This window comes from Halomicrococcus pelagicus (assembly GCF_050954125.1).
The window spans coordinates 652526-838807 of the sequence record NZ_JBPBWC010000001.1 but is presented as its reverse complement, the minus strand read 5'-3'; the positions used below and the strand labels follow the sequence as shown (position 1 = coordinate 838807).

The following is a 186282-nucleotide window of genomic DNA, read 5'->3' as shown; positions in this document are numbered from 1 at the left end:
CGCCATGGAAATCGGAATGCCGTTGAACGTGTTTTTAGAGAGATAAAACGGCGCACTTCATCGTTTAGCAATAGCTTTAGCCACGTCGATCCAGCGACCGCCGAAACGTGGCTGCAAGCGTTTGCCGTCTGGTGGAACTCGCTAAACTAAACACGATGGGTCGAGATGTCACAGAACTTTTATCCGACAGACTGCCGCACGTCATGGCGGAAGATGTCGCCGCTCTCGTCGGTTACCACGTTCGAATCCACTCGTCTCTGGGGTCGGCCGGACGACAGGCGTCGCCACTGGCGTCGCTTCGTCGGCGGATTCGCCGCGCTCGTCCTCGCGTTGCTGCTCGTCGTCCTGGTCGGCAAGCGTTTCCCCGGTGCAAGAGGGCTCGTCAGCCTCGTCTACGACGCCGTCCTGCCCGCAGTACTGTTCTGCGCGCCGCCGGTCGTCTCGGCGGTGAGCGCGTACAGCGACGGCGGCGTGTTCGCCTCGCTCACCGTGGGCGTCGTCCCCGGAGCACTGTTCAGCGTCGTCCTGGGGCTGATGCGGATAGCGACCGGCCAGTCGACCGGGGAGGCACCGCTCTGGGCGCTCGCGCTCGCGTTCGTCGGAATCGGCGTCGCGGGCGCGGTCGCGGGGTACGGCGTCGGTCGTGGACTGTGCCGTCTCGCGGAACGGCGTTCGGCGTAGGGACCGCCGACCCGGGCCCGGAGTCCCGAAGTGACGGCAATTATTTCTTTCCGGGGCTGTGAGTGTGGCGCATGCGAGACGCGTACCTCGTCGGCGCGGCCCAGACGGACTTCGGGTCGTTCCCCGACGAAAGCTACCGGTCGCTGTTCCGCACGGCGTTCGAGGACGCGTGCGACAGCGTGCCGGCGGGTATTACCCCTGACGACGTGGACGAGGCGTTCGTCGGCACGCTGGGCGTCGGCGGTCGTCAGCTCGGGCTGGCCGGCCCGGCCGCCACGGAGCACGTCGGCCTCGACGGCGTCCCGACGACGCGCGTCGAGAACGCCTGCGCCGCGTCGGGCTACGCCGTCCGGCAGGCGGTCCAGGCAGTCAAGAGCGAGATGGCCGACGTAGTGCTCGCGGGCGGCGTCGAAGTGATGACCGACACGTCGAGCGACGCGACGAAGTACTGGCTCGGCGTCTCCGGCGAGACGGAGTGGGAGCGTCTCTCCGGGACGACGTTCGCGGGCGTCTACGCCCAGATGGCGGACGCACACATGGCCGAGCACGGCACGCCGCGGGACGCGCTGTCGCGCGTCGCGGTGAAGAACCACGCGAACGGCGCGAAGAATCCCCACGCCCACCTCGGCTTCGAGTGCTCGCTGGAGGACGCCCGGGACGCGGCCGTGGTCGCCGACCCCCTCACGCTCTATCACTGCTGCCCGACGACCGACGGGGCGGCCGCCGCGCTGATCGTCGGCGAGGACGTCGTGGAACGGTACACCGACGCCCCCATCAGGATAGCGGGCGTCGGCGCGGCCAGCGACCGCGTGGGACTGTTCCAGCGCGACACGTACACCTCGATTCCGGCGTCCCGGGAGGCGGCGAACCGGGCCTACGAGATGGCCGGCGTCGGTCCGGACGACCTGGACTTCGCGGAGGTCCACGACTGCTTCTCCATCGCGGAACTGCTCGCCTACGAGGACCTCGGCTTCTGCGAACCGGGCGAGAGCGGCGACCTCGTCGCCTCGGGCGCGACGGAACTCGGCGGCGACCTCCCCGTCAACACCTCGGGCGGCCTCAAGTCGAAGGGCCACCCCATCGGCGCGACGGGGGCGGGCCAGGTCGTCGAGGCGTTCGAGCAGCTCTCCGGTCGCGCGGACGACCGGCAGGTCGAGGGCGCGACGCGGGGGCTCACGCACAACGTCGGCGGGAGCGGCGGCGCGGCGGTAGTGCACGTCTTCGAGCGCGAGCCGCCACGCGACTCGGACGGCGCGAGCGGGCGGCGTCCGCGAGGAAAGGAGGCGGAACCATGAGCGGCGAGACCCCGAACATCGCGGCGGTCGGCGCGTACGCGCCCAGGTTCCGCGTCGACGCGGCGGCGTTCGAGGAGGCGTGGGGGAAGTTCCACGCGGCGGGCGTCCGGTCGAAGGCGGTTCCGGCCGCCGACGAGGACGCGCTCACGATGGCCCACGAGGCGGCGACCCGTGCGCTCGACGCCGCGGACCGCGCCGGCGAGGACGTCGCCTTCCTCGCCGTCGCCTCGACGACGCCGCCGCTGGCGGAGGAGGACCCGACCGCCCGCCTCGGCGGCACGCTCGGCCTCACCGAGAGCGCGACACGACACGTCTTCACCGGGAGCACGCGAGCGGGGACGCGAGCGCTCGACGCCGCCCTCGCCGCCGGGCCGTGGGACGGCGTCGGCCTGGTGGTCGCCGCCGACTGTCCGCGCGGCGAACCGGACAGCGAGGAGGAACACGCCGCCGGCGCGGGCGCGGCGGCGTTCGTCCTCGCCGACGACGGCCCGGCGGAGGTCGTCCAGCGGGCCGAGTTCGCCGCCGAGTACCCCGGCACGCGCTTCCGGCGGCGGGGCGCGGACGCCACGGAGGGCCTGGGCGTCACGAGTTACGACCGACAGGCGTTCACCGAGACGCTGTCGAGCGCGGTCGACCGACTCGACTTCGAGACCGTCGAGGCCGCCGCAGTGCAGGCCCCGGACGGCAAACTTCCCTACCGCGCCGCGGGCGCGCTCGGGGTCGGGACCGACGAGATACGGGCGGCCGCGACGGTCCACGAACTCGGCGACACCGGCGCGGCTAGCGTCCCCCTGGGGCTCGTGACGGCGCTCGCGGACGGCCACGACCGCGTGCTCGCCGCCGCGTTCGGCAGCGGCGCGGGCGCGGACGCGCTGCTCGTGGGGGCCGACGAGGTTCCGGCGTCGCTCTCGCTCTCCGGGAGCGAGTCGCTCTCCTACGCCGAGTATCTCCGTCAGCGCGGCGAACTCACGTCGGGACCGCCGAGCGGCGGCGGCGCGTACGTCAGCGTCCCCTCCTGGCGGCGGACGCTCGACCAGCGCCACCGCCTCGTCGCCGGCCGCTGTCCGGACTGCCGTGCGCTGGACTTCCCGCCAGAGGGCGCGTGCACCGACTGCAACTCGTTGGTGGAGTACGACGACGCGGCGCTCCCGGGAACGGGGACCGTCGAGGCGACGACGACCATCTCGCAGGGCGGCGCACCCCCGGAGTTCGCCGAACAGCAGGCCCAGTCCGGCGACTTCGACGTGGTCGTCGTCGCGTTCGACGGTCCGCGCGAGGGGGAACGCGCAACCGGCGGGACGTCGCGCGAGGACGGCGACGAGACGGCGAGCGCGCCGGCGCAGGTGACGGGAGCGGACCCCGGCACCCTCGATATCGGCGACCGCGTCGAGGCGACGATACGTCGCATCTACACGCAGGAGGGCGTGACGCGGTACGGGTTCAAGGTCCGTCCGGTGCGGGGCGACGATTCCGGATAGATTTGCTGCCGGCGAAAAGCCGGACCGACGACGCGTATCGCCGTCTCCCCTTCGCGTGCCCCGCTCGGCGTCGTCTTCTCCGGTCGACGGCGACGCGTCACGTAGATAAACGCTTTTCCTGTCCCCCCTCGCGTTTCGACGCATGAAGGTAGGCGTACTCGGCGCCGGGACCATGGGCCACGGTATCGCCCAGGTCGCGGCCACGGGCGGACACGAGGTGACGCTCCGGGACATCGAGGAGAACCTCGTCGCGGACGGCATCGACAGCATCGAGGAGAACCTGCGGGGCGGCGTCGAGCGCGACAAGGTGACCGAGGCGGAGATGGAGGCGGCGCTGGACCGCATCACGGGGACGACCGACCTCGAAACCGCGGTCGGCGACGCGGACCTGGTCGTCGAGGCGGTGCCCGAGGAGATGGACGTCAAGCGACAGACGTTCTCGGACGTGGAGGCGCTGGTCGATCCGGAGACGGTCGTCGCCTCGAACACCTCCTCGCTCTCGCTGACAGAGATCGCCAGTGCGCTCGACGACCCCTCGCGGGCCGTCGGACTCCACTTCTTCAACCCGGTCCACATCATGGAACTCGTCGAGGTGGTCGTCCCGGAGCAGGCCAGCGACGAGACGGTGGCGTTCGCCACCGAGTTCGTCGACGGCATCGACAAGACCGCCGTGGAGGTGAACGACTCGCCCGGATTCGCGTCCTCGCGGCTCGGCGTTGCGCTCGGCGTCGAGGCCATGCGGATGCTCCAGGAGGGCGTCGCCGGTCCGGAGGACATCGACGCCGCGATGGAACTCGGCTACAACCACCCGATGGGACCCATCGAACTCGGCGACGTCGTGGGCCTGGACGTGCGCCTGGACATCCTCGAACACCTCCGCGAGGAACTTGGCGAGCGCTTCCGCCCGCCCCAGATCCTCCGCCAGAAGGTGCGCGCCGGGAAACTCGGCAAGAAGACCGGCGAGGGGTTCTACGTCTGGGAAGACGGCGAGATAGTGGGCACCACCGTCGAGCAGGGCGCGCCGACCGACCGGGACGCGACGCGGTCCGACGACGGCGACGGGGGTGACGACGAATGAGCGACGACGCCGGAGACGTCCCCGGAGGTCCCGAAGCGGTCGCCGGCGAGTGCGAGACGGTGGACGTGTCGGTCGGCGAGCGCGCGGACCAGGTCGCCACGGTCACCCTCTCCCGTCCGGACGCCCGGAACGCGCTGAACGCCCAGTTGCGCGCCGAACTGAAGGCGGTGCTCGACGCGGTCGAGGCGGCCGAGACGGTGCGCGTCGTCGTCCTTACGGGGTCGGACGAGTCCGGCGCGTTCGTCGCCGGGGCGGACGTGACGGAACTGCGCGAACGCGGCCCCATCGAGCAGCGAGAGGCGAGCAAGCGCCCCCGCGTCTACGAGTACGTCGACGACCTCGAGAAGCCGGTCGTCGCGGCCGTCAACGGTCACGCTCTCGGAGGCGGGTGCGAACTCGCGCAGGCCTGCGACGTGCGCATCGCCCGCGAGGACGCCAAACTCGGCCAGCCGGAGATAAATCTCGGTATCATGCCCGGCGGGGGCGGCACCCAGCGTCTCGCCCGCCTCGTCGGCGAGGGACAGGCGATGCGGCTGATTCTCTCCGGCGAGATAATCGACGCAGAGGAAGCCAACGACATCGGCCTCGTCGACGAGGTCCACCCGGAGGGGGAGTTCGACGACCGCGTGTCCGAACTCGCCGGACGGATGGCGTCGAAGAGCCCGCTCGCGCTGGAACTCGCGAAGAAAGCCGTGAAGGCGAGTAGCCGGATGGACCTCGACGCGGGCATCGAGTACGAGGCGGAACTGTTCGCGCAACTGTTCGCCTCCGGGGACAAGAACGAGGGCATCGACGCGTTTCTCGAGGACCGCGAACCGGAGTGGGAGGGCGAGTAACGTTCGGTTCCGAAACGCATCCGGGTGAGTTCCCGGACGCGACGCGGCGCGGGACGCCACAGTTGTCAGAGACACGTCGATCCAGTCGCCTGCAGTCGGCGACGCGACCGTCTGCAGGCGTTCGAACGAAGTTACTGTCTGAATATATGTATTCGTTTTTACCATTATTATCTGTGGATTCATCCTGGCTGGCGGGAGGGGCGTCTCGAATCCGTCGTCTGGTTACCCCTTTCGCAACACTTAGGCGGGTTCTCACAGCAGTGTGGGACATGACGATACACAGCGACTGGGGCGACTGGCTTCCGCGCGCCGTCGAGGACGCCGACCCCGACGGCGTCGCCGTCTGGTATCTCGGCTGCAACGGCTTCGTGCTGAAGGGCCGCGACGGGACGACGCTGTTCGTCGACCCCTACCTCGGGACGGGCGACCCGCCGCGGACGGTCCGGATGGTCCCCGTGCCCTTCGACCCGGCGGACGTTTCGGCGGCGGACGCCGTCCTCGCGACCCACGAACACACCGACCACGTCCACGGGCCGAGCCAGGCACCCATCCTCGAACGCACGGATGCGACGTTCTACGCGCCCGACGCCGGCCTCGAAGTGGCCCGCGAGGACGAGCGCTGGACCGACGAGTGGGACGTGGACGACGACCAACTCGCCGAGGTCGCGGAGGGCGATTCCTTCGACGTCGGCGAGTTCACGGTGCACGTCGAACCGGCCCACGACGCCGACGCCGCCCACCCCGTCTCGTACGTGTTCGAACACGACGCCGGGACCGTCTTCCACGGCGGCGACACCAAACCCGGCGACGACCTCGCGGACGTCGGCGAGCGGTACGACCTGGACCTCGGCGTGCTGGCGTTCGGTTCCGTCGGCCACGTTCCGGACAAGGAGTCGGGCGAGCCGAAGCGCACGAAGTGGTACAGCGACGAGAACGAGATAGCCGAGGCGGCGAACGCGCTCCAGCTCGACCGTCTGCTCCCGAGCCACTGGGACATGTGGAAGGGGCTCACCGCGGACCCGACCGCCCTCTACGATCACGTCCGCAGCTTCGACCGTCCGCGGTCGCTGGAGATCGTCGAGATAGGCGACCGCGTGGACCTCTGAGACGGCGCCTGAACCCCGACGAACGGGCCGCAAGTCGCCACCGAACCCTCCACTCTGATGCGGTAACACTTAACATACTACTGCGCGAACTCGACGGTGAGGAGTGGACAGCCGTGACCTTAGCAACCGTTCCGCGATACGACAGCGACAGGATTTCCGAACCCGGAGGGCACGCGGTGGTGGTCGGGGCCGGCATGGCCGGTCTGCTGTCGGCTCGCACGCTCGCCGACGGGTTCGACGAGGTCACGGTCGTCGACCGCGACCCCCTGCCCGACGAACCGGTCAGCCGCCGGGGTGTCCCCCAGTCCCACCACCTCCACGTGCTGCTGGAGGCCGGACACGCGACGCTGGAGGACCTCTTCCCGGGGTACGGCGAGGAACTGCTCGCCGACGGGGGGTTGGTAATCGACGGCGCCAGCGACGTCAACTTCTACGACGGGGGAGGCTTCCTCGCCGACGGCCCGCGACGCATACCGCTGTACTGCGCCACTCGCCCGCTGTACGAGCAACTGGTCCGCCGTCGCGTCGCCGGGCACGACGGCGTGCACCTGCGACCGAGTTGCCGTTCGATCGACTACCTCACCGACGACGCGGCGACGATGGTGGAGGGCGTCGTGGTCGAACGGGAGGGGTCGACGCCGGAGGAGCTCGCCGCGGACCTAGTCGTCGACGCCACCGGTCGGACGAGCAGAACGCCGGTCTGGCTGGACGAGCACGGCTACACGTCGCCGCCCGTCGACGAGGTGCACATCGACCTCGCCTACAGCACCGCCTTCTTCCGGCGTCCCGCCGACGACCGCCGTGCGTTCGTCGTACAGCCCTCCCCGCCGCACACTCGTGGAGGCGCGATTCTTCCCGTCGAGGGCGGTCGATGGCTGGTGACGCTGTTCGGGTTCCACGGCGACCACCCGCCGGCGGACGCGGAGGGGTTCGCGGAGTTCGCCGCGAGCCTGCCCGTCCCCCACCCGAAACGGCTGCTGGACGAGCACTCGCAGGTCTCCGAGGACATCGTGCATTATCCCTTCCCGTCCAACGTCAGGCACCGCTACGAGGACCTCGAACGGTTCCCCGACGGTCTGGTCGTCGGCGGCGACGCCGTCGCCAGCTTCAACCCCATCTACGCCCAGGGCATGTCGGTCGCCGCGCTGGAGGCGCTGATCCTCCACTCCGTCCTCGCGACGGACGGCCGCGACGACCTCGCGGTCCGGTTCTTCGAACGGGCCGCGGAGACCGTCGACGTCGCGTGGAACATGGCGGTCGGCGCCGACTTCCAGTTCCGGCGTACCGACGGTCCCAAGCCGCGCGGAACCGAGGTCTCCAGCCGATATCTGTCTCGATTGGTCCGCAGGGCCCACACCGACGGCGTTCTATCCGACGCCTTCTTCCGAGTGATGATGATGGAACGGCCTCCCAGTTCGCTGCTACGCCCGGGTGTCGCGTGGCGCGTACTCAGGCCGGCCGGCTGACCCGTGGAATCACCGTTGGGGGAACGCGACACGGAGACGTCCACGCTGTCGAAACGACGCTCGCACGATTCGGTCCGTACGGACGGTATGCACCGGTGACGCGCCTCGCTTTTCCCGGATACAACTAAGAGAGCGGGCGTACACTGTGAGTTCATGCCCGGGACGGTCTTTCTCGGCGGCGACGGGGTGACCCTCAACACGATTCGTCCGGACGACTACGCGTTCGTCGAAGAGCAGCACAACGACCCGTCTAACCGACGGCAAGCGGGAATCTCCCTTCCGTGGCACGAGACCGACGTCGCAGAACTCGTCGAGGAGCGAGACGACGTGGTCTTGTTCCTCGTCTGTCGCGACGAGGACGCCGTCGGAACCGTCCTGCTGTCGGGACTCGACCCGCAGGCCAGCAGGGCCGAAATTGGGTACATAATCCATCCGGAGTTCCACGGCGAGGGCTACGCAACCGAGGCGGCGGACCTGTGTCTGGAGCACGCGTTCGACGATAGGGGTCTCCACAAGGTCTGGGCGCAGGTCGTCGAGGGGAACGAGGCCTCGAAGCGAGTCCTGGAGAAGTTGGGGTTCCAGCAGGAAGGGACGCTTCGAGAACACGAGTACGCGAACGGCGAACGCGTGGACGTCGGTTACTACGGGCTACTCTCGTCCGAACGCTAGACGCTCTCGTCCCGAAAAAAACGACTGTACGGAGCCTTCCCCGACCCTTCACGTTCGCCGAAACTATCGCCTCGAAGGGCTCGATAGAACCGGCGACGCCGAACCAGCCGTCCTCCGTTCCGTCTTGGCGTTCTCGCGGCCGAGAGCGGCAGACATTTACCCGCGGCACGCGGCCAGTCGCACATGAGCGAGGACGCGGACGAGGAACTCACCTACGCGGAGACGGGGGTCGACATCGACGCGAGCGAGGCGGCGACCGCCGCGCTCGTCGGTGCCGTCGGCGACATCGAGAACACGACCGACTACGCCGGACTGCTGGACGTCGGCGACCGCTATCTCGCGCTGGCGACGGACGGCGTCGGCACCAAACTCCTCGTCGCCGAGGCGCTCGGCGACTACTCCACCGTGGGCGTCGACTGCATCGCCATGAACGTCAACGACCTCGTGGCGGCGGGCGTCGAACCGGTCGCGTTCGTCGACTACCTCGCCGTCGAGGAGCCGAGCGAGGAGTTCTCCGAGCAGGTCGGCGAGGGCCTCTCGGCGGGCGCGGAGGCGGCCGGCGTCGCGCTCGTCGGCGGCGAGACGGCGGTGATGCCCGAGGTCATCCGGGGGCTGGACCTCGCCGGGGCCTGCGTCGGCCTCGCGCCGAAGGACGCGGTCTTCCCCGGCGAGGCGACGGTCGGGGACGCGCTCGTCGGCTTCCCCTCAAGCGGTATTCACTCGAACGGCCTGACGCTGGCCCGCGAGGCGGTCACCCGGAACCACGACTACGACGACCCGTTCCCGGGGAGCGACCAGACCATCGGGGAGGAACTGCTGGAACCGACGCGCATCTACGCCGACCTCCTGCCGGCGCTGCGCGAGCGCGACGTCCACGCCGCCGCGCACGTGACCGGCGGCGGCTGGACGAACCTCTCTCGAATGGGCGCGTTCCGCTACGAGATATCGGACCCCCTCCCGGCTCAGGACGTGTTCGCGTTCGTCCAGGAGGAGGGCAACGTGAGCGACGAGGAGATGCACCGCACGTTCAATATGGGGACCGGATTCGTCGTCGCGCTCCCGGAGGACGACGCGGAGTCGCTGGCGGCGACGACGGACGGCGAGGTCGTCGGCGAGGTTCGCGAGGGCGAGGGCGTGGCAATCCGCGGATTGACGCTGACGTGACCCCTCACGACGGTACCTGACGGAAGTATTTTGTTTTCCTGCGACAACTCGACGGTGTGACCTCCGAGATTACCGTCGAAACGAGGGACTTGACGGCGGCCGACGAGCGTCTCGTCGAACGAGCGCGGGCGGCGACCGAGTCGGCGTTCGACCCCGAGCGGTGGGGCGGTGCACACCTCGTCGGTGCTGCACTCCGCACCACGGACGACGACGTGTACGCCGGCGTCAGCCTCCCGGCCAGCGTCGGTCGAGCGTCGATGTGCGCCGAACCGGTCGCGTTCGGCGCGGCGGTCGCGGACGGCGCGACCCGGTTCGACGCGGTGGCCGCAGTCCGCCATCCGCTTCCGGACGAGGACCGCGGCTTCGAGGTGGTCCCGCCGTGTGGCGCGTGCCGGGAGCTGATCGTGGACTACGGCGAGGACGTCGACGTCGTCGTTCCACACGACGGCGACCGACGAAAAGCGACGGCGTCGGCGCTGCTCCCGACGCGCAACTGGTAAACCGAGCGGGGGACGCGTCTACGACAGTCGCGCCGCGACGTCGGCCTCGGTGACGATGCCGACCGTCTCGCCGTCGGCGGTGACCATCACGGCCTTGTAGTGGTCGAGCAGGTTCGATATCTCGTTCAGCGTGGCGGACCGCGACACCGTCGGGAAGCTCTCGCCCATGAACTCCCGGACGGGCTGGTCGCGGGCGTCCTCGTCGACGTGGACGAGGTCGCTCTCGCTGATGGAGCCGACGGGCACGCCCTCGTTGATGACCGCCAGTTGCGAGTAGCCGGCGTCCTGCATCCGGCCGACCGCCTCGCTCACGGTGTCGTCGGGCGCGACGCTGACGACCTCCTCGTGCATCAGGTCCTCCGCGCGGACGATGTCACCCTCGGACTCCTCCAGGGCGTTGATGATGCGGCGGAACGTCGAGAGACGCGGATCTACGTCGTTGCCCTCGATGCGGGCGATGAGCGGCTGGGAGACGCCCGCCCGCTCGGCCAGTTCGCTCTGCGTGAGTCCCAGGTCCTTTCGGCGTTCGCGGATGTCCTGGGTCGTCGGGATCTCCATACCCGTAATAACTACGGGTTATCAAATAAATCGTTCGACTCGTCAGAGTTCGCTAGTTTCCTGGTCGCCGCTGCCGAACTCGATGTCCTCGTCCTCGCCGAACTCGACCGTCTGGACGACTGAGAGCGGAACGTCGCGGAGCGCGCCGCCGACTTCGCTCTTGGCGATGCGCTTTGCGTGCTCCTCGCTGTCGGCGTTGAACACCTTCATCTCCAGCACGAGACCGACGAGGGCGGTGTTCGCTGCGATGAACGCGGAGTCGAACGGCTCTCCGCAGGCCGGACAGCCAGTCGCGCCGACCTCGACCTCGACGTAGTCCATGTCCTTCTCGTTCAGACGCTTACCGGCCTCGCTGACCGCGACGCCGATGGCGTCGTCGATGTCCTCTACGTCGCGCACCAACCAGGCCGCCTCCATCGCAACGAGATAGTTGCTCATACCCGAAGCCTTGCTCCCGAGGGTTTCGTGTCTTTTGGTTTAGCCGCCGAAATTCGCGCGTGTCAGGAACGAGGACGGACTGTCGGACGTACGCCGTTCGAGAACGACGGGTCGGCTGCCGGACCGCCCGTCACGTGACCACGGAGTAGGTGAACAGGAAGCCGAAGTACAGGAGGACGAGGAGGGCGACCGCCTTCAGCCGGAACAGGCGAAGCTCCTCGTTCTCCGCGTCGTAGGCTTCCCGGAATGCCTCGACCTCCGACTCGTCGAGCGCGTCGGGGTGGTCGAGCCCCCGGTGGAGCACGAGATGCTCCTCGCGAGGGAACGGCCGGCCGCAGTAGGCGCACTCGACCGGCGACTCGTCGGCCGGAACTCGGGTTTCGAGCGGCCAGTCGTCGGCCGACCGGTCGTCAAACTGCGGGTCGTCTGTCCGCTGGTCGTCGGGCGTCCGGTCGTGGGATGGCTGGTCGGTGGTCATACGTACGGGGGGTCGACGGACGGTTGCGAGACGATCCACATGCTCGACATCGTGTACAGTATCATCACGACGACGAGGGCGTACTGGCTGCGGACGGCCTGCAGACGCATCGGGAACAGCCTGTAGGCCGTCGCGTGGGCCACCCAGACCGCGAGCAGGTGACCCAGCAGGACGAACGACATCTGGAGGCCGCCGAACCACGCCGGCAGGACGACGACGACGGCCTGGGGCGGCGAGAGCGGACTGGCCAGCGCCCCGAACAACGTCGGCGACAGTGCGAGGAAGTACCCCAGGTAGTGTGCGAGATGGTAGCCCGCCGCGATGGGCAGCAGCGAGGGAGCGAACCGCCGGGCGATGGTGGCCGGCGTGAGGTAGGTGTCGGCCGACCGTTGCGCGAGCCGCGCGGCCAGCCAGTAGACGCCGAGGAAGAATGCGTACCCGGCCAGCAGCGCGGCGAGGTAGACGACGCGCGGCGGGACGCCGACGCCGACGACGGCCCGGGCCGCGTCCGCCCAGAGGTCGGTGGTGACGAGGCCGTCGTACGTCGTCACCCACAGCAGCGCGACGACGAACGCGACCTCGTCGAACCCCGTGACGAGTTTCGTCTCGGCGAGGCGCGCGCCCGGCAGGCGCAGTTCAAAGCCGTCGTCGGTGCGCCGGACCGGAGCGACCCGGCCGTAGTAGCGGAACACGCGCGCGACCGGGTCGACGGTGCCGAACCAGCGGTCGGTGCCGTAGACGGCCGCCCCGGCGAGCGTCACCGCCGAGTAGACGAGCACGACGCCGGCGAGCAGGTCGGGGTCGCTCGCGAGCGGGCTGACGACCTCCAGCCAGACGAGCGCCAGCAGTCCGGCGACGCTCGGCCACGCGCCGAGCCGTTCCGGGTAGTCGGTCGTCCCCGCCGGGAGCAGGTCGGCTATCGTGCGCCAGGGGTTGATGGCCGGCCACGCGTTGCCGACGAGGTAGGTCGTCGCCGTGAACCCGGCCCACCAGCCGACCCAGACGACGAGGATAGCAATGTTCCGGCGCGGAGCCGACGGGCCGACGAAGCCGGCGACGACGACGGCCGCGAGCGCGAACACGCCGACGACCCGCGTCGCGGTGACCAGGTGGTCGTTCAGCGTCGCCAGTCGTCGTCGCCAGTCGTGGAGCGAGCGGATGAACGCCCGGTCGGTGACGAAGCTGGCGAGCAGGAACGAGGCGCTGACGACGCCGCCGCCGGTGAGCAGGAACAACCACGTCGGCACCGACAGCGAGTCGCCCGACGCTCCCCGGAGGCTACCGCCGTGCGCCAGCGCTCGACCGGTGAGCGCGGTCAGAACGACCGTCGTGGCCAGGGCGGCGTCGAGGGAGCGAGTGCGTGTTCGACCGCTCATCAGCGGGGGTAGGGGCGTCGAGCGATAATACCTTCCGGAACAGTTCGATGCCGACTCCCGGAACCCCGGTCGCGCTCCCCCGTCGAGACGAGCCTACTGTCGCGAGCTAACGGGGAGCACGGTCGGGGCGGACGGCGGTCGGCGAGAAGAGACGAAGAAGGTGCGAAACGAGGTTCGGCTACCGACAGCGGGCGGCGGTCGTCAGTGCTCGGGCTGTTCGGCGGGCGCTTCCATCTCCGATATCTTCAGGATGAGGATGTGGTTGGTGTCGTCCTTGCCGTCGACGACGCCCTCGACGACGAGCTTCGACAGCGGCGTCGGTCCGACGGTCACTTCGTCGCCCTCGTGGAACTCGCGTACGGAACCGCGGAGGTGTATCTCGGCGCGACAGAGCTCCGGGTGGTGGACGCTGGTGAGACTTATCTCCTCGACGTTGGCCTCCTCGACTTCCTCGCCGTCGTGGAGCAGTCCGACCTCGGCGACGGTGTCCATCTCCTGGACGTCGAGCGCCTCGTAGGCGTTGGCGGTCGGCTTGTACCCGCCCTTCGGGCCGGGAACGCCCTCGACCAGCTGGAGGGCCTTGAGACTCTGCATCTGGTTGCGGATGGTCCCGGGGTTGCGGTCGACTTCGGCGGCGATGTCCTCGCCCTTGATGGCGTCTTCCGCCTCGCGGTGGAGGTTCAACAGCGCCGTCAGTATCGTCTTCTGGCTCGGTGTCAACTCGATGCTAGACATTACCCCGAAACTTAGTAATTGATTTCCTTAAATGGCACGGAGTGGATGAAGTTTGGCGGATAATCGACGTTTTCGCCCTGCCACTGATAACCCTCTCGACTGCAGCGTCGCAGATGGCGGCTCCGTCCGCGATTTTTCCGTGGGAACCGTCCTCGCGCTCGAACCGGGGCTTCTTTTTCTCCCCGTCCCGTTCGTCGAAGCATGTCAAGAACGGTCCACATCATCGGTGCGCCGGTCGACTACGGAGCGAACCGCCGCGGCGTCGACATGGGGCCGTCGGCAATCCGGTACTCGGGGCTCGCCGACGAACTCGCCGCCGCCGGCGTGACCGCTATCGACACCGGCGACCTGCTCGTCCCCCGCGCCGAGGAGCGCGACCCCGAACGCGAAGAACCGCCAGAGGGGAAGGCGAAGTTCCTCCGGGAGACCGCGGACGTCTGCTCGCGGCTCGCCGACGAAGTGGCGGCGTCGATAGAGAACGACGCCTTCCCGCTCGTGCTCGGCGGCGACCACTCCATCGCCATGGGGACGCTCGGCGGGGCCGCGCGCGACGCGGACGTCGGCGCCGTCTGGTTCGACGCACACGGCGACTTCAACACGCCGGGAACGTCGCCGAGCGGGAACGTCCACGGCATGCCCCTCGCGGGCGCGCTGGGTATCGACGACTTCGCCGACACCGAGTGGGCCAACGTTCCGCGACTCCGGGAAGAGAACGTCGTCATCGTCGGCCTCCGGAGCATCGACGACCAGGAGCGGGAGGCCATCCGCGACAGCGAGGTGACGGTGTACACGATGTCGGACATCGACGAACGCGGCATCACGCCGGTCGTCGAAGACGCCCTCGACGTGGCCACCCACGGCGTCGACGGCATCCACGTCAGCCTCGACCTCGACTGGCTGGACCCGAACGAGGCACCCGGCGTCGGGACGCCCGTCCGCGGTGGGGTCACCTACCGCGAGGCACACTCCGCGCTCGAAACCGTCGCCGAGCGCGACGAACGCGAGGACGTCCTGCGCTCGCTGGAGGTCGTCGAGGTCAACCCCATCCTCGACGAGCACAACGAGACGGCCGAACTCGCCACCGAACTCGCCGCGAGCGCGCTCGGGAAGCGAATCCTCTGAGGCGACTCGCTTCGCTTCCGTCGGAGCAGACGCGTCGCCACCTCCGATTCGACAGTTAACGCGTTTACCCGGGGGTAGAGGACGGAACGGGACCAGCGAGGGGACCGATACTGTCATGAGGGTCGCCGAACGACTCGCGAGAGTGATAGATTACGACGCGATTCTGTTCGACAACGACGGCGTTCTGGTCGAACCGCCGACCGACGAAAACCTAGTCGACGCCGCCGAGTCGGCGTTCCGGGCGGTCGGCGTCGAGAACCCCGACGCGACCCACGTCGACGAGGTCGTACGAGGCGTGACCTCCGACAGTCTCCGGGACGTCTGTTCCGTCTACGACGTGGACCCGGCGGAGTTCTGGCACGCCCGCGACCGCCACGCCTCCGACGCGCAACTCGCCGAGTTCCGGGAGGGCGGCCGGGCGCGGTACGACGACGTGGCGGCCATCGAGGACCTCGCTCACGACCTCGGCATCGTGAGTTCGAACCAGCACAGGACCGTCGAGTTCGTCATCAAGTTCTGCGAGTTCGAAGACCTGTTCGACACCTACTACGGCCGTGGCATGGGCGTCGAGGACCTGCACCGGAAGAAACCCGACCCGTACTTCCTCGAACGCGCGCTCGACGACCTCGCCGCCGAGTCGGCGCTGTTCGTCGGCGACAGCGAGAGCGACGTGGTGGCCGCCCACCGCGCGGGCCTCGACTCGGCGTTCGTCAGGCGACCTCACTGCGTGGACACGTCGCTCTCGACCGAACCGGACTACGAGGTCGACGACCTCTACGACGTCGCGAAGATAGCGAACTGAAAAGGAAACTGCTGGCCGCCTACTCTTCGCCGTCGGTGACTGTTTCGCTCTCGTCGTCCGGCGTCGGCAGCACGTCCACGCTCGCGACGGCGTCCTCGACGTCTATCTCCATTACCGTCACGCCCATCGTGTTGCGGCCGACTCGAGAGATGTCGGCTGCGCGGATGCGCATTATCTGGCCGTTCTCGCTCATCACGACGAGATGATCGTCGGGGGCGACCGACTTCACCGACGTGACCGGGCCGTTCCGGTCGCCGGTCTTGATGTCGACGAGGCCCATGCCGTTGCGCGACTGCGGGCGGTACTCGTCGAGCGGCGTCCGCTTGCCGTACCCCTGCCGGGTGACGGTGAGCAGTTCGCGACCCTCGCTGTCGGCGGCGACCATCCCGACGACCTCGTCGCCGTCCTGGAGGTCGATGCCGTGGACGCCGCGGGCGTTGCGACCCATCTCGCGGGCGTCGGACTCGTCGAACCGGATGGTCATCCCGTCGCGGGTCGCCAGCACGAGGTCTTTCGTGCCGTCGGTGACCTCCACGTCGACGAGTTCGTCCCCGTCTTCGAGTTTCGCGGCGATGATGCCGGTCGAGAGGATGTTGTCGAACTCCGCAGCGCTGGTTCGCTTGACGTAGCCCTGGCGCGTGACCATGCTCAGGGACTCGTCGTCCTCGAACTCGTCGGTGGTGACGACGGCCGTGATGTCCTCGCCGTCGTCCAGGTCGAGCAGATTGATGGCGGACTTGCCGCGGGCGGTCCGGGACATCTCCGGTATCTGGTAGGTCTTCAGGCGGTACACCTGACCGTAGTTGGTGAAACAGAGCAGGTAGTCGTGGGTGTTCGCCCGGAACACCTTCGAGACGCGGTCGTCGTCTTTCACGTCCGCGCCGATGATGCCCTTGCCGCCCCGACCCTGCGCGTCGAACCGCTCGACGGGCATGCGCTTGACGTAGTCCTGCTCGGTGACGACGACGAAGACGTCCTCCTCGGCGATGAGGTCCTCGCGGGTGACCTCGTCGGTCCCCTCCACGATGCTGGTCCGGCGGTCGTCGTCGTACTCCGCCTTCACTTCGCGGAGTTCGTCTTTGATGACGGCCAGCAGTTCGGACTCGTTCTCGAGGATGGTCTGGAGGCGCTCGATGCGCGCCTGGACGTCCTCGTACTCCTCCTCTATCTCCGCGGCTTCGAGCGAGGTGAGGCTCCCGAGCTGCATGCGGACGATGTGCTCGGACTGGGTCTCCGAGAAGCCGAACTCGCCTTCGAGCGCGGCGCGGGCGGCGTCACGGTCCTCGGCGTCCTGTATCAGGTCGACCACGTCGTCGATGTCGTCGAGCGCGCGCAGTCGGCCTTCAAGGATGTGTGCGCGGTGTTCGGCCTCGTCGAGTTCGTGCTTCGAGCGCCGCCGGACGACGCTCTTGCGGTGGTCGACGTAGTGTTCGAGCGTCTCCTTGAGGCTCAACACCTTCGGTTCGCCGTCGACCAGCGCTAGGTTGATGACGCCGAACGTTTTCTCGAGGTAGTGGTCGAGCAACTGGTTCTCGACGACCTCGGCGATGGCGTTCTGCTTGAGTTCGACGACGACGCGGATGCCGTCGCGGTCGGACTCGTCGCGCAGGTCGCGGATGCCCTCGATGGTGCCGTCGTTGACGCTGTCGGCTATCTTCTCGATGAGCCGCGCCTTGTTCGTCTGGTAGGGAAGCTCCGAGATGACGATGCGGTCGTCCTGGACCTCGTACTCCGCGCGCACCCTGAGTCGCCCGCGACCCGTCTTGTACGCGCTGTGAATCGCGTTCTTCCCGACGATGTTCGCACCGGTCGGGAAGTCCGGCCCCTTGACGTGCTCCATCAGGTCCTCGACGGTCGCGTCGGGGTTGTCGATGAGTTCGACGGTCGCATCGACGATCTCGCCGAGGTTGTGCGGCGGGATGTTGGTGCTCATGCCGACCGCGATGCCCGAGGAACCGTTGACGAGCAGGTTCGGGACGGCCGCCGGCAGCACTTCCGGCTCCTGGAGGCGGTCGTCGTAGTTGGACTGCCAGTCGACGGTGTCCTTGTCGATGTCCGCCAGCAGTTCCTCCGCGATGGGAGCCATCCGGGCCTCCGTGTACCGCATCGCCGCCGGCGGGTCGCCGTCGACGCTCCCGAAGTTACCCTGGCCGTCGATGAGGGGGTAACGCATCGAGAACTCCTGGGCCATCCGCGCGAGCGCGTCGTAGATGGACTGGTCACCGTGGGGGTGGAAGTCGCCCATCGTGTCCCCGACGATGTTCGAGGACTTGCGGTGGCTCGCGCCGCTGGTGACGCCGGAGCGGTGCATCGCGTAGAGGATGCGCCGATGGACGGGTTTCAGCCCGTCGCGCACGTCCGGCAGCGCGCGTCCCGCGATGACGGACATCGCGTAGTCGATGTAACTCTGCTCCATCTCGTCCTCGACGCGGACGCTGTCGATTCGCTCCGCGACCTCGTCGGGGACGTCAGAGGGTTCCGAACTCATATGTCTACCCACTCCGCTTCCGTCGCGTGTTCCTGGATGAACTGCTTGCGCGGTTCGACGGCGTCACCCATCAGCACCGAGAACATCTTGTCCGCCGCGGCGGCGTCCTCGATGGTTATCTGCTTGAGGATGCGGTTCTCGGGGTCCATCGTCGTGTCCCACAGCTGTTCGGGGTTCATCTCGCCCAGTCCCTTGAACCGCTGGACCTGCGAGGGGTTGCCGTCGCACTCCTCTTCGATGATGCGGTCGCGCTCCTCCTCCGTCATGACGTCGTACGTCTCCCCGCGGTGGCGGATGCGGTACAGCGGCGGCTGGGCCGCGTACACGTACCCGGCCTCCAGCAGGGGCCGCATGTAGCGGTACAGCAGCGTCAGGTAGAGGGTCCGGATGTGCGCGCCGTCGACGTCAGCGTCCGTCATGATGATTATCTTGTGGTAGCGCGCCTCGTCGAGGTCGAACTCCTCGCCGATGCCCGTGCCGATGGCGGTGATGAAGTGGCGTATCTTGTCGTTCTCCAGCACGCGGTCGAGGCGGTGTTTCTCGACGTTCAGCACCTTGCCGAACAGCGGGAGGATGGCCTGGAACCTGCGGTCCCGGGCCTGCTTGGCCGACCCACCTGCGGAGTCGCCCTCCACGACGAACAGTTCGGACTCCCCGGGGTCACGCGACTGGCAGTCGGCGAGTTTGCCGGGCAGGGCCGTCGAGTCGAGGGCGTTCTTCCGTCGGGTCAGTTCCTCGGCCTTCTTCGCCGCCTTGCGGGCCTTCGCGGCCTCGACCGCCTTGGCGACGATGGCCTCGGCGGTGTCGGGGTTCTCCTCGAAGAACGTACCGAGGCCGTCGTGCATCACGCTCTCGACGATGCCCCGTACCTCGCTGTTGCCGAGTTTCGTCTTCGTCTGGCCCTCGAACTGCGGGTCGGGATGTTTCACCGAGATGACCGCCGTGAGGCCCTCCCGAATGTCCTCGCCCTTGAGGTTCTCGTCGATGTCTCCGAGAAGGTCGTTCCCGTTGGCGTAGTCGTTGACGACGCGCGTCAGCGCCGTCTTGAACCCTGTGAGATGGGTGCCGCCCTCGCGCGTGTTGATGTTGTTCGCGAACGCGTGAATCGACCCCTGGAGTTCGTCGGTGGCCTGCATCGCCACCTCGACCTGGATGTTCTGTTCCTCGTCCTCGAAGTAGATGACGTCGCGGTGCAGCGCGGACTTCGTCTCGTTCAGGTACTCGACGAACTCCCGGATGCCACCGTCGTAGTGGAAGGTGTCGCCCGACTCCTCGTCGCGCTCGTCGTCGAGCGATATCCGCACGCCCGAGTTGAGGAAGGCGAGTTCTCGAAGCCGGGTCTCCAGCGTCGAGTAGGTGAACTCCGTCGTCTCGAATATCTCCTCGTCGGGCCAGAACCGTATCTCCGTGCCCGTCTCTTCGTCGTCGTCGAGGTCCCGGACCTGCTCCAGTTCGCCCTGGGGCTCGCCGCGCTCGAACGTCTGTCGCCAGAGCACGCCCTCCCGCCTGACCTCGACTTCGAGGCGCTGGGAGAGGGCGTTCACCACGGAGACGCCGACCCCGTGGAGCCCGCCGGAGACCTGGTAGGACTTGTTGTCGAACTTCCCTCCCGCGTGGAGGACCGTCAGTATGACTTCGACCGCGGGTTTGTCGTACTCCTCGTGCGTGTCGACGGGGATGCCGCGACCGTCGTCGACGATGCTGACGGAGTGGTCCTCGTGGACCGTGACGTCGATGGCGTTGCAGTGGCCCGCCAGCGCTTCGTCGATGGAGTTGTCGACGACCTCGAACACGAGGTGATGTAGCCCGCGAGAGTCTGTAGAACCGATGTACATCGCCGGGCGCTTTCGAACGGCCTGCAGCCCTTCGAGCACCTGTATCTGCCCGGCTCCGTACTCATTTGCGTCACTCATAAATCCTGATTTATCGTAGAGCCTGGCCCCTGATAAAGCTCACGCACGCGCGCGCGTGATTTGTAAAATTATCACAATGAATGGGTGGACGAAGCGCAGAATGCCGGGATTTGTCCGACACCGTCTCCGGCGGAGATAACCCGGCCGGGGGCATCGTCGTTGAACGCGGATAGCTTCCGCCGACGAAGTACCCGCGGCCGTCGGGAAAGGTCGAAAACTTCCTCTCGACGGCGTCTCGAGCCCACTTTCACTTTCACCGCGCCCCATCCGGGCAGTTTTAAGCTCCCCGCCGATAAGTACAGGCGAAGAATGCCTTCCATGCAGTCGACGCTCGGCGACGAGGGGATCGCCGAGGAACTGGCCGAAAGCCAGCGCCAGATCTCCATCGCCGAGTTCTTCGAGAAGAACAAGCACATGCTCGGGTTCGACAGCGGAGCCCGGGGGCTGGTCACCGCCGTCAAGGAGGCCGTCGACAACGCGCTCGACGCCACCGAGGAGGCGCGTCTCGACCCGCCGGACATCTACGTCAAGATCGAGGAGGCGGGCGACTACTACCGCCTCGTCGTGGAGGACAACGGTCCCGGAATCACCCGCGAGCAGATCCCGAACGTCTTCGGGAAACTGCTGTACGGCTCGCGGTTCCACAAGCGCGAACAGTCGCGGGGCCAGCAGGGTATCGGCATCTCGGCGGCGGTCCTGTACGCCCAGTTGACCAGCGGGAAGCCCGCGAAGGTCACCAGCCGGACGGAGAACAGTTCGTCGGCCGAGTACTTCGAACTCATCATCGACACCGACAAGAACGAACCGGAGATCAAGACGGAGCGGGACCTCTCGCCGGGCGAGAGCGACCTCAATCCGACCCACGGCACTCGCATCGAGCTGGAGATGGAGGCGAACATGCGGGCGCGACAGCAGCTTCTCCGGTACATCAAACACACCGCGGTCGTCAACCCGCACGCTCGCATCCGGTTCAAGGAGCCGAGCATGGACGACGAACAGGTGTTCGAGCGCGCCGAGGGGTACGAGATGCCGGCCGAGACCGAAGAAATCCGGCCACACCCCCACGGCGTCGAACTCGGCACCGTGCTGAAGATGCTGGCCGAGACGAGTTCCCACAGCGTCTCCGGGTTCGTCCAGGAGGAGTTCACCCGCGTCGGCCGGAAGACCGCCGACAACATCGTCGACAACTTCCGCGACCGCTACTTCGGCCGAGAGATGGCGTGGTCCGGTCCGCAGGCTCACGACGACGCCGACGTGGAAGCCGCCGTCGAGGTTGCGGTGGCGAACAAGGGTGCGGACGCGACGGCCGCGTTCGCCGAGCGCGTCGCCGCCGAAGTGAGCGAACGCGAACTGATCGCACACAGCCAGCTCCGGGACGCCGTGGCCGAGGCCGCCGAGGCGGTCGCCGACGACCACGGCGCGACGTTCGGCGACACGGTCCAGGCGAACGCCGTCGACGCGGCGTGGGACGCCGTCACCGACGACCGGGTCTCGGACCTCTACCGGCACGTCGACGCGGCGACGACGACTCAGAAGGACGACGAGACCGTCCGGGCGCTCGCGGAGCGCCTCGCCTCGCAGTTCGACCGCGACGACGGGACCGACCGCCTCACGCGGCCGGAACTCGCCGAGTTCGTCGACCGCGCCGCGGACAACACCGAGGAGTACGCGGACGCGACTGTCGGCGAGACGGCTCGCGAGAATGTCGTCGAGGCGGTCTGGGAGTCGACGGTGACTGTCCCGGACGACGTGCCGCTCGTGCGCGAACTGGCGGACGACCGCGACGCGACGAGCGAACTGCTGGCGGCGATGCGAGAGACGAACATCATCTCGCCGCCGACCGACTGCCTCTCGCCCATCACCGCGGAGCTGGTCGAGGCCGGCCTCCGAAAGGAGTTCGACGCAGACTTCTACGCCGCCTCGACCCGCGAGGCCGACGTACACGGCGGCGACCCGTTCATCGTCGAGGCCGGCATCGCCTACGGCGGCGACCTCGAGAGCGAGGGGAAGGCCGACGTGCTGCGGTTCGCCAACCGCGTCCCGCTGGTGTACCAGCGCGGTGCGTGCGCGACGACCGACGTGGTGAAGTCCATCGGCTGGCGCAACTACAACCTGGACCAGCCGGGCGGTAGCGGCATTCCGAACGGACCGGTCGTCATCATGGTCCACGTCGCGTCGACGAACGTGCCGTTCACCAGCGAGAGCAAGGACGCCGTCGCGAACGTCCCCGAAATCGAAGACGAGATAGAGCTCGCCATCCGGGAGGCGGCCCGCGACCTGAAGTCGTACCTCAAGAAGCGCCGGTCGCTTCAGCAGCGCAAGCGCAAGCAGAACGTCATCGCCTCCATCCTCCCGAAGATGGCGACGAAGCTGGCCGAGGTGACGGACCAGGAGGAGCCGGAGTACGGGGACGCGCTGGCACGGATAATGAACAACGTCCTCGTCGAGCGTGAGGTAGAGGACGGCGTCGTCACCCTCTCGGTCGAGAATCACACCGACCGCAACGAGGAGGTCGACGTGACCGACATCGTCTCCGCCGAGCCGCGGAACCTCTCCGACGGCGCGACGGCGGTCGACATGGACGAGGAGTGGTTCGTCCAGTGGTCGCCGACCGTCGAGAGCGGGGAGACGGTCGAACTGCAGTACGAAACGGATGAGGAGGCGTCGTTCGACGTGAACGTCGACGGCGTCGAGAGCGAGAAACTCACCATCACCGACGAATCATGAGCGCAGACACAGACGCGCGCGAGAAACTCATCGAACTCGCGGCGGAGTTCTACGACCAGTTCGAACAGGGCGAAGTGCCGCGGATGAGCCTGCCGACGCGGACGAAAAGCAACATCGAGTACGACGAGGACGAGGACGTCTGGGTGTACGGCGACCGCCAGAGCACCCGCAGCGCGAAGAGCGTTCGCGGTGCCCAGAAGCTGATGAAGGCGGTCTACACCATCGAGTTCCTCGCCACGCAACTGGAGGAGGACCGCTCGTCGACCCTGCGTGAGCTCTACTACCTCTCGGAGTCCTGGGACGCCGACGAAGCGCAGTTCTCCGACCAGGACGAGTCGAACCAGCTGGTCGAGGACCTGGAGATCGTCTCGGAGGTCACCCGCGAGGACTTCCACATGCGCCCCGAGGAGTCCGGCGCGACCATCATGGGACCGCTGCACCTCCGCGAGCAGACTCGACGCGGCGAGCGCGAGATTCACTGCCAGGAGGATGTTGGCGAGGGCGGCTACCAGATTCCGAACAACCCCGACACCATCGAGTTCCTCGACAACGACGCCGACTTCATCCTCGCCGTTGAGACCGGTGGGATGCGCGACCGTCTCGTCGAGAACGGGTTCGACGACGAGTACAACGCCCTCATCGTCCATCTGAAGGGGCAGCCGGCGCGGGCGACCCGCCGCATCACCAGGCGTCTGCACGACGAACTCGACCTCCCCGTCACCGTGTTCACTGACGGCGACCCGTGGTCGTACCGCATCTTCGGCTCCGTGGCGTACGGCTCCATCAAGTCCGCACACCTGAGCGACTACCTCGCCACTCCCGAGGCGCGGTTCATCGGCATCCAGCCTGAGGACATCGTGGAGTACGACCTGCCGACCGACCCCCTCAGCGACTCCGACGTAAACGCCCTCGAATCGGAACTCGAGGACCCGCGCTTCCAGACCGACTACTGGGAGGAGCAGATAGAGCTCCAGCTCGACATAAACAAGAAGTCCGAACAGCAGGCGCTCGCCTCCCACGGCCTCGACTTCGTCACCGAAACCTACCTGCCCGAGCGACTCGACGCGATGGGTGTGCTGTAACGGTCGTCACCGCGCTTCGAGCGCGAAGTTCACCGCCCACTCGACTTCCGTCGACGGCTCTTGCATCTCCGAACTGTAGCTCAGCGTCCCGTCGACGACGTAGCTGCCGGATTCCATCCCCGGGGTTCCCGGCCGGAGTTCGTACCGCTTCGTCACCGTCTCGCCCGGTTCGACGGGCGTGAGCTTCCCGATGTCACAGACGGCCCGGACGCGCCCGTTCTCCACCTGCGCGCAGCCCTCTTCCTCGTAGTCGCGCCAAAGGAGGAACTGCCGGTCGGCGTCGCGTGCCTCGGCCCGGAGGACGCCGAACGGCGGGACGGTACCGCTGAAAATCTCCTGGGTCGTCTCGCCCTCGTTCGTCACGGCGAACGCTATCTCGCCCGGGTCGTCCGGCGCGACGCCCCGGTCTACGGGACGTGCGTCGAACCGCAGTTGCGGCGACGACGACGGCGAGAGGCGGTACAGTTTCAGCCCGTAGTGAGTGTGAGTGCTGCCGTCCGCGTTCACGCCCGTGAAGAAGGCGTAGCGCTCCAGCGCGTCGTCGAGCCCCGCCGGCACGTCGTCGGTCCGCAGTTTTCCGTCCCGGATTGCTGCCGCGATGGCCTCGCGCATGTCGGGGTCCGGAAGTTCCGACACGTCGACGATATCGCTCGCGTCCACCTCCGCCAGCGCGGCCTCGCGGGAGTACACCTTCGTCGTCTCCAGCGCGTACTTCGCCGTCGGCGCGACCTTCTCCGTCTCGACCGAGAAATTCGTGACGGCGTACCGCGCGTCCGGCGGGACGGCGGTCGTGGTCCCGTCGTTCGTCGTGGTACTGGTCGTGGTTCCGCCGGTCGTCGAGCCGGCCGGTTCCGGTCCGGAACCGGTTCCGGGCGAGCCGACGCACCCCGACAGCAGACCGGCCGCGACGCCGGCGAGGAGGGTTCTGCGGCGCATACGAGAAGAGACGACTGATATTGGTAAGTATCTTGTCGAGAGTGAAACGGTCGTTGTACCTTCCCGCCCGACCAGGGCAGGAGCCCCGCGGCGGCGCGGCGTCGACCGCGCGACGACTCGTGTCATCGAGTGCCCACAGTACCCTTGACGCTCACCCACGTCGGCCCGGTATGGAACCGACGCTGACCGAGAGCGAGGAGGGAAAGGACGTCGCCACGCGGGACGGCGAGACGCTCGGAACCGTCGAAAAGGTCGACCAGGGCGTCGCCTACGTCGCGGTCGCCGACGACGCGTCCGACGAGGCCCTGTCCGTTCTGAACGTCGAGGGGGAGAAGTACACCTTCCAGGAGTCCCAGCTGGAGAACGTGACGGACGAGCAGGTCGTGCTCGACGCCGACGTCACATAATCAGCAGCGCGAACAGGCCGACGCCGACGGTCGGAACGAGCGCGGCCACGAAGGCGACGGTGCTCCACTTGCGAACCGTGTTCCCGTCGAGCGGCCCCCACGGCAACATGTTGAAGCCAGCGAGCAGGAAGTTGATCTGCGCGCCGCGGTAGCCGACCTCGGAGACGAAACCCGGTCCGAGGAAGATGAAGGGGAAAAAGAGAACGCCGAGTACGACGTTCGTCGCCGGGCCGGCGAGCGCGATGAGGCCGTTCTCCCGGAGCGTGGCTCGACCGCGGTGGTAGACGGCACCGGGCGCGGCGAAGAGGAAGCCGGCGAGGCCGCCCGCGACGGCGAGAAACAGCATGCCGTAGTCGGCGCGGAACTCGGCGGCCTGCCCGAACCTGATGGCGGTGACCTTGTGCGCGAGTTCATGCAGGAGGAAGCCGACGCCGGCCGTGACCAGCGAGAGCACGAGCGCCGACAGGAACTGCGACGGTGGCGCGCCTCCCTGCATCAGCGCCCGGACGAGGTCGCGTTCGAGGAAGAACGCGAACGCGACGCCGAGCGCGAGCCACGCGACCAGCAGGTCCCGGAGTTCGCGGCCACTGAATTTCACGTGAGCGCCTCCACGATGAGGTCGGCGCTGTTCTGTGCGCCTCGTATCATCAGATCCGTGATGCGGTCGACGCCGCCGACCTCCGGGGCGACGACGGGGAGCACGACGAAGGGAAACATGAACGTCGCTATCATGCTCCCGAGGTTCGTCATGGCGACGATGGCGATGAGTCGGAACAGCGGCACGTCCATCATCCGCGTGACGAGGTCGGAGATGGGACTCTCCTCGTCGCTCATTATCTCGTTCAGCGTCGCAATGTCGGCGACGTTGACCCGGGTGTACTTCAGTTCCACGTAGCCCGCGAACCAGCCGGGTGCGAGCAGCGGGTTGACGCTGGTCAGCCACGCGATAGCGCCGCCGACGAGCGCGCTCCCCCAGTGTGCGCCCGCCAGCTTCGCAAGCGAGAACGCGAAGATGCCGTTGAAGAGGAACCAGGCGGCGAACACCTTGATGAGGAAGGTGTTTCGTACGCCGGCCATGAACAGCAGGACGAAGAACGCGACGAATCCGGCGGAGACGAGGTAGCCGAACAGCTTGAAGAGCGAGAAGCGCCGGCCCCGTTCCGTGCCGGTCAGCGACTCCATCGGCGGCAGCGTCTCGGGGCGTTCGAGGTACTCCTCGATGCCGGCGCGGTGACCGGCACCGACGACTGCGACGACGTCCTTTCCCGCGTTCCGCAGGTCGACGAGGTTGTGTGCGATGTACGCGTCGCGTTCGTCGATGAGCGCCTCCGCGCCACCCGGCGAGAAGCGCCGGAACTCCTCCATCATGGCGGTGATGACGTCGCTGTCGGTCAGGTCCTCGATGTCGAACTCCTCGTCCAGTTCCGCCTCGCTCTCGATGCCCGTGCCCATGACGAAGCCAGCGACGAGCCCGACGACGAGACCGACGCCGACGCCGGCCGCGATGGCGACGAGTGAGCGCAACGCGACCGCACCGATGGATTCGAGCGTCGGAGTGCCGACCAGCACGGGGGAGATGGCACCGACGCCGACCGCCGCACCGACGCCGAGGCCGACGAGTGCGCCGCCGGCGAGTACGACGTCGTAGCGCCGAGTGAGACCCATCGAAAGCGCGAACGCACCGAGCGCGAGGCCGGCGACGCCACCGCCGACGACGGCCCCGAACAGTTCGAGCGTGTCGGCGCTCGCGCCGAGCGTGAGCAACTCACCGACGCCGAGCAGGGGGGCGAAGAAGATTCCGAACAGGAGCGCGAAGAACGTGCCGAGGATCGCACCGCCGAGCAGTCCCAGCGTCAGCGGGTCGGTGACGCCCAACGCGAGGCTGCCGACCATCCGTGCTTTCTCCCGACCGGTCATCCGTGCCCAGAACCGCTGGATGGTCGTCTGGATGTCTCGGTCGACCAGGGCGACGTCGCTACCCTCGCGTTCGGCCACCTCGATGGCCGCCTTCATGTCCGCGCCGGGTTCGATGTCGAACTGTTCGCCCATCCGCGTCTGGACGTACGACAGCATCCAGTAGGCGAGAAACTGGAAGACGGTGTTGCCGTGCAGCAGGTCGGTCGGTTCGAGGTCGTCGGACATCTCGCCCCGCATCTGCTTGTACCGCCCCTCGTCGAGTTCGACCGCGACGGTGTCCGGGCGGTCGTCTTCGACCGCCTCCTCGACGCGTTCGACGCTCTCGGCGGAGACGTGGGCCGTCCCCACGACGCGTACGCTCCCGTCGCCGTTCTCGGACGACGGCGGGTCCTGGTCGGTCATCAGTCCACATTCTCACCCTCCGTTTTTACCGTTGTCGGTGAGAAGACAGTTTTTCACGTCACGGCCACGCAGGAATAGAATCGCGCCCTGCGATGCCGTCTCCGGTCGAGTACCGCGGTCGGCTACCTCGCTCGCGTCACTCGTCGGACCTGACCAGGACGCGGCCGTCGCTCTCGACGACGACCTCGTGTTCGGCGACCGTGAAGGATATCTGGCCGGCGACAGATCGCCCTACTCCGTTCGGTCGGGGGCCGAAAACGGTTTCGAGAGCGTCCACGTAATGGTGGAGCGGCGCGAGGGACTCCGAGGGCTGCCCGGTCGCCGCCTCTAGCGTCTCGACGACGGTCTGGACGAGCGACTTGTCGTCGCCCCAGGAATGCCGGGACGAGGCGATCGGTTCGGGGTTCTCGGAGAGTGTCATTCCTGACATACCAAACACGAAGGGACCGAGCCCCATCCCCGTGTCCGTTCAATGCTTCACTTTTTAAGTGAGGCCGTTGTGCGGAGCGACCTTCACGGCGTCGGGTCGTCCGGAAGCGCGACGAACTAAGTGGGCGTCACGCGAACGTCCGGCCATGAGCGACAGCGCGACGCTGATGGACTCGTACACGGAGATGACGGAGCTACTCTTGCCGAACGACACGAACAACCTCGGGCGTGCGCTCGGGGGCGTGGTGCTTCACTGGATGGACATCTGCGGAGCTATCGCAGCGATGCGGTTCTCGAACCAGCAGTGCGTGACCGCCTCGATGGACCACGTCGATTTCATCAGCCCCATCGACCTCGGCGAAGTCGCGGTCGTCGAGGCGTTCGTCTTCTCGACCGGTCGGACCAGCGTCGACGTGAAGGTGAACGTCCGCGCCGAAGACCCCCGGACTGGCGAGGAGCGCGAGACGACGACCTCCTTCTTCACGTTCGTCGCGCTGGACGAGTCCGGCACGCCGACGCCCGTCCCCGACCTCGAGTGCCCCACGGAGAACCAGCAGTCGCTCTGCGACGCCGCGAGGCAGCAACGTATGGAGGAACTCCAGTCCATCGCCGAGCGCATCGAGGGCTGACCCGGCGACTCACGCCCTGGCGCGCACGACGGCCACGCGGTGGTCCACGTCGGAAGCCGTTCGACCCGTTCGGCGTTCCCGACGCCATCGCGTCCGAGCAACTCGTCGACGCTCTCTACCGCGTACTCTACGTCGGCGAATCGAACCGTCGGAAGAAAAATGTCGGCGTTCAGTAGCCGTCGTCTTTCGTCGTAGTAGTCTTCTTCCACGGCTTTTCGCCGTCTTCCTTCGGCGTCTTCGGCTTCTCGGGTTTCTCCGGCGTCTCAGGTTTCTCCAGCGTCTCGGTCATTTTCGGCATCTCCGGTGTCTCCGGCGTTTTCGGCGTCTTTGGCGTTTTCGGCGTCTCAGGTTTCTTCAGCGTGGTCTTCGTCGTAGTCTCCGTCGTCGTCGTCTCTTTCGGAGTGGTTTCCTTCGGTGTCGTCTTCTTCGGCGTCGTCTTCTCTGGGGTTTCCTTCGGCGTCTCCTTCGGAGTCGTTTTGCGTGGCGTCTCCTTCGGCGTAGTCTTCTTTGGCGTCTCTTTCGGAGTAGTCTTCTCCGGGGTTTCCTTCGGCGTGGTCTTCTTCGGAGTGGTCTTACGTGGTGTCTCCTTCGGAGTGGTCTTCTTCGGAGTCGTTTTCTCCGGCGTCTCTTTCGGCGTAGTCTTACGTGGCGTCTCTTTCGGCGTGGTCTTCTTCGGCGTCGTCTTCGCTGGCGCCGCCGTCGTCGTCTTCTTCTCCGCCGTGGCGTCGATGGCCAAGAACAGCTGGAACGGCACGTCGGCCGGCGCGTCCTCGGGGTTCAGGTACCCCGCGGCGAACGCGGTGTACACCGTGCTCTCGTTGAGCGTGACGTCGAACGTCGCCACGACCTCGCCGGAGTCGTTCGCGGTCGCGGGCCGGACCTCCAGCGTGTAGTCGCCCGCCGGGACCTCGACGTAGTCGGTGGCGTTCTGGAAGGAGACGTTGTCGAACAGCGTCGTGTTCGTCTCCTCGACGGTCACGTCGACGGGCGGGGCGTCCGGCGATGCGTGGAAGAGTCGGACCGAGGCGTTCTGCTCGGGAACGATGAAGTTATCTTCGAGCACCACCGGTGCGAACTCGGTCGTCGCGTTCTCGGAGATCTCGCCCGTCGCGGCGACTGTGTAGTTGGTGTCGGCCTCGAAGGTGACGTTCCCGGAGAAGACGACGGTGCTCGGGTCGCCCGCCGCCTGAATCGTCACGTTCCGCTCGCCCGCGGGAACGGCCGTGTACTCCGTGACGTTGCCGAACGAGAGGTTTTCGACGGCCGTCTCGCCGTCGACGAGGACGTCGACGGGCGGGGCGTCGGGCGACATGTGTGCCACGCGGACCATCGCATCGCCGTCTGCGCTATCCGAATGGTCCGTCGACAGTCCGACGCTCGCTCCGGCGTAACCGACGAGTAGCAATGTTACGAGCGCAATACTCAGCGTTCGTTTCGATGTATTCCCCCTCATCGAGTCGCGGTTCGACGGGTCCGTCATTAAAACGGTGAGACCGTCCACAGCAGAAAGAGCCCGGTACTCCGCGGAACGGCCCGCTGAACGTACTCGTAACGAGAATTACGGCCGTCTGTTCGTACGGCGGAAATCCCGGTTCACCGGGCGAAGTTCGGTGCCGAAGGTCAGTAACCGCCGTCGGTCGTCGTCGTGCCGCCGACGGTTGTCGTGCCGGTCATCGTCCCCACGACGGTCGTCGTTCCGGCCCCCGCAGTCGTGCCGGTCGCTTCCGTGGTCTCGGTTCCCGTCGCTTCAGTCGTCGTGCCGAATTCGGTCGTTTGCCCGGGCGTCGTCCCCGTCTCGGTCGTCGCGTTCGCGGCCTCGGTCGTCGTCTCCGCTGCAGTCGTTTCGTTCGCCGCACCGTCGGCGTCGACGACGATTATCGGCTGGAACGGCACGTCGGCTGGCGCGTCGTCGGGGTTCAGGTATCCCGCCGCGAACGCGGTGTAGACGGTACCGCCTTCTACGGACAGGTCGAACGTCCGGACGACCTCGCCGGAGTCGTTCGCGGTCGCGGGCCGGACCTGAACCGTGTAGTTACCGGGGGCGACCTCCGTGTACTCCGTGGCGGTCCGGAAGGAGACGTTGTCGAACAGCGTCGTGTTCGTCTCCTGGACCGTGATGTCGACGGGCGGCGCGTCCGGCGAAACGTGAACGAGCCTGACCGAGGCGTTCTCCTCGGGGACGGTGAAGTCGTCTTCGAGCACCACCGGCTCGAAGTCGGTCGTCCCCTCGTCGGTGACCTCGCCAGCGGCGACGATGGTGCGGCGCGATCCGGCGTCGAACGTCAGTTCTCCGGAGAAGACGACGGTGCTCGGGTCGCCCGCCGCCCGAATCGTCACGTTGTGCGCCCCGGCGGAGACGGCGAGGTAGTCGGTCACGTTACCGAACGAGAGATTCTCGACGACCGTCTCGTTGTCGACCAGCACGTCGACGGGCGGGGCGTCCGGCGACATGTGCGCCACCCTGACGTTCGCGTCACCGTCGCCGCCCTCCTGCGTTCCCGCTGCTGCCGTCTCGGTCGTCGTCTCCTGCGCCGCGAGGACGCCACCCGCTCCGGCGTAGCCGACGAGCAGCAGCGTTAGTCCGACTGCGACCGTTCGTGCCAGTGTTGTTCTCCTCATTCGCACTACCGTCCGGCGGTTCCCGGCATAAAACGCCATGACCGTCCAGCGACGAACGCCGCGTATCGGCCTTCTTTCAGTGCTCATAACGAGGATTACGCCCAGTTAGGTGCAGATTCACCGGCGCTGCAACTCGACGGTGGCGGAGAGCCGATTTGCGCCGACCGTCGGGTGAGTTCGTGCCGGTAGTGGGAGCGGCGTACCTGGCGCTGTGGCGAACGGTTCTCGCCGAAGGAACGCTTATCCGGGGGCCTGTCCTATCGTGGCACATGGGACTCGACGTTGCGGTGCCGGACCCGCCGGAGCTACGGGCCGAGGCGGACATCCAACAGTACGAGGACGTGTCAGTCGACGGTGAGACGGACTACCGACGCGACGAACTGGAGACGTTCCTGCGCGAGGGCGCCTGGACCGAGGCGTTCAACCAGTGGTCCGAGCATACCGACCTCGACGAGCGGGAGTTCGAGACGGCTCGCGACCTCAACCTGTTCTACGAGTTCGACTTCTTCTGGGACGACTTCGCCGACCGCGTCGGCTACCACGCCCCGGGCATCCCGGAGGACTGGCAGGAGCGGGACGTCCACCCCGACCTCGACTCCTGGAACGCCGTCTCCTCCATCAACGCCGCCCTGACCGAACTGGGTCAGACCGTCTGCGACGTACTCGAACGGGACTACGTCGACTGGGAGGCGGAGTTCGACGCGCCGGACGACCTGCCGGAGTTCGACCAGTAGACTCCGGCGGGCGTCGGTCACCGGAATATCACGCCCTCGGTTCGGCCCTCGAGAACCACCTCGTCGTCCCCGCTCCGGCAGACGAACGTCGCCGCTATCTCGTACCGGTCGTCGTGCTCGTCGACGCGTTCGACGCGCGACTCACAGGAAACCTCCTCGTCGACGTAGACGGGCCGCCGGAACTCGAACTCCATCGACCGCGCCACGTAGTCCATGTCGCCGCCGATCTTCGTCGGGAGCGTCGCCGTCAGTAGCCCGTGGACCATCGGACGGTCGCCCTCGTGGTGGGTTCCCTGGTCACCGGAGAGGTCGGCGAACTGCTCGACCTCTCGTTCGGTGAACGTCCGCGAGTACGTCGCCACGTCGCCCTCGTCTGGTACGTCGACCATGAGTCCGGGTTCGCGACCTCCGGAATTACTCCTTTCGAAGTCGCCACCCTGTCGGGAGCCGCCCCGTCGGCACGGTCGGCGCTCTCCTCCAATCCGGTCAGTCGACCGATACGTGTTCATTTATATCCCCGTGGTCACACAGTCCGCGTATGGCTTCTCCGTTCGACGGATGGCCGATACGGGTCGCCATCCCGGTCGGCCTGGTCGTCTCGCTGCTCGTCGTCTGGGCGCTGGACCGTCCGAACGGTCGCTGGAGTGCGAGGCTGCGGAAGCGGTTCCTGCTCGGCGTCCCCTGGGGAACGCTGGTCTCGGTCACCTTCGTCGTCGGCGTGTACCTGTTCGTCCAGCACGGCTGGGAGCACTGGCGCAACCCCGTCACGGTCGCGTTCGCGTCCTGGTCGTACCTCTACCCGCTCGGCGTCGTGCTCGGGCCGTTCTCCCACGCCGGGCCGGGACACCTGCTGGGGAACGTGACGAGCACGCTCGCCGTCGCGCCGCTGGCGGAGTACTACGTCGGACACTACCCGACCCGGCGCGGCGAGCAGTCGTTCGGCTCGTGGCGGACGAACCCCTGGCTTCGCGCGTTCGTTCTCTTCCCACTCGGCGTCGGCGTCGTCGGGATCTGCACCAGCCTGTTCGCCTGGGGTCCCATCATCGGGTTCTCCGGCGTTCTGTTCGCGTTCATCGGGTTCGCGCTCGTCCGGTATCCGCTGGGGACGGTCGTCGCGCTGTCGGCCCAGGGCGTCGTCCAGACGGTCTACCAGGCGCTCCAGAGCCCGCTGATAGTTCAGGGTGCCAGCGCCAGCTACTCGAAACCCTGGTGGTTCGGCATCGCCGTCCAGGGCCACGCGCTCGGCTTCTTCCTCGGGGTCGTCGCCGGCCTGCTCGTCCTCCGGTTCCGCGACCGGGCCGCGCCGCCGGCGCTCCGGACGTGGACAGGGACGCTGCTGGTGGCGACGTCGCTGTCGCTCTGGGCGCTGTGGTGGTACCGGGGCGTCGAGACGTACGTCCTGTTCCGCGGGCTGGGCATCGTATTCGTGCTGGCGCTGGCCACGCTCGTCACGTTCGCGGTACGGACCCACGACGCTACCTCGTTCGGACCGGGCGCGCGGCAGGCGGGGACCGTCCTGGTGTTCGTTCCGCTCATCGTCATGGCCGGCGTCGCGGCGCCGGTGAACCTCACGACCGTCCAGGGCGACGGCAACGTCGAAGGTGTGACCGGCGTGCAGGTGCGCGACTACACCGTACTGTACGCCGAGGACGTACCGAACCAGAAGGTGAGCGTGGTCGACGTCTCAGTCGGCGGGGAGACGACCAGCGTCGACACCAGCGGCGTCATCGTCGTCAACGAGGAGCGGGAGGTGTGGACCCGCGAGGTGACCAAAGGACAGCTGGCGTTCGCCGGAAGGAGGGCCGTCCGCGTCGGCGGGGTCGGCTGGGCCGAGACGGTGTTCGCGCGACGCATCGGCTGGTCGGCGGTCGGCGGCGGCGCCGCGTACCAGGTCTGGTTGCGTCCGGCCGACGACGGGTGGCGTCACGCGTACGCCTCCGAACCGGCGACGGCCGACCCCGTGGTGGCGGGCATGAACGTCTCCATCGTTCCGGCGGACGACCCCCGGAAGAACCCGTTCCGCCTGCGGCTCACCAACGGTAGCACGACGGTCGCCTCCCGGCCGCTGCCGACGGCCAACGTCACCGTGTCGGTCGAGGGGGTCCAGTTCACCCGTGAGAACGGCGTCATCTACGCCCGGGTCGACGACACCCGGGTTCGCGTGGCGAAGAAGGAGAGCTACAACTGACTAGCCCACGTTGCGCGACTCGGACGGCTCTCACCGCTTACCCCGACTCCCCCCGTCGCTCGTCGACGACGGCGGCCACTCGACCCTGAACACTTCGGCGTCGAGCACTCGCCGCTGCTCCTGCTGGAACGCGAACTGCCGTTCGAGCGGCAGTTCCGCGCGAAACGCGTGGGTCACCTCCCCGCCCGCGTCCCCTGCGAACGCCTCGACGAACTCGCGGCTCCCCTCGTTGTGTATCGAGTAGGAGACGTCGGAGAGCGACGCCGCGGCGTCGAGGAACGCGCGGTCGGCGTGCTCGTTGCCCCGCTGTGCGCCGAACGGCGGGTTCATCAGCACCGTCACCCCGGCGTCCGCGCCTCGTCCGGCGGAACACAGTGGCGGGCGAGTCGCGTCGCCCCGGACCCAGTCGACGCCGACCGCGGGCGCGACCCTGCGCTCGTTCTCGCGGGCGCGGTTGAGGGCGACCTCGTCGACGTCGACGGCCACGACGCGAGCGGGGTCGCGGGTCGCGGCCCCGAGCGCGAGCACGCCGGTTCCCGCGCCGAGGTCGACCACCGTCCTCCCGGCGACGTCACCGTGCACGTCCGCGAGGTGGACGAGGTGCGCCGCCAGGTCGGCCGGGGTGGGGTACTGCTCCAGTTCTACCCGGGGGTCCTCGAAGCCCCGGACCTCGGCGAGGCGGCGTTCGAGCGCGCGCTTCGACATACCGACGTCGAGGGCGGCGGCGCAGGTCAGTGTTCGGATTCCCGCGAGCGAACGACGGTCTCACGGTAGACGACCGCGAAGGGCCGACGTTAATTATCCCGAACGACAACGGGAGAGCGATGGACGAACGCGACATCACGCTCCTGAAGGCTATCTCGGACCTCGAAACCGGGAGTCCCGAGGTGCTTCACGAGGCGACGGACATCCCGGTCTCGACCATCCACTACCGGCTGAACAATCTCCGGGACGAGGGCATCATCGAGAACGACCTCTACGACATCGACCTCGAGAAGTTCGGCCTCGGCGTCACGGTCGTCGTGGAGGTCCTGGCCGACTACAGCGGCACGTACGAGGACGTGGGAGAGGAGCTGCTGGAGGTCGAGGGCGTCACGCAGGCGTACTTCACGATGGGCGAGACCGACTTCATCCTCGTCGCCCATCTCTCCGACAGAGAGATGGTCGAGCGACTCATCAGCGACTTCGAGACCATCGACGAGGTCGAACGCACCTACTCGACGTTCGTCATCTCGACGCTCCGGGACTCCCACCGCGTGCTCCAGAGCTACAGCCTCGACACGCTCGTCGACGAACTCGCGGAGGATTAGACCGGGGACCCGTCGTTGTCGCCCGTCGAACACCGGACCTGCAGCGACTCGCGGTCCTTCGCGACGCAGGAGACGGAACTCAGCGTCGACGTGCTGGTCGGGTCCGGCTGGAACGTGATGCTCTCGCCGACCTGAATGCGGTTGAACAGCGACCGGTAGGTGGTGTAACGCTTGTGCTCGCCGACCTTCGCCTCGTTGGGCCAGGCCGTCTTGTAGTGCACGATGGAGACCACGAACGCGAGCGACCCGAATTCCTTCCGGAGATGGTTCGCGAACTCCTCGCCGACCGTGAGGTTGCCGGCGCTGAGCGTCGTCCCGCCCTCGCCGCCGCCCTCGTTCCCGTCGCTGGCGTTCCAGCTCGTGGTTCCATCCTCGGAGGTCGTACCGGACGGTTCGCCGTCCGTGGTCCTACTGTCCGTGGTCGTGCTACTTATCGTGTTCACCTCGCTCTCGGTGGAGTTGGACGCTCCGGCGTACCCCTCGCGAACCGAGAACTTGCCCGGACGGTCCTCCGCTATCGGCAGACCTCCGGCGAGGACCGTCTTCGACACCACGCGCCCCTGATTGGTCCCCACCGCGGCGCTGGTGCAGCCGGCGGTCGCGCTCAGGACGCCCACCACTCCGGCCCGAAGGAAACTACGACGCTTCACGCCCACCCATTCGAGCGAGTGGTTAAAAACTCTGGCTACCCGGAGTCGCGGGCGGGGCCGCCCGAACGACGGAACGAAAACGGGAAACGACGCCGCGCCCAACTCCGCGACATGATTCGCAACGTCGCGGCGGGCGTCCAGTCGTTCACGAGCAACGCCTTCCTCGTGGACGGCGAGCGCACCGTGCTCGTGGACACCGGTGCGAACTTCGATGTGGTCGAACGCATCGAGGAGCGCGTCGAGGATTTGGACGCCGTCGTCCTCACCCACACGCATCCCGACCACGTCGGCAACGTCGTCGACGTGAAGGCCGCCTACGACGCCGAAGCATGGGGGTTCGACGTCGACCAACCCGGCGTCGACCACCGCATCGAGGACGGCGAGGACGTCCCCATCGGCGACCATGACTACCGCGCGCTCCACACGCCGGGGCACAAGGACGACCACCTCTGCTTTTACTCGTCCGAGGCGGGGGTGCTGTTCGCGGGGGACCTCGTATTCCAGAACGGGAGCTTCGGCCGCACGGACCTCGAAGAGGGCGACCGTGACGCGCTGGTCGAGAGCATCGACCGCGTGCTCGGAGCGATAGACGAGGACCTCCGTGGGATGCACACCGGCCACGGCCCGAGCGTGACGACGAACCCCTACCACGACGTGGAACTCGCGTCGAAGGCCGCCCGGATGCGCTGACCTCTCCTCAAACCGACAGCAGCGCCTCGTAGGCGTTCTCGTAGGCCGACGCGACCGCCGCTGGGTCCGAGCGTTCGACGCCGGACAGCGGTGCGAGCGATTCGACGGCGGCGGGGTCGAGCAGGTCGACGACGTCCTCGACGCGTTCCTCCAGCGCACCGTCGCGGGGGCTACCGTCGGCCACGTCGCAGGCCTTGTCGAACCGTTCGCCGTCGTACGCCCTGACGCGGCGCGGTTCGACCACGGCGACCGCGTCGAATTCGACGTTCCGGATAGGCCGGGCGATGTCACTGTACGACTCGACGATCGCCCGGTCCGCCTCGCGGACGCGCTCCGCGAGCGCCCGGAAGTGGGGCAGGTGGCGCTTCTCGGTCCGGTCGTTCAACTCCGCGAGCGACCCGACCGACGCGGCGTCACCCAGCGGGAGGTGCCGGCGGACGAACTCGGGCACTGCGGCGGTCTCGTTCGCGAGGAAGCCGTCGCCGACGCGGTCGACGAGGAACTCCCGGCGCGACTGCCCGAGCAACCCCGAATCGGGGCCGGGCGAGGGCTGCCAGAGCCGGTGGACCGGGTTGACGTCCTCCGGTGCGAGGTCGCCCCTGCTGGCGGCCGCGATTCGCCTGGCGTCCTTGCCGTAGAGTCGCCCCTCGCCGACGGCCTCGCGAACGTCGTCGTGGTCGAACCAGTAGTCGTTGCCGGCGCGTGGTTTGAACCCGACGCCGTCCACGTGCTCCAGCAGGCCGACGGTGAACGTCGTCTTGCCGGCGTCGACGCGGTCGCTCCCGACGACTAGCAGCCTCATGTCTTCAGGCCATAGTACCCCGGCTCCTCGTCGGACGGCGGTTCGGCGACGACCAGTTGCTCCGAGTTGCGCATTATCCACGGTATCGCCCAGTCGAGCAGTATCTCCTCGTCCGCGACGTCGAGTTCCGCGTCGGCATCGAGGCCCTGGAGAAGGCGCGCTATCTCGTAGACGGTGTACATCAGGTCCGGGTCGAGCAGTTCGTCCGGCTCGTAGAAGTCGCAGGGGTGGAGCCGGTCGAAGTCGTCTTTCGGCTTGGGCATGCGCGAGGGTACGAGCGTCCGCCGCTAAAACGTCCCGAATCGCGCGCAGCGGCTCGCGGCTAGACGGCGCGCCCCGCTTCGGTGGGGTGCGACGTTCTGACCCCTCGCCGCCATGCGATATTTGTACAGGGATGACCTGTATCCGGTGGGGGAGAAACATGGATTACAGTGAGTTCATCGGCCAGACGCAACACCGACTCGAACTGGGAACGCAGGGAAAGACCGTGCGGGCGATTCGCGCGGTACTGACGACGCTTGGCGAGCGCCTGCAGGAGGGGGAAGCGCAGGACCTCGCCGGCCCGCTCCCGATGGAGATAGACTGGTACCTGGAGAACGCCGACTCCGGGCAGCGGTTCGACTACGACGAGTTCGTCTCCCGCGTGGCCGAGCGCGCGAACGTGAACCGGGAGGACGCGAACTACTACGCGGAGGCCGTCGTGAGCCTCGTCGCAGAGGTCGTCCCGGAGGGGGAACTCCAGCAGGTTCGCGACCAGCTACCTGACGACTTCGACCAGCTCTGGGAACTCGTCGACGCGGGGGACGCGGTCGAGTAACGCCGCGGTTTCCGGGCGAGTCCCTATCGTCGCTCTGGGACGTGGGTCAGCAGTTGCGCGACGTCGGAGACGTCGTGCGTGTCGATTACGAGTTCCGCGACCTCTCGCACCGTGAACTCCGCCTCGATGGTCTCGCCGTAACAGCGGGCGTACAGTTCGAACCAGTTGTTCAGTGCCCGCTCCAGCATCGACATCTCCACCTCGTCGAAGGCGGCGAACTCGCCGGTGCGCCCGTCGACGTACACCGAGACGACGTCACCGACGCCGTCACGGAGATACGACAGGGCTCGCTCCTCGTCGGGCGGGTTCTCGGGCGCTTCGAACGCCTCGCGGTCGGCCCGAGAGCGCTCGGCGAGGACGGCGATGCGGTCGCGGTATTCGCTCATCCTTCCCGGAACTCGACCCCCTTGCCGCCCCGGGGGTGCTCCCAGTCGGTGTCGGCGACGATGGCGCAGGTGCCGCATTCGACGCACGGTTGGGTGTCGAGGCTGACGACCGTCTCCTCGTCGCCGTTCGTCCCGACCGTCTCGGCGCGGTAGCAGCCGCCGCCGAAGTCCTCGGCGCTGACCGGACAGGCGGTCACGGCCGCGCCGCTGGCCTCGAACGACCTGTCGCGCAGTTCAATGTGGGGGTTGCCCACATCCGTGTCGTAGGTCAGGTCGCCGATGCGGTCGGCGAGGCTCTTGGGCTCGACGTCGCTCTCGTCGCTGACCCGGGTGCCGAGTTCCTCGGCGATGACGGTCGGCAGCGTGACGTACGGCGTCGTCGTGTCCGGAATCATCATCGAGAGGAACGGCGAACTGTAGAGGTTCTCCAGCCGGTCGGCGACGGGGCCGGCCCGCAGGACGGCCCGGCCGAGTCCGGACGTGAGGACGCTCTCCGCGAGGTCCGTGACGGTGTCGTTCTCGCCGAGCGTCCGCGCCAGCCGGTACTGGGGCGGCCGGAGCTTCTTCATCACGCCCTCTTCGCCCAGCTTCTTCGAGTAGAGCTGGCCGGCAGCGTCTGGGTCGCCGCGCATGCTGGCCTCGGCGAACGCCTCGCCGGCCAGCGCGCCCGCCGTCACGGCGTGGTTCATGCCCTTGATGATGGGGCCCTGGGCCTGCATCTGGCCGGCGGCGTCGCCGACGACGGCGAGGCGGCCGCGATGCGGTTCGGGGTGGGCCGCCTTCTTCGAGTCGGGGACGAGCTTCGCCGAGTACTCCACCTCGTCGTAGTGACCGTCGAGCCACTGGGCGAGGAGGGGGTGGGTGAGCAGGTTGTCGAGCAGTTCGTGCGGTTCCGCGCGCTCGTCGACGAGGCTGTCGAGGTGGAAGACGGTCCCGATGGACAGCGAGTCGTCGTTCGTGTAGAGGAAGCCGCCACCGCGGACGCCCTCGAACAGGTCGCCCGAGAAGAGGTGGGCCTCGCCCTCGTCGCCGTCGACGTCGAACCGCTCCGCGATGACCTCCTCCGGGACGTCGATGACGGCCTTGACGCCCTGGAACCACTCTTCGGGCTCCTCCCAGTCCATCAGGCCGGCGTCGCGCGCGAGTTCGCTGTTGACGCCGTCCGCGGCGACGACGAAGTCCGCACGGATGGGGTCGAGTTCGTCGCAGGTGACGCCGACTATCTTGCCGTTCTCGCGGAGCAGGCCGTTCACCCTGACGTCGGTCAGCAGGCCGCCGCCCGTCTCCTTCGTCTTCTTGTGGATCCGGTCTTCGAGCCACGAGTCCATGTGCCGCCGGAGGACGGCGTCGGACCACTCCGTGTCGTGTTCGTGGAGGTCGGTGATGTCGAACGTCTTCACCTTCTCCCCGGCGACGTTGTGGAGGCGGTAGTTCGTGATGGGTCGCTCGGTCGCCTCCTCGCGGAAGCCGGGGAACAGGGAGTCGATGGTGTAGGGGGCGGACTCCTCGGCGTAGATGAGGCCCCCGGAGACGTTCTTCGCCCCGGCCTCGACGCCGCGTTCGAGGACGAGCGTCTCGATACCGTTCTGTGCCAGTGTCGCGGCCGCCGCCGCTCCGCCCGGTCCGGCTCCGACCACGACAGCCTCGTAGTGTTCGTGTTCCTCGGTCATCGTCGTGTTCCTCGCTTGCAGTTCTCGGTCGTCGCGTTCGCAGTCGTCGTGCGTTCGTCAGTCATCGTCCTCGGCAGTGACCGCGTCCAGTTCGCCCGCCTCGACGGCCTCGGTGAGGCGGGGGAGCACGTCGAAGAGGTCGCCTTTGACGAAGTAGTCGGAGAAGTCCTGGATGTCGGCCTCGGGGTCGGTGTTGATCGAAACGATAGTTTCGGACTCGTCCATCCCGACCTTGTGCTGGATGGCACCGCTGATGCCCGCAGCGACGTACAGGTCGGGTTCGATGACCTGGCCCGTCTCGCCGATCTGGCGCTCCTCCGTGACATACTGTTCGACGTGTCCGTCGACGTCGTAGGAGGCGGTGACGACCCCCCGGGAGAGTCCGAGGTCGGCGTCGTCGAATGCGTCCACGAGGTCGAGCGCCAGTTCGAGCCCCCGAGTGGGGTCGTCGCCGATGCCGCGACCCACCGCGACGACCACCTCGTTGCCGGTGAGGTCGATGCCCGCGTCGAGGGTGTCCCACTCCGGAACCTCGACGCGGAACCAGTCGTCGGCCAGTTCGAGGTCGTGTTCGACGACGAGCCCCTCGCGGTCGAAGTCGGGGTCCATCGCCTCGAAGCTCCCCGGGATGACCGAACAGCCCTGCGGGTGGAACTCGCGGTCGGGGTTGTCGAGACACAGGATGGTGGAGTACTCGAAGCCGGAGAAGTCGGGGCGCTTCATGTGGAGGACGCGCTCGAACTCCACCTTCTCGCCGGGTTCGCCCGTCTTCACGGGGTTCGTGATGAGTTCGTTCTCGATGAACAGCCCCGAGCAGTCGCTGGCCAGCCCGGAGTCGAGTTCGCCCTGCACCTGCGCGGAGAGGTCGCGACCGTTGTTCGTCGCCGGGAAGAGGAAGTACCGGGGCTTGTCGTAGTCGCGCCAGTCGGGCTGGTCGTCGCCCGCCGGTTCGCCCGGCGGCGACCCGCCACGCGCCACGTCGGCGACTATCTCTGTGTAGGGCTTGTGCCGGAACCGCTCCAGCCGGTCGTCCTCGTGGTACACCGCTACGTCCGCGCCGTAGGCGACCGCCTCCTCGGCGAGGGCTTCCATCTCGTCGCCGACCAGGACGGCGACGACGCGCTCCTCGTCGCTCGGTCCGCCGTCGTCCGGCGGGCCGTAGTCCTCGGCGTACCCGTCCATCAGCTCGCGGGCCTTGCCGAGCATCTCCTTCGACACGTCGAGCAGTTCGCCGGCCTGCGTCTCGCAGTAGACGTACATGTCCCGGTAGACGCCGTCTTCCAGCGCCCGGACGTGTTTCTTGTCCGCCGTCGGGCGGTCGAGGCCGTCCTCTTCCTCCTCGTCGTCGCTTCCGGCTTCGTCTTCTCCCCCGGCCTCTTCCTCCTCGCCTCCGCTCTCGGCGTCCTCCTCGTCGCTCCCCGCTTCCGCCGCTTCCTCGCTCTCGTCGTCGCCGCGCTCGCCGGCGTCCGCGTACTCCTCCTCGTGGTCTGTGTCGCCCGCGGCGTCGCCGCCCTCGGTTTCCTCCTGCAACTCGTCGATGCGGGCCTGGATGGCCTCCTTCGCTGTCTCGCGGTTCTTCCCTTCTTCCTCGTCGGTCAGCAAGTCGTCGAGCGCGCCGGGGTCGTCGACGGACTGGACCTCCGATTCGAGTTCGTCGACGGTGTGCTCGTCGGGGTCGAGGTCCGCCACGGTCAGTCACCCCCCGCGAACGTCTGCATCGTCTCGACGACGTCGCCCATGGCCGCCTCGTCGTCCGGGTCGACCACGGTCGCGTCGCGCTCTGCCGGAGCCTTTGGGATGGGGTCCACCCCGGAGACGATGGTGGGCGACCCGTCCAGCCCGATGTAGTCCGGGTCCAGGTTCAGGGCCGCGTGGTCCCACGTCGTCATGTGTTCCTCGTGGTTCTCGGCGCGTTCTTCGGTTTCGGCTTTCAGTTGCTTGCGCCGGAGCCGATGTTCGGCCTTCCGGTAGGACGCCTCGAACTCGGGGTCGGGAACGATGAACGCCGGGAGCGGCGCCTCCACCGTCTCTATCTCGTCGACGTCGCCCTCGACGAGGCGCTTCGCGCGAACGCGGCGCTCGTCCTCGTCGACCTCCATGGCGACGACGTGCGTGACGATGGGGCGGTCAAGACACCACGCCGTCTGCGGACCGGTCTGGCCCGTCTCCCCGTCGGCGGTCTTGAACCCGGCGAAGATGACGTCCGGATTCCCGATTTTCTCGATTCCCGCGCTGAGCGTGATGGCGGTCGCCCAGGTGTCGGCGGCCGCCATCTCGCGGTCCGAGAGCAGGTAGCAGTCGTCGGCGTAGACCGTCATCGCCTCCCGGAGCACGTCGCCGTACCCCGGCGGTCCCATGCTCATCGCACTGACCGTCCCCCCGTGTTTCACCTTCGTCTGGAGGGCGGCCTGCAGTGCGTACTCGTCGTTCGGGTTCATCACCGTGGGCGTCTTTCCGCGTTCGAGGTGGCCGTCCTCGTCGAACGACACCTGTCCCTCGCGGAAGTCCGGCACGCCTTTGGTCAACACGACCGAGTGCATCGATACCACGTCCCTTGTGTATGTCTGTCTTTCATGCGGCACTCGGTACCAACTCGCGCATTCTTTATTATATTGTCGCCAAATCAACAGAGAACCGACACGCAGACCCACCGTCGACTCTGGCCGGTGCTGTCGCTCGAGCGGTAAGTAGCTCGAAACCGGTCGGAGCCTACGCCCCGGAGGTGGTTCCGGGTCCGTCCGGCCGCTTGGGCTCCGGCACGACGGACTCCTCGTGAGCGTCGCTCTCGGAGTCGTCGGCTCTGTCGTCCGCGGAATCGTCAGCTTCGTCGCTCCCGTCGGAGCCGTCCACCCCGCCGGTCGCGTCGTCGCTGGCGTCACCAGTCGCGTCGTCTCCGGTCGCGTCGGTCTCGCCGGCGGACGACCGGGACTCCTCGGTCTCGCCGTCGTCGCGTACGGACCCGTCGTCGCCGGCGGTTTCGCCCGCCCCCGTCGCGTCCGGGGTGGCCGTCTCGTCCTCGCCCGACTCCCCTTCGCTACCGTCGGTCGACGCGGAGTGGTCCGAATCGGCCTCGCCCGGTTCCGACGCTCCGTCGGCGTCGATATCGTCGGGCGAGGCCGCGCCCTCCGCCTGCTCCGCGCCGGTCTCGTCCGTCTCTTCGGCGTGGGTCGGCTGACGCCCCCGCTCCCGTATCATCGTCATCTCCCCGCTGGCGCGCATCGTCCCGTCGGCGGTCGCGTTCTCGTGGAACCGCAGGTCGTTGCAGGAGACGTCCCCGAGCACCTCGGCGTCGGCTTCGAGGACGACCGTCCCGTTCCGGGTCGTCACGTCGCCGTGGATGCGGGTGCCCTCGCCGACGACGATGTCGCCGCGGGCGCGGAGACTGCCGAACACCTCGTTGTCCGCCCCGACCGCTATCTCCTCGGCGCGGACGTTGCCGTGGAGGCGGCAGTCGTCGCCGATGGTCGCCGGCGTCGAGACGCGCCAGGCGTCGTCGTTGACGCTCGCGTTCCGCGGGACGACCAGCGGGTCCGCCTCGGCTCCCTCCAGCATCTCGTCGACGAGGCTCTCGGCGGCTTCCTCCTCGCCGATGCGGAGCAGCTGGGACAGGTAGACGAAGAGGAAGACGATGGTCGGCATCGGATTCCGGATGACTATCCAGCCGTTCGCCTCGAACCCGTCGTCTATCTGGACGTCGTCGCCGATGTCCAGGTCGCCGCTGACCATCAACTGCCCGGAGACGTGGACGCGCTCGCCGAGGTAGGCGTCCTGGCCGACGAGCACGTCGCCGTCCACGTCGCACCAGAGGTCGAGGCGACAGTCCTCTTCCGCCTCGATGTGACCGCCGAACGTCACTCGCTCGCCCGCGAGGACGTTGTTTCCGCGCACGCCGAACTCGACGGTGCTCTGCGCGCCGACGATGACGTCGCTGTCGGTCACGAGGTCGTGTTCTTCGACGGTGGTCTCGTCGGGAATCGACAGTTCGTCGAGTGGGTCGGAGCGGAGCGACACAACAGTATCTCTTCGAGCCACTCGTAATAAACTTCCCGAGAGCGTCAGACGCGCGTCTGTCGTGACGGTCCCGCCGCGGCGGTCGCCGTCGCTCGTCTCCGGCGAGTCGCACAGGGCTTTTGACCCTGACACGCCTCGCTCCGACCATGTACGAGGTCGAAGTGAAGGTGCGCGCCGACCACGACGACGTCCGGGAGCGCCTGGACGAACTCGGCGCGACGCCCGTCGGACGGGTCGTCCAGGAGGACGTCTACTACGACGCCCCGCACCGCGAGTTCGCGGAGACGGACGAGGCGCTGCGCGTGCGCCGGCAGCGCCGGAGAGCGCGGGGCGAGGGCGACGCGGCGGGCGACGAGCGCGCCGGCGCGGACGACCGGCACGACGAGGAGGTGGTCACGTACAAGGGACCGCTGGTCGAGGAGGAGTCGAAGACGCGCCGCGAGGTCGAGACCGGCGTCGTTGACGCCGAGTCGGCCCACGACGTGTTCGACGCGCTGGGATTCGACCCGGCGGCGACCGTGCGCAAGGAGCGCGAGTACTACGAACTCGACGGGTACACCGTCACGCTCGACGCGGTCGACGACCTCGGCGAGTTCGTGGAGGTCGAGGTCGAAGCCGACGAGTCCGACATCGAAGCGGCCCGCGAGGGTGCGTACGCGGTCCTCGACGACCTGGGTCTCGACCCGGACGAACAGATTCGAACCTCGTACCTCGGCCTGCTCCTCGCGGACGAAGATGCGAGCGAGTAATACGAGCGCGGCGAACCGTTTCCGCAAGTTATAGATTCTACGGCTGTGAACCTGCGATAATGACCGAGCGGAACATTCAGGTCGAACCCATCGACCGGCGGGCAGTCGAAGATCAGGAGATCGAGATCGTCGAGCGAAAGGGTATCGGCCACCCCGACTCCATCTGCGACGGTATCGCCGAGAGCGTCTCCCGCGCGCTCGCACAGGCGTACCTCGACCGGGTCGGGAAAGTGTTGCACTACAACACCGACGAGACGCAGCTCGTCGCGGGGAACGCGAACCCGCAGTTCGGCGGCGGCGAGATGATAGAACCCATCTACGTGCTCATCGTCGGTCGTGCGACCAAGGAGTACGAGGGGACCAAGATTCCGGCCGAGACCATCGCGCTCGACGCCGCCCGCGAGTACCTGCGCGAACAGATTCCGGAACTCGACGTGGGTACCGACGTCATCCTCGACGTGAAACTCGGCGAGGGGAGCGGTGACCTCCAGGAGGTGTTCGGCGAAGACGGCGCGACCGTTCCGATGGCCAACGACACGAGTTTCGGCGTCGGACACGCACCGCTCACCGAGACCGAACAGATCGTCCTGAACGCGGAACGACGCCTCAACACCGAGTTCGCCGCCGAGAACCCCGTACTCGGCCCGGACGTGAAGATAATGGGCAAACGCCAGCGCGACCACATCGACGTGACCGTCGCCGCCGCGATGATCGACCAGCACGTCTCCGACCGTGCAGAGTACGACGCCGTCGTCGAGGCCGTTCGGGACTACGTCCGCTCGGTCGCCGACGAGTACACCGACCGCGAGGTCACCGTCCACGTCAACACCGCCGACACCGAGGGTGCGGACGAGGAGAACATCTACCTGACGACGACCGGCACGAGCGCGGAGATGGGCGACGACGGCTCGGTCGGCCGCGGCAACCGCGCGAACGGACTCATCACCCCCAATCGGTCGATGTCGATGGAGGCCACTTCGGGGAAGAACCCGGTCAACCACATCGGGAAGATATACAACCTGCTGGGCACGGAAATCGCCAAGTCCGTCGTCGACGAGGTAGCGGGCATCCGCGACCTTCGGATTCGACTCCTCTCCCAGATCGGTCGTCCCATCGACCAGCCCCACATCGCGGACGCCGAGGTCGTCCCGGAGGAGGGCGTCGGCTTCTCGGACATCGAGGATGACGTCGTCGACATCGTCGACCGCGAACTCGCCGACGTGACCTCGATAACGGAGTCGGTCATCGACGGCGAACTGCGGACGTTCTGACCGCGCGGCTCGTCGAACGATGGCCTCCCAGAACGCCACGCGGTCGAGTAGATACCTGAGGAAGATGTGACGTCGCGGTTCGAGGGGGTGGACGAGCAACACGATGCAGTCGAGTTCCGTCGCCGGTTCGTCGGGGAGCGTCCCGAACTCACGCCGGACGGGAGGCGGTGAGCGGACGTACCGAGGACGGCGAGGTCCAGCCCGTCGAGTCGTCGCCGGAACCGAAGGCCGTTTATTCGCCACCTGACTATCTCCGCACGTGTATCCGCCAGGAGCCGACACGGTCCTCGTCCGGCACGCCGACGTGGGCGTGAAGAGCGGCAAGGTCCAAACGGAGATGGAGCGGCGGCTCCGGGACAATCTCGCGGCGCTGCTCGACTCGCGGGGCGTCGACGCCGACGTGGAACGGCGGTGGTCGCGCCTGCTCGTCCACGCGGACGAGAAGAACGTCGACGCGGCGACCGACGCCGCGGCCGACACGTTCGGCGTGCGGTCGGCCAGCGCCGCAGTGGTCGTCGACCCTGACCTCGACGCCATCAGGAGCGCGCTCGCCGACGCCGCCCGAACGCTGTACGACGGCGACACGTTCGCCGTGCGCGCCCGTCGGGCGGACAAGAGCCTGCCGTTCACCAGCGAGGACGTGGAACGGCAGGGCGGCGAGGCGGTCTGGAACGCCGTCGACGACCCCGCGGTGGACCTCGAAGACCCCGACACGACGTTCCGGGTGGAGGTGCGCGAGTCCGAGGCGTTCGTCTTCGTCGAGAAGCAGGCGGGGCCGGGCGGACTCCCGCTCGGCAGCCAGGCACCCGTCGTCGGCCTCGTCAGCGGCGGCATCGACTCGCCCGTCGCCCTCTGGGAGGTGATGAAACGCGGGTCGCCGGTCGTCCCGGTCTACCTCGACCTCGGCGACTACGGCGGCCCGGACCACGAGGCCCGCGCGATGGAGACGGTCCGGCGACTCTCTGCGTACGCGCCGAACTTCGACGTGACCGTCCGGAAGGTGCCCGCCGGCGACGTGATGGACCTGCTGGTCGAGGAGGTCGGACCGGCCAGGATGCTCGTCTACCGCCGGTTCATGTACCGCGTCGCGGAACACGTCGCCCGCGACGTCGACGCCTGCGGCATCGTCACGGGCGAGGCCATCGGCCAGAAGTCCAGCCAGACCGCGCGCAACCTCGGCGTCACGAGCGCGGCGACCGACCTCCCCGTCCATCGGCCGCTGCTCACGATGGACAAGACGGAGATAACGGACCGCGCGCGCGATATCGGCACGTTCCGGGACTCGACGATTCCCGCCGGCTGCAACCGCGTCGCGCCCGACTTCCCGGAGACGAACGCGACGCTGGGGATAGTCGAGAACGCCGAACCGGACGACCTCTTCAAGCGCGCCCGGGAGGCCGCCGCGAACGTCGAACTGGTCGACGTCTAAGTCGAAATCGCTTTGGTCCGCCGTCCGAACCCATCGACAGTGACTCGCGTCTGTCTCGTCGGCTCCGACGACGTGGACCTGCGTGCTGAACTCCTCTCCCGGGAGACGGCGCGCGACGCCCTCGCGACCTACGACCTCCGGGAGCCGTACCGCAACTGCCTCGAACTGGAGACCATCAGCCTCGGCGCGGCCGTCTCGCTGCTGAACGACCTGAACTGGTATCTCGTCCGGTTCGCCGACGACGCCATCGTCCGAGAACCGAGCGTCAGCGACGAGGAGTGGCTCTCCAGGGACCTCGCCGCGTCCATCCGGGACGGCGAGGTCCGGCCCGCCGAGACCGACGCCCTGCTCGAAGTGTACGGCGTCACCGACGAGGGGGAACTCGTCGAACCGATGTACGTCGCCCGGGCCGACGGCGAGGTCCCGGAGTACGACCTCCAGGACGTCCCCGAGACGCTCGTCGTCCGGGTCACCGAATCGGAGTTCAGGAACTGAGCGTCTCCCGCCGGGCGCACGCGACGCCGAGCGATGCGGATACGTCGTCGACCGCGGTTGCGTCGGAGACGGTGTCAGTCGAACATGCCGGTCGAGAGGTAGCGCTCGCCGCTGTCGGGGAAGACGGTGACGACGAGCGGGCAGTCGTCGTACCCCTGCTCGGCGCCGCCGTCGGACGACACCGTGGCGTCGTTCTCGCCGTCCGCGTCGCTCGCCACCTCGCTCCAGTCGTCGGGCACCTCGGGGCAGTCGAGTTCGGGTTCCGCGATGCGCTCGGCGACCCGGGTCGCGGCGACGCTCGCCGCGCCGGAGGACTGACCGACGAGGATACCCTCCTCTCGGGCGAGTCTGCGGCACTCGTCCTCGGCGTCCTCCAGCGCGACCGTCTCCACGGCGTCCACGAGGTCGGTTTCGAGCAGGTCGGAGACGAAGCCCGGTCCCATCCCCTGGTAGTCGTCGTCGCCGGACTCGCCGGACGAGAGCACGGCGTTGCGCTCCGGTTCGACCGCGACGACCTCCATGTCCGGGAACTCCTCCAGCAGCCGGGAGGCGGTGCCGGTGATGGTGCCGCCGGTGCCGACGCTCACGACGAGGGCGTCGACTTCGCGGCCGTCCACCTGGTCCAGTATCTCCTCGGCGGTAGTCCGGTAGTGCGCCTCGGCGTTCGCCGGATTCTCGAACTGGCCGAGCTGTATCGCGCCCGTCTCCTCGGTGAGTCGGTCGGCGCGGTCGCGAGCCGCCTCCATGTCGCCGGAGACGAGTTCGATGTCCGCACCGTAGGCGGCCATCACCTGCCGTCGCTCCGGTGACTTCGACTCGGGCATGACGATGGTGAGGTCGTACCCCCGCGCGGCGGCGACGATAGCGAGGCCGATACCGGTGTTCCCGCTCGTCGGTTCGACGATGCGGTCGCCCGGCGAGAGTTCGCCCGCCCGTTCGGCGGCCGTGACCATCGCCTGGGCCGGGCGGTCCTTCGCCGACCCGCCCGGGTTGAACGCCTCGACCTTCGCCGCGACGGTCGCTCCTTCGGGAGAGCTGACGTGGACGAGCGGCGACCCCACGGCGTCCAGGATGCTCTCTTTCATTGGTCCACGGTAGGACGTGCGAACGTAAACCCCTAGCGGACAGCGGCAGTCGGTGCCGGAAGTACGTACACTAACGTCCGTGACAGTCCGTGCCGCGCTCGATACCGTGCCGCAAGGCGCGCACTTAACTACGTCGGGTCCAAATCCGGGGACATGGAAATGACCGAACCGAATCCCACGTGGGACGCGGCGGAACACAGCGAGACGGTCGACGCGTTCGAGGCCGCCATCGGCGAGGTGTCCTACCACGTCTGGGGCGCGGACTGGTGTGGAGACTGTCACTCGGAGCTCCCCGACTTCTTCGCGGCGCTGAACGCCGCCGGCGTCTCGGAGGACAGGGTGCAAGTCCACGAGGTCGACGAGAACAAGGACGGCGAACTGGTCGAGGAGTACGACGTCGAACTCATTCCGACCATCGTCGTCGAGCGTCAGGGTGAGGACGGCGAGGAAAGCGAGGAAGTCGCGCGCTTCGAGGAGGAAGAGGAGCGCCCGGCCGCGGACTACCTCGCCCGGCAGATGATAGACGCGAACGTGCTGGCCTGACGGCGCGACTGCTTTTCCGCTACTCCGGTGCGAGGTCGGCCGCCCACTCCAGCGCGGCGTCGACGTCCGTCACGGGCGGCGAACAGGTGAACGAGCGACAGACGTACAGCGTCGGCTCGTCGTTCTCCTGCTCCCGGTTCGCCCAGACGGGTGGCGCTTCGTCGAGGTCGAGAGCGTCCAGCCACGCGGCCAGTCCCTCCTCCGTCGGCGGGCGGCGCGAGAGGAGGCGGGTCGGAAGGTACGCCTCGGCGATGCGCCCGCGCCACCGCTCCGGCAGTTCGTCGGCGACGACGGTCATCTCGAGCGACCCCCCGGCGTAACGGTCCGCAGCCAGCGAGAGCGTCGCGTGCTGGAGGGGGTTGGATTCGACCGTCCTGGCGTGGGTTTCGAGGGCGCGTTCGGCCACGTCGGCGAACCGCTCGTGCGGGACGAAATGCGATAGCGAGAGCAGGGTGTCGACGGCGACGCCGAGGCTGGACGGCGTGGACTGGTCCGAGAGCTCCTGGGGCCGGGCGACCAGGCGCTCGCCGCTCTCGGGCGTGAAGTACAGCGTCCCGGCGTCGTCGTCCCAGAACTCCGACTCGATGGCGCGCGCCAGATCGACAGCGAACCCAAGGTGGTCGACGTCGCCAGTCGCCTGGTAGCAGTCCAGCGCCCCCCGGGCGAGGAACGCGTAGTCCTCGAGGTAGCCGTCGATGCCCACGTTACCCTCCTTGAACCGCCGGTGGAGTTTCCCGGCCTCGTCGTCCCAGAGGCGTTCACGAGCGAACTCCAGGGCGTCGACCGCGAGGTCCGCGTACGCCTCGTCCAGCACGAGGCCGCCCTCGGCGAGCGCGGATATCATCAGCCCGTTCCAGCCGGCGAGAATCTTCTCGTCGCGGGCGGGCCGGGGGCGCTCGCTGCGCGCCTCGAACGCCTGGCGGCGTGCCTCGTCCAGCAGTTCAACCGTCTCGCTCCCGTGGAGGTCGTACTCCTCGGCGAGCGCGTCGATGGACTCGCTGACCGTCAACACCGTCGACCCCTCGAAGTTGCCGGACTCCGTGACGCCGTAGCGGTCGCAGAAGAGGTCGGCCATGAGGTCGGTCTCCACCGCTTCGCGCACCCGTTCGGGAGTCCAGACGTAGAACTTCCCCTCCTCGCCCTCGCTTCTGGCGTCGAGCGTGCTGTAGAACCCGCCGTCGGGGTGGCGCATCTCGCGCTCGACGAACCCGAACGTGTCGTGTGCGACGCTGGCGTACCGCTCGCCGCCGGTCACCTGGTAGCCCGCGAGGTAACACCGCGAGAGTTCGGCGTTGTCGTAGAGCATCTTCTCGAAGTGCGGAACGATCCACTCGCGGTCGGTGGCGTAGCGGTGGAAGCCGCCGCCGACGTGGTCGTAGAGACCACCGTCGGCCATCGCGGTCAGCGCTTCGAGGGCCACGTCGCGGTACTGGGCCGTCCCCGTCCGGTCGGCGGCGCGCAGCAGGAGGTGGATTCGCCCGGTCTGGGGGAACTTCGGCCCGTTCGTTCCGAAGCCGCCGTACTCGCGGTCGGCGCTCCGGACCGCCTGCCCGGCGGCGGTGTCGAGCAGGTCGCTTCCCGGCGCGTCGCCGGCCGCCGGCGTCGACTCCAGTTCGCCCTCGATGGCGTTCGCCCACTGCTCGGCCCGGTTCTCGACCTCCTCCCTGTCCTGCTGCCACGACCGTCGGACGTTCTCCAGCACGTCGACGAATCCCGGCTGGCCACGCTTGGCCTCCTTCGGAAAGTACGTGCCGACGTAGAACGGCTTGCCGTCCGGCGTGAGCCACGCGGAGAGCGGCCAGCCGCCGTGGCCGGTCACCTGCTGGCAGATGGTCATGTACAGCGAGTCGAGGTCGGGTCGCTCCTCGCGGTCGACCTTGATCGGCACGAACCCGTCGTTCAACACTTCCGCGACTTCCTCGTCCTCGAAGCTCTCCTCCGCCATCACGTGACACCAGTGGCAGGCCGAGTAGCCGATAGAGAGGAAGATGGGGACGTCGCGCTCCCGCGCCGCTTCGAGTGCCGCGTCGTCCCATGGCTGCCAGTGAACCGGGTTGTCGGCGTGCTGGCGGAGATAGGGACTCTCCTCCTCGTCCAGTCGGTTTCGGCTCGTCGGGTCGGTCATGGGCGGACCTTGGGCGTCGCGCCACGTAAAACCGTTACTTCGCCGAAGGCGGCCCGTCCGCCGGTGGCGACCCCGACGCAGTTCGCCACACTCCTCATATCGGTGGAGAGTGTACTCGAAGGGGTATGTCACAGACAGGCATCTCCGACGAGTTCGCGGACCAGCTAGTGAGCACCTGCCGTCCCGCGGTGGGGGACGCGCTCCGGAGCGTCGTCTACTTCACGCCCGACGCCTTCGACGTGCTGTACGTCCGCAGCGACCTGTACGACGGCGACACCGAGAAGGCCCGCAGCGCGAAGGCGGTCTTCATCGAGAACGAGCGCCTCGGCTTCTCCTCCAGCGAGACGTACAACGAACTGTCACCGGAGGAGGGGATGGAGCCCGACATCGGCGAGTACGAGTTCACCGTCCGGGTGTTCTCCGACGGGTTCGTCAACCGCGTCGTCGTCGGCGACCACGGTGTCCTGCTGACGACGAACCAGCTCTACCTCAACGACTTCGAGGAGCTGGCGGTGTCGCTGCGCAACCAGCTCGCCGAGCGGCCGGGAGACTGAACGGCGAACGCCGAGACCGCGAGCGCGACGAGCGAGGCCGGAGCGGGTTTCGTCGCCGACGAGACGGCCGTGGGTTGACACGTTCGTGCACACTCACCACCGAAACGATAGCAACCTTTACACTCCCGTGCCTATTCCCCCCTGACATGAGCGAAACGGTACTGCTGGTCGGCGGCGGCGGCCGCGAACACGCTATCGCCCGAGCGCTGGCCGACGGCGACGCCGAGGTGCACGCCTGCGCCGGCAATCGGAACCCCGGCATCGCCGCGGTGGCGGAGTCGTTCGAGACGCTGGAGACGACCAACTCTACGGCCGTCGCCGCCTTCGCCGAGGAGGTCGGCGCGACCCTGGCCGTGGTCGGTCCGGAGGGGCCGCTCGAAGCGGGCGTCGCCGACGCGCTCGACGACGCCGGGATTTACGCCTTCGGCCCCCGCGAGGCGGAGGCGCGCATCGAGACGGACAAGGCGTTCCAGCGGCGGTTCATGCGCCAGAACGACATCCCCGGCTGTCCGGAGTTCGAGACGTTCGACGACACGACGGCCGCCTGCGAGTACATCGACGAGTACGACGGCGATCTGGCCGTCAAGCCCGCCGGACTGACGGGCGGGAAGGGCGTCCGCGTCGTCGGCGACCAGGTGACCGCCGAGGAGGCCAAAGAGTACCTCCGGGACAGCGACTACGACCGCGTCGTCCTCGAGGAGCGCCTCGTCGGCGAGGAGTTCACGGTGCAGGCGTTCGTCGCCGACGGCCAGTTGCGCGTCACGCCGGCGGTCCAGGACCACAAACGCGCCTACGAGGGCGACGAGGGGCCGAACACCGGCGGGATGGGGAGCTACAGTGACGCCGGCCTCGAACTCCCGTTCCTGACGGAGGACGACTACCGCGAGGCCGTCTCCGTTCTCGAAGCGACCGTCGAGGCCCTCGACGGCTACAAGGGCGTCCTCTACGGCCAGTTCATGCTCACCGCCGAGGGCGTGAAGGTCGTCGAGTTCAACGCCCGGTTCGGCGACCCCGAGGCGATGAACACGCTGCCGGTGCTCAACACCGACCTGCTGGACGTGCTCGTCGCTGCCCGCGACGGCGAGGACCTGCCGCAGCTATCGTTCGCGCCGAAAGCGACCGTCTGCAAGTACGCCGTCCCGGAGGGGTACCCGACCGACCCCGAGGCCGGCGCGAAGGTGCGAATCGACGAGGAGAGCGCGGCCCGGGTCGCGGAGGGGAGCGACGGCGAGGCCATCCTCTACTACGCCAGCGTCGACGAGCGCGAGGACGGCGTCTACACGACCACCTCGCGGTCGTTCGCCGTCGTGGGGGTGAGCGACACCATCACGGACGCCGAACGCGTGGCGGAGGACGCGCTCGCGGTCGCCGGCGAGGAGGGCCTGCGCGTCCGCCACGACGTCGGGACCGAGGACCTGGTCCAGCGCCGCGTCGACCACGTCGCGGAACTGCGCGGCGAGTAACTCGCTCGAAACCGGCGTCAACCGCGGTAGGCTCGCCCTGTCGACGGTCAGCCGTTCCATAACAAAACCGAAGCCTGTCGATTCCCGACCATGGTAGCCGACCCCACCCAGTACGACGACGCGCTGTCGACCGACGACGTCTTCGACCTGCTCGCCGACCAGCGTCGCCGAAACGCCCTCGCCGTCCTCCGGGACCGGGACCGCGCGATGGCGCTTCCCGAACTCGCGGCCGAGACGAAGGCCCGATGCGACGCCGACCCAGACCGCCAGGCCGTCGAGGTGAGTCTCCACCACGCGCACGTTCCGCGTCTCGCGGCGGCCGGCGTCGTCCGGTACGACGGGAGTCACGTCGAGTTGACCGACGCGGCGACGCAACTGGACCCCTTCTTCGAACTGGCCGAGGAGTAGTTTCAAGCCCTCGCGGCGTCTACCCCGGTGCGTGACCGACGACGACACGACGCGCCGCCACGACCGCATCTCGCACCACGCGACGCCGGGCGGTCGAAACTCCCTGCAGTACTGGACCGAGGCCCGCAATCCGCTCCGGGTCGCGCTTCACTACGCCGTCATCTGGCTCGTGCGCGTCAACCCGAGTCTGCGACTCAAAAACTGGTTGCTCCGCCGCATCGGCGTCACCGTCGGCCGGGGCGTCTCGTGGGGCTTAGAGTCGACACCGGACGTGTTCTGGCCAGATCTCATCACCGTCGAGGACCACGCCATCGTCGGCTACGACGCGACGATCCTCTGTCACGAGTTCCTCCAGAACGAGTACCGGACGGGCGAGGTGGTCATCGGCGAGCGCGCGATGGTCGGGGCGGGCGCGATAATCCTTCCCGGCGTCGAGATCGGAGCGGGTGCGAGCGTCGCCGCCAACTCGCTCGTGACGCGGGACGTGCCGCCCGGCGCGACGGTGGCCGGCGTCCCGGCGCGAGAGATGTCGACCGAGAGCCTCGCGGACGACTGATCAGTTCCGGAACCGAACCGCGCCGTTTCGCATGACGACGTGGTTCGGCACGATGAACTCCTCGTCGTCGTTCTCGATGCGCGTGACGAACATGTCGACCTCCTGTACGATGCCCCGGTTGTCGGCGACGCGAATCTCGTCGCCGATACCGTACGGCTGGTTGAGCAGGAGGTAGATGCCCGCGGCGCCCGACCGCAGCAGGTCCCAGAACGCGACGACGCCGAAGGCGATGACCGCGAGCACGTACGCGGCGAACAGGACGATGAGGGTCAGCGTGGCGACGCCCACCTGGCTCAGGGCGATGAGCGAGGCGACGTAGACGATGCTGTACTTGACCAGTCGCGGAATGACGCTTATCTCGGGCAGTTTGACGCTCCGCAGGCGCTCGCTGACCAGCAGCTCCGCCTTGTCGGCGACGACGAAGCCGAGGATGAAGACGAGCGCGGCGACGAACAGGTGCGGGACGAAGAGGGTTATCTGCCAGAACAGCTGGGTCGACAGCGGGAGCTCCGCCGTGTTGAGCGCCAGCAGGATGGTGACTCCGTAGATGAACCAGGACGTGATGCGGGCGATGAGCGCGACGGTCGTCGTCCCAAGGCTCCGGGCGGTTCGCTCGAAGGGCGTCCCTTCGACGACCTCGGGGACGCCCGCGGCACGGAGGACGCGCTTGTTGAGGCGACCGAGCAGGTAGCCCGCGATGCCGCCTCCGATGAGGATGAGGGCGGCCAGGACGATGCGGTACTCCTCCTGGAGGATGACCTGCCAGTCTACTGCCATCAGTACTCCTCCGGATCCAGTTCCAGAATCAGTTCACCGCCCTTGAACGCCCGGACGAGGCCGTCGCTCTCGGAGAGGACGATGGCCGTCGCGTTCGTGTCGCGGGTGATGGCTCCGGCGGCCATGTGGCGCGCACCGAGACCCTTCGGGATGTCGACGCCCTCAGCGGAGGGTTCGAGATAGCGGTACGCCGAGACTATCTTCCCGGAGTCGCTGATGACGAACGCACCGTCGAGACGAGAGAACTCCTTCAGCATCACGTTCACGATGGGGTCGCCGACGTGGACGTGACTCTTCTCGAACGGGTTGTACGAGAGCGGGCGGGACTTGTTCATCACCTTGCCGGCGTCGCCCACGACGAACAGCGCGCCGACGGGTTTGCCCTTCTGGCCCTTCTTCCCGAGTTCGATGGCGACCTCGAACACGTCGCGGATGACGCCGGGGTCGGCCCGCGAGTTGGCGAATAGGTCGTAGATGCCCGAGTGGTCCTCCTCGTCCGCGCGGACGCGGGAAATCGTGTCGATACTGTCGTTGAACACGTCAGTCGCGCAGACGACCAGGTCGCCGTCCTCGATAACTCCCTGTTCCAGCCCGCCCTCGAGGCCGAACCGGACGCGGTCCCTGACGTTCTCGAACTCCACCGGTAGCTCCACGAACTCGTTCGCGCCGACCTGGTTGTCCGTTCCGACGACGATGAGGTCCGGGTCGGTGAGGTCGGTGAACCGCTCGTAGTACGACCCGCTGGGGGAGAAGAGAAACACGGCGTCCGCGTCGTCGACGATGTCTCCAAGAAGGTCCGTGAGGTCAGCCATTAGGCGGTTTCACTCAATCATTCGAGAAAAAGGTTGTGGGCTGCGTGTCGTCGGCCCGCTCCGACCGTCGAGAACGTCCTTCTCGGCGTTCGAACCGGGCGTCCGGCGGACGTCGAGTCAGCGGCGCTCCTCGATGCGGTGCATCTGCTCGCGGTGGAGCGTCACGATGAGGTCCGAGAGCACGCCGAAGATGAGCAACTGGACGCCGAAGAGGATGGAGACGCCGGCCACTATGGCCAGCACCTCGTGGGAGACGCTCCGGGTGACCCACTCGACGCCGACGTAGACCCCAAGCAGGACGCCGAAGAGGCCGCTCGACAGGCCCATGACGCCGAAGTACACCAGCGGGTTGTTCGTCTTCGCGAGCTGGTACAGCGTCAGGACGATGTTGCCGCCGTCCCGCAGCGGATGGAGGTTCGTTTCGGAGTCCTCGGGGCGCTCCTCGTACTGTACGGGTACGACGGTCGTGGGAAGGTCGTGACGCACGCACTCGACCGCCATCTCGGTCTCGACGCCGAACCCGTCGGCGTCGAGGCGGAACCGCTCGGCCGACTCGCGGGTGAACGCCCGGTAGCCGCTGAGGATGTCCTTGAAGTCGCGGCCGTGGATGACCCGGAACGCCCGGTTGATGGCGCGGTTGCCGAACGTGTTCAGTCGCGTCATCGCCCTGTCCTCCATCTCCGCGAAGCGGTTGCCGACGACGTGCTCGTACCCGTCGTCCAGCGGTGCGAGCATGCGCTCGGCGTCGTCCGGACGGTACGTGCCGTCGCCGTCGAGCATCAGCACGTACTCGGTCTCGATGCGTCGGAGTCCTTCGCGAATGGCCTGTCCTTTGCCGGTGCCCGTCTGTTCGACGACGCGCGCACCGTGCTCGGCCGCCACCTCCGCCGTTCCGTCGTCGGAACGACCGTCGACCACGAGGACGTTCGTGTACCCGCGTTCGCCGAACTCGTCGACGACTTCGCCGATGGTCTCGGCCTCGTTCAGCGTCGGAACGAGCACGCACACGTCCTCCGGGTCGGGCATTATCGGGACGATAGAGTTGGGATGCTAAAAGCCCAACCATTCAGGACCGCCAGCAGTTCGAAGGGCTGGCGCTCGTTGCTGGCGGAGTTATGATGTATCCGATTTAATAAACCACAAGAAACTTAACCTATAGGAGATCTGGTTAGACCAATGCAAGTCGGTATCGACCCTCAACAGCTCGGACTCGAGTTCGGTAGCGGTGCCCTCATCGGCGGTATCATCGGGTTCGCAGCCAAGAAAGTGGCCAAACTCCTCGCCATCATCGTCGGTCTGGAACTCGCCCTGTTCAAGTTCCTGGAGTCGCGCGGCATCATGTCGGTGGACTGGGAGAAGATCTCGGCGGGCATCCTCAAGACGGGCGAAGCCGCCCAGGGTGGCGCGCCGCCCTCCTGGGTGGCGACGCTGCTGTCGACGCTGTCGATAAGCGGTGGCTTCGCCGGCGGCTTCATGGTCGGCTTCAAGAAGGGATAGTTCGGCGTTCTCGGCGCTCTCTCGTCGCGGCGCGGAACAGGCGGTCTTTTCACCGGAGAAACGGTCCCAACGGCGACCCGGAGGGCTGGGTGGCGGGCGACGCCAGCCCCGGAGGTAGGCGAAAGCGCCAAGTCCGACGATGCGCGATTGTCACGCATGCCCAGTCAGGATTGGACGGACATGATAGTCGGCGACCGGATGGCGGTCGACCGGGAGTTCTCCCAGCGCGTCACCGACTCGGAGTTCTCCCGCCAGGAGTGGGGCCTCGTCATGACCGCCGTCGAGTTCGACATCGAGCATCCCGGCGACGACGAGCGCGCGAAACTCGTCGCGGACACGAGCAAGGTCGAGCAGGTGATGCCGGAGATGGAGTCGATACAGTCGCAGATGAACGCGATGGCCGGCGGCCAGCGCAAGAAAGAGAGCAGGGGAATCTTCTCGTCGGTCAAGGACGCGCTCGGTCTCGGCGGCGGCGGCGGTAGCGGCGTCGACCAGGACCGCCTCGCGGCGGCCGAACGCCTCGCTCAGGAGTACGCCGACGAACTTCAGGAGCGCCTGGAGTCCCAGGGCAAGTGGAAGCGCGTCCGCTCGGCCGTCAGCGAGTAGCGATGGAGCTGGCACCCGGTGCGTGGAGGTACGCCACCCCGCCCTTCGTTCTCGCCGGTCCACTCGGACTGCTCTCGCCGGTCGCGACCCTGCTCGCGCTCGGACTCGGGGTCGCCGTCCTGCTCTTCTTCCGCGACCCCGACCGAACGCCGCCCGCGGAGGGCGTTCTCGCGCCGGCGGACGGCCGTGTCTCGGTCGTCCGCGAGGAGGGCGACCGCGTCCGCGTCGGCGTGTTCATGAACGTCACCGACGTGCACGTCAACCGCGCGCCGATGGGCGGTGAGGTCGAGTCGGTCGAGCACCACGCCGGCGCCCACCGGCCGGCGTTCAGCAAGGAGTCCGACCGCAACGAGCGGGTCCACGTCCGCTTTCCCGACCACGACCTGACGCTGATAGCGGGTGCGTTCGCTCGCCGCATCCACCCGTACGTAGAGGCCGGTGACGACGTGGGTCGCGGCGACCGGCTCGGCCACATCGCGTTCGGCAGTCGCGCCGACGTTCTGCTACCCCCGGCCCTCGACCGCTCGGACGTCAGGGTGGGGAAAGGCGACCGCGTGCGCGCGGGCGAGACGGTCGTCGCGCACCGCGAGACGAGCGAGTGACGCGACGCACAGTCGACACTGTGGACGGTACGTAGAGCCTTCACTATCGCTCCCGTCGTCGTCACCCCCGCCGAAAGAGATCAGTCGCTAGAGTAGTCGCCGCCGTGGAACAGCGTCAGTTCCTCGGCTTCGTAGATGTTGATGAGTTCGTTGACGATCTCGTCGTAGGACTCGTCTTCGACGCGGAGGCTGTCGAGGCGAGATACGGTCTCCTCGTCGAGTGTTATTTTGGGCATCGTTCTATTTTTGACCTCGAAGTTCTTTAAACTCTGCGGCGGTCCGGCGTCGTGGGCGTCGTTACCGTCCAGACGCTCTCTCACGGCCGTCTCGGCACCTCGACCGCCGATTCGTTTTTCCCGTTTTCGGCGCGTAACCGCTGCTTACCGGATTCGTAGACGTCGCTTGCTAATACGTATCTTAGACATGCGCTGCGGCAGGAGATGATTTCGTCCCGGTAGGTAGTGGATAACAAAGTGGTCGGACTCTCCTTTGTCGTATCGCCGAGGCCCAGCCATGACAGTCTCCAACGATCAGATGACGAGCGGAAACGACACAGTCGCTGAGAACCGTTGCCGAAGCTGCGGGTCCTTCGTCACTCGCGACTTCGCACGCGTCTTCGGGAACAACGAGAACGAGGTGTTCGGCTGCCTCGAATGCATGACCGCTACCGAGGTGAAAAAGGGGGGAGCGCGCGCCGAGGAGGTCGACACGACACAGCTCATCGGGGGACGCGAACCGCTCCGCTGAAATCCAGTACTTTCGGGGAGTGGAAGCCGACGAACGGCCGTGGTTTTCCTTTTGCGGTGAGAAGAGCGAGTCGAGGAGGGACGGGTAGGAGCGGGCCGGTGTCGTAGCGGTGCTACGGCGAGTTCTCGACGCGTCGGTCCTACTTGCCCTCGTTGCCGCGCTCGAACACGCCGTTCGCGTCGGGCGCCCCGCGAGGTGGCGTGTGGTCGACGTCCGCCATGGTGGGACGACGTCGGCTCCGGCCGCCGTCGGTCGCCACGCGCGGTCCCCGCGTGAACAGGTCCGTAGTCGCTCCGCGGTCGGTGTAGGGATGCGTGTGGCTCACGTCTCTCATCGTTCGCTGGTTCTCGGTCGATTCGGTCGGGTGCTGTCGGTTCGGTCGTGTCATCGCGTTGTGTCGGATACGGTCGGCTGTCGGTCGGAGGTCGGTGCGCGTCGAGACTGAGGTGGTGATAGGTAGGGGCTCAGGCCCCTACAATGAGGATAGAGTCGACAGCACCACCGCTCGCGACGGGAGAGCGCGACCGGGTGGGTGACTGTCGCATGGTAGTAGGTTCTCAATGGCCGCACCGATATAACAGTTGTGTACGCAACAACTATTGCGGCGCGTCGGGCGAGCCGCCGTCGACGGTCGATTCCGGCGGCGTTGGGCTCGGGTGTCGTCGACTCGTCCCCCGCTTTTCGCGTCGGCTGTAGCGAACGGGGCACGCAGACGACAGGTCAGGCGACTGGAGTTGCCCGAGGGCTTTTTGTCTCGGCCCGCCAGCGTTCAGCCATGGATGCGACGGAAATGGACGACGAGCAACGGCGGTACGACCCGGACGAAGACCACGCCTTCCCGGACGAGAAGCTGAACGAGGTGCTGTCGTTCATCGACGACGACACCGAGATTCAGACCTATCTCAGGGCCCAGAACGTGAACGCCGTCACGCGGAAGGGGTACAACGACCACGGCGCGAAACACATCGAGATCGTCCTCAACCGGGCGCTCATCCTCTACGACCTCCTGAAGCGCGGCGGCGTCGAATTCAACGGCGCGAGCGACGAGGGCCTCGAAGAGGAAGACGAGAGCGTCATCATCGCGTTCGCGGCGACGCTACACGACATCGGCCACGTCGTCCACCGCGACGACCACACGTACTACTCGATTCCGCTCGCCGCCGACATCCTCGACCGCGTCCTGCCCAACTTCTACGACACCGAGGAGACCGTCCGGATGAAAGGCGAGATACTCCACGCCATCCTCTGTCACCACACCGAGGAGGACCCGCTCACGACGGAGGCGGGGGTCATTCGCGTCTCGGACGGCCTCGACATGGAGCACGGTCGCTCGCGCATGCCGTACGAGAAGGGTGGCCGGGGCATCAACACGGTCTCCAGCCAGGCCATCCGGAAAGTGAGTCTCCAGCAGGGCGAATCGGTCCCCGTACTCGTCGAGATAGAGATGCTGAACGCGGCCGGCGTGTTCCAGGTCGACAACCTGCTGAAGGCGAAACTCCACAACTCCCGACTCGAAGACGACATCCGCATCGTCGCACTGAACGTCCGCGAGGGCGGCGACCAGCTCGTCGAGCGCGTCGAACTGTAGACGCTGCCGCCGACGTCTCCGCGTCCCCGTGGCGGGAGATCGACCGCGGCGCAGACGTCGGCTCACTCGACGGTCGCGTACACGTCGGTGAGCTTCTCGACGGCGCGCTCGACGCTCAACGCCTCGCGGCGGGCGAGGCAGGCCTCCCGCAGTCGTTCGCGCTCGTCCAGCGCCCGTCGGATGGCCGTCCGGAACCCATCGACGTCGCCGCTCTCGAAGTGATAGCCGGTTTCGCCGTCGTCGACGGTGTTGGAGAGCGCGCCCGCGTCTGCACCCACGACGGGCGTCCCGCAGGCGTTCGCCTCCAGCGCGACGAGCCCCTGCGTCTCGACCGGACTCGGGAACGCGAACACGTCGAGCGCGGAGTAGAACGCCGGCAACTCCTCGCGGTCGAGAAAGCCGAGGAACCGGACGTCCGCGTCGACGGCCCGGGCCTGGGCCTCGAGCGACTCGCGAGCCGGGCCGTCGCCGCCGAAGAGCACGGTCACGTCCATCCCGTCTGCGGCGGCCACCAGCTCCGAGAGGCGCTTCTCGAACCCGTGTCGGCCCGTATACCCTACTAGCGGTCGGTCGCCGTCGACGTCGTACTTCCGACGGAACGCGTCGGCGTCGACCGGTCGGAAGCGTTCGACGTCGACGCCGTTCGGGACGACCCGGACCGGCGCGTCGACGCCGAGTTCCTCGACGACGTGGTCGCGCGTCGCCTCGCTCGGCGCGAGGACGGCGTCGGAGTGGTCGAAGAACCAGCGCTCGTACGCCTCGGAGGTTCGCTCGATGACCCTCGCGACGGAGTCGGAGGGAACGAGGTAGTCGGCGTACTCGCTCGTCGGCGTGTGATAGGAAGTTACGAACGGGCGGTCGCGCTTGCGGGCGAGCCGGAGACCGCCGACTCCGATGCCGAACGGGGTGTGAGAGTGGACGACGTCCACGTCCATGTCGGCGACGCCGGCGGGGATGTACGGCGCGCCGAGGTGGTAGCCCTCGTAGAACGGAAACGGAAGGCTCCTGACGGGGTGTTCACCCGGCTCCGGCCGGTATCCGTCGGCGCGGGGGTAGACAACCTCCATCCGACCGCCGTCGCGCTCCCAGCAGTCGCGCCACGACTTGATGGTGTACGTGACGCCGTTGACGGTCGGCAGATAGCTGTCGGTGAACGCGGCGACCCGTCGCATTACTCGGTCCTTTGTGAACCGGTAGTTAAGGCCTTGCGGAGTCGAATCGAACCCCTACCGCCGCCGTACGGCGGGCGTAACCAGGGACTCACGCGAGGCTCCGGTACAGCGCTTCCAGGTCGTCGCCGACGCGCTCGATGGTGAACTCCTCGCTTTTCTCCTTCGCGTTGCGTCCCAGTCGCTCCCGGCGGTCGGGGTCTTTCAGCGCGTCGAGTTGCGGCGCGAAGTCGCGCTCGGCTTTCAGGCAGTGGTGGCCGTCCTCCAGCCAGCGGTAGGTGTCGATGTCACGGACGACGAGCGGTTTGCCACAGCTCATCGCCTCCAGCAGCGCGATGCCCTCGTTCTCGTTCTTGCTCGGCCAGAAGAACACGTCGCCGGCGGCGTACGCGCCGCGGATGTCGTCGACGTACCCGGTGAACGTGCAGTTGTCGGGCGCGCTCTCGACCAGTTCCGTCGTCTCCCGACTCCTGAGCAGTCGGTCGAGTTTGCCGCCCGTCGGGTTGAGATAGCCGAACCAGACGAAGTCCAGTTCCGGCATGGCGCGGGCGGTCTCGACGAACGACTCCAGGCCCTTCCGCTTGATGACGTGGCCGACGTTGAACACGACCGGTGGGTCGAGGTCGTACCGGTCGAGATACTCCGCGCGCAGGTCCTCGTACCCCGTCAGCAGGTCCGGGTCGAACCCGTTGCTGACGACGGTCTTCGGGGCGGCGGGGGCGTACTCCTCGACGACCGCCCGGTTGTGTTCGGACGGACAGACGAGGTGGTCGCCCAGCGAGTAGGCGTACCGGAGGTACGGTTTCATCGGCCGTGCCAGCGCGTTCGAGAAGGCGAAGCTCTCCCGGAAGTCCTCTGCGGTCTGGTGTGTGTGGATTAGCACGCGACAGTCCCGCTCCCGTGCCCGACGGGCGTAGTAAAGCGAGCGCGGCCCCATGTTGTTGAGATGGAGTACGTCGGCGTCGAGAACCGGCTCGGTGGTGTACTCGATACCGCGACGGTCCATCACCTTGCGCTGGTTCTTCACCGACTGGGCGTGACCGCCAGTGATGTACTCCTCCCACTCGAAGTAGTGGCTCACGAGCATCGGTGCTCACCGTCGAATCCCCCGACGCCGCGGCGGTCGTCCGACCGCCCGCCGCCGCAGTGTCCATCGTCACCACGATCGTGGAGCGTGCGCACAGGTCGGTGATTGCGTGGCCGGCCATTAATCCTGCCGGAACGACGGCGGAAAGCCTCCCTTGAATGACCATAAAGTATTTGTTGAAGCAAGAATATGCCTCGCATGGGGCAACACAGGAACCTTCTATCCTTGTCCTGTCTCGCCCCGGAAACCCCCACCCCCCCATTCCCGATGACAATAGCCGAAGAGCGCATCGAGCGTCTCGCCTCGCTCGCCAGGGACGCCGCCGCCGACTGTTACGACGACCGTGCGCGGACGTACGTCCGCCGTGCACGTCGCATCGCGGAGCGAAATCGCCTCTCCCTTCCTCGGGAGTTCGAGCGGTTCAGCTGCGACGCCTGCGACGCCTACCTCCGTCCCGGTAAGAACGCTCGCGTCCGAACCCAGGACGGCCACGTCGTCGTCACCTGCGACTGCGGCAACCAGTCACGATATCCCTACCGTTCCTGACCACCGTCCCGAATAGGTGACGGTATTCCGAACCGTTTCTCGCGTAAGACGTCGTTTCTCGGGGAACGTTCGATTCACGTCGACCCGGCGGACGCGTTCTCGATGGAGCTGACGGCCCAGTCCCCCACGGTCGCGTTCCGAATCCGCCCGCGCTCGACGGACGAGTTCTGGATTACGACGTCGGGTCGCGGGTCAGCCGAAGCGTTCGCCACGGTCTCGTTCACGACCGGCCCGTCCGAGCGCGGCGGCACGGACGTGTTCCGGACGGACAGGTTCTCGACGACGAGCCTGTCGAGGGTGGCACCGTCGACGGTCACGTTCGCGAGGATGTGACGGTCGACGACCTGGTCTTGCACGCCGGGGTCGACCAGGTCGCCGCCGGGCACGTCCCAGATGGAACGGTTGCGGACGACCAGCGTGTCGGCGGTGACGTTCAGTAGCGAGCCGTTTACGACCTTCATCTGCGCGATGGAGACGTTATGCAGCGTCACGTTCTCGCGCGTCTCACCGCCGACCCGGAGTCGGCGGACGACGACTTCCTCGACCGTTCCGTTCCGAATGGTGGTGTTGCGCAGCACCCACCGGCGAACGGTCACGTTGTCGATGGAGACCTTGTACTGGAAGCCGCGGCGAAGCGGCTCGTCGACCGTTCGGGTCGGCGCTGTGACGGAGTCGGACGTGTCGTCGGTGCGCGTCAGTCCGCCGGCAACCGCGGGAGCGACTGCAGACAGAACGAGCAGGACCGACAGGGCCACTGCGACGCGCTCGCCAGTCTTCGTTCTCATACCTGCCCAGGTACTGCGAGCGCGACCAAAAACCGACCCGACCGTTTCGACGCGCCGCCGGGATTAGTCCGCCGTTTCCGCTCACTGCACGCTGATGTGCGCGGCGAGGTCGTCGCGGATGATGGTGTCGCAGTACTCACAGCGGACGCCGTCGGGCAGCACTTCGAACTTCGAGTCGACGGGTTCGTCCGCGGTGGAGATGCAGTTGCGGTTCGGACAGGAGAGGACGCCGACGACGCGTTCGGGGCGTTCGAGTCGGTGCTTCTCGACCACGTCGTACTCGCGGATGATGTTGATGGTCGCGTCGGGCGCGATGAGCGAGAGCACGTCCACCTCGTCCTGACTGAGTTCTCGCCCCTCAACCTTCACGATGTCCTTGCTCCCCATCCGGTCGCTCGGGACGTTCATCCCGACGCTGATGGCCTCGCCCTCGCTGCCGTCGATGCCGAGGATGGCGAGGACGTTCAGCGCCTGACCGCCCGTGATGTGGTCGATAACGGTGCCGTTGTGTATCTTGCTGACGCGGAGTTCGTGTTCACTCATCGTTCGACAGTAGCTGGTCGAGCAGGGCCATCCGGACCGGGACGCCGTTGTGCGCCTGCTCGAAGTATTTCGCCTGCTCGGTGTCGTCCACCTCGGGTGCGATCTCGTCCACTCTGGGGAGCGGATGCATGATCGTCAGGTCGTCGCTGGCGGAAGCCAGCGTCTCCCGGTCTATCTGGTACTCGCCGGCGATTTCGCGGTACTCGTTCTCGTCGGGGAAGCGCTCGCGCTGGATGCGCGTGACGTACAGCACGTCGAGGCTCGGCAGGACGGCGTCGAGGTCGGTGTGCTCGCGCACCTGCGCGCCCTCCTCGTGGAGGTCGTAGCGGACGCTCCGGGGCAGTTGGAGGCTCTCCGGGCTGACGAAGTGCTGGCTCGCGTCGAAGTTCGTCAGCGCGTGCGCCAGCGAGTGAACCGTCCTGCCGTACTTCAGGTCGCCCATGATGCCGATGGTGAGGTCGTCGAGGCCGGCGTTCTCCCTGATGGTGTAGAGGTCGAGCAGCGTCTGGGTCGGGTGGTGGCCCGCGCCGTCGCCCGCGTTCAGCAGGGGAACGTCGACGAACTCGCTGACGAGTTTCGACGACCCCTGGCTGGGGTGGCGGAGCACGAGCGCGTCGGCGTACCCCTCGATGACCCGGGCCGTGTCCGCGAGGCTCTCGCCTTTCTTCACGCTGGAGGACTCGACGGGCCCCATGTCGACCACGTCGCCCCCGAGGCGTTTCATCGCCGTCTCGAAGCTCATCTTGGTCCGGGTGCTCGGTTCGTAGAACATCAGTCCGAGCAGCGCGGACGGATGTCGGTCCCCGAACGACGACGGGTCGTCGGCGAACTCCGCCGCGCGGTCGAGGACGGCCTCGATGTCCTCCCGCGATAGCTGTCTCGTGTCGATGAGGTGGTCGTGCCGCATCGATTGGAACGCGGTCGTCGCGCGCCTTGAATGTCACTGTCCACGTTCGTGGTGAACTGACCGACTCGGTCCGGGAGAGAGGTACACGTCGATGCAGTTCTCGACCGTCGTACCGTAGCTTCCCGGCGACGTTTCGCCGACTGAACCTCTCTCCCCGAACCTTCAAATACCGAGGCGGGACCAACCCCGGCATGCTCGCCGTCGCCGGAGGCAAGGGCAGATGCGGCAAGACGACCACGACGCTCGGACTCGGGGCAGCGCTCGGACGAACGGGACGTGAAACGCTGGCCGTGGACGCGGACCGGGACATGCCCGACCTGCACGTGGTCGCGGACGTTCCCGCGGAACCGAACCTCGCCGCGCTCGCCGACGGGAAACCGGTCGAGAGCGCCGCCCACCCGCCGCCGGCCCTGCGGGGCGTCGAGGTGGTGCCGGCACCGCCGGCAACGGGCATGGACGCGTCGCTCTCGACGGCGCTCCCGCGCGTCGCGGACGCCGCAGACCGCGTACTGCTGGACTGTCCCGCCGGCGCTGGGCCGGCCGCCGCAGTGCCGTTCCGGCACGCCGATAGCGTACTCGTCGTGACGACGCCCGTCCCGGCGTGTCTCCGCGACGCGGCCAAGACCGCCGCGATGGCCCGTGCCCTCGACACCGACGTCGCCGGCGCGGTACTCACGCGCGCCGAGCGCGACCCGGGAGGCGTCGAGCGTCTGCTGGACTGTCCGGTGCTGGCGACCGTCCCCGATGTCGACGCGAACGCCCCGACAGCGGCCGGCGACCGTCGGGATTCAGGCCGACGAGTGCTCGCCGCGGACGCGGTGGAGCGGGCGTACGACCGCCTCGCCGCAACGGTCGTGTCCAAACACTTATGAACGCTCTCCGAATTGTCGGAAGTATGGTAGAGCGGCTCTCGACGGGCGTTCCCGTCCTCGACCGGAAGCTCGACGGGGGGCTCCCGGCCGGGAGCACGGTGGCGCTGTCGGCCCCGCCTGCGAGCCAGTCAGAGCTGCTGCTATACGAACTCACCGCGGCACGGTCGACGCTGTACGTCACGACCGACCGCGACGAGGCGGCGGTCGACGCGGCGTTCGAGCGCGCGCCGGGCCGGACGGGGTCGCCGGAGGTGCGGTACGTTCCGGGCGACGCGCCGCTGGAGCACGCTCGACGGCTCTTCCGCCGGCTTCCCGCCGAGTCGACGCTCGTCGTCGACCCGGTGGATTTGCTGGAACGTCAGGACGAGAGCCGGTATCGGAACTTCCTGCACGACCTCCAGCATCACGTCCAGACGAGCGACAGCTTGGCGGTGTTGCACTGCCTCGACGGGCGGAACGTCCCGGACCAGCGCGACGTGACCGAACACGTCGCGGACGTCGTCCTCCAGTTACACACCGAAATCGCCGGCGACCGCGTGGAGAACCGCCTCGCGGTGCCGAAGTTCCGCGGCGGGCGCGCGCTCCCCGAGACCATCAAGCTGGAACTCGCCGAGAGCGTCTCCATCGACACCAGCCGCGACATCGCGTGAGGAGAGCGCAAGCGCCAAGTCGCACGCACCCGGACCGACAGACGAGACGCCATGTACGAGGCCGTTCACGCCCGCCCGGATGGAGACAGCACCGTCGCGCGACTGGCGGCCACGGCGGCCGAGTACGGGTTCGACGGCGTCGTCGTCCGAAACCACGGCGACGCCCGCGTCGACGACGGCGTCGACTTCGAACGAGTGGCGACGGAGTACGACGTGGACGTCGTCGACGGGCTCGAAATACAGGCCGACGACCCTTCGCAGGCCAGCGGCCACGTCGGCAACTTCCGGCCGAAGACGACGGTGCTGCTGATGCACGGCGGGACGACGACGCTGAACCGGTTCGCGGTCGAGGAAGAGCGCGTGGACGTGCTCGCGCATCCGATGCGCGGCCGGGGCGATTTCAACCACGTGCTGGCGAAAGCGGCGGCGGAAAACGGCGTCCGCGTCGAGTTCGACCTATCGCGCGTGCTCCGGACCGACGGCGGCCCTCGCGTGCAGGCCCTCCAGGACCTCCGGAAGCTCCGGGAACTGGTGACGAAGTACGACGCGCCGTTCGTCGTCAGCGCGGACGCTCGCTCGCACCTCCAGTTGCGCGCGCCGCGGGAACTGCTTGCGGTCGGGAAGGCGGTCGGGTTCTCGCGCGAGCAGGTCGAGACGGGCCTGTGCGAGTGGGGCCGCGTCGCCGAGCGAAACCGCGAACGGCGGTCCGACGAGTTCATTGCTCCGGGAGTGAAACGGGGCCGATATGAAGAGAACGATTGAGGAACACGCCGACCGGTTCTCGGACATCGCAAGCGACTACGACGACTCCCAGGACAGCGAAGAGTACCGCGCCTGCGTCAGTCTCGTGGTCGAACACGCCCGCGAGGCGCTCCGTGCATCCGACAACCGCATGGTAGCGGACCTCGGAACCGGGACGGGAGCTATCGCGCTCGCGCTGGCCGAAGAGGCCGACCGCGTGGCGGGCCGCGACATCAGCGACGGGATGCTGGCGAAGGCCAGAGAGAAAGCCGACGAGCGCGGCCTGGACGACGTCGAGTTCGGCGAGGGGCGGTTCCGCGACCCGAACGTCGACGCCGCGGACGTCGTCGTCTCGAACTTCGCGATGCACCACCTCAGCGACGAGGAGAAACGCGAGGCCATCGCGGCCATCGCCGACCTCGACCCGCGAACGTTCGTGCTGGGCGACGTGATGTTCTTCGGGACGCCGGACCCGGACGAACCGTTCTACAGTCCCGAGGTCGACGACCCCTCGACGGTGGGCCACCTCGCGGACGCCCTGACCGACGAGGGATTCGCGCTGACCGTCGTCGAGCGCGTCCACGACCAGGTCGGCGTCCTCGTCGCCGAACGCCGCGACGGGTGACCGGACGGTCCCGTAGCCGAGAGGCGAGCGCTAGTCCTGCTGTTTTTCTCGTGCGGGCGCAGGGGGACTCAGTTCGATACCCACGTCTTCGGGCGTCAGTCGGTCCGGCAGCGCCTCGTCCCGCTCCCCGGTAATGTCGGCGAGGACCTCTTTCAGATACGCGTTGAACAACTCGGGGTGTTCGCTCATCGGGAAGTGACCGATTTCGGCCGCCTCGACTGCGACGGCACCGTCTCCGACACCCTCGGCGGTTTCCCTGCCGTCTTCGGGCGTAGTGAGGTAGTCGTACTCGCCGTTGACGATGTACAGCGGGCACTCGTCGGCTTTGACCTGATCTAGCTTGTCGCGGTAGTCGTGGTCGATCGAGTAGTAGTAGAGGTCGCCCTTGAATACGCCCGTCGCCCCCTGTTCGTAGAGGTACATCGTTTCTCGGCGCATCTGCTCCGGACTCTGCGGTGCCATCAGCCCCCAGCAGGAGTAGGCGTTTACCTCCGTCGTGTTGACGTGCGGATGGTCGAGCCAGTCGATGTAGAAGCCGGGGCTGTACGCGCCACACTCCAGTCCGATGAGAGCGCGGAATCTGTCCGGATACCAGTCAGCGAGTTCGAGCGTGACGTTCCCGCCCATCGACGACCCCATGTAAATCGGATCGTCGAGTTCCAGGGCGTCTGCCAGCGCGACGAGCGTCTCGGTGAACTGCTCGGCCGTCAGAGTGTAATCTTCCTCCCACCACGACTGGGTCGTCGGCGGAACCGATTTCCCGTGGAACGGGAGGTCGTGGGCGATGACGCGGAAATCCTCGGTTATCTCCTCGTCGGTGAGGACGTGGCGCCACTCCTGGCAGTTGTTGCCCGCCGTGTGTTGGCACAGCAGCGGAATGCCGTCTTCCGGACCGTTCTCTTCGAAGTAGATTCGATGGTCTACTCCCCCGACTTCGGTGTGAACGTACTTGCCCGTGATCGGTTCGATGGCTCCCTCGTCGGCCATGTTAGCTCCCTCCGTCGTTGTGCGCGACGCGCATCAGGTCGAGAGCGCGCTGGAACGGTCGCAGGTTCTGGAAGATCTTCTTGTTGTTCCCGGTCATCGTGAGGTGCCCGTCCTCGTTTCTGACCGCGGTGCGATAGTGAGAGGCGATTATCTCGTGGTTGAACGCCGGCGGCGTCTCCCGAACGAACTCCTCCCACGCCTCCCGGTCGCCCTCCACGCCGAACGACCAGCGGTCGTTCAGCGTCGGATTCGGGACCACCTCCTGCACTTTACCGCCGTCCATCTCGACCAGAAAGCGTTCGTCTCCGATCTCGACGTAGAAGTTGTCGTCGAACTTGTCGTGCCCCCGAACCTGCATCTCGGGGTCGTCGTTCACGGTTTCTTTGTAGCGTTCCCACCATTCGTGGCTGGCAAGGTCCAGGTCGTTCATCTCTCCCCCTCCCCGACGAACGACGACGCCGACTATCATAATAATAGGGCTCGGTTAGCCGTCGATACGTACGGAGCCGAAATCCGAGCGGACAAGACGATTTCGGCCGTCGTTCGAACTGAAACGGCCGTTCGGAACGTGCGTCCGTCGTCAGGTACGGTAGGACGATGGTCGACCCCGGCTTCCGGTCCCATCGATTTCGGGGACTTCTGCCCATGACGCCCGTCCCGTCTCCGAAACAGTGCCGGGAACGAAAGGGATTTAATGTGTTAACGCTTAGCACATCGGGAGGTCAAGCCGATGTCCGACAACGCCACCGAAGACGGAAGGTTGGACCGTGCCGAAAGCGAACTCCCGGCACCCGCCGAGCCGACGGACTCTATCGAGACGTACGAGACGGACGACGGCGTCGTATTCTACGACGCCCGAAATCCGCTCGGATGGCTCAAGGCATCGGCCACAGTGACGCTCGAAGACAACGTCTGAGCGCGACTCCGAACGTTTTTCCTGCCGCCCGTATACGTGTCGAATCCGTGCTCGACAGAGACGACGAGCGGTCGTCCGACCTCGGCGACCAGGGGACGACCGACATGCCGGGCCAGATAGACGACCCCTCCGAGGACCTCATTCCCAGCGCCCCCCAGGTGCGCGACTACAGCGAGGTGGACGCGCCACGCGAGCTACGCAACGAGTTCTGGGCGCAGGTCATCCTCTTCAACGTCGCCCTGTTCGCGGTCAGTCTCGGACTGATGTTCGTCGGTTTCGAGGGGCGCTGGGAGCTCGGCGGGGGGCTCGTCCTCGTCGGACTGTTCGCGTTCGCCCGCGGCTACCATCGGTACCGGGCCTTCCAGGCCGACGCGGAGGAGTCCGACGCGGACGAGTCTGACGAGGACTGACACGACCCCGAGAATCGCGGCCGTGGACCCCGTCGCAAGGACTAACCGCGAGCGCGGGCTACGCCGACGCATGCGAACAGTCCGGGACGAGTCCGGCGACGTCTACCTGCTCCTCAAGCGGTCCGACGAGTCCAGCCTCGTCCGCGACCCCCGCTCCGGCGAGGAGACGTACCTCGACAACGACCGTCTCGAACTCGCCGCCGACGACGCCGTGCTGGAGACGGCAGCGCTCGCAGTGCCGTCCGCCGTCCGCCGGGTGCTGACCGCCGTGCCGAACGAGCGCGCGCTCGGCCTGCTGGTCGCGCTGGACGACCGCGGTCCGCTTCCCGTCCGCGAACTGCTCGACGCGACCGACCTGTGCGAGAGCGACCTGCACGGACTGCTCGCCGAGTTTCGCGCCGCCGGCCTGCTCGAAGAGCGTCGCGTCGCCGGCGAACGCGGGTACGCGACCACCGACGCGGCCGCGGACGCGCTCGCTTCGCTGACCCGTTCCAGCGACGCGTCCGGAGGCCAAGACGACGCTCCCTGAGCGGCGCGAGTCGCAGCTTGCTGGGTGCAGATGCGGACGCGAGCGAGGCTGCGCTCTTCGGTGGACTCGCCGCCACGGCCGGGACGATAATCAGCGCTGTACCGCGAGAACGGGCGTTTTGCCGTCCCGGAGGACGCGTTCGGTGACGCTCCCCATGAGGAATCGTCCGACGCCGGACCGTCCGTGCGTGCTCATCACGATGACGTCGACGTCGTGCTCGTCCGCGTAGTCGAGAATCGTACGGTCGGGGTTCCCGACTTCTACAGCCCCGACCGCGTCGACGTCCCGCGAGAGGGCCTCTTCGACGATGTGCTTGGTCGAGTCGGTGCCCTCCTCGCGGAGCGTCTCTAGCTTCTCGTCGCCCCGGCCCACGATGGAGGCGCTCTCGCTCTGTTCGACGACCGACAGCACGTGAACGGTCGCCTCGTACCGCTCGGCGAGACTGAACGCGTGCTTCGCCGCGTCCATCGCCGCCTCGCTCCCGTCCGTCGGAATGAGGATCACGTCGTACACGGCGCGAACAAGTGCGGGAAACGACTAATACCCTGTCCTGACTCGCCCGCTACGGTCGAACAAAGAGGTCGTCCCTCTGTCCTCAGTCGTCCGCGCCGGCGCTCGCCTCGAACACGGTCCCACCGCGTTCGACGTGCGACCGGTTCGTCGTCGCGTCCTTCTCGACGCGCACGAGGTCGTCGGCCGCGCCGACCAGTTCCTCGTCGTGACTGACGACGATTATCTGTTCGACGCCGAGTTCCCGCATCGACTCCACGAGTTCGACGAGTTGCGAGACGTGGCCCGAATCGAGGAACACCGTCGGCTCGTCGAGGATGAGCGGCGGCATCGGTGCGGTTCCCTCGATGCCCTCCGAGAGCAGTCGATAGATGGCACAGCGCAGGCTGAGGTTGAACAGCGCTCGTTCGCCGCCGGAGAGCTGTCCAGGGTCGAGCGGCTCGCCGTCCTTCTGGTAGACGGTGAGCTGGTACTCGCCGTCGAGCGCGATCCGCGAGTACGAATCGTTCTGGTAGACGAGATCGAACACCTCGTTCAGCATCCGTTCGAGGCTCTCGACGTTACGCTGGCGTAACTCCGCCCGGAGGTCGCCGTACATCGCTTCGAGGTCGGCAGCCTCGTCGCGCAGCGATTCGAGCGCTTCGACGCGTTCGCGGAGGTCGTCGCGGCGGTCGCGCAACTCCTCCAGCGCCTCGATTTCGCTCTTCACGCCGCCGATGCGACCCTGGAGGTCGTCCCGGTCCTCGCGGAGGTCGTCAAGCTTGTCCTCGACCTTCTCCAGGTAGCCCTCCGCACGCTCCTCGTCGTCGCGCGCGGCCTCGATCCTCTCCTCGTCGTATGCCTCCCGGAGGTCGTCGCGGCGGTCGCGCTTCTCGGCGAGACGGTTCCGGCGCTCGTCGTTGACCTCCGCGAGATGGGTGCGCTCGTCCCTGCGGCGCTCTATCTCGTCTTCGAGTTCGTCCCGCTTCTCGCGGACCGACCGAATCTCCTCCAGGCGCTCTTGCTTCGCCGAGATGGCCTCGCGTTCTGCTTCGAGTTCCTCGACTCGTTCCTCGCGCTCGGCGGCCTTCTCTCGAAGTTGTTTGGCGTCCTCGCATTTGTCTTCGGCCTCGGAGTCGAGGTCGTCGGCCTCTTCGCGGAGGCTCTCGGCTTCCTCCCGCTTCTCGGTGACCGTCGCCTCCTTGTCGTCGACCAACTGTTCGACGCTCTCGCGGTTGTCTCGCAGGTTGGCGACCGTCCGTTCGGCCTCCCGGAGTCGTTCGGCGCTCTCGACGTCGCTCTCGACGCGCTCGCGGTCCTTCCTGACCGACTCCAGTTCGTCGTCGAGTTCCGCGAGTCGGTCGCGGTCCTCGTCCAGTCCGTCGACGTGCGGCGAACCGTCGACGGGCTGACCGCACTCCGGACATTTCCCGGCGTCGAGCAACCGTTCGGCCTCCTCGATGCCGTCGCGGAGGCTCTTTCGTTCGGCGGTCAGTTCCTGCTCGCGCTCGACGAGCGCGTCCCGTTTCTCCCGGCAGTCCTCCAGGTACGTCTCGGCCTCGCCGAACTCCACCGACGCGTCTTCGAAGGTCGCCCGCTCGGCGTCGATGCGGTCGCCGAGCGTCTCCAGTTTCTCGCGGTAGTCGGCGAGGTCGGCGTCGGCGTCCTCGGCCTCCGATTCGAGTTCGTCGGCCCGCTGGCGCTTCTCGGCGGCCCGCTCTTCGAGTTCGTTGGCCCGCTGGCCGAGGTTGTCAGCCTGATTGCCGAACATCTGCGCCTGTGTCTTCGCGTCGCCGAGGTCGTCCGCGACCTCGTCGTCGGCCGCGTCGAGCTCCGCCAGTCGCGCCTCGATTGCGTCCTCGTCGGCGGCGTCCACGTCGGTCTCCGCGAGCAGGTCGTCGACGTCCGACTCGAGCGCATCGACGCGCTCGCGGAGGTCACCGATGCGCTCGCGGAGGTCGTCGCGCTCGCGTTCCGTCTCCGTTATATCCGACTGCAGCGTCTCGATATCCTCCTCTACGTCGTCCAGTTCCTCGCGCTTCTCCTCGTAGCTCTCCAGCACGTCCCGCGCTTCCTCGAGCGTCGTGCGAGCCTCCTCGCGGTTGCCCTCGAATCGCTCTATCTCGCCTTCGACCTCCGCGAGCTTCGATTCGAGGTCGTTCAACAGATCGTGGAGGTTCTTCTCCTCCTTTTCTTCGACCTGGGACTGGAGTTCGGCCAGGCTCCCCCGGCGGTCGTCGAGGACGCTCTTCACTCCGAGGCGGGCGTCGCTGGCGCGTTCGCGGTACTCCTCCAGTTTGCCGAGCTGGAGGAGGTCGTCTATCATGTCCTGGCGCTGGCCCGGCGTCGCGTTGATGAGCTTGTTCACTTCTCCCTGCCGGACGTACGCGCAGTTGACGAACGCCTCGGCGTCCATCCGGAACAGGCCCACGACGTGGTTTCGCACGTCCTCCGCGCCGTCGACGCTCCCCTCGGGCGTTTCGAGGACGCACTTCGCGGTCCGGGCGCGCTCGCCGGTCGCGCGAATCCGCCGGTGGACGTGGTACTCACCGCCACGATGAGTGAACCAGAGTTCGACTTCCGCGTCCTCCTCGCCGATGGTCACCACGTCGTCCAGCGTGCGGTCGAGGGCCGTCGCGCCGTACAGCGCGAAAAAGCAGGCTTCCAGCAGCGACGATTTCCCGCTGCCGTTCAGCCCGTGGATGACCGTCACGCCGCTGTCGAGCGTGAGGTCGGTGTCGCCGTAGCACTTGAAGTTCGAGAGGCGGATGCGGTCGAATTTCACAGGAAGTCCTCCATCGACACCTGATCGTCGGCGTCGTCGGCGTCGTCCGTCTCGCCGGCCGGGTCGGCGGCGACGGTCGCCTCCGGCGGCGTCTCGGTCTCCGGCTCTCCGGCCGTTCCGTCACCGTCCCGTTCGTCCGGCCGCTCGCCGGACGCGTCGCCAGGCTCCGGCGGTTCGCTCGCCGCGTCGTGGGTGTCGACGCCGTCCGTCCCGTCGATACCGTCGGGGGATTCGCCGGCGGACGTTTCGTCCGACTCCTCGGCTTCGGCTCCGTCGTCGGGTGCCGGTTCGAACGCTTCGATTCCGTCGTCGACGAGGTCGGCGACCCGATTCTCGACGGCGTCGCGGACGTTCGAGTCGGCCAGTTTGCTCGCCCGCACCGTCTCGTCGAGTTCGCGGGCGGCGTCGCTCAGGCCCATCTCGCGGACCCGCTCGCGGACCGCCTCGTCCGGGTCGGCGAAGGAGACGTCGGTGGCGTCCTCGTCGTCGGCCACCTCCCGGCGGTCGTTCACCCGGGCGACGAGCGCGCCCTGGTCAAGCGCGAACTCCTCGACGCGGGCCGGCGTCACGTCCTCGCCCCCGCCTTCGATGGAGATCAGGGCGACCGCGTCCTCCAGCGCGTGCTCGCGAATCGTCTCGCGCACGCGGTCGACGCCCTCGTTCTCCCCGAGGTCGACGGTGACGAACGCGAAGTCCCGGGTCGGGATGCCCCGACGGCGTATCGACACCTCGTCGTCGAGCTCGACGATGTTGTAGCCGCGGTCCTCGCGCTCGTCCGCGCTCGCGCGCTCGGTCGACCCGCAGTAGGTGACCCAGGCGTCGGCGACGCGTTTCTTGCCCGGGTCGTGGTTGTCGCCGAGCAGCATCGCGTCGAACTCGACGGACGCCTCCGTGAGCACCTCCTCGGCGTCCCAGTTGCCGAACTCGAACGGCTGGAACAACCCGTGTGAGACGAGGGCGGCCCGTTCGGCGTCGTGGTCCGCGAACTCGTAGTCGAGGTCGTCGCGCTTCGACAGCGGCACGTGGTCGAGGCCGTAGAACGCCGTCTCACCGACGACCTCGGGTTCGTCGCCGAGACGGGTCGCCAGCCCCAGCGTCTCGAGCAGGTCGAGCCACTGCTCTCCCCGCGTGCTCTCGTGGTTGCCGACGACGGCGAGGAACGGAACGTCGGCGCGGTCGAGTTTCCGCAGGACGGAGATGGTTCCGTGGAGGTCGACGAGGTCGGGACGGCGGTCGTGAAAGAGGTCGCCCGCGTGGACGACGGCGTCGACTCCCTCCTCGACGGCGTCGTCGACGACCCGTTCGAAGGCGGCGAGGAAGTCGTCGCGTCTCTCGGGCGAGTGGTACTGTCGGTACCCGACGTGGGTGTCGCCCGTGTGAATCACCCGTGTCATTGATTCGTGAGTTGGCGCTCTGCTCTTAAATCATTTCCGTGCCGGTCCCGTCGTCTCAACGTATGACGCTCTGGACCGACCGCGTACGACCGGAAATCACGGGGGCGCTCACCGGCGAGGTCTCGCTGGCCGACGACGCCGTCGACGCCCGCGACGTCATCACCGTCGAAGCGCCGTTCACGGGCGAGGAGATCGGTACGGTGCCGGCGGCCACCGAAGCCGACGTCACCGCGGCCGCCGAGCGCGCTCGCGCCGCCCAGGCGGAGTGGGCCTCGCGGCCGCTCGAACAGCGAGCGGACGTCCTCTCGCGGTTCCACGACCTCGTGCTCGACCGCCGGGAGGAACTCCTCGACCTCGTCGTCATCGAGAGCGGGAAGGTCCGGCGGGACGCGTTCGAGGAGATACTGGACGTCGCCACGAACGCCCGCTACTACGGCAGTCGCGCCGATGAGTTCCTCACCACCCGCCGACGCCACGGCGCGATTCCGCTGCTCACGAGGACGGAAGAGCACCGCCACCCTCGCGGCGTGGTCGGGATGATATCGCCCTGGAACTACCCCCTCACGCTGGCCGTCTCGGACGCCCTTCCGGCGCTCGTCGCCGGCAACGCGGTGGTCCTGAAACCGGCCGAGGAGACGCCGTTCACGGCGCTCCACGTCGCACAACTGCTGGAAGCGGCCGGCCTGCCGGAGGACGTCTTCTCGGTCGTGACGGGTCGCGGAAGCGAGGTCGGCCCGGCCCTGATAGACCGCGTGGACTACGTCGCGTTCACCGGAAGCACCGAGACGGGCCGGGAGGTCGCGCGTCGGGCCGGCGAGAACCTCGTCGACTGCTCGCTGGAACTCGGCGGCAAGAACCCGATGGTCGTGCTCGCGGACGCCGACCTCGACCGGGCAGTCCAGGGTGCCGTCCACGGGGCGTTCACGAACGCGGGACAGCTCTGCATCTCCTTCGAACGCCTCTACGTCGAGGAACCACTCCACGACCGGTTCCTCCGGCGGTTCGCTGAGCGGACGCGGGAACTCGGGCTGGAGGCCGCGCTGGACTACGGCGTCGAAGTGGGGTCGCTCGCGTCGAGCGACCAGCTGGAGAAGGTCGAGGCGCACCTCGCCGACGCGGTCGAGAAGGGCGCGACGGTCGTCACGGGTGGCGAGGCGCGGCCGGACGTCGGTCCGTACTTCTTCGAGCCGACCGTCCTGACCGACGTGACGCCGGAGATGGACCTGGCACGCGAAGAGACGTTCGGTCCGATCGTTGCCGTCCATCGCGTCGCGGACGCCGAGGAGGCGGTCGAGCGGGCGAACGACTCGGCGTACGGCCTGAACGCAAGCGTCTGGACCGACGACGCCGAGCGCGGCCGCGAACTCGCGGCCGGAATCGACTGCGGCACGGTCGGCGTCAACGACCCCTACCCCGCGGCCTGGGCCTCCGTCGACGCACCGATGGGTGGGATGGGCGACTCGGGGCTGGGTCGCCGGCACGGCCGCGAGGGCATCCTGAAGTACACGCAGTCCCAGACCGTCGCCGAGCAGCGCGGACCACCCATCGCGCCCCCGGACGTTCCCGGGGTACCCCGCGACGTCGCCACGAGACTGTACGCGCGGACGACGACCGGACTGTTGCGCGCGCTGAAGCGGCTCGCGGAGGTGCGGTGAGCGATGGCGGTCTTTTTCACCGGCTTCCCGGGGTTCCTCGGCTCCGAACTGGTCGAGCGACTCGTGAAGCGTGGCGAGGACGTGACCTGTCTCGTCCAGTCGAAGTACCGCGACAGGGCCGAGGCGCGCGCTGCGCGCATCGAGCGGTCGACCGGCGACGAGCGGTCCGGGAGCGTCGAACTGGTCGAGGGCGACATCACGAAGGCCGCCCTGGGCCTCGGCGCGGCGTACGAGGAACGCCAGGACGAGACGGACGAGGTCTTCCACCTCGCAGCCGTCTACGACCTTGGCGTCGACCGGGAGGTCGGGATGGCCGTCAACGTCGACGGAACTCGAAACGTCCTCGACTTTGCAGAGGGCTGTGACCTCGACCGGTTCCAGTACGTCAGTACGTGCTACGTGAGCGGACGGTACGACGGTCGGTTCACCGGGGACGACCTCGTTGAGGGCCAGCGGTTCAACAACTTCTACGAGACGACGAAGTACCTGGCCGAAGTCGAGGTGCAGGACAGGATGGCCGACGGGTTGCCCGCGACTGTCTACCGACCGGCCATCGTCGTCGGCGACAGCGACACCGGCGCGACCCAGAAGTACGACGGACCGTACTACCTGCTGCGGTGGCTGCTCCGTCAGCCCTCGGTCGCCACCGTGAACACGGTCCTCGGGGCGAGCGACTGCGAGCTCAACGTCGTCCCGCGGGACTTCGTCGTCGACGCCATCGTACACCTGAGCGACCGCGAGGACGCGGTCGGGGACGTGTACCAGCTCTGTGACCCCGACCCCCTGACCGTCGCGGAGATGGTCGACGTGCTCGCCGACGCGACCGACCGCCGCGTGTTTCGGGTCCCGCTGCCGAAGTGCGCCGTCAAGGGAGCGCTGGAACGGGTGCCTGGCGCGCGGCGTCTGACAGGCATCGAGCCCGCGACGATAGACTACTTCGACCACCCGACGCGGTACGACGACGAGGCGACCCGGGACGCGCTCGCCGGCACCGACGTCGAGTGTCCGCCCTTCGCGTCGTACGTCGACGAGATGGTGGCGTTCGTGCGCGACCATCCCGAGATCACTCCCGACGCGATGGTGTAGACTCGTCCGTGCGACCCGACGTTTTGGCGGCCTCCCGGAACCGGCGGAAGGCGGTCAGCGCTCGGTCCCCCCGGCGCGCGAGCTGCGGATCGCTCTCGGCGGCGGCGTCGACCGCCCGTGCGAGTCGCTCGACGCCGACCCGGTCGGCGAAGTCGGCGGCCGCGGTCACGTCCTCCGTCGCGTCGACCGCTTCGTCGATGACCGTGCGCGCTCGACCGGGTCGGCCGCGGGCGAGCCGGGCCAGCGCGCGCTTTACCGTTTCCGGAGACACGGACTATCCTGGCCGTGCTCTACGATTTAAACCCTCGGGTCGACGGTTCCGGTAGCTCTCGGTCGAAAAACGGACTTCGTCGCCAAGTCGGGCCGTCTCTCCCCGAGCCGTCGGCGGTAGCGGCGTCCGCGCAACTTGTCCTCAGTCGTCGAGGTCGAGAGCGTAGATGCGCTTGCGCGCGTCGGCGAAAGAGAACCGGGAATCGACGAGTTCCTCGTCTTCGAGTCGGTTCAGTGCGTACCGCACGGTCCGGGGCGGCAGCAGCGTCTCTTCGGCGAGTTCGCTCTGGGTGAGCGTTCCGTCGTACTCTAGCACCTTCGCCACGAGCTTCGCGCTCGGCGGCAGGTCGCGTATGGTCTCCGCTACGTCGTCGTCGGTCAGGCTCGTCTCCTCCGTTCGGGAGAGCTCGGTAGCACTCATCACAACTGCATTTTGGATACAGGGTAATAATATTTCCCCTTCCATCTTATTACCTGTAGGAATCCCGACCCGAGCGGTGGAAGGCTCTATTTTGCGGGCCAGCAAGCGCGAGTACGGCCAACGGCACCCTACGGCCGTCAGACGCACGACTGCTCTCACCCGAAGCCTCTTAAGACACAGGCCCCTATCCGATGTTGATGACTGATACTGTGGATGACGTCGATCTCCCATACGACGAGGAGAGCGCGTCCCAGCAGGAGAAAATCGAGGCCCTCCAGGAACGCCTCGAGGTCCTCGAATCCCAGAACGAGGAGATGCGGGACAAGCTCCTCGACGCGAACGCCGAGAACAACAAGTACCAGCAGAAACTGGAACGGCTGACCCACGAGAACAAGAAGCTCAAGCAGTCGCCGCTGTTCGTCGCGACGGTGCAGGAGCTCACCGACGAAGGCGTAATCATCAAACAGCACGGCAACAACCAGGAGGCGGTCACCGAGGTGACCGACGAGATGCGGGACGACATCGAGCCTGACGACCGCGTCGCCGTGAACAACTCGCTGTCGATAGTCAAGACCCTCGAAGACGAGACCGACGTCCGCGCTCGCGTGATGCAGGTCACCAGGAGCCCGGAGGTCACCTACGAGGACATCGGCGGTCTCGAGGACCAGATGCAGGAGGTCCGCGAGACGGTCGAGATGCCCCTGGAGAACCCCGACATGTTCGGCGAGGTCGGCATCGACCCGCCGAGCGGCGTGCTGCTGTACGGTCCGCCCGGCACGGGCAAGACGATGCTGGCGAAGGCCGTCGCCAACCAGACCGACGCCACCTTCATCAAGATGGCCGGCTCCGAACTCGTCCACAAGTTCATCGGCGAGGGGGCGAAGCTCGTCCGGGACCTCTTCCAGGTCGCCCGCGAGCACGAACCCGCGGTCATCTTCATCGACGAGATAGACGCCATCGCCTCCAAGCGGACCGACTCGAAGACGTCGGGCGACGCGGAGGTCCAGCGCACGATGATGCAACTGCTTAGCGAGATGGACGGCTTCGAGGACCGCGGCGAAATCCGCATCATCGCCGCCACCAACCGCTTCGACATGCTCGACCGCGCCATCCTCCGCCCCGGCCGCTTCGACCGCCTCATCGAAGTGCCCAACCCCAACGAGGAGGGTCGCGAGCAGATCTACCGCATCCACACCCGCGACATGAACGTCGCCGACGACGTGGACTACGCCCGGCTCGCCAACGAGACCGAGGACAAGAGCGGTGCGGACATCAAGGCCATCTGCACCGAGGCCGGCATGTTCGCCATCCGCGACGACCGGACCGAAATCCGGATGCAGGACTTCCTCGACGCGAAGGAGAAGATCGAGAACGAAGAGGAAGACGAGGAAGTGTCGAAGACGTTCGCCTGATATAAAGTTCTCTCCGTTCTGGGGTCGACGTTCTCCACGCTCGTTCCCCTCGTTCGATTCTCTGTGCGTGTTTCCCCGAGAGTCTTCGCCGGTCGTCCCGAAAGACGGACCGGCCGGTCAGTTCGTCGAACAGCGGTCGGCCCGAAGCGATCGGCCGGAAGAGGGGACGTCGACTGCCGACGTCGGCGGTCTTCTCAGTTGATGGTCGTGTGCGCGCTCTCCTCGTTGAGCGCGAGGTTCGCGGCGATCTCGGCGTTCCGCATCGCGTACTGGGCGGTCTGCTGGAGGCTGACGAGCACGTCGCGCACACGTAGCAGGCGCTCGTTCTCCATCTCGGGGAGGTCGCCGAGGATGTCGCTCTCCCGGTCGCCGAGTTCGTGGAACTGCCGACGCACCTCCAGGGTCAGGTCGTAGTCGCGCTCGACCGCGGCCTGCACCGCCAGCGCGGTGATGTCGTCGACCTGGTCGGTGAACTCCCGGATGCGACGCATCGTCGAACTGTCGATCTCCAGCGTGTGTCCCTCGGCTTCGAGGACGATGTCCGCGATGTCCTCCGCGTTGTCGGCCGTGAGTTCGAGGTTCTTGGCGATGGACCGGTAGCCGATGAGCGGGAAGCCGGTGTCGAGGCCGATCGCGCGAGCGAGCGTCGGATTCTCGTGGGCGGTGAAGATGAGTCGCAGCAGGAGGACGAATATCTTGTTCGCCTGGCGCTCGCGGTTGAGCGCACGCTGGGCGAGGTCGGGGTTGCCGTGGGCGAGCGCCTTCACCGCCTCGCCGCGCATCGTGCTGCCCGTGTTCTCCAGGCGCTCCAGCAGGTTGTCCAGGTCGAAGTCCTCGGGGTCGACCGAACAGCGGATGGCGATGCTGTCCGGCGTCTCCTCGATGACGCCCAGACCCATGAGCTGAGTCTCGGCGTTGTAGACGGCGTTGATGTGGCTGCTGTCGAGCGTCCCGTCGCTCTCGACGTGGATGACCCGCCGACCGAGGACGTACTGTGCGACGATGGCCCGCTCGACGGCGGCGGCGTCCAGGTTCTCGGTGTGAATCTTCGCCTCAGTCTCCTCGCCGTGGGCCGACTCCGGCAGCACCGTCAACGACCCCTTCTCGCTGAACCGCAGCGAGACCTCGTCTCCCTTCTCGACGTCGTGTTCGCTGGCCCACTCCGCCGGCAGAGTCATCGCCAGCGTCGACGGACCGAGTCGCTGCACCTTACGCGTTTCCATGTCCTTTGATTCTCCGCCACCACCTTAAATCTCTCCCTATGCCACTATATGGCAGGAACCTATCGTGTTCGCTCGGCTTCAGACGGGTGGGTCACACGACCTTCATCATCCGGCGCTCGAACCGCCCCACCCTGACCTTACGCCAGCCCCGCAGTGACTCGTCGACCGCCTCGTCGCCCGTGTCCACACGGAGCACGCCGACGCCGTCGAGTTTCACCTTCGAGGCGACGACCGTCACCTCCGACTGCCGGAGCACGGCCGGCGACACCTGGTCGTTGCCCCGGCCGAAGACGAACCCCTGACCACCGATGGGGGAGACGACGACCACGTTGCGGTCGCCGAAGTGTTCGAGAATCTCCGCTTCGCTCGCGTCGCGGACGAGCACCTCGCCGTCGCGCCAGACGTCGACACCCAGTGGCGACCCCTCGAAGCCGAGTTCGGACTCGATGGCGCCCACCGTGCTGCCCGGACCGAACACGTACGTGACGCCCTGCTCCACGTCGTCGGCGACGCCGGCGGCGAGGCTCTCGATGGTGCCGCCGCCGAGTTGCTTGCTCGACTGGAGTCCGTCGGCGACCGGTACGCGAGCGATGGCTTTCAGCTCCGCGTGGACCTCGCCCTCGCGGTAGGCGTCCTCGTCGATGTCGTTAACCTCGCGCTCCTCGACCCGGTCGAATCCCGCCGCGATGCGCCCGGCCGTCTCCGGCGTCACCGCGAACACCGACGAGTAAATCTTCACGCCGGCCGGGACCCCGAGAATCGGGACCGACGCGTCGGCGTCTTCGAGCGTCTCGGCCACGTCGACGGCGGTACCGTCGCCGCCGACGAAGAGCAGGAGGTCGACGTCCTCCGCGAGGAGGCGGCGGACCGCCTCCCGGGTGTCCGCAGCGGTCGTCTCATCCTCCGCAGGTTCGCCGACCACTACGGGGTCGAACCCGGCGGCGCGCGCCTCGGCGGCACCCATCTCGCCGCCGTACGTCAGTAGTTCGACGTCGCGGGCGCGCTCGCGGAGGGCTTCGAGCGCTGCGACGGCGCGGTCGGGCGCGCGCCGTTCCGCGCCGCGCTCGCGGGCCTCCTCGACCCTGTCGTCGGTCCCTTTCAGTCCGACTCGCCCGCCCATGCCGGCGATGGGGTTGACCACCACGCCGATTCGCATCACCGGGGCTTGGATGGCCCGGGCTAAATGCGTGTGGGTCGGCGGAAAATAGCGACGCGGTCTCTCAGGAAGCGACGTCGGTCGGCTCCAACGCCAGGAGGCCGTCGTCGGTCGTCGTTCCTTCGGCCGTCGTCGACGCTCCGGTCGTCTCGTCGCCCGCGGTCGTCGCTCCGTCACCGCCGATCGTCGTCCCCTCGCTCTTCGTCGTCGTTCCGTCGGTCCCGGTCGTCTCCTCGCCGTCCGTCGTCGTTACCGTGCTCGTTCCGTTCGCTCCGGCAGACGGGCCGAGCGTGCCCTCCGCGGAGTCGTTCCCGAAGATGTTCGTCTCGATACGCTTCTCGTAGGTGAGGTTCCGTAGCGGGACGCGAATCGTCTGCCCGCTCGGGAGTTCGATGCGGGCGTAGAACTTGATCTTCAGGTCCGTCACCTGGTTGTTTCGGAGGTGGCTCACCCACCACTCGTCGAGTTCCTCGTTCTGGATGCGGGTCTTCATCTTCACCGTCTTCGCTGACTCCGGCGGGATGGCGTACGGTCGCTTCGTCGTCCCCTTTCCGACGGGCACGTCGTTCATCGTTACGCGGTACCCGATTTCGGTGACGGTGTACGGGACGGATTTCGGATTGTACACCTGCATCTGCATCCGGATGGGCGTCTCGGACTCCGTCACCGTCCCCCAGTTCGCGCTCGTCTCGTTGACGTACAGCACCGGGTCGGAGACCAGCGTGGCGTTCGCGTTCACCGGCCGCGTCTCGGTGGAGTTGAACTGACCGATGATGTCGGTCTTGACCGGCTGCTGGTAGGGGACGTCCACCGACCGCCCTAGCAGCGAAGAGCGGACCGTCGAGTGGATCTTCAGCGTCGTCTCCTCGTCGTTGCGGATGTGGGTGACCCACCAGGCGGGAATCCTCTCGTTGTTCATCGCCGTCCCGAACCGCAGCGTCGTGTTCCCCTTCTCCAGGCCCAGCCCCGTCTCGTTCCCGCGAGCGAGCGCGACGCCGTTCATCGCCACGGTGTAGTTCACCGAGGTCTTCCCCAGTCGGATGCCCACGGGGTTGGGATTGTTCACCACGAGCGCCGTCTCTATCTCGGTCGTCTCCGCGCTGACGTTGCCGAACTCGTTGTCGACGCCGGCCACCTTCGGTGCGCCGAGGACGCCGGTCAGGAATCCGGCGGCCAGCACGGCGACCAGCAGGAGCACGGCGAGTACCAACCCGCGCTTGCCGGTCGACAACGTTGCCTTGAGTTTCTCCAGTACCATACCGGGCCTGTTTGCCGACCGACCAAAAACTTTCTCGACTATTTCCGTTCGTCGACAGTCGACGGCGAGTAGAATGAACTAAGTTCCGCGTGCCGGAACGGTGACGCATGGCAGGAAATCAGGCAGTCGCGTCGGACAAGGGTCTCGGCCTCGTCGTGCTGTTCACGCTCGTCGCCGTCGCCGCGGCCGGAGTAACGTTCGTCAGTCCGGGCACCGAGACGGCCGCGTGGGGCTTCGCCGCTGCGATGGTCGCCGGCGTGCTCGGCGTCGGCGCGACGCATCTCTACTGGAACTGACGATAAATCGAAGCTTGCTCGCACGGCGACAGAGGTTAATAGCGTGAAGTGCTATTTTCCGTCGAGGATGACTGACTTCACCGACGAGGAACGGCGCATCCTGGAGTTCCTGAGCGATAGCGTCGCCAAGGGTGAACGGTACTTCCGCGCCAAGAACATCGCGGAGCATCTCGGCCTTTCCTCGAAACAGGTGGGTGTGCGGCTTCCGAAACTCGCCGAGAAAGCCGACGAGATGGACATCGAGAAGTGGGGCCGCGCTCGTTCGACCACCTGGAAGGTCGAACCGAGCTAAGTGGACGGGTTTTTACCGTCTTAGACGAACGTAGTTGTATGACTGTCCGGGTAGAGCGAACGTTCGACCTCGCGGTCCCCCCCGAGAAAGTCTGGGACTTCATCTCCGACCCGGCACGTCGGGCCGACGCGATCAGCGTCGTCGCCGACTACGACGTCGAGGGCGACCGCGCCACGTGGCACATCGAGCTGCCGATTCCGCTCATGAATCAGACGATTCCCGTCGAGACGGAGGACGTCACCCGCGAGGACTCGCGTTACGTGAAGTTCGTCGGGCGTTCGTCGGCGATGCACGTCGTCGGCGAACACGAGATAGAACCGACCGACGACGGCTGCCGACTCGTCAACCGCTTCGTCGTCGACGGCCGGCTCCCGGGCATCGAGCGATACTTCAAACGTCATCTCAACGACGAACTGTCGAACCTCGAAGCCGCGCTCCGGAGGGAGGTCGAACCTCCGTCATGAGGCTCGCACTCGCCCAGATCGACGTCGAGGGAGGTCAGGTGGCGGCGAACCGCGAGCGTGCTGCCGACGCCATCGCGGCCGCGGCCGACCGCGGAGCCGACGTCGTCGCGCTGCCCGAAATTTTCAACGTCGGCTACTTCGCCTTCGAGACGTACCAGCGCAACGCCGAACCGCTCTCGGGGCCGACACTGTCACGGGTGAGCGACCTCGCCGCCGAACACGACGTCGGCGTGCTCGCCGGAAGCATCGTCGAGGACCTCGAAGCGACGAGCGCCGACGACCCCGACGCCGACCCGCCGGCCGAGGAGGGACTGGCGAACACCTCCGTCTTCTTCGACCGCGACGGCCGCCGGCAGGCGGTCTACCGCAAACACCACCTGTTCGGGTACGAGTCCGCCGAGACCGAACTGCTCGTCCCCGGCGAGTCGCTCGGTCTCGCGGAGTTCGACGGCGCGACCGTGGGGATGACGACCTGTTACGACCTCCGGTTTCCGGAACTCTACCGGTCGATAGCGGAGGCCGGCGCGACGCTCGTCTTCGTCCCGAGCGCGTGGCCGTACCCCCGCGTCGAGCACTGGCAGGTGCTGTCCCGGGCGCGCGCCATCGAGAACCAGTTCTTCCTCGCCACCGTCAACGGAGCGGGGTCGTTCGACGACGCGACACTGCTCGGTCGGTCGACGGTGTTCGACCCGTGGGGCACGACGCTCGCGAGCACCGACGACGAACCGGACCTCGTCGTCACCGACATCGACGTCGACCGGGTCGAAGGGGTGCGCGAGGAGTTCCCGGCCTGGCACGACAGGCGACGATAGGGGAGGAGTTACAGCGAGACCGCGGTGTCGTCCGACAGCGTCTCCGGGATGCTGTGGTGGTACGTCACCGCGCCGGAGGAGGTGACCACCTTGACGGTGAACTCCTGGCGTGCCGCAAGTCCGCCGGTGATGGCACCCGCGTCGAGAACGACCCTGAACCTGTCCTCCTGTTCGGTGAGAACCGGTGCCGTGTCGCCGGTGTCCCGGATGGTCTCGACCGAGAAGTTCCTGGCGTCGGGGGCGTCGCTCTTCTGGAGGACGCGACCGTCGTCCGGGCCGAGCCACTCGATGGTCGCGGTCGAGAGGTTGACGTCGCCCGAGCCCGAGCTTTTCATCACGGTGAGGTTCACGTAGTCGACTTCGTACTGGTCGTCGGTCCCGTTGAAGGTGACGTTCCCCACCGTGCTGACGACGTGAACGCGGTTGGTTACCTGTGCCGTACTCTCGTCGCCGGTCTGTTCGGATTTGGTCTGGAGGAAGCCCGCCGTGTTGATGAGCACGGCCGCGGCGATCGCCGCGACCAGCACCATCGCGATGAACACGATGAGCGTCCCGATACCGACCTGGCCCCGTTCCGTCGACCGGTCGTCGTTGTAGTTATCTGTCATGCTCCTGTGTAGAGTGGTTTTTCGGGAGAGTCCGCTCTCTCGGTGGTGTAGAGCACTCGTGCCCGGGCATTAAAACCAGCAGTAGGTTATCAGGTATGAAAACCTAGATGTAGTGGCACCGAAAGCGGGCGGTCGCTACGTCGGTGTGGAACGGCGCAGGCGGGCGATTCGGACGAGCGGGAGTCGACGTAGCAGCGTCGTCGAGAGAGAACAGTCGAGACCGGCGTTACCACTGGAAGTTTTCGAGACGTCCAGAGACCGTCGCAGCTACCTCAGTCGGCTTTGGGTGCGACCTTTTCCTGTTCGGTCGCTTCCATGGAAGAAGTGATGGCGTGGGACAACGCAAAGACGGCGGCTTTGTGGTCAGTTTTGGATTTGTGGATGGACGTTGGTCGTACACCGAGCGAGTCGTACTCGTCGAGTGTAATCTGTTCGTCGTTCTTCTCCTCGTAGTGATTCCCGACCTCCGCGAGCAGTCCGTGAAGATGGATGAGCTCCTGCTTCTTCATAACCAGACGGGAGTAACAGTTGCAGGGTTATATTATTATCTTGAGCCCCGTTAACACGACTTATCCGAACTGGCCGTTCGCGGCTCCATTGCGGCCGTTTCCAGCAGGTTTGAAACGTTTTTAACCGGGAAGCCCGTTGTCCCGCCCATGGCAGATTACGACGAACAACTCGACCGTGCACTGGAACGGACGCCGGACATCGACGAAGGAACGGACCGGTTCGACGTTCCGACGCCCGACGTGCGCCAGGAGGGGAACGTCACGGTCTACGAGAACTTCCAGGACACTCTCGACCGCCTGGACAGGGACGACGAGCACGTCCTGAAGTTCCTCCAGAACGAACTGGGCACCAGCGCCCACATCGACGAGAGCGGTCGAGCGCGGCTGACCGGCGAGTTCGACGAGGGGCGAATCGCCGACGCCATCGACGAGTACACCGAGCGCTTCGTGCTCTGCTCGGAGTGCGGTCTGCCCGACACGAAACTGGAGCGAGAACAGGGCGCGTTGTTGCTTCGCTGTGAAGCCTGCGGCGCCCGGTCGTCGACGAGCGCCTGATCACTGCAACTGCTTCAGCGTCTCCAGGTCGCGCTCCGTCCGCGTGAACTCCGCCGTCCGTCTCGTCGCGTGGCAGTCCGGACAGTGAAACTGGTCGTCGTGAAGCGGTAGGTCGTCGGGGCTCGACTCCCAGTTCTTCCCGCATTCGGGACACAACAGCCGGACGTAGGTCTCTACCATGGTGGCACGTCGCAGGGGAGGCGGAAAAATCTTGTTGGTGTCGCCGCGAAACCGAGCGGCGGCTCTCGAACCGCTCGCGCGCCGGAGCGTCGGGCCTCGGTGTTGGCCTACACTCGCTCGAGGTTGGTCGCGCGCGGGCCCTTGTCGGCCTGCTCGATGTCGAACTCGACTTCCTGCCCCTCCTCCAGGTCGGGACCGCCGACGTCCTCCATGTGGAAGAACACGTCCTCGTCCGCATCGTCAGTCTCGATGAACCCGTAGCCGCCGGTGTCGTTGAAGAAGGTTACCGTACCTTTCGCCATTGCAGGTGAACCGACCACTGACGAGAAAATAAGAATTGCGGCTGGCGATGTGACGATGACGGAGAAAGAAACCCCGAGACTGTCGCTCGGTGCCGGTAGCGGCCGGGAGTCGGCTCGCGGCCACGAGGGACCGGGCGCGGTCCCGGGCCGTCCTATTCGTCGCCACCCGAGAGTGGGTCAGTCCCAGGTCACCCACGTGAGAAACACGAGGGCGGCGAACTCCAGGACGTGAAGGGTCATCATCGCCTTCCACGCTATCGACGGAACCGCCGTTGCGAACCAGGCCGACAGTATCTGATGGACGAAGTAGAAGTACAGCGCCAGCGCGTTCTCCCCCAGCAGGAGGAGCGCGAACACCGACAGCCCGAGGGTGTGCTTCGAGCGGAACCGCCAGTAGTTTCGCATCCAGACGTAGCTCAGACCGCCGAGCAACAGCACGTTCAGCCCCGTAGCGACCCGCGCTACGTCTATCCAGAGACCCATCCGTCCTCTCCTTGCGAGCGCCGTCGGTTATATGCTTTCCCAGATTCGACCATACTCACTCCACCTTCTCGATTATCTCTTCGACCGTGTCCCAGTGACGGCGCGCCTGGTCGGTCGGCAGGTACACCGCGCCGTAGTCGTCGCCGCTGTTCTCGACGATGTCGTTGTCCATGAGCACGTCGAGGTGGTGACGTACCGTCTTGTAGTCCAGGTCGAGTTCTTCCGCTAGCTGATTGGCGTTCCGCGGTCGCTCGTCTATCGCGTGGAGCAATCGTACGCGATTGGCACCGCCGCGGGTGCCGGTGAGCACGTACCACAGAACGCCCTCCATTGCTACTAACCGACACACTCGCTCGACGTAATACCATCGTTGCAGGCGACACCCGTCCTCGTGACTGGGGTAGCCGGGGCGGGCTACACGGTGAAGAGATGTCCGTCAGTCGGCACGTCGAACAGACCGACGCGTGCACCCGCGTCCAGCCACGCGTGCCCGTACGAGAACGAGGCGAGCGCGTTCACCAGGTCGTCGTCCTCGCGGAAGTGGCGGCCGTCGGCGAGATACGACTCGGCCATCTCCAGGCACTCGGCCGCCGCCTCGCCCATCGGTGTATCGGCGGGCGGAGCGACCGTGGCGACGTCGACGGCCTCCGCCAGCAGACGCTCGTAGCGGTCGGTCTTCTCCTCGATGTCTGCGGCCATGCGCGGACGGAGGGCGACCAGCGGGGTAAACGCTTCGAGAGTCGCCGAATCGGGCGGGAATATCCCTCGACGCGGGGTCGGCGGCCTCGTCCGCGGTACCGGAAACCTGACGGGACAACGCAAAGTAAATACCTGCCGCGCACTGATATTGCACCATGACTGAACACCCGCACGTCGAGATATATACCAAGGATAACTGTCCGTACTGCGAGAAAGCGAAGGACCTCTTCGACGAGAAGGGCGTCGAGTACGAGACGTACAACGTGACGGGCGACGACGACCTGTTCGAGGAGATGGTCGAGCGCGCGAACGGTCGCAAGACGGCTCCCGAGGTGTTCATCGACGACGAACTCGTCGGCGGGTTCGACGACACGAAGGCGCTGGACGAGGCGGGCGAACTGGACGAGAAACTGAACCTCGCCCTGGCGGACGGCGGTGAGGAGGAGAGCAGTCCCGAACACCGGCGACTGATCGTCTCGGGGAGCGGCATCGCGGGGCTGACCGCAGCCATCTACGCCGCGCGAGCGAACAACGACCCCCTCGTGCTCCAGGGCGACGAACCCGGCGGTCAGCTGACGCTGACGACCGATGTGGAGAACTACCCGGGATTCCCGGACGGCATCAGCGGTCCGGACCTCATCAACAACATGCAGGAGCAGGCCGAGCGGTTCGGCGCGGAGGTCAAGAACGGAATCGTCGAGGACGTCGACGACGACTCGCGGCCGTTCCGCGTGGAACTGTCGAACGGCGACGTGTACACCACCGACGCGCTCATCGCGGCCAGCGGGGCGAGCGCACGCACCCTCTCTATCCCGGGGGAGGACGAACTGATGGGCTACGGCGTCTCGACCTGTGCGACCTGTGACGGCGCGTTCTTCCGCGGAGAGGAGATGGTCGTCGTCGGGGGCGGCGACGCCGCCTTCGAGGAGGCGACCTTCCTCACGAAGTTCGCCGAGAAGGTGTATCTCGTCCACCGCCGCGAGGAGTTCCGCGCGGAGGACTACTGGGAGGAGCGTGTCCAGGAGAAGGTCGACGAGGGCGAGATAGAGATCATGAAGAACACCGAGGTCACCGAGATTCACGGCACGCCCGAGGAGGGCGTCGACCACGTGACGATGGTCCGGCATCCGGAGGGCTACCCCTCCGAGAAGCCGGACGACCCGGAGACCGAGACGTTCGACTTCGACGCGGGCGCGGTGTTCCTCGCCATCGGCCACACGCCGAACACGGGCTACCTCGAGGACACCGACGTCGAACTCGACGCGGAGGGATACATCATCACGCACGGCGGCAAGGGCGGCGGCCAGACCGAGACGGACGTGCCGGGCATCTTCGGCGCGGGCGACGTCGTCGACTTCCACTACCAGCAGGCGGTCACCGCGGCCGGCATGGGCTGTAAGGCGGCCATCGACGCCGACGAGCACCTCGAAACCGCCGACGTCGGCGGGACGAGCGCCGCCCAGGAGGGCGTGACGGCCTCCGACGACTGAACGCCACGTCGGTAACCACAGACCCTTACGTCCGGACGTCGAACCTGGGTGCATGACAGACGACACTGTCACCTACACCATCGAAGGACCGGACGGCGAGACCGACGACCTCGAACTCCCGCCCGGTCTGGTCGAACTGCTCCAGGAAGAAGACGAGAGCGGCCCGACGGTCGTCGGCGACATGGCGCTCATCTCCTTCGTCCAGCAGGTCCACGGCGCGGTCCACCACGCGGAGGGCGAACCGGACCCCGAGGTGGCGGCCATCGAAGAGCAGGCTCGCGAACAGTTCGAGCAGCGACTCGGCATCACGTTCGAGCAGGCGACCGGCCACTCTCACTGACGCAGTTCCCGTTCTCTCTGGGCACCGCAGCGCCAGCGCGGTCGCCGTCGGCGGACGACTGAAAAACGTCCTGCATGTGCAGCCTGTTCCGACACGGGGCAGCCCGTCCTATATAAAACTGCCATGAGCGTAGAATTCACTGACGACGACGAAGGTAAAACCGTCGTCGACGACGACGGCGACGAAGTTGGAATAGTCTCCGAGGTTCGCCACGGACAGGCGTACGTCGAACCGGACCCCGGAATCACCGACAAGGTGAAGTCCAAGCTCGGCTGGGGCGACATCGACGACGACACGTATCCGATTCAGTACGAGCAGGTCGACGGCGTGACCGACGACGAGATTCGCATCGAACGCGTGTAACGTCGCGCGAGTCCGGGTGCGAGCACCGTCGCGTTCCCGGCTAACCGCTCTCGGCCCGTCTCCGTCGAACCGTTCGTCCCGGCGGGGAAGGGTCGGGAGAACTCAGCGCGTTTTCAGGTCGTCCTCGTCCTTGATGATGCGCGTCTCTGCCTCGCCGCTCGTGTGCTCGTTGACCAGGTCGTAGAACTCGTTTTGCATCCCCGCGGGGAACGTGAGCACGCCGACCCACGAGCCGTCGTTCTGCCACTCCTCGCGTTCGAGTTCGCCGAACTGTCGGATGCGCGCCTGCGCGCTGCCGGCGTAGTCGGCGGGCACCTGCACCGCGACCGTCACCTCCTCGAACCGGATGGGGATGACCGGCCGGAGCGCCTCGAGCGCGTCGTCGACCTGCTGGTTCACGGGTTCCATCGGGTCGACGGTGAATCCGGCCTCCTCGAGCGCGGTCTCGATGCGCTCGGGCGGATGCGGCGCGTTGTCCATCTGCGGGTTGACCGCGTTGCGCGTGATGCGGTCGACGAGCTGTTTGTGTTTCTGCTCCTGCATCTCCTCGCGCTGCTCGGCCGTTATCTGGATCTCCCCCTCCTCGATGACCTGGGGGATTATCTCCAGCGGCTCGGTGGTACCGAACACCTCCTCGAGGTCCGACTCGGCCGGACGGTCGCCGCGGCTGGCGTTCTCGAACACGTCCTCGGCGGCGATGACGTCCTCGAGTTCTCCCTCGAACTCGCCGCGCTTGATGGCGAGCGCCGCGTCGGGGTCGACGAGCACCTCGAATCGCTCGCCGTGAGATTCGAGGCGAGCGGTTACGGCTTCCTCAAGTGAAATCATACCCGACGATTGTTCCGCCCGCGTAAAAGGTGTTTCCCGCGAGAGGGGAGTTCGGACCCGGACGGTGCTCCGCCCCACCCCCGACGGACCGGCGTCCTCCGTCGAATCGACCTCGGTCCCACGAGAAACGATTCGCGACGTGGGCGGGCCGGAACGGACCGAACGCTCGGCGGCGAAGGGAAACGCAGGCGAAAAGAGGGACGCCCTACTCTTCGTCTTCGTCGAACGAGTCGAGTTCCTGCACGTACGTTTCGAGTTCGTCCGTCTCGATGCGCTCGTAGCGCTCCGTCTCGACGTCGATGGTCGCGACGGAGAAGCCCTCGGGGTCGAGTTCCTCGTCCTTGCTCTGGGCGAGCGCTTCGAGCGAGAGCGTGATGCCGCCGTCGAGGTCCAGGTCGTCGGTGTAGTTCTCCTCGAGGTAGTCCTGGATGTCGCTGCGGTCGGCACCAATGGCGTTCGCCTTCCACTCGTTCGGCGTGCCGCTCGGGTCCGTCTCGTAGAGGCGGGGTTCGCCGTCGTCGATGCCGCCGATGAGCAGCGCCGCACCGAACGGTCGTGCGCCACCGACCTGCGTGTACTGCTGCATGTGGTCGGTGACCTGCTTGGTCAGCGTCTCGACGCCGACGGGTTCACCGTAGCGCAGGCGGTTGACCTGGGCCTGCTGGCGCGCGAAGTCGATGAGCTGACGAGCGTCGGCGACGTGCCCCGCGCTGGCGATGCCAATGTGGTCGTCGACCTTGTGGAGCTTCTCGATGCTCTCGCGTTCCATCAGCTGTGAACGGATGTACTTGTCCACCGTGAGGACGACGCCGTCGTTCGTTCGGACGCCGATACACGGCGTACCTCGCTTGACCGCCTCGCGGGCGTACTCGACCTGGTAGAGTCGGCCGTCCGGCGAGAAGATCGTAATCCCTCGGTCGTACGCTTGCTGTTGGGCTTGTCCCTGCATAGTATCACTCGAAATCGAGTTCCGTCGCGCCCGCGAACGCTCCGTCGAGCCGTACGTCGATTAGACCGTCCCGTTCGACGGCGGCCCGTTCAGCGTCCGCAAACACGACGCTTCTCTCCCCCGAAAGTTCCCTGCGACGACCTAAATACTTTTCTTCACAACCCCGTACCGTACCGCTTATGCCCCGTACGAACACCCCTACGGGGTCGCCGTTCACCTCGTCGATGCAGGCCAGCGCCGCACGGGCGCGCTCGGCGTGACCGCGACGGGCGCGGACCAGCGCTTCCCCTTCGCCGTCCCCGAACTCGAAGGAGAGGAGGCTCAGGTCCGCATCGGCGCTGCCGGCGTCGCCCAGCAGGTTCTGGGCCGCGAACCAGACGCTCCGCTGGAACGACCGCCGGTCCAGGTCGGCGTCGGGCCACGCTTCGATGCCGACCGCGAGGTAGCGCCAGCGCGGCCGCAGATGTTTCGGGAGGTGTTTCATCGTCCGGTCGGCAGTTGGCGCGGCGCGGGCTTGAATGGTGCGCTCCCGAACCTGTCGGTCCGTCTCGATTCCCGGTCGTCGACGCGAGTGGCGTGCTAACGACGCAGCGTGAATCGGTCAGCTTCGCTCCGAGTCCCGGTCGACGTTCGTGAACTCGAACCGCGCCCCGCCAGCGTCGCTCTCGGTCACCGTGCACTCCCACCCGTACACCTCGGCCAATTCCCGGACGAACGCCAGCCCCAGTCCGGTCCCCCCGTACTTCGCGGCCGTCGTGTATCCGGCCTCGAACACGGCGTCTCGCTCCCCCGGTGGAATCCCGCTCCCGGTGTCCGCCACGTAGAACCCGGTCGGCATCTCGCCGACCGTGACCGTGACGTCCGGCCCACCGTGTTCGACCGCGTTCTCGAAGAGATTACTGAACAGGTGTCGGATGTACGTCTCGTCCGCCCGTATCACGTCGTCCACCGACACGTCTAGCGTCGCGTCGGTCGTGTCGACGTCATCCCACGCGTCCCGTGCCATCTCCGCGAGTCGCACGCGGCTCTGGTCGTCCACCGCTTCGCGGCCCTGCGTCAACACGAGCATGACGTCGATCATGTTCTCGATGCGGTCGAACGCTTCCGCGATGTAGTCGACCGTCTCGGAATCCACCTCCGGCGGAAGCTCGTGGCAGTACATCTGGCCGATGGTGACGGGGTTCCGGAGTTCGTGGGCGAGCATGCTCGCGAACCCGTCGAGGCGTTCGTTCTGCGATTCGAGTTCGTGCTCGCGTTCGACGCGGTCGAACGCTGCCTCGGCGTTCGCCGCCAGCAGGTCGACGAGCCGCTGTGTCCGTTCGTCGAACCCGCCGACCGCTCGTGAGCCGACGACGATGACCCCGTGGTCGCCCATCGAGGCGAAGACGCCGGCACGCATCCCCGTGGCGTTGGCCTGCAGGTACGACGAGTCGGTAACGTCGTCGAACCGCCGTGATTCGCCCGTCGCGTAGACGCGACCGGTGATGCTCGAATCGTCTGGCGGAACCGCCGGGAGTTCCTCGCGCATGAACCCGGACTCGCTGGACTGCGCCGCCGGATACAGCCGACCTGCTTCTTCGTCGTACAGGTACGTGACGACGCCCGAGAGGTCGAGGATGTCGGTGACGGTCTCGACGGCGATCTCGCCGACCTCGTCTTTCGTCTTGGCACCGAGCAGCTCGCGCGCTGAGACGTAGAGCGCGGTGAGCGTCTCCTCGAGTTGCCTGCGCTCGGTGATGTCCCGGACGACGCCGGTCCGTGCGAACTCCTCGTTGCCGTACCGGTACGGGCCGAATCGGCTCTCGACCGGAATCGTTCCGCCGTCTTTGGACCGGAGGTCGACCTCCAGCGTGGCGCTTCCCAGTTCGTCGGTGACCGCATCGCTCATCGCGGCGGCCCGCTCGTTTATCTCGTCAGTGTGGACGAGCGAGGCGTGTCGGCCCAGCAGTTCCTCGCGCTCGTAGCCGGTCATGTCGAGGAACGCCTCGTTGGCCATCACGAATCGCTCGTCGGAGTCGAGCGCGTACACGCCGTCTTCGACCGTTTCGACGATGGTCTCGTAGCGTTCGAGCTGTTGTTCGCGCTCGCGTCGCCGTATGGCCGTGTAGAGGATGTGGGCGGTGCGCTGGACGAACTGCACGTCGTGGTCGGTGTACGCCCGTTCGTCCGTGTCGTGCGTACCGAGGATGCCCCACGGGTCGTCCGGCGTACCGATTATCGTCCTGATACCGCCTTTCACGTCGTGGGAGGTGAGCAGGTCCGGGCCCGAAAAGCGGTCCTCGGTTTCGAGGTCCTCGACCACCACCGGCCCCTCGGACACGAGAGTGTAGCCCGCCTGCGAGGCGTCGTCGTCGACGACCGTCGCCGACCCCACGATGCCGTCGCGCCACCCGACGCCGTTTCGAAGCAGGAGTTCGCCGTCCTCGGGGAACAGTTCCAGCACCTTGCAGTAGTCGTGGTCGAGCGTGTCGGCGACGAGTTCGACCGCCTCGTCGAACAGGTCGTCGAGCGACCGGTCTTCGATCGCGTACCGGGAGAACTCGGAAAGCACTCGCTGTTGCTCGACGCGGTTCTGAAGCTTCCGTTCGCGTTCCTTGCGTTCGGTGACGTCCCGGACCACGCCGACTCGCTCGTAGCCGTCGTCGGTCGAGCGAGGGACCCACGTCGCCTCCGCCGGGAAGGTGTCGCCATCCCTGGTCTCGACGTCGACCTCGACGGTCGCCGAAGAGCGGTCTCCGGCCCGTATCTCGGCCTCCCGTTTCTCGACCGTCTCCCACACGTCGTCGGTAATTTCCCTGGCCGGCGTGTCGAGGAGTTCCTCGCGGTCGTAGCCGGTCATTTCGGTCAGAGCGGTGTTGACCATCGAGAACTCCATGTCGTCGTTCAGGACGTAGATGCCGTCTTGGACCGTCTCGACGATGGTCTCGTAGCGCTCGAGTTGCCGTTCGCGGCGTTTCTGGTCGGAGATGTCCCGATAGTAGAGGGAGATGCCGGTTTCAGAGGGCGACACCTGGTTTTCGAACCACGCGTCGAGCGGGTCGTAGTAGTCCTCGAAGGTGACCGGGTCCTGCGTCTCGAGAGCCTCGGTGAAGGCCGCCTCGGCGGTTTCGGTGACGGGGATGACCTCCCTGATGTCGCGGCCGAGCGCTTCCGACTTCGGGAAGTCCAGGAGCTCTTCCGCACGGTCGTTCACGTAGGTGAACCGGAACTCGCTGTCGAGAGCGAAGAAGCCGTCGTCGATTCGCTCTAACACCTCCGCGAGTTCCGCCTCGAGTTCGTCGCGCTGGCGTTCGAGCTGGCGGGCCTGCGTCTTGAGGCTCGTGACGTCCTTGCCGGCAGCGATTATCCGGTCGACAGCGCCGTCCTCGTCGAACATCGGCGTTACGTTGACCGAGAGCCAGCGGCGGTCCCCAGCGGACGTTTCGACCTGTACCTCTTCGTCGTACACCGGCTGGCCCGTCTCGGCGGTGCGGGCGAATGGACGCCGTTCGGGGGGAAGCAGGTCTCCATCGGCGTCGTAGACCGGACGATCCATCGCGTTCGCGTACGTGTCCGTCTCCTCGTCGTAGGTGATATCGAGGAGCGTTTCCGCCCGTTCGTTCGCGTGGGTAATCGTTCCATCGGGGGTGAGGACGGCGATGCCGACGGGACTGGTGTCGAGAATCCGCTCGATGAGGTCGCGCTCGCGCCGAAGTTCCCAGTCGGACGAATCGGACTCGACCCACCACACGCGGCTTCGAGCCCCCACCTTCTTGCTTCGGACGTCGCCACGTTCGTCGAGTTCGTCGAGTTTGTTGTAGGCGGTCCGTCGGGTACACTCCAGTTCGTCCGCGATTTCGCTCGCCGTCCTGGGTTCGTTTGCGTCCCCCGCTCGTTCGAAGACTGCGAGCGTGTCAGCGAGCGTGACGCGTTCCGAGTTCATTGATATTCGGGAACGTTTGGAGGGAAAATAACCTTTTCCTTCCAAGGAAATCCCCTGCCCGGTCCCCGAAGCTCGCGCAGGTGAAGAAGCGTTCGCAATCGCCGCGGTCAGGGTCCGTGTTCGTCGCGACCGGCGCAACCCGTCTTCGCCTCGGGGCTCCGATACGGTCTACCTGCGGGGCCCTCCATCGGGAGCGACCGCTCGCGGGGTCACTCCTCGTCGGCCGGACGAACCGTCTTTCCGGTCTCCTCGGGGACGACGCGCTGGCGCGCGTCGACCCACTCCCGGTCGAGTTCCCGGCCCTCGAACAGTCGGTCGAGGAACACCGCCAGCCCCGCGACCTCGGAGTGGGGCTGGTTCGTCACGCCGACGTTGTAGTCCGCGGCCTCGTACACGTCGAACGGGACCTTCTCCGCGCCGACCACCGCGAGCAGCGGTTCGTCCCCGTGGGCCGCCCGTATCTCGTCCTGGACGTCCTGGACGCGCTCGCCGTACATCGTCAGGTGGACGACCGTTCCGTCCCAGTCGCGAACGAGCGCCTTCTGGCTGCCCGAGAGTTCGACCGAGAAGGGACCGCCGAACCGCTCCGTGATGTCCTCGATGGTGTCCCGCGACTTCGCCGCGTTGTCCGGGAGGACGACGCGGTCGGCCCCGAGCGCCCGCGCCGTCAGTCCGACGTGGGTCGTCATCCGATCGTCGCGTCCCGGGCGGTGGCCCAGTCGGACGACGGCGACCTCCGGTTCGTCTTGCATACGTCGAGGTGGGCGACGGGCGGGTTAGGGGGTTTCGAATCCTACTCGAAGGCCTCGGCCACGTTCATCTGCTCGGTCGCGCCGACGTGTTCGGAGAGGACGTAGGTCGCCCCGACCAGCAGGCCGACGCCGACGGTGAGGACCACGCCGACGGACACGCCCGTGTAGCCGCTGACGAGGAACGCCAGCGTCGCCACCCCCGCAGCCAGTACCGCGTAGGGAATCTGGGTGTTGACGTGGTCGACGTGGTCGCTCGCCGCGAACATGCTCGACAGCACCGTCGTGTCGCTGATGGGCGAGCAGTGGTCGCCGAACAGCGACCCCGTCAGGATGGCACCGATGGCCATCGCGAGCGGCGTTCCGATGGTGTGCGCGAGCGGGACCGCGACCGGGAACAGGATGCCCATCGTCCCCCAGGAGGTCCCGATGCAGAAGCTGATGACGGCCGCGCTGAGGAAGACGACGGCGGGCAGCAGCTCCGCGGTGATGATACCCTTCGAGACGCTGACGACGTACGGACCGACGCCGAGCGCCTCGCTGACGGAACCGATGCTCCAGGCCAGCGAGAGGATGGCGATGGGGAACATGACCATCTTGAACCCCTCGAAGATGGAGTCGCTCACGTCGTCGAGTTCGATGCGGGCGTGGGCGACGAGGATGGTGAGGATGGTCGCACAGCCGGCGAACGACGCCCAGAGGATGGCGTTCGCAGTGTTGGCTTCCTTCAGCGCGTCGGCGTAGGAGCCGAACAGGGCGGAGATGGAGTCGAATATCCCTTCGGCACCGGCCAGCGCTTGAGTCGTCTTCGCGACGCCGCCGCCGGTGAACCAGAGGCCGAAGAGCGTGACCGCGACGAGCACCACGATGGGCGAGGCGAAGTACCACCAGCGCGGGTCGACGTGGTCCGGCGTCTCGATGTCGCCCGCCTGCGTCTCCATCAGGGGATTGGCGTCGTCGCGCAGCACCTTCCCCTCATTCCGTGCGCGGCGCTCGGCCTTCTCCATAGGGCCGAAGTTCCAGTCGGAGAGCACGACGGTGAACACCAGCACGAGCGCGAACAGACTGTAGAACCGGAACGGGATGGACTCGATGAACACGAGGAAGGCGTTCCGCTGGACGCCGAGTGCATTGAACTGCTGCTGGATGAGGCCAACCTCGAACCCGAGCCACGTCGACACCACGGCGATGCTCGCGGTCGGTGCGGTCGTCGAGTCGAGGATGTACGCCAGCTTCTCGCGGCTCACGTCGAAGCGGTCGGTGACCGGACGCATCACCGACCCGGATATCATCGTGCTGGCGTAGGAGTCGAAGAATATCAGCATGCCGAGGACGGAGGTCCCCAGCTGGGCCTGCCGGCTCGTCTTCACGCGTTTCACGATGCCGTCCGCCACCGACTTCATCCCGCCGGAGAGGAATATCATCCCCAGCATCGCGCCGATGAGGAACGTGAACAGCAACAGTTTCACGTTGAACGTTGCGGTGACGTTCGTCACGACGAACTCCAGGCTCCGGGCCGCGCCAGCGACCGGATTCCAGCCGACCAGTATCGTCGCGCCGATCCAGATACCGGCGAACAGCGACAGGAGCGCCTGCCGCGAAACGAGCGTCAGGATGATGGCCAACAGCGCCGGGAACAGACTAATTATTCCGTATGTTTCGCTCGCCATACTCTGACACCGGCAACGGTACGCCATAAACATTATTGGCCACTAAGATGGAATATAAGTTCCATAATTTATAGCGATCCGAAATAATTTCCCACGACTGTACAACGACGTGGAGCGCGAACGAGGACCGGAACGCACATGCCGCCGCTGCTCGCAACTACGACGCATGGAGCTCTCCGAAAAGCGAGTGCTCGTAACCGGCGGTGCGGGCCTCGTCGGTTCCCACCTCGCGAAGCGACTCGCCGCGGACAACCACGTCGTCGTCGCCGACGACCTCTCGAAGGGCGACCGCGAGCGGGTGCCCGACGGCGTCGAGTTCGTGCAGGCCGACATGACCGACCCCGACGACGTCGCCGAGGTCGTCACCGAGGACCTCGACGCGGTCTTCCACTTCGCTGCCTACACCGACACGAACTACGAGAACCCCCGTCAGCTGTTCGAGGAGAACGGCGCGATGACGTACAACGTCGTCGAACGCATGGACGAGGTCGGCGTCACGAACCTCGGCTTCACCTCCTCCTCGACGGTGTACGGCGAGGCACCGCGCCCGACGCCGGAGGACTACGCGCCACTCGAACCCATCAGCATCTACGGAGCCAGCAAGCTCGCCGACGAGGGCATCGTCTCGACGTACGCCCACTCGCACGACTTCACGGTGTGGATGTACCGGTTCGCCAACATCGTGGGACCGCACCAGCGCGGCAACGTCGTCCCGGACTTCATCGAGAAGCTGCTCGCCGACCCCGAGTCGCTGACCATCCTCGGCGACGGCCGCCAGGAGAAGTCCTACATGCACGTCGAGGACTGCGTCGACGCGATGTGTCACGTCGTCGAACGCGCCGAGGACGACGTCAACACGTACAACCTCGGCACGCGCACGACCACGTCGGTCACCGCCATCGCCGACATCGTGAGCGAGGAGATGGGCGTCGACCCCGAGTACGAGTACACCGGCGGCGACCGCGGCTGGACGGGCGACGTGCCGAAGATGCGCCTCTCCATCGAGAAGCTCGCCGCGCTCGGCTGGGAGCCACCGACGAGCAGCGACGAGGCCGTTCGGAAGGCGACACGGCAACTGTACGACGAACTGCGCTGAGACCGCTCACACCGAGAAGTCGGTTCTCGCCTCACCCCGGTCGTCGACCGTGTTCAGCGTCGCGACCACGGTGTACTCGCCCGGCTCCGGCTCCGACCACTCGCCGCGATAGGTACGTTCCCCGCCCGACTCGACGGTCTCGGACTGGAGCGCCTGCGTGAACATCCGGCCCTCGCTGGCCCGCCACCGCTCCTCGTCGTCGTCCAGCACCGCGAAGTCGGCCGTGAGACCGCTCCGGAACGTCAACTCGACGGGGTCGTCGCCGGCGTTTCGGACGGTGAGTTCGAACGCGACCGCATCGCCCCTCGGCGTCGCGGTGACGTCGGTTTCTAGCGTCATAGAGATAGCTTCGCCGTGCCGCGACGAAAAATTTGGGACCGGGCGACCCGCGACGCGGAACGGGCAACCCCGAGGTGGTCCGGCAGGTTGAAACCCGTCCGGTCCGAAACCCCATCCATGAGCATCGACGCACAGACGGAGGCTGGCGACGAATCGCAGTCGGTCGAGGAGATGGCGACCGAACTCGGCGAAGCCATCACCCGGACGCCCGAGTACCGGCGGTTCGAGGAGACCAAGGAGGCCGTCGAGGCCGACGAGGAGGCCCAAGAGCGCATCAAGGAGTTCGAACAGCTCCGCCAGGAGTTCATGCTCGCTCGCCAGACGGGCGAGGCAACCCAGGAGGACGTCCAGCGAGTTCAGGAGGCCCAGGAGCATCTCCACGCCCTGCCCGTCATGGAGGAGTACCTCGACGCCCAGGAGGAACTCGAGACGCGGCTGGAGCAGCTGAACGAGGCCATCTCGGCACCGCTGGCGGTCGACTTCGGTCAGCAGGCCGGCGGCTGCTGCGAAGACGAGTAACCGCCGACTCATCTTCTCGGTCGGGCTTTCGCACTCAAGCCGAATCCTTACCTGCGAGAGCACCCTTTACCTGTTGATGCTCCGAACACTACTCGGCGTGGCGAAAGCCGGCGCGAGGATGCTACTGTCGACCTCTCCGGTCCGCATAAAGTCGTTCGACCGGCTCAACGTCGTCTCGCTGGTCGTCCAGGCCGCCTACGCGCTCAAGAAGGGCAACCCGACGCGCGCGCTGATACTGCTCGGTGCGGCGTCCGTCGCGCCCAGGCACAAGGGGCTGTCGTACGCCGTCCAGGGCGCGCTCACGCTCAACGACGTCCGGAAGAAGCTGCTCTGAGCGAGGCCGGGCTGACGACCGAGTCCGGAGGCGGAGCGACCGCGATGGGAAAAGTAAAGGATTGACTACCCGAAATTTCCTGCATGGATTTCAGCCTCTCCGCAGAGCAGAAACAGATTCGGAACATGGTCGCGGAGTTCGCCGACGAGGAGATCAAACCCCGCGCCGCGGAGATCGACGAGAGCGACGAGTTCCCCGCGGACCTCGTCGACCAGATGGCGGACCTCGGACTGATGGGCATGCCGTTCCCCGAGGAGTACGGCGGTGCCGGACTGGACTACCACTCCTACGCTATCGGCCTCGAAGAGATTTCGCGTGGGAGCGGCGGCCTCGGAACCATCGTCGCCGCCCACACCAGCCTCGCGGGCAACATGCTGTACGCGTTCGGCGACGAGGACCAGAAACGGGAGTACCTCACGCCGCTGAACCGGGGCGAGGACGTGGGAGCGTTCGCGCTCTCGGAACCCGGTGCCGGTAGCGACGTGCCGGCGATGGAGACCACCGCGGAGAAGGATGGCGACGAGTACGTCCTGAACGGCGGGAAGCTCTGGATCTCGAACGGGTCGGTCGCCGACACCGTCACCGTCTTCGCCAAGACCGACCCCGACGCGGGCAACCGCGGCATCTCCTCGTTCGTCGTCCGACCCGAGGAGGACGACGGCTTCCACGTCGAGGGGACCGAACACAAGCTGGGGGACAAGGGCTGTCCGACCGCTGAACTTCGGTTCTCGGACATGCGCATTCCGGAGGACCGACTGCTCGGCGAGGAGGGCCGCGGGTTCGTCCACGCGTTGAAGACGCTCAACGGCGGACGCATCACCATCGCCGCGCGCTCCATCGGTCTCGCCCGGGCGGCGCTCGAAGACTCCCTGACGTACGCCCAGGACCGCGAGCAGTTCGACCAGCCCATCAGCGAGTTCCAGACCATCCAGCACAAGCTGGCCGACATGGACACGAAGATACAGGCCGCGAAGATGCTGATGCACCGCGCCGCCGACCGGAAGATGCGCGGCGAGGATTACATCAAGCAGGCCGCCCAGGCGAAGCTGTTCGCGTCCGAGATCAGCCGCGAGGTCGCCAACGAGGGCATCCAGATACACGGCGGCTACGGGTACACGACGGACTTCGACGTGGAGCGGTACTACCGCGACGCGAAGCTCAACGAGATCTACGAGGGCACGAGCGAGGTCCTCCGCAACACCATCGCCAACGAACTGCTGGACTGAGACGACGCCCCGACCCGTCCGGTGGCGTTCACCCCTCGATTCGTTCGCCGAGCCAGTCGTAGTGGTCCAGCAGCGCACGCTCGCCAGCGTCGGTCAGCGAGTACAGGTCCTTCAGTTCGGCCTTGCGCCGCTCGACGTGACCGCTCCGCTCTAGCTTCTCCAGCAGCGCGTAGAACCGCTCTGGGTCGAATCGGGCGTCGTAGTGGGACTCTATCTTCGTCTTCAGTTTCTGTCCGGGGAGCTCGCCGGCCTCGTACAGCAGAGCGCAGGCGTCACGGCGCGTGCCGCTCTGGTGGTACCGCGTCATGGACGGGCGAAGGGACTCGTCCGCCACGTCAGTTCTGGTTTCGCCCGACGGAGCCGCGGATAGCCGTCCCTGAGTCCGTAGATTGAAACGGCTGGACTACGATTGGCCGGGTATGACCGACGATGACCTCGCTTCGAGCGTAGAGACGGTGCTGGACGTCGACGCAGACGGATTCCAGCGTCGAGTCGAGGAGGAGGCCGAGGTCATCAAGCGCGGACTCGCGGACGGCGTCTTCGACAACCCGCAGGCCATCGTCGGATTCGAGTACGAGTTCTACGCGGTCGACGCGGAGACGCGAGCGCTCTCTCGGGTCCCCCGACGACTGCTCGAACTCATCGGGTTCGAGAAGGAACTCGGCCTGCACAACGCCGAGATGTCGACGAGCCCGCAGCCGCTGAACAGCTACGGGCTGGCCGCACAGGAGGCCGAGGTGAAAGCGCGCCTCGCCGCCGCGGAGAACCGGACCAACGCCGAGGGGATGATGCTGGTCAGCGACGGCATGTGGACCATCCCGCCGGAGGGCGAGACCGCCCGCAGCTACCTCACCGACAGCGTCGACGACGGCGGCGTTCGCATCGCCTCGAACATGAGCGACTCAGTGCGCTACCACGCGATGGCCAACACCGCGGGCGAGGACAGCACCGCGCCGGCGGGGATGCAACTCGACGCACCGCACGTCTCTCTGTCGGCGGACACCGTCATGCCGGAGAGCCTCATCACCTCCATCCAGCCCCACTACCAGGTTCCCCACGCCCACGACCTGCCGACGTACTTCCGGTACGCCATCCGCATCGCGGCCCCGCTGCTGGCGCTCGGCGTGAACTCGCCGTTCTTTCCGCCGGACCTCTACGACGACGCGCCTCCCGAGGAGATTCTCGCCGACGCGTGGATGTCGAACCGCATCTCCGTCTTCGAGTCGGTGCTGAACGCACCCGGCGACACGCCCGCGAAGGTCCGGTTCCCCGACGAGTTCGACACCGTCGAAGACGCCGTCGACGGCATCGCCGCCGACGAGACCATCGTGCCGATGCCGGTGTCGCCCGCCGACCGCTTCGACGACGAGTTCGCCCACTTCCGACTGAAACACGGCACGTACTGGCGCTGGGTGCGGCCGGTGTTCGGCGGGGCGACGCGCTCGTCCGCCAACGCCCGCATCGAGTTCCGGCCCATCGCCGCCCAGCCGACGGTCCGGGACGCCATCGCGTTCCAGGCGGCGTTCGCCGGTCTGCTGGAGAGCACGTTCCGACGCGAACACCCCGTGCGCCACCTCGACTGGGTCATCGCCCGGGACAACTTCTACGAGGCGATGCGGGAGGGACTGGACGCCGACCTCTACTGGATCGCCAACAACGGCGCGGAGACGACCGACTCCGAGGAGATATTCACAGACCTCTTCGCCCACGCGAAAGACGGACTCACGTCGCGGGGGCTCTCCGAAGAGGAGGCGGCGAAGTACCTCTGGCCGCTCCGCCAGCGCGCCCGCCACGCCGTCACGCCCGCGGGCTGGAAGCACCGCGAGGTGAAACGACGTGTCGAGGACGGCGAGAGCTTCGCGGACGCCATCTCCGACATGCAGCGCAGCTACATCGACCACCAGTCTGAGACGCTACTGGAGGGGAGCTTCGCGGACTGGGTCGGCCGCGGGACGACCGAGATGTGAGCGCGTCGCCTCGCGACTCCCCCGTTTCGAGAGACATATACGCCCGGCACACCGACACTCGGGTATGAACCGCCGAGCGTTCCTGGCCGGGGCGGCGGCCGCGGGAGCCGCGAGTCTGTCGGGCTGTGCCGGAATACTGAGCGCGGGGTCTCCGAGTCCCGAGGACGGTAACTTCGACGTCGGCATGGGGTCGAGTTTCTTCAAACCCCGCGAGCTGACGATACAGGTCGGCGAGACGGTTGTCTGGAAGAACACCGGTATGCGCCGCCACACCGTCACCGCCTACGAGAACGCGATTCCGGAGTCGGCCGACTACTTCGCCTCCGGCGGGTTCGACTCCGAGCAGGCCGCCCGGGACGCGTGGGTGGACGGCTACGGCGGCACCGTCCAGCAGAAAAACACCTACGAGCACACCTTCGACGTGCCCGGAACCTACGCCTACTTCTGCGTCCCACACGAGCCCAGCGGGATGTCCGGCAAGATAATCGTCGAAGAGTAACGCCGTCGCTCGTCGGCACCGGTCCGCGAAAAAACGACGTCCGCCGCAGTTCAGACTTCGACTTCTTCTTCGTCCACGTCGACGGCCGTCTCCTCTTCGGCGGCGACCTCCTCGGGGCGCGCTTCGAGCGTCGTCTTCTGTATCTCGACGCGGCGCAGCGGGTAGATGGTCTTGGCCTCGCCGTAGATGGCGCTGGAGAGGCGACCCTCGACGATGCTGTCGATGAGGTCGTCGAAGGTGCGCTCCTCGCCGGCCTCTCGGACCATGTCGATCATCTGTCGCCGGATGGCCTTCTCCTGGCTGTGGTCGGCCTTCTTCGTCGTGAACGCCACGGGCTGAATCTGGACGCGGTAGTCGTCCGTGGTCAGCACCGTGACGTACGCCTCGACCTTCGACGCGCCGCGGCGGACGAGACTGCGCAGGTAGTCGCGGGTGAGTTCGTGCTTGACGAACTCCGTGTACGCCGCGTCGCTGCCGACGTCTTCGATCTTGAAGGTCAGCTTGGTGTTGTTCTCGCTGGCGTCGTTGGTGAGATCGCCGAGCGTCGTTTCGATGGTGCGTCCGAGCACCTTGTTCGGTTCGTCAGCGGGGGTGTCACCGAGCTCCTCCCGGTCGAACTGTTCGGGAGCGTGCACGGTGTACCACCGCTTCTCCGTCGCTTGCTTGGAGACTGATCGTTCACTCATGGTTGGTATCGTGGAATCGTTCGGCTGTCTGTACGACCTGGGTCGCCACCGAGAGGTTCACGACGTAGTCGTCGACGGTCGACTGGAGGCCGCCGGTCGTCTCGCGTTCGATCGTCGTGACGACCGTCCCGTCCTTCACCCGGGTCGACATCTCCGGCGTGTTGTCCGGCGCGAGCGCCGCCGCGACGGCGTCGGCGTCCGCCAACTCCGTCCGGAGCGTCGCGCGTCGTTTCCCGCTCATAGTGCCTCCCGGAACGCCGTCAGGAACTCCTTCGCCGCCGCGTCGAACCGTGCGTACCCCCGCCGTGCGGTGCCGGTGCCGTCGCCGCCGACCGCGCTCGCGGCCTCGTGCATCGTCGCGCCGAGGTCGCGTTCGTCGTCGGTCGGCGCGGCCGCCGCTGCCGCTTCCCCGGACGTGACGACGAGCGCCGTCGGCTCCGGCGACCGGAAGTCCCGGAGCAGTCTGGCCGCGGTCTCGACGGGCGCGTCGTCGGTGCGGGCGACGAACAGGCCGTCGTACCGACCCGTCGTCGCTTCGCGCAGGCTCGCGTGCGCCGCGGACGCGTGGTCGCGCCACGCGTCGAGCGCCGACGTGCGAGCGTCGTGACCGAGCGCCAGCGCGACGGCCGTTCCCGGCCGCTCGCGTGCGACCGCGTCGAGCACGTCCGCGTACCCGCCGAGCGTCGCGAACGGCGCGTCCGCGAGTTCGTACGGGCGGAGCGCGCGCTCGACCGCCTCGGCCGCTCGGGGGGTCGCCGACTCGGAGCCGGCGACCGCGAGCGCGACCAGCGAGGCCACCCGGCGGTGGGCCTCCTCGTCGAGTTCGGTGGGGAGACCGAGTTCCGCGAGGTCGGCCTGCACCGCGCCGCTGTCGCCGGAGAAGCCGGCGTGCAGGAGCGTCGAGTGCGCCAGGCCGTCCGCGAGGTCGTTCGTCGGGACGGCGACGCCCGGTCGCCGCGCGAGGCGAGCCTCGGCGGCGTCGAGCAGGTGCGCGTCGTCTCCGGCGCCGGGGGTTCGCCCGGCCGCGACGACGCCCGCCAGCGCGAGCACCGGGTCCGGCGACGCGCCGAGTTCCGCCGCCGCGTCGTGGGCGGTGACGGTCGGCACGTCCGCGAGCACCACGTCGCCGCCCGCCGCGCCGACGGTCACGACGAGTTCGTCCGTCGAATCGTCCGAGTCGTCGCTCGTCGCGGACCGCGCCTCGGGGAACCGCGACGCGCTCGCCTGGAACGGGATGCCGGCGTCGGAGCACGCGCGGGCGAGGAGACCGGTCGCCGCCAGCGCCTCGCCGTCGGCGCGCGCGAGCAGTCGCACGAAGGCGGTCTCGCGCAGCGCCGCGGCTACCTCGCTCGCGGCGGGGTCATCCTCAGGGGTGGTTCGACCGGCGGTGGACATCTATTCGAGCAGTTCCTTGGCCTTCTCGTAGGAGTACGTGAAGTCCTCGTCGATCTCGTCGCCCTGGTAGTAGCTAATCAGGCGACGAACCTTCGACTGGGTGTTCTGGAGCGCGCGCTTGTTCTGGGCGTCGAGCGGGTGCTCATCCATGTGCTCGCGCAGGCGGACGGCCCGCTTCAGCAGGTTCCGGAGGTCTTCGGGCAGGTCGGGTTCCGTCTCGTTCTCCTCCAGAATTTCGGTCACCTTCTTGTCGGTGACCGCTTTCACGTCCGGCACGGGGGTGCCGGTCACGCCTTCGTCGCGGAGCTTCAGCCCGATCTGGCTGGGGCTGTGGCCCTGCTCCGCGAGTTCGACGACGCGCTCTTCTACGTCGTCCGCGTCGACGTCGCTCCACTCCGGTGGTTCGTCGTCCGTAGGTCGGTCCGAACCGGACGACCCACGGCGTCTCGTGTGCATTCGTGCCATCGTTCGAGGATAGGAACTGCACTAGCCGCTGCGTGAAGTCGGCGCGGGGTGCGCCGAACGCGAGACGGTGGTCTCGCTTGCACGTCCGCAATCCCAAGCCGCGCAATGAGAGTCGCGCGACGAGTCAGATTTGCGGCTGTGCCGTTCCCGTGTCCGGTAGGAATCGGTCGAGGTAGTTAAATGGTTGCTATTCCGTTCGAGGCCGGTGGGCTTCGTCGTCGACGCCCGGTTCGTGAAACCGGACCGGTGCGGCCGAATTTCGAGAGGTTTATCAGTACCGCCCCGGAAAGAAGGAGTGCGAACGAGGGCTCGTAGATCAGTGGTAGATCACTCCCTTGGCATGGGAGAGGCCCCGGGTTCAAATCCCGGCGAGTCCACTTGAAATAAACTCCATGAGCATGGAGTCTATTCTTTAGCGTTAGTCCCTGCACCCTCAATTCTTGGTGAGAGTACCGAGTTTAGCCGGGTTCGATGGACGTGATGACCACTCCGCCACCTATGCCGTCTGCGACTCTGCATAGTGAATAATCACTCTGGCACATAAATCCCTATCACCGTTGATGGGGAAACAGTTGAGAAAAGAGGGTTCGCGGGTTACGGCAGTTCCTTCCGGCCTTCGCGGTAGCAGTTGAAGCAGGGGAAATCCCCGATACAGTCCTCGCAGTCTTTTGAGACGGCCTTCATGTGCTTACAGACTGCTTCCCGGTGAAACAGACTATGTAAACCCACAGCATCGTTTAGCGTCTTGCGATTTTTGGAAATGATAAAGTCCAGATAGTAGGGTAACCGAGACAATTTTTTCAGAGATAGAAATTGAAATCATTATCAGACTGCGCCCACTCGGCGTTAGGAATATGGTCAGAAATAGCCCAGATTAACCCCACTTTGATAGAAGATAACATACTCCTCATACCACTTGCGTCGTCTCATGAACAGAAAACTCCGGGTATAGAGTAAAGAATACCCTCACAAGCGCCTGTGATCGGAGCACTGCTGCGTTTATCTTTCGTTCCATGTTTCCAACCTTCTTGAGCCTACTATCAATCTAATAGTGAACACACGGGCTGCGTTAGTTCCGATTTCCCTGTGTCGATTGACGAGACCACTTGTGCTGTTAGCCGACCTGCCGCGCCCGTGTGTTAGCCAGTGTCGTGAGCGTTGGGGAGGTTGTCCCGAAAGTATCTGTTGTCTCTCTCGAAAACCGCCCTGTTGTCCTTCTTCGACCTTCGCAACCTTCTATCGAAACCCGTACCGCACCAACCTTCTTGGTAGGAGGATTGTTGTCGTTCTGGATGGTGTAACCACTTGCCCCGGTCAAAGTATGCTCACTGTATGGCTCTTTCGTCCAGCTACCCTTGGTGTGATTGATTCGTGTCAGGAGCTTCCCCCATAGCGTAGTTTGTTCTACACTTGTAGTCCTCAATCACGGGACGCCAACTTTAGAATATTTGCCGAACCGCTTCTTGAACAGTCGTCTTCAACATATGGACGCACGTCCTTCAATGAAGGCACTGGCTTTTAGTCAGACTTGCGTGGTTCCGTGTCTCTTTCTGCCCAAGGAAGGTCCGTCCCCCGTTTCGGGAGGCCTTGGCGCGTTGCATCTTTCAACCATTATAGATTTACTATGGTACTCGAACACCATCCTTTCCCTTCCAGACCTCCGGATTGCGAATAGTCTGGCTTTTCCGTATAACACCGGGTTGTTTCATTGCTCAGATCATCAAGCACGAAGTTAATAACCGAACCAGAAGATTTATTAACTTACAGTCCGTAGAGAAGAATGTTAAGTTCCTTCTGACGGGGCTTGCTCATCCGAGCCATCCAATTTCTGATTCCTCGCAAGTGGCAATGCCACAAAACGAAAAGGCGAAATCGTAAACCTTATTCCAACTGCTTATAGATAACTATGCCCTTCTATTACTTAAAGGTTTCGGTAGTTCATCATTTAGCCGTCCTCATCAGATTAGTTACATATGACTATTTCCGTTCCTTCATACATGTAACTTTGAACATGGGTTGCTTGTTCTCATATCCATTCTCCCATTGACACTTACAAGCTATTGGACGCTCTGACAGGTTCGCCAATGGATCTACTGTGGAATTGAGTAGTATTCACTGTATTCAGGTGAATTACACTTAGCGGGACACAGAGGGCCTGAAAAAGCGATAGATATCTGTCATAGCAGCATTCGTGTGTTTGTTAATTGGAACACGACTGCAAACTATCGCTGAACCCTCTATTTTAAAATTAACCCCATGAAACTTGTTCCTGAGCACAAAGGTTGTTGATAGTGGAGTAGCTTGCCATCGATTCCTCTTTTGTACTCACATCATTGGGTTTTCACCGCATCTACGTCTTCGACTTGGAGCGTGAATCCCCACGTGAACGTTTCATCATACCCGTTTTCGTCGCTGATGTTGTACGGGGTCTCAAATCTGTACTCCCCGGTCGGAATGCACCCACGAACAGTAGGATCGTCAACAACAATCAGTTCCTCGCTTGAGGATTCGCCCGGCTTGAGGGTTTCCGTCCCGGAGTACTCATTTGACCATAGTAGCCTTCCCTTTGATTTACCATCTGACCCGATACAGTCTGGCGCATAATCTGCTGGCGGACTATCTGGGGCACGTAGGGAATATAGGAGGATGCCCGAATCGCCTGCCCGAGAGCTTGCACCTTTATAATAGGCCGGTTCGAATTCTCTCGTCGCTTCGCCTGTGTTCTTGGCTGTCGCTTTCAGATGAGCAGTTTGTGTTTTGGATATTTCTGCCTGAATGACTTCGATGGTTAAGTCAACCGGATACCGTTCTGGAACCGAATCGGTCTGTTGTACGGAAACTCGTTTTGGGAATGGTGAGTTACCTGATGATGCGTTTCCAAGACAGCCAGCAGAGACTGAGAATAGAGATAAGAGGCTGACTATTGTGGTTCGGCGTTTCATGTATGAACATACGTCTATTAGACAATAAGCTTCGTGTACAGTGAAATATCTCCTTTACACTTCGACCGTGGAATCGATCTTCATAGCTATTACCCTAACTGCTTGTGAAATCTGACTATTCGTAGTGAGCGTTTTCCAGTGAGAAAGGGACTGGGTAGAGAATGCGTAAGAAGAAAGTCCGGCGTGTGTTCGCTTCGTTGTCAGACCTTAGATATTGTCGAGATACCCCTTTCGCGCTTCTCTCCGCTCTTCTTGATTCTGTTCCCGGTAGTGCTTCTCAATCACCTCTGGCGAACAGTCAACCCGTTCAGAGACAATCTGAAGAGGCACAGAAGCATTGAGGTGTTGGGTGATAGCGGAACGCCTCACGGGATGACTGGAGACGCTTGACGGACATTTCGAGTATCCACTGTACTTTGCGCCCTCACACTCCTCGGGGTCGCGGTCGTGAGGACATTCCGCGCCATACCAGCATGGTCGAGTGACTTTATAGCATATCTTAGATATAGTCTTTCCATGTAGGCGGCCTTGTGAGCTTGTCAACAGTGGCTCTCTCCCGTATTCGTCCTCTATGTCATGACGTTTGTCGTTAATGTAGTCGTCAACCGCCTCGCTGATGTTCGGCTTAGTGATAGTCGCGTTACGCTCTCCGTCATCACGGTTCTTTAGAGGCGTTCCTTCTCGGTTCTTGAATGAGAGATAGGATTCTTTCGAATGCCAATCCTCTACGTCGAGAGCGTACAGTGCGGAACGCCGACAGCCTGTATGAATCAGGATAGCCCATATGACGTGAGCGTTCGAAGCGTACTGGTACTTTTCAAGGTACTCCAGAATCTCCATAGCACGGTCGTGAGAGACAAATACGCTTCGTGCATCTTCTCCGTCTTCGAGAACAGGAATCATCACTTTATCAGCGATTCCTTCAGGGACGACTTCGATGTTCTCGCAGTAGCGGAGGAATACACGGAAGGTATGAAGGTGGTTTTTCAGCGTGACCTTCCCGATATTCCCTCTCTCGACTTTCCAATTCTTGAATTTCTCGACCTCCATCCCTGAAAGGTCGTTCATGTCGTGAAACCCGTTCTCGCTGGCCCACTCGATGAAGGTGCTTAGTCTGTACCGATGATTGTTGACGGTACTCTGCGTAGCGTCCAGCTTCTTTGAGGCGAGATACTGTTCAACTGCGTTCTCCGGTGTGACTCGTTCGGACATGGTTTCCTTTAGTGGATTGAGTCACAGTCGGCAGAGGTAGAGGAGAGGCCCCGGCTTGCGAGCGTGCACCAGCACGTGAGCCAGCGATAGGCGCGTTAGCGCCTGAGGTTCACAAATCCCGGCGAGTCCATCCTCGCTTCGCTCGGACCGCATTCGGCAGACGGCACGGCATTTCTCCACAAACCGCGACCGTTGAGCCGAGAGTCCGAGTGAGGTAGTGGCAACCGATTCACTCGTGATTTCGAGCGAGGCCGTGACACCAGTGGGAGCCGTCTGGTGGTTCCTAACATTGGATAGCCCCTCCCCAGAGTTAGCTGTAATAGTTATTCCAGTGTAAAGGTATCAAGCACGTCCTCGTGTTAAACCCAGCCAGCGTCTTCCTTCGCAGACCGCGCTTTCTCAATCACCTCTATTACTGCCCCATTCGTCAATAGCGTTCCCGTGATGAGTTCCGCATGGCTGTCTGCCTCTACTATTGCATACGAATGTGATGCCAAGCTCTCCACTCGGAGAATCACCTCACTCTCGATTTCAGGTGGCGCTTCGGAGATATGCCGCTGGAGCAAGTCATGTAGCACTCTGTATTTCCGCTGTTTCTGGTCAAGGTTCATGTGTTCTATATCCTCTGGCGTGGTATCAATGCCGAATTGGATGTCTGAGTCTACTTGCTCAGCTAACTGAATCGCCCGTTCATACCACGTTTCTATCTCTTTCTTCTTGCTCCGTCGAAGTCGGTATTCGACGGTATCAAGCCCTATGACGCCACTTATCGAAGCGCCAAGAATCAAGCTCCCTATCTGGACGGCCATTTGTGTAACCAAACCGACGTAGGGATAAAGAACTTTAATAATATATAATATCCATATCCAATATGCCGACATTGAAACCCTTGACCAGTGACAATTTGGCGAGACCGTGCTGAGAGGGCGCGTATTTTGTAGATAGTCAACGTTTGATTCAACTTGCCAACGGCTAACTAGCCGTTAGGTAGCGTGCTCCTCTTACCGTAATCCCGAGCGAAAGAAGGTGAGAACAACAACTGACCACAAAACCAGTCCTAACCCATAGAAAATCAGAATCGCACGAGTGCCAAACTTCCCCGGAGACGGACTCAATTGCATATCCTCAACCTTTATCCCGCTAATTTCTGCGTCTCCTGTTTCAATAGCGGATGCGCCCACTGGTCCGCTCGCTGCGCCTCCGAGCACGACTAAAAGCAAACCTACACCTGTAGCAACTAACGTGTAGAGTCCCGAGTGAGTCAGGAAATATACGCAACCGACCGTGATAGCTCCCGCAACTACCGTATAGAACGCCAATCCTTGCGCTATAGGTCGAATATCCAGAGATAAACTTACTATTCAATTCCTATTATTTTTGGGTTGATGTTGACTTGAGAAGTCGGTGGTTTGCTATTCAACCTCGAATAGGGCGTGCTGAACCCATCCTCTAAACCTAACACTTTGTCACGCACTGAGTCACCAAAGAACTCTCCGGCTTGATGAAGTGAGACGCTACGGCTTTTCCAGTATCGCCCGCCATTGAACGTCGCCGTACTTGCACTCGGTAACTTCCCACGGCGTCCCGAGCGTCGCCTCTCGAAGCCGGTCGACGCTGAAGAGGCGGAACAACAGGGTTCGCCCGACTTCCCCCTCGTACTCCTCGTGGTAGACCCGGTACGCGAGTCCGGGCGCGGGATCGTCGCGGAAGCCGAACGCGCCTTCGTGGACTCCTTCTCCGGGGCGTAGTTGTCGAGAACCGCGGTCGCGTCGGGGGTAGTGACGAACGCGAGGTCGTCGAGGAACTGGCGAACGCCCGCCATCGACCCGGCCAGTCCGACCTGCGTCCCTATCGCGTGTGCCGACCGGAAGCGGTCACGGTCGAAGTGGTCGCGGAGGGCGAACATGTCCGCCAATCGAGCGTCGTTCACTCCACGGTCGCGCATCACCTCGACGAGGCGTTCGCTCACTTCGATGGCGACCGTCTCGAACCGTTCCTGGTAGTAGAGGGCGTCCCTTCCCGCACCAGCACCCATATCGAGTAACGACCCGTCCATTCACGAATCGCGCCACGCGTCTTCACCGTGTTCTCCGAAATACCATCGTTCGATGGAGTGTTCACGCGTCTCGTCGCCGTCCCGGTCGACCAGAGGTTCATCTCGGTTACCGAGGTAGTGGTCGCGTACGGCGCGACCAAACGGGTCGGTAGACATCACGGTGTGTCATACACCCTCAATTATAATAAATTCATAATGAATGATGGTGCCGGTTCACAGTTTGGGTCAGAAGATACGCTCAGCCCACTCTCTGTACCTGCTACGTCGACCACTCCATCGAGGACGAGCTTCACCACGCGCTCGAGTCGCAGAACTTCGCGGGTGTCGGGCGGGCGAAACTGGGAGAGGTACGTCGTATCGTACAGAAAACGTCCTCTCGGTGATTCTACACCGACTCGTACGCCTCCGTGTGTGCGAGGAGTTGACCCGTCAATTCGGTCGAGCGTTGGCCGCAGCACTATCGAGTAGAACGAACGGTTAGACGTCGAGTAACAGGAAATCCGTTACCGCTCTCCGCTTCGCAGCGTTCGAAGGCACTTCGGACAGGCGTCGTCCGTCGTCACGTAGTTACAGCCCGGACACATCGTGACCGACCGCAGCTTCTCCAGAATCGTATTGCTCACCGGTGAATCGCCACTCTCTATTGGACTATCGTAGCCGAGAGCGGGACAACTTTCCCGTTCAGATATCCGCTCTTGATAAGGACAGTCCGGACCCCTCGAAGAGCGGAAAACCGAGAGAGCGAGAGAAGCGCCGGGCGACCGTCGACCATGGACCGTCGACCGACGACGCACGCCGGCCCCGCCAATCGCGGTCTCAATCGATGTGCCCGCCGCCGTCGACCCAGACGGTCTCGCCGGTCACGTACGACGCCTCGTCGCTCGCCAAGAAGAGGTACGCCCCGGCCAGTTCGTCGGGGGCCCCGGCGCGAAGCGGGAGGCCGGGGGTCTCCGCGTCGGGGCCGGGACCCATCGCCTCGGCCTCCTCGGCCCAGCCCTCGCGTATCTCGGTCGCCACGGGGCCGGGGGCGACGGCGTTGACGCGCACGCCGTGCCGGGCGAGTTCGAGCGCCGCGCTCCGGGTCACCATCCGGACAGCGCCCTTGGTGGCGGCGTAGTGGCCGTGGTCCCACGCCGCCCGGCCCTGGGTGTCCGAGGAGGTGTTGACGACGACGCCCGGTTCGCCGCGCTCTATCATGTCGTTCGCGGCTATCTGCGTGCCGAAGAAGGTGCCCCTGGCGTTGACCCGCCAGAGGTCGTCGAACTCCTCGGGCGTCACCTCGCGGAACCGCCGCTTGGTGTAGATTCCGGCGTTGTTCACCATCACGTCAACGCCGCCGAACTCGCGGGCGGCCGCGACGACCGTCTCCACGTCCTGCGGGTCGGACACGTCGGTTTCGACGTACTCGGCGGTCCCGCCGGCGTCCGCGATGGCCTCGTGCGTCGGTGCGGCGGCGTCGGGGTCTTTCGGCTCCTCGCGCACGTCGGCGACGACGACGGTCGCACCGGCGTCGCCGAACGCCAGCGCGACGGCCCGGCCGATGCCGGAGCTACCGCCGGTGACGACGACCGTCCGGTCCGCGAAGTTGGGGTTCAGCGTTGCCATGTCTCTCCGGCAGTTGGCGCTCCAGTCGTAAAGTCCCCCGTCCGCGTGCGGGTCCGAGCGCGTGCGGTGGGGCCGCGGTGAGCGACGCCGGCCGTCCGCCGCGCTGCCGTCACATGACGGGCGCGTCGAAGCCCCGGCCGGAGGAGAGCGTGTTCTCGACCAGCGTCTCGTGGGCGCGTCGCATCCGCTCGGAGACCGCCTGGTGGGAGATGCCGAGTTCGTCCGCGAGAACCATGGTGTCGGCGTTCCGCGGGACGTCGTAGTAGCCGCTCTGGAGCGCGAGCGCGAGCGTGCGCTGCTGTTCGTCCGTCAATCCGAACCGGCTCTGTCGAGCGTCGCAGAACTGGGAGATGGTCGAGATGGCGAGCCCCCATCCTGCGTCCCGGCACTGGTCGTAGGTCCTGGACAACGACTCCCGGTCGGGAAACAGCACGCGGAAGTTCCACTGCTGCTCGGTCGCCCAGACGTCCAGGACGATTCCCTCGGCGGTCGCGTTTTCGACGAACGATTCGACCTCCTCGCTCCACTCCACCCGATAGAACTGTTCGTCCCCGACCGTCGCGACCAGGTCGAACCCGTCGACACTGGGGTCGTCGGCCAGTGTCGCCGCGACCGCGTCCTGTTCGTGACCGAACATCCACGCGAACGGCATCGCCCACTCACCGCCGTGCGCGACGACCCGCTCGATCTCGACCGACAGCTCCGGAAGCTTCCGTACCGTTTCCCCCAGTGCGAACTCTTCGGCCGATACCTGCATCTCTGCTTTCGTCCCGCGCATTACCGGTAATGACTCGAATCGCCGGGATAGAATCGACCCTTCGTGAGACGAAGGTATTTATAACGACCAAGGACCTATTAAATTATTTATAGAACGCATCTGTTATTTACAGGATCGGAAGATTAGGCGTCGAAATTCGAAGGACGTCCGATCGAGAGGGTGTTCGTGACCAGGTTGGTGAGGCCGCGGCGCAACCGCCCGGAGGCGGCGCGATTCGATATCTCCAGTTCCGCCGCGACGTCTTCGAGGGTTCCCGCACGCGGGGTGTCGAAGTACCCCAGTTCGAGCGCCGTGAGGATGGCCTCCCGTTGTTTCGGCGTCACGTCGTACTGTCCCATCTTGGGTTCGGTGAGACGAACGAGTCGCTCCAACTCGAAGTCGATGCCACGTTCGTGACAGTGCTCCTGGAACCGCCGCAGCGACGCCCGGGAATCGGAGCGGACCTTGAGGAACCACTCGTCGGCCGCCCCCTTCGCCTGGAGAATCGTCGCGTCACCGCCGTCGATCGCACGAAAGAGGTCGTTGTCGGACCAGCGAACCCTGTAGAGAGCGCCGTCCTGGAGTTCGGCGGTCTGCTCGATGCGCTCGACGGTAGGGTCGTCTCTCGCCGCGTCGACGAACGCTGCGTGGTCGCCACCCTCCGCCCAGACGTACGGAACCTTTCGATTCCGTACCGGAACGAGGAGTTCGCACTCGAGGACCATCTCGGGGGCGGCCCGCAGACCGTCGGCCAGCACGAAGTGGTCTGCGGAGACGAACAGTTCAGCGACGACGCTCATACTCACAACCCGTGTGAGCTACTGCCGTAATCTGCATGCGTAGGACACTCTCGGTCGCGTTCAATAATCCACCGGCCCCTCGCGGTTCTCGTCGGGAGAACCAGCCGACGGGTATATTGTTTCAGGTCCTGTCCGTACTCGTATGAACACCTACGCGAGGGCTATCGTCTCCCTGCTGGTCGGGGCCGTCGGGTTCCTGGTCGGCCTCGTCGTCGCCACGGAACTGCTCACCCCGTACGTCTGGCCGGCGCTGCTGGTCTCTCTCCCCGTCGCGCTCGTCGCGGGCGTCCTCGCCGCCGGACTGACGTACGGCGGCCTTTCCTATCGAGAACAGCAGGCCCGATACGGCGAGCCCTCGCCGCGCACTGTCGCCGCGCTCGGCGCGCTCGTCGTCGGCACTGCTGCGTTCGTCGTCACCGCTCCCGTGGTCGCGTACGCGCTGGGCCTCGCCTCGGTCCCGCTGGCCACTGCGCTGCTGTTCGGTGGTCTCCCAGTGGGACTGATTGCGGCCGCGGTCGGTGCCGCGGTCGGTGCGAGCTACGCCGGTCGTTCCGGAACGGTCGCACCGCGGTGACGATTCTCGCCGGTCGGCTGGCCCCCAATCGCTAATACTTCGTCGACCGTACCGAGTCCGAACGGCGACGGAGGAACCGATGACGGACACGCCCACGCGTCGAACCATCCTCCGGCGGATAGCCGCCGCGGGGAGCGGACTCGCGGTCCCGGGAATCGCCGCGGGCGAGACGGACGCCGGGACGCCGCGACGGGCGTTCGCGTACACCTGCGACGTGACCACCTCCGGACCCGACCCGAACGTCGACGACGTGCTGCTGCTCGTGCGGGTTCGGGGAACGTTCGGGCCGACGAAGCCGGACTGCTTCGGCGAGCGAGAGACGCTCTACCGATACCTGTTCGTGCGATACCGCGCCGGTCGAACGCGACGCAGCATCCTCTGGGCGACCGAACGGGACCTCCCGGACGGCCTCTATCGGATCACGAACGTCTCCGTCTGCGTCCCGGCTCCGAGCGGCTACTGTGGGTTCGAGCCGTTCTACCGCGTTCTCCTCGAACGACTGCCCGACGGAGGATTCGGAGAGTCGTGGTGAGGGCGACGGACTACCGTTCGAGCCACTCCGAGCACTGTTCGACAACGGCGAGCAGCGGCACCGCCTCGTCGTCGAAGTGGACGAACAGCGCGCCCGGTTCGGCGGGGAACTGGAGCAACACCGCCTGGTCGAACGCGTAGATTGCGACGTTGAGGCGACCAGTTCGGAGCACATGCTCGGCGTCCTCGCGGGCTCCGTCGCCCAGCAGCGACTCGCGGTGGAGCCGCCGCAGGTCGGCCGACTCGTACCGCCCCTCGACGTCGTCGCGATCGTAGAGCGACCGGTACTCGCCGTCGTCGTAGATGGTGACGCCGCGCAGTGCCGGCCCGACTCGCGACCGCAGTTCGTCGACGAACTCCTCCCGACTTTCGTCCACGGTCGTCCGGAACAGGGACGGGGACGTTCATAGTTTTGACGGGGGAGCAACGCCGCACGCGTTGGCGCGCCGCCGACCGGAACTGCGGGGGTGGTCGGCCGGTCGGACGACCGCTCGGCTCGCGGCGAGCACGGTCGAACCGCTATCCGTAAACCAGTCCCGTCCGTAACGCCGACGATGACCGAAGCGGACTGGTCGCTCCCGGACGACCGCGACGCGGTGCGGACGGCGCTGGTCTCGTGGTACGAGGACGACCACCGCGCGTTCCCGTGGCGCGAGACCGACGACCCCTACGAGATTCTCGTCTCGGAGGTGATGAGCCAGCAGACCCAACTGGGGCGGGTCGTCACCGCCTGGGAGGCGTTCCTCGACCGCTGGCCGACCGTCGAGGCTCTCGCCGCCGCGGACCGGGCCGACGTGGTCGGCTTCTGGACCGATCACTCGCTGGGGTACAACAACCGCGCGAAGTACCTCCACGAGGCCGCCGGGCAGGTCGTCTCGGAGTACGACGGCGAGTTTCCGGAGACGCCCGAGGAACTGCAGAACCTGCAAGGCGTCGGTCCCTACACGGCCAACGCCGTCGCCTCCTTCGCGTTCAACGCAGGCGACGCCGTCGTCGACACGAACGTCAAGCGCGTGCTCTACCGCGCGTTCGACGTGCCGGACGACGACGCGGCGTTCGAGGCGGCGGCGGGCGAACTGATGCCCGACGGCGAGTCGCGGGTGTGGAACAACGCCGTCATGGAACTCGGCGGCGTCGCCTGCGAGAAGACGCCCGCCTGCGACGAGGCGGCCTGTCCGTGGCGCGAGTGGTGTCACGCCTACGAGACGGGCGATTTCACCGCGCCGGACGTGCCGACCCAGCCCTCCTTCGAGGGGAGTCGCCGGCAGTTCCGCGGGCGCGTCGTCTCCGCGCTGAAGGAGTACGACGAACTCCCGCTCTCGAAGCTCGGTCCGCGCGTCCGGGTCGACTACGGCGGCGACAGCGGGGCCGAGTGGCTCCAGGACCTCCTCGCGGACCTCGAACGGGACGGCCTCGTCGAGGTCGAGCGACGCGAGGACGACGGCGAGAGCGCGACCGTCGCGCGACTCCGGCGGTAGGCGCGGAACGCCGGTGCGACAAGCTATATTCGGCTACCGCCCGCACGTCCAGCCATGCCGAACCAGCCACACGTCGTCGCTATCTGCGGCAGTCTCCGGGACGCCAGCGTCACGCGAACCGCACTGGAACACGCCGCCGCGGGCGTTGAGGAAGCGGGCGGGACCGCAGAACTGCTCGACCTCCGAGAGTTCGACCTCCCGCTGTTCGACGCCGACGAGGGCGAGGCCGGCGACGCTCCGGAACTCACCGGGCGGGTACGCGAGGCCGACGCCGTCGTCCTCGGAACACCGATGTACCACGGCTCCTACTCGTCGGTGCTGAAGACCGCGCTGGACTACTGCGGCTTCGACGAGTTCGAGAACAAGACGGTAGGTCTGCTCGCGGTGTCCGGCGGTCGCTTCCCCGTCACCGCGATGGACCACCTGCGGTCGGTCTGCCGGGCGCTCGACGCCTGGGTGCTGCCCTACGAGGCTGCCGTGCCGCGCTCGCACAGCACGGTATCGGGCGGCGAGTTCGTGGACGAGGAACTCCGAGACCGGGTCGTCACGCTCGGCCAGCAGACCGTCCGCTACGCGAAGATAGAACCCTGCCCGGCGACGTTCGAGAGCACCGAGAACGTCGGGGCCCAGGAGTAGGTACCACCCCACACGGTTTTCACGAATCGCGTCGACCTACCCCACGTCGCCTCGTCGACAGTCAGCCATGATCGAACTCGAAACGGTACGGGAGCGACCGGAGTTCGCCGCGGTCGCGCTCACGATAGACGCGGTAGACGCTCGCGACCGCGTACAGCGGTCGTTGAAGGGACTCAGTGCGACGGAGACGGAGGACGGTATCAAGCTCCGCACGACGCGCGGGATGCTCGTCGCAGTCGTCGGGGACCGCCCCGAGTCGGACGAAACGGAAGCCGAGCTGGCGTATCGGACCGCGCCGCCGTCGGAGCTGGCGACGCGGAAGGGCCGGAAGGTGTTCGAGACCCTGGAGCAGTTCACCGCCTGATTCGGGCGGCCGGCGGCGCCGCACGAAATCGCGTCCCGCCGCGGCCCCCGAGAGCGCCGGACGATGTCGACGGCCGGGACTCGCGGTTCAGAACCCGTAGTCGTCGTTCGGCTCGTCCTGCATCGCGGGGTCCTGGTCGTCGACGGTCTGCGTGAACAGTTCCTCGTCCTCCGTCGTCGTCTCTTCGGTCACGTTGTAGGTCGAGACGCCCATCGAGAGCAGTTCTTCGACGGCCTGCTCCCGATTCACGAACTCGCCCTGGTCGACGAGGCGGTCGATGTCGTCGTTGATCCGGTCGGGAAGGGTCACCTCTATCTTGGACATACGCAGTGACGTTGGCGGTTCGGGGGTGTGAATGTTGGGGTCGCGGTCGGCGGGACCGACCGTGCCCTGGGACGCCTCGACGGCGGGCGGACGAGGTCGGTTCGTCCCGGTTTCCGGAGACCCCGACGGCTGCGCTCGCCTCGAATCGGCAACCCTTTTGGCTGAGTCCTGTGCGCCACTCGAGTATGCACAAGATAACCAACAGCGGGTGGGTCGAGGTCGTCACCGGTTGCATGTTCTCCGGGAAGACCGAGGAGCTGCTTCGGCGACTCCGGCGCGCGGAGATAGCCGGCCAGTCGGTCGCCGTGTTCAAGCCGGACCTGGACGACCGATACGGCGAGGATACGGTCGGCACGCACAACGGCCGGTCGTGGGAGGCGACGGTCGTCGAACCGGAGGGCGACGGCGTCTGGGACATCGCCGACGCGCTGAACGGCGAGGAGGTAGTGGCCGTCGACGAGGCGAACTTCTTCTCCGACGAACTCGTCTCCGTCTGCGACTTCCTCGCTGACGACGGTCGCCGGGTCGTCGTCTCCGGGACGGACCAGACGTTCCGCGGCGAACCGTTCGAACCCCTGCCCCAGCTCGTCGCGCTGGCCGAGTACGTCGAGAAGTACCAGGCGATCTGTGCGGAGTGTGGCGAACCGGCGACGCGCAACCAGCGACTCATCGACGGCGAACCCGCTCACGTCGACGACCCGACCATCCTCGTCGGTGCGGAGGAGTCCTACGAGGCGCGATGTCGGAACTGTCATACCCTCCGGACCGACTAGTTCGCGTATGACCCAGTGGGTCGAGAATCCACGCGGCGGCCGGGACCGCGGTCCGGTGGCGGTCGCTCGCGCGTGGGTCGAAGTGCTGGTCCGCCCGCGGCGGTTCTTCCGCACCGGCGTCGCGCCCGGCGACCAGGCTCCGGGGCTGGTGTTCGGCGTGGCCGTGACGGTCGTCGCGGCGGCGACCCGCATCGCGGTCGGCGACGTCGACGTTCCGGAACTGGCCGGCGGTCCGCTGCTGTCGGCGCTGTTCGTCCTCGCGCTCGTGGGGCTGTTCGTCGCACCCGCCGCACTCCACCTGACTGCGGCGTTACAGACGCTGCTGTTGATGGCGCTCGTCCCGGACCGCGCGGGCGTCAGCGAGACGGTGCAGGTCATCGGCTACTCGACAGCCCCCTGCCTGTTCGCCGGCGTTCCGGTGCCGGAGATACGACTCCTCTGTGCGGCTTACGGGACGGTCCTGCTCGTCATCGGCGTGTGGGAAGTCCACGATACGTCGTTCGCGCGCGCGGTGGCGGCCGGTGCGCTCCCGGCGGCGCTCGTGTTCGCCTACGGCTTCGGCGGCGAGGCCGCGTGGCGGACCGTCCTCCCGTCCCTCGCGGCGGCGGTCCCGTGGTGATTAAAGTATCCGGTCCGTATCGCCGGTATGCTCAACCTGCTCGTCGACGACTTCATGGTGGAACTGAAAGATGGCGCGATTCGGAACGTCGGCCCGTCGAACAAGACCGGGACGGCGAAGCTGTTCGACGTGGAGACGGCCGAAGCGCGCGAGTTCGGCGACAAGCGCGTGAAACTGGTGTTCGAGGACGACGAGGGCAACGAGGTGCAGGTCGCGCTGTTCCCCGAGCAGGCTCGGAAGGTCGCCACCGACATCGAGAACCTGGAAGACGACAGTCCGGTCTTCGAGTAGGCCGTCCCGACCGATAGCCGTTCCGGAGCACCTGACGCCGCGTTAGTTACTTCTTACTGTTTTAACAACTCAATAATGAAGGCGCGGGAGACCGTCTCTCCGCGTACGGAGTATGTCGACTCTCACCGACACGATGGACGGGAACGACGACGGGGACGACGCCGAGACGACGCGCTCGGTGCCTGCACCCGTCCGGTTCGTCGGATTCTGGGTCGCCATCGCGCTCCCGTTCATGTACGTTCCGTTGCTCGCCACCGGTCTCCAATCGTCCAGCCAGCTCCAGACGTTTCTCCTGTTGGTCGCGCTCAACGTCGTCGCGCTCCTGCTCGGCCACCGCCACGACGGCGGGACTTAACCGTCTGCTAAGCCGTTAACGGCCCTCTTTCGCCTCGATTCTCGCCCGCTAGCCGAACTATAACTATACGTACGACTGTCTCAGAGACGACCATGTCGAAAGCAGCGCCGACCGTCGGCTGTCCCCACTGCGGCCGCTCCGGGACTGTGACGCTTCCGACCGGTCGCGACGAGGTCCCCGGTCTGGACGACGACCGGCTGAAGGGCCGCCTGGTGAACTGTCCCGACTGCGGTGACGAGTTCTCGTTCTACTACTACTGACGGGAGTCCCTCCGTCGAGCGCAGAACCGTCGAAATGGGCTGAAACTCCCGATGACGGGTAGTAGCAGCGGCGGCGGTGATCGAGCGACGACTCCGGCGGCCCGTCGGCACTCCCGTCAGATTTCGACAACCGTTTTAGGCCGGGCCTATTGGATTCGTGTATAAATGGGTAACTGCGTCATCTGCGGGACGCCTGCCGACGGCCCCATCTGCAAGAGCCACGAGCAGGACGTCCTCTTCGAATTCGAAGGAAGTAACCCCGACGAACTCACCCGAGGGCGATACTACAGAGGTACCGTCGACGGGTTCGCCGACTTCGGCGTCTTCATCGACGTCGGCGACGAAGTCACCGGTCTCCTCCACAAGAGCGAACTCGACCGTCGTCTCGACGCTCTCGACTGGGAGCCGGGCGACACCGTGTTCGTCGAGGTCATCGGCATCCGTGACAACGGCAACGTCGACCTCGGTTGGTCCATCCGACAGTCCGAGCGGGAGTTCCGCGGCAAACTCGTCCAGGACGCCGACAGCACGTACCTGCCCGACGACGAGGAGTCGGACGACGACTCGACCGACGAGTCGAGCGCCGGGAGCGAGACGACCGACGACGAACCCGACACCACCGCTACCACCGACGGCTCAGGCTCCGCGGTCGGCAAGATGACCGCGCCGGAGACGGGCTCGACGGACGAGGACGTGAACGAAGCGCCGACCGACGAGTCGGCGGACGACGAGCGAGCGGACGACGAAGCGGTCGAACTCCCGGAACGCGCCGACATCGACTCACTCTCCGAGCGGGTCGGCGACCGGGTTCGTATCGAGGGCGAGGTCGTCGGCGCGAGCCAGACCGCCGGCCCGACGGTGTTCGAGGTGCGCGACGAGACGGCCGCCGTCGACTGCGCAGCGTTCAAGGAAGCCGGCGTCCGCGCCTATCCCGAAGTCGACACCGGCGACGTGATACGGCTCGTCGGCGAGGTCGAACTCCGAAACAACGAACTCCAGGTCGAGACCGAGCGCCTCGACGCCCTCGCCGGCGACGAGGAAACGACGGTCCGCGAACGTCTGGAGGAGGCGCTGGCCAGCGAGGCCCGCCCCGCGGACGTCGGCCTGTTCGCCGACGACCCCGCCGTCGAACCGCTTCACGAGTCCATCCGCGACGCCGCCGGTCTCGTCCGGCGCGCGGTGATGGAGTCCCGCCCCGTCATCGTCCGGCACAACGCGAGCGCTGAGGGGTACGCCGCCGGTGCTGCCCTCGAACGCGCGGTCCTCCCCCTCGTCCGGGACGAACACGCCCGCAGCGACGCCGAGTACCACTACTTCGACCGGCGTCCGCTGGAGGACGGTCACTACGACATGGAGGACGCGACGAAGGACGTGACGACGATGCTGGACAACCGCGAGCGCCACGACGAGAAACTCCCCCTCTTCGTGCTCGTCGACGCAGGCAGCACGCTTGAGTCCGGCGACGGCCTCGAACTGCTGGACGTGTACGGCGCACCCCACGCGGTCGTCGACACCCACTACCCCGACGAGGGCGTCGCCGAGACGGCCGACGCGGTCGTCAACCCCCACGTCGGCGACGACGGCGACGGGGTGACCGCGGGCGTCCTGGGTGCGAACGTCGCAGCCCACGTCAACCCCGACGTCCGCGAAGACGTGGCCCACCTGCCCGCCGTGAGTTACTGGTGGGGTGCCCCCGACCGGTACGTCGACCTCGCCGAAGACGCGGGCTACGACGAGGACCACGTCACCGCGCTCCGGGAGGCCGTCGCGCTGGAGGCGTACTACCAGTCCTACGAGGACAAGCGCGAACTCATCACCGACCTGCTGTTCGAGCACGAGAAGCGCGACCTCGCTGAGCACATCAGCGAGCAGTTCCGCACGAAGCTCGAGGACGAACTCGACACGGTCGAACCGAACCTCACCATCCGCGGCGCGAACGGCGTCACGTTCACCATCCTCGACACGGACGCGTACACGCACCGCTTCGACTTCCCGCCGGAGTCGGTCCTGCTCGACGCGGTCCACCACCGCAACTTGTCCGGCCAGCCGACCGGCCAGAACGTCACGCTCGGCATCGCCACCGACGAGGTCCACGTCCGGAGCAACGAGGGCGTCAACGTCCGCGAGGTCGCCGAGACGGCCCGCGAACAGGCGCCCGAAGCCGGCATCGTCCCCGTCGGCACCCGCGACGGTAAACTCGAGTTCCTCGCCGGCGAGCGCGGCGAGGCTCTCGACGCCGTCGTCGAGGCCGTCAGCGAGTACCTGAACGACTCGAACTGACGACGCAGTCGATGCGGTTCGACGCTTCTTTCGGACTACTGGCGTAGCGCTGCGAAATGCTGCATCGACGTGCCGAGGGCTCCGCGAGCAATCGCAGGCAGGGAACGCGCGACGGTGGCGGTGCGGCGTCGCGTCCGCGGCAGACGCCCTCGCTCTCGGAACGGCTCAGAGCCGCTTGCTGACGTACGGGCCGTCCTGGTGGTAGCCGAGCTTCTGGCGGTAGTACTCCCGCGCGCCGATGCCGGAGATGACGCTCAGTTTGTCGAAGCCGGCGTCGGCGGCGAGTTCCTCGGCCGTCTCCATCAGCCGGCGGCCGTAGCCGCGGTGCTGGTGCTGGGCGGCCTCGCCCTCGTCCCCGACCGACACCTCGCTGCCGTACACGTGGAGTTCGCGAACGAGCGCGGCGTCGTCGAGTTCGCGGCGCACGGGATTCCCCGGGAACCGGAGCCGACAGAAGCCGACGAGGAGGTCGCGGTCGAAGTCCTCGAAGGAGATGAAATGTTCCGTGCCGCCCGCCGCCTCGTAGGTCATCACGTCGAGTCCGACGTTCTCGGGCTCCTCGTCGTTCATCCCGGCCTCCCGGCAGCGGATGCAGTCGCAGGTCCAGCCGTGGTCGTCCATCCGCTGGCGCGCGAGCTGGCGGAGGTTGGACTTCCAGACGCCGGCGTCGATGAAGTCCGCGGGGATGTCGCGCTGGACGCGCTGGAGGCGGGTGTACCTCGGAATCATCGACTTGATCTCGGCGACGAGTTCGGCGGCTTCGTCGTTCTGGAGCGGCTCGAACTCACCCTGGTGCCACCAGTCGTAGGTGGCGGTGCCGCGGACGACGAGCGTCGGGTAGATCTTGAGGTAGTCCGGTCGCCACTTCTCCTCCTCGAACAGCCGCCGGAAGTCCTCGAGACACATCTCCTGGCTCATCCCGGGCTGGCCGGGCATCATGTGGAAGCCGACCTTGAACGCGGCGTCCCGGAGGCGCCGGTTCGCGTCGATGGAGGCCTGGACGCCGTGGCCGCGGTGCATCTCGCGGTTGATGCGCTCGTAGGTGGTCTGGACGCCGACCTCGACCTTGGTACCGCCGAGGTCGAGCATCCGGTCTATCTGCTCGGGGTCGCACCAGTCGGGCTTCGTCTCGAACGTCGTCCCGATGTTGCGGATGTCGCCCGTCTCGTTCTCGGCGATGACGTCTTCGAGGTACGAGAACTCGTACTCGTCGGGGTCCTGGGCGAAGCTCTCGCCCTCGGCGGGGTCGGGCTCCTTGCCGACGTCGTAGTCGTTCATCGCCTCGAGGCAGCGCTTGACGAACCACTCCTGGTAGTCGTGGCTCCGGGCGGTCATCGTCCCGCCCATCAGGATGAGTTCGACCTTGTCGACGGGGTGGCCGATCTCCCGGAGCTGTTCCAGCCGCAGCGTCACCTGCCCGTAGGGGTCGTAGTCGTTCTGCTCGCCGCGCGCCGCGGCCGGCTCGTGGCCGGTGTAGCTCTGCGAGGAGGAGAACTCGGAGCCGGGACCGCCCGGGCAGTAGAGACACTTGCCGTGCGGGCACTGGTGGGGACTGGTCATCACGGCGACGGGCGAGACGCCGGAGGCAGTCCGGACGGGCTTGCGCCGGAGCACTGCCTCCAGCTCCTCGCGGCGCTCGTTCGGAGCGAAGTCAAGCAGTTCGGAGTTCTTCGGCACCTTCGGCGCCGAGTGTTCCGAGCAGACCTCCAGCTTCGCGCTCTCGACCTCGTCGCGGTCGATCTCCCCGGCGAGGATGCGCTCGACCAGCTCCGAACAGACCTGCTCGAACGCCTCCGTTTCGGTCGGGTCCGGCGACTCGGTGCTCATTGGTCGTTGTTCGTCGGTTCCGGCGGATAAGCGTGTCGTCTACGGAGGACAGTCGGAGTGCAAAAAGCGCGGGGTAATCGGAAGGTTCGCGGAGACGACGTCTCGTCAGTTGTTGCTGGTGTTGTCGTCGCTGGAGTCCAGCCCCAGTGCGGCGGCCACGTCGAGCAGCCCCTGGCCCTGGACGTTGCTGGAGAGGCCCAGGTCCTTGGCCGTGCTCAGAATCGTGTCCTCCGCGTCGCGGGCCGACGAGCCGTTCGACATCAGCTGGCCGACGGCCCCGGCGACGTGCGGCGTCGCCATCGACGTCCCCGAGAAGGTGTCGTAGCCGCTGGGCACCGTCGAGTAGATGTCGGTGCCAGGCGCGATGACGTCGACTTCGGGACCCTGGCTGGAGAAGCTGGACTGCTCGTCGTTCTGGTTCGAGGACGCCACCGCGATGGTCTCGGGGTACGCGGCGGGGTAGCCGACACAGTCCGTACACTGGCCGTCGTTGCCGGCCGCCGCGACGAGCGAGACGCCCTTGTTGTAGGCGTATTCGACGGCGTCCTGGACGGTCTGGGAGTCTGAGCCGCCGAGGCTCAGCGAACCGACGTCCCAGCCCTGGTCGGCGACGTACTCGATACCGGCCGCGATGTCCGAGTACGACCCGCTGCCGCCGCAGTCTAGCACCTTCACAGCGTGCAGGGTGATGTCGGGGCCGACGCCGACGACGCCCTCGCTGTTGTCGTCGGCGGCGGCGATGCCGGCGCAGTGGGTGCCGTGGTCGTTGTCGTCGGACCACGCGTAGTTGCATGCGTTGCTGTTGCCGGAGAACGAACAACTACCGGTCAACCCACCGGAGCCACAGTCGACGAACGCCTTGCCCGAACCGAGATAGTCCTGGAGGTCGGGATGGTCGTCGTCGATGCCGGTGTCGATGATGGCGACGTCCGCCCCCGAACCGAGTTCACCGTTGGCGTGGGCGACCTCGGCGTCCACCCGGTCGATGCCCCACGGCAGCGTCTCGCCGAGCGCCTGCATCGTCCCGTTCTCTTCGACGTAGCGGACGTTCGGATTGTTCTCCAGTGCGGTCGCCGCCCGCTTCGCAGCGCGAATCGTCACGACATCGATGGAGTCGAACTCCCGCACCACGTCGTCCGCCTGCTTCCGTGCCGCAGCGCGACCACGCTCGTTGCTGAATCCGACGTTCACCTCGACGGTGTCGTCGGGCTTGGCCGCCGCGAGTCCGCTAGCGGTCGCCGTCGCCAGCGACCCGCCTGCCAGTTTCAGTACGTTCCGCCGTGAAACACCATTGGCTTTATTCACCATGCCACTCCCTACAACGAACTCTTACAGTAAAAGATTATCTCAAGATTCTAGATAATATATGAACTTACTAATTCCAGAAATAAAGGTCTGTCTGGCGGAAGAACGGCTCTAGCTACGTATCGTCGCTGGAGTCGAGACCGAGCGCTGCCGCCACGTCGAGCAGGCCCGACCCGGATTCGTTCGACGCGAGGCCGATGTCCTCGGCGTTGTTCTTGAGTGTGCTCCGGGCGTCGGAGTTGGTGGCACCGTCGGCCATCAGCTGGCCGGCGGCACCCGCGACGTGCGGACACGCCATCGACGTGCCGGAGAACGTGTCGTAACCGCCGGGAATCGTCGAGTAGATGTCCGTCCCCGGCGCGGCTATCTCGACCTCCGGACCGGTCGAGGAGAAGCCGGAGAGCACGTCGCTGCTGTCGGTCGAGCTGACAGCCACGACCTCGGAGTATGCGGCGGGATAGCCGACGCAGTCCGTACACGGGCCGTCGTTGCCGGCGGCGGCGACGAGGAACACGCCCTCGCCCTGGGCGTACTGGACGGCGTCTTTGAGTGCCTGGGACCCCGAGCTGGCACCCAGGCTCATCGAGCCGACGTCCCAGCCCTGGTCGGCGACGTACTCGATACCGGCCGCGATATCCGAGTACGACCCGCTACCGTTCTTGTCGAGTACCTTCACGGCGTGGAGGGTCGCCTCCGTCGAGACGCCGACGACGCCCTCGCTGTTGTCCACGGCGTCCGCGATGCCGGCGCAGTGGGTGCCGTGGTCGTTGTCGTCGTCCCAGGTGTACCGGCACAGCGTCGGGCTGCCCTTGCACTCGACGAACGCCTTACCCGCGCCGAGGTTGGCCTGCAGGTCCGGGTGGTCGGAGTCGATGCCGGTGTCGAGGATGGCGATGTCGGCACCGTTGCCGGTCTCGCCGTTGCGGTGAGCAACGTCGGCGTCGACGCGCTCTATGCCCCACGGTTCGGTCTCCGCGAGTGCATGCATCGTCCCGTTCTCTTCGACGTAGCGGACGTTCGGATTGTTCTCCAGTGCGGTCGCCGCCCGTTTCGCAGCGCGAATCGTCACGACGTCGATGGAGTCGAACTCCCGCACCACGTCGTCCGCCTCGTTCCGCGCGGCCGAGAGGCCCCGTTCGTTGCTGAATCCGACGTTCACCTCGACGGTGTCGTCGGGCTTGGCCGCCGCGAGTCCGCTAGCGGTCGCCGTCGCCAGCGACCCGCCTGCCAGTTTCAGTACGTTCCGCCGCGAAACACCATTGGCTTTCTTTACCATGCCAATAGCTACAATATATCGCACCAACTTAAAATTTCCTTGGAAAACTTGTTATTTTTATTAGGTGAATTAGAATACGATGCCGGTCGTCGGCGTAGGTCGCTCGACCCGTGGACGAGAGGCACCGAGCGTTCGGACTTCGTCGTCGTTTGCGACTACCGTATCCTGACCGACCGGCGAGTCAACCGCCTGGAGCGCGACGTCTACTGGCCGAACTGCATGTCCTCGTGGTCGCCCCCGACCACCGCCAGCGCCGCGTCGCAACCCTTCTCGCCGTCGTAACCGACGTTCGCCTCGCCGACGTCTCGGCAGCGCCCCTCGTTATCAAAAACCACGGTCGGCAGCGACGACGGCGCTTTATTAAAATATTTTCATTTGGTTCAAATATCCCGATAGCGTTCAATTTCAACTGGCGTTCATCCCGACGCGGAGTTGAAAGGCACCGGGACGCCGGGAGCGGACCGTTTTTTACCCGCGGCCACCTACCGGGAGGCGTGCAAATCGTCGGGTACGACACCGGTGCGGCGGACGAGCGGTCGCCAGCCCTGCTCGTGAGCGACGCGGGGACGCTCTCCCGCGAGCGACTGGACTCCGGCACCGAACTGTCGTACACGCTCGGCGAGCGCCACTGTGCGGGGACGCTCGGGGACGACGACCACGTCGCCTGCGACCGACCGGACGCGCCCTACTGCGACGCCCACACCAGCACGTGGGTCTGTGCGCGCTGTACCGGCACCTGCCTCAAAGACGAGATGGACTGTCACGAGGACCACGCCGTCTACCTCGCGGCGTTCGCCCCGACGACGTTCAAGGTCGGCGTCACCCGCGAGTGGCGACTAGACACGCGCCTCCGCGAGCAGGGGGCCGACCGGGCGGCCCACCTGCGGACCGTCACGAACGGCCGCGTCGCCCGCGAGATAGAGTCCGACCTGGCCGACCGATTTCCGGACCGCGTGCGCGTACCGGACAAGGTGGCGACCCTCCACCGCGACGTGGACGACGACGCGTGGGCCGACGCGCTCGCCGACTTCTCCCCCCTCGACACGTTCGCCTTCGACTACGGCCTCGACCTGAACGCGCGACCGGTCGCGGAGACGCTCGCCAGCGGCACCGTCGTCGGGACGCAGGGACGGATCCTCGTTCTCGAACGCGCGGGCACCACCTACGCCGTCGACATGCGCGACCTCGTGGGGTACGAACTCCGGGTGGGTGCGACCGACCGCAGCCTCCAGGCCAGCCTCGGCACCTTTTAGGCCGCGCGACGTCGATTCTTCGACGTGGCCGACGTGACACTCGCCTTCGAGGGCGGCACGGTCCGGGTCGAGGCGGAGCGCGACCTCCCCGTCGAGGACCTGCCGTTCGTCGACACGGATCCGCGCTCGAAGACCTACCGTGCTCCCGCGTTTCGGTACGCCGCCCTCCGCGACGCCCTCCGTGCGAACGGCGTCGCCTTCGACGACCGCGTGCTCGACGCGCCCGACCTCCCGGACCTCCGCTCGGACTACGAACTCCGGGAGTACCAGGCGAACGCGCTCGCGGCGTGGGAGGAGGACGCCGACGGGACGCGGCGTCCGCGCCGTGGAGTGCTCGAACTGCCGACCGGTAGCGGCAAGACCGTCATCGGCGTGAAGGCCATCGAACGTCTCGGAACGGCGACGCTCGTCGTCGTCCCGACGCTCGACCTACTCGACCAGTGGCGACGCGAACTCGAAGCCGAGTTCGACGTGCCGGTCGGCCAGCTGGGCGGTGGCGAACAGCGGGTCGAACCGCTGACGGTCGCGACGTACGACTCGGCGTACCTCTGGGCGGACGACGTGGGCGACCGGTTCGGTCTCGTCGTCTTCGACGAGATCCACCACCTCGGCGGCGAGGGGTACCGCGAGATAGCGCGCCTGCTCGCCGCCCCGGCGCGGCTGGGACTCACCGCGACGTTCGAGCGCCCGGACGGTGCCCACGAGGTGGTCGCCGACCTCGTCGGACCGAAGGTGTACGCCATCGACGCCGACGAACTGGCCGGCGACCACCTCGCGCCGTACGACGTCAAGCGCCTGACGGTCGAACTCACCGGGGAGGAGCGCGAGCGGTACGAGGCCGAACAGGAGGTGTTCACGGACTACCTCGCGCGCTCTGACATCCGGATGCGGAGCGGCAGCGACTACCAAGAACTCGTCAAGCGCTCCGGCAGCGACCCCGAGGCCCGGGAGGCGCTCCTCGCCAAGCAGCGGGCCCGGGACCTCATGATGAACAGCCAGGGGAAGGTCGAGACGCTCGCGGAGATACTGGACCGCCACCGCGAGGACCGCGTCATCGTCTTCACGGCGCACAACGACCTCGTCTACCGGCTCTCGGAGCGGTTCCTCCTCCCCGCCATCACCCACCAGACGCCGACCGCCGAGCGCCGCGAGATTCTGGAGCGGTTCCGGCGAGGGGAGTACTCCCGGGTGGTCACCTCGAACGTCCTGGACGAGGGCGTCGACGTGCCGGACGCCAACGTCGCCGTCCTCCTCTCCGGCAGCGGGAGCGAACGCGAGTTCACCCAGCGGCTCGGACGCGTCCTCCGGCCGAAGACGGACGGCGGCCGAGCGCTGCTGTACGAGGTCGTGAGCGAGGAGACGGCGGAAGAACGGGTCGCGGAACGGCGGCGATAGACGGAGACAGCGAGGTGGTGGGGGAGAGGTCCGGCGAGGGGCGACTACTGCAGGTCCAGGCTGATGCTTCGCTTGTCCGCGTTCTCGTACTTGGCGTACTTGACCTCCAGGGGAACCTCGACCTCCTTCCGCTCGCCGCCCGGCACCGTCACCCGGTGGTCCCTGTTGTGAACCGTGTCGTCTATCTCGACGGTGACGTCGAGCGTGGCGGAGGACTTCTTCTCGCCGTGGTTCTTGATCTCGGTCGCGACGACGAGATTGTCGTTCTCGCCCTTGCGCGGTCCCAGAATCTTCATCGTTTCGAGACTTCCCGAGCGCTTCGGATCGTCGTCGCTGGATTTCTTCTCTTGTCCGCCTTCGAGGATGGCTGCACAGCCGCCAGTCGACCCGAGGACGGCGACCAGACCGAGCCGTTGGAGGGCGTCGCGTCGGCGCATACCCTACCCTGAGATTCGGTCGGAATGAATCTTCTCATTCAGATTGCTTTTGTAGTCGCCGTCCCTACCGTCCGCCGTGCTGACGAAGGACCTGCTCCGGGTGTCGCGCGCCGGCGGCGGCTACCACCCCCAGTTCGCCGACCGCGGACACCGTCCGCTGGCCGCCCGCGTCCTCGGCACCTACCAGGGCCACGTCGACGAGCCGCGGTTGGCGCTGGACGCGGCGCTCGCCGACCTGGAAGCCGACGCGGAGGACTTCAAACTCGTCCGGGGGTTCGCCAAACTCCTCGAACGCGAGGCGACGTTCGAGACGCGGTCTGCCGTCCCGCCGGAGCGGGCCCGACGCGTGACCTTCGAGGCCGCGGAGGCGGTCGGCGTCGTTACCGAGAGCGACCGAACGACCGCACTGCGGCGGGCCGCCGACCGCCTCGACGCGTCCCCGGACGACCTCGCAGACTCGCTGCACGCCGACCTCGACGAGCGCCAGGTGCTCGCCGACTTCGAGTCCCGCTGGGACCCCGAGGAACTCGTCGCCCAGTACAACCTCTCGCTGGCCCAGACGGCGCTGTTCGACGCCACCGAACTCCGCGTTCGGACGTCCGACCCGAAGGCACTGGTCTCGGCGGTCAAGCGCCTGCGGCTGATGTACGAGATACGGAAGACAGGGGACGGCCGCGAGGTGGTCGTAACCGGTCCGGACGCCCTGTTCCGCTCGACCCGGCGCTACGGCACCCGGTTCGCGCGACTGCTCCGGACCGTCGCGAAGGCGGCGGAGTGGCGACTCGTGGCGACGGTCGACGACTACGGCACCGAGCGCGAACTCGTCCTCTCCGAGGCCGACCCGGTCCGCGTGCCGGCCACCGAACCGGTCGCGGGCGTCTCGTTCGACAGCGGCGTCGAGGCCGACTTCGCCGCCCGGTTCGAGGCGCTCGACCTCGACTGGGAACTGGTGCGCGAACCCGAACCGCTGGAAGCCGGGGCGCGCGTGATGATTCCGGACTTCGCGTTCGACTGGCCCCACGGGGAGTTCCGCGTCTTCTTCGAGGTGATGGGCTTCTGGACGCCCGAGTACGTCGAGAAGAAGCTCTCCCAGCTCGATGCGACGGACGAGCGATTGCTGGTCGCCGTCGACGAGAGCCTCGGCGTCGGCGAGGAGATAGCGGCCCGCGACCACCGCGCGATTCCCTACTCCGGGACGATTCGAGTGAAGGACGTGCGCGACGCGCTGCGCCGGTACGAGGACGAACTGGTCGCCGAAAGCGCCGCCGACCTCCCGGCGGAACTCGTCCCGGACGCCGACGCCGCGACCGTCGCCGACCTCGCCGCGGAGTACGGCGTGAGCGAGGCGGCTGTCGAGGACAAGACCTTCCCCGACCACGAGCGCGTCGGCCGGACGCTGGTTCGTCCCGCGCTGCTCGAATCGCTCGCCGACGAACTGGCGGACGGGATGGCGTTCTCCGAGGTCGAGACCCTGCTTGCCGAGCGTGGCATCGACGACGCCAGCGCACTCCTCGCCGATCTCGGCTACGCCGTCGAGTGGGAGGGCCTGGGCGGCGGGACGGTGCGCGAGAAGGATTAGATGTCCCGCTGGCGACCGCTCGGGACGAGCGACTGTAGTTCGCCCCGCAGGTAGAGTCCCACGCCGAGCGGTTCTGTCGCGCCCGCGAGTTCGTGGGCGGCGACGACGTAGCCCCAGTCGCCGTCCCACTCTAGTTCCTGGTCCTCGCCGCTGGCGAACCGCCGTGCGGCGTCGCGGTCGAGTTCGACGACGTTTCTCGTCGCGTCCCGACCGAACCGCTGGACGGCGTTCGTCGTCGGCTTCCAGTGCTCCTGGCGCGTGCGCAGGAACGTCATCCCCAGCGCCTCGACGCGAACCGGCGAGTCGAGGTCGCCCCGGAGAATCCATATCTTGCCCTTGCCCTTCTCCCAGAACGAGTAGTTCTCGAACGTCTCGGGGCCGATGCCGAACCGCTCGTCCCACCAGTCGAGCACCTCCCGGCGAGTGGCGCGACCCTCGACGCGCCGTTCGTCGCTCGTCGCCGGCAGGCGGTCGAACCGCTGGCCGTCGTTCGTGGGGTCGCTCACGCGCCCACCTCCAGTTTGGCACAGAAGAATCCGCCCGTGTCGTTGTGGTGCGGGTAGTACCGCCGGGCCTTCCGGACGCTCTCGTCGTACTCCTCGCCATTCCACTCCGTGACGCCCGGGGCGGAGTCGAGGCCGACGTCGAACTCGGCGAGTCGGCAGTCCTCCGCGTCGAGCACGTGGTCGACAACGGCCTCGTTCTCCTCGGGGGCGAACGTGCAGGTCGCGTAGACGACCTCGCCGCCCTCGCGGGTTGCCTGTATCGCCCGTCGGAGGATGCCCTTCTGGACGCCGGCGACGCTGCGGACGTGACCTTCGCTCCAGTCGTCGAGCGTCGTGGGATTCTTCCGTATCGTCCCCTCGCAGGAGCAGGGGGCGTCCACGAGCGCGGCGTCGAACGTCTCGAAGGGGAACTCCTTCAGCGAGAAGTTCCGGGCGTCCTGGTTCGTGACCGGCGCGGCGGTGACGCCGAGGCGCTCGGTGTTGAACCGGAGCGCGGACAGACGACCGAGGTTGTTGTCGTTGGCCACCACGAGTCCCTCGTCGTCCATCAGCGCGGCGAGCTGGGTCGTCTTCCCCCCGGGCGCGGCGCAGGCGTCGAGCACGCGCTGGCCGGGGGCCGGGTCGAGCGCGACGGGTGGGATGGCCGACACCTCCTCCTGGCCGTGGCTCCAGCCGTGGAAAGAGGGCCACGTCGTCCCCGGGCTCGCGTCGATTTCGAGCACCGCGTTGTTCCACTCGCGACCCCGCCACTCGACCCCCGCTTCGTCGAACGCGCGCCGAACCCGCTCCGGGGTGGCCTTGATGGTGTTCACCCGGACGACGGACGGCAGCGGGCGCTCGCAGGCTGCACGGAACGCCTCGAAGTCGTCGATTATCGGTTCGTACCGCTCCAGTACGTCCATCGCCCCGACGTGTGGGCGAGAGCCGCTTGTGGGTTTCGGAAGGAGGCTCGGTCCGGATTCTAGCCTGCCAATACACACCCCGGTTTTAAGCGGACACGCACCGTATCTCGAGCCATGAGTGGCGTTACCATCGTCGCCGAGGACGTTGAGTTGGACTCGCCGACGCTCGTCGAAGGCCTGCCCGGACTCGGTCTGGTCGGCAAGATAGCGACCGACCACATCGTCGAGAAGTGCGAGATGACCTACTACGCCAGCTTCGACTGCGAGGGGCTGCCTCGTATCGCCGTCTACGACGAGGGGGACCGCGACCTGCAACCGCCCGTACGCCTCTACGCCGACGAGGAACGCGACCTCGTGGCGTTGAAGAGCGACGTCCCCGTCTCGGCCGACACAGCGCCGCAGTTCGCCGACTGCGCCGTCAGTTGGATGCTGAACCACGACGCCACGCCGCTGTTCATGAGCGGTCTGCCCCACCAGAAGGAGGCCGGACAGGTGCCGAACCTGTACGGCGTCGCCACCGGCGCGGGCGGCGACCTGCTCGACGAACACGACATCGGCACGCCGCCGGAGGCCGGCGCGGTCGGCGGCCCAACTGGCGCGCTGCTCGCAGACGCGGCCGACGCCGACCTCGACGCGGTCGGCCTCATCGTCCAGAGCGACCCGCGGTTCCCCGACCCCGAGGCGGCCCGGGTGCTCATCGAGGACGGCATCTCCCGTCTCACCGACATCGACGTGCCGACCGACGACCTGGTCGAGCGCGCGGAGGAGATTCGAGAGCAGAAAGAGCAGCTCGCCCAGCGCATGCAGCAGGCCGACACCGACGAGAGTTCGCAGGCGCAACCGCTGCAGATGTTCCAGTGACGACCGCGAGACGGCGCACTTTTCCCCGCGAATCCCCTCGCTTCGGGTATGACCGACTTCGAAGACGCCGTGGAGCAGTTCCTGCAGGACGCCGACGCGGTGTACGACGAGTACGACCAGGGGTATGTGGACGCCGACGCCGCGCTGTCGATGCTCGACGACCGGCTGAACGACCTCCGGGCCGCCGTCGAGGGAGCCGAGGACTGACGCCGCCGAGCGGTGCGTTCACGAACCCCACACGAACAATTATCCCCCGCGGCTACGTCGTCAGGGACGTATGACAGGCTTTTCGGACAGGGTCGAAGCGGTTTCCATAAGCGGTATTCGAGAAGTGTTCGAGGCGGCGGGCGAGGACGCCATCAACCTCGGTATCGGCCAGCCCGACTTTCCGACGCCGAGCCACGCCCGGGAGGCGGCCAGGGAAGCCATCGAGGCGGGAGAGGCGGACGCCTACACGGAGAACAAGGGCACCCGTGCGCTCCGCGAGGCCATCAGCGCCAAACACGACCGCGACAACGACATCGCCGTCCCGCCCGAGAACGTCATCGCCACGGCGGGCGGCAGCGAGGCGCTCCACCTGGCGATGGAGGCACACGTCGACCCCGGCCAGGAGGTCGTCTTTCCGGACCCCGGCTTCGTCTCCTACGACGCCCTGACGAGGATAGCGGGCGGCGAGCCGAACCCCGTCGCGCTCCGGGAGGACCTCACGCTCGACCCCGCGACGGTCGAGGACGCCATCACGGACGACACCGCCGCGTTCGTCGTCAACAGCCCGGCGAACCCGACCGGTGCCGTCCAGAGCGAGGAAGACATGCGAGAGTTCGCGCGCATCGCCGACGAGCACGACGTGCTCTGCATCAGCGACGAGGTGTACGAACACATCGTCTTCGACGGCGAGCACTACTCGCCGATGCAGTTCGCCGAGACGGACAACGTCGTCGTCGTGAACGCTTGCTCGAAGGCCTACTCGATGACCGGCTGGCGACTCGGCTGGGTCGCCGCCAGCGAGCGCCGCACCGAGCGCATGCTCCGGGTCCACCAGTACGTCCAGGCGTGCGCGAGCGCCCCGGCGCAGTACGCCGCCGAGGCCGCGCTCTCGGGACCGCAGGGCTGCGTCGACGAGATGGTCGACGCGTTCGAACGGCGTCGCGACGTGCTGCTCGACGGCCTCGCCGACGCCGGCCTGGAGACGCCGACGCCCTCCGGCGCGTTCTACGCGATGCCGAAGGTGCCCGAGGGATGGGTGGACGAGGTGCTCGACCGCGACGTCATCGTCGTCCCCGGCGAGGCGTTCGGCGAGCGCGGCGCGGGCTACGCTCGCATCTCCTACGCGAACGACACGGAGCAGATAAAGACGGCGCTGGAAGCGATGGACGCGGCGGCGAACGCGGTTCGCTGAGTCCGCCCGCGGTGCCCAACGCGTCCGCCTGAGACTTTATTTCCGTCGCGCCCGTCATACGTCCGTATGTCCATCTCCCGGCGGAGCAATGGTGCGTCGTCCGCCCTCCAGGCGCTGGCCTCGCAGGTGCATCCCGTCTTCATGCTCCCGCCCGTCGCTTGCTCGTGGTTCGGTGCCTTTCTCGCCGGCGAGACGTCGCTCCTCGTCGGACTCGTCCACTCTGTCGCCATCTTCAGCGCCGTCTACACGGCGCACGTCAAGGACGGCTACGTCGACTTCTACGGCCGCGGCGAGGACGACGACCACCCGCTGACCCGACGCGGCTGCGTCCTCGCGCTGGTCGGCGCGACCGCTCTGTTCTTCGCCTGCCTCGCCGCGCTGTGGGTACTCGCGAACCCCGGGGGCGTGGCTCTCACGCTGCCCACCTGGTTCATCGGCTACTTCCACGCTCCGCAACTGGACACGAACCCCGTCACCGCCACGTCGGGCTATCCACTCGGCATCGCGCTGGCGATCGTCGGAGGCTCCTACGTCCAGGCCGGTGCGCTCTCTCCCGTGGCGGTCGCGTTCGCCGCCGTCTTCCTCGTGCTGCTGTCGGGCGTGAAGGTCATCGACGATGCACAGGACTTCGAGTACGACCGGTCCATCCAGAAGCGGACCGTCGCGGTCGCGCTCGGCCGGGAGCGAGCGCGCACGACGGCGTACGCCCTCATGGCGCTCGCGCTCGTCGCGGTCGTGGCGTTCGCCCTCGCGGCCGTGTTCCCGCCGAGTACGATGCTCGCGGTGCTGGGGTTCGCCGCCGTGGCGGTCGTCGCCCGCCGGGCCGACCCGGAACTGGCGACGATGCTGCTCGTCCGCGGGTCGTACGTCTTCCTCGCGCTGTTGCTCTTCGCGGTCTGGTTCCGGCCGCTCTCCTGAAGCGGGCCCGCGACGACCGGGCCGGACGGGACCGGCGTCGTGCACCGACGTCCGGACGACGACCGAACGACGGACGGCCCGGTGGTAGACGGACCGTCCGTTACCGCGGCGTCAACGCTTAACCGTCGAACGTCCTTCGGTGTCGGTATGGCCGCCTGGACTCACCGAGAAGCGTCGGTCGACGGCATTCGCCTCCACTACGTCGAGGCCGGCGACGCCGACGACCCGCTCGTCGTCCTCCTCCACGGGTTCCCGGAGTTCTGGTACTCGTGGCGCGACCAGTTGCCCGCGCTCGCCGACGCCGGATTCCACGTCGTCGCGCCGGACATGCGGGGGTACAACGCCTCCGAGAAACCCCACGGCGTCTCCGCTTATGGCATGGACGAACTCGTCGGCGACGTCGTCGGCCTGCTGGACCACTTCGGTTCGGACGCGGCCCACGTCGTCGGCCACGACTGGGGCGGCGTCGTCGCCTGGTCGGTCGCCATCCGCTACCCCGAGCGAGTCGACCGACTCGGAGCGCTGAACGCACCCCACCCCGGCCGGTTCCGGGAGGTCGTCCGCACGCCCGAGCAGTTGCGCCGGTCGTGGTACATGTTCGCCTTCCAGGTTCCGTGGCTGCCGGAGGCCCTGCTCGGTTCGCGCGACTGCGCCGCGATTCCGGAGATGCTCCGCGGCAGTGCGGCGACCCCCGACGCCTTCGACGAACGCGACCTCCGGCGCTACCGCGAGGCCGCCTGCCGTCCCGGCGCGCTCGGGGCCGCGATCAACTACTACCGTGCGGCGTTCCGCGACGAGGTGCGACGCGAGGTCGGCGCGCTCCTCGGCGACCGCCGCGAGTCGCCCACCGTCGCCGTACCGACGCTGCTGGTCTGGGGCGAACGGGACCCCGCGCTCGGTACCGAGTTGACGGATGGCCTGGAACGGTGGGTGCCCGACCTGCGAGTCGAACGCCTGCCGGACGCGAGCCACTGGGTACAGAACGACCAACCGGAGCGCGTGAACGAGCTGCTGACTAGGTTCCTGCGGACCGCGGAATGAGACTGCCCGCGTCCCGGGTACCGTCGTGAACGGCGCACGACCCGCGGGTCACCGGGTGGACTCTTCCGGCAGTCGGACGACTTCCTCGGGGTTCTGGAACGCGTACAGCACGACGGTTCCCTCGACGCGCTGGTCACGCAGGAGTTGCGTGACGTCGTCCCGGTCCATCTCGGCGATGATTTCGACGGCCGTCTTCAGCGCGTTCTGGGAGACGCCGAGTTGCTCTCGCTGGACCGTCACTCCCGCCGGCGATTTCACGCTCTCCAGCATTACCTCCACGAACTCCGAGAGGTCCGTGGTGTCGGCGAGTCGCTCGTGCCACGAGGCCGGGTAGATGCTGACGTCGCCGTCGTCGACCTCGTAGATTCGGTCGCCCGGTTGCCACGTCTGCGAGCCGGTCAGGCGGTCTTCGAACGATGTCCGCACGCGGTCCAGGTCGTAGTCGAGTTCCTCGGCGTAGGCTTCGACCAGGTCGCGGGCGACGCCTGGCCCCTCGACGGGGTGGTGACGTTCGAGGTATCGGACGAGGCCTCTGAGGGAGAGATACTCGTCGTGGTGGGCCAGGTCATCGACGAGGTCGGTGTCGACGGATGTCATGGCACTCTACTGCGACGCCGAATCGCAAAAACATCCTGTAAGGTTCCCGAGAGGTGCGCGGCGGTACCGAACAGTAGCGGGATACGTACGGCAGGGGTACGCGGCGGCCGGCGCCGCGTCACTTGGCCGTGCTGACTATCTTGATCACGTCGCCCTCTTCGAGTTCGTAGGAGTCGCTTATCTCGCGGTCCGTCTTCGCGTTGACCGCGTGGAGGTAGCCGTCGCCGATGTCGCTGTGGACGGCGTACGCGAGGTCTCTCGGCGTCGACCCCCGGGATAGCAGGTTGGCGTCCGGGAGGACGTTGCCCTGGCCGTCGGTCCACTTCGACTCGTTCTGGACGGGGTACGCCGTAATCTGGTCGAGGAGGTCGTAGACGGCCTCGTTTAGCGACTGCTGGACGCCCGTACCGCCCCACTCCTGCATGACCGCCCGGATCCGTTCGAGTCCCTGCTCCTGTTCGTCGCTCACGTCGCCGACGATCTCGAAGTCGTCGTCGCCGGGGTCGTAGTCGACCACGCCCGCCTCGACCGCCTGCCGGAGGGCGAGTTCTCCCTCCGAAGTCGCCGGGACGACCGGCTTGCCCGTCTCCCGGAGGCGCTCGACGTTCTCCTCCGGAGCGACGTCGGCCTTGTTCGCCACGAGGATTATCGGTTTCGTCCGTGCGCGCACGTCGCGCGCGAGCGCCTCGCGGTGTTCGTCGGTCCAGTCGCGGGGATTGTCGGGGTACTCCAGTTCGCGGAGGCTAGCCGCCACGTCGGCCTCCGTCGCGCCGAACCCCGTCAGCATCTCCGCCAGCGCGTCGTCGATGTCGAACCCCGGCGACCGGCTCTGGCGCTCGACGGTCTCCCAGTTGCGTTCGATTATGCCCGCGAGCCACATGTTCATCTCCTCCTCGATGAAGTCGACCTCCTCGACGGGGTCGTGGCTCCCGACCTCGACCGGTTCGCCCTCCTCGTTCGTCCCGCCGGAGGCGTCGACGACGTTGAGGATGGCGTCCGCGTTCGTCAGTTCGTCGAGGAACTGGTTGCCCAGACCGCGGCCCTCGTGTGCGCCCGGGACGAGGCCGGCCACGTCGAGCAACTCGACGGGAACGTATCGCTTGCCGTCGTGGCAGGCCTCGTTGCCGCAGCGCTCGTCGCGTTCGAGGCAGGGACAGTCCGTGCGCACCGAACTCACCCCGCGATTGGCGTCGATGGTGGTGAACGGGTAGTTCGCCACGTCCACGTCGGCCATCGTCGCCGCCTTGTAGAAGGTGGATTTGCCCGCGTTGGGCTTGCCCGCCAGCGCGATGGAAATCATGCGTGGTGGTACCGTCGTTGCGGGGAACTGCCTTTCGGTTCTCCGGGTCCGAGTCGCGGTGGCGGTGCCGGACGCGGACGAGAGTCCGGGAACGAGCGAACGGCCGGCGAGAACGCCGAATCTCCGCCGTACCGCCCGGAGTGACGGTTTAGGAAACCTTTTCCCGCCACTCGTACTGCAAACGCCCAATGAGAACCCATCGGAGGGACACCAGACCATGACGATGGACGACAGCATCGACGACCTGCGAGAGAAGCGTGCGGAAGCCGAGAAAGGGGGCGGCGAGGACCGCATCGAGAAGCAACACGAGAAGGGGAAGATGACGGCGCGCGAGCGCATCGACTACTTCCTCGACGACGGCACCTTCAACGAGTTCGACCAGCTCCGGACCCACCGGAGCCACAACTTCGGCATGGAGGAAAAGCAGGTGTACGGCGACGGCGTCGTCACGGGATACGGCGAGGTCAACGGCCGGACCGTGTTCGTGTTCGCCCACGACTTCACCGTCTTCGGCGGGTCGCTCGGCGAGGTGTTCGCCGAGAAGGTCTGCAAGGTGATGGACAAGGCGATGGAGGTCGGCGCGCCGGTCGTCGGCCTGAACGACTCCGCCGGGGCGCGCATCCAGGAGGGCGTCGCCTCGCTCGCGGGCTACGCCGACATCTTCCACCGCAACCAGCAGGCCAGCGGCGTCATCCCCCAGATTTCGGCCATCATGGGGCCGTGTGCTGGCGGCGCGGTCTACTCGCCGGCCATCACGGACTTCATCTTCATGGTGAAGGACACGAGCCACATGTTCATCACCGGCCCGGACGTCATCGAGACCGTCACGGGCGAGGAGGTCACCTTCGAGGAACTCGGCGGCGCGACGACCCACAACTCCGAGAGCGGCGTCGCGCACTTCGCCGAGGACGGCGAGAAGGAGGCGCTCGACGACATCCGACGCCTGCTCTCCTATCTGCCGCAGAACAACGTCGAGGACCCGCCGAGGGTAGAGCCCTGGGACGACCCCGAACGCCGCGACGAGGAACTGAAGTCGGTCGTGCCCGACCAACCGAAGAAACCCTACGACATGACGCGGGTCGTCGAGGGCGTCGTCGACGAGGACTCCTTCTTCGAGGTCCAGGAGGGGTACGCCAAGAACCTCGTCGTCGGATTCGGTCGGCTCGACGGTCGCTCGGTGGGCGTCGTCGCCAACCAGCCCCGGGTGAACGCCGGCACGCTCGACATCGAAGCGTCGGAGAAGGGCTCGCGGTTCGTCCGGTTCTGTGACTCGTTCAACATCCCCATCGTCACCTTCGTCGACGTGCCCGGATTCATGCCCGGCACGGACCAGGAGCACGGCGGCATCATCCGCCACGGCGCGAAGCTGCTGTACGCGTTCTCCGAGGCGACGGTCCCGCTACTGACCGTCATCACGCGGAAAGCGTACGGCGGCGCGTACGACGTGATGGCCTCCAAGCACATCGGCGCGGACGTGAACTACGCGTGGCCGACCGCGGAAATCGCCGTGATGGGGCCGAAGGGAGCGGTGAACGTCCTCTACAGCGACGAACTCGACGCGGCCGAGGACCCCGACGAGCGCCGGGACGAACTCATCGACGAGTACCGCGACCAGTTCGCGAACCCCTACACCGCGGCGGACCGCGGCTTCGTCGACGACGTCATCGAACCGCAGGACACCCGCCCACGGCTCGTGAAGGACCTGGAGATGCTCGAAACGAAACGCGAGTCCCAGCCGGAGAAGAAGCATGGCAACATCCCGCTCTGAGGACGTCGACCTGTCGATTCTCGACGACGCCACCGAGGCGGAGGCGGCGGCCATCGCCGCCGCCGTGAGCGCGCACCTCCGCGCGCGGGCCGCGGCCGCCGCGGCCAGCGAGGAGACGGAGACCGACTGGGAGGGCAAGCGCTGGGGGTTCGCGGGGAAGGTCGCGCGCCTGCAGAACCGCGACGTGCGCGTCCCCACCGACGCGCCGACCGACCCCTGGAGCGCGGCCGGACGCTCGAGTCGCTTCTAACCGCATCGTCTCCGGCCTGCGGTTCTGTCTACAGTCTGGCAATCATCTCTAAATACGAGAACGTACTACTAGGGAACAACTACTCGCTCTCGGGAGACGGTCGTGCGACTCGCCAGTCGATATCCGGACGACCACCGGTAGATTTCGTTTCGCTCTGGGAGCGCGTGGGGGTGTTCTTCATGACTAAAGTACTGTACGTCATCGAGCGCGAATTCATGCGGAAGACGTTCGAGGCGATAGACCGACACGTCGACGCCGAATCGGCCTACGTCGCGGTCAGGTCCGAAGCCGTCGGCTGTTGCGAACGGATTCCCGAGGTCGAGGTCGACGACGTATCCGACGTCGACCGCCACGTCCGCGAGGTCGACCCGGACGTGGTAGTGTACAACCACCGGTTCCGCATCAAGGACGCGACGTTCCACGAGGAGTATCCGCTGGTCCACGTCCGACACGGCGCGTCCATCGGACGGGGGGAGATCGAGATAACCACTTCGACGACCGGCGACGCGGTGGACGTCGCGCTCGCGCCCGGGGAGCGGTGGGCGCGACGGTACGAAGAGGCGTATCCGGCGGACGTCGACGTGTCGGTGGTCGGCATCCCCGAGGCCGACGACCTCGTGACGGCCGACCCGCCCCGCGAGCGGCGCGTGCTGTACGCGCCGACCAACCACAACTACGGCGGCGGGTCGTACCTCGACACCGCCGAGGCGGTCCTCGACCTGTTCGCCGACACGGAGTACGAACTCCTGTTCCGGCCCCACCCGATGGACCGCAGGGAGGACCCCGGGAGGTCGCTGACCGCCGAGTGTCGGGAGCGCATCGCGGACCTGCCGAACGTGGTCTTCGACGAGGCCGAGACGCCCCGCGAGAGCGTGCTGGCGTCGGACCTGCTGCTCTCGGACTACTCGGGTATCGTGACCGAGTGGCTCCACACCGGACGGCCGCTCGTCCAGTTCACCGACCTCGCGTCCGAGGACGGCGAGGTACCCGGGATAGGGCACGTGACGGCCGTCGACGACCTCGACCTCGGGTCCGTCGACGACCTCTACGAGCGCGGCTACTCCGACCGGGTGGCCGAGCGCGAGGCCGCCGTCCGGTCGGACCTCGGCATCCCGATGGACGGCTCTGCCGGCGAGCGCGCCGCACGGGAGGTGACGGCATGCACGGAGTGATACTGGCGGCGGGTCGAGGCAGTCGGATGAACGAGGTGACCGACGACGCGCCGAAGGCGTTCCTCGAGGTCTCGGGGCGGACGCTGTATGACCGCCAGCGCGAGACGCTCGCCGACCGCGTCGACGGCATCACGGTCGTCCTCGGCTACGAGGCCACGACCGTCCGCGACCGCCTCTCGTCGGCGGACGCGCTGGTGCTCGACCGGTGGGACGAGTACGACAACGCCGAGTCGCTCCGTCGCGCGCTCGAACGCGTCGACGACGACGTGCTCGTGCTGAACGGCGACGTGCTCGTCGCGCCGTCGGTGCTCGACCGACTGGTTCGACGCTACGAGGAACTCGACGGCGAGTACAACGTCGTTGGGTGTCTCCCGGGCGTACAGGAGGAACACACTGCCATCCGGGGCGACGACGCGGGCAACGTCGTCGACTACGGCGAGATTCGCGGTCACCGCCACGCCGGAATCGGCATCGTCAGTCGCCGCCATCACGACGCGGCGACGGACGTGCTCGCCGGCAACCGCACTGGCTGGTACCCCCACCTCTACCCCGAGACCCCGACCAAGCGCGTGTTCGTCCAGCCGGACGCCCACATCGAGATCAACCGTCCGTCCGACCTCGACGCCGCACGAGAGCGGCTTCCCCTGGTCCGTCAGGTCGAGCAGGACGCCGGAAAGTCTTAGTAAGGCTTATACGGTAAGCGTCCGGTTCCACCGGCAACGAATGGAGCTTATCGCCCATCGTGGGTGTGCCGAGGAGTATCCCGAGAACACGATTCGCGCGGTCGAACGCTCTTCTCGACGTCTACCGGCCGTGGAACTGGACGTGCGGCAGTGCCGGTCCGGCGAACTCGTCGTCTTCCACGACGAGACGGTGGGCCGGGTGACCGACGGACGCGGCTCCGTCGCCGGGATGGACTGGACTCGCCTCCGGGAACTCGAGGTGCTCGACTCCGGCGAACGGATTCCGCTCCTCTCGGAAGCGCTGGCCGCGATTCCGCCGGACGTCGGCGCGCAGGTCGAACTGAAGCAGGCAGGCGTCGCCGCGGATGCGGTGGCGACCGTCGCCGACGCTCGCGTCGACGCGCGGTTCACCTCCTTCCGACCGGAGGTGCTGACCGAGGTCCGCGACCACGACCCCTGCGCCCCGCTGGGCTACCTGTTCGGGCAGGCCGTCGGCGTCGACACCGGTCTCGACACCGCTCTTGCGCTCGACTGCGACTACCTCCACCCGCATTCGACGCTGTGTCTGGAGACCGACGTGGTCGAGCGCGCCCACGAAGCGGGGATGGACGTCGTCGCCTGGGGCGTCGACGACGCCGCGACCGTCGAGGCGCTCCAGGGGGCGAACGTGGACGGCGCGACAGCCGACAGCTGGACGCTGACGGGCGAGCGCGCGGAGGTCGAGGCGATGGCCGCGGACTGAGTCCGGGGGCCGGTCCACGACGCGAAGACCGGGACTACGCCCGGCAGACGGCCAGCATGTGTTCGGACCAGTCGACGGCGGTGCGGTCCTCCCGGAGCGTCCTGACGACCTCGCGGACGTCCTCGACGGCCTCCTCGTCGGCCGCCGACAGCTCTTCGTTCATCCGCGAGGCGACGTTCTCCAGGCCGACGAGGCGCTCGACCTCCAGGCCCGCCGCCGCCAGTTCACGCTCGAACTCCTCGGCGCGGAAGAGATGGCACTCCGCCCAGCCCTCGCCGTCGCCCAGTTCCGCGACCCGTTCTTCGGTGTACTTGCCGTCGGCGGCGACGGGCGCGAGCAGGCCGTGCGAGTCGTCGAGGGCGAACTTGACCACGTCCCGGAGCGCGGCGAGTCGGCCGATGACGGAGACGAAGACGGGGCGACCGGAGCGGGCGATCCGCCGGAGTTCGGCCACGGCCGTCGCGCGCTCGTCGTCGTCGACGACGTGCGAGATGGGGCCGCCGAGACAGCAGACCGCGTCGAAGCGTTCGTCCTCGAATTCGAGGTCGCGCACGTCGCCCCGCTCCGCCGTCACGCGATCGGCGAGGCCGCGCTCCGTGGCCTTCTCGCGTGCGAGCGCACCTGTTCGGCCGAGAAGTCGACGAGCGTCACGTCGTGGCCGCGCTCGGCGAGCCAGAGCGAGTACCGGCCCGCAGCGCCGCCGGCGTCGAGGACGCGACCCGAGTCGGGCAGGTATTGGTCGAGGTAGTCGGTCGTGTTCTCGAACTCCATGCGAGTGACGGGGTCGCGGTCGAGACGCTCCCACTCGCTCTCCCCGAACTCGTCGTAGTAGCGACGGAGGTCCATGTCCGTCATCGTTGCGCCCCCGCGAGGGTCTCACGAGTCGTTTCGCTGCCGGTGCGTCGTTCGTATCGCGTGTGTGACTGCATCGTTGTCGTGGTGGAGACGGTCTGCTGGCGCGCGAGCGGTTCGAATCGCCGGGTTTCACCTCGACGCCGTTCCACCGGCAGAATCGAGGCTCCACCCGACGAAAGCAGTCGCTGGTCCCGGATTCGGGAACCGAGCGCGGGGTGGAGCGGTACGCTGCACGACAGAAGTGTCAGACCACGGGGCAATAACGATTTCGCTCGTGCGCTGGCGGCCGGGGCGGCCGAACTGCCGACGACGCCCGGTCGCTTCTCCGCCGCGTATCGTGCCGTCAACGGCGGTTCAACGAGCGGTTGACGCAATCGAGAACCGACAGAATGAGGTTACCCACCCGAATACTCACCCGCAAGAATGTTCGATAAGGTTCTCGTCGCCAATCGCGGGGAGATCGCGGTGCGCGTGATGCGAGCGTGCCGAGAGCTCGGCATCGACACCGTCGCGGTGTACAGCGAAGCCGACCGCAACGCCGGCCACGTCCGGTACGCAGACGAGGCGTACAACGTCGGACCAGCGCGCGCCGCGGACTCCTATCTCGACCAGGAGGCCATCCTCGAGGCGGGACGGAAGGCGGACGCCGACGCCATCCACCCCGGCTACGGCTTCCTCGCGGAGAACGCGGAGTTCGCCGCGAACGTCGAGGACAGTGAGATGACGTGGATCGGCCCGTCCGCCGACTCGATGGAACAACTCGGCGAGAAGACGAAGGCCAGGAAGACGATGCGGGACGCCGACGTGCCCATCGTCCCGGGGACGACCGACCCCGTCGAGGAGCCCGACAAGATCCGCGAGTTCGGCGACGAGCACGGCTACCCCATCGCCATCAAGGCCGAGGGCGGCGGCGGCGGTCGCGGCATGAAGATCGTCCGCGAACCCGAGGAAGCCGAAGACCAGCTCGAGTCCGCGAAACGCGAGGGCGAGGCGTACTTCGACAACGCCAACGTCTACCTCGAACGTTACCTGGAGAACCCGCGTCACATCGAGGTGCAGGTCGTCGCCGACCACCACGGCAACGTCCGCCACCTCGGCGAGCGCGACTGCTCGCTGCAGCGCCGGCACCAGAAGGTCGTCGAGGAGGGGCCGTCGCCCGCGCTCTCCGACGAACTTCGCGAGCGAATCGCCGAGGCGGCCCGGCGCGGTGCCGACGCCGCGGGCTACCGCAACGCCGGGACCTTCGAGTTCCTCGTCGAGGAGGAGGACCGCGAGGACGGCGAACTGCTCGGCCCGGACGCGAACTTCTACTTCCTCGAAGTGAACACGCGCATCCAGGTCGAACACACGGTCACGGAGGAGCTCACGGACATCGACATCGTGAAGTGGCAGATTCGGGTCGCCGCCGGCGAGGCGTTCGACTTCGACCAGGACGACGTCGACCTGGAGGGCCACGCGATAGAGTTCCGCATCAACGCGGAGAACGCCGCCGACGACTTCTCGCCCGCGACCGGCGGGGAGCTGACGACCTACGACCCGCCGGGCGGCATCGGCGTCCGCGTCGACGATGCGCTCCGGCAGGGCGACGACCTCGTGACCGACTACGACTCGATGGTGGCGAAGCTCATCGTCCACGCGTCGGACCGCGAGGAGTGTATCGCCCGCTCGCGGCGCGCGCTCGCCGAGTACGACGTCGAGGGCATCCCGACCATCATCCCGTTCCACCGGCTGATGCTCGACGACGAGCGGTTCGTCGCGGGCAAGCACACGACGAAGTACCTCGACCACCACCTCGACAACGAACGTCTCGTCGACGCCCAGGAGAAGTGGGGGACGGAGACCGAATCCACCGGCGACGACGAGGAGGTCGTCGAACAGGAGTTCACCGTCGAGGTCAACGGCAAGCGCTTCGAGGTGAACCTCGAACAGCGCGGCGCGGCGGCCATCCCAGCCGGCGGGTCCGGCTCCGGCGGCGGCCAGAAACCGCAGCCCGCGGGCGGTAGCGACGACGGCGGCGAGTCCGTCGTCGAGGGCGAGGGTGAGCAGATCACCGCCGAGATGCAGGGCACCATCCTCGACGTGAAGGTCGAGGAGGGCGACGAGATTTCGTCCGGCGACGTGGTCTGCGTGCTGGAGGCGATGAAGATGGAGAACGACGTAGTCGCCTCCCGCGGCGGCACCGTCACGCAGGTCGCCATCGGCGAGGGCGACAGCGTCGACATGGGCGACACGCTCGTCCTCGTCGACTGACGGACACTACTCTTCTCGGCGAAAGGCGACGCTGTACATCCGTCCCGTGTCGACGCCGTCTCCCGCCCGCTCCTCGGCGGCTTCGGCTCGCGCGACGAGGGCGTCCCCGAGGTCGGCCGGGAGTTCCGCGGCGTGCTCGCGAACGAGGTCCACGTGGGCGGACAGCAGGTCCGGCGTCCAGGGTACGGGGTCGAGCAGCGTCTCCGTCCGGGTCGGCCGCCAGCCGTAGCCGGCACAGAGCCGCCGGACCAGGGATTCGGGGTAGAATGTCAGCGCCGGGTCGCCGGTCGCGAGTCGGCTAGCGGCGTTCTCGACGTCGAAGAGGTCGGCGACGGGCGCGGCCACCAGCGTCTCGGGAACGGGGTCGTAGTCGTCGACGACCAGCCACGCGCCCGGCCTGGCGACCCGGGCGAGTTCGGCGAAAATCGGTCCCAGCGTCTCGGGGGAGACGACGTTGACGAGCGCGTGCGCGGTGACGACGTCCACGCTGTCGTCGGGAAGCGGCGTCGCGGCGAGGTCGGCGGTCAGGACCGAGACGCGACCGGGGTCGACGCGCTCGCGAGTGCGGTCGGCGTGGTCGGCGTCGTCGGTCACGGCGTAGACGCGTTCGGCCCCGGCGTCGGCGAGCGCGACGGAAGCGTTGCCCGCGCCCGCGCCGGCCTCCAGGCAGACGGCGTCCTCGACGGGAAGGTCCGCTATCGCCGTTCGTACGGTATCGGACATCGTTCACGTCGACGCTCGCAGGCCAGGCGCTTCTATCTTTCACCCCGGACGGCCCAACTGGTTTGGCACAACGGGCAATCTCTCCCGTTGCCAATTGCCCACCGTTCGTCGCACGTGAACCCGCGAAGGAGGCGTTCACGCTGGCGGGTTTCGTTCGTGCGACCACGTAACCATGACACGCTGCACTGTCCACAACGACGCAAGTGGGGTATCGGTCGACGACGCCATGGACGCGCTCGCCGCACGACGACGTCGAGTGCTGCTCGCACATCTCTTCGAGGAGCGGCGAGCGACGGTCGGAGAACTCGCGGACGAACTCGTGGACGACTCCCGGGGGACCGACCCCCTGCGGGTCCGGACCGAACTCGTTCACGTGGACCTTCCTCGTCTCACCGACGCGGGAATCGTCGCGTTCGACCGCGACGCCGACACCGTCTCACTCGACGGAGAGTTGCCGCTCGTGCGACGCTCGCTCGAAGCGGCCCGCCGGCACGAAGGGCGAACGTAATCGAGGAGCGGACCATTCTTGGTGAGCGTGTGCGAAGGGGTTTCCATGAACGAGACGCGCCGCGCCGTCCTCGACGCCCTGGCCGAGGGACCGGTCGCCGGCCCGGACCTCGCCGACCGCTTCGACGTTTCCCGGAACGCCGTCTGGAAACACGTCGAGGCGCTCCGCGACGCCGGCTTCGAGATCCACAGCAGCGACGCCGGCTACGAACTCATCGCCGTTCCGGAGTTCGGCGGTCCCACGGTCCAGTACGGACTGGAAGCCCCCTTCGACGTCGAGTACCACGACGCCATCGCGAGCACGAACGACCGTGCGCGCGAACTCGCCGCGACGAGCGAGTCCGACGTGGTCGTGCTGGCCGACGAGCAGACCGGTGGCCGCGGACGACTCGACCGCGAGTGGGCCGGTCCGAGCGGCGGCGTCTGGCTGAGCCTCCTCGTGCGGCCTGACGTCCCGCCGTCCCACGCGCCGCTGTTGACGCTCGCCGCGGCGGTCGCCGTGACCCGCGCCGCCCGAGAGGCCGGCGTTCCCGCGGAGATAAAGTGGCCGAACGACGTCGTCGTGCCGGCGGACGGCGGCGACGGTGACGGCGACTCGTCGGCGCGCGGCGGCCGGAAACTGGCCGGTATCCTCACCGAGATGGAGGGCGAGGCGGACCGCGTCTCGTGGGCGGTCGTCGGCGTCGGCGTGAACGCGAACCTCCCCGGCGAACGCCTGCCGGCGGAGGCGACGAGCGTCCAGGAGGAGTCGGGGCCGGTCGAGCGACGCGTCTTCGTCCAGCGACTGCTGGAGACGTTCGACAAGTTGCGTGCCGACCCAGACGCGGTACTGCCGGCGTGGCGCGAGTACGCGGCGACGCTCGGGCAGCGCGTCCGCGTCGAGACCCCCGCCGGAACGGTCGAAGGCAACGCCGTGGACGTGGCAGTCCCGGGCGCACTGGTGGTCGAGACCGACGAGGGTCGGGTCCGCGTCCACGCGGGCGACTGCGAACACCTGCGGCCCGCGTAGGCCCTACGAACTCCCCTTCATCTCGCCGACGCTGTCGGCGGTCGGCGGTTCTTCCTCGTCCTCGTCGCCGACTCGGACGGTCATCACGGGAACGGAGCACGAGCGGACGACGCGTTCCGCGACGCTGCCGAGCAGGAGTCGGTCGATGCCGCCCCGGCCGTGCGTCCCCATCACGACGAGGTCGCAGGCCTCGCGTTCGGCGTGACGGACTATCTCCTTGTTCGGCGGTCCCTCGACGACGTCAGTGCTGACGGGCACGTCGTACGGTTCGGCGAACTCCTCGACGTCCGCGAGCGCCGACTCGCCCTCCTCGCGCAACACCTCGTTGACGTCCTCCCACGAGGTCTCCATCGGGAGTCCCGCGAACGTCGCCGTGTTGACGACGTACAGTCCGCGCAGTTCCGCGTCGTGTACCTCGGCCAGTTCGGCGGCGTGTTCGACGACGCGTCGCGTCTCCGCGGAACCGTCCGTCGGCACGAGGATACGGTCGTACATAGACACGTTATCGCATGTCACGGGACGGGGCCGCTTAACCCTTTCCCGAACGGGCAGTCGAAGTCCACCGTCGGTGAGACGGGACGAACGGGGCGAGCAGAGAAGAGCGGGAGTTCGGGGGACCGACGGAGACCTCCGGCTCAGAGGACGACGTCTTTCACGTCGTCGGCCCCCGCCCGGCGGACGACCGCCCGGACCACGTTCCGGTAGCCCGCGAGGTTGTCCGAATCGCCGTCGAGAACGAGCAGTTTCGCGTCCCGGCCCTCCTCGACGACGCCGCGGTCGAGACCGGCGACGCGCGCACCGTTCAGCGTCGCCATGCGAAGCACCTCGCGGGCCGAGGCGTCCGTGAGCTTCGCCGTGAACTCCATCTCGCGGAACATCGACGGGCTGTTCAACATCACGTTGTCGGTGCCCAGCGCGACCGTCGTCCTGTCGAGCAGGTCCCGCACGGGCGGCAGTCCGACGTCGGTGACGAGGTTCGAGCGCGGACAGACGACCACCGGAATCTCGCTGTCCTCGATGCGGTCCAGGTGGAGCGGCTCCGGGTGGACGACGTGGACGAGGAAGTCCGGCGAGAGGTCCAGCGCCGGGTTGACGTCGCTCGCGTCCGCTTCGCCGGCGTGGATGCCGAAGAGCTTCCCGGCGCGTTCGGTCGCCGAGCGTTCGCGCGAGAAGTCGCCGTCGTTCGCACCGCTCGCGCCGAATCCCTCGGCCGCCTCCATCGCGTCCACGGTCTCCCGCCCGAGGATGACCGGGTCGACGTCGAGACCGTCGACGGCCTCCCGTAGCGCGTAGACGCCCTCGACGCCCCCCTCGCGGAACTCGAGGAACGACGCGGTACCGGTCGATTGCATGAACTGCGCCGACCGCCGCATCGCCGCTATCTTCTCCTCGCGCAGGGTCGACCGGAGCAGCCGGTGTTTCAGGCCGTCCGGCGGCGCGACCAGTTCCTCCAGCGAGAGTCCCTCCCCGGCCTCCTTGGCGATGGAGTCGCCGACGTGCGTGTGCGCGTTGACGAACGCCGGGAGGACGACGTCGTCGGAATCGACCGTCGCCTCCTCGATGGCCGCTATCTCCCCGTCCTCGACGACGACGCGACCCTCGACCGGGTCGAACCGCGGGCCGCGCAGTATCGTACCCTCCAGAAGCATGCGTGGAGGTTGTCAGCACCGGGACTTGAAATTCACCATTGACGCGTTCTGGGGACGGGGCTCGCGTCTCCCCCCGACCGGCGACGCACGCGAGGACGACCGCACCGACGCCTCGCGTCCTCGAATCGGCGCGGTCGCCCCGTCGATTTATGCACTCCGCGACGCGAATACCAGTATGGGACTCAAGGAGACGACGCCTGCGACCGACTTCGATGAGATAGACAGATGGGACGGCGGAGTCGGCTGGGTCGCCCACCCCGGGGAGAAGATGCAGCGTGCCAGCCACGCGCTCGCGGTCGACGACGACGTGTGGGTGGTCGACCCCGTCGACGCTCCGGGGGTCGACGACCTGCTGGGGGAGTTCGGCGACGTGGCGGGCGTGGTCGTGTTGCTCGGTCGGCACATGCGCGACGCCGAGGCGGTCGCGCGCCGTCACGACGTTCCCCTCTACCTCCCGACGTGGGTCCGTCGGAGCCCCGGACCGGACGTCGCGATACGGCGCTTCGAGAACACCCTCGCGGACACCGGCTTTCGCGTCCTGAAACTGGTCGACAACCCGGCGTGGCAGGAGGCGGCGCTGTACGACGAGTCCACGGGAACGCTGGTCGTCGGCGACGCCGTCGGCACCGCGTCGTACTTCTTGACCGAGCACGAGCGCCTCGGCGTCCACCCGATGCTCCGCCTGTTCCCGCCGGACGAACTTCGCGGGCTGACGCCCGAGCGAATCCTCGTCGGTCACGGCGACGGCGTGTTCGACGACGCGACCGGTGCGCTCGCCGAAGCCGTGCGTGAATCCCGACAGCGCTCGGCGCAACTGTACGCCGACATCGTCCGCCAGCTCTCGCCGCTGTAGCGCATCTCAGAACGACGATACTTTTTTGACGATACGCTACCACGGACGAGGCATGAACTCCGTGCGCCGGGACCCGACGTCTCGGAGCGAGGAGGTGAGAGCGTGACGCTTTCGTTCGGATTCCGTGAGGACCCCCAGGGCTGGAGGTCGTCGACCCGGTAGAGCGACGGACCGCCTCGCTGGCGACGCCCGACGTCGTCCGGCCCTCGTCCGCGGACGCCGACGCGTTCTGCTTCCCCGTCGACGATGCAGTTGCGGTCAGGACCGCGGCCGTAACCCTCCCGACGGCTGCAGCGGTGTACGTCCGGGACGCGAACGGTGAGATGGTCGCGAGCGCCGAGTGTGGCACGAGCCGCGAACTGCCCGCCGGGACGTACAGCGTCGAACTCTGCACGCCGGTGAAACTCTATCTGCGGGTCGAGAGTTCGCTCTCCGTCTCGGCGACGTTCGACCGCGTCGAACTCGCGTTCGACGGCGAGACCGAGGTGTTCGTCGGCGCGCGGTCACACCATCGACGCCCGGCGGCGACGGTGACGACGACCGCCGACCCCGAGGACTTGATGGCGGCGGTGTCGACGTTCGGGTCGGCGCTGAAGACGACGAGTCCCGAACGGTCGTTCCCGACGCTCCGGGGCCACCCCCCGACGGTCGAACTCGGGGACGACCTGGCGATTCCGGACGGACTCGACGCCCCCGACACCGGCGTCCGCATCGAACTTCCGCCCGACCCCTCCTACGTCTACCCCGCCGCGCCGCTCGCGTACTACCTCGGCGCGGACCTCGTTCCGGGAACCACCCCTCGCATCGTCGCCGACGGGGTCGACCACTCGCTTCGGACGACGCGCGGGTTCGAGGCGGAGGTCGAGCGTCCTCAAGGGAACCTTCCTGCTCGACTGCGTCACCCGGACGGAGGGGTACTACCCCGTCGACCTCCACGAACGCCGGCAGGTCGAACCGTTCGTGGACCTCGACTTCGCCGACCTCTACGACGCCTCGCTCGCGGAGCGGCTGGCAGCGTACCTCGAGGTCCCGTACGCGCTGCTCGAAGACCACGTCCCCGAGTGGCAACTGGCCGCCCACGTCGCGCCGGAACCGGAGAACGTCGAGATGCTGCCGTTCGTCGTCGACGACCTCGCGGTCGTCCGGACGCCCTCGGTGACCGAGCGGCCCGCGTCGGACGTCCGGTCGTCGGCTACCGAGGAGTTCGCTCGGAGCGGCGAGTTCACCCGGAGCGTCACGGGGTCGAGCGCCCCGGACCAGTCGCTGGTCGAACCGGACCTGACCGACGCCCAGGAGCAACTGTGGGTCGGCGACGACGCCCCGGTCGGGGCGAACAAGGCCATCGCGGAGGCGTTCCGCAACCGTCTCGAACGGACGTCGAGCGACGGCGAGATCGACATCACCGTCGTCTGCAACGACAGCAAGATGGACGAGGAGCGAACCCTCGCGGACGAGATGTACGGCTCCCGCGAGGAACTGCCGTTCGACGTCACCGTTCGCAGCGACCTCACGACCGGCGAACTGCGCGACGCGCTCGCCCGCGAGACGCAATTCTTCCACTACATCGGCCACATCGACGAGAACGGTTTCGACTGCGCCGACGGCTACCTCGATACCCGGTCGCTCGACTCGGTCGGCGCCGAGGCGTTCTTCCTCAACGCCTGCCAGTCCTACGACCAGGGCGTCGCGCTCATCGAGTCGGGCGCGATCGGCGGCGTCGTCACGCTGAACGACGTCGTCAACAGCGGCGCCGTACGGGTCGGCAAGGCGATGTCGCGCCTGCTGAACCGCGGGTTCCCCCTCCGGTCCGCCCTGAACGTCGCGCGCGACCGGAGTCTCGTCGGCGACCAATATCTGGTCGTCGGCGACGGGAACCTCGGTATCACGCAGACCGACGGGAACGCGCCGACTTAGTTGCAGATCGAACGCGCGGGCGGGGAGACGTTCGAAGTGACACCGCAGACGTACGTGGCCAGCGAAGGCGGTCTCGGCGGCATGGTGACGCCGCTGGTCGGCAACGAAGAACAGTACTTTCTCGCATCGGGGCCGCTCACCTCGTGCAGCCTCACTAAAACCGAGCTTCGACGGATGTTCTCGTTCGAAACGATTCCGCTTCTCTTCACGGGCGGTTCACGTGGAGCGACGACCTCGAACTCTGAATTTCACGGCCCCCAACACGCCTGGTTGGCGGCCGCCGCGCCACCCACCTGCGAGAACAGCAGCAGCATCGTGAACATCGCGCCGATCATTCGGGGGTTCTCTTCGAGGTACGAAGTCAGGTCGTTTTCTGCCATCGTGTTCGCATGAAATGCCACCAATATTATAAAATTTTTTAAACTATTTCGGCATGTAAATACGTTAAAATACTGCGGACGGTCGACACGAGCGGCTCGACCGGCGCTCTAACCGCCTCCCGGAGAGCGGCGTCGCGAACGACGGTATTTAGTCGCGGCGACACGAACCACGGGCGTGGTGTACGTAACCCAGGGTCTGGTAGAGGCGCTGCTGGAGCTGGCGGCCGAAGCCGAACCGGAGAAGGTGACGATCTCGCTCGCGGTCACGCCCGCGGGCGACCTCAGCGGCGACGTGGAACTGTCGCCGGAGACGCCCGTTTTCACCCACTTCTATCCGCCGGACGCGGGCGGATCGGTCACCGCCGTGTTCGGCATCGACCTTTCGATTCCGGCCGGCCAGACGCAGGGTCGGTTCGTCTCCCACCCGCAGGGCCCCCTCCAGGTCACGCGCAGCGACGACCTGCACGAGACCGTCATCGTCGCCGTGCCGCCCTGGGACGACGACTCCGTCGCCGCGTTCGACCGTTCCGGGCGCCGTCAGTCGCTGTCCCGCGTCGACGCCGAACCGCCGACCGAGCTACTCTAGGTAGCCCAGCTCTTCGAGCTGATCGGTTATCTCGTCGAACTCGGCGTCGGTGAGTTTCCCCTGCTTCTGGTGCTGGATTACGATGCTCCGCAGGAGGAAGCGCACGAGGTCGCTCGTGCTGGAGAAGCTCGTCCCCTCGATGGTGTCTTCGACGCGGTCGGCGAGGTCCTTCGGAATGGAAACCGTGGTGTAGTCCGTCATGACTCAACGGAGGGCCGCCGGCCGGTTAGACCTTTCCAAGCGGTCCCGTCGCTCGACGGTGACTCCGGACGGAAGGAGAAATCCGAGAACTACAGGACGTCGTCGAAGTCCTTGTGACCCTGAATATCGACGCCTTCCTCGGTTATCTCGGCGAGGAAGACACCGTCACCGCTGCCGGTGTCGCGCTCGACGGCGCTCTTGATGCCGTGGGCGGCGATCTGCTTCCCTTCCTCGTTGCTCAGGCCCTCGGTGTACTCCTGTTCGAGGACGCCGTAGGCGAGCTGCATCCCGCTGCCCGTCACGGTGTAGTCGTCGGACATGACGCCGCCGGCGGGGTCGATGCTGTAGACGTGGTGACCTTCCTCGTCGAGGCCGCCGAGGATGGGCGAGACGATGAAGAAGGGACCGCCGCGGAGGAGGTTGCCGGCGAGCGTCGAGAGCGCCTGCATGCTCATGTGTTCGCCGCGCCGCGTCTCGTAGAGGTTCGACTCGATGCGCATCGTCCGGATGAACGACTGCGCGCCGCCCACGGACCCGGCCATCGTCAGGGCCGCGTTCGGATGGATCTGTTCCACCTTCTGGACGTTCTTGTTGGAGACGAACCGACCGCCGAGACTGGCACGCATGTCCGTCGCCATGACGACGCCCTCGTCCGTCGCCAGGCCGATGGTGGTCGTTCCGGTCTTGTTGACGTTCTCGAGGTCGTCCTTCGAGAAGTTGTTCTCCGGGAGCGATCCTATCTGGGGCTCGTAGGGGCTCGTTTCGCCGCCGTCGAGGCGGTCCATATTGCGCGAGAATTCGGAACCGTGCATTGGCGTACGCATTGGGCGAACGTAGTCCGCCAGCACTGATAAAACCAACCCTTCACGACCCCGTCGTGGAGCGTGGGGTCGTCCTTACGCCGTCTCCGTGGCCTCGTAGGCGTCCTGGAGCCGCTCCACGACCCTGTGGATCGGGAAGGGGACCCCGAGCTGGCGGGCGAACAGGGCGACCGGAAGCAGGACGATACCGGTCAGGATGCTCATCTGGTACAGGGCGAACAGCATCGCGCGTCGAACGAATGCGATCATCGGAACCTCGCCCGTCGCTGGGCCATCGTAGTATAAAAGCATTATTGAAATTTAGTTTATATAATGAACATACACCACGTTTCGGGGCCGCGCAGTCGTGCGGTTCAACTGCGCTTGCAGTACGGTCAAATCCGTGGGAGTTCGACGGAGCGAAACCGTAGGCACGGGGTTTCCAACGCCGGTTGTACGCGTAAGTTATGAGGATAATCAATCTCTCGTGCGCAGTTCGGGAGCGGCGCTCGCGTATCAGACGGAATCGGTTCGACCGTCTCCCGATGGTTTTAAACGGCTGAACGCCCCCGTTTAACGTATCAATGGCTTTCGAGGACCTGCTGAGCGATCCGGTGATTCAGAAGTATCTCCACGAACTGGTCGGGCCGAAGGGGATGCCGGTCGCCGCCGCACCGCCGGACGGCGAGGTCACCGACGAGGAACTCGCCGAGGAACTCGACCTCGAACTCAACGACGTCCGCCGGGCGCTGTTCATCCTCTACGAGAACGACCTCGCCAGCTATCGCCGGCTGCGCGACGAGGACTCGGGATGGCTGACCTACCTCTGGACGTTCGAGTACGACAAGATTCCGGAGAACCTGGAGGAGGAGATGTACCGACTGCTAGACGCACTGAGACAGCGTCGGGAGTACGAGCGCACCCACGAGTTCTACCTCTGTGAAGTCTGTTCGCTTCGCTTCGAGTTCGGCGAGGCGATGGACTTCGGCTTCGAGTGTCCCGAGTGCGGGTCACCGCTCGAATCGATGGAGAACGCTCGGCTCGTCGACTCGATGGACGACCGCATCTCGGCACTCGAAGAGGAACTCAACGTCCAGGAACTCGAGGCATAATGGTCGTCCTGGCCACCAAACTGTACGTCAGCGGCGAAGCCGAACGACGTTCGCGCGACGCGCTCGCCTCGCTCGTCGACAACGCCATCGGGGACCTCGACGTCGAGTACGACGTGGGCGTACGCCACGACGGCTTCGTCTCCGTCACCGTCGACGGCGAGGACGCGGTGGTAGCGCGCAACCTCCTCCGCGAGGAGTGGGGTGAGATAACGCCGGAACTCGACGCCGGCGAGACGTACGTCGGGACGCTCGAATCGTGGGACGACGATGGAGTCGTCCTCGACGCCGGCCAGGACGTGCGAGTGCCGGCCGACGAACTCGGCCTCGGTCCCGGCACGCCGGAGCAAATCGTCGAGCGGTTCGGTCTCGTCCAGCACCTCCCCCTGCGGTTCGTGGCAGGCGGCGAGGACGCGCCCCCCCGACTCGCCGACGAGGAGCGCGACCGCCTGTTCGACTGGACGCGCGGCGCGGGTCGCGTGAACGTCAACAGCACGACGCGTGGCGAGGCGCGCGCGACCGTCAACCGCGCCGGTCACGCACAGGACATCGTCACCGTCGAACGACTCGGCCTCCTGGAACAGAGCATCGTCTGCAAGGAAGACACCGACCCACCGGGGCTGCTCGCCAGCATCGGCGAGTACCTCCCGGCCGAACTTCGTTGCGTCATTCCATGAATCGACGGCTGCTGTTCGCGTTCGGGCTCCTGGGGGTGATGGCCGCCAGCGCCGGCTGTTCGTCCGTGCTCGGCCCCGGACAGATCAGCCAAGACCGCTTGAACGACGACGCCGCCTACGACTGGGATACGTCGCAGTCCGTCACGTTCAACGTCACCAGCGGTAACTACCGGGCCATCTACGAGATGAACGGGAAGTCCTCGCTCGACGTGTACCAGCACGAGTCGCTGGGCGGCAAACAGCCGGTCGAGATAGCGTCGGTCAAGTTTCGCTATCGGAACGGCACCGTCGTCGGGGCGAAACACATCGAGGTGAAGAAGACGAAGAAGAAGACGATAATCGAGCCGCCGGCGAAACGGGGGAAGCTGGCGTACACGGCACCGCGGCGCGGGAAGACGTTCAACGTCCCCACGTACGTCGACGAGCGGACCTACGAGGTCGTCCTTCCGAAGGGAATGCGCGTGGACAACTTCCTGCTCAGCGACGTCAGTCCGGACGACCACGAGCAGCACCGGACCGACGACAGGGTACACCTGGTGTGGGACGAACCGGTGAACGCCAACTCCATTACCGTCCGATTCTATTTGGCGCGCGACGAGACCATCTTCACGGGCATCGTCGGTGTCGCCGGCGTCGTCGCCCTGCTCGGGCTGGCGTACTTCCGGTTCCAGATACGGAAGCTAGAGGAGAAACGCGAGGAGATGGGACTGAACGTGGACGTGTCCGACGACGACATCGGCGACGGCGGCCCGCCGCCGGGGATGCAGTAGAACCGCTTTCCGCCGGGATGCGATAGGGCTTTTCCGCTCGGGAACTCAACTGCGGGTATGCGAGTCGCGCTGGTCACCGTCGGGGACGAGATTCTTTCCGGCGACACCGTGAACACGAACGCCGCGTGGCTGGGCGAACGGCTGTCGGAGCGCGGGGTCTCGGTCGAGCGGGTCGTCGTTGTCCCGGACCGCGTCGCCGACATCGCCCGCGAGGTCAACGAGGCGCTCGCGGAGTACGACGCCGTCCTCGTCACCGGCGGCCTCGGTCCGACGCACGACGACCTGACGATGGAGGGCGTCGCCGCGGCGGTCGGCGTCCCGGTCGAGGAACACCCCGAGGCCGTTGCCTGGGTCGAAGAGCACAGCGACTACGAATACGCCGACCTCGTGCCGGGGACGACCCACCTGCCCAGAGGGGCGCGTCTGCTCCCGAACGAGGCGGGCGTCGCGCCCGGCGCGGAGATAGAGGGCGTCTACGTCCTGCCGGGGGTCCCCGAGGAGATGAAGGCGATGTTCGACCACGTGGCCGACGAGTTCTCGGGCGAGCCGCGCCACCGGCGCATCGTCGACGCGGACGAACCGGAGAGTGCGCTGCTGGACCGCATCGACGGGCTGCGCGAGCGATTCGACGTGACCGTCGGAAGCTACCCTGGCGATCACGTCAGCGTGACGATACAGGGTCCGGACGAGGACGAGGTCGAGGACGCGGCGGCGTGGTTGCGCGAGCGCGTCGACGCCGTCGAGCAGTAGCGACCGCGGCGTCGGTCGAACGACGGTACGCGCCGGCTACCGGTAGAGATAGGCCAGCCAGGCAGCGACCATCGCGATACCGACGACGCCGACGACGATACCTGCCGCGTTCGTGGGGAACGTCTCCGCGAGTGGAATCATGGTCGGCGGTTGTCGGCCTGCTCTCTTAACTTTTGAGAACTCGTCCGGGCGCGACCGTCGACCTCTCGTCGCGTCGACAGAGTTTTTACGCCGGAGACGGGAGTGAGAAGCATGCCACGGAGTACCCAGTCTCCTGGTCGCGTTCTTCTCGGATGACGAGCGCGCCGCATCGGTACAGCGAGACGGTGAATCGGTCGTACTGACTATCGACGATGTCGAATACGAACTGACCCGACAGGAAGCCACGGCTCTGCAGGATGCCGTCGGCGACGCGCTGACGGAGCGTCGCGAGTTCTTCCGGACGGCGGGCACGCACCGCGAGGACGGAAGCTACGAGGTGTCTCGCCGGGGTGCAGACTCCTCGGGCAACGCCAAGGTGTTCGAGACGTTCGACGGCCTGCGACGGCTGTTCGAGCGCCTGCCGGAGGAGTTCACCGCCGAGGACGTCGGCCGGACGGGCATCACGGGGTCGCGGCGACACCTGCTGGTGCGTCACTTCGCCGAGCATCCGACGTTCGACTGCCGAATCGGCTCCCAGAACCCGCTAACCGCGGTGAAGGCGTCCGCGTCGAGCGACGTCGACGGCTCCGACGGACCGCCCGCGGAGGTGCGCGCCGACTGACCGCTTCGCGGACACCGACCGACCTTTCCGGGCGTTCCCGACGACCAGCGGCGGTGATGGCGACCACGCGCCGAAGAGCCACGCGGATTGCAAAAAACGTAAGACCGCCGCTCGTCACCCGGCGAGTATGCAACCCCGGTTCGTGGGACGGCTCTCGCTGGCGGACGCGGTGACCGTCTCGAACGCCGCCGTCGGCTTTCTCGCCGTCGTGGTGGCGGACGCGAACCCGGAACTGGCCGCGCGGCTCATCCTGCTGGCGGCCGTCGCGGACGGCCTCGACGGCGTGCTCGCGCGCCACGTCGGTAGCTCGGCGGCGGGACCGTACCTCGACTCGCTGGCCGACGTTGCCTCCTTCGGCGTCGCGCCCGCGACGCTGGTCGTTGCCGTCGTGACCGAGTCGTGGGGACTTGACACGCCGCGCGGGGCCGTTGCGGTGCTCGGGGCGGCGCTGTTCGTCGGTGCTGCCATCGTCCGACTCGGACTCTACACGGCCTACGACACGGACGACGACGTGACGGAGGGCGTCCCGACGACGCTCGCGTCGGTCGTCCTGAGCGCGGGCGTGCTCGTGGGGGTCACCGACCCGCTCGCACTCGTCGTCCTTGCGTACGTCCTCACGGTGCTGATGGTGTCGACGATAACGTATCCCGACCTGCTGGCCCGCGACGCACTCATCATGGGCGTCGTCCACTCGCTGGCCGTGCTGATTCCGGATTTTCTGGGTCGCACGTTTCCCTACGCACTGCTGACGCTCGCGCTGGCGTATCTCCTGCTCGGTCCGCACTTCTACTGGCGGACGACCACCGCGAGCCGTCCGGCGTAATCGGTGGCGCTTCGCCCGCGAACCGCCGACGGTCGCCACCGCGTCGCACGACAGAAGGGAAACGCTCTTGATGGGTACGCCCCGAATTTCGACTATATGAACCGAGTGACATCGCCGTCGGGGGTGCGCGCATGAGCGACGAAGAGGATACCGAGGAGCGGGAGCAGGCGGAGGACGAACGGGTCGACGATGCAGAGCAGGAACAGGCGCAGGAGGAAGCGGAGCAGGAAGAGGAGGTAGCGCCGGCCGGCCAGGGAGGCTCGACTGCGGAGAGCATCGACGCGGAGCTTGACGCTATCGAGGCCGACCTTGACGCGGCCGAGACCGAGGCCGAACTGGACGTCGTCGAAGCCGAACTCGACGACGTGAGAGAGCGGCTGGAGTCGGCCGACCTCTCGGAACCGGACGAAGACGAAGAGGACGAGGAGGAAGCCGAGGACCCCCGCGAGGAACTGGAGGCCCGCATCGAGGACTTGAGCTCGGGCATCGAAGAGAAGCGCGGTCCGTACGCGGAGAACGTCGTCGAGGACGTCGAGGACGTGAAATCGACCATCGCGGACACCCGCTGGACCGACGAGGGCCGCAGCGATCTTGCGGACGCCGTCGGCGAGTTCGCGGAACGCGTCCAGGAGGTTCTCGGCGCGGACTTTGGCGTCACCGTCTCCCGCAACACCGACGACCTCGCGAAAGTGCTCGATAACGCCGCGTCGGCCATCGAGGACACCAACCTCCACCCCGACGACGACACCGAGACCATCATCGAGCTCGTCGAGGCGACGACGTCGCTCCGGGAGTCGGTCGACAGCGCCCAGGAGTGGAGCGACCTCGAAACCCGCGAACAGCTGGAAGCCGAGGGGTACTACGACGTGCTCGACCACCGCAAGGACTTCCCGCCGGAGTGGCACGCGCTGAAGGTCTGGGAGAAGCGCGACCGCGTCGACATGGTTCTGCTCGCGCTAGACCGCCTCCAGTCGAACTTCATGGAGCGTCACTGCCTCGACGCGCTCGAACGCATGGGGTCCGAGGAGTCGCTCGACGCGATGCTCGAACGCGCGGAGCGTCGAGACAAGGACGCCATCCGCATCGTCGGCAAGATCGGCAGCGCCGAGGCGGTCGACGACATCGTCGAGTACGCCGACGCCGACCCCGGCATGGCGAAGACGGTGCTGAAGGCGCTCGGCGAAATCGGCAGCGACGAGGCCACCCAGGCGGTCGCCGACCAGCTCGTGGCCGACGACGAGAGCGTTCGCAGCCACGCCGCCCGCGCACTCGGCCGCATCGGCGACACGCGCGCGATCGACCCGCTCGCCGACACGCTCGCGAAGGACGAGTCGGACACGGTGCGCGCCAGCGCCGCCTGGGCGCTCAATCAGATCGGAACGGAGAACGCCCGCGAGGCCGCAGCGGAGTACGCGGACGACCGCTCGTACCTCGTCCAGTCGGAAGCGCAGAAGGCCAACGCCCGGTAAGCAGTCATTACTACGTTCTAATCGGTCAATAACGAAGACCCTCGCTCCGCTACTCTCTCGCAGAGTCGAGGAAATGGCGACCAAATCGGCGACGTTGGGAACGTGCCCAGAGTGTGGAGAGACGATTCCCGGTGGCTACCTGCTCATAGAGTACGAGACGACCGAGGGACCGGAGCAGTTCGCCGAGTGTCCCGACTGCCGGGGAATCGTTCACCCCAGGCCGTGAGCGAGTATCGCGGCAAGAAACTCCAGTGCGAACGCGACGGCCACCAGGAACGCGCCGACGCGGCCGATCCAGGTGTGCTCGGTCACTTCCATCGGCGAGATGTCGACCGTGTAGTCGTTGAACTCCGGGTCGTACTCTACGTAGTTCGGAACCTGGAAGAACTCGAAGAAGACGAGAACGGAACCGAGCGCCCCCAGCGCGTACCCGGCCAGTTCCAGTACGACGTGAATTGCGACCATATCCGGGAGAGCGAACGTCTCCGGCAAAAAGCCACCGGTAAGCCGATGGAAACAACCGAAGAGACCAGCCCTCAGAACGGTCGTAAACGACCTCGAACCCCCGCTGACGGACGAACATTTATACCGGAGGCCGGGACCACTCCGGACCGTGTCCCGTCTCCCCGCGTCCGTCGGTCTCGTCGTCGCCGTCGGCCTCGCGATGGCCCTCCCCGTCGGCGTGGCTCCCGGCGTGACGGCGCCAGCGACCCCGGAGATCGTCGCCGTCTATCCGAATCCGGTCGCGACCGGGGACGCCGGTGAGTTCGTCGTCGTCTCCTTTCCTCGCGAGGTGAACCTCTCCCGGTGGGCGCTCTCGGACGGCGAAACCACCGCGAATCTCTCTCGCGGAAGCGAGCGACGCGCGAGGGGCCGAATCGCATTCTCGACCGCGCCAGCGCGAACGCGGAACCTGACTGACTACCGGGCGTTCGCGCTCGCCGACGACCTCTCGCTTGCTAACGGCGGCGAGACGGTCCGTCTCCGTCGGGCGAGCGGCGACGGGCACGCGGTCGACGCCGTAACCTATCCCGACACGACCGAAGGCGCACAGTGGCGTCCCGACGCCGGCGAGTGGCGGCCGCTCGGGGCGACCGACCGGTCGGTCGTCAGTGACCGATGCCCGGCGCGCTCGCGCGTTCGTCCTCCCCGACGCGCCGGGAATCCCGGTCGAGACCATCCGCGGCGCGGACGAGCGAATCCTGCTCGCGGGCTACTCGTTCACCTCGCACCGCGTGGCCCACGCGCTGGTGGCCGCCCGCGAGCGCGGCGTCGAGGTCCGGGTCCTGCTCGGCAGCGCGTGGTACGTCGAGGAGGAGAACAGTCGACTCGTCGAGTGGCTGAACGAGCGTGCGAACGAGGAGGGACTCCCGCTGACCGCGAGGCTCACCGACCCGCGAGGCTATCGAAAGGTTCACACGAAGGGTCTGGTCGTTGACGGCGAACACGTCGTCGTCGGGAGCCTCAACTGGAACAACCACTCCGCTCGACGGAATCGCGAAGTTGCGGTCGTCCTGCACGGTGAGGAAGCGGCGAGTTACTACGCCCGTGTGTTCGACGCCGACTGGCGAGCCAGCGGTGGCGGGTCGCGGTTACCGGTCGGTCTCGCCGCGGCGGTGGCAGTCGGCGTCGCTGGAGCGGTCTGGGTAGCGCGGAGGGAAATTCGATTCGCCCCGACGGGGCGGTAGCGCTAGTCGTCGCTCTCGTGGCCGACGGTCGTGCTCTGGAGGTCCTCGTCGAGTTCCGCGTCGGCCATCTTCTCGACGAGTGCGTCGAGCACCTGCTCGCGCATCCCCTGCACGAACTTGATGGAACCGACGACGAGGTGACCGCCGCCGCTGACGCCGCCGCCGACGATCTCGTCGTTGAGTTCCGACACCATCTCCGGGATGTCGAGGCGGACGCCGTCGCTCCGGAGGACCGCGAAGTCCGGCCCGTAGCCGATGGTGATGACCGGTTCGCCGGTCTCCTCGACTTTCCGGTCGTGAATCTCGCCGGTCGTCTTGCCCGGCGGCGGGTAGGTGAACCGATAGGCGTGGTTCTCGACGTCGACGCGATAGAGGTGGGCTTCGCTGGCCAGGCGCTCGTGTTCGACGTGCGGCATGGCGGCGTCGAGTTGCTCGTCGACGTCCTCGCGGGCACGGTCTGCGAGGAAAGAGACGAGTTCCCGGTGGCGCGACTCGTCGTCACAGCCGACGTTGAGCACGTCGTTGATGAGGTTCCGGCCGGCGTCGTACTTCAGCCAGAACGCCTCGTAGTCGAGCGCCTCGCCGACGTCGTTGAGGAACGACTCCTCGTACCCCTCCGACTTGGCGAGGTCGACGTAGTCGGTCATCGCGTCGGCCTTCGACCGGTCGGAGATGCCGGCGACGGCGGGGACGTGGCGGAGGTCGTCCGTTATCTCCGGCGCTATCATCCGTGCGAGTTCGACGCACATCATCCCCGTCGTGATGCGGTAGTCCTCGTCGTACAGGTACGGGTTGACGTGGCCGTCGACGTACGGTTCGACGGCCTCGGGGTCGGGGTGGTGGTGGTCGACGACGAGAATCGGGATGTCGTAGTGAGCGAGGTTCTCGTACGCGGGGACGTCCTCCGCCGTACTCCCGTTGTCGAGCATCAGGAGGAGCGGGAGCTTCTGACCGTGACGGGCCTGGTCTTCGAGCGCGAAGTTGAGGTCGCGGGTGACGTCCTCCATCTCGTAGAACGGTGCCTTGCTCGGCAGGCGCTTGAAGAGGTGACGCTTGGCGTCCGGGTCCTGGTGAGTCTGCTCGATGAACTTCCGGAGCGCGAGTTCGACGGGGATCGACGCACACATCCCGTCGCCGTCGGCGTGGTGACGGACACGAATCGGGCGGCTCTCGAGGACGGTTCGTCGGAGCTGTTTGGCGATCTCCCGGAGGTCCGGGAACATCTGCTCGAGCGCGGGCCACTCGACGAGGGGTTCGACGTCGTGCGGTTCGGCCCGCTGTTCTAGCGCCTCGTCGAGGCGCTGGCGCACGTCCGCTGCGTCGTCGCCTTCGAGGCGGTCGAGCGAGTTCACTTCGACCTGCAGCGACTCCTCGCGCTCTTCGACGACGCCGGTGATGTGGACGAGGTCGCCGATGTCGATGTCGGGATGAGCGCGGACGCCCGCCTCTTCGAACGCGGCGCAGGGGACGACGCCGGTTTCGTCGCTGACGTGGAAGATGGTGGGTCCGCCGGTCTGTTTTATCTGGACGACTTCGCCCTCGACGTGAACGGACTCGCCGACGCGTTCGGCGAGCGCACCCGTGTCGGACACCTCGTAATCGTGGGCGACCGGGACCGTCTCGTACTCGTCGAGGTCGGCGGTGTCGAAGCTCAGGTCGCCGTTTTCGCGGATCTCGACGAGTTCGACGACGAGTTCGTCGCCGACGTCGAACTTCCCGGAGAGGTTCGATTCGTGGACGAGACCGGAGACGGAATCGGAGATGTCGACGAAGACGCCGTAGTCGACGACGCCGTTGACCTCGGCGTGGTATCGGTTCTCCTCGGAAACGTCGGAGAGAGTGCAGTCCGCGTCGAGGTCGTACACGACGGGCGTGTCGGACCCGTCGGCGGGACCGTCATCGGAGGTAGTCATGTTGTCCGTGTTTTCGGGGTGGCTATTTTTAACGCTTTGCAACTTCGACCCGGGCGTCGGCGGGTCGAGCGGCCCCGGTCGCCCTCCGCGAGCGTCGCGATTCGGGGGCGGCGGTTCGCAACGTTTAGAACGCGTCCGGTCGAACTGTAACCCATGCGGCTGTTCCGGTCGAACGAGATACTGGGGATCGCCGAGGGGGCGCTGGAGTTCGCTCTCGAAGCGTCGCGCGACGCTCATCCGGACGAGTACATGGGGTTCTTCCGGGGTGAGTCGGCGTCGTCGCTCGGTCTCGACCGCGAGGGGACGGTCATCACCGACGTGCTCGTCATGCCGGGGACGGAGTCGAACAGCGTGAGCGCGACCGTCAAGTCGAGCACCATCCCCAACGACGTGCAGACGGTCGGCTCCGTCCACTCGCATCCGAACGGCGTGCTCCGCCCGAGCGACGCCGACCTCCGGACCTTCGGCAGGGGCGACGTCCACGTCATCATCGGCGCGCCGTACGACCGCGATAGCTGGCGCGCGTTCGACCGGAACGGCGACCGACGGAAGCTCGACGTGCTGGACGTCGCGCTCCCGGAAGACGAGGGGTTCTTCGACTTCACCCAGGAAGACATCGATGCGGAGCTTCAGGAATGACACACGTCATCGCCCAGGGGACCTTCGACATCCTCCATCCAGGGCACGCACACTACCTCCGGGACGCCGCGGCGATGGGTGACCGCCTGTCGGTCATCGTCGCTCGCGGGGAGAACGTCACCCACAAGGACCCGCCGATCCTCTCGAACCGCCAGCGTCGGGACATGGTCGCCGCGCTGGAGATGGTCGACCACGCGCTCGTCGGCCACCGCGAGGACATCTTCGTCCCCATCGAGGAACTCGACCCGGACGTCATCGCGCTGGGGTACGACCAGCACCACGACGAGGAGGCCATCGAGGGGGAGCTGGCGAGTCGCGGCGTCGACTGCGACGTACGCCGCGCGTCGCCGCGCGACGCTCACGAGGACGAACTGCTCTCGACCGGCGACATCATCGACCGCATCTGCGACGACCGGTGCTGACGGCGACGCCCCGAAACCTTTCTCGGGCACCCGACAAACTGAAGGATTAGAGGTGCCAAAATCCGTCACCGAATGCTCAGCGACGTGATGGAGGACTACCTGAAGGCGATCTACACGCTCCAGGAGGAGAGCGACGGCCCGGTGGCGACCTCGGACATCGCAGACTACCTCGACGTGACGCCGCCGACCGTCACCAGTATGGTCGAGAAGCTGACGGACCGCGGCCTGCTCGAACGCGAGAAGTACAAGGGCGTCGAACTGACCGACGAGGGGGAGACGGTCGCGCTGGAGGTCGTACGCCACCACCGCCTGCTCGAAGCCTACCTGACAGAACATCTGGACTACTCGTGGAGCGAAGTCCACGAGGAGGCCGACCGTCTCGAACACCACATCAGCGAGGAGTTCGAGCGCCGGGTCGCCAAGGTCCTCGGAGAACCGGAGGTCGACCCGCACGGCGACCCCATCCCGGGAGCGGACCTCGCCCCCATCGAGGCGGACGACACGACCCCGCTGAGCGACCACGAGACCGACGACCGGGTCGTCGTCGCCCGCGTCAGCGACCGCGACGAGGAGGAACTCCGCTATCTCGACCGGGCAGGCATCTCGCCCGGGACGGAACTGGAGGTCGTGGACGTCGCGCCGTTCGGTATGGTGACTGTCCGTGTCGCGAGCGATGAAGCCGACGCCGGGGACGAACAGAGCCTCCCGGAGAGCGTCGCCCGTTCGATACGCGTCCGGGCGGTCACAGAGGAGGTAGCGTAGATGGCCACCTGGCTGGAGGTCGTCGCGGTCGCGTTCGTGGCCCAGCTGGCGGTGTTGCCCGGCGAGAAGGTACAGTTCATCATCGCCGGTCTCTCGACCCGATACAGGCCGTGGCTGGTCGTGAGCGCTGCCGGCAGCGCGTTCGCGCTGTGGACCGCCGTCGAGGTGTACGTCGGCGGAGCACTCACTCGCGTACTCCCCGGCATCTACCTCGACGCTCTCACCGCGAGCCTGTTCGTCCTGTTCGGCGTGTTGCTACTCAAATCGATGCCCGAGGGGGAGACGCCCGACGGAGTCGCGGAGACGGACGGCGGCGCAACGAATCTCTCGGGGTTCGTTCCGGAACGGTTCCGGGACAGCGACCTCGCGGAGTCCGACGGATACGGCGCATTCGTCCCCATCTTCGCGATGATGATGTTCGGCGAGTTCGGCGACAAGACGCAACTGGTCACCATCGGCCTGGCCGCACAGTACGGCGCTCACGGCGCCATCTGGCTGGGCGAGATGTTCGCCATCATCCCCGTGAGCATCGCGAACGCCTACTTCTTCCACACGTTCTCGCACAGGGTGGACATGCGGAAGGCACACCTCTTCTCGGCGGCGTTGTTCTTCTTCTTCGCCGCCGACTTCCTCGTCCAGCTCGCGTTCGGCTTCTCCGTCTGGGAGACGGCCGTCCGTACCGTGGCGCGACTCGGGGCGGCCGCCGTCTGACCGGATTCGAGATAGTTTTCCCGCCCCGCGACGAACGTCGACCGTGCTCGACGTTGTCGTCTCTGCAGTGGCTGGCGCGGCCCTGGGTCTCTCGCTGGCCGCACCGCCCGGACCGATGAACGCCGTCATCGCCGAAGAGAGCGTCCTCCGCGGCTGGAACTCCGGATTCCGTGCCGGTCTCGGTGCGATGACGGCGGACGCCTGCTTCTTCGTCCTCGCACTGGCTGGGGTTGTCGCCGTCGTCCGCGAGGCACCGGTAGTGCGCGGGGTGATGGTCGGCGTCGGCGGCCTGCTCATGCTGTACTTCGCCTACGGCGCAGCGCGGGACGCGAATCGAACGTTCACCGCGGAAAGCGACGCGGACGACACCAGGGGGTTCCGGAAGGCGTTCGCGCTGGCCATCACGAACCCCTACCAGATAATCTGGTGGCTCACGGCGGGCGTCGGCCTGCTGAACGAACGGAGCTACGACCTGCTCTCGGGGGTCGTCGGCGACGCGCTCACGGTGACGACCGGCGGCCCGGTCATCGTCGTCGGCTTCTTCGGCGGTATCGCGCTCTGGATCGCCGGCTTCCCCGCCGCGCTGGTCGCCGCCGGCCGTCGCGTGGACTCCTTCGCCCCCGCCGTCGCGTACCTCAGCGCGGTGGTACTGGCGCTGGCCGGCCTGTCCTTCCTCTTCGACGCGGCGACGACGCTGGCCTAACGACGCGTCCGAGAAACCGAAGCGGTCTTCCCCTGTGGCGGAGCCACGAGCGCCGACGTGCCCTACGGACCGTGGCCTCGGGGGGGACCCGTCTCCTCGTCGTCCATCTCGGGCACTTCGTCGAGGAGCCACTCTCGGAACCACTTCACACGCTTGAGCCGGCGATGGGCGATGTCGCTCGCAGTGTCGCTCTGGACCCGGCTCGCGGCGTCCTTGCCGCGTTCGAGCACCCGGTCGACCATCTCCGCGGCCGCCATGTGCGTGCGGGCCTCGTAGCCCATCCGGAGCAGCATCAGGGCGGTGCCGTTCGCCCCTACCTTGTCCAGCATGTCCGCCTCGATGAGACACTGGGTCTCCTTCGAGAGGCTGTCGAGGTCGCCCTGGTAGGAGTGGTCCTCGACCGCCTTACAGACCTCCTCGACGAACGACTCGGGAAACTCGCCGTGTGATTCGAGATACTCGCGGGCCACCCGGGCGCCCTCCTCTGCGTGGACGTCCTGGTCGGCGTCGAGTTTGGCGATGTCGTGGAACAGTGCCGCGACGCGCGCCACGTCGACGTCCGCGCCCTCCCGCTCCGCGATGGTCTCTGCAAGGTCGACGACGTTGATGATGTGATTGTACCGGTAGTCCGCAGAGTGCCAGGGGTACCACCGCATCCGACCGCCGCCGTCCTCGTTCTGGACGCTCGCGGCCAGATACTCGTAGACGAACTCCTTCATCTCCTCGAACTGCTGGTCAGAAACCGGCGAGCCCTTAATTTCGACACCCACAGAACCACCTCCGTTGTTCGACGTACGTACTCATTACTGATACAAACGGACGATTCGCTCTTTAGCGTTACGACGAGGAGACGTCACAGCTCGTTTTCGCTCGGACTGGAGAACGCTTCGTTTCGTTCAGGGAGAAACAGGTAAATTACGGTACCCTCACTCGCTAGCCTCGGCGGTTTCCGACGCCCGCAGTTCGAACTCGATGCGTTCGGTGTCCCGCCCCTTCGACTCCCGATTCGTGATCTTGACGCGACCGATTTCGCCGAGGCTGTCGACGTGGGTCCCGCCGCAGGGACAGTAGTCGAACTCCTCGACCGCGACCACACGGAGCGGGTCGACGTGGTCCGGGATGAGGTGGAGGAGCGACCGGCCCTCGTCGACGCGCTCCTCGACCTCCTCGCGGGGATGCTCGGCCTTCGTAACCGCGAGGTCGCGTTCGATAGCCTCGTTCGTCGCGCGCTCGATGGCTCGGACGTCCTCGTCGGAGAAGTCCGCGGGCTCGAAGTCGATGCGCGACCGGTCTTCGTGAATCTGGTTGCCTGCCGTCTCCGCGCCGTACTCGTCCAGTACGACCCGCGAGACGACGTGCTGGGCGGTGTGCATCCGTCGGTGAGCCTGGCGGCGTTCCTCGTCGATTCGTCCCTCGACGGTCGCTCCCGGTTCGGGCAGGTCGCCGTCGATGTTCTCGACGTAGTGGCGGACGTCCCCGTGGTTCTTCCGGACCGCCACGACGTCCGCCGCGCCCCCGTCCCAGGCGAGCACGCCGCGGTCGGCCGGCTGACCGCCGCCCTCCGGGTAGAAGTACGTGCCGTCGAGGACGACGTACTCCTCGGTCGCGTCCTCGACCGTCGCTTCGAACTCGGTCACGTCGTCTTCGTCGGGGAGATAGCGCTGTTCCGTCACGGTCGAACAGAGGCCGTCGAGCGCCTTAATCGATTGGCTGGCGGTAACCGTCTCCGTTCGCCGGCGACCGTCGTCGACGCTGTGCTCTGCGGCCTGGCGAACCGGGCCAGTACGGGCCCGCCAGACGTGCGTCCGTCACCGCCGCGAGCGTCGGCCGCCGGTTGGTCGTTCGCCGAACTAGCCCCGGCACCTCCGTCTGGCCCCGTCTAGGTCGTACGTGACAGAGGGACCGTCGACGGCACAGGAGTGACGCAGTAAATATATACTTAATACCTTTTCTATATGTTTACTATATAAAAAGAATAATGTAATGATACTTGACTGGTCTAGCTGAGAAACCGTGTCTGACTGAACTTCATTACGTCGGGCTTCGAAGGACTGGTTGGGGAGATGAGTACAAGAAGCTTCGACGGGCTTGGCAGGCCCGCGGCAGATTCGGCATTCGACTATCTGAACAGGGGGCTCCAGATTACAGGACTGTTCTTCTTCATCAACGGTATCTACGTGGCGTTCTTCTCCGCGAACATCGTCACGACGGTCGGATACTACCTCGTCGTTCTCGCACTGGTGATGCTGACGCTGTCACGCGCACTATCACCGGAGAAGGCGTTCGTGCCCGACGAAGTTCGAGAAGTGCTGGGAACCGAGACCAACCCGGGGCAAGCCCGCTCGCACGGCGACTCGCGTTCGAGTCGCGGCACTCGCCAGAAACGGGCACGGTCGAACCGCGGCACGCGTCGGAACGGGACTGGCGGACAGCACGGGGGGTTCGACGTTCGCCAATACTACCGCGCCGCGCTCGAGAAACTGGACGACGTCGCGTCCAGCGGTCGTTCGTCCCGCCGTAGCGGACGCGACCGTCTCTGAAGCCGTTTCGACGCCGACGAAACGCTCGATTCGAGCCGTAATCCGGGGCGGACTGCCGCCCGGAACGGAGACGAAGACCGGGAACGGCGAAGCGAGTTCGAAAACGAGCAGTGCGGCGTCGCCCGGTTCGTCTGTCCGACTGGCGGTACGACCGGGAGTAAGCGCCCCGTTCTCTCCCGAGAAATTCATGACGGCTTACGAAACGCAAGACAGCGTAGCGGCTGTCTCGACAGGACGAGACGGCCGTCGAGTCATTATCGGCTCGTTTACCAATCATAAGGGTTACCTTGTTCTCGGTCAATCATCGGTTGTGAACAGCCAACGTCTCACAGCTGTCGTGCTCGTCTTCGCCGTGCTGCTCGCCGGCTGCACCGGCTTCGGCGGCTCGACTGACGGGACGGACGCGACGTCCACCACCGCAACGACCACGAACTCCACTCCGACGCCGACGAGTACTTCGACGCCGACCACTACCACCGTCGCCTCGACGACGAGCACGACGACGACCACGACGCAGACGACAGAGATGTGGATACGCCCGACGGAGCCGCGGACGCCCTTCCAGAACAGGCTCTCCGACCGCATCTCCAGCGTCGAGTTCGTCGACAAGAAGAACGCCAGCGGTGGCGGATACAGCGATTTCGACATCCGGGTCACCGCGGACACGCTAATGAACAACGTCGACCCCGAGAGCGACGGCGAACCCTACTTCATGGTCAAGATAAACGGTACGTGGATCACCAGGAAGGACGTTCGCTGGGAGCAGAAGAAAAACGGCACGTACACGCTCGAAGTGCTGCCGGACGCCCTCAGCCAGTTCGACTCCGGCACCCTGAAGGTACAGGTGTTGCTGCTCGAAGAGGACAAGAAGCACGACGACAAGTACGACGTCTGGAACGGAACCATCGAGTACGGTGCGAAGTAACCGTTTCCCCGGTTCGTCGCTGCGGCCGAGTCGGCGAAAGACGTCCGGGAACGGCCGACGGAGACGGTCGATTCAGGGCACGTCGCATCTCGTTTCGTCACTGCCCCGTTGCGGACGATGATGTCCACACCTCTCGGACTGTGAACCGACTAGCGGCTTCCTCCACTACGGTCGACGTTTCTGAACTCGAATTGTGCACCGCCAGCGTCGCTTTCAGTTACCGTGCACGTCCACCCGTACACGTCGGCCATCTCTCGGACGAACGCCAGCCCTAATCCGGTCCCACCCAGTTCGGCCGCCGTGGTGAAGCCGGGCTTGAACACGGCCTCGCGGTCCGCGGCGGCGATTCCACGTCCGTCGTCCGCCACGTAGAACCCGGTCGGTAGCTCGCCGACCGTCACGCTGACCTCCGACCCACCGTGTTCCACGGTGTTCTCGAACAGGTTCCGGAACAGATGCTGAATGTACGTTTCGTCCGCCTGTATCCTGCCGTCTATCTCCACTGCTACCGTTGCCCCCGGCGCGTCCACTTCATCCCACGCCTCGCGTGCGGTGTCCGCGAGTTCGACTTCACTGCTCCCGCCGACTGCATCACGGCCTTGCGTCAGCGCCAGCAGGATATCGATGGTATCTTCGATACGGTCGAACGCTTCCGTGATGTATCCTACCGCCTCTGGCGCTGTCTCGGCCGGCAGGTTCTGAGTGTACATCTGGCCGATGGTGAGGGGGTTCCGGAGTTCGTGGGCGAGCATGCTGGCGAAACTCTCCAGGCGCTCGTTCTGTTGTTCGAGTTCACGCTCGCGTTCGACGCGATCGGAGATATCACGAATCACCCCGCACCGACCTCTCTCACCAGCTAACGGAAACGGACCCAGTCGACTCTCTGCTGGCACCGTCTCACCGTCTTTTCTGTGGATGCTCAGCTCGAGGGTCGCTACGTCGCGCTCGCCCGCTGCCACCTCGTCAGCCAATTCGGCAGCGCTGGGCGTGACTTCTTCGTCGTGAATCATCGTTGCGTATCCTCCCAGCAACTCTTCGCGGTCGTAGCCCGTCAGCTCGCAGAACGCGTCGTTGACCAGCACGAACCGTGCGTCCGAATCGACCGCATAGATACCGTCGTCGACCGTCTCGACGATTCGCTGATACTGCTCTAGCTCCTGTTCGTACTCTTTACGGCGAGTGATATCCCGGAAGTAGATCGAGAGGCCGGACGGCGAGGGGTAGGCGTGTACTTCGACCCATCCCTCCACGAGGTCGGAGTACATCTCGAAGTTCGTCGGCTCCTGGGTCTCCATCGCCTCCTGGTACTGTTCGTGGAGCATCCCTCGTGCCTCCTCCGGGAACTGCTCCGTGAGTCCTTTCCCGACCAGGTCGCCCGCGGAGCGACCGATGAGTTCCTCTGCGTGCTCGTTCACGTAGGTTATCTGCCACTCGTCGTCGATCGCCACGACGCCGTCGGTGGTCCGTTCGAACACCTCGTTGAGGTCGTCCTCCAGTTTGTCGCGCTCGCGGCGGAGTTGGCGCTCGCGCTCGCGCCGCTCGGTCATGTCGCGGGTCACCTTCGCGTACCCCAGCAACGTTCCGTCGTCGTCACGGATAGCCGTGATCGTAGCGTTTGCCCAGAACGTCGTGCCGTCCTTGCGAACGCGCCATCCCTCGTCCTCGACCACTCCCTCCTCAGCTGCGGTCGCGATGTTCGTTCGTGGAACGCCTGCCTCCCGGTCCTCGTCGGTGTAGAACGTCTCTAAGTGCTCGCCGAGGATTTCGTCTTCGGTGTAGCCTTTCATGCGTTCGGCACCGCTGTTCCAGCTTCGGATGTATCCATCGGGGCCGAGCATGAAAATTGCGTACTCCTCGACTGCCTGTACGAGCGCTCCGAAGCGCTCGCGTTCCGTCTGGAGGTCCTCCTCGCTGTCCTCTTCGGTGTCGTCCGTCGTGTGGCTGGCGTCTGCGGACGCTCGCCACCAGACTCGCGCGCTGGAACCTACCTTCTTGGTCAGCAAGTCACCGCGGTCGACGAGTTTGTCCAGCCGTTTGTAGACCGTTCGCCGCGTACAGTCGAGAGCCTCCGCGACCTCCGTGGTCGTGAGCGGCTCGTGGGCGTGAGAGGGTCGGTCGAAGACGGCCAGCGTTTCGGCGTAGATGTCCCGAGACGGGCCCGAGGAGGTCATGCTCTCCGTAGGCAGTCGGGTGTGATAACGGTTCCGCCAACGGTACTTTCGTCATAATCTTACCTGGAGAGAGCCGATACACGTTCTCCAAAACTCGGTGGGAGGTTTCTCCCACAGACTCCTCGCTCAGAGGGACGTCTCCCCGGAAGCTACGTCGTCCTCTTCGAGGGGCCTCTCCCGAGAATGCTCCTCTATCGCGAGTAACTGGAGCGCTTCCCGAAGGTGATAGTTCGTCTCGTCCATCTCGTCAGCGTCCAGAGCGTCGACGAGATGTTCGAAGGCTTTCGTTCGTTCTACCGTTGGGGATGTTCCGTCGTCGACTCTGGCGTTTGGGTGTGTCATAGTGCGGTGGCCGATGATCCGGAACGGAGGTCCTCTGTGACAGGTTCCGTGCGCCGGTCGCACGGAGAAGACAGGAGTCGACTGTCCGACGGTCCCGTCTGCCCCAACCTCTATCACAGATGCGCGAACGCACGAGTTCCGTATTAAAATATATAATCATATAAATAAAGGTTGCGGAGATTCCAACGAGAGTGACAGCTAGCCGCCCGAGCCAGTGATGGCAAATCTAACGCTCTGGTACCGAGCGAGGGGGTCCCGGAGAGGCGGAGTGTCCCGTGAACGCCCCCTCCGTCCGTGAGTTCATCCCCATCGAGCGCTTCTAAAGACCACATGCCGACGGTCCAGACGAACGACATCGAGACGTACTACCAGCGACGTGGCGATGGCCCGCCGCTGGTGTTCGTCCACGCCTCCATCGTCGACCGAACGATGTGGAAACAGCAGGTGGACGCGCTCAGCGACGACTACGCGACAATAGTCTACGACGTCCGCGGGCACGGTCGGACGGGTGGCTCGACCGAACCCGGGTATACGATGGACCTCTTTGCCGAGGACCTCCACGCTCTCGTCACTGCACTGGATCTCGAACGACCGGTCCTCTGTGGCCTCTCCATGGGCGATCGCACTGAGGTACGCAGCGACGCACCCCGAGAGCATCGCTGGGATGATACTCGCCGACACGTTCACGCCGAGAATCCTCACTCGCGGCGAGTGGTTCCTGCGCCGGCTGGTGATGAACGGCTTCGTTCCACCAGTTCGACTCGTCGGATACGAACGGGCCGAGAAGGCCAACGTGTGGCTGACGGAGCGGCTCTTCGGGGGCTCCAGTGGTGATTACGAGAAGATCGAACGACTCCGCGAAACGGGACCGAAGATGGCCACCGACGAGTTCGCAAAGGTGATTCGGTCGATGACCCGGTTTCACGAACTGTCGATCGATCTCTCGGCGATTACGGTCCCGACGCTGGTCCTGTACGGCGAGAACGAACTCCCGTTCGTCAAGCGCCACGCGGCAGAGCTGGCGGCCCACCTCTCGGACGTGGCGGTCGACGAAGTGCCGGACGCCGGCCACGCCTCGAATCTCGACAATCCCGACTACTTTACCACCGCAGTTCGGACGTTCCTCGCACGAATCCACGCGGACGAAGGGTCGGTCGTTCCCGATGGAAGCGTCGAATCTGGAGGACAGTGACAGGTCTCCTTCGACTCGGAATCGTCACCCGGGTCGACCCGAGAACTCGCACGTTGCCCCTCGTCCTGACTCCCGGTGGAGAGTACCGTGAGAAGCGGGCTCGAACCACGAAGAATCGAATCATCTCGTCCTCGGGACGTGAGCAAACGGGGACGCCCATCACTGAGGCTGGGGCAGAGTTACGGTAGCCAGCGATACTCCCACTGCTCGGCTGGCATCAGTCCGTGAAGTGTGACCGGGCGACCGAGACGGACTGGTCGCCGAGCGCGAACGATTCGACCGCGCCCCGAATCAGGCGCGAGTGCGGGGCCAGCCAGTCAAAGGCCGCCGCCGATCCCCGGACGAGCCACGCCGGGACGTACCGACCGTAGTCGAGCCAGAACCGTAGGTTGTCCGCGGCGCGCCGCTGGAGCGAGATGACGCGCTCGATGGTCGGGCGACGTCGACGCTCGAAATCCCGAAGCGTCTCGTCGGATAGAGTCCCCTCCGTGTTCGTGAGCGCGTCGACGAGGACATCGTGGCCGACGACGGCGTCCTCGACGGCGAGAGGATTGCCCTGTGCGCCGATAGGGCTCGCGGTGTGGGCGGCGTCGCCCAAAAGCACGAGCCCGTCCCGGGTCCACGTGTCCGCGACGCCCGGTGCGACGTCCAGCAACGTCGTCTCTCGGAACCCGTCCAGATGCGCGTCGATGGCCGCTGCCAGCTCTGGATCGATGGCGGCGACCCGCCGGAGGAACGCACCGAATCCCGCCTCTCGGACGCCGGGCCACTCGCCGTCCCGGACGAGGTAGCCGACCTGGAGGTCGCCGGCGCCCAGCCCGAAGTACACGAGGACGCCATCGCGGTCGATGTGGCCCTGGGTGCTGGCGTCGACGGCGCCCTGCGGGAGCTTGAACCACACGAGATCGATGGGTGACTCGAACGATCCAGGGTCGATGCCCGCACGCTTTCGGACGGTCGAGTACCGGCCGTCGGCACCCACCACGGCACGCGCCTCGAACCTGACGTCCTCGGCGGCCTCGCGGTCGTGGGCCTCCGCTCCACGAACCGCGCCCGAGTCGTCGACTTGGAGGTCAGTAACGGTCGTGGCGGGGTGGAACGCGAAGCCGTCGTACGTGCTGGCGTGCTCGACGAGACACTCCAGGAGTGCCGGCTGCTCCATCATGAGCGCGTACGAATAGTCGGTGTCGAGCAGGTCGAAATCGAGCACGGTGACCTGCTCACCGTAGAGCGAGAACGCGCCCTCAGTGACAGTCTCGTGGGCGAGCGCGAGGACGTCGTCGAGGACGTCCATCTCGTCGAACAGACGAATGACGCCTGGGTTCCACCCAAATCCCCGGTATTCGCGCTCGAAGGTCCCGGCTCGCTCGACGAGCGCGACGTCGACGCCGCTCCGCGCGAGGAGGTACGCGAGGACAGCGCCGCTAGGTCCGCAGCCAACGACGATGACGTCCGCGACTTCAGTTCGGTCGGGCATACGTCTCCCTCGTGTACCACGCAGTTATAGCTCACTTCGTCACGATAGCGTCTGCCCTGGATCACCCCGACAGCCTGTCCATCGGGTGGTGCAACGTATCCGTGTAGGGATCGAACAGTAACTGATGGTATCGACCGAGAACCCTGAGAGGGAGGATTCGTTGCTCAAACACCTTCTGACTGCTGTGGCGGTGTTCGGACTGGCGTGGGCGATCAGTCGGGTTCGTGGACGGGACGATCGAGAAGCAGTACTGCGAGAGTAGCTGGCTCGATGGCCGACGACAGCAAGTAGTCGGGGCAAAAACGGCTGCTATACAGCCGGTTCATATCGAAATAGAGATAGTCCCGGGCGGATTCGAACCGCCGTCATGGGCTTGCTTCCGTAACGACTCGTAACCCGTTACGTCCAAAGGCCCATATGATTGGCCGCTACACCACGGGACTTCCGTGGGACGTCACCCGATTCTAACGCGATGAGACACTTGAACGTATCGCAATCGAAAGCCCCGAGAAGGACCCGTACTAGTCGGCTTCGCCTTCTCGGACCAGTTCGGCGCACATGTCGGCTCGGGCGTCGAAGCAGTCCGGGCACTGGGGTTCGCGGTCGATGATCGTGTCGAGTCGCTCCGCGACGGTGTCGTCGATGACGCTCTCGAGCGCCTTCGCCTCGCTCGGGAACTCCTCGACCTCGAGGACGTTGTGGAGGAAGCGCTCGATGATGCAGTAGGTCTGGAGCGCCTCGTGGGCCTGCTCGATACCCTCGTCGGTCAGCGAGACCCCCTTGTACTTCTCGTGGTCGGCGAGGCCACGGTCCTGTAGCTTGCCGATCATCTCGTTGACGCTGGCCGGACTCACGTCGAGCCGGTCGGCCAGTGCGCCGGTCGAGGCTGGCCCGTTCTCCATCTGCTGTACGAGATAGATCGCCTTCAGATACTGGTCTGCAGTGTTCATTCTCGGGCCTCCATGACCTCGGTCACTTCCTCGACGCCTTCGGCCTCTTCCTCCCGAATCGCCTTCAACGTAGCGAGTAGCTCTTCACGGTCGAGCGCGAACTTCGCGTCGCTGGCTTCGATGGCGTCGATGAGGTCGTCGTAGAACTTGTAGGCCGTCTCCTCGCCGTGGAGCTGGTCGTAGAGGACACCGTCGAAGTCCTCCGGTCCCGTCTGGGCGTAGGTGGCCTCGACCAGCGACTCTATCTCCTCGAACGGTACCGACTCCGCGTCGAGTTCGTCGACGAGCGTTTCGAGACGCTCGCGGTGCTCCGCGGACTCCTCGCGCGCTTCCGTCAGTAGCTCGCGGACGTCCTCGCGCAGTTCGTCGCGCTCCGCCGAAGAAAGTGACTCGTAGTGGCGGGCGGCCCGCGCCTCGACGACCTCTTCGAGCACCACGCCTATCTGGAGCAGGCGGGCGAGTTGGCGGTCCGACGAGACGCGTTCGCCGACCGACATCCTCAGGCCCGCAGTCGTTCGCCGATCTTCGTCTCCAGGTCCTCTTCGAGTTCCTCGACCTCGACTTCCTCGAGGACGGGGACGAAGAACCCTTCGACGAGCATGTTCCTCGCGCTCTCGTCGTCGACGCCCCGGGAGGTCATGTAGAACAGGTCCTCCGAGTCGATCTGGCCGACGGTCGCGGAGTGGCTGGCTTCGGTGTCGTGGTTGTTGATGATGAGCTTGGGGGAGGCGTCGGCCTCGCTGCCGTCGCTCAGCATCAGCGTGTTCTCGCGTTGGTAGGAGCTGGTGTCCCACGCGTCGCTGCCGACGTCCTGGACGCCCTCGTACACGGAACGGGCGGTGTCGTCGAGGACGCCCCGGGTGATGAGGTCGGCGGTCGTGTGGGCAGCGTTGTGCCACACGCGCGCGGCGATGTCGAAGTGCTGGTCGTCGTGGCCGAAGAACGCGCCCACGGTCTTGGTCTCGGACGACTCGCCGTCGAGTTCGGTCTCGACGCTGGACTTCGTGAGCCGCGAGCCGAGGTTGCCCTCGATCCAGTTGACCGTCGCGTAGTCGTCGGCGCTACCGCGCTTGAGCGTGTAGTTGTACGTCTCGTCGTCGAGTTCCTGCAGGGAGCCGTACTGGACGTGGCTGTTCTCGCCCGCGACGACTTCGACGAGGCCGCTGTAGTAGCGCTCTCCCTCGACTCCGGCGGCTTCGCTTTCGCCGGTCGACTGCCGTTCGAGGATGGTCACCGAACTCGATCGTTCGGTGACGACGAGCGTGTAGTTGAAAAGCGACTGGCTGTTCATCGTCGTCCGGATGGTGACGTCCTCCGCGTCGACGCCCTCCGGGACGTAGACGACCGTCCCAGTGCTGAAGAGCGCGGTCGACAGCGCCGTCAGGTAGTTCTCCTGCGGGTCGACGACCGAGCCGAAGTGCTCGCGAACGAGGTCTTCGTGCTCGTCAACGGCGTCAGCGATGGACAGCACCTCGGCCTCGTCGGGGCCGACCTGGTCTTTCTCCTCGGCTGCGTTCAGCGGATCGACGAAGCTCTCGAAGTCGAGCGCGTGGAGGTTCGTCCAGTCGCGACCCGGCGTCCGGATGACGTCGGGCATGTCGAGTTCCTCGAGCGCCGCCAGCGCGTCCAGTCGCGTCTCCAGCAGCCATTCCGGCTCGTCGAGTTCGTCGGAGATCTGGCGGACGGTCTCTTCGGAGATGGAGCGGTGCACCTGCGTGCTCATCCGAGGCTCCCCTCCATTTCGAGTTCGATGAGGCGGTTCAGTTCGACCGCGTACTCGATGGGCAGTTCCTCCGTGATGGGCTCGATGAATCCGGAGACGATCATCTGCTTGGCGTCGTCGTCGTCGAGACCGCGGCTCTGGAGGTAGAACACGTCCTCGTCGCCGATCTTCCCGACGGTCGCCTCGTGGGCGACGTCGACGCGGTCCTCGTTGATCTCCATGTACGGCATGGTGTCCGACGTGCTCTCGTTGTCGAACATCAGCGCGTCACACTCGACGCTGGTCGAGGAGTCCACCGCACCGTCGCTGATGTGGACGAGACCGCGGTAGTTGGTGCGGCCGCCGTCCTTGCTGATGGACTTGGACTCGATGGTGGAGTTCGTCTTCGGCGCGTTGTGGTACACCTTCGCGCCGGTGTCGATGTTCTGGCCCTCGCCCGCGAACGCGATGGTGATGTTGTTCGTGGACGCGCCGCGACCCTTCAGCACGGAGCAGGGGTACAGCATGGTGGCCTTCGACCCCATGCTGCCCGAGACCCACTCCATGCGGCCGCCGGCCTCGACGAGCGCGCGCTTGGTGTTGAGGTTGTAGGTGTTCTTCGACCAGTTCTGCACGGTCGAGTACTGGACGTGGGCGTCCTCGCCGACGAACACCTCGACGCCGCCGGAGTGGAGGTTGTGGCTGCCGTACTTCGGCGCGGAACAGCCCTCGATGTAGTGGACCTCGCTCCCCTCTTCGGCGATGATGAGGGTGTGCTCGAACTGGCCCATGCCCTCGGAGTTCATCCGGAAGTACGCCTGCACGGGCATCTCGACGGTGACGTCCTCGGGCACGTAGACGAACGACCCGCCGGACCACACCGCGCCGTGAAGCGCCGCGAACTTGTTGTCCGACGGCGGCACGCAGGAGGTCATGAAGTACTCCTTCACGAGGTCTTCGTGCTCCTGGACTGCCTCGTCCATGTTGCAGAAGACCACGCCTTTCTCCTCCCACTGCTCCTGCATGTTCTGGTAGACGACCTCTGACTCGTACTGGGCGCCGACGCCGGAAAGCGCCTTCCGCTCGGCCTCCGGGATGCCCAGTTTCTCGAACGTGTCCTGGATGTCCTCGGGGAGGTCG

211 protein-coding genes, 2 tRNA genes and 3 pseudogenes (1 of these 216 running past the window's edge) are annotated in these 186282 nt (G+C 66.4%); 109 read left to right on the top strand and 107 right to left on the bottom strand.

What is annotated here, in order from left to right:
- From ACRYA2_RS04695 to ACRYA2_RS04645, 11 genes and pseudogenes are all read left to right on the top strand, one after another.
- Positions 1–150: pseudogene (locus tag ACRYA2_RS04695) on the top strand (IS6 family transposase); the annotation flags it as partial.
- Between the two features lie 63 nt (positions 151–213).
- Positions 214–681, top strand: coding sequence for a hypothetical protein (locus ACRYA2_RS04690; RefSeq protein ID WP_433624690.1), 468 nt, complete (start codon positions 214–216; stop codon positions 679–681).
- Positions 682–752: 71 nt separating this feature from the next.
- Complete coding sequence (locus ACRYA2_RS04685; RefSeq protein WP_433624688.1) at positions 753–1976, top strand: thiolase domain-containing protein; 1224 nt, start codon at positions 753–755, stop codon at positions 1974–1976.
- On the top strand, positions 1973–3454 hold the full coding sequence (locus ACRYA2_RS04680; protein WP_433624686.1) for a zinc ribbon domain-containing protein: 1482 nt from the start codon (positions 1973–1975) through the stop codon (positions 3452–3454). The genes ACRYA2_RS04685 and ACRYA2_RS04680 overlap by 4 nt, the downstream gene beginning before the upstream one ends.
- Before the next feature lie 142 nt (positions 3455–3596).
- Complete coding sequence (locus tag ACRYA2_RS04675) at positions 3597–4532, top strand: 3-hydroxyacyl-CoA dehydrogenase family protein (protein WP_433624684.1); 936 nt, start codon at positions 3597–3599, stop codon at positions 4530–4532.
- A complete protein-coding gene (locus tag ACRYA2_RS04670; RefSeq protein WP_433624682.1) occupies positions 4529–5368 on the top strand; it encodes an enoyl-CoA hydratase/isomerase family protein in 840 nt (279 codons plus the stop codon). The genes ACRYA2_RS04675 and ACRYA2_RS04670 overlap by 4 nt, the downstream gene beginning before the upstream one ends.
- A gap of 269 nt (positions 5369–5637) precedes the next feature.
- Positions 5638–6474 (top strand): MBL fold metallo-hydrolase, encoded by an 837-nt coding sequence (locus tag ACRYA2_RS04665; RefSeq protein ID WP_433624680.1) that lies wholly within the window; start codon positions 5638–5640, stop codon positions 6472–6474.
- A gap of 113 nt (positions 6475–6587) precedes the next feature.
- Complete coding sequence (locus tag ACRYA2_RS04660) at positions 6588–7940, top strand: NAD(P)/FAD-dependent oxidoreductase (RefSeq protein WP_433624678.1); 1353 nt, start codon at positions 6588–6590, stop codon at positions 7938–7940.
- A 153-nt stretch (positions 7941–8093) separates the two neighbouring features.
- Positions 8094–8609, top strand: a complete 516-nt coding sequence (locus ACRYA2_RS04655) for a GNAT family N-acetyltransferase (protein ID WP_433624676.1) — start codon at positions 8094–8096, stop codon at positions 8607–8609.
- A 183-nt stretch (positions 8610–8792) separates the two neighbouring features.
- On the top strand, positions 8793–9773 hold the full coding sequence (gene purM, locus ACRYA2_RS04650; protein WP_433624674.1) for a phosphoribosylformylglycinamidine cyclo-ligase: 981 nt from the start codon (positions 8793–8795) through the stop codon (positions 9771–9773).
- 56 nt (positions 9774–9829) lie between these two features.
- Positions 9830–10273, top strand: coding sequence for a cytidine/deoxycytidylate deaminase family protein (locus ACRYA2_RS04645; RefSeq protein ID WP_433624673.1), 444 nt, complete (start codon positions 9830–9832; stop codon positions 10271–10273).
- An 18-nt stretch (positions 10274–10291) separates the two neighbouring features.
- Here the strand turns inward: ACRYA2_RS04645 and ACRYA2_RS04640 are convergent, their stop codons facing one another.
- The 5 genes from ACRYA2_RS04640 to ACRYA2_RS04620 form a co-directional block, all read right to left on the bottom strand.
- A complete protein-coding gene (locus tag ACRYA2_RS04640; RefSeq protein WP_433624671.1) occupies positions 10292–10831 on the bottom strand; it encodes a CBS domain-containing protein in 540 nt (179 codons plus the stop codon).
- Between the two features lie 42 nt (positions 10832–10873).
- On the bottom strand, positions 10874–11269 hold the full coding sequence (locus ACRYA2_RS04635; protein ID WP_433624669.1) for a DUF555 domain-containing protein: 396 nt from the start codon (positions 11267–11269) through the stop codon (positions 10874–10876).
- A 130-nt stretch (positions 11270–11399) separates the two neighbouring features.
- The gene (locus tag ACRYA2_RS04630; protein ID WP_433624667.1) at positions 11400–11747 is read right to left on the bottom strand and encodes a DUF7410 domain-containing protein; all 348 of its coding nucleotides are present in this window, start codon (positions 11745–11747) and stop codon (positions 11400–11402) included.
- The gene (locus ACRYA2_RS04625) at positions 11744–13123 is read right to left on the bottom strand and encodes a hypothetical protein (RefSeq protein WP_433624665.1); all 1380 of its coding nucleotides are present in this window, start codon (positions 13121–13123) and stop codon (positions 11744–11746) included. The genes ACRYA2_RS04630 and ACRYA2_RS04625 overlap by 4 nt, the downstream gene beginning before the upstream one ends.
- Before the next feature lie 201 nt (positions 13124–13324).
- A complete protein-coding gene (locus ACRYA2_RS04620; protein ID WP_113275863.1) occupies positions 13325–13858 on the bottom strand; it encodes an Rrf2 family transcriptional regulator in 534 nt (177 codons plus the stop codon).
- 201 nt (positions 13859–14059) lie between these two features.
- On the opposite strand from ACRYA2_RS04620, the gene rocF reads away from it, so the two are divergent.
- Positions 14060–14980, top strand: coding sequence for an arginase (rocF, locus tag ACRYA2_RS04615; RefSeq protein WP_433624662.1), 921 nt, complete (start codon positions 14060–14062; stop codon positions 14978–14980).
- A 142-nt stretch (positions 14981–15122) separates the two neighbouring features.
- Positions 15123–15782: an HAD family hydrolase gene (locus ACRYA2_RS04610; RefSeq protein WP_433624661.1), complete on the top strand. Its 660-nt coding sequence runs from the start codon at positions 15123–15125 to the stop codon at positions 15780–15782.
- A gap of 19 nt (positions 15783–15801) precedes the next feature.
- Here the strand turns inward: ACRYA2_RS04610 and gyrA are convergent, their stop codons facing one another.
- On the bottom strand, positions 15802–18270 hold the full coding sequence (gyrA, locus tag ACRYA2_RS04605; RefSeq protein WP_433624659.1) for a DNA gyrase subunit A: 2469 nt from the start codon (positions 18268–18270) through the stop codon (positions 15802–15804).
- A complete protein-coding gene (gene gyrB, locus ACRYA2_RS04600) occupies positions 18267–20183 on the bottom strand; it encodes a DNA topoisomerase (ATP-hydrolyzing) subunit B (protein WP_433624657.1) in 1917 nt (638 codons plus the stop codon). The genes gyrA and gyrB overlap by 4 nt, the downstream gene beginning before the upstream one ends.
- A gap of 309 nt (positions 20184–20492) precedes the next feature.
- Between gyrB and ACRYA2_RS04595 the strand changes: the two genes are divergently transcribed.
- Together ACRYA2_RS04595 and ACRYA2_RS04590 are read left to right on the top strand one after the other, a co-directional pair.
- Positions 20493–22910: a DNA topoisomerase VI subunit B gene (locus ACRYA2_RS04595; protein WP_433624655.1), complete on the top strand. Its 2418-nt coding sequence runs from the start codon at positions 20493–20495 to the stop codon at positions 22908–22910.
- The gene (locus tag ACRYA2_RS04590; RefSeq protein ID WP_433624653.1) at positions 22907–23992 is read left to right on the top strand and encodes a DNA topoisomerase IV subunit A; all 1086 of its coding nucleotides are present in this window, start codon (positions 22907–22909) and stop codon (positions 23990–23992) included. Before ACRYA2_RS04595 ends, ACRYA2_RS04590 begins: the two co-directional genes overlap by 4 nt.
- Positions 23993–23998: 6 nt before the next feature.
- Here the strand turns inward: ACRYA2_RS04590 and ACRYA2_RS04585 are convergent, their stop codons facing one another.
- The gene (locus tag ACRYA2_RS04585) at positions 23999–24928 is read right to left on the bottom strand and encodes a DUF8130 domain-containing protein (protein ID WP_433624651.1); all 930 of its coding nucleotides are present in this window, start codon (positions 24926–24928) and stop codon (positions 23999–24001) included.
- 170 nt (positions 24929–25098) lie between these two features.
- Here ACRYA2_RS04585 and ACRYA2_RS04580 point away from each other — a divergent pair, with 170 nt between their 5' ends.
- Positions 25099–25335, top strand: a complete 237-nt coding sequence (locus ACRYA2_RS04580) for a hypothetical protein (protein ID WP_433624649.1) — start codon at positions 25099–25101, stop codon at positions 25333–25335.
- On the opposite strand, the gene ACRYA2_RS04575 is transcribed toward ACRYA2_RS04580, so the two are convergent.
- The 3 genes from ACRYA2_RS04575 to ACRYA2_RS04565 form a co-directional block, all read right to left on the bottom strand.
- Complete coding sequence (locus tag ACRYA2_RS04575; RefSeq protein WP_433624647.1) at positions 25328–25933, bottom strand: zinc metalloprotease; 606 nt, start codon at positions 25931–25933, stop codon at positions 25328–25330. The genes ACRYA2_RS04580 and ACRYA2_RS04575 overlap by 8 nt on opposite strands.
- Complete coding sequence (locus ACRYA2_RS04570; RefSeq protein WP_433624645.1) at positions 25930–27654, bottom strand: TraB/GumN family protein; 1725 nt, start codon at positions 27652–27654, stop codon at positions 25930–25932. The genes ACRYA2_RS04575 and ACRYA2_RS04570 overlap by 4 nt, the downstream gene beginning before the upstream one ends.
- Before the next feature lie 136 nt (positions 27655–27790).
- Positions 27791–28084, bottom strand: a complete 294-nt coding sequence (locus ACRYA2_RS04565) for a HalOD1 output domain-containing protein (protein WP_433624643.1) — start codon at positions 28082–28084, stop codon at positions 27791–27793.
- A 145-nt stretch (positions 28085–28229) separates the two neighbouring features.
- Here ACRYA2_RS04565 and ACRYA2_RS04560 point away from each other — a divergent pair, with 145 nt between their 5' ends.
- Positions 28230–28712 carry an acyl-CoA thioesterase gene (locus ACRYA2_RS04560; RefSeq protein ID WP_433624640.1) on the top strand — a complete coding sequence of 161 codons (483 nt, stop codon included), beginning with the start codon at positions 28230–28232 and terminating at the stop codon, positions 28710–28712.
- 169 nt (positions 28713–28881) lie between these two features.
- On the opposite strand, the gene ACRYA2_RS04555 is transcribed toward ACRYA2_RS04560, so the two are convergent.
- Positions 28882–30165, bottom strand: coding sequence for a DUF4397 domain-containing protein (locus ACRYA2_RS04555; protein ID WP_433624638.1), 1284 nt, complete (start codon positions 30163–30165; stop codon positions 28882–28884).
- A gap of 167 nt (positions 30166–30332) precedes the next feature.
- Positions 30333–31331 carry a DUF4397 domain-containing protein gene (locus ACRYA2_RS04550; protein WP_433624636.1) on the bottom strand — a complete coding sequence of 333 codons (999 nt, stop codon included), beginning with the start codon at positions 31329–31331 and terminating at the stop codon, positions 30333–30335.
- Between the two features lie 269 nt (positions 31332–31600).
- Between ACRYA2_RS04550 and ACRYA2_RS04545 the strand changes: the two genes are divergently transcribed.
- Positions 31601–32065 carry a DUF7992 family protein gene (locus tag ACRYA2_RS04545; RefSeq protein ID WP_433624634.1) on the top strand — a complete coding sequence of 155 codons (465 nt, stop codon included), beginning with the start codon at positions 31601–31603 and terminating at the stop codon, positions 32063–32065.
- A gap of 17 nt (positions 32066–32082) precedes the next feature.
- On the opposite strand, the gene ACRYA2_RS04540 is transcribed toward ACRYA2_RS04545, so the two are convergent.
- Entirely contained in the window at positions 32083–32454 is a 372-nt protein-coding gene (locus ACRYA2_RS04540) for a hotdog domain-containing protein (RefSeq protein ID WP_433624632.1), read from the bottom strand.
- 149 nt (positions 32455–32603) lie between these two features.
- Between ACRYA2_RS04540 and ACRYA2_RS04535 the strand changes: the two genes are divergently transcribed.
- Positions 32604–34253: a rhomboid family intramembrane serine protease gene (locus ACRYA2_RS04535; protein WP_433624631.1), complete on the top strand. Its 1650-nt coding sequence runs from the start codon at positions 32604–32606 to the stop codon at positions 34251–34253.
- Between the two features lie 30 nt (positions 34254–34283).
- On the opposite strand, the gene ACRYA2_RS04530 is transcribed toward ACRYA2_RS04535, so the two are convergent.
- Complete coding sequence (locus ACRYA2_RS04530) at positions 34284–34958, bottom strand: METTL5 family protein (protein WP_433624629.1); 675 nt, start codon at positions 34956–34958, stop codon at positions 34284–34286.
- A 119-nt stretch (positions 34959–35077) separates the two neighbouring features.
- Between ACRYA2_RS04530 and ACRYA2_RS04525 the strand changes: the two genes are divergently transcribed.
- Positions 35078–35563: an Lrp/AsnC family transcriptional regulator gene (locus tag ACRYA2_RS04525; protein ID WP_433624627.1), complete on the top strand. Its 486-nt coding sequence runs from the start codon at positions 35078–35080 to the stop codon at positions 35561–35563.
- Here ACRYA2_RS04525 and ACRYA2_RS04520 read toward each other — a convergent pair.
- Entirely contained in the window at positions 35560–36213 is a 654-nt protein-coding gene (locus ACRYA2_RS04520) for a hypothetical protein (RefSeq protein WP_433624625.1), read from the bottom strand. The genes ACRYA2_RS04525 and ACRYA2_RS04520 overlap by 4 nt on opposite strands.
- A gap of 111 nt (positions 36214–36324) precedes the next feature.
- Here ACRYA2_RS04520 and ACRYA2_RS04515 point away from each other — a divergent pair, with 111 nt between their 5' ends.
- Positions 36325–36903, top strand: coding sequence for an MBL fold metallo-hydrolase (locus tag ACRYA2_RS04515; RefSeq protein ID WP_433624623.1), 579 nt, complete (start codon positions 36325–36327; stop codon positions 36901–36903).
- A 7-nt stretch (positions 36904–36910) separates the two neighbouring features.
- Here the strand turns inward: ACRYA2_RS04515 and ACRYA2_RS04510 are convergent, their stop codons facing one another.
- A complete protein-coding gene (locus ACRYA2_RS04510; protein ID WP_433624621.1) occupies positions 36911–37705 on the bottom strand; it encodes an ATPase in 795 nt (264 codons plus the stop codon).
- The gene (locus ACRYA2_RS04505; protein WP_433624619.1) at positions 37702–37968 is read right to left on the bottom strand and encodes a DUF5827 family protein; all 267 of its coding nucleotides are present in this window, start codon (positions 37966–37968) and stop codon (positions 37702–37704) included. Before ACRYA2_RS04505 ends, ACRYA2_RS04510 begins: the two co-directional genes overlap by 4 nt.
- 158 nt (positions 37969–38126) lie before the next feature.
- On the opposite strand from ACRYA2_RS04505, the gene ACRYA2_RS04500 reads away from it, so the two are divergent.
- Positions 38127–38522: a DUF2267 domain-containing protein gene (locus tag ACRYA2_RS04500; protein ID WP_433624617.1), complete on the top strand. Its 396-nt coding sequence runs from the start codon at positions 38127–38129 to the stop codon at positions 38520–38522.
- Positions 38523–38545: 23 nt separating this feature from the next.
- On the opposite strand, the gene ACRYA2_RS04495 is transcribed toward ACRYA2_RS04500, so the two are convergent.
- From ACRYA2_RS04495 to ACRYA2_RS04475, 5 genes are all read right to left on the bottom strand, one after another.
- On the bottom strand, positions 38546–38908 hold the full coding sequence (locus tag ACRYA2_RS04495) for a DUF8055 family protein (protein WP_433624615.1): 363 nt from the start codon (positions 38906–38908) through the stop codon (positions 38546–38548).
- Positions 38905–40578 (bottom strand): FAD-dependent monooxygenase, encoded by a 1674-nt coding sequence (locus ACRYA2_RS04490; protein WP_433624613.1) that lies wholly within the window; start codon positions 40576–40578, stop codon positions 38905–38907. Before ACRYA2_RS04490 ends, ACRYA2_RS04495 begins: the two co-directional genes overlap by 4 nt.
- A gap of 57 nt (positions 40579–40635) precedes the next feature.
- A complete protein-coding gene (locus tag ACRYA2_RS04485; RefSeq protein WP_433624611.1) occupies positions 40636–42267 on the bottom strand; it encodes an electron transfer flavoprotein subunit alpha/FixB family protein in 1632 nt (543 codons plus the stop codon).
- Positions 42268–42269: 2 nt separating this feature from the next.
- Positions 42270–43118 (bottom strand): electron transfer flavoprotein subunit beta/FixA family protein, encoded by an 849-nt coding sequence (locus tag ACRYA2_RS04480; RefSeq protein ID WP_433624609.1) that lies wholly within the window; start codon positions 43116–43118, stop codon positions 42270–42272.
- A 169-nt stretch (positions 43119–43287) separates the two neighbouring features.
- Positions 43288–44589 (bottom strand): polymer-forming cytoskeletal protein, encoded by a 1302-nt coding sequence (locus ACRYA2_RS04475; RefSeq protein WP_433624607.1) that lies wholly within the window; start codon positions 44587–44589, stop codon positions 43288–43290.
- A 146-nt stretch (positions 44590–44735) separates the two neighbouring features.
- Here ACRYA2_RS04475 and cyaB point away from each other — a divergent pair, with 146 nt between their 5' ends.
- The 4 genes from cyaB to ACRYA2_RS04455 all read left to right on the top strand — a co-directional run bounded on the left by cyaB (position 44736) and on the right by ACRYA2_RS04455 (position 48533).
- Complete coding sequence (gene cyaB / locus ACRYA2_RS04470; protein ID WP_433624605.1) at positions 44736–45338, top strand: class IV adenylate cyclase; 603 nt, start codon at positions 44736–44738, stop codon at positions 45336–45338.
- Between the two features lie 59 nt (positions 45339–45397).
- Positions 45398–46609 (top strand): methionine adenosyltransferase, encoded by a 1212-nt coding sequence (locus ACRYA2_RS04465; protein WP_433624603.1) that lies wholly within the window; start codon positions 45398–45400, stop codon positions 46607–46609.
- A gap of 259 nt (positions 46610–46868) precedes the next feature.
- The gene (locus ACRYA2_RS04460) at positions 46869–48038 is read left to right on the top strand and encodes a tRNA sulfurtransferase (protein WP_433624601.1); all 1170 of its coding nucleotides are present in this window, start codon (positions 46869–46871) and stop codon (positions 48036–48038) included.
- Positions 48039–48077: 39 nt separating this feature from the next.
- Positions 48078–48533, top strand: a complete 456-nt coding sequence (locus ACRYA2_RS04455) for a DUF5804 family protein (RefSeq protein ID WP_433624600.1) — start codon at positions 48078–48080, stop codon at positions 48531–48533.
- Positions 48534–48607: 74 nt separating this feature from the next.
- Here ACRYA2_RS04455 and ACRYA2_RS04450 read toward each other — a convergent pair whose 3' ends face one another.
- Positions 48608–49618, bottom strand: coding sequence for a PLP-dependent cysteine synthase family protein (locus tag ACRYA2_RS04450; RefSeq protein WP_433624598.1), 1011 nt, complete (start codon positions 49616–49618; stop codon positions 48608–48610).
- Positions 49619–49771: 153 nt separating this feature from the next.
- Here ACRYA2_RS04450 and ACRYA2_RS04445 point away from each other — a divergent pair, with 153 nt between their 5' ends.
- A complete protein-coding gene (locus ACRYA2_RS04445; protein ID WP_433624596.1) occupies positions 49772–50161 on the top strand; it encodes a thioredoxin family protein in 390 nt (129 codons plus the stop codon).
- Between the two features lie 19 nt (positions 50162–50180).
- Here the strand turns inward: ACRYA2_RS04445 and ACRYA2_RS04440 are convergent, their stop codons facing one another.
- A complete protein-coding gene (locus tag ACRYA2_RS04440) occupies positions 50181–52286 on the bottom strand; it encodes a thioredoxin domain-containing protein (RefSeq protein ID WP_433624594.1) in 2106 nt (701 codons plus the stop codon).
- Between the two features lie 125 nt (positions 52287–52411).
- Between ACRYA2_RS04440 and ACRYA2_RS04435 the strand changes: the two genes are divergently transcribed.
- From ACRYA2_RS04435 to ACRYA2_RS04420, 4 genes are all read left to right on the top strand, one after another.
- Complete coding sequence (locus tag ACRYA2_RS04435; RefSeq protein WP_433624592.1) at positions 52412–52840, top strand: DUF7522 family protein; 429 nt, start codon at positions 52412–52414, stop codon at positions 52838–52840.
- A 146-nt stretch (positions 52841–52986) separates the two neighbouring features.
- Positions 52987–54303, top strand: coding sequence for a phosphoribosylamine--glycine ligase (purD, locus tag ACRYA2_RS04430; protein WP_433624590.1), 1317 nt, complete (start codon positions 52987–52989; stop codon positions 54301–54303).
- Positions 54304–54393: 90 nt separating this feature from the next.
- Positions 54394–54711: a DUF7344 domain-containing protein gene (locus tag ACRYA2_RS04425; RefSeq protein WP_433624589.1), complete on the top strand. Its 318-nt coding sequence runs from the start codon at positions 54394–54396 to the stop codon at positions 54709–54711.
- Positions 54712–54742: 31 nt separating this feature from the next.
- A complete protein-coding gene (locus ACRYA2_RS04420) occupies positions 54743–55267 on the top strand; it encodes an acyltransferase (RefSeq protein WP_433624587.1) in 525 nt (174 codons plus the stop codon).
- Here the strand turns inward: ACRYA2_RS04420 and ACRYA2_RS04415 are convergent, their stop codons facing one another.
- From ACRYA2_RS04415 to aglJ, 3 genes are all read right to left on the bottom strand, one after another.
- Complete coding sequence (locus ACRYA2_RS04415) at positions 55268–56044, bottom strand: mechanosensitive ion channel domain-containing protein (protein ID WP_113275824.1); 777 nt, start codon at positions 56042–56044, stop codon at positions 55268–55270.
- On the bottom strand, positions 56044–56856 hold the full coding sequence (gene dacZ, locus ACRYA2_RS04410) for a diadenylate cyclase DacZ (RefSeq protein WP_433624584.1): 813 nt from the start codon (positions 56854–56856) through the stop codon (positions 56044–56046). The genes ACRYA2_RS04415 and dacZ overlap by 1 nt, the downstream gene beginning before the upstream one ends.
- A 117-nt stretch (positions 56857–56973) precedes the next feature.
- Positions 56974–57882, bottom strand: a complete 909-nt coding sequence (gene aglJ, locus ACRYA2_RS04405; protein ID WP_433624582.1) for an S-layer glycoprotein N-glycosyltransferase AglJ — start codon at positions 57880–57882, stop codon at positions 56974–56976.
- Positions 57883–58032: 150 nt separating this feature from the next.
- Between aglJ and ACRYA2_RS04400 the strand changes: the two genes are divergently transcribed.
- The 3 genes from ACRYA2_RS04400 (at position 58033) to ACRYA2_RS04390 (ending at position 59561) form a co-directional block, all read left to right on the top strand.
- Entirely contained in the window at positions 58033–58353 is a 321-nt protein-coding gene (locus ACRYA2_RS04400) for an FUN14 domain-containing protein (protein WP_433624580.1), read from the top strand.
- Positions 58354–58509: 156 nt separating this feature from the next.
- Entirely contained in the window at positions 58510–58959 is a 450-nt protein-coding gene (locus ACRYA2_RS04395; protein WP_433624578.1) for a DUF5799 family protein, read from the top strand.
- A gap of 2 nt (positions 58960–58961) precedes the next feature.
- Positions 58962–59561, top strand: a complete 600-nt coding sequence (locus ACRYA2_RS04390; protein ID WP_433624576.1) for a protein sorting system archaetidylserine decarboxylase — start codon at positions 58962–58964, stop codon at positions 59559–59561.
- Between the two features lie 80 nt (positions 59562–59641).
- On the opposite strand, the gene ACRYA2_RS04385 is transcribed toward ACRYA2_RS04390, so the two are convergent.
- Complete coding sequence (locus tag ACRYA2_RS04385; RefSeq protein WP_433624574.1) at positions 59642–59797, bottom strand: DUF7557 family protein; 156 nt, start codon at positions 59795–59797, stop codon at positions 59642–59644.
- Positions 59798–60074: 277 nt separating this feature from the next.
- On the opposite strand from ACRYA2_RS04385, the gene ACRYA2_RS04380 reads away from it, so the two are divergent.
- Positions 60075–60308 carry a DUF7563 family protein gene (locus ACRYA2_RS04380; RefSeq protein ID WP_433624572.1) on the top strand — a complete coding sequence of 78 codons (234 nt, stop codon included), beginning with the start codon at positions 60075–60077 and terminating at the stop codon, positions 60306–60308.
- A gap of 139 nt (positions 60309–60447) precedes the next feature.
- Here the strand turns inward: ACRYA2_RS04380 and ACRYA2_RS04375 are convergent, their stop codons facing one another.
- A complete protein-coding gene (locus ACRYA2_RS04375) occupies positions 60448–60696 on the bottom strand; it encodes a DUF7989 family protein (protein ID WP_433624570.1) in 249 nt (82 codons plus the stop codon).
- A gap of 387 nt (positions 60697–61083) precedes the next feature.
- Here ACRYA2_RS04375 and ACRYA2_RS04370 point away from each other — a divergent pair, with 387 nt between their 5' ends.
- Entirely contained in the window at positions 61084–61896 is an 813-nt protein-coding gene (locus ACRYA2_RS04370; protein ID WP_433624568.1) for an HD domain-containing protein, read from the top strand.
- Between the two features lie 62 nt (positions 61897–61958).
- On the opposite strand, the gene ACRYA2_RS04365 is transcribed toward ACRYA2_RS04370, so the two are convergent.
- Both ACRYA2_RS04365 and ACRYA2_RS04360 read right to left on the bottom strand, forming a co-directional pair.
- Positions 61959–63068, bottom strand: a complete 1110-nt coding sequence (locus ACRYA2_RS04365; protein WP_433624566.1) for a glycosyltransferase — start codon at positions 63066–63068, stop codon at positions 61959–61961.
- An 88-nt stretch (positions 63069–63156) separates the two neighbouring features.
- The gene (locus ACRYA2_RS04360) at positions 63157–64152 is read right to left on the bottom strand and encodes a glycosyltransferase family 4 protein (protein ID WP_433624564.1); all 996 of its coding nucleotides are present in this window, start codon (positions 64150–64152) and stop codon (positions 63157–63159) included.
- 267 nt (positions 64153–64419) lie between these two features.
- On the opposite strand from ACRYA2_RS04360, the gene ACRYA2_RS04355 reads away from it, so the two are divergent.
- A complete protein-coding gene (locus ACRYA2_RS04355; RefSeq protein ID WP_433624562.1) occupies positions 64420–64698 on the top strand; it encodes a ribonuclease P protein component 4 in 279 nt (92 codons plus the stop codon).
- Positions 64699–64772: 74 nt separating this feature from the next.
- Here the strand turns inward: ACRYA2_RS04355 and ACRYA2_RS04350 are convergent, their stop codons facing one another.
- The 3 genes from ACRYA2_RS04350 to pyrB form a co-directional block, all read right to left on the bottom strand.
- Positions 64773–65483, bottom strand: a complete 711-nt coding sequence (locus ACRYA2_RS04350) for a hypothetical protein (RefSeq protein WP_433624560.1) — start codon at positions 65481–65483, stop codon at positions 64773–64775.
- 81 nt (positions 65484–65564) lie between these two features.
- Positions 65565–66026 (bottom strand): aspartate carbamoyltransferase regulatory subunit, encoded by a 462-nt coding sequence (pyrI, locus tag ACRYA2_RS04345; RefSeq protein WP_433624558.1) that lies wholly within the window; start codon positions 66024–66026, stop codon positions 65565–65567.
- Positions 66019–66933 carry an aspartate carbamoyltransferase gene (pyrB, locus tag ACRYA2_RS04340; protein WP_433624556.1) on the bottom strand — a complete coding sequence of 305 codons (915 nt, stop codon included), beginning with the start codon at positions 66931–66933 and terminating at the stop codon, positions 66019–66021. The genes pyrI and pyrB overlap by 8 nt, the downstream gene beginning before the upstream one ends.
- Before the next feature lie 191 nt (positions 66934–67124).
- On the opposite strand from pyrB, the gene ACRYA2_RS04335 reads away from it, so the two are divergent.
- The 4 genes from ACRYA2_RS04335 to ACRYA2_RS04320 are packed head-to-tail and all read left to right on the top strand — an operon-like array spanning position 67125 to position 69821.
- On the top strand, positions 67125–67805 hold the full coding sequence (locus ACRYA2_RS04335) for a nucleotide-binding protein (RefSeq protein ID WP_433624554.1): 681 nt from the start codon (positions 67125–67127) through the stop codon (positions 67803–67805).
- A 23-nt stretch (positions 67806–67828) separates the two neighbouring features.
- Positions 67829–68455, top strand: a complete 627-nt coding sequence (locus ACRYA2_RS04330; protein WP_433624552.1) for an RAD55 family ATPase — start codon at positions 67829–67831, stop codon at positions 68453–68455.
- Between the two features lie 51 nt (positions 68456–68506).
- A complete protein-coding gene (locus ACRYA2_RS04325; protein ID WP_433624550.1) occupies positions 68507–69217 on the top strand; it encodes an RNase P subunit p30 family protein in 711 nt (236 codons plus the stop codon).
- Positions 69201–69821, top strand: coding sequence for a class I SAM-dependent methyltransferase (locus ACRYA2_RS04320; RefSeq protein WP_433624548.1), 621 nt, complete (start codon positions 69201–69203; stop codon positions 69819–69821). Before ACRYA2_RS04325 ends, ACRYA2_RS04320 begins: the two co-directional genes overlap by 17 nt.
- Positions 69822–69851: 30 nt before the next feature.
- Here ACRYA2_RS04320 and ACRYA2_RS04315 read toward each other — a convergent pair whose 3' ends face one another.
- The gene (locus tag ACRYA2_RS04315; RefSeq protein WP_433624546.1) at positions 69852–70808 is read right to left on the bottom strand and encodes an alpha/beta fold hydrolase; all 957 of its coding nucleotides are present in this window, start codon (positions 70806–70808) and stop codon (positions 69852–69854) included.
- Position 70809: 1 nt separating this feature from the next.
- Positions 70810–71238 carry a hypothetical protein gene (locus tag ACRYA2_RS04310; RefSeq protein WP_433624544.1) on the bottom strand — a complete coding sequence of 143 codons (429 nt, stop codon included), beginning with the start codon at positions 71236–71238 and terminating at the stop codon, positions 70810–70812.
- Between the two features lie 300 nt (positions 71239–71538).
- On the opposite strand from ACRYA2_RS04310, the gene ACRYA2_RS04305 reads away from it, so the two are divergent.
- The 3 genes from ACRYA2_RS04305 (at position 71539) to ACRYA2_RS04295 (ending at position 72663) form a co-directional block, all read left to right on the top strand.
- Positions 71539–71724, top strand: a complete 186-nt coding sequence (locus ACRYA2_RS04305) for a DUF7331 family protein (protein ID WP_433624542.1) — start codon at positions 71539–71541, stop codon at positions 71722–71724.
- 47 nt (positions 71725–71771) lie between these two features.
- Positions 71772–72134, top strand: coding sequence for a DUF7322 domain-containing protein (locus ACRYA2_RS04300; protein WP_433624540.1), 363 nt, complete (start codon positions 71772–71774; stop codon positions 72132–72134).
- Positions 72135–72204: 70 nt separating this feature from the next.
- Complete coding sequence (locus tag ACRYA2_RS04295; protein WP_433624538.1) at positions 72205–72663, top strand: DUF7346 family protein; 459 nt, start codon at positions 72205–72207, stop codon at positions 72661–72663.
- Positions 72664–72753: 90 nt separating this feature from the next.
- Here ACRYA2_RS04295 and ACRYA2_RS04290 read toward each other — a convergent pair whose 3' ends face one another.
- The 3 genes from ACRYA2_RS04290 to mre11 form a co-directional block, all read right to left on the bottom strand.
- Positions 72754–73176: a universal stress protein gene (locus ACRYA2_RS04290; RefSeq protein ID WP_433624536.1), complete on the bottom strand. Its 423-nt coding sequence runs from the start codon at positions 73174–73176 to the stop codon at positions 72754–72756.
- Positions 73177–73258: 82 nt separating this feature from the next.
- Complete coding sequence (gene rad50, locus ACRYA2_RS04285) at positions 73259–75937, bottom strand: DNA double-strand break repair ATPase Rad50 (RefSeq protein WP_433624534.1); 2679 nt, start codon at positions 75935–75937, stop codon at positions 73259–73261.
- Positions 75934–77331: a DNA double-strand break repair protein Mre11 gene (gene mre11, locus ACRYA2_RS04280; protein WP_433624532.1), complete on the bottom strand. Its 1398-nt coding sequence runs from the start codon at positions 77329–77331 to the stop codon at positions 75934–75936. Before mre11 ends, rad50 begins: the two co-directional genes overlap by 4 nt.
- Before the next feature lie 62 nt (positions 77332–77393).
- On the opposite strand from mre11, the gene ACRYA2_RS04275 reads away from it, so the two are divergent.
- Positions 77394–78986 carry a succinic semialdehyde dehydrogenase gene (locus ACRYA2_RS04275; protein WP_433624530.1) on the top strand — a complete coding sequence of 531 codons (1593 nt, stop codon included), beginning with the start codon at positions 77394–77396 and terminating at the stop codon, positions 78984–78986.
- Positions 78987–78989: 3 nt separating this feature from the next.
- Positions 78990–80072: an SDR family oxidoreductase gene (locus ACRYA2_RS04270; protein WP_433624528.1), complete on the top strand. Its 1083-nt coding sequence runs from the start codon at positions 78990–78992 to the stop codon at positions 80070–80072.
- On the opposite strand, the gene ACRYA2_RS04265 is transcribed toward ACRYA2_RS04270, so the two are convergent.
- Together ACRYA2_RS04265 and ACRYA2_RS04260 are read right to left on the bottom strand one after the other, a co-directional pair.
- A complete protein-coding gene (locus ACRYA2_RS04265) occupies positions 80050–80343 on the bottom strand; it encodes a DUF7966 family protein (RefSeq protein ID WP_433624526.1) in 294 nt (97 codons plus the stop codon). The genes ACRYA2_RS04270 and ACRYA2_RS04265 overlap by 23 nt on opposite strands.
- 141 nt (positions 80344–80484) lie before the next feature.
- Complete coding sequence (locus ACRYA2_RS04260; RefSeq protein WP_113275794.1) at positions 80485–80763, bottom strand: MarR family transcriptional regulator; 279 nt, start codon at positions 80761–80763, stop codon at positions 80485–80487.
- 197 nt (positions 80764–80960) lie between these two features.
- Between ACRYA2_RS04260 and pan1 the strand changes: the two genes are divergently transcribed.
- Positions 80961–82175, top strand: a complete 1215-nt coding sequence (gene pan1 / locus ACRYA2_RS04255; RefSeq protein ID WP_113275793.1) for a proteasome-activating nucleotidase Pan1 — start codon at positions 80961–80963, stop codon at positions 82173–82175.
- A gap of 194 nt (positions 82176–82369) precedes the next feature.
- Here the strand turns inward: pan1 and ACRYA2_RS04250 are convergent, their stop codons facing one another.
- The 3 genes from ACRYA2_RS04250 to ACRYA2_RS04240 form a co-directional block, all read right to left on the bottom strand.
- Positions 82370–83398 carry a phosphate signaling complex PhoU family protein gene (locus ACRYA2_RS04250; RefSeq protein ID WP_113275792.1) on the bottom strand — a complete coding sequence of 343 codons (1029 nt, stop codon included), beginning with the start codon at positions 83396–83398 and terminating at the stop codon, positions 82370–82372.
- A 91-nt stretch (positions 83399–83489) separates the two neighbouring features.
- A complete protein-coding gene (locus ACRYA2_RS04245) occupies positions 83490–84554 on the bottom strand; it encodes an ATP-NAD kinase family protein (protein ID WP_433624523.1) in 1065 nt (354 codons plus the stop codon).
- Between the two features lie 64 nt (positions 84555–84618).
- Positions 84619–85812 carry an LEA/WHy family protein gene (locus ACRYA2_RS04240; RefSeq protein WP_433624521.1) on the bottom strand — a complete coding sequence of 398 codons (1194 nt, stop codon included), beginning with the start codon at positions 85810–85812 and terminating at the stop codon, positions 84619–84621.
- A gap of 107 nt (positions 85813–85919) precedes the next feature.
- On the opposite strand from ACRYA2_RS04240, the gene ACRYA2_RS04235 reads away from it, so the two are divergent.
- From ACRYA2_RS04235 to ACRYA2_RS04220, 4 genes are all read left to right on the top strand, one after another.
- Positions 85920–86108, top strand: a complete 189-nt coding sequence (locus ACRYA2_RS04235; protein ID WP_433624519.1) for a DUF7525 family protein — start codon at positions 85920–85922, stop codon at positions 86106–86108.
- Positions 86109–86175: 67 nt separating this feature from the next.
- Positions 86176–86400 carry a DUF7123 family protein gene (locus tag ACRYA2_RS04230; protein WP_433624517.1) on the top strand — a complete coding sequence of 75 codons (225 nt, stop codon included), beginning with the start codon at positions 86176–86178 and terminating at the stop codon, positions 86398–86400.
- Between the two features lie 38 nt (positions 86401–86438).
- On the top strand, positions 86439–86864 hold the full coding sequence (locus ACRYA2_RS04225; RefSeq protein ID WP_433624515.1) for an SRPBCC family protein: 426 nt from the start codon (positions 86439–86441) through the stop codon (positions 86862–86864).
- Complete coding sequence (locus ACRYA2_RS04220) at positions 86861–87676, top strand: nitrilase-related carbon-nitrogen hydrolase (RefSeq protein ID WP_433624513.1); 816 nt, start codon at positions 86861–86863, stop codon at positions 87674–87676. The genes ACRYA2_RS04225 and ACRYA2_RS04220 overlap by 4 nt, the downstream gene beginning before the upstream one ends.
- Before the next feature lie 8 nt (positions 87677–87684).
- Here ACRYA2_RS04220 and ACRYA2_RS04215 read toward each other — a convergent pair whose 3' ends face one another.
- Both ACRYA2_RS04215 and ACRYA2_RS04210 read right to left on the bottom strand, forming a co-directional pair.
- The gene (locus ACRYA2_RS04215) at positions 87685–88284 is read right to left on the bottom strand and encodes an archaellin/type IV pilin N-terminal domain-containing protein (protein ID WP_433624511.1); all 600 of its coding nucleotides are present in this window, start codon (positions 88282–88284) and stop codon (positions 87685–87687) included.
- Positions 88285–88556: 272 nt separating this feature from the next.
- Complete coding sequence (locus ACRYA2_RS04210) at positions 88557–88793, bottom strand: UPF0058 family protein (RefSeq protein ID WP_113275784.1); 237 nt, start codon at positions 88791–88793, stop codon at positions 88557–88559.
- Positions 88794–88940: 147 nt separating this feature from the next.
- Between ACRYA2_RS04210 and ACRYA2_RS04205 the strand changes: the two genes are divergently transcribed.
- Complete coding sequence (locus ACRYA2_RS04205) at positions 88941–89348, top strand: translation initiation factor IF-2 subunit beta (protein WP_433624509.1); 408 nt, start codon at positions 88941–88943, stop codon at positions 89346–89348.
- On the opposite strand, the gene ACRYA2_RS04200 is transcribed toward ACRYA2_RS04205, so the two are convergent.
- The 5 genes from ACRYA2_RS04200 to ACRYA2_RS04180 all read right to left on the bottom strand — a co-directional run bounded on the left by ACRYA2_RS04200 (position 89349) and on the right by ACRYA2_RS04180 (position 91012).
- A complete protein-coding gene (locus ACRYA2_RS04200; protein ID WP_433624507.1) occupies positions 89349–89528 on the bottom strand; it encodes a DUF7836 family putative zinc-binding protein in 180 nt (59 codons plus the stop codon).
- A gap of 107 nt (positions 89529–89635) precedes the next feature.
- Complete coding sequence (locus ACRYA2_RS04195) at positions 89636–89830, bottom strand: cold-shock protein (protein ID WP_113275781.1); 195 nt, start codon at positions 89828–89830, stop codon at positions 89636–89638.
- A 177-nt stretch (positions 89831–90007) separates the two neighbouring features.
- Entirely contained in the window at positions 90008–90313 is a 306-nt protein-coding gene (locus ACRYA2_RS04190; RefSeq protein WP_433624505.1) for a DUF8036 family membrane protein, read from the bottom strand.
- Between the two features lie 55 nt (positions 90314–90368).
- The gene (locus ACRYA2_RS04185; RefSeq protein ID WP_433624503.1) at positions 90369–90644 is read right to left on the bottom strand and encodes a winged helix-turn-helix domain-containing protein; all 276 of its coding nucleotides are present in this window, start codon (positions 90642–90644) and stop codon (positions 90369–90371) included.
- Positions 90645–90727: 83 nt separating this feature from the next.
- Positions 90728–91012 carry a DUF357 domain-containing protein gene (locus tag ACRYA2_RS04180; protein ID WP_433624501.1) on the bottom strand — a complete coding sequence of 95 codons (285 nt, stop codon included), beginning with the start codon at positions 91010–91012 and terminating at the stop codon, positions 90728–90730.
- 155 nt (positions 91013–91167) lie between these two features.
- Between ACRYA2_RS04180 and grxC the strand changes: the two genes are divergently transcribed.
- From grxC to ACRYA2_RS04165, 3 genes are all read left to right on the top strand, one after another.
- Complete coding sequence (gene grxC, locus ACRYA2_RS04175) at positions 91168–92502, top strand: glutaredoxin 3 (RefSeq protein WP_433624499.1); 1335 nt, start codon at positions 91168–91170, stop codon at positions 92500–92502.
- 52 nt (positions 92503–92554) lie between these two features.
- A complete protein-coding gene (locus ACRYA2_RS04170) occupies positions 92555–92842 on the top strand; it encodes a DUF7545 family protein (RefSeq protein WP_433624497.1) in 288 nt (95 codons plus the stop codon).
- 123 nt (positions 92843–92965) lie between these two features.
- Positions 92966–93205 (top strand): PRC-barrel domain containing protein, encoded by a 240-nt coding sequence (locus ACRYA2_RS04165; RefSeq protein ID WP_433624495.1) that lies wholly within the window; start codon positions 92966–92968, stop codon positions 93203–93205.
- A 102-nt stretch (positions 93206–93307) separates the two neighbouring features.
- Here ACRYA2_RS04165 and ACRYA2_RS04160 read toward each other — a convergent pair whose 3' ends face one another.
- The 6 genes from ACRYA2_RS04160 to ACRYA2_RS04135 form a co-directional block, all read right to left on the bottom strand.
- Positions 93308–94033 (bottom strand): ribosome assembly factor SBDS, encoded by a 726-nt coding sequence (locus ACRYA2_RS04160; RefSeq protein ID WP_433624493.1) that lies wholly within the window; start codon positions 94031–94033, stop codon positions 93308–93310.
- A gap of 205 nt (positions 94034–94238) precedes the next feature.
- On the bottom strand, positions 94239–94982 hold the full coding sequence (gene psmA, locus ACRYA2_RS04155; RefSeq protein ID WP_433624491.1) for an archaeal proteasome endopeptidase complex subunit alpha: 744 nt from the start codon (positions 94980–94982) through the stop codon (positions 94239–94241).
- Between the two features lie 4 nt (positions 94983–94986).
- On the bottom strand, positions 94987–95466 hold the full coding sequence (locus ACRYA2_RS04150; protein ID WP_113275772.1) for an Rpp14/Pop5 family protein: 480 nt from the start codon (positions 95464–95466) through the stop codon (positions 94987–94989).
- 117 nt (positions 95467–95583) lie between these two features.
- Positions 95584–98904: a PAS domain S-box protein gene (locus ACRYA2_RS04145; protein ID WP_433624488.1), complete on the bottom strand. Its 3321-nt coding sequence runs from the start codon at positions 98902–98904 to the stop codon at positions 95584–95586.
- A 209-nt stretch (positions 98905–99113) separates the two neighbouring features.
- A complete protein-coding gene (locus tag ACRYA2_RS04140) occupies positions 99114–99656 on the bottom strand; it encodes a tRNA (cytidine(56)-2'-O)-methyltransferase (protein ID WP_433624486.1) in 543 nt (180 codons plus the stop codon).
- 41 nt (positions 99657–99697) lie between these two features.
- Positions 99698–101323, bottom strand: a complete 1626-nt coding sequence (locus tag ACRYA2_RS04135) for a Na+/H+ antiporter NhaC family protein (RefSeq protein WP_433624484.1) — start codon at positions 101321–101323, stop codon at positions 99698–99700.
- A 166-nt stretch (positions 101324–101489) separates the two neighbouring features.
- Between ACRYA2_RS04135 and ACRYA2_RS04130 the strand changes: the two genes are divergently transcribed.
- Entirely contained in the window at positions 101490–102419 is a 930-nt protein-coding gene (locus tag ACRYA2_RS04130; RefSeq protein ID WP_433624482.1) for an NAD-dependent epimerase/dehydratase family protein, read from the top strand.
- A gap of 6 nt (positions 102420–102425) precedes the next feature.
- Here ACRYA2_RS04130 and ACRYA2_RS04125 read toward each other — a convergent pair whose 3' ends face one another.
- Complete coding sequence (locus tag ACRYA2_RS04125) at positions 102426–102758, bottom strand: BsuPI-related putative proteinase inhibitor (RefSeq protein ID WP_433624480.1); 333 nt, start codon at positions 102756–102758, stop codon at positions 102426–102428.
- 117 nt (positions 102759–102875) lie between these two features.
- On the opposite strand from ACRYA2_RS04125, the gene ACRYA2_RS04120 reads away from it, so the two are divergent.
- The 3 genes from ACRYA2_RS04120 (at position 102876) to ACRYA2_RS04110 (ending at position 104837) form a co-directional block, all read left to right on the top strand.
- Positions 102876–103277, top strand: coding sequence for a YlbF/YmcA family competence regulator (locus ACRYA2_RS04120; RefSeq protein ID WP_433624478.1), 402 nt, complete (start codon positions 102876–102878; stop codon positions 103275–103277).
- A 76-nt stretch (positions 103278–103353) separates the two neighbouring features.
- Positions 103354–103611: a hypothetical protein gene (locus ACRYA2_RS04115; protein WP_433624477.1), complete on the top strand. Its 258-nt coding sequence runs from the start codon at positions 103354–103356 to the stop codon at positions 103609–103611.
- A gap of 83 nt (positions 103612–103694) precedes the next feature.
- Complete coding sequence (locus ACRYA2_RS04110) at positions 103695–104837, top strand: acyl-CoA dehydrogenase (RefSeq protein WP_433624475.1); 1143 nt, start codon at positions 103695–103697, stop codon at positions 104835–104837.
- Between the two features lie 28 nt (positions 104838–104865).
- Here ACRYA2_RS04110 and ACRYA2_RS04105 read toward each other — a convergent pair whose 3' ends face one another.
- Positions 104866–105144, bottom strand: coding sequence for a helix-turn-helix transcriptional regulator (locus tag ACRYA2_RS04105; protein WP_433624473.1), 279 nt, complete (start codon positions 105142–105144; stop codon positions 104866–104868).
- Between the two features lie 112 nt (positions 105145–105256).
- On the opposite strand from ACRYA2_RS04105, the gene ACRYA2_RS04100 reads away from it, so the two are divergent.
- Together ACRYA2_RS04100 and ACRYA2_RS04095 are read left to right on the top strand one after the other, a co-directional pair.
- Positions 105257–106804, top strand: coding sequence for a glutamate-cysteine ligase family protein (locus ACRYA2_RS04100; RefSeq protein WP_433624471.1), 1548 nt, complete (start codon positions 105257–105259; stop codon positions 106802–106804).
- A gap of 64 nt (positions 106805–106868) precedes the next feature.
- Complete coding sequence (locus ACRYA2_RS04095; protein ID WP_433624469.1) at positions 106869–107303, top strand: plastocyanin/azurin family copper-binding protein; 435 nt, start codon at positions 106869–106871, stop codon at positions 107301–107303.
- A 50-nt stretch (positions 107304–107353) separates the two neighbouring features.
- Here the strand turns inward: ACRYA2_RS04095 and ACRYA2_RS04090 are convergent, their stop codons facing one another.
- Genes ACRYA2_RS04090 through ACRYA2_RS04075 form a run of 4 tightly spaced genes read right to left on the bottom strand, consistent with a single transcriptional unit; the run spans position 107354 to position 109849 of the window.
- Entirely contained in the window at positions 107354–107989 is a 636-nt protein-coding gene (locus ACRYA2_RS04090) for a 30S ribosomal protein S3ae (RefSeq protein WP_113275761.1), read from the bottom strand.
- On the bottom strand, positions 107982–108230 hold the full coding sequence (locus ACRYA2_RS04085) for a KEOPS complex subunit Pcc1 (protein ID WP_433624466.1): 249 nt from the start codon (positions 108228–108230) through the stop codon (positions 107982–107984). The genes ACRYA2_RS04090 and ACRYA2_RS04085 overlap by 8 nt, the downstream gene beginning before the upstream one ends.
- Positions 108227–109384 (bottom strand): exonuclease RecJ, encoded by a 1158-nt coding sequence (locus tag ACRYA2_RS04080; protein ID WP_433624464.1) that lies wholly within the window; start codon positions 109382–109384, stop codon positions 108227–108229. The genes ACRYA2_RS04085 and ACRYA2_RS04080 overlap by 4 nt, the downstream gene beginning before the upstream one ends.
- Positions 109385–109849, bottom strand: a complete 465-nt coding sequence (locus ACRYA2_RS04075) for a 30S ribosomal protein S15 (RefSeq protein ID WP_433624462.1) — start codon at positions 109847–109849, stop codon at positions 109385–109387.
- Positions 109850–110154: 305 nt separating this feature from the next.
- Here ACRYA2_RS04075 and ACRYA2_RS04070 point away from each other — a divergent pair.
- Positions 110155–110226 (top strand) — tRNA-Ala (locus ACRYA2_RS04070).
- A gap of 1953 nt (positions 110227–112179) precedes the next feature.
- Here the strand turns inward: ACRYA2_RS04070 and ACRYA2_RS04065 are convergent.
- From ACRYA2_RS04065 to ACRYA2_RS04035, 8 genes and pseudogenes are all read right to left on the bottom strand, one after another.
- On the bottom strand, positions 112180–112791 hold the full coding sequence (locus ACRYA2_RS04065) for a hypothetical protein (protein WP_433624460.1): 612 nt from the start codon (positions 112789–112791) through the stop codon (positions 112180–112182).
- Between the two features lie 207 nt (positions 112792–112998).
- Positions 112999–114003 carry a tyrosine-type recombinase/integrase gene (locus ACRYA2_RS04060; RefSeq protein ID WP_433624458.1) on the bottom strand — a complete coding sequence of 335 codons (1005 nt, stop codon included), beginning with the start codon at positions 114001–114003 and terminating at the stop codon, positions 112999–113001.
- A 359-nt stretch (positions 114004–114362) separates the two neighbouring features.
- Positions 114363–114812: a hypothetical protein gene (locus tag ACRYA2_RS04055; RefSeq protein ID WP_433624456.1), complete on the bottom strand. Its 450-nt coding sequence runs from the start codon at positions 114810–114812 to the stop codon at positions 114363–114365.
- 192 nt (positions 114813–115004) lie between these two features.
- Positions 115005–115334 carry a DUF8070 family membrane protein gene (locus ACRYA2_RS26625; protein ID WP_472850122.1) on the bottom strand — a complete coding sequence of 110 codons (330 nt, stop codon included), beginning with the start codon at positions 115332–115334 and terminating at the stop codon, positions 115005–115007.
- A 183-nt stretch (positions 115335–115517) separates the two neighbouring features.
- Positions 115518–116215: pseudogene (locus ACRYA2_RS04050) on the bottom strand (methyltransferase domain-containing protein).
- A gap of 660 nt (positions 116216–116875) precedes the next feature.
- Positions 116876–117664 carry an SDR family NAD(P)-dependent oxidoreductase gene (locus tag ACRYA2_RS04045; protein ID WP_433624454.1) on the bottom strand — a complete coding sequence of 263 codons (789 nt, stop codon included), beginning with the start codon at positions 117662–117664 and terminating at the stop codon, positions 116876–116878.
- A 109-nt stretch (positions 117665–117773) separates the two neighbouring features.
- Positions 117774–118442, bottom strand: a complete 669-nt coding sequence (locus tag ACRYA2_RS04040; RefSeq protein ID WP_433624452.1) for a helix-turn-helix domain-containing protein — start codon at positions 118440–118442, stop codon at positions 117774–117776.
- Between the two features lie 122 nt (positions 118443–118564).
- Entirely contained in the window at positions 118565–119221 is a 657-nt protein-coding gene (locus tag ACRYA2_RS04035) for a helix-turn-helix domain-containing protein (protein ID WP_433624450.1), read from the bottom strand.
- Positions 119222–119363: 142 nt separating this feature from the next.
- On the opposite strand from ACRYA2_RS04035, the gene ACRYA2_RS04030 reads away from it, so the two are divergent.
- Both ACRYA2_RS04030 and ACRYA2_RS04025 read left to right on the top strand, forming a co-directional pair.
- Positions 119364–119795 carry a DUF8147 domain-containing protein gene (locus ACRYA2_RS04030; protein ID WP_433624448.1) on the top strand — a complete coding sequence of 144 codons (432 nt, stop codon included), beginning with the start codon at positions 119364–119366 and terminating at the stop codon, positions 119793–119795.
- 79 nt (positions 119796–119874) lie between these two features.
- Positions 119875–120327, top strand: a complete 453-nt coding sequence (locus ACRYA2_RS04025) for a hypothetical protein (RefSeq protein ID WP_433624446.1) — start codon at positions 119875–119877, stop codon at positions 120325–120327.
- 10 nt (positions 120328–120337) lie between these two features.
- Here ACRYA2_RS04025 and ACRYA2_RS04020 read toward each other — a convergent pair whose 3' ends face one another.
- Positions 120338–120703 (bottom strand): DUF7522 family protein, encoded by a 366-nt coding sequence (locus ACRYA2_RS04020; protein WP_433624444.1) that lies wholly within the window; start codon positions 120701–120703, stop codon positions 120338–120340.
- A 177-nt stretch (positions 120704–120880) separates the two neighbouring features.
- On the opposite strand from ACRYA2_RS04020, the gene ACRYA2_RS04015 reads away from it, so the two are divergent.
- The 3 genes from ACRYA2_RS04015 to ACRYA2_RS04005 all read left to right on the top strand — a co-directional run bounded on the left by ACRYA2_RS04015 (position 120881) and on the right by ACRYA2_RS04005 (position 122804).
- Positions 120881–121804 (top strand): HhH-GPD family protein, encoded by a 924-nt coding sequence (locus ACRYA2_RS04015; protein ID WP_433624442.1) that lies wholly within the window; start codon positions 120881–120883, stop codon positions 121802–121804.
- A 54-nt stretch (positions 121805–121858) separates the two neighbouring features.
- Positions 121859–122440, top strand: coding sequence for an NADPH-dependent FMN reductase (locus ACRYA2_RS04010; protein ID WP_433624440.1), 582 nt, complete (start codon positions 121859–121861; stop codon positions 122438–122440).
- Positions 122441–122507: 67 nt separating this feature from the next.
- Entirely contained in the window at positions 122508–122804 is a 297-nt protein-coding gene (locus ACRYA2_RS04005) for a hypothetical protein (protein WP_433624438.1), read from the top strand.
- 87 nt (positions 122805–122891) lie between these two features.
- Here the strand turns inward: ACRYA2_RS04005 and ACRYA2_RS04000 are convergent, their stop codons facing one another.
- The gene (locus tag ACRYA2_RS04000) at positions 122892–123128 is read right to left on the bottom strand and encodes a ribbon-helix-helix domain-containing protein (protein WP_113275749.1); all 237 of its coding nucleotides are present in this window, start codon (positions 123126–123128) and stop codon (positions 122892–122894) included.
- A 185-nt stretch (positions 123129–123313) separates the two neighbouring features.
- On the opposite strand from ACRYA2_RS04000, the gene ACRYA2_RS03995 reads away from it, so the two are divergent.
- The 6 genes from ACRYA2_RS03995 to ACRYA2_RS03970 all read left to right on the top strand — a co-directional run bounded on the left by ACRYA2_RS03995 (position 123314) and on the right by ACRYA2_RS03970 (position 127706).
- The gene (locus ACRYA2_RS03995; protein ID WP_433624436.1) at positions 123314–123901 is read left to right on the top strand and encodes a thymidine kinase; all 588 of its coding nucleotides are present in this window, start codon (positions 123314–123316) and stop codon (positions 123899–123901) included.
- Positions 123902–123908: 7 nt separating this feature from the next.
- The gene (locus ACRYA2_RS03990) at positions 123909–124520 is read left to right on the top strand and encodes a YIP1 family protein (protein ID WP_433624434.1); all 612 of its coding nucleotides are present in this window, start codon (positions 123909–123911) and stop codon (positions 124518–124520) included.
- A gap of 27 nt (positions 124521–124547) precedes the next feature.
- Entirely contained in the window at positions 124548–124811 is a 264-nt protein-coding gene (locus ACRYA2_RS03985) for a hypothetical protein (protein ID WP_433624432.1), read from the top strand.
- A gap of 112 nt (positions 124812–124923) precedes the next feature.
- A complete protein-coding gene (locus ACRYA2_RS03980) occupies positions 124924–125166 on the top strand; it encodes a DUF8028 family protein (RefSeq protein WP_433624430.1) in 243 nt (80 codons plus the stop codon).
- A 92-nt stretch (positions 125167–125258) separates the two neighbouring features.
- Positions 125259–125426, top strand: coding sequence for a hypothetical protein (locus ACRYA2_RS03975; protein WP_433624428.1), 168 nt, complete (start codon positions 125259–125261; stop codon positions 125424–125426).
- Between the two features lie 165 nt (positions 125427–125591).
- Positions 125592–127706 carry a DHH family phosphoesterase gene (locus ACRYA2_RS03970; protein WP_433624426.1) on the top strand — a complete coding sequence of 705 codons (2115 nt, stop codon included), beginning with the start codon at positions 125592–125594 and terminating at the stop codon, positions 127704–127706.
- 165 nt (positions 127707–127871) lie between these two features.
- Here the strand turns inward: ACRYA2_RS03970 and ACRYA2_RS03965 are convergent, their stop codons facing one another.
- The 4 genes from ACRYA2_RS03965 to ACRYA2_RS03950 form a co-directional block, all read right to left on the bottom strand.
- A complete protein-coding gene (locus tag ACRYA2_RS03965; protein WP_433624424.1) occupies positions 127872–129533 on the bottom strand; it encodes a tRNA uridine(34) 5-carboxymethylaminomethyl modification radical SAM/GNAT enzyme Elp3 in 1662 nt (553 codons plus the stop codon).
- 105 nt (positions 129534–129638) lie between these two features.
- The gene (locus ACRYA2_RS03960) at positions 129639–130841 is read right to left on the bottom strand and encodes a S8 family peptidase (protein WP_433624422.1); all 1203 of its coding nucleotides are present in this window, start codon (positions 130839–130841) and stop codon (positions 129639–129641) included.
- Positions 130842–130953: 112 nt separating this feature from the next.
- Positions 130954–132114: a S8 family peptidase gene (locus tag ACRYA2_RS03955; RefSeq protein ID WP_433624420.1), complete on the bottom strand. Its 1161-nt coding sequence runs from the start codon at positions 132112–132114 to the stop codon at positions 130954–130956.
- A 203-nt stretch (positions 132115–132317) separates the two neighbouring features.
- Positions 132318–132449, bottom strand: a complete 132-nt coding sequence (locus tag ACRYA2_RS03950) for a hypothetical protein (protein ID WP_433624418.1) — start codon at positions 132447–132449, stop codon at positions 132318–132320.
- A 159-nt stretch (positions 132450–132608) separates the two neighbouring features.
- On the opposite strand from ACRYA2_RS03950, the gene ACRYA2_RS03945 reads away from it, so the two are divergent.
- Positions 132609–133367 carry a DUF2797 domain-containing protein gene (locus tag ACRYA2_RS03945; RefSeq protein WP_433624416.1) on the top strand — a complete coding sequence of 253 codons (759 nt, stop codon included), beginning with the start codon at positions 132609–132611 and terminating at the stop codon, positions 133365–133367.
- A gap of 24 nt (positions 133368–133391) precedes the next feature.
- Positions 133392–134762 carry a DEAD/DEAH box helicase gene (locus ACRYA2_RS03940; RefSeq protein ID WP_433624414.1) on the top strand — a complete coding sequence of 457 codons (1371 nt, stop codon included), beginning with the start codon at positions 133392–133394 and terminating at the stop codon, positions 134760–134762.
- A gap of 44 nt (positions 134763–134806) precedes the next feature.
- On the opposite strand, the gene ACRYA2_RS03935 is transcribed toward ACRYA2_RS03940, so the two are convergent.
- Positions 134807–135199: a hypothetical protein gene (locus ACRYA2_RS03935; protein ID WP_433624412.1), complete on the bottom strand. Its 393-nt coding sequence runs from the start codon at positions 135197–135199 to the stop codon at positions 134807–134809.
- A 76-nt stretch (positions 135200–135275) separates the two neighbouring features.
- Between ACRYA2_RS03935 and ACRYA2_RS03930 the strand changes: the two genes are divergently transcribed.
- A complete protein-coding gene (locus ACRYA2_RS03930) occupies positions 135276–136778 on the top strand; it encodes a DUF790 family protein (protein ID WP_433624410.1) in 1503 nt (500 codons plus the stop codon).
- On the opposite strand, the gene ACRYA2_RS03925 is transcribed toward ACRYA2_RS03930, so the two are convergent.
- Together ACRYA2_RS03925 and ACRYA2_RS03920 are read right to left on the bottom strand one after the other, a co-directional pair.
- A complete protein-coding gene (locus ACRYA2_RS03925; RefSeq protein WP_433624408.1) occupies positions 136775–137284 on the bottom strand; it encodes a DUF7122 family protein in 510 nt (169 codons plus the stop codon). The two genes, ACRYA2_RS03930 and ACRYA2_RS03925, sit on opposite strands and share 4 nt — an antisense overlap.
- Complete coding sequence (locus tag ACRYA2_RS03920; RefSeq protein WP_433624406.1) at positions 137281–138186, bottom strand: RsmB/NOP family class I SAM-dependent RNA methyltransferase; 906 nt, start codon at positions 138184–138186, stop codon at positions 137281–137283. The genes ACRYA2_RS03925 and ACRYA2_RS03920 overlap by 4 nt, the downstream gene beginning before the upstream one ends.
- Before the next feature lie 114 nt (positions 138187–138300).
- Between ACRYA2_RS03920 and ACRYA2_RS03915 the strand changes: the two genes are divergently transcribed.
- The 5 genes from ACRYA2_RS03915 (at position 138301) to ACRYA2_RS03895 (ending at position 142405) form a co-directional block, all read left to right on the top strand.
- Entirely contained in the window at positions 138301–139047 is a 747-nt protein-coding gene (locus ACRYA2_RS03915) for a proteasome assembly chaperone family protein (RefSeq protein WP_433624404.1), read from the top strand.
- 48 nt (positions 139048–139095) lie between these two features.
- The gene (locus tag ACRYA2_RS03910; RefSeq protein ID WP_433624402.1) at positions 139096–139254 is read left to right on the top strand and encodes a hypothetical protein; all 159 of its coding nucleotides are present in this window, start codon (positions 139096–139098) and stop codon (positions 139252–139254) included.
- A gap of 70 nt (positions 139255–139324) precedes the next feature.
- On the top strand, positions 139325–140446 hold the full coding sequence (locus ACRYA2_RS03905; RefSeq protein ID WP_433624400.1) for a pyridoxal phosphate-dependent aminotransferase: 1122 nt from the start codon (positions 139325–139327) through the stop codon (positions 140444–140446).
- Between the two features lie 66 nt (positions 140447–140512).
- On the top strand, positions 140513–141364 hold the full coding sequence (locus ACRYA2_RS03900) for a UbiA family prenyltransferase (protein WP_433624398.1): 852 nt from the start codon (positions 140513–140515) through the stop codon (positions 141362–141364).
- Between the two features lie 147 nt (positions 141365–141511).
- A complete protein-coding gene (locus tag ACRYA2_RS03895; RefSeq protein ID WP_433624396.1) occupies positions 141512–142405 on the top strand; it encodes an alpha/beta fold hydrolase in 894 nt (297 codons plus the stop codon).
- Positions 142406–142453: 48 nt separating this feature from the next.
- Here ACRYA2_RS03895 and ACRYA2_RS03890 read toward each other — a convergent pair whose 3' ends face one another.
- Entirely contained in the window at positions 142454–143002 is a 549-nt protein-coding gene (locus ACRYA2_RS03890) for a hypothetical protein (RefSeq protein WP_433624394.1), read from the bottom strand.
- 118 nt (positions 143003–143120) lie between these two features.
- A complete protein-coding gene (locus tag ACRYA2_RS03885; RefSeq protein ID WP_433624392.1) occupies positions 143121–144302 on the bottom strand; it encodes a redox-regulated ATPase YchF in 1182 nt (393 codons plus the stop codon).
- Between the two features lie 223 nt (positions 144303–144525).
- Here ACRYA2_RS03885 and ACRYA2_RS03880 point away from each other — a divergent pair, with 223 nt between their 5' ends.
- The 5 genes from ACRYA2_RS03880 to ACRYA2_RS03860 all read left to right on the top strand — a co-directional run bounded on the left by ACRYA2_RS03880 (position 144526) and on the right by ACRYA2_RS03860 (position 148917).
- A complete protein-coding gene (locus tag ACRYA2_RS03880) occupies positions 144526–146070 on the top strand; it encodes an acyl-CoA carboxylase subunit beta (protein ID WP_433624732.1) in 1545 nt (514 codons plus the stop codon).
- Entirely contained in the window at positions 146051–146320 is a 270-nt protein-coding gene (locus tag ACRYA2_RS03875; RefSeq protein ID WP_433624390.1) for a DUF8022 family protein, read from the top strand. The genes ACRYA2_RS03880 and ACRYA2_RS03875 overlap by 20 nt, the downstream gene beginning before the upstream one ends.
- Positions 146321–146499: 179 nt before the next feature.
- Positions 146500–147492, top strand: coding sequence for a CDP-glycerol glycerophosphotransferase family protein (locus ACRYA2_RS03870; protein ID WP_433624388.1), 993 nt, complete (start codon positions 146500–146502; stop codon positions 147490–147492).
- Positions 147480–148175: an NTP transferase domain-containing protein gene (locus tag ACRYA2_RS03865; RefSeq protein ID WP_433624386.1), complete on the top strand. Its 696-nt coding sequence runs from the start codon at positions 147480–147482 to the stop codon at positions 148173–148175. Before ACRYA2_RS03870 ends, ACRYA2_RS03865 begins: the two co-directional genes overlap by 13 nt.
- Positions 148176–148215: 40 nt before the next feature.
- Positions 148216–148917, top strand: a complete 702-nt coding sequence (locus tag ACRYA2_RS03860) for a glycerophosphodiester phosphodiesterase (protein WP_433624384.1) — start codon at positions 148216–148218, stop codon at positions 148915–148917.
- Between the two features lie 34 nt (positions 148918–148951).
- Here the strand turns inward: ACRYA2_RS03860 and ACRYA2_RS03855 are convergent, their stop codons facing one another.
- Both ACRYA2_RS03855 and ACRYA2_RS03850 read right to left on the bottom strand, forming a co-directional pair.
- The gene (locus ACRYA2_RS03855) at positions 148952–149491 is read right to left on the bottom strand and encodes a class I SAM-dependent methyltransferase (protein ID WP_433624382.1); all 540 of its coding nucleotides are present in this window, start codon (positions 149489–149491) and stop codon (positions 148952–148954) included.
- Entirely contained in the window at positions 149488–149772 is a 285-nt protein-coding gene (locus tag ACRYA2_RS03850) for a class I SAM-dependent methyltransferase (protein ID WP_433624380.1), read from the bottom strand. Before ACRYA2_RS03850 ends, ACRYA2_RS03855 begins: the two co-directional genes overlap by 4 nt.
- Positions 149773–150195: 423 nt before the next feature.
- On the opposite strand from ACRYA2_RS03850, the gene ACRYA2_RS03845 reads away from it, so the two are divergent.
- Positions 150196–152022: an acetyl-CoA carboxylase biotin carboxylase subunit gene (locus ACRYA2_RS03845; protein WP_433624378.1), complete on the top strand. Its 1827-nt coding sequence runs from the start codon at positions 150196–150198 to the stop codon at positions 152020–152022.
- Between the two features lie 6 nt (positions 152023–152028).
- On the opposite strand, the gene ACRYA2_RS03840 is transcribed toward ACRYA2_RS03845, so the two are convergent.
- The gene (locus ACRYA2_RS03840; protein ID WP_433624376.1) at positions 152029–152745 is read right to left on the bottom strand and encodes a class I SAM-dependent methyltransferase; all 717 of its coding nucleotides are present in this window, start codon (positions 152743–152745) and stop codon (positions 152029–152031) included.
- A gap of 172 nt (positions 152746–152917) precedes the next feature.
- Here ACRYA2_RS03840 and ACRYA2_RS03835 point away from each other — a divergent pair, with 172 nt between their 5' ends.
- Together ACRYA2_RS03835 and ACRYA2_RS03830 are read left to right on the top strand one after the other, a co-directional pair.
- A complete protein-coding gene (locus ACRYA2_RS03835; protein ID WP_433624374.1) occupies positions 152918–153253 on the top strand; it encodes a DUF7344 domain-containing protein in 336 nt (111 codons plus the stop codon).
- A 45-nt stretch (positions 153254–153298) separates the two neighbouring features.
- Positions 153299–154261 carry a biotin--[acetyl-CoA-carboxylase] ligase gene (locus tag ACRYA2_RS03830; protein ID WP_433624372.1) on the top strand — a complete coding sequence of 321 codons (963 nt, stop codon included), beginning with the start codon at positions 153299–153301 and terminating at the stop codon, positions 154259–154261.
- A gap of 3 nt (positions 154262–154264) precedes the next feature.
- Here the strand turns inward: ACRYA2_RS03830 and ACRYA2_RS03825 are convergent, their stop codons facing one another.
- Positions 154265–154756 carry a universal stress protein gene (locus ACRYA2_RS03825; protein ID WP_433624730.1) on the bottom strand — a complete coding sequence of 164 codons (492 nt, stop codon included), beginning with the start codon at positions 154754–154756 and terminating at the stop codon, positions 154265–154267.
- A 140-nt stretch (positions 154757–154896) separates the two neighbouring features.
- Positions 154897–155910: an amidohydrolase family protein gene (locus ACRYA2_RS03820; protein ID WP_433624370.1), complete on the bottom strand. Its 1014-nt coding sequence runs from the start codon at positions 155908–155910 to the stop codon at positions 154897–154899.
- Between the two features lie 175 nt (positions 155911–156085).
- Here ACRYA2_RS03820 and ACRYA2_RS03815 point away from each other — a divergent pair, with 175 nt between their 5' ends.
- Entirely contained in the window at positions 156086–156763 is a 678-nt protein-coding gene (locus ACRYA2_RS03815) for an MBL fold metallo-hydrolase (protein WP_433624728.1), read from the top strand.
- A 406-nt stretch (positions 156764–157169) separates the two neighbouring features.
- On the opposite strand, the gene ACRYA2_RS03810 is transcribed toward ACRYA2_RS03815, so the two are convergent.
- Positions 157170–157475, bottom strand: a complete 306-nt coding sequence (locus ACRYA2_RS03810) for a hypothetical protein (RefSeq protein ID WP_433624368.1) — start codon at positions 157473–157475, stop codon at positions 157170–157172.
- 248 nt (positions 157476–157723) lie between these two features.
- Between ACRYA2_RS03810 and ACRYA2_RS03805 the strand changes: the two genes are divergently transcribed.
- Positions 157724–158677 carry a hypothetical protein gene (locus tag ACRYA2_RS03805; protein WP_433624367.1) on the top strand — a complete coding sequence of 318 codons (954 nt, stop codon included), beginning with the start codon at positions 157724–157726 and terminating at the stop codon, positions 158675–158677.
- Between the two features lie 248 nt (positions 158678–158925).
- Here ACRYA2_RS03805 and ACRYA2_RS03800 read toward each other — a convergent pair whose 3' ends face one another.
- The gene (locus tag ACRYA2_RS03800; RefSeq protein ID WP_433624365.1) at positions 158926–159057 is read right to left on the bottom strand and encodes a DUF7503 family protein; all 132 of its coding nucleotides are present in this window, start codon (positions 159055–159057) and stop codon (positions 158926–158928) included.
- A 175-nt stretch (positions 159058–159232) separates the two neighbouring features.
- Here ACRYA2_RS03800 and ACRYA2_RS03795 point away from each other — a divergent pair, with 175 nt between their 5' ends.
- On the top strand, positions 159233–159643 hold the full coding sequence (locus ACRYA2_RS03795) for a JAB/MPN domain protein-containing protein (protein ID WP_433624363.1): 411 nt from the start codon (positions 159233–159235) through the stop codon (positions 159641–159643).
- Here the strand turns inward: ACRYA2_RS03795 and ACRYA2_RS03790 are convergent.
- The 3 genes from ACRYA2_RS03790 to ACRYA2_RS03780 form a co-directional block, all read right to left on the bottom strand.
- Positions 159635–159844 carry a ribbon-helix-helix domain-containing protein gene (locus ACRYA2_RS03790; protein ID WP_113275711.1) on the bottom strand — a complete coding sequence of 70 codons (210 nt, stop codon included), beginning with the start codon at positions 159842–159844 and terminating at the stop codon, positions 159635–159637. The genes ACRYA2_RS03795 and ACRYA2_RS03790 overlap by 9 nt on opposite strands.
- 89 nt (positions 159845–159933) lie before the next feature.
- Positions 159934–160668: an archaeal proteasome endopeptidase complex subunit beta gene (gene psmB / locus ACRYA2_RS03785; protein WP_433624361.1), complete on the bottom strand. Its 735-nt coding sequence runs from the start codon at positions 160666–160668 to the stop codon at positions 159934–159936.
- 72 nt (positions 160669–160740) lie between these two features.
- Entirely contained in the window at positions 160741–160914 is a 174-nt protein-coding gene (locus ACRYA2_RS03780; RefSeq protein ID WP_433624359.1) for a hypothetical protein, read from the bottom strand.
- Between the two features lie 314 nt (positions 160915–161228).
- Between ACRYA2_RS03780 and tfe the strand changes: the two genes are divergently transcribed.
- Genes tfe through ACRYA2_RS03760 form a run of 4 tightly spaced genes read left to right on the top strand, consistent with a single transcriptional unit; the run spans position 161229 to position 163950 of the window.
- The gene (gene tfe, locus ACRYA2_RS03775; protein WP_113275709.1) at positions 161229–161756 is read left to right on the top strand and encodes a transcription factor E; all 528 of its coding nucleotides are present in this window, start codon (positions 161229–161231) and stop codon (positions 161754–161756) included.
- Complete coding sequence (locus ACRYA2_RS03770; protein WP_433624356.1) at positions 161756–162430, top strand: DUF2110 family protein; 675 nt, start codon at positions 161756–161758, stop codon at positions 162428–162430. Before tfe ends, ACRYA2_RS03770 begins: the two co-directional genes overlap by 1 nt.
- Complete coding sequence (locus tag ACRYA2_RS03765) at positions 162427–163200, top strand: DUF5803 family protein (protein WP_433624354.1); 774 nt, start codon at positions 162427–162429, stop codon at positions 163198–163200. Before ACRYA2_RS03770 ends, ACRYA2_RS03765 begins: the two co-directional genes overlap by 4 nt.
- A gap of 57 nt (positions 163201–163257) precedes the next feature.
- Positions 163258–163950, top strand: coding sequence for a competence/damage-inducible protein A (locus ACRYA2_RS03760; RefSeq protein WP_433624352.1), 693 nt, complete (start codon positions 163258–163260; stop codon positions 163948–163950).
- 226 nt (positions 163951–164176) lie between these two features.
- Here the strand turns inward: ACRYA2_RS03760 and ACRYA2_RS03755 are convergent, their stop codons facing one another.
- Entirely contained in the window at positions 164177–164407 is a 231-nt protein-coding gene (locus ACRYA2_RS03755; protein WP_433624350.1) for a hypothetical protein, read from the bottom strand.
- On the opposite strand from ACRYA2_RS03755, the gene ACRYA2_RS03750 reads away from it, so the two are divergent.
- The 4 genes from ACRYA2_RS03750 (at position 164318) to ACRYA2_RS03735 (ending at position 167231) form a co-directional block, all read left to right on the top strand.
- Positions 164318–164713: a DUF7528 family protein gene (locus ACRYA2_RS03750; RefSeq protein WP_433624726.1), complete on the top strand. Its 396-nt coding sequence runs from the start codon at positions 164318–164320 to the stop codon at positions 164711–164713. The genes ACRYA2_RS03755 and ACRYA2_RS03750 overlap by 90 nt on opposite strands.
- Before the next feature lie 127 nt (positions 164714–164840).
- Positions 164841–165536 (top strand): protein sorting system archaetidylserine synthase, encoded by a 696-nt coding sequence (locus ACRYA2_RS03745; RefSeq protein WP_433624348.1) that lies wholly within the window; start codon positions 164841–164843, stop codon positions 165534–165536.
- Positions 165537–165667: 131 nt separating this feature from the next.
- Positions 165668–167005, top strand: a complete 1338-nt coding sequence (locus ACRYA2_RS03740) for a HEAT repeat domain-containing protein (RefSeq protein ID WP_433624346.1) — start codon at positions 165668–165670, stop codon at positions 167003–167005.
- 73 nt (positions 167006–167078) lie between these two features.
- Positions 167079–167231: a DUF7837 family putative zinc-binding protein gene (locus tag ACRYA2_RS03735; protein WP_433624344.1), complete on the top strand. Its 153-nt coding sequence runs from the start codon at positions 167079–167081 to the stop codon at positions 167229–167231.
- On the opposite strand, the gene ACRYA2_RS03730 is transcribed toward ACRYA2_RS03735, so the two are convergent.
- Positions 167216–167470, bottom strand: coding sequence for a hypothetical protein (locus ACRYA2_RS03730; protein ID WP_433624342.1), 255 nt, complete (start codon positions 167468–167470; stop codon positions 167216–167218). The genes ACRYA2_RS03735 and ACRYA2_RS03730 overlap by 16 nt on opposite strands.
- 118 nt (positions 167471–167588) lie before the next feature.
- A complete protein-coding gene (locus ACRYA2_RS03725) occupies positions 167589–168014 on the bottom strand; it encodes a hypothetical protein (RefSeq protein ID WP_433624340.1) in 426 nt (141 codons plus the stop codon).
- A gap of 103 nt (positions 168015–168117) precedes the next feature.
- Between ACRYA2_RS03725 and ACRYA2_RS03720 the strand changes: the two genes are divergently transcribed.
- Positions 168118–168693, top strand: a complete 576-nt coding sequence (locus ACRYA2_RS03720; RefSeq protein WP_433624338.1) for a phospholipase D-like domain-containing protein — start codon at positions 168118–168120, stop codon at positions 168691–168693.
- Positions 168694–168695: 2 nt separating this feature from the next.
- Here the strand turns inward: ACRYA2_RS03720 and ACRYA2_RS03715 are convergent, their stop codons facing one another.
- Entirely contained in the window at positions 168696–170606 is a 1911-nt protein-coding gene (locus ACRYA2_RS03715; RefSeq protein ID WP_433624336.1) for a DHH family phosphoesterase, read from the bottom strand.
- Between the two features lie 153 nt (positions 170607–170759).
- Here ACRYA2_RS03715 and ACRYA2_RS03710 point away from each other — a divergent pair, with 153 nt between their 5' ends.
- The 5 genes from ACRYA2_RS03710 (at position 170760) to ACRYA2_RS03690 (ending at position 173843) form a co-directional block, all read left to right on the top strand.
- Positions 170760–171245, top strand: coding sequence for a JAB/MPN domain protein-containing protein (locus ACRYA2_RS03710; RefSeq protein ID WP_433624334.1), 486 nt, complete (start codon positions 170760–170762; stop codon positions 171243–171245).
- Positions 171242–171667, top strand: a complete 426-nt coding sequence (locus tag ACRYA2_RS03705) for an FAD synthase family protein (RefSeq protein ID WP_433624332.1) — start codon at positions 171242–171244, stop codon at positions 171665–171667. The genes ACRYA2_RS03710 and ACRYA2_RS03705 overlap by 4 nt, the downstream gene beginning before the upstream one ends.
- 72 nt (positions 171668–171739) lie before the next feature.
- On the top strand, positions 171740–172429 hold the full coding sequence (locus ACRYA2_RS03700) for a metal-dependent transcriptional regulator (protein WP_433624330.1): 690 nt from the start codon (positions 171740–171742) through the stop codon (positions 172427–172429).
- The gene (locus ACRYA2_RS03695) at positions 172430–173140 is read left to right on the top strand and encodes a TMEM165/GDT1 family protein (RefSeq protein ID WP_433624328.1); all 711 of its coding nucleotides are present in this window, start codon (positions 172430–172432) and stop codon (positions 173138–173140) included.
- Positions 173141–173183: 43 nt separating this feature from the next.
- Positions 173184–173843, top strand: coding sequence for a LysE family translocator (locus tag ACRYA2_RS03690; RefSeq protein WP_433624326.1), 660 nt, complete (start codon positions 173184–173186; stop codon positions 173841–173843).
- A 62-nt stretch (positions 173844–173905) separates the two neighbouring features.
- On the opposite strand, the gene ACRYA2_RS03685 is transcribed toward ACRYA2_RS03690, so the two are convergent.
- Together ACRYA2_RS03685 and ACRYA2_RS03680 are read right to left on the bottom strand one after the other, a co-directional pair.
- Positions 173906–174613, bottom strand: coding sequence for an HD domain-containing protein (locus ACRYA2_RS03685; RefSeq protein WP_433624323.1), 708 nt, complete (start codon positions 174611–174613; stop codon positions 173906–173908).
- 156 nt (positions 174614–174769) lie between these two features.
- Positions 174770–175516: an alanyl-tRNA editing protein gene (locus ACRYA2_RS03680; RefSeq protein WP_433624321.1), complete on the bottom strand. Its 747-nt coding sequence runs from the start codon at positions 175514–175516 to the stop codon at positions 174770–174772.
- Positions 175517–175906: 390 nt separating this feature from the next.
- Between ACRYA2_RS03680 and ACRYA2_RS03675 the strand changes: the two genes are divergently transcribed.
- Together ACRYA2_RS03675 and ACRYA2_RS03670 are read left to right on the top strand one after the other, a co-directional pair.
- Positions 175907–176383 (top strand): hypothetical protein, encoded by a 477-nt coding sequence (locus ACRYA2_RS03675; protein WP_433624319.1) that lies wholly within the window; start codon positions 175907–175909, stop codon positions 176381–176383.
- Between the two features lie 310 nt (positions 176384–176693).
- Positions 176694–177308, top strand: a complete 615-nt coding sequence (locus tag ACRYA2_RS03670) for a hypothetical protein (protein WP_433624317.1) — start codon at positions 176694–176696, stop codon at positions 177306–177308.
- A gap of 149 nt (positions 177309–177457) precedes the next feature.
- On the opposite strand, the gene ACRYA2_RS03665 is transcribed toward ACRYA2_RS03670, so the two are convergent.
- Both ACRYA2_RS03665 and ACRYA2_RS03660 read right to left on the bottom strand, forming a co-directional pair.
- On the bottom strand, positions 177458–179479 hold the full coding sequence (locus ACRYA2_RS03665; protein WP_433624315.1) for a PAS domain-containing protein: 2022 nt from the start codon (positions 179477–179479) through the stop codon (positions 177458–177460).
- 126 nt (positions 179480–179605) lie between these two features.
- Positions 179606–179938, bottom strand: a complete 333-nt coding sequence (locus tag ACRYA2_RS03660; protein WP_433624313.1) for a hypothetical protein — start codon at positions 179936–179938, stop codon at positions 179606–179608.
- Positions 179939–180151: 213 nt separating this feature from the next.
- On the opposite strand from ACRYA2_RS03660, the pseudogene ACRYA2_RS03655 reads away from it, so the two are divergent.
- Positions 180152–181013: pseudogene (locus ACRYA2_RS03655) on the top strand (alpha/beta fold hydrolase).
- Positions 181014–181230: 217 nt separating this feature from the next.
- Here the strand turns inward: ACRYA2_RS03655 and ACRYA2_RS03650 are convergent.
- From ACRYA2_RS03650 to sufB, 6 genes are all read right to left on the bottom strand, one after another.
- Positions 181231–182490, bottom strand: a complete 1260-nt coding sequence (locus tag ACRYA2_RS03650) for an FAD-dependent monooxygenase (RefSeq protein ID WP_433624311.1) — start codon at positions 182488–182490, stop codon at positions 181231–181233.
- Positions 182491–182829: 339 nt separating this feature from the next.
- Positions 182830–182933, bottom strand: a tRNA-Gln gene (locus tag ACRYA2_RS03645).
- Between the two features lie 78 nt (positions 182934–183011).
- Positions 183012–183440, bottom strand: coding sequence for a metal-dependent transcriptional regulator (locus tag ACRYA2_RS03640; RefSeq protein ID WP_433624309.1), 429 nt, complete (start codon positions 183438–183440; stop codon positions 183012–183014).
- Positions 183437–183937: a ferritin-like domain-containing protein gene (locus ACRYA2_RS03635; RefSeq protein ID WP_433624307.1), complete on the bottom strand. Its 501-nt coding sequence runs from the start codon at positions 183935–183937 to the stop codon at positions 183437–183439. The genes ACRYA2_RS03640 and ACRYA2_RS03635 overlap by 4 nt, the downstream gene beginning before the upstream one ends.
- A gap of 2 nt (positions 183938–183939) precedes the next feature.
- A complete protein-coding gene (sufD, locus tag ACRYA2_RS03630; protein WP_433624305.1) occupies positions 183940–185163 on the bottom strand; it encodes a Fe-S cluster assembly protein SufD in 1224 nt (407 codons plus the stop codon).
- Positions 185160–186282, bottom strand: partial view of a Fe-S cluster assembly protein SufB gene (gene sufB / locus ACRYA2_RS03625; protein ID WP_113275675.1) — the 3' portion only. 308 nt of this gene lie beyond the right edge of the window; only the last 1123 of its 1431 coding nucleotides appear in the window; its start codon lies beyond the right edge, outside the window; it ends in the stop codon at positions 185160–185162. Before sufB ends, sufD begins: the two co-directional genes overlap by 4 nt.

Coding starts and splice junctions, on each gene's coding strand:
- ACRYA2_RS03990 (WP_433624434.1), top strand. CDS start 123,909: ATGACCCAGTGGGTCGAGAATCCACGCGGCGGCCGGGACCGCGGTCCG.
- ACRYA2_RS03740 (WP_433624346.1), top strand. CDS start 165,668: ATGAGCGACGAAGAGGATACCGAGGAGCGGGAGCAGGCGGAGGACGAA.
- grxC (WP_433624499.1), top strand. CDS start 91,168: ATGACTGAACACCCGCACGTCGAGATATATACCAAGGATAACTGTCCG.
- ACRYA2_RS04440 (WP_433624594.1), bottom strand. CDS start 52,286: ATGACCGACCCGACGAGCCGAAACCGACTGGACGAGGAGGAGAGTCCC.
- ACRYA2_RS04180 (WP_433624501.1), bottom strand. CDS start 91,012: ATGGCCGCAGACATCGAGGAGAAGACCGACCGCTACGAGCGTCTGCTG.
- ACRYA2_RS04355 (WP_433624562.1), top strand. CDS start 64,420: ATGACAATAGCCGAAGAGCGCATCGAGCGTCTCGCCTCGCTCGCCAGG.
- ACRYA2_RS04195 (WP_113275781.1), bottom strand. CDS start 89,830: ATGGCGAAAGGTACGGTAACCTTCTTCAACGACACCGGCGGCTACGGG.
- ACRYA2_RS04120 (WP_433624478.1), top strand. CDS start 102,876: ATGAGCATCGACGCACAGACGGAGGCTGGCGACGAATCGCAGTCGGTC.
- ACRYA2_RS04005 (WP_433624438.1), top strand. CDS start 122,508: ATGATCGAACTCGAAACGGTACGGGAGCGACCGGAGTTCGCCGCGGTC.
- ACRYA2_RS04270 (WP_433624528.1), top strand. CDS start 78,990: ATGGCGGTCTTTTTCACCGGCTTCCCGGGGTTCCTCGGCTCCGAACTG.
- ACRYA2_RS04210 (WP_113275784.1), bottom strand. CDS start 88,793: ATGAAGAAGCAGGAGCTCATCCATCTTCACGGACTGCTCGCGGAGGTC.
- rocF (WP_433624662.1), top strand. CDS start 14,060: ATGTCAAGAACGGTCCACATCATCGGTGCGCCGGTCGACTACGGAGCG.
- ACRYA2_RS04525 (WP_433624627.1), top strand. CDS start 35,078: ATGGACGAACGCGACATCACGCTCCTGAAGGCTATCTCGGACCTCGAA.
- ACRYA2_RS03735 (WP_433624344.1), top strand. CDS start 167,079: ATGGCGACCAAATCGGCGACGTTGGGAACGTGCCCAGAGTGTGGAGAG.
- ACRYA2_RS04190 (WP_433624505.1), bottom strand. CDS start 90,313: ATGGGTCTCTGGATAGACGTAGCGCGGGTCGCTACGGGGCTGAACGTG.
- ACRYA2_RS03915 (WP_433624404.1), top strand. CDS start 138,301: ATGAGTGGCGTTACCATCGTCGCCGAGGACGTTGAGTTGGACTCGCCG.
- ACRYA2_RS04680 (WP_433624686.1), top strand. CDS start 1,973: ATGAGCGGCGAGACCCCGAACATCGCGGCGGTCGGCGCGTACGCGCCC.
- pan1 (WP_113275793.1), top strand. CDS start 80,961: ATGACTGATACTGTGGATGACGTCGATCTCCCATACGACGAGGAGAGC.
- ACRYA2_RS04085 (WP_433624466.1), bottom strand. CDS start 108,230: ATGAGCGGGAAACGACGCGCGACGCTCCGGACGGAGTTGGCGGACGCC.
- ACRYA2_RS03890 (WP_433624394.1), bottom strand. CDS start 143,002: ATGACATCCGTCGACACCGACCTCGTCGATGACCTGGCCCACCACGAC.
- ACRYA2_RS04330 (WP_433624552.1), top strand. CDS start 67,829: ATGGTAGAGCGGCTCTCGACGGGCGTTCCCGTCCTCGACCGGAAGCTC.
- ACRYA2_RS04425 (WP_433624589.1), top strand. CDS start 54,394: ATGGTAGCCGACCCCACCCAGTACGACGACGCGCTGTCGACCGACGAC.
- ACRYA2_RS04500 (WP_433624617.1), top strand. CDS start 38,127: ATGGATTACAGTGAGTTCATCGGCCAGACGCAACACCGACTCGAACTG.
- ACRYA2_RS04010 (WP_433624440.1), top strand. CDS start 121,859: ATGCCGAACCAGCCACACGTCGTCGCTATCTGCGGCAGTCTCCGGGAC.
- ACRYA2_RS03965 (WP_433624424.1), bottom strand. CDS start 129,533: ATGAGCACCGAGTCGCCGGACCCGACCGAAACGGAGGCGTTCGAGCAG.
- ACRYA2_RS04090 (WP_113275761.1), bottom strand. CDS start 107,989: ATGAGTGAACGATCAGTCTCCAAGCAAGCGACGGAGAAGCGGTGGTAC.
- ACRYA2_RS04205 (WP_433624509.1), top strand. CDS start 88,941: ATGGCAGATTACGACGAACAACTCGACCGTGCACTGGAACGGACGCCG.
- ACRYA2_RS04150 (WP_113275772.1), bottom strand. CDS start 95,466: ATGAAACACCTCCCGAAACATCTGCGGCCGCGCTGGCGCTACCTCGCG.
- ACRYA2_RS03970 (WP_433624426.1), top strand. CDS start 125,592: ATGGGTAACTGCGTCATCTGCGGGACGCCTGCCGACGGCCCCATCTGC.
- psmB (WP_433624361.1), bottom strand. CDS start 160,668: ATGCGTACGCCAATGCACGGTTCCGAATTCTCGCGCAATATGGACCGC.
- ACRYA2_RS03985 (WP_433624432.1), top strand. CDS start 124,548: ATGCTCAACCTGCTCGTCGACGACTTCATGGTGGAACTGAAAGATGGC.
- ACRYA2_RS04030 (WP_433624448.1), top strand. CDS start 119,364: ATGAACACCTACGCGAGGGCTATCGTCTCCCTGCTGGTCGGGGCCGTC.
- ACRYA2_RS03715 (WP_433624336.1), bottom strand. CDS start 170,606: ATGACTACCTCCGATGACGGTCCCGCCGACGGGTCCGACACGCCCGTC.
- ACRYA2_RS03960 (WP_433624422.1), bottom strand. CDS start 130,841: ATGGTGAATAAAGCCAATGGTGTTTCACGGCGGAACGTACTGAAACTG.
- ACRYA2_RS04555 (WP_433624638.1), bottom strand. CDS start 30,165: ATGAGGGGGAATACATCGAAACGAACGCTGAGTATTGCGCTCGTAACA.
- ACRYA2_RS04240 (WP_433624521.1), bottom strand. CDS start 85,812: ATGGTACTGGAGAAACTCAAGGCAACGTTGTCGACCGGCAAGCGCGGG.
- ACRYA2_RS04675 (WP_433624684.1), top strand. CDS start 3,597: ATGAAGGTAGGCGTACTCGGCGCCGGGACCATGGGCCACGGTATCGCC.
- ACRYA2_RS04170 (WP_433624497.1), top strand. CDS start 92,555: ATGACAGACGACACTGTCACCTACACCATCGAAGGACCGGACGGCGAG.
- ACRYA2_RS04690 (WP_433624690.1), top strand. CDS start 214: ATGTCGCCGCTCTCGTCGGTTACCACGTTCGAATCCACTCGTCTCTGG.
- ACRYA2_RS04360 (WP_433624564.1), bottom strand. CDS start 64,152: ATGCTCGTGAGCCACTACTTCGAGTGGGAGGAGTACATCACTGGCGGT.
- ACRYA2_RS04185 (WP_433624503.1), bottom strand. CDS start 90,644: ATGGAGGGCGTTCTGTGGTACGTGCTCACCGGCACCCGCGGCGGTGCC.
- ACRYA2_RS04215 (WP_433624511.1), bottom strand. CDS start 88,284: ATGACAGATAACTACAACGACGACCGGTCGACGGAACGGGGCCAGGTC.
- ACRYA2_RS04000 (WP_113275749.1), bottom strand. CDS start 123,128: ATGTCCAAGATAGAGGTGACCCTTCCCGACCGGATCAACGACGACATC.
- ACRYA2_RS04380 (WP_433624572.1), top strand. CDS start 60,075: ATGACAGTCTCCAACGATCAGATGACGAGCGGAAACGACACAGTCGCT.
- ACRYA2_RS04025 (WP_433624446.1), top strand. CDS start 119,875: ATGACGGACACGCCCACGCGTCGAACCATCCTCCGGCGGATAGCCGCC.
- ACRYA2_RS03780 (WP_433624359.1), bottom strand. CDS start 160,914: ATGATCGCATTCGTTCGACGCGCGATGCTGTTCGCCCTGTACCAGATG.
- ACRYA2_RS03810 (WP_433624368.1), bottom strand. CDS start 157,475: ATGCGGACGCCGGTGTCGGGGGCGTCGAGTCCGTCCGGAATCGCCAGG.
- ACRYA2_RS04655 (WP_433624676.1), top strand. CDS start 8,094: ATGCCCGGGACGGTCTTTCTCGGCGGCGACGGGGTGACCCTCAACACG.
- ACRYA2_RS04160 (WP_433624493.1), bottom strand. CDS start 94,033: ATGATTTCACTTGAGGAAGCCGTAACCGCTCGCCTCGAATCTCACGGC.
- ACRYA2_RS04545 (WP_433624634.1), top strand. CDS start 31,601: ATGGGACTCGACGTTGCGGTGCCGGACCCGCCGGAGCTACGGGCCGAG.
- ACRYA2_RS03850 (WP_433624380.1), bottom strand. CDS start 149,772: ATGACGGACATGGACCTCCGTCGCTACTACGACGAGTTCGGGGAGAGC.
- ACRYA2_RS04435 (WP_433624592.1), top strand. CDS start 52,412: ATGTCACAGACAGGCATCTCCGACGAGTTCGCGGACCAGCTAGTGAGC.
- ACRYA2_RS04100 (WP_433624471.1), top strand. CDS start 105,257: ATGACCGACGATGACCTCGCTTCGAGCGTAGAGACGGTGCTGGACGTC.
- ACRYA2_RS03895 (WP_433624396.1), top strand. CDS start 141,512: ATGGCCGCCTGGACTCACCGAGAAGCGTCGGTCGACGGCATTCGCCTC.
- ACRYA2_RS04385 (WP_433624574.1), bottom strand. CDS start 59,797: ATGCCCAAAATAACACTCGACGAGGAGACCGTATCTCGCCTCGACAGC.
- ACRYA2_RS04075 (WP_433624462.1), bottom strand. CDS start 109,849: ATGGCACGAATGCACACGAGACGCCGTGGGTCGTCCGGTTCGGACCGA.
- ACRYA2_RS04260 (WP_113275794.1), bottom strand. CDS start 80,763: ATGAGTGCTACCGAGCTCTCCCGAACGGAGGAGACGAGCCTGACCGAC.
- ACRYA2_RS04400 (WP_433624580.1), top strand. CDS start 58,033: ATGCAAGTCGGTATCGACCCTCAACAGCTCGGACTCGAGTTCGGTAGC.
- ACRYA2_RS03760 (WP_433624352.1), top strand. CDS start 163,258: ATGCGAGTCGCGCTGGTCACCGTCGGGGACGAGATTCTTTCCGGCGAC.
- ACRYA2_RS04535 (WP_433624631.1), top strand. CDS start 32,604: ATGGCTTCTCCGTTCGACGGATGGCCGATACGGGTCGCCATCCCGGTC.
- ACRYA2_RS03840 (WP_433624376.1), bottom strand. CDS start 152,745: ATGTCCGATACCGTACGAACGGCGATAGCGGACCTTCCCGTCGAGGAC.
- ACRYA2_RS03815 (WP_433624728.1), top strand. CDS start 156,086: ATGGGACTCAAGGAGACGACGCCTGCGACCGACTTCGATGAGATAGAC.
- ACRYA2_RS04145 (WP_433624488.1), bottom strand. CDS start 98,904: ATGAACTCGGAACGCGTCACGCTCGCTGACACGCTCGCAGTCTTCGAA.
- ACRYA2_RS04635 (WP_433624669.1), bottom strand. CDS start 11,269: ATGAGCAACTATCTCGTTGCGATGGAGGCGGCCTGGTTGGTGCGCGAC.
- ACRYA2_RS04125 (WP_433624480.1), bottom strand. CDS start 102,758: ATGACGCTAGAAACCGACGTCACCGCGACGCCGAGGGGCGATGCGGTC.
- ACRYA2_RS04580 (WP_433624649.1), top strand. CDS start 25,099: ATGGAACCGACGCTGACCGAGAGCGAGGAGGGAAAGGACGTCGCCACG.
- ACRYA2_RS04110 (WP_433624475.1), top strand. CDS start 103,695: ATGGATTTCAGCCTCTCCGCAGAGCAGAAACAGATTCGGAACATGGTC.
- ACRYA2_RS04595 (WP_433624655.1), top strand. CDS start 20,493: ATGCCTTCCATGCAGTCGACGCTCGGCGACGAGGGGATCGCCGAGGAA.
- ACRYA2_RS04685 (WP_433624688.1), top strand. CDS start 753: ATGCGAGACGCGTACCTCGTCGGCGCGGCCCAGACGGACTTCGGGTCG.
- ACRYA2_RS04365 (WP_433624566.1), bottom strand. CDS start 63,068: ATGCGACGGGTCGCCGCGTTCACCGACAGCTATCTGCCGACCGTCAAC.
- ACRYA2_RS04105 (WP_433624473.1), bottom strand. CDS start 105,144: ATGACGCGGTACCACCAGAGCGGCACGCGCCGTGACGCCTGCGCTCTG.
- ACRYA2_RS04350 (WP_433624560.1), bottom strand. CDS start 65,483: ATGAGAACGAAGACTGGCGAGCGCGTCGCAGTGGCCCTGTCGGTCCTG.
- ACRYA2_RS04630 (WP_433624667.1), bottom strand. CDS start 11,747: ATGACCACCGACCAGCCATCCCACGACCGGACGCCCGACGACCAGCGG.
- ACRYA2_RS03730 (WP_433624342.1), bottom strand. CDS start 167,470: ATGGTCGCAATTCACGTCGTACTGGAACTGGCCGGGTACGCGCTGGGG.
- ACRYA2_RS04450 (WP_433624598.1), bottom strand. CDS start 49,618: ATGAAAGAGAGCATCCTGGACGCCGTGGGGTCGCCGCTCGTCCACGTC.
- pyrB (WP_433624556.1), bottom strand. CDS start 66,933: ATGCGGCACGACCACCTCATCGACACGAGACAGCTATCGCGGGAGGAC.
- ACRYA2_RS04310 (WP_433624544.1), bottom strand. CDS start 71,238: ATGAACGACCTGGACCTTGCCAGCCACGAATGGTGGGAACGCTACAAA.
- ACRYA2_RS03975 (WP_433624428.1), top strand. CDS start 125,259: ATGTCGAAAGCAGCGCCGACCGTCGGCTGTCCCCACTGCGGCCGCTCC.
- ACRYA2_RS03745 (WP_433624348.1), top strand. CDS start 164,841: ATGCAACCCCGGTTCGTGGGACGGCTCTCGCTGGCGGACGCGGTGACC.
- ACRYA2_RS04550 (WP_433624636.1), bottom strand. CDS start 31,331: ATGAGGAGAACAACACTGGCACGAACGGTCGCAGTCGGACTAACGCTG.
- ACRYA2_RS04165 (WP_433624495.1), top strand. CDS start 92,966: ATGAGCGTAGAATTCACTGACGACGACGAAGGTAAAACCGTCGTCGAC.
- ACRYA2_RS04140 (WP_433624486.1), bottom strand. CDS start 99,656: ATGCAAGACGAACCGGAGGTCGCCGTCGTCCGACTGGGCCACCGCCCG.
- ACRYA2_RS04505 (WP_433624619.1), bottom strand. CDS start 37,968: ATGCCCAAGCCGAAAGACGACTTCGACCGGCTCCACCCCTGCGACTTC.
- gyrA (WP_433624659.1), bottom strand. CDS start 18,270: ATGAGTTCGGAACCCTCTGACGTCCCCGACGAGGTCGCGGAGCGAATC.
- ACRYA2_RS04200 (WP_433624507.1), bottom strand. CDS start 89,528: ATGGTAGAGACCTACGTCCGGCTGTTGTGTCCCGAATGCGGGAAGAAC.
- ACRYA2_RS03845 (WP_433624378.1), top strand. CDS start 150,196: ATGTTCGATAAGGTTCTCGTCGCCAATCGCGGGGAGATCGCGGTGCGC.
- ACRYA2_RS04465 (WP_433624603.1), top strand. CDS start 45,398: ATGACCGAGCGGAACATTCAGGTCGAACCCATCGACCGGCGGGCAGTC.
- ACRYA2_RS03700 (WP_433624330.1), top strand. CDS start 171,740: ATGCTCAGCGACGTGATGGAGGACTACCTGAAGGCGATCTACACGCTC.
- ACRYA2_RS04415 (WP_113275824.1), bottom strand. CDS start 56,044: ATGGCAGTAGACTGGCAGGTCATCCTCCAGGAGGAGTACCGCATCGTC.
- ACRYA2_RS03825 (WP_433624730.1), bottom strand. CDS start 154,756: ATGTACGACCGTATCCTCGTGCCGACGGACGGTTCCGCGGAGACGCGA.
- aglJ (WP_433624582.1), bottom strand. CDS start 57,882: ATGCCCGACCCGGAGGACGTGTGCGTGCTCGTTCCGACGCTGAACGAG.
- ACRYA2_RS03935 (WP_433624412.1), bottom strand. CDS start 135,199: ATGCGCCGACGCGACGCCCTCCAACGGCTCGGTCTGGTCGCCGTCCTC.
- ACRYA2_RS04055 (WP_433624456.1), bottom strand. CDS start 114,812: ATGGCCGTCCAGATAGGGAGCTTGATTCTTGGCGCTTCGATAAGTGGC.
- ACRYA2_RS04570 (WP_433624645.1), bottom strand. CDS start 27,654: ATGACCGACCAGGACCCGCCGTCGTCCGAGAACGGCGACGGGAGCGTA.
- ACRYA2_RS03885 (WP_433624392.1), bottom strand. CDS start 144,302: ATGATTTCCATCGCGCTGGCGGGCAAGCCCAACGCGGGCAAATCCACC.
- ACRYA2_RS03870 (WP_433624388.1), top strand. CDS start 146,500: ATGACTAAAGTACTGTACGTCATCGAGCGCGAATTCATGCGGAAGACG.
- purD (WP_433624590.1), top strand. CDS start 52,987: ATGAGCGAAACGGTACTGCTGGTCGGCGGCGGCGGCCGCGAACACGCT.
- ACRYA2_RS04275 (WP_433624530.1), top strand. CDS start 77,394: ATGACGCTCTGGACCGACCGCGTACGACCGGAAATCACGGGGGCGCTC.
- ACRYA2_RS03955 (WP_433624420.1), bottom strand. CDS start 132,114: ATGGTAAAGAAAGCCAATGGTGTTTCGCGGCGGAACGTACTGAAACTG.
- gyrB (WP_433624657.1), bottom strand. CDS start 20,183: ATGAGTGACGCAAATGAGTACGGAGCCGGGCAGATACAGGTGCTCGAA.
- ACRYA2_RS04060 (WP_433624458.1), bottom strand. CDS start 114,003: ATGTCCGAACGAGTCACACCGGAGAACGCAGTTGAACAGTATCTCGCC.
- ACRYA2_RS03830 (WP_433624372.1), top strand. CDS start 153,299: ATGAACGAGACGCGCCGCGCCGTCCTCGACGCCCTGGCCGAGGGACCG.
- ACRYA2_RS04585 (WP_433624651.1), bottom strand. CDS start 24,928: ATGCGCCGCAGAACCCTCCTCGCCGGCGTCGCGGCCGGTCTGCTGTCG.
- ACRYA2_RS03665 (WP_433624315.1), bottom strand. CDS start 179,479: ATGACCTCCTCGGGCCCGTCTCGGGACATCTACGCCGAAACGCTGGCC.
- ACRYA2_RS03820 (WP_433624370.1), bottom strand. CDS start 155,910: ATGCTTCTGGAGGGTACGATACTGCGCGGCCCGCGGTTCGACCCGGTC.
- ACRYA2_RS04590 (WP_433624653.1), top strand. CDS start 22,907: ATGAGCGCAGACACAGACGCGCGCGAGAAACTCATCGAACTCGCGGCG.
- ACRYA2_RS04080 (WP_433624464.1), bottom strand. CDS start 109,384: ATGTCCACCGCCGGTCGAACCACCCCTGAGGATGACCCCGCCGCGAGC.
- purM (WP_433624674.1), top strand. CDS start 8,793: ATGAGCGAGGACGCGGACGAGGAACTCACCTACGCGGAGACGGGGGTC.
- ACRYA2_RS03640 (WP_433624309.1), bottom strand. CDS start 183,440: ATGAACACTGCAGACCAGTATCTGAAGGCGATCTATCTCGTACAGCAG.
- sufD (WP_433624305.1), bottom strand. CDS start 185,163: ATGAGCACGCAGGTGCACCGCTCCATCTCCGAAGAGACCGTCCGCCAG.
- ACRYA2_RS04325 (WP_433624550.1), top strand. CDS start 68,507: ATGTACGAGGCCGTTCACGCCCGCCCGGATGGAGACAGCACCGTCGCG.
- ACRYA2_RS03865 (WP_433624386.1), top strand. CDS start 147,480: ATGCACGGAGTGATACTGGCGGCGGGTCGAGGCAGTCGGATGAACGAG.
- ACRYA2_RS03875 (WP_433624390.1), top strand. CDS start 146,051: ATGGCAACATCCCGCTCTGAGGACGTCGACCTGTCGATTCTCGACGAC.
- ACRYA2_RS03710 (WP_433624334.1), top strand. CDS start 170,760: ATGCGGCTGTTCCGGTCGAACGAGATACTGGGGATCGCCGAGGGGGCG.
- ACRYA2_RS04540 (WP_433624632.1), bottom strand. CDS start 32,454: ATGGTCGACGTACCAGACGAGGGCGACGTGGCGACGTACTCGCGGACG.
- ACRYA2_RS04065 (WP_433624460.1), bottom strand. CDS start 112,791: ATGAAACGCCGAACCACAATAGTCAGCCTCTTATCTCTATTCTCAGTC.
- ACRYA2_RS04510 (WP_433624621.1), bottom strand. CDS start 37,705: ATGAGGCTGCTAGTCGTCGGGAGCGACCGCGTCGACGCCGGCAAGACG.
- ACRYA2_RS04620 (WP_113275863.1), bottom strand. CDS start 13,858: ATGTCTAGCATCGAGTTGACACCGAGCCAGAAGACGATACTGACGGCG.
- ACRYA2_RS04375 (WP_433624570.1), bottom strand. CDS start 60,696: ATGACACGACCGAACCGACAGCACCCGACCGAATCGACCGAGAACCAG.
- ACRYA2_RS04315 (WP_433624546.1), bottom strand. CDS start 70,808: ATGGCCGACGAGGGAGCCATCGAACCGATCACGGGCAAGTACGTTCAC.
- ACRYA2_RS03650 (WP_433624311.1), bottom strand. CDS start 182,490: ATGCCCGACCGAACTGAAGTCGCGGACGTCATCGTCGTTGGCTGCGGA.
- ACRYA2_RS03920 (WP_433624406.1), bottom strand. CDS start 138,186: ATGGACGTACTGGAGCGGTACGAACCGATAATCGACGACTTCGAGGCG.
- pyrI (WP_433624558.1), bottom strand. CDS start 66,026: ATGAGTGAACACGAACTCCGCGTCAGCAAGATACACAACGGCACCGTT.
- ACRYA2_RS04530 (WP_433624629.1), bottom strand. CDS start 34,958: ATGTCGAAGCGCGCGCTCGAACGCCGCCTCGCCGAGGTCCGGGGCTTC.
- cyaB (WP_433624605.1), top strand. CDS start 44,736: ATGTACGAGGTCGAAGTGAAGGTGCGCGCCGACCACGACGACGTCCGG.
- ACRYA2_RS04015 (WP_433624442.1), top strand. CDS start 120,881: ATGACCGAAGCGGACTGGTCGCTCCCGGACGACCGCGACGCGGTGCGG.
- ACRYA2_RS04335 (WP_433624554.1), top strand. CDS start 67,125: ATGCTCGCCGTCGCCGGAGGCAAGGGCAGATGCGGCAAGACGACCACG.
- ACRYA2_RS04670 (WP_433624682.1), top strand. CDS start 4,529: ATGAGCGACGACGCCGGAGACGTCCCCGGAGGTCCCGAAGCGGTCGCC.
- psmA (WP_433624491.1), bottom strand. CDS start 94,982: ATGCAGGGACAAGCCCAACAGCAAGCGTACGACCGAGGGATTACGATC.
- ACRYA2_RS04230 (WP_433624517.1), top strand. CDS start 86,176: ATGACTGACTTCACCGACGAGGAACGGCGCATCCTGGAGTTCCTGAGC.
- ACRYA2_RS04480 (WP_433624609.1), bottom strand. CDS start 43,118: ATGCACTCGGTCGTGTTGACCAAAGGCGTGCCGGACTTCCGCGAGGGA.
- ACRYA2_RS03900 (WP_433624398.1), top strand. CDS start 140,513: ATGTCCATCTCCCGGCGGAGCAATGGTGCGTCGTCCGCCCTCCAGGCG.
- ACRYA2_RS03765 (WP_433624354.1), top strand. CDS start 162,427: ATGAATCGACGGCTGCTGTTCGCGTTCGGGCTCCTGGGGGTGATGGCC.
- ACRYA2_RS03790 (WP_113275711.1), bottom strand. CDS start 159,844: ATGACGGACTACACCACGGTTTCCATTCCGAAGGACCTCGCCGACCGC.
- ACRYA2_RS04115 (WP_433624477.1), top strand. CDS start 103,354: ATGCTCCGAACACTACTCGGCGTGGCGAAAGCCGGCGCGAGGATGCTA.
- ACRYA2_RS04245 (WP_433624523.1), bottom strand. CDS start 84,554: ATGCGAATCGGCGTGGTGGTCAACCCCATCGCCGGCATGGGCGGGCGA.
- ACRYA2_RS03675 (WP_433624319.1), top strand. CDS start 175,907: ATGAGTACAAGAAGCTTCGACGGGCTTGGCAGGCCCGCGGCAGATTCG.
- ACRYA2_RS04040 (WP_433624452.1), bottom strand. CDS start 118,442: ATGCGCGGGACGAAAGCAGAGATGCAGGTATCGGCCGAAGAGTTCGCA.
- mre11 (WP_433624532.1), bottom strand. CDS start 77,331: ATGACACGGGTGATTCACACGGGCGACACCCACGTCGGGTACCGACAG.
- tfe (WP_113275709.1), top strand. CDS start 161,229: ATGGCTTTCGAGGACCTGCTGAGCGATCCGGTGATTCAGAAGTATCTC.
- ACRYA2_RS03980 (WP_433624430.1), top strand. CDS start 124,924: ATGTCGACTCTCACCGACACGATGGACGGGAACGACGACGGGGACGAC.
- ACRYA2_RS04045 (WP_433624454.1), bottom strand. CDS start 117,664: ATGGCAACGCTGAACCCCAACTTCGCGGACCGGACGGTCGTCGTCACC.
- ACRYA2_RS04235 (WP_433624519.1), top strand. CDS start 85,920: ATGGCAGGAAATCAGGCAGTCGCGTCGGACAAGGGTCTCGGCCTCGTC.
- dacZ (WP_433624584.1), bottom strand. CDS start 56,856: ATGGCTGACCTCACGGACCTTCTTGGAGACATCGTCGACGACGCGGAC.
- ACRYA2_RS03860 (WP_433624384.1), top strand. CDS start 148,216: ATGGAGCTTATCGCCCATCGTGGGTGTGCCGAGGAGTATCCCGAGAAC.
- ACRYA2_RS04095 (WP_433624469.1), top strand. CDS start 106,869: ATGAACCGCCGAGCGTTCCTGGCCGGGGCGGCGGCCGCGGGAGCCGCG.
- ACRYA2_RS03910 (WP_433624402.1), top strand. CDS start 139,096: ATGACCGACTTCGAAGACGCCGTGGAGCAGTTCCTGCAGGACGCCGAC.
- ACRYA2_RS04640 (WP_433624671.1), bottom strand. CDS start 10,831: ATGGAGATCCCGACGACCCAGGACATCCGCGAACGCCGAAAGGACCTG.
- ACRYA2_RS04220 (WP_433624513.1), top strand. CDS start 86,861: ATGAGGCTCGCACTCGCCCAGATCGACGTCGAGGGAGGTCAGGTGGCG.
- ACRYA2_RS04320 (WP_433624548.1), top strand. CDS start 69,201: ATGAAGAGAACGATTGAGGAACACGCCGACCGGTTCTCGGACATCGCA.
- ACRYA2_RS04225 (WP_433624515.1), top strand. CDS start 86,439: ATGACTGTCCGGGTAGAGCGAACGTTCGACCTCGCGGTCCCCCCCGAG.
- ACRYA2_RS03705 (WP_433624332.1), top strand. CDS start 171,242: ATGACACACGTCATCGCCCAGGGGACCTTCGACATCCTCCATCCAGGG.
- ACRYA2_RS04515 (WP_433624623.1), top strand. CDS start 36,325: ATGATTCGCAACGTCGCGGCGGGCGTCCAGTCGTTCACGAGCAACGCC.
- ACRYA2_RS03800 (WP_433624365.1), bottom strand. CDS start 159,057: ATGGCAGAAAACGACCTGACTTCGTACCTCGAAGAGAACCCCCGAATG.
- ACRYA2_RS04560 (WP_433624640.1), top strand. CDS start 28,230: ATGAGCGACAGCGCGACGCTGATGGACTCGTACACGGAGATGACGGAG.
- ACRYA2_RS04495 (WP_433624615.1), bottom strand. CDS start 38,908: ATGAGCGAATACCGCGACCGCATCGCCGTCCTCGCCGAGCGCTCTCGG.
- ACRYA2_RS04445 (WP_433624596.1), top strand. CDS start 49,772: ATGGAAATGACCGAACCGAATCCCACGTGGGACGCGGCGGAACACAGC.
- ACRYA2_RS04490 (WP_433624613.1), bottom strand. CDS start 40,578: ATGACCGAGGAACACGAACACTACGAGGCTGTCGTGGTCGGAGCCGGA.
- ACRYA2_RS04130 (WP_433624482.1), top strand. CDS start 101,490: ATGGAGCTCTCCGAAAAGCGAGTGCTCGTAACCGGCGGTGCGGGCCTC.
- ACRYA2_RS04135 (WP_433624484.1), bottom strand. CDS start 101,323: ATGGCGAGCGAAACATACGGAATAATTAGTCTGTTCCCGGCGCTGTTG.
- ACRYA2_RS04035 (WP_433624450.1), bottom strand. CDS start 119,221: ATGAGCGTCGTCGCTGAACTGTTCGTCTCCGCAGACCACTTCGTGCTG.
- ACRYA2_RS03835 (WP_433624374.1), top strand. CDS start 152,918: ATGACACGCTGCACTGTCCACAACGACGCAAGTGGGGTATCGGTCGAC.
- ACRYA2_RS03695 (WP_433624328.1), top strand. CDS start 172,430: ATGGCCACCTGGCTGGAGGTCGTCGCGGTCGCGTTCGTGGCCCAGCTG.
- ACRYA2_RS03635 (WP_433624307.1), bottom strand. CDS start 183,937: ATGTCGGTCGGCGAACGCGTCTCGTCGGACCGCCAACTCGCCCGCCTG.
- ACRYA2_RS04305 (WP_433624542.1), top strand. CDS start 71,539: ATGTCCGACAACGCCACCGAAGACGGAAGGTTGGACCGTGCCGAAAGC.
- ACRYA2_RS03770 (WP_433624356.1), top strand. CDS start 161,756: ATGGTCGTCCTGGCCACCAAACTGTACGTCAGCGGCGAAGCCGAACGA.
- ACRYA2_RS03880 (WP_433624732.1), top strand. CDS start 144,526: ATGGACGACAGCATCGACGACCTGCGAGAGAAGCGTGCGGAAGCCGAG.
- ACRYA2_RS04370 (WP_433624568.1), top strand. CDS start 61,084: ATGGATGCGACGGAAATGGACGACGAGCAACGGCGGTACGACCCGGAC.
- ACRYA2_RS04295 (WP_433624538.1), top strand. CDS start 72,205: ATGCGAACAGTCCGGGACGAGTCCGGCGACGTCTACCTGCTCCTCAAG.
- ACRYA2_RS04665 (WP_433624680.1), top strand. CDS start 5,638: ATGACGATACACAGCGACTGGGGCGACTGGCTTCCGCGCGCCGTCGAG.
- ACRYA2_RS04625 (WP_433624665.1), bottom strand. CDS start 13,123: ATGAGCGGTCGAACACGCACTCGCTCCCTCGACGCCGCCCTGGCCACG.
- ACRYA2_RS03995 (WP_433624436.1), top strand. CDS start 123,314: ATGCACAAGATAACCAACAGCGGGTGGGTCGAGGTCGTCACCGGTTGC.
- ACRYA2_RS04250 (WP_113275792.1), bottom strand. CDS start 83,398: ATGGAAACGCGTAAGGTGCAGCGACTCGGTCCGTCGACGCTGGCGATG.
- ACRYA2_RS04565 (WP_433624643.1), bottom strand. CDS start 28,084: ATGTCAGGAATGACACTCTCCGAGAACCCCGAACCGATCGCCTCGTCC.
- ACRYA2_RS03905 (WP_433624400.1), top strand. CDS start 139,325: ATGACAGGCTTTTCGGACAGGGTCGAAGCGGTTTCCATAAGCGGTATT.
- ACRYA2_RS04390 (WP_433624576.1), top strand. CDS start 58,962: ATGGAGCTGGCACCCGGTGCGTGGAGGTACGCCACCCCGCCCTTCGTT.
- ACRYA2_RS04395 (WP_433624578.1), top strand. CDS start 58,510: ATGCCCAGTCAGGATTGGACGGACATGATAGTCGGCGACCGGATGGCG.